This is a genomic window from Pseudoalteromonas sp. MB41 (assembly GCF_020966275.1).
Classification (GTDB): domain Bacteria; phylum Pseudomonadota; class Gammaproteobacteria; order Enterobacterales; family Alteromonadaceae; genus Pseudoalteromonas; species Pseudoalteromonas lipolytica.
The window spans coordinates 115344-346029 of record NZ_JAJJZF010000002.1 but is presented as its reverse complement, the minus strand read 5'-3'; the positions used below and the strand labels follow the sequence as shown (position 1 = coordinate 346029).

General features: G+C 40.9%; 190 protein-coding genes and 2 tRNA genes (1 of these 192 running past the window's edge). 125 read left to right on the top strand and 67 right to left on the bottom strand.

Annotated features, from left to right (window positions below; genetic code table 11):
- Both LPA49_RS05125 and xthA read right to left on the bottom strand, forming a co-directional pair.
- Positions 1-582, bottom strand: partial view of an energy-coupling factor ABC transporter permease gene (locus LPA49_RS05125; protein WP_118844215.1) — the 5' portion only. The gene continues 69 nt to the left of window position 1, outside the view; only the first 582 of its 651 coding nucleotides appear in the window; it begins with the start codon at positions 580-582; its stop codon lies off the left edge, out of view.
- On the bottom strand, positions 579-1388 hold the full coding sequence (gene xthA / locus LPA49_RS05120) for an exodeoxyribonuclease III (RefSeq protein WP_065979830.1): 810 nt from the start codon (positions 1386-1388) through the stop codon (positions 579-581). Before xthA ends, LPA49_RS05125 begins: the two co-directional genes overlap by 4 nt.
- A gap of 247 nt (positions 1389-1635) precedes the next feature.
- On the opposite strand from xthA, the gene LPA49_RS05115 reads away from it, so the two are divergent.
- The 3 genes from LPA49_RS05115 to rluB all read left to right on the top strand — a co-directional run bounded on the left by LPA49_RS05115 (position 1636) and on the right by rluB (position 3770).
- Positions 1636-2070, top strand: a complete 435-nt coding sequence (locus LPA49_RS05115) for a hypothetical protein (RefSeq protein ID WP_036968882.1) — start codon at positions 1636-1638, stop codon at positions 2068-2070.
- Between the two features lie 240 nt (positions 2071-2310).
- Positions 2311-2901, top strand: a complete 591-nt coding sequence (scpB, locus tag LPA49_RS05110) for an SMC-Scp complex subunit ScpB (RefSeq protein WP_036968879.1) — start codon at positions 2311-2313, stop codon at positions 2899-2901.
- Complete coding sequence (rluB, locus tag LPA49_RS05105) at positions 2898-3770, top strand: 23S rRNA pseudouridine(2605) synthase RluB (RefSeq protein WP_036968876.1); 873 nt, start codon at positions 2898-2900, stop codon at positions 3768-3770. The genes scpB and rluB overlap by 4 nt, the downstream gene beginning before the upstream one ends.
- A 35-nt stretch (positions 3771-3805) precedes the next feature.
- On the opposite strand, the gene LPA49_RS05100 is transcribed toward rluB, so the two are convergent.
- Positions 3806-4549, bottom strand: a complete 744-nt coding sequence (locus tag LPA49_RS05100) for a YciK family oxidoreductase (RefSeq protein WP_036968874.1) — start codon at positions 4547-4549, stop codon at positions 3806-3808.
- 227 nt (positions 4550-4776) lie between these two features.
- On the opposite strand from LPA49_RS05100, the gene LPA49_RS05095 reads away from it, so the two are divergent.
- Positions 4777-7209, top strand: coding sequence for a VolA/Pla-1 family phospholipase (locus tag LPA49_RS05095; RefSeq protein ID WP_074988302.1), 2433 nt, complete (start codon positions 4777-4779; stop codon positions 7207-7209).
- Between the two features lie 99 nt (positions 7210-7308).
- Positions 7309-8325: a protease SohB gene (gene sohB, locus LPA49_RS05090; protein WP_065979832.1), complete on the top strand. Its 1017-nt coding sequence runs from the start codon at positions 7309-7311 to the stop codon at positions 8323-8325.
- 62 nt (positions 8326-8387) lie between these two features.
- Here sohB and LPA49_RS05085 read toward each other — a convergent pair whose 3' ends face one another.
- Positions 8388-9719, bottom strand: a complete 1332-nt coding sequence (locus LPA49_RS05085; protein WP_036968865.1) for a dicarboxylate/amino acid:cation symporter — start codon at positions 9717-9719, stop codon at positions 8388-8390.
- 193 nt (positions 9720-9912) lie between these two features.
- On the opposite strand from LPA49_RS05085, the gene LPA49_RS05080 reads away from it, so the two are divergent.
- Positions 9913-13677 (top strand): hypothetical protein, encoded by a 3765-nt coding sequence (locus tag LPA49_RS05080; protein ID WP_230235858.1) that lies wholly within the window; start codon positions 9913-9915, stop codon positions 13675-13677.
- Positions 13678-13985: 308 nt separating this feature from the next.
- Positions 13986-16652, top strand: coding sequence for a type I DNA topoisomerase (topA, locus tag LPA49_RS05075; RefSeq protein ID WP_036968862.1), 2667 nt, complete (start codon positions 13986-13988; stop codon positions 16650-16652).
- 94 nt (positions 16653-16746) lie between these two features.
- On the opposite strand, the gene LPA49_RS05070 is transcribed toward topA, so the two are convergent.
- Entirely contained in the window at positions 16747-16989 is a 243-nt protein-coding gene (locus LPA49_RS05070) for a hypothetical protein (protein WP_036968859.1), read from the bottom strand.
- A gap of 243 nt (positions 16990-17232) precedes the next feature.
- Between LPA49_RS05070 and LPA49_RS05065 the strand changes: the two genes are divergently transcribed.
- On the top strand, positions 17233-17781 hold the full coding sequence (locus LPA49_RS05065) for a TIGR00645 family protein (protein ID WP_036968856.1): 549 nt from the start codon (positions 17233-17235) through the stop codon (positions 17779-17781).
- A gap of 49 nt (positions 17782-17830) precedes the next feature.
- On the opposite strand, the gene LPA49_RS05060 is transcribed toward LPA49_RS05065, so the two are convergent.
- Positions 17831-19456, bottom strand: coding sequence for an alpha-glucosidase family protein (locus LPA49_RS05060; protein ID WP_036968853.1), 1626 nt, complete (start codon positions 19454-19456; stop codon positions 17831-17833).
- A 678-nt stretch (positions 19457-20134) separates the two neighbouring features.
- Here LPA49_RS05060 and LPA49_RS05055 point away from each other — a divergent pair.
- From LPA49_RS05055 to LPA49_RS05030, 6 genes are all read left to right on the top strand, one after another.
- Positions 20135-22924: a TonB-dependent receptor gene (locus LPA49_RS05055; protein ID WP_075593643.1), complete on the top strand. Its 2790-nt coding sequence runs from the start codon at positions 20135-20137 to the stop codon at positions 22922-22924.
- Between the two features lie 105 nt (positions 22925-23029).
- Positions 23030-24526: a tryptophan halogenase family protein gene (locus LPA49_RS05050; protein WP_036968844.1), complete on the top strand. Its 1497-nt coding sequence runs from the start codon at positions 23030-23032 to the stop codon at positions 24524-24526.
- 2 nt (positions 24527-24528) lie between these two features.
- Positions 24529-26379: an alpha-amylase family glycosyl hydrolase gene (locus LPA49_RS05045; RefSeq protein ID WP_230235902.1), complete on the top strand. Its 1851-nt coding sequence runs from the start codon at positions 24529-24531 to the stop codon at positions 26377-26379.
- A gap of 94 nt (positions 26380-26473) precedes the next feature.
- On the top strand, positions 26474-28339 hold the full coding sequence (locus tag LPA49_RS05040) for an alpha-amylase family glycosyl hydrolase (RefSeq protein ID WP_230235856.1): 1866 nt from the start codon (positions 26474-26476) through the stop codon (positions 28337-28339).
- On the top strand, positions 28332-29816 hold the full coding sequence (locus LPA49_RS05035; protein WP_036968838.1) for an MFS transporter: 1485 nt from the start codon (positions 28332-28334) through the stop codon (positions 29814-29816). Before LPA49_RS05040 ends, LPA49_RS05035 begins: the two co-directional genes overlap by 8 nt.
- A 12-nt stretch (positions 29817-29828) precedes the next feature.
- Complete coding sequence (locus tag LPA49_RS05030; RefSeq protein WP_230235854.1) at positions 29829-32231, top strand: glucan 1,4-alpha-glucosidase; 2403 nt, start codon at positions 29829-29831, stop codon at positions 32229-32231.
- A gap of 97 nt (positions 32232-32328) precedes the next feature.
- Here LPA49_RS05030 and LPA49_RS05025 read toward each other — a convergent pair whose 3' ends face one another.
- The gene (locus LPA49_RS05025) at positions 32329-34515 is read right to left on the bottom strand and encodes an OsmC domain/YcaO domain-containing protein (protein ID WP_036968833.1); all 2187 of its coding nucleotides are present in this window, start codon (positions 34513-34515) and stop codon (positions 32329-32331) included.
- Positions 34516-34720: 205 nt separating this feature from the next.
- Positions 34721-35740, bottom strand: coding sequence for a LacI family DNA-binding transcriptional regulator (locus LPA49_RS05020; RefSeq protein ID WP_036968830.1), 1020 nt, complete (start codon positions 35738-35740; stop codon positions 34721-34723).
- A 406-nt stretch (positions 35741-36146) separates the two neighbouring features.
- Here LPA49_RS05020 and glk point away from each other — a divergent pair, with 406 nt between their 5' ends.
- The 9 genes from glk (at position 36147) to LPA49_RS04975 (ending at position 44692) form a co-directional block, all read left to right on the top strand.
- The gene (gene glk / locus LPA49_RS05015) at positions 36147-37145 is read left to right on the top strand and encodes a glucokinase (protein WP_036968827.1); all 999 of its coding nucleotides are present in this window, start codon (positions 36147-36149) and stop codon (positions 37143-37145) included.
- A gap of 28 nt (positions 37146-37173) precedes the next feature.
- Positions 37174-38187 (top strand): LacI family DNA-binding transcriptional regulator, encoded by a 1014-nt coding sequence (locus LPA49_RS05010; RefSeq protein WP_036968823.1) that lies wholly within the window; start codon positions 37174-37176, stop codon positions 38185-38187.
- A 430-nt stretch (positions 38188-38617) separates the two neighbouring features.
- Positions 38618-40468 carry a phosphogluconate dehydratase gene (gene edd / locus LPA49_RS05005; RefSeq protein WP_065979841.1) on the top strand — a complete coding sequence of 617 codons (1851 nt, stop codon included), beginning with the start codon at positions 38618-38620 and terminating at the stop codon, positions 40466-40468.
- A 34-nt stretch (positions 40469-40502) separates the two neighbouring features.
- Positions 40503-41123, top strand: coding sequence for a bifunctional 4-hydroxy-2-oxoglutarate aldolase/2-dehydro-3-deoxy-phosphogluconate aldolase (locus tag LPA49_RS05000; RefSeq protein ID WP_036968816.1), 621 nt, complete (start codon positions 40503-40505; stop codon positions 41121-41123).
- Positions 41124-41141: 18 nt separating this feature from the next.
- A complete protein-coding gene (gene gap / locus LPA49_RS04995; RefSeq protein ID WP_036968813.1) occupies positions 41142-42146 on the top strand; it encodes a type I glyceraldehyde-3-phosphate dehydrogenase in 1005 nt (334 codons plus the stop codon).
- 124 nt (positions 42147-42270) lie between these two features.
- Complete coding sequence (locus LPA49_RS04990; protein WP_075593638.1) at positions 42271-42615, top strand: hypothetical protein; 345 nt, start codon at positions 42271-42273, stop codon at positions 42613-42615.
- A 19-nt stretch (positions 42616-42634) separates the two neighbouring features.
- Positions 42635-43078 carry a hypothetical protein gene (locus LPA49_RS04985; RefSeq protein WP_118844217.1) on the top strand — a complete coding sequence of 148 codons (444 nt, stop codon included), beginning with the start codon at positions 42635-42637 and terminating at the stop codon, positions 43076-43078.
- Positions 43079-43116: 38 nt separating this feature from the next.
- A complete protein-coding gene (locus LPA49_RS04980) occupies positions 43117-43485 on the top strand; it encodes a hypothetical protein (RefSeq protein WP_182396300.1) in 369 nt (122 codons plus the stop codon).
- Between the two features lie 82 nt (positions 43486-43567).
- Positions 43568-44692, top strand: a complete 1125-nt coding sequence (locus LPA49_RS04975; protein WP_065979845.1) for a sterol desaturase family protein — start codon at positions 43568-43570, stop codon at positions 44690-44692.
- Between the two features lie 21 nt (positions 44693-44713).
- On the opposite strand, the gene LPA49_RS04970 is transcribed toward LPA49_RS04975, so the two are convergent.
- From LPA49_RS04970 to LPA49_RS04960, 3 genes are all read right to left on the bottom strand, one after another.
- On the bottom strand, positions 44714-45988 hold the full coding sequence (locus LPA49_RS04970) for a leucine-rich repeat-containing protein kinase family protein (protein WP_230235900.1): 1275 nt from the start codon (positions 45986-45988) through the stop codon (positions 44714-44716).
- Between the two features lie 43 nt (positions 45989-46031).
- The gene (locus LPA49_RS04965; RefSeq protein ID WP_036968801.1) at positions 46032-46745 is read right to left on the bottom strand and encodes a YebC/PmpR family DNA-binding transcriptional regulator; all 714 of its coding nucleotides are present in this window, start codon (positions 46743-46745) and stop codon (positions 46032-46034) included.
- 74 nt (positions 46746-46819) lie between these two features.
- Complete coding sequence (locus LPA49_RS04960; RefSeq protein ID WP_230235898.1) at positions 46820-48601, bottom strand: ABC transporter ATP-binding protein/permease; 1782 nt, start codon at positions 48599-48601, stop codon at positions 46820-46822.
- 168 nt (positions 48602-48769) lie between these two features.
- Here LPA49_RS04960 and LPA49_RS04955 point away from each other — a divergent pair, with 168 nt between their 5' ends.
- From LPA49_RS04955 to LPA49_RS04915, 9 genes are all read left to right on the top strand, one after another.
- Positions 48770-49816, top strand: a complete 1047-nt coding sequence (locus LPA49_RS04955) for an NAD(P)-dependent alcohol dehydrogenase (RefSeq protein ID WP_036968798.1) — start codon at positions 48770-48772, stop codon at positions 49814-49816.
- A 128-nt stretch (positions 49817-49944) separates the two neighbouring features.
- Positions 49945-50382 carry a hypothetical protein gene (locus tag LPA49_RS04950; RefSeq protein ID WP_036968795.1) on the top strand — a complete coding sequence of 146 codons (438 nt, stop codon included), beginning with the start codon at positions 49945-49947 and terminating at the stop codon, positions 50380-50382.
- A 73-nt stretch (positions 50383-50455) separates the two neighbouring features.
- Positions 50456-52267, top strand: a complete 1812-nt coding sequence (gene secD, locus LPA49_RS04945) for a protein translocase subunit SecD (RefSeq protein ID WP_065979847.1) — start codon at positions 50456-50458, stop codon at positions 52265-52267.
- On the top strand, positions 52264-53184 hold the full coding sequence (gene secF / locus LPA49_RS04940; RefSeq protein ID WP_075593635.1) for a protein translocase subunit SecF: 921 nt from the start codon (positions 52264-52266) through the stop codon (positions 53182-53184). Before secD ends, secF begins: the two co-directional genes overlap by 4 nt.
- Positions 53185-53365: 181 nt before the next feature.
- Positions 53366-53842 carry a GreA/GreB family elongation factor gene (locus LPA49_RS04935; protein WP_036969237.1) on the top strand — a complete coding sequence of 159 codons (477 nt, stop codon included), beginning with the start codon at positions 53366-53368 and terminating at the stop codon, positions 53840-53842.
- Between the two features lie 251 nt (positions 53843-54093).
- Positions 54094-55488 carry a RimK family protein gene (locus LPA49_RS04930; RefSeq protein WP_036968785.1) on the top strand — a complete coding sequence of 465 codons (1395 nt, stop codon included), beginning with the start codon at positions 54094-54096 and terminating at the stop codon, positions 55486-55488.
- Positions 55489-56592 carry a GNAT family N-acetyltransferase/peptidase C39 family protein gene (locus LPA49_RS04925; RefSeq protein ID WP_036968782.1) on the top strand — a complete coding sequence of 368 codons (1104 nt, stop codon included), beginning with the start codon at positions 55489-55491 and terminating at the stop codon, positions 56590-56592.
- Between the two features lie 27 nt (positions 56593-56619).
- Complete coding sequence (locus LPA49_RS04920) at positions 56620-57114, top strand: MgtC/SapB family protein (RefSeq protein ID WP_036968779.1); 495 nt, start codon at positions 56620-56622, stop codon at positions 57112-57114.
- 109 nt (positions 57115-57223) lie between these two features.
- On the top strand, positions 57224-57673 hold the full coding sequence (locus LPA49_RS04915) for a GNAT family N-acetyltransferase (protein WP_118844218.1): 450 nt from the start codon (positions 57224-57226) through the stop codon (positions 57671-57673).
- 296 nt (positions 57674-57969) lie between these two features.
- Here the strand turns inward: LPA49_RS04915 and LPA49_RS04910 are convergent, their stop codons facing one another.
- A complete protein-coding gene (locus tag LPA49_RS04910) occupies positions 57970-58980 on the bottom strand; it encodes a GlxA family transcriptional regulator (protein ID WP_036968773.1) in 1011 nt (336 codons plus the stop codon).
- 125 nt (positions 58981-59105) lie between these two features.
- Between LPA49_RS04910 and LPA49_RS04905 the strand changes: the two genes are divergently transcribed.
- Positions 59106-61004 carry a beta-ketoacyl synthase gene (locus tag LPA49_RS04905; protein WP_036968770.1) on the top strand — a complete coding sequence of 633 codons (1899 nt, stop codon included), beginning with the start codon at positions 59106-59108 and terminating at the stop codon, positions 61002-61004.
- A gap of 302 nt (positions 61005-61306) precedes the next feature.
- Positions 61307-62800: a BCCT family transporter gene (locus LPA49_RS04900; RefSeq protein WP_083202818.1), complete on the top strand. Its 1494-nt coding sequence runs from the start codon at positions 61307-61309 to the stop codon at positions 62798-62800.
- Positions 62801-62974: 174 nt separating this feature from the next.
- Here LPA49_RS04900 and LPA49_RS04895 read toward each other — a convergent pair whose 3' ends face one another.
- From LPA49_RS04895 to LPA49_RS04885, 3 genes are all read right to left on the bottom strand, one after another.
- The gene (locus LPA49_RS04895) at positions 62975-63526 is read right to left on the bottom strand and encodes a sigma-70 family RNA polymerase sigma factor (RefSeq protein WP_075593630.1); all 552 of its coding nucleotides are present in this window, start codon (positions 63524-63526) and stop codon (positions 62975-62977) included.
- 659 nt (positions 63527-64185) lie between these two features.
- Positions 64186-65022 carry an S-formylglutathione hydrolase gene (gene fghA / locus LPA49_RS04890; RefSeq protein WP_074988271.1) on the bottom strand — a complete coding sequence of 279 codons (837 nt, stop codon included), beginning with the start codon at positions 65020-65022 and terminating at the stop codon, positions 64186-64188.
- A gap of 53 nt (positions 65023-65075) precedes the next feature.
- The gene (locus LPA49_RS04885) at positions 65076-66197 is read right to left on the bottom strand and encodes an S-(hydroxymethyl)glutathione dehydrogenase/class III alcohol dehydrogenase (RefSeq protein WP_036968764.1); all 1122 of its coding nucleotides are present in this window, start codon (positions 66195-66197) and stop codon (positions 65076-65078) included.
- A gap of 108 nt (positions 66198-66305) precedes the next feature.
- Between LPA49_RS04885 and LPA49_RS04880 the strand changes: the two genes are divergently transcribed.
- The 6 genes from LPA49_RS04880 to LPA49_RS04855 all read left to right on the top strand — a co-directional run bounded on the left by LPA49_RS04880 (position 66306) and on the right by LPA49_RS04855 (position 71517).
- Positions 66306-67187 (top strand): LysR family transcriptional regulator, encoded by an 882-nt coding sequence (locus tag LPA49_RS04880; RefSeq protein WP_036968761.1) that lies wholly within the window; start codon positions 66306-66308, stop codon positions 67185-67187.
- 89 nt (positions 67188-67276) lie between these two features.
- The gene (locus LPA49_RS04875; protein WP_036968758.1) at positions 67277-68494 is read left to right on the top strand and encodes a lipoprotein-releasing ABC transporter permease subunit; all 1218 of its coding nucleotides are present in this window, start codon (positions 67277-67279) and stop codon (positions 68492-68494) included.
- Positions 68487-69185 (top strand): lipoprotein-releasing ABC transporter ATP-binding protein LolD, encoded by a 699-nt coding sequence (lolD, locus tag LPA49_RS04870; protein WP_036968755.1) that lies wholly within the window; start codon positions 68487-68489, stop codon positions 69183-69185. The genes LPA49_RS04875 and lolD overlap by 8 nt, the downstream gene beginning before the upstream one ends.
- On the top strand, positions 69175-70419 hold the full coding sequence (locus tag LPA49_RS04865) for a lipoprotein-releasing ABC transporter permease subunit (RefSeq protein ID WP_230235852.1): 1245 nt from the start codon (positions 69175-69177) through the stop codon (positions 70417-70419). The genes lolD and LPA49_RS04865 overlap by 11 nt, the downstream gene beginning before the upstream one ends.
- Before the next feature lie 17 nt (positions 70420-70436).
- Positions 70437-70967, top strand: coding sequence for a DUF924 family protein (locus LPA49_RS04860; protein ID WP_230235850.1), 531 nt, complete (start codon positions 70437-70439; stop codon positions 70965-70967).
- Positions 70968-71070: 103 nt separating this feature from the next.
- Positions 71071-71517: a DUF4826 family protein gene (locus LPA49_RS04855; RefSeq protein WP_036968747.1), complete on the top strand. Its 447-nt coding sequence runs from the start codon at positions 71071-71073 to the stop codon at positions 71515-71517.
- A gap of 68 nt (positions 71518-71585) precedes the next feature.
- Here the strand turns inward: LPA49_RS04855 and LPA49_RS04850 are convergent, their stop codons facing one another.
- From LPA49_RS04850 to LPA49_RS04795, 12 genes are all read right to left on the bottom strand, one after another.
- Positions 71586-72044 (bottom strand): GNAT family N-acetyltransferase, encoded by a 459-nt coding sequence (locus tag LPA49_RS04850; RefSeq protein WP_036968745.1) that lies wholly within the window; start codon positions 72042-72044, stop codon positions 71586-71588.
- Positions 72045-72056: 12 nt separating this feature from the next.
- Complete coding sequence (locus LPA49_RS04845; RefSeq protein ID WP_196857713.1) at positions 72057-73202, bottom strand: cupin domain-containing protein; 1146 nt, start codon at positions 73200-73202, stop codon at positions 72057-72059.
- Between the two features lie 270 nt (positions 73203-73472).
- Positions 73473-74843 (bottom strand): adenylosuccinate lyase, encoded by a 1371-nt coding sequence (gene purB / locus LPA49_RS04840; protein ID WP_036968740.1) that lies wholly within the window; start codon positions 74841-74843, stop codon positions 73473-73475.
- A 33-nt stretch (positions 74844-74876) separates the two neighbouring features.
- Complete coding sequence (gene hflD, locus LPA49_RS04835) at positions 74877-75479, bottom strand: high frequency lysogenization protein HflD (protein WP_036968737.1); 603 nt, start codon at positions 75477-75479, stop codon at positions 74877-74879.
- Positions 75479-76579: a tRNA 2-thiouridine(34) synthase MnmA gene (gene mnmA, locus LPA49_RS04830; RefSeq protein ID WP_065979989.1), complete on the bottom strand. Its 1101-nt coding sequence runs from the start codon at positions 76577-76579 to the stop codon at positions 75479-75481. The genes hflD and mnmA overlap by 1 nt, the downstream gene beginning before the upstream one ends.
- 209 nt (positions 76580-76788) lie before the next feature.
- The gene (locus tag LPA49_RS04825) at positions 76789-77223 is read right to left on the bottom strand and encodes an NUDIX hydrolase (protein WP_230235848.1); all 435 of its coding nucleotides are present in this window, start codon (positions 77221-77223) and stop codon (positions 76789-76791) included.
- Positions 77216-77863 carry an rRNA large subunit pseudouridine synthase E gene (locus LPA49_RS04820; protein ID WP_199524850.1) on the bottom strand — a complete coding sequence of 216 codons (648 nt, stop codon included), beginning with the start codon at positions 77861-77863 and terminating at the stop codon, positions 77216-77218. Before LPA49_RS04820 ends, LPA49_RS04825 begins: the two co-directional genes overlap by 8 nt.
- Entirely contained in the window at positions 77863-78192 is a 330-nt protein-coding gene (gene tusE / locus LPA49_RS04815; RefSeq protein WP_036968729.1) for a sulfurtransferase TusE, read from the bottom strand. The genes LPA49_RS04820 and tusE overlap by 1 nt, the downstream gene beginning before the upstream one ends.
- Before the next feature lie 3 nt (positions 78193-78195).
- Positions 78196-78462 (bottom strand): sulfurtransferase complex subunit TusB, encoded by a 267-nt coding sequence (tusB, locus tag LPA49_RS04810; protein ID WP_065979864.1) that lies wholly within the window; start codon positions 78460-78462, stop codon positions 78196-78198.
- Positions 78459-78815, bottom strand: a complete 357-nt coding sequence (gene tusC, locus LPA49_RS04805; RefSeq protein ID WP_196857714.1) for a sulfurtransferase complex subunit TusC — start codon at positions 78813-78815, stop codon at positions 78459-78461. The genes tusB and tusC overlap by 4 nt, the downstream gene beginning before the upstream one ends.
- Positions 78812-79165: a sulfurtransferase complex subunit TusD gene (tusD, locus tag LPA49_RS04800; RefSeq protein ID WP_196857715.1), complete on the bottom strand. Its 354-nt coding sequence runs from the start codon at positions 79163-79165 to the stop codon at positions 78812-78814. The genes tusC and tusD overlap by 4 nt, the downstream gene beginning before the upstream one ends.
- 55 nt (positions 79166-79220) lie before the next feature.
- Positions 79221-79886 (bottom strand): Bax inhibitor-1/YccA family protein, encoded by a 666-nt coding sequence (locus LPA49_RS04795; protein WP_036968718.1) that lies wholly within the window; start codon positions 79884-79886, stop codon positions 79221-79223.
- 257 nt (positions 79887-80143) lie between these two features.
- On the opposite strand from LPA49_RS04795, the gene LPA49_RS04790 reads away from it, so the two are divergent.
- The 21 genes from LPA49_RS04790 (at position 80144) to LPA49_RS04690 (ending at position 109178) form a co-directional block, all read left to right on the top strand.
- Positions 80144-80234 (top strand) — tRNA-Ser (locus LPA49_RS04790).
- A 42-nt stretch (positions 80235-80276) separates the two neighbouring features.
- Positions 80277-80367, top strand: a tRNA-Ser gene (locus LPA49_RS04785).
- Positions 80368-80508: 141 nt separating this feature from the next.
- Positions 80509-80904 (top strand): hypothetical protein, encoded by a 396-nt coding sequence (locus LPA49_RS04780; RefSeq protein WP_036968716.1) that lies wholly within the window; start codon positions 80509-80511, stop codon positions 80902-80904.
- A gap of 125 nt (positions 80905-81029) precedes the next feature.
- On the top strand, positions 81030-81491 hold the full coding sequence (locus LPA49_RS04775; RefSeq protein ID WP_036968713.1) for a GAF domain-containing protein: 462 nt from the start codon (positions 81030-81032) through the stop codon (positions 81489-81491).
- Positions 81488-81766, top strand: a complete 279-nt coding sequence (locus LPA49_RS04770; RefSeq protein ID WP_036968711.1) for a hypothetical protein — start codon at positions 81488-81490, stop codon at positions 81764-81766. Before LPA49_RS04775 ends, LPA49_RS04770 begins: the two co-directional genes overlap by 4 nt.
- Positions 81767-81780: 14 nt before the next feature.
- Positions 81781-82434 (top strand): RNA chaperone ProQ, encoded by a 654-nt coding sequence (gene proQ, locus LPA49_RS04765; protein WP_036968708.1) that lies wholly within the window; start codon positions 81781-81783, stop codon positions 82432-82434.
- A 27-nt stretch (positions 82435-82461) separates the two neighbouring features.
- Entirely contained in the window at positions 82462-84486 is a 2025-nt protein-coding gene (gene prc / locus LPA49_RS04760; RefSeq protein WP_036968705.1) for a carboxy terminal-processing peptidase, read from the top strand.
- 196 nt (positions 84487-84682) lie between these two features.
- A complete protein-coding gene (gene nhaC / locus LPA49_RS04755) occupies positions 84683-86161 on the top strand; it encodes a Na+/H+ antiporter NhaC (RefSeq protein ID WP_065979868.1) in 1479 nt (492 codons plus the stop codon).
- A gap of 42 nt (positions 86162-86203) precedes the next feature.
- Positions 86204-88798 (top strand): aminopeptidase N, encoded by a 2595-nt coding sequence (gene pepN, locus LPA49_RS04750; protein ID WP_230235897.1) that lies wholly within the window; start codon positions 86204-86206, stop codon positions 88796-88798.
- On the top strand, positions 88798-89019 hold the full coding sequence (locus tag LPA49_RS04745) for a DUF2835 family protein (RefSeq protein WP_230235834.1): 222 nt from the start codon (positions 88798-88800) through the stop codon (positions 89017-89019). The genes pepN and LPA49_RS04745 overlap by 1 nt, the downstream gene beginning before the upstream one ends.
- Before the next feature lie 311 nt (positions 89020-89330).
- Positions 89331-91415: a DUF1302 domain-containing protein gene (locus LPA49_RS04740; protein ID WP_036968695.1), complete on the top strand. Its 2085-nt coding sequence runs from the start codon at positions 89331-89333 to the stop codon at positions 91413-91415.
- Between the two features lie 12 nt (positions 91416-91427).
- A complete protein-coding gene (locus tag LPA49_RS04735) occupies positions 91428-92792 on the top strand; it encodes a DUF1329 domain-containing protein (protein ID WP_065979990.1) in 1365 nt (454 codons plus the stop codon).
- A gap of 123 nt (positions 92793-92915) precedes the next feature.
- Positions 92916-93920 (top strand): YCF48-related protein, encoded by a 1005-nt coding sequence (locus LPA49_RS04730; RefSeq protein ID WP_230235831.1) that lies wholly within the window; start codon positions 92916-92918, stop codon positions 93918-93920.
- Positions 93920-96244, top strand: coding sequence for an RND family transporter (locus LPA49_RS04725; protein WP_230235822.1), 2325 nt, complete (start codon positions 93920-93922; stop codon positions 96242-96244). The genes LPA49_RS04730 and LPA49_RS04725 overlap by 1 nt, the downstream gene beginning before the upstream one ends.
- A 212-nt stretch (positions 96245-96456) precedes the next feature.
- Positions 96457-101295: an NAD-glutamate dehydrogenase gene (locus LPA49_RS04720; protein WP_074988262.1), complete on the top strand. Its 4839-nt coding sequence runs from the start codon at positions 96457-96459 to the stop codon at positions 101293-101295.
- 113 nt (positions 101296-101408) lie between these two features.
- Positions 101409-102419 carry a quinone-dependent dihydroorotate dehydrogenase gene (pyrD, locus tag LPA49_RS04715; protein WP_065979872.1) on the top strand — a complete coding sequence of 337 codons (1011 nt, stop codon included), beginning with the start codon at positions 101409-101411 and terminating at the stop codon, positions 102417-102419.
- A gap of 127 nt (positions 102420-102546) precedes the next feature.
- A complete protein-coding gene (locus LPA49_RS04710; protein ID WP_036968679.1) occupies positions 102547-103077 on the top strand; it encodes a cell division protein ZapC domain-containing protein in 531 nt (176 codons plus the stop codon).
- 78 nt (positions 103078-103155) lie between these two features.
- On the top strand, positions 103156-105273 hold the full coding sequence (rlmKL, locus tag LPA49_RS04705) for a bifunctional 23S rRNA (guanine(2069)-N(7))-methyltransferase RlmK/23S rRNA (guanine(2445)-N(2))-methyltransferase RlmL (protein WP_036968677.1): 2118 nt from the start codon (positions 103156-103158) through the stop codon (positions 105271-105273).
- Complete coding sequence (locus LPA49_RS04700; protein WP_230235808.1) at positions 105266-105493, top strand: glutaredoxin family protein; 228 nt, start codon at positions 105266-105268, stop codon at positions 105491-105493. Before rlmKL ends, LPA49_RS04700 begins: the two co-directional genes overlap by 8 nt.
- A gap of 20 nt (positions 105494-105513) precedes the next feature.
- Entirely contained in the window at positions 105514-107424 is a 1911-nt protein-coding gene (locus LPA49_RS04695; RefSeq protein WP_065979874.1) for an ABC transporter ATP-binding protein, read from the top strand.
- An 11-nt stretch (positions 107425-107435) separates the two neighbouring features.
- Complete coding sequence (locus LPA49_RS04690; RefSeq protein ID WP_199524856.1) at positions 107436-109178, top strand: DUF3466 family protein; 1743 nt, start codon at positions 107436-107438, stop codon at positions 109176-109178.
- 93 nt (positions 109179-109271) lie between these two features.
- Here LPA49_RS04690 and LPA49_RS04685 read toward each other — a convergent pair whose 3' ends face one another.
- Positions 109272-109778 (bottom strand): DUF2062 domain-containing protein, encoded by a 507-nt coding sequence (locus tag LPA49_RS04685; RefSeq protein ID WP_065979876.1) that lies wholly within the window; start codon positions 109776-109778, stop codon positions 109272-109274.
- A gap of 96 nt (positions 109779-109874) precedes the next feature.
- Between LPA49_RS04685 and LPA49_RS04680 the strand changes: the two genes are divergently transcribed.
- The 7 genes from LPA49_RS04680 to tcdA all read left to right on the top strand — a co-directional run bounded on the left by LPA49_RS04680 (position 109875) and on the right by tcdA (position 117217).
- Entirely contained in the window at positions 109875-112022 is a 2148-nt protein-coding gene (locus LPA49_RS04680) for a DNA internalization-related competence protein ComEC/Rec2 (protein ID WP_230235806.1), read from the top strand.
- A 65-nt stretch (positions 112023-112087) separates the two neighbouring features.
- Positions 112088-113830, top strand: a complete 1743-nt coding sequence (msbA, locus tag LPA49_RS04675; protein WP_036968660.1) for a lipid A export permease/ATP-binding protein MsbA — start codon at positions 112088-112090, stop codon at positions 113828-113830.
- A complete protein-coding gene (gene lpxK / locus LPA49_RS04670) occupies positions 113830-114810 on the top strand; it encodes a tetraacyldisaccharide 4'-kinase (protein ID WP_230235804.1) in 981 nt (326 codons plus the stop codon). Before msbA ends, lpxK begins: the two co-directional genes overlap by 1 nt.
- The gene (locus LPA49_RS04665; protein WP_036968654.1) at positions 114800-114997 is read left to right on the top strand and encodes a Trm112 family protein; all 198 of its coding nucleotides are present in this window, start codon (positions 114800-114802) and stop codon (positions 114995-114997) included. The genes lpxK and LPA49_RS04665 overlap by 11 nt, the downstream gene beginning before the upstream one ends.
- Positions 114985-115752, top strand: coding sequence for a 3-deoxy-manno-octulosonate cytidylyltransferase (gene kdsB / locus LPA49_RS04660; protein ID WP_230235797.1), 768 nt, complete (start codon positions 114985-114987; stop codon positions 115750-115752). Before LPA49_RS04665 ends, kdsB begins: the two co-directional genes overlap by 13 nt.
- The gene (locus LPA49_RS04655) at positions 115745-116419 is read left to right on the top strand and encodes a TIGR01621 family pseudouridine synthase (protein ID WP_230235795.1); all 675 of its coding nucleotides are present in this window, start codon (positions 115745-115747) and stop codon (positions 116417-116419) included. The genes kdsB and LPA49_RS04655 overlap by 8 nt, the downstream gene beginning before the upstream one ends.
- Entirely contained in the window at positions 116420-117217 is a 798-nt protein-coding gene (gene tcdA, locus LPA49_RS04650; protein WP_036968641.1) for a tRNA cyclic N6-threonylcarbamoyladenosine(37) synthase TcdA, read from the top strand.
- Between the two features lie 6 nt (positions 117218-117223).
- On the opposite strand, the gene LPA49_RS04645 is transcribed toward tcdA, so the two are convergent.
- The 3 genes from LPA49_RS04645 to LPA49_RS04635 form a co-directional block, all read right to left on the bottom strand.
- On the bottom strand, positions 117224-117637 hold the full coding sequence (locus tag LPA49_RS04645; RefSeq protein ID WP_065979881.1) for a SufE family protein: 414 nt from the start codon (positions 117635-117637) through the stop codon (positions 117224-117226).
- 13 nt (positions 117638-117650) lie between these two features.
- Positions 117651-118865 (bottom strand): aminotransferase class V-fold PLP-dependent enzyme, encoded by a 1215-nt coding sequence (locus LPA49_RS04640; RefSeq protein ID WP_230235793.1) that lies wholly within the window; start codon positions 118863-118865, stop codon positions 117651-117653.
- A 112-nt stretch (positions 118866-118977) separates the two neighbouring features.
- Positions 118978-120264, bottom strand: a complete 1287-nt coding sequence (locus tag LPA49_RS04635) for a citrate synthase (RefSeq protein ID WP_036968634.1) — start codon at positions 120262-120264, stop codon at positions 118978-118980.
- Between the two features lie 409 nt (positions 120265-120673).
- On the opposite strand from LPA49_RS04635, the gene sdhC reads away from it, so the two are divergent.
- The 9 genes from sdhC (at position 120674) to argA (ending at position 132051) form a co-directional block, all read left to right on the top strand.
- Complete coding sequence (gene sdhC, locus LPA49_RS04630) at positions 120674-121051, top strand: succinate dehydrogenase, cytochrome b556 subunit (RefSeq protein ID WP_065979883.1); 378 nt, start codon at positions 120674-120676, stop codon at positions 121049-121051.
- Positions 121042-121389, top strand: a complete 348-nt coding sequence (gene sdhD / locus LPA49_RS04625) for a succinate dehydrogenase, hydrophobic membrane anchor protein (RefSeq protein WP_036968629.1) — start codon at positions 121042-121044, stop codon at positions 121387-121389. Before sdhC ends, sdhD begins: the two co-directional genes overlap by 10 nt.
- Positions 121390-123162: a succinate dehydrogenase flavoprotein subunit gene (sdhA, locus tag LPA49_RS04620; protein WP_065979884.1), complete on the top strand. Its 1773-nt coding sequence runs from the start codon at positions 121390-121392 to the stop codon at positions 123160-123162.
- A 10-nt stretch (positions 123163-123172) separates the two neighbouring features.
- Complete coding sequence (locus LPA49_RS04615) at positions 123173-123889, top strand: succinate dehydrogenase iron-sulfur subunit (protein ID WP_065979885.1); 717 nt, start codon at positions 123173-123175, stop codon at positions 123887-123889.
- A gap of 85 nt (positions 123890-123974) precedes the next feature.
- Positions 123975-126794: a 2-oxoglutarate dehydrogenase E1 component gene (locus LPA49_RS04610; protein ID WP_036968621.1), complete on the top strand. Its 2820-nt coding sequence runs from the start codon at positions 123975-123977 to the stop codon at positions 126792-126794.
- A gap of 3 nt (positions 126795-126797) precedes the next feature.
- The gene (odhB, locus tag LPA49_RS04605; RefSeq protein WP_036968619.1) at positions 126798-128312 is read left to right on the top strand and encodes a 2-oxoglutarate dehydrogenase complex dihydrolipoyllysine-residue succinyltransferase; all 1515 of its coding nucleotides are present in this window, start codon (positions 126798-126800) and stop codon (positions 128310-128312) included.
- Positions 128313-128488: 176 nt separating this feature from the next.
- Entirely contained in the window at positions 128489-129655 is a 1167-nt protein-coding gene (gene sucC / locus LPA49_RS04600) for an ADP-forming succinate--CoA ligase subunit beta (protein WP_036968617.1), read from the top strand.
- Complete coding sequence (sucD, locus tag LPA49_RS04595; protein ID WP_036968616.1) at positions 129655-130527, top strand: succinate--CoA ligase subunit alpha; 873 nt, start codon at positions 129655-129657, stop codon at positions 130525-130527. The genes sucC and sucD overlap by 1 nt, the downstream gene beginning before the upstream one ends.
- Positions 130528-130710: 183 nt before the next feature.
- Positions 130711-132051, top strand: a complete 1341-nt coding sequence (gene argA, locus LPA49_RS04590) for an amino-acid N-acetyltransferase (RefSeq protein ID WP_036968615.1) — start codon at positions 130711-130713, stop codon at positions 132049-132051.
- Positions 132052-132094: 43 nt separating this feature from the next.
- On the opposite strand, the gene LPA49_RS04585 is transcribed toward argA, so the two are convergent.
- Positions 132095-133165, bottom strand: a complete 1071-nt coding sequence (locus LPA49_RS04585) for a DUF3083 family protein (RefSeq protein WP_230235791.1) — start codon at positions 133163-133165, stop codon at positions 132095-132097.
- Between the two features lie 218 nt (positions 133166-133383).
- Here LPA49_RS04585 and glnS point away from each other — a divergent pair, with 218 nt between their 5' ends.
- Positions 133384-135051, top strand: a complete 1668-nt coding sequence (gene glnS / locus LPA49_RS04580; RefSeq protein ID WP_036968612.1) for a glutamine--tRNA ligase — start codon at positions 133384-133386, stop codon at positions 135049-135051.
- Positions 135052-135134: 83 nt separating this feature from the next.
- On the opposite strand, the gene LPA49_RS04575 is transcribed toward glnS, so the two are convergent.
- On the bottom strand, positions 135135-137540 hold the full coding sequence (locus LPA49_RS04575) for a TonB-dependent receptor (RefSeq protein ID WP_230235789.1): 2406 nt from the start codon (positions 137538-137540) through the stop codon (positions 135135-135137).
- A gap of 154 nt (positions 137541-137694) precedes the next feature.
- On the opposite strand from LPA49_RS04575, the gene LPA49_RS04570 reads away from it, so the two are divergent.
- Positions 137695-138222, top strand: coding sequence for a YaeQ family protein (locus tag LPA49_RS04570; protein ID WP_230235787.1), 528 nt, complete (start codon positions 137695-137697; stop codon positions 138220-138222).
- Here the strand turns inward: LPA49_RS04570 and yfaE are convergent.
- The 5 genes from yfaE to ubiG form a co-directional block, all read right to left on the bottom strand.
- Positions 138219-138491 carry a class I ribonucleotide reductase maintenance protein YfaE gene (yfaE, locus tag LPA49_RS04565; RefSeq protein WP_036968605.1) on the bottom strand — a complete coding sequence of 91 codons (273 nt, stop codon included), beginning with the start codon at positions 138489-138491 and terminating at the stop codon, positions 138219-138221. The genes LPA49_RS04570 and yfaE overlap by 4 nt on opposite strands.
- A complete protein-coding gene (gene nrdB, locus LPA49_RS04560; RefSeq protein WP_036968602.1) occupies positions 138491-139621 on the bottom strand; it encodes a class Ia ribonucleoside-diphosphate reductase subunit beta in 1131 nt (376 codons plus the stop codon). The genes yfaE and nrdB overlap by 1 nt, the downstream gene beginning before the upstream one ends.
- A 69-nt stretch (positions 139622-139690) precedes the next feature.
- The gene (gene nrdA, locus LPA49_RS04555; RefSeq protein WP_230235785.1) at positions 139691-141976 is read right to left on the bottom strand and encodes a class 1a ribonucleoside-diphosphate reductase subunit alpha; all 2286 of its coding nucleotides are present in this window, start codon (positions 141974-141976) and stop codon (positions 139691-139693) included.
- A 389-nt stretch (positions 141977-142365) separates the two neighbouring features.
- Positions 142366-143037 carry an HAD family hydrolase gene (locus LPA49_RS04550; RefSeq protein ID WP_036968596.1) on the bottom strand — a complete coding sequence of 224 codons (672 nt, stop codon included), beginning with the start codon at positions 143035-143037 and terminating at the stop codon, positions 142366-142368.
- Positions 143037-143747 (bottom strand): bifunctional 2-polyprenyl-6-hydroxyphenol methylase/3-demethylubiquinol 3-O-methyltransferase UbiG, encoded by a 711-nt coding sequence (gene ubiG, locus LPA49_RS04545; RefSeq protein ID WP_075593609.1) that lies wholly within the window; start codon positions 143745-143747, stop codon positions 143037-143039. Before ubiG ends, LPA49_RS04550 begins: the two co-directional genes overlap by 1 nt.
- A 176-nt stretch (positions 143748-143923) precedes the next feature.
- Here ubiG and gyrA point away from each other — a divergent pair, with 176 nt between their 5' ends.
- From gyrA to pyrF, 9 genes are all read left to right on the top strand, one after another.
- Positions 143924-146620 (top strand): DNA topoisomerase (ATP-hydrolyzing) subunit A, encoded by a 2697-nt coding sequence (gene gyrA, locus LPA49_RS04540; RefSeq protein WP_230235750.1) that lies wholly within the window; start codon positions 143924-143926, stop codon positions 146618-146620.
- Positions 146621-146689: 69 nt separating this feature from the next.
- Positions 146690-147778: a 3-phosphoserine/phosphohydroxythreonine transaminase gene (serC, locus tag LPA49_RS04535; protein ID WP_230235748.1), complete on the top strand. Its 1089-nt coding sequence runs from the start codon at positions 146690-146692 to the stop codon at positions 147776-147778.
- A 1-nt stretch (position 147779) separates the two neighbouring features.
- Positions 147780-149060, top strand: coding sequence for a 3-phosphoshikimate 1-carboxyvinyltransferase (gene aroA, locus LPA49_RS04530; RefSeq protein WP_074988248.1), 1281 nt, complete (start codon positions 147780-147782; stop codon positions 149058-149060).
- Positions 149061-149164: 104 nt separating this feature from the next.
- Positions 149165-149878, top strand: a complete 714-nt coding sequence (gene cmk / locus LPA49_RS04525) for a (d)CMP kinase (RefSeq protein WP_118844234.1) — start codon at positions 149165-149167, stop codon at positions 149876-149878.
- Between the two features lie 93 nt (positions 149879-149971).
- A complete protein-coding gene (gene rpsA / locus LPA49_RS04520) occupies positions 149972-151639 on the top strand; it encodes a 30S ribosomal protein S1 (protein WP_230235746.1) in 1668 nt (555 codons plus the stop codon).
- A 61-nt stretch (positions 151640-151700) separates the two neighbouring features.
- Positions 151701-151988 (top strand): integration host factor subunit beta, encoded by a 288-nt coding sequence (ihfB, locus tag LPA49_RS04515; protein WP_036968575.1) that lies wholly within the window; start codon positions 151701-151703, stop codon positions 151986-151988.
- Between the two features lie 20 nt (positions 151989-152008).
- Positions 152009-152290, top strand: coding sequence for a lipopolysaccharide assembly protein LapA domain-containing protein (locus LPA49_RS04510; RefSeq protein ID WP_054551349.1), 282 nt, complete (start codon positions 152009-152011; stop codon positions 152288-152290).
- 2 nt (positions 152291-152292) lie between these two features.
- Entirely contained in the window at positions 152293-153429 is a 1137-nt protein-coding gene (gene lapB / locus LPA49_RS04505; RefSeq protein ID WP_075593606.1) for a lipopolysaccharide assembly protein LapB, read from the top strand.
- 33 nt (positions 153430-153462) lie between these two features.
- Positions 153463-154167, top strand: a complete 705-nt coding sequence (gene pyrF, locus LPA49_RS04500; RefSeq protein WP_036968566.1) for an orotidine-5'-phosphate decarboxylase — start codon at positions 153463-153465, stop codon at positions 154165-154167.
- 426 nt (positions 154168-154593) lie between these two features.
- Here the strand turns inward: pyrF and LPA49_RS04495 are convergent, their stop codons facing one another.
- Positions 154594-155085, bottom strand: coding sequence for a VOC family protein (locus tag LPA49_RS04495; protein ID WP_036968563.1), 492 nt, complete (start codon positions 155083-155085; stop codon positions 154594-154596).
- A 125-nt stretch (positions 155086-155210) separates the two neighbouring features.
- On the opposite strand from LPA49_RS04495, the gene LPA49_RS04490 reads away from it, so the two are divergent.
- Positions 155211-156098, top strand: a complete 888-nt coding sequence (locus LPA49_RS04490) for a LysR family transcriptional regulator (protein ID WP_065979892.1) — start codon at positions 155211-155213, stop codon at positions 156096-156098.
- Positions 156099-156291: 193 nt separating this feature from the next.
- Here the strand turns inward: LPA49_RS04490 and LPA49_RS04485 are convergent, their stop codons facing one another.
- Positions 156292-157197: a LysR family transcriptional regulator gene (locus LPA49_RS04485; protein ID WP_065979893.1), complete on the bottom strand. Its 906-nt coding sequence runs from the start codon at positions 157195-157197 to the stop codon at positions 156292-156294.
- 107 nt (positions 157198-157304) lie between these two features.
- Between LPA49_RS04485 and dkgB the strand changes: the two genes are divergently transcribed.
- Both dkgB and LPA49_RS04475 read left to right on the top strand, forming a co-directional pair.
- Positions 157305-158105 (top strand): 2,5-didehydrogluconate reductase DkgB, encoded by an 801-nt coding sequence (gene dkgB / locus LPA49_RS04480; protein ID WP_074988246.1) that lies wholly within the window; start codon positions 157305-157307, stop codon positions 158103-158105.
- 1 nt (position 158106) lies between these two features.
- Positions 158107-158691: an NAD(P)H-dependent oxidoreductase gene (locus tag LPA49_RS04475; protein WP_065979895.1), complete on the top strand. Its 585-nt coding sequence runs from the start codon at positions 158107-158109 to the stop codon at positions 158689-158691.
- Positions 158692-159156: 465 nt separating this feature from the next.
- Here LPA49_RS04475 and LPA49_RS04470 read toward each other — a convergent pair whose 3' ends face one another.
- Positions 159157-159987 (bottom strand): S1 RNA-binding domain-containing protein, encoded by an 831-nt coding sequence (locus LPA49_RS04470; RefSeq protein ID WP_036968547.1) that lies wholly within the window; start codon positions 159985-159987, stop codon positions 159157-159159.
- Positions 159988-159989: 2 nt separating this feature from the next.
- Entirely contained in the window at positions 159990-161315 is a 1326-nt protein-coding gene (locus tag LPA49_RS04465; RefSeq protein ID WP_065979896.1) for a DEAD/DEAH box helicase, read from the bottom strand.
- 197 nt (positions 161316-161512) lie between these two features.
- On the opposite strand from LPA49_RS04465, the gene LPA49_RS04460 reads away from it, so the two are divergent.
- The 5 genes from LPA49_RS04460 to LPA49_RS04440 all read left to right on the top strand — a co-directional run bounded on the left by LPA49_RS04460 (position 161513) and on the right by LPA49_RS04440 (position 169799).
- On the top strand, positions 161513-162520 hold the full coding sequence (locus LPA49_RS04460) for a rhodanese-related sulfurtransferase (protein ID WP_118844238.1): 1008 nt from the start codon (positions 161513-161515) through the stop codon (positions 162518-162520).
- A 494-nt stretch (positions 162521-163014) separates the two neighbouring features.
- The gene (locus LPA49_RS04455; protein WP_036968538.1) at positions 163015-164031 is read left to right on the top strand and encodes an efflux RND transporter periplasmic adaptor subunit; all 1017 of its coding nucleotides are present in this window, start codon (positions 163015-163017) and stop codon (positions 164029-164031) included.
- 2 nt (positions 164032-164033) lie between these two features.
- Positions 164034-167111, top strand: a complete 3078-nt coding sequence (locus tag LPA49_RS04450) for an efflux RND transporter permease subunit (protein ID WP_230235883.1) — start codon at positions 164034-164036, stop codon at positions 167109-167111.
- An 82-nt stretch (positions 167112-167193) separates the two neighbouring features.
- Positions 167194-169092 carry a DUF294 nucleotidyltransferase-like domain-containing protein gene (locus tag LPA49_RS04445; RefSeq protein WP_036968532.1) on the top strand — a complete coding sequence of 633 codons (1899 nt, stop codon included), beginning with the start codon at positions 167194-167196 and terminating at the stop codon, positions 169090-169092.
- Positions 169092-169799 carry a 3'-5' exonuclease gene (locus LPA49_RS04440; protein ID WP_230235744.1) on the top strand — a complete coding sequence of 236 codons (708 nt, stop codon included), beginning with the start codon at positions 169092-169094 and terminating at the stop codon, positions 169797-169799. The genes LPA49_RS04445 and LPA49_RS04440 overlap by 1 nt, the downstream gene beginning before the upstream one ends.
- Positions 169800-169863: 64 nt before the next feature.
- On the opposite strand, the gene LPA49_RS04435 is transcribed toward LPA49_RS04440, so the two are convergent.
- From LPA49_RS04435 to LPA49_RS04415, 5 genes are all read right to left on the bottom strand, one after another.
- The gene (locus LPA49_RS04435) at positions 169864-171441 is read right to left on the bottom strand and encodes a BCCT family transporter (protein WP_065979899.1); all 1578 of its coding nucleotides are present in this window, start codon (positions 171439-171441) and stop codon (positions 169864-169866) included.
- Between the two features lie 329 nt (positions 171442-171770).
- Complete coding sequence (gene asnB / locus LPA49_RS04430; protein ID WP_230235736.1) at positions 171771-173438, bottom strand: asparagine synthase B; 1668 nt, start codon at positions 173436-173438, stop codon at positions 171771-171773.
- Positions 173439-173828: 390 nt separating this feature from the next.
- Complete coding sequence (locus tag LPA49_RS04425) at positions 173829-174770, bottom strand: biotin-dependent carboxyltransferase family protein (RefSeq protein ID WP_230235734.1); 942 nt, start codon at positions 174768-174770, stop codon at positions 173829-173831.
- The gene (gene pxpB, locus LPA49_RS04420; RefSeq protein WP_230235732.1) at positions 174767-175432 is read right to left on the bottom strand and encodes a 5-oxoprolinase subunit PxpB; all 666 of its coding nucleotides are present in this window, start codon (positions 175430-175432) and stop codon (positions 174767-174769) included. Before pxpB ends, LPA49_RS04425 begins: the two co-directional genes overlap by 4 nt.
- A gap of 153 nt (positions 175433-175585) precedes the next feature.
- Positions 175586-177109 (bottom strand): leucyl aminopeptidase, encoded by a 1524-nt coding sequence (locus LPA49_RS04415; protein WP_230235715.1) that lies wholly within the window; start codon positions 177107-177109, stop codon positions 175586-175588.
- 199 nt (positions 177110-177308) lie between these two features.
- Here LPA49_RS04415 and msrA point away from each other — a divergent pair, with 199 nt between their 5' ends.
- Complete coding sequence (gene msrA, locus LPA49_RS04410; RefSeq protein WP_230235880.1) at positions 177309-178535, top strand: peptide-methionine (S)-S-oxide reductase MsrA; 1227 nt, start codon at positions 177309-177311, stop codon at positions 178533-178535.
- Positions 178536-178611: 76 nt separating this feature from the next.
- Entirely contained in the window at positions 178612-179385 is a 774-nt protein-coding gene (locus LPA49_RS04405; protein WP_230235706.1) for an ABC transporter substrate-binding protein, read from the top strand.
- 106 nt (positions 179386-179491) lie between these two features.
- Here LPA49_RS04405 and LPA49_RS04400 read toward each other — a convergent pair whose 3' ends face one another.
- Positions 179492-179911 carry a hypothetical protein gene (locus LPA49_RS04400; protein WP_036968511.1) on the bottom strand — a complete coding sequence of 140 codons (420 nt, stop codon included), beginning with the start codon at positions 179909-179911 and terminating at the stop codon, positions 179492-179494.
- 282 nt (positions 179912-180193) lie between these two features.
- On the bottom strand, positions 180194-182236 hold the full coding sequence (locus LPA49_RS04395) for a winged helix-turn-helix domain-containing protein (RefSeq protein WP_074988233.1): 2043 nt from the start codon (positions 182234-182236) through the stop codon (positions 180194-180196).
- Positions 182237-182457: 221 nt separating this feature from the next.
- On the opposite strand from LPA49_RS04395, the gene LPA49_RS04390 reads away from it, so the two are divergent.
- The 3 genes from LPA49_RS04390 to LPA49_RS04380 all read left to right on the top strand — a co-directional run bounded on the left by LPA49_RS04390 (position 182458) and on the right by LPA49_RS04380 (position 185131).
- On the top strand, positions 182458-183834 hold the full coding sequence (locus tag LPA49_RS04390) for a serine hydrolase (RefSeq protein ID WP_230235684.1): 1377 nt from the start codon (positions 182458-182460) through the stop codon (positions 183832-183834).
- 227 nt (positions 183835-184061) lie between these two features.
- Positions 184062-184496 carry a GNAT family N-acetyltransferase gene (locus tag LPA49_RS04385; protein ID WP_230235682.1) on the top strand — a complete coding sequence of 145 codons (435 nt, stop codon included), beginning with the start codon at positions 184062-184064 and terminating at the stop codon, positions 184494-184496.
- Between the two features lie 107 nt (positions 184497-184603).
- A complete protein-coding gene (locus tag LPA49_RS04380; RefSeq protein WP_036968499.1) occupies positions 184604-185131 on the top strand; it encodes a hypothetical protein in 528 nt (175 codons plus the stop codon).
- Between the two features lie 121 nt (positions 185132-185252).
- Here the strand turns inward: LPA49_RS04380 and LPA49_RS04375 are convergent, their stop codons facing one another.
- Positions 185253-185672, bottom strand: coding sequence for a hypothetical protein (locus LPA49_RS04375; protein WP_036968496.1), 420 nt, complete (start codon positions 185670-185672; stop codon positions 185253-185255).
- Between the two features lie 865 nt (positions 185673-186537).
- On the opposite strand from LPA49_RS04375, the gene LPA49_RS04370 reads away from it, so the two are divergent.
- The 4 genes from LPA49_RS04370 (at position 186538) to LPA49_RS04355 (ending at position 194571) form a co-directional block, all read left to right on the top strand.
- On the top strand, positions 186538-187461 hold the full coding sequence (locus tag LPA49_RS04370) for a diguanylate cyclase (RefSeq protein WP_199525426.1): 924 nt from the start codon (positions 186538-186540) through the stop codon (positions 187459-187461).
- A 71-nt stretch (positions 187462-187532) separates the two neighbouring features.
- Positions 187533-188801, top strand: a complete 1269-nt coding sequence (locus LPA49_RS04365; protein WP_199525425.1) for a PotD/PotF family extracellular solute-binding protein — start codon at positions 187533-187535, stop codon at positions 188799-188801.
- A gap of 9 nt (positions 188802-188810) precedes the next feature.
- A complete protein-coding gene (locus LPA49_RS04360; RefSeq protein WP_230235667.1) occupies positions 188811-191093 on the top strand; it encodes an ATP-binding protein in 2283 nt (760 codons plus the stop codon).
- 10 nt (positions 191094-191103) lie between these two features.
- Positions 191104-194571: an ATP-binding protein gene (locus LPA49_RS04355; protein ID WP_230235665.1), complete on the top strand. Its 3468-nt coding sequence runs from the start codon at positions 191104-191106 to the stop codon at positions 194569-194571.
- Positions 194572-194635: 64 nt separating this feature from the next.
- On the opposite strand, the gene LPA49_RS04350 is transcribed toward LPA49_RS04355, so the two are convergent.
- From LPA49_RS04350 to LPA49_RS04310, 9 genes are all read right to left on the bottom strand, one after another.
- Positions 194636-195514, bottom strand: coding sequence for a LysR family transcriptional regulator (locus tag LPA49_RS04350; protein ID WP_036968484.1), 879 nt, complete (start codon positions 195512-195514; stop codon positions 194636-194638).
- A 388-nt stretch (positions 195515-195902) separates the two neighbouring features.
- Positions 195903-196559 (bottom strand): 3-oxoacid CoA-transferase subunit B, encoded by a 657-nt coding sequence (locus tag LPA49_RS04345; protein ID WP_065979908.1) that lies wholly within the window; start codon positions 196557-196559, stop codon positions 195903-195905.
- Between the two features lie 11 nt (positions 196560-196570).
- The gene (locus LPA49_RS04340; protein WP_036968475.1) at positions 196571-197269 is read right to left on the bottom strand and encodes a CoA transferase subunit A; all 699 of its coding nucleotides are present in this window, start codon (positions 197267-197269) and stop codon (positions 196571-196573) included.
- A gap of 11 nt (positions 197270-197280) precedes the next feature.
- A complete protein-coding gene (locus tag LPA49_RS04335) occupies positions 197281-198186 on the bottom strand; it encodes a hydroxymethylglutaryl-CoA lyase (RefSeq protein WP_118844254.1) in 906 nt (301 codons plus the stop codon).
- Positions 198183-200150 (bottom strand): acetyl/propionyl/methylcrotonyl-CoA carboxylase subunit alpha, encoded by a 1968-nt coding sequence (locus tag LPA49_RS04330; RefSeq protein WP_230235658.1) that lies wholly within the window; start codon positions 200148-200150, stop codon positions 198183-198185. The genes LPA49_RS04335 and LPA49_RS04330 overlap by 4 nt, the downstream gene beginning before the upstream one ends.
- A gap of 8 nt (positions 200151-200158) precedes the next feature.
- Positions 200159-200929: an enoyl-CoA hydratase/isomerase family protein gene (locus tag LPA49_RS04325; protein ID WP_036968466.1), complete on the bottom strand. Its 771-nt coding sequence runs from the start codon at positions 200927-200929 to the stop codon at positions 200159-200161.
- A gap of 10 nt (positions 200930-200939) precedes the next feature.
- Complete coding sequence (locus tag LPA49_RS04320) at positions 200940-202547, bottom strand: carboxyl transferase domain-containing protein (RefSeq protein ID WP_230235657.1); 1608 nt, start codon at positions 202545-202547, stop codon at positions 200940-200942.
- 11 nt (positions 202548-202558) lie between these two features.
- On the bottom strand, positions 202559-203734 hold the full coding sequence (locus tag LPA49_RS04315; RefSeq protein WP_230235655.1) for an isovaleryl-CoA dehydrogenase: 1176 nt from the start codon (positions 203732-203734) through the stop codon (positions 202559-202561).
- A 50-nt stretch (positions 203735-203784) separates the two neighbouring features.
- On the bottom strand, positions 203785-204219 hold the full coding sequence (locus tag LPA49_RS04310) for a MerR family DNA-binding transcriptional regulator (RefSeq protein ID WP_036968456.1): 435 nt from the start codon (positions 204217-204219) through the stop codon (positions 203785-203787).
- A 341-nt stretch (positions 204220-204560) separates the two neighbouring features.
- On the opposite strand from LPA49_RS04310, the gene LPA49_RS04305 reads away from it, so the two are divergent.
- The 16 genes from LPA49_RS04305 to LPA49_RS04230 all read left to right on the top strand — a co-directional run bounded on the left by LPA49_RS04305 (position 204561) and on the right by LPA49_RS04230 (position 219632).
- A complete protein-coding gene (locus LPA49_RS04305) occupies positions 204561-205742 on the top strand; it encodes an acetyl-CoA C-acyltransferase (protein WP_230235653.1) in 1182 nt (393 codons plus the stop codon).
- Positions 205743-205827: 85 nt separating this feature from the next.
- A complete protein-coding gene (locus tag LPA49_RS04300) occupies positions 205828-207318 on the top strand; it encodes a CoA-acylating methylmalonate-semialdehyde dehydrogenase (RefSeq protein WP_065979912.1) in 1491 nt (496 codons plus the stop codon).
- A gap of 99 nt (positions 207319-207417) precedes the next feature.
- Positions 207418-208575 carry an acyl-CoA dehydrogenase family protein gene (locus LPA49_RS04295; protein ID WP_230235651.1) on the top strand — a complete coding sequence of 386 codons (1158 nt, stop codon included), beginning with the start codon at positions 207418-207420 and terminating at the stop codon, positions 208573-208575.
- 10 nt (positions 208576-208585) lie between these two features.
- Entirely contained in the window at positions 208586-209365 is a 780-nt protein-coding gene (locus LPA49_RS04290; protein ID WP_230235643.1) for an enoyl-CoA hydratase, read from the top strand.
- A complete protein-coding gene (locus LPA49_RS04285) occupies positions 209365-210507 on the top strand; it encodes an enoyl-CoA hydratase/isomerase family protein (RefSeq protein WP_065979915.1) in 1143 nt (380 codons plus the stop codon). Before LPA49_RS04290 ends, LPA49_RS04285 begins: the two co-directional genes overlap by 1 nt.
- 5 nt (positions 210508-210512) lie before the next feature.
- Positions 210513-211403, top strand: coding sequence for a 3-hydroxyisobutyrate dehydrogenase (gene mmsB, locus LPA49_RS04280; RefSeq protein ID WP_065979916.1), 891 nt, complete (start codon positions 210513-210515; stop codon positions 211401-211403).
- Positions 211404-211412: 9 nt separating this feature from the next.
- Positions 211413-212174, top strand: a complete 762-nt coding sequence (locus LPA49_RS04275) for an SDR family oxidoreductase (RefSeq protein WP_230235641.1) — start codon at positions 211413-211415, stop codon at positions 212172-212174.
- Positions 212175-212269: 95 nt separating this feature from the next.
- Entirely contained in the window at positions 212270-212758 is a 489-nt protein-coding gene (locus LPA49_RS04270) for a hypothetical protein (protein WP_180311551.1), read from the top strand.
- 58 nt (positions 212759-212816) lie between these two features.
- Complete coding sequence (locus LPA49_RS04265; protein ID WP_230235640.1) at positions 212817-214637, top strand: serine/threonine protein kinase; 1821 nt, start codon at positions 212817-212819, stop codon at positions 214635-214637.
- Between the two features lie 500 nt (positions 214638-215137).
- Positions 215138-215683 carry a hypothetical protein gene (locus LPA49_RS04260; RefSeq protein ID WP_036968432.1) on the top strand — a complete coding sequence of 182 codons (546 nt, stop codon included), beginning with the start codon at positions 215138-215140 and terminating at the stop codon, positions 215681-215683.
- 183 nt (positions 215684-215866) lie between these two features.
- Positions 215867-216463 (top strand): DUF6624 domain-containing protein, encoded by a 597-nt coding sequence (locus LPA49_RS04255; protein WP_230235638.1) that lies wholly within the window; start codon positions 215867-215869, stop codon positions 216461-216463.
- A 44-nt stretch (positions 216464-216507) separates the two neighbouring features.
- Positions 216508-216852 carry a hypothetical protein gene (locus tag LPA49_RS04250; protein ID WP_227006818.1) on the top strand — a complete coding sequence of 115 codons (345 nt, stop codon included), beginning with the start codon at positions 216508-216510 and terminating at the stop codon, positions 216850-216852.
- Between the two features lie 121 nt (positions 216853-216973).
- Positions 216974-218080 carry a serine hydrolase gene (locus tag LPA49_RS04245; protein WP_230235636.1) on the top strand — a complete coding sequence of 369 codons (1107 nt, stop codon included), beginning with the start codon at positions 216974-216976 and terminating at the stop codon, positions 218078-218080.
- Positions 218081-218585: 505 nt separating this feature from the next.
- Positions 218586-218780: an antitermination protein NusB gene (locus LPA49_RS04240; RefSeq protein WP_075593573.1), complete on the top strand. Its 195-nt coding sequence runs from the start codon at positions 218586-218588 to the stop codon at positions 218778-218780.
- A 108-nt stretch (positions 218781-218888) separates the two neighbouring features.
- Positions 218889-219212: a low molecular weight protein tyrosine phosphatase family protein gene (locus tag LPA49_RS04235; RefSeq protein WP_075593572.1), complete on the top strand. Its 324-nt coding sequence runs from the start codon at positions 218889-218891 to the stop codon at positions 219210-219212.
- Between the two features lie 207 nt (positions 219213-219419).
- Positions 219420-219632: a CPXCG motif-containing cysteine-rich protein gene (locus LPA49_RS04230; protein ID WP_074988217.1), complete on the top strand. Its 213-nt coding sequence runs from the start codon at positions 219420-219422 to the stop codon at positions 219630-219632.
- A gap of 82 nt (positions 219633-219714) precedes the next feature.
- On the opposite strand, the gene gloA is transcribed toward LPA49_RS04230, so the two are convergent.
- The 4 genes from gloA to LPA49_RS04210 all read right to left on the bottom strand — a co-directional run bounded on the left by gloA (position 219715) and on the right by LPA49_RS04210 (position 222871).
- On the bottom strand, positions 219715-220248 hold the full coding sequence (gene gloA, locus LPA49_RS04225; RefSeq protein ID WP_036968417.1) for a lactoylglutathione lyase: 534 nt from the start codon (positions 220246-220248) through the stop codon (positions 219715-219717).
- A gap of 418 nt (positions 220249-220666) precedes the next feature.
- The gene (locus tag LPA49_RS04220; protein WP_036968414.1) at positions 220667-221083 is read right to left on the bottom strand and encodes a VF530 family DNA-binding protein; all 417 of its coding nucleotides are present in this window, start codon (positions 221081-221083) and stop codon (positions 220667-220669) included.
- Between the two features lie 93 nt (positions 221084-221176).
- Positions 221177-222169 (bottom strand): MDR family oxidoreductase, encoded by a 993-nt coding sequence (locus tag LPA49_RS04215; RefSeq protein WP_230235626.1) that lies wholly within the window; start codon positions 222167-222169, stop codon positions 221177-221179.
- 69 nt (positions 222170-222238) lie between these two features.
- Positions 222239-222871, bottom strand: coding sequence for a TetR/AcrR family transcriptional regulator (locus tag LPA49_RS04210; RefSeq protein WP_230235624.1), 633 nt, complete (start codon positions 222869-222871; stop codon positions 222239-222241).
- Between the two features lie 360 nt (positions 222872-223231).
- On the opposite strand from LPA49_RS04210, the gene rmf reads away from it, so the two are divergent.
- Complete coding sequence (rmf, locus tag LPA49_RS04205; RefSeq protein WP_036968408.1) at positions 223232-223402, top strand: ribosome modulation factor; 171 nt, start codon at positions 223232-223234, stop codon at positions 223400-223402.
- Between the two features lie 66 nt (positions 223403-223468).
- On the opposite strand, the gene fabA is transcribed toward rmf, so the two are convergent.
- Positions 223469-223984, bottom strand: coding sequence for a bifunctional 3-hydroxydecanoyl-ACP dehydratase/trans-2-decenoyl-ACP isomerase (gene fabA, locus LPA49_RS04200; protein ID WP_036968405.1), 516 nt, complete (start codon positions 223982-223984; stop codon positions 223469-223471).
- Between the two features lie 207 nt (positions 223985-224191).
- Between fabA and LPA49_RS04195 the strand changes: the two genes are divergently transcribed.
- Genes LPA49_RS04195 through LPA49_RS04185 form a run of 3 tightly spaced genes read left to right on the top strand, consistent with a single transcriptional unit; the run spans position 224192 to position 226303 of the window.
- Positions 224192-225049, top strand: a complete 858-nt coding sequence (locus LPA49_RS04195) for a 6-carboxytetrahydropterin synthase (protein ID WP_182396332.1) — start codon at positions 224192-224194, stop codon at positions 225047-225049.
- Positions 225042-225860, top strand: a complete 819-nt coding sequence (locus tag LPA49_RS04190; RefSeq protein ID WP_182396333.1) for a M23 family metallopeptidase — start codon at positions 225042-225044, stop codon at positions 225858-225860. The genes LPA49_RS04195 and LPA49_RS04190 overlap by 8 nt, the downstream gene beginning before the upstream one ends.
- 5 nt (positions 225861-225865) lie before the next feature.
- Positions 225866-226303, top strand: a complete 438-nt coding sequence (locus LPA49_RS04185) for an acyl-CoA thioesterase (protein WP_036968399.1) — start codon at positions 225866-225868, stop codon at positions 226301-226303.
- Positions 226304-226581: 278 nt separating this feature from the next.
- Here the strand turns inward: LPA49_RS04185 and LPA49_RS04180 are convergent, their stop codons facing one another.
- Genes LPA49_RS04180 through LPA49_RS04170 form a run of 3 tightly spaced genes read right to left on the bottom strand, consistent with a single transcriptional unit; the run spans position 226582 to position 230683 of the window.
- A complete protein-coding gene (locus LPA49_RS04180; RefSeq protein WP_036968396.1) occupies positions 226582-227904 on the bottom strand; it encodes a Na+/H+ antiporter family protein in 1323 nt (440 codons plus the stop codon).
- An 8-nt stretch (positions 227905-227912) separates the two neighbouring features.
- A complete protein-coding gene (locus LPA49_RS04175) occupies positions 227913-229868 on the bottom strand; it encodes a transglutaminaseTgpA domain-containing protein (protein WP_230235622.1) in 1956 nt (651 codons plus the stop codon).
- A gap of 2 nt (positions 229869-229870) precedes the next feature.
- Positions 229871-230683, bottom strand: coding sequence for a DUF58 domain-containing protein (locus LPA49_RS04170; protein WP_230235620.1), 813 nt, complete (start codon positions 230681-230683; stop codon positions 229871-229873).
- Positions 230684-230686 lie beyond the last annotated feature (3 nt).

The following is a 230686-nucleotide window of genomic DNA, read 5'->3' as shown; positions in this document are numbered from 1 at the left end:
AATAGCCATGCCATTGAGCATCGCTTCAGGAAACCAAATTATGGCACATAAAATTAGGTAGTTTTGCGAAATTTCAATCAAGCTATATTCACCCATAACGTAATAGAGCATGCCACTGGTGAGTATTTTAATACAGGCGATGAGTGCAGCAGTTAAAAAGGCACAGAAAAAGATATAGATAAAAAAGTGTTTTGGTAAGTAGGTATAGCAAAGCACAAAACACAGGTAGCTGAGCGAAATGGGTATAAAGGCAGTGAAAAGTAAGTGAATCGGCAGAAGGCTTATGGGCAACTGAGCCACTAAAATCAACAAGGCACTTGCCAGTACACTTGCAAAAATTGCCAACCGCCAGCCTAAAATAAGGGTAACGGCACTGACCCCTAGTATATGCAATTCGAGGCCAGGTAAAATACCGGCTTTTATACGCCACAGCACAGCAAGCACAAGTGCACAGGCAAGCACACCTACTTGTCTGATTGGCGTTGCCAATAGCTGTGCAAAGCTGTTTTTATCAAAGCTAAGCCAAAGTATGAAAGCCACACAGCTCCACAAAGGGAGCTGCCATTGCAATTGCTCTATCATGCGTCAAAAGAAGACCAGATTGGGGCGTGATCTGATGGCTTTTCGATTCCACGTAATTCGTAATCGATACCAGATTCGACACAACGCTCAGCAAGAGTTGGAGTTGCTAAAATAACGTCGATACGCAGTCCTCGGTTGTCATCAAACCCTTTCGAGCGGTAATCAAACCACGAATACTGCTCTGTTTTTTCAGGATATAGCTCGCGGAACGTGTCTTTAAAACCCCAATTTAATAATGTGGCTAGCCATTCACGCTCTTCAGGTTGAAATGAGCATTTACCCGTTTTTAACCAACGTTTACGATTTGGCTCACCGATACCAATATCGAGGTCAGTCGGTGAAATATTAATATCTCCCATCACGATTACATCTTGATCTGGCGTGTGGTTATCATTTAAATGCGTCATTAAATCTTTATAGAACTGACGTTTATAAGGAAATTTTGTTTCATGAGCAATGTTGTCTCCTTGCGGAAAGTAACCATTCATTACCGTTAAGTCACGGCCATTTTCTTGCGCCACAGTTACGCTGATCATACGGCGCTGTGATTCGTCTGTATCTGTTGCAAAACCTTTAACAATAGACTTTGGCTCTTGCTTACACAGCATAGCTACACCGTAATGCGCTTTTTGACCATGAAAATAAACGTGATAACCCATTTTTTGCACGTCTTCGAGAGGGAAGGCTTCATCGTGAACTTTAATTTCTTGTAAGCCAATGATATCAGGCTGATGTTTATCGATAACGGCTTGCAATTGATGTAGACGAGCACGCAGCCCGTTAATGTTGAATGAAATTACCTTCATCGTGCACCTATAAGTTATTTTTGTTTAGAACGAGTAGGTTAATTCTACCATCAAACTAACGGCTATTCATGAGCAAATTTTGAAAAACACTATGAATAAATGTTGCACAATTGATTGACTTCTTAAAGGTATTGTTAACTCATTATTAATTATTAAATTAAATAAATAATTCAGTTGATCCGCTTATCTTTGTTTATATAATGCGCGAACACACCCGTTCAAATTATGTACTACTTAAAGGTAAACCATGAAAAAACAATTAGTGATGCTTTCAATTGCGTCTATCTCATTTGGCACATTAGCAAGCAACCCGAGCTACTTTTCTGCAGACAACAGTATCGAATCTAAGTTATGTAGTTTAAGTGCAAATGAAGGGTTTACCGCTGCTCGTAAAGAAGCAGCAAAACATGGCATCGCAATGTCACGTTTTTCACCAAGTATTTTATGCAATGGAACTGACATTCGTGAGCTCGCTAAAAAAGCACCTTCACAGCATGTTCCAAAAAAAGCGCAGGTTGAAGTTTTTGCAAAAAACCAGCAAAAAGAAACTCAGCTGTGTATTACAGCACTTAAGCAAGGCTTGACTCCTGTGCGTGAGAAAATAGGTAACTTAAATTCATTAAAATGTAATGGCGAAGCGGTGACAGACTTTGTAAAACGCTACCAAAACGCAGCAATTTAATGAAAATAACTGTTTATAAAACAGGTGAGTGTTGCTGAATGACGCAATAACTTACTCTGAATGATAAAAGCGCTCTTTGTAGCGCTTTTTTAATGACTAAAACTGTCAAAAAGATCTCTGTTTTATCCACGCTGCAAAAGCATAGCGTAAATTACGCTGGTTTTTAGTAATAAATTTTCCAACCTTCAGTGACTTCTGTCATAATAGAGCGTTAGTGAAATAAAATGACCTTTAGGTGCAATGGCTACAAAACGTATCAGTGATGAACAGCTTGTCGAAATCATAGAAGCCGCGATTTTTGTTGCTGGAAAACCGCTGTCTAAACGTCATTTAAAAGAAACGGTCTTAGCTGAGTTAAGCGTATCAATGCCCAGAATTAATAATGCAATTGAACAGATTCAAACGCATTATCAAACTCGCGGCATAAAACTTGTTGCTGTTGGCAGTGGGTATCGCTTTCAGGCCTGTGCAAGCCTTGCGCCTTGGCTTGCGAATTTATGGCAAGAACGTGCGCCTAAATATTCAAGAGCGCTGTTAGAAACATTATCTCTGATTGCCTATCGACAACCAATCACCCGTGGCGAAATTGAACAAGTACGAGGTGTAACGGTGGGCTCAGGAATTATTAAAACGTTATTAGAAAGAGAGTGGATAAGAGTTGTTGGGCACAAAGAAGTGCCAGGGCGCCCGGCGCTTTATGCAACGACGGCCACTTTCTTAGACTATTTTTCATTAGCTGGTTTAGATGAGTTACCGCCTTTGCCTGACACTCAGGAAAGTAAAATCAACCAGCTATTGAGTGATCCTTCTGTGAGAGAACTATCTGAATGAGTACAGTAGAAACTGAAAAGTTACAAAAAGTGTTGGCGAGAGCGGGTGTGGGTTCGCGCCGCGAAATGGAAAAATACATTGATGCAAATCGCGTGAGTGTAAATGGTAAGGTTGCCCGTTTAGGTGATCGTGTTGAACCAACTGATGTAATTCGTGTCGACGGTCATGTAGTAAAAATTGAAGATAAGGCAGAGCGTATTTGTCGTGTATTAATGTATAACAAGCCAGAAGGTGAGTTATGTACACGTAAAGACCCAGAAGGCCGACGCACAGTATTCGATCGTCTCCCTCGTGTTGATGGTGATCGCTGGATTGCGGTCGGGCGCCTTGATATTAATACGGCTGGCTTAATGTTGTTTACCAATGACGGTGAACTGGCTAATCGCTTGATGCACCCAAGTTATGAAGTAGAGCGTGAGTACTCGGCGCGTGTATTTGGTGAAGTTACTAACGAAACGTTACGAAATTTGACCAAAGGGGTTGAGCTTGAAGATGGCCCTGCGAAATTTTTAAATATAAAGCCGATGGGTGGAGAAGGCATTAACCGTTGGTTTAATGTGACATTAACTGAAGGTCGTAACCGCGAAGTGCGTCGTTTGTGGCAGTCACAAGATGTTGAAGTGTCTCGTTTGATCCGTATTCGCTATGGTAAGTTAGAACTTGATAAACGTTTACCGCAAGGTGGATGGGCAGAGCTTGACCTAGACACAGTGAATTATTTACGTAAAACAGTACAGCTAGGTCGTGAGACACAAACTAAGCTATCTGCAATCCCAGATAAGCGCAAAGAGAAGCGCGCTAAGATTAATCAAATTCGTAAAGCGGTTAAAAAGCATAATCATCGCGTTAAACAAACTAAGCGCCGTTAATGAACAGTAAAGCGCGGGTTTAATACCCGCGTTTTTTATTTTTGCTGTGCATCAAGTGATTGACCATTCACTTCTTTAGAATCATCACTCATCAGATATAAATAGGTTGGCATTAAATCTTCTGCAGTAGCCAATTTATCTCTGTCTTCACCTGGGTAGGCAGACGCGCGCATGGCTGTCCGCGTTGCACCAGGGTTAATACAGTTAATACGGATATTAGTTTTACCCACTTCAGATGCCCATGTTTGCATCATCCCTTCAACTGCAAATTTTGAAATAGCGTATGCTCCCCAAAACTCACGCCCTTTACGGCCAACGCCTGACGATGTGAATATCACAGAAGCACTCGGCGATTTACGAAGTACTGGGAACATATATTTAGTGATCATAGCTTGCGCTGTCACATTAACTTTCATGATATTTTCGAAAGTTGAAACGCAAAAGTGCTCAAGCGGGCCGAGCGACCCTAAAATTCCAGCGTTATTGAGTAGTCCGTCTAATTTACCAAATTGTTGTTCTATAGTAGCAGCTAGATCACGGTAGTTTTGCTTAGTTGCGCCTTTTAAGTCCATTGGCACAATAGCAGGTTGTGGACCACCCGCATTGATAATTTCATCGTAAACAGCTTCAAGTTTACTGGTTGTTTTTCCAAGTAAAATAACAGTGGCACCCTGCTTTGCATAGGTTAATGCGGCAACGCGACCAATACCATCACCGGCACCTGTTATTAGAATTACTTTGTCTTTTAGCGCATTCTCAGCAGCTTTATATGTGTGCATAAAAGTACCATTGATTACATTTTTTTCTATTTTACCATAGCAAAAAGCCAAGTTATCGAATTTATTGCAAATTAAGGTGGCGAAAATTGAAACTTTACGTTAACTTTAACTGGTCTAATGTCTTATTAATAACCTAATTACATTAAATTAACTTAACTAAAGGCAGTCTAGCGACTACTTTTATACTTGAACACACAATAACAATAAGATTTGCGCGGAGCGAAATTATGAAAAAATTGCTACTTTCACTAGCCATTGCATCAGTCATTACCGGCTGTGGTGGAGGAGAAACATTAGAAGATGTAAAAAATGACAGCCCTCCTATCATCCCTAGCGCGACAGTTAAGTTTGACCCTGCCAACAGTGTTATCTCTGTGCCAAATGACTTATTAATGAGTGGCACACTAGACGGTACACTGAATATCCCTGGCGAATTAGATGACAACAATGTCAGTGTTCCTCGTGCCGCGTATGCTAATCCTCAACTTGCATTGGGTGCACTCGATGGTTGGTCAACACAGACTCCGTTTAAAATCGACCTCGCATTCCCTCCAGGTGTTTCGCTTGATGCCGCTTCGGCGGGCGGGCCTGGTGCTGTACGTATTTTTGAAGTTGTGATGGGTGCAAGTCAAACTGATGAGACCTGTTCACAAGTACCTGCAGGTATTGCATGTAAGCTGGTATCAGAACTCACTTTTGGTGTTGATTTTATTACGCAAGGTTCGAGTGATTCTGTCGCTGTTATTCCGCTAAAACCATTTAAAGCGGGTAGTACATATATAAATGTATTAACGACGTCGTTGTTGGACTCTGAAGGTCGTTCAATTGAGCCTTCGTCTACGTATGCGCTTGTTAGTGAAGAAGCACCGCTTATTACTGATTCTCAAAAGTCACTTCAAGCAGTTATTAACAGCTATGAAAATGCTGTCACTTCAGGTGGCCAAATCAGTAAAGATGACATTATTTACTCTGCGGCAATGACAATGCAATCAGCAGGTCAAGTATTAGGCACAGTTAAACAACTGCTAGCTGCCAGCCTAACCCAAGACGCTTTACCGCGTCCTACAGTGCAAATCCCAGAGCGACCTGTTATGACAGTTGAGCAAGTATTTGCATCACGGGGTATTACTGGTTTATCGCCAGCTTTTGCAGGGGTGCAATATCAAAAAGGCAGCGTGATGCTACCCATGTACCTAGGTACACCGACGGGGACTGATGTCAGTGATTTGTCGGCAACCTATTGGCAAGGGTTGTGTGACAGTGGTGTGGCAGTACTTGGTTATGCGTCTTCTGCGGGAGCATCATTTCCAACGGATCCAATTAGCGAGAATGATGGTCTTTGTATGGCGCTAAGTGGTGGTAAATTGCGTGATTTAGGGCTTGACCAAACGAAACATCTAACTAAGTACAATACCATCCCAAAAACACAGAGCATGGCTAATGTACCGGTGCAAATTACGAAGCCAATTTTGCCTGTAATTAATGCTGTCCGAGTGCAATTAGGAGAAGATGAGCTTGTAATGCCAGAGGGTGGTTGGCCAATTGTTATTTTACAACATGGTATTACGTCTAAAAAAGAAGACATGTTAGCCATTACGGCTCAGTTATCAGTTCAAGGTTTTGCGACTGTAGCAATTGATCACCCAAGACATGGAGAGCGCGGTGTTGATGTTAATGGCGATGGCACCGATGATTTTAATGCATCGACTGGGTCGGTGTTAAGCTACATGAACTTGCAGTCATTATTAGTTGCACGTGATAGCTTACGTCAATCGGTAGCTGATTTATTAGGTTTACGTATGGGCTTGAACTTCACAGGCCAAGCTGATCTTAATGCACAAGATGTCTCTTTCCTTGGCCATTCACTGGGCTCTGTAGTGGCGCCTGCATTTATCGCGGTTGCTAATTCACCGTTGGATGAACAAGTTGATCCACTGTTTAATGTAAAAAGCGTTGCACTGGCCAGTGGTGGCGGTGGTCTTGCTAGTTTCTTAATCGAATCAGCTAGGTTTGGCCCATTTGTACAAGGTTCTGTGTTACTTGCTGCTGGTATTGAAGAGTCGGCTGAGTTTAGTGCGTATTCACAAAATGAAGCACTTTCAAATTGTGGTTCTTTAGCCGCTGATCAAACGGCTTTTGTAGCATGTGCATATAAAGAGTATGTAGGTTCATTAACTATGGCTGGTGAAACCGAAAAACTTGCTAATATTCAAGGCGTAGTAACGCAATTTGCGTTTGCAGCACAAACCGCACTAGACAGTGGCGATCCCTCTAACTATGCATCTGCAGTTGCAGCGCTTGGTACACCAGTATACATGAGTGTTGTTGTGGGTGATGGTGCAGATAATAAAGCAGACCAAGTTATTCCACCGATGGTTGCAAGCAACCCAATTGCAGGGAGTCTGCCTCTTGCAAAGCTTATGGGGTTAACGACAGTGGCTGAAACACAAGCGCCTACCGCAGATCCTATGAGTTATGTTGTTAAGTTTACTAAAGGACATCACAGCTCTGTGCTAACACCTGTGCCTACTGAAGACTCAGGTGCAACAGCGCAAGAGAGTGCAGCAGCGACCACTGAAATGCAGCTGCAAATTGGGACTTTCTTAGCAGCTCGCGGTCAATTTCTACAGGTTACGAATACGGATGTTGTCACAGAATAAGTGAAATCCGCCAATTAAGTAAAAAGCCACATAATGTGGCTTTTTTTTGCCTTAAAGCATGATAAATTGTGGCGAATTAACAATTAATGGAGAGAGTGTTTGGAATTTTTATATGAATATGGCTTGTTTTTTGCCAAAACCCTTACTTTTGTGGTTGCTGTTGCTGCCATCGTTGCGATTATTGTGGGTGCTGCTGTTAAGCCAAAGGCTAAGAAAGGCGAGATAAGCATTGATGATTTAAGTGAGCAATTGGCTGATCTTAAGCAAAACTTTATTGAAAATACGCTCTCTAAAAAAGAGCTTAAGGCCTACTTTAAACAACAAAAAGCTGAGGCCAAAGAGCAGCAAGATAAAGACCCTAAGCCAAGATTATATGTGATTGATTTTAATGGAAGTATAGATGCCCATGAAGTTGAAAGTTTACGTGAAGAAATCACTGCAATTCTTACCATTGCTGACAAAGAAAAAGACAAAGTATTGGTACGCTTAGAAAGCGGTGGTGGAGTGGTTCATGGCTATGGGCTTGCTGCATCTCAACTGCAACGCTTACGCAATGCTGGTATTCATTTAACCGTTGCAATTGATAAGGTTGCAGCCAGTGGTGGCTATATGATGGCGTGCGTTGCCAACGAAATTGTTGCTGCGCCATTTGCAATTGTCGGTTCTATAGGGGTTATTGCACAAATACCCAACTTCAATAAAATTTTGAAGAAGAATGATGTGGATTTTGAGCAAATCACTGCTGGTGAATACAAACGCACCTTGACACTCTTTGGTGAAAATACAGAGAAGGGCCGTGAGAAGTTTAAAGAGGAAATAGAACAAACACATGGTTTATTTAAAACCTTCGTGAGTGAACAACGTCCTTCACTTGATATCGATTCGGTTGCCACAGGTGAACATTGGTTTGCAACTCAGGCCTTTGATAGAGGCTTAGTGGACAAAATTGAAACCAGTGATGATATCTTGCTAAACCAAGCGGATGAACGCCAAATCTATAAAGTAAAGTACAAAGTTAAAAAGAACTTAACGGATAAACTCGCGGTGGGTCTGAGTTCAAGTATCAGCCAAGCAGGGGTAAATTTAATGTCACGTTTTAAAGGAATGAATCCTTAAATTTATTCGCTTTCATGCAAATAAAAAACCCGCTTCAGGAGCGGGTTTTTTATTGACCAAATTTATTTAATTGATTTGTGATAATCTTCTAGGTCTTTGGCTGCGTCAGGGTCGTTAAAGACTTTCTCATCGAACTGTCCTTCCGATTTTGCTACCACACATGTCACCATACAGTCACCAGTTACATTGACAGCTGTTCGCGTCATGTCAAGTAAACGGTCAACACCGATAATGATAGCGATACCTTCTACAGGCAAGCCTACTTGATTTAACACCATCGCTAGCATAATCAGACCAACACCGGGTACACCTGCAGTACCAACTGAGGCTAAAGTCGCAGTTAAAATAACCATTAAGTAATCTGATATAGTTAAATCAACAGAAAATACTTGCGCAATAAATACGGTCGCAACACCTTGCATGATAGCGGTGCCATCCATATTAATAGTCGCGCCTAATGGGACCGTAAATGAAGCTACTGAGTTCTGAGCTCCTAATTTTTTAGTGGCAGTTTCCAGTGTGATTGGCATCGTTGCACTTGAACTTGATGTACTAAATGCAAACAGACACGCATTTTTCATTTTCTTTAGGAACGTTATTGGGTTTAGTCCTGTTAACACTTTTAAAAGAATACTGTAGTTCACTAAACCGTGGATAAATAATGCCAGCATCACAATACTAAAATACAGTGCCAAGCTTTTAATCAGTTTAAAGTCGATGGTTGTAAATAGTTTCGCCATTAAAAAGAACACGCCATAAGGTGCAATGTTCATTAGCAGTGTTACAAGCTTTAAAATAACAGTGTTAAGGTCTTCAAATACACTAGCAACTCGCTTACCTGCTTTACCACTTAAAGCCATTGCCACACCAAAAAGAAGGGCAAAAACAATAACTTGTAGCATATTTCCATTTGCCATTGCATCAATTGGATTGGTTGGGAACATCCCAATAATAACTTGCGCAAGAGTCGGGGCTTCTTTCGCACTGTAGGTTGCATCTGACGGTAAATTTATACCCTCGCCAGGATTAAATAACAGTGCAAGTGTGATCGCAACAGTAATCGCGATCGCTGTTGTAACCAAGTAAAGTAGAATTGATTTACCCCCTAAACGGCCCAGTGTTTTTGGATCGCTTAAACTACACGTACCGCACACCAAGGAAACGAATACGAGGGGCACGACGAGCATTTTTAAACTGGCAATGAATATTTGACCACCAATGTGGAAAATACCATCAACGAAAAATGCTTTAATTGGCAAAGAGAATAACCCTAATGGAATAAGGAAATCGTCTTCACCCGCTAAAATTGCTTGGAAGATAAAACCAACGATCACACCCAAGACCATACCAATCATGATACGAGATGTGAGACTCAATGAACGGACTTTTGACATACACCTAATCTATATTTTTATAAATTTTGCCATAGCCTACCAGCATGAAGATTTTTATACAGAAAAATTCGATAAATATTAGAATTAATTCGATGCAATTCAGATAAAATAATTATGATATTCGTCCAGATTTTAGGTTAATATCAGGTAAACAATAATGTAAATATGAAAATAGCTAACTAGGGAGAGGTCAATGCCTTTATTGCGATGGCTAAGTGTTATAGTTTTCAGCTCACTTTTAGTCGCCTGTGGCGGTGGTGGATCACTTGAGAAAGAAGGGGGTTCATTAGACGGTGGGAATACTTCTGATAACCCAACTTATACAATAACAGTGCAAGGGTATAGCGCTGATGGTACTGAATCGAATAATGTAACAGCCGATCAGCCCTTAATGATTCGCGCCTCTTTAACGAGTAGCAATTCAGATGTAACAGGTAAAAAAATAACATTTTCATTAGCGGATAACCTGGGGACTTTAGATCAACCCTCAGCGCTGACTAACAGTGAAGGTAATGCTGAAGTTAAATTAAACGCAGGCACCCAAGCTGGCGCAGATGAAATTATTGCCAGTTTTACCTCAAGCTCAGGTACTGTTTTCTCTGGTAGTTTTAGCTTTTCAACAGCGGGCGACAATACGCAAACAGGCGATCAAACTTTCACGGTTACATTAAATGGTTTTGTTAAAGGAACTCAAACAAGCAATAATGAAGTAACCGCTGGTGCACCATTAGACCTAGTTGCTACTTTAAAACGTGATGATGAGGTGATTTCGGGTCAAAGAGTTATATTCACACTTGCCGATGATATTGGATCGCTCACCCCTTCATCAGGTACAGTATTAACAAAAAACGATGGTAACGCACGCATAACGCTTACAGCGGGTGATGTTGCCGGTGCGGGTATTGTGACAGCCTCCTATACTGTCAGTGGCGAAACCTATTTTGATACATTTGCATTTACATCAGACGGTTCTGAGTCAGATGATTCAAGTGTGAGTGGCACAGTGACATTGGGCGTCTCTATTGTTGATGCCTCAGGCCTCCCATTCAGTGTAGAAAACCCAGTAAGTAAAGATAATAAAGGAACAGTAACAGCCACTCTATTAGACGATGAGACGCCTTTAGCAGGTCAACTGATTTCTTTCTCTACCAATTATACAGGTAAAATTACGCCTGTTTTAGGGACGGCACTTACAGACGCCAACGGCGAAGCATTTGTTACTTTAAGTAGCGGTAATTCAAAAGGCGCGGGTCAAGTTGTAGCTACATACACTGATGAAAGTGGTAACACAATTACTAAAGTCGCCGGTTTTATTTCGAGTGGTGATGATGCCCCAATCGAAAATGCAGAAGCCGCACTTGATATTAAGCTTTTAAAAGGTTGTGCGGCAGACTGGGATGCTAATCGCTATTCGACTTCATTAGAAACAACGTATTTATCATCGGGCTGTGTTGTTGTTAATCAGTTTTCATCTGATCAACTCATTGACGTTCTGGTTAAAGTTACCGATACCAGCTCAGGTGATGGAATTGAAGGAATTATCGCAGAGTTATCTACTGACCTAGGTCGTTTATTACCTGAGTCTGGCAAAGCATTAACGGATCCTTTTGGTTTCGCGGTTTTAAAACTACAACCAGGTGCAAACAGTGGTGCAGGTGAAGTGTCGGTGACAGCCAAGTCAGTGATTCTTTCAAAAGCATTTGAAATTGCCACCGCAGAGCTTAATGTTGAAATCACCAATGGCCTATACAACAAACTTGATGCATCAGGTAACCCAATCGACGGTGAATATGTTCCATTGGCTGCTGGTGCAACTACGGTGATCACCGTTTCGATTTTTGATAGCAACGGAAACCCAATTGTTACACCGCTCGATGTTGAGTTTACGTCTGGTTGCGTAGAGTCGGGATTGGCTGTAATGGACTCAAAAGCAACCAGTATTAGCGGGGTTGCAACGGCTACATACAGAACCAATGGATGTAATACTTCGCAAGGTGATACTGTGACAGCCACAGTGCTCACTGGTGGCACGCCCAAAGTAGTTAATGTAAACGTTCCTGTTTCTGCTGCAGAAGTCAGTTCAATAGAATTCATTGAAGCCACTGAAAATGTTTTAGCGTTAAAAGGAACTGGTGGCGTATCTCGTAAGGAAATCAGTCAATTAACATTTAAGCTAACGGATGAAATCGGTAATGCTGCAAAACAAAAACGAATGGATTTTCGTTTAAGCTCAACCAACGGTGGCATTTCACTATCTGAGGTAACAGATGCTGGTGGCTATTCACATGCAAGTGTCTCTACCGATTCTGAAGGGCTTGCTCGCATTCAAGTAAATGCTGGCTTTGTGCCACAAGCGGTACGTGTACAGGCGTGTTATATACCTGAAGAGCTCATACCTGCTGATCAGAATAATAATGTCACGTGTTGGCAGGAGTTGTATTTAGAATGCCAAAAAGCAGAAGCGGAACGTAATGGTAATGTATCGTGTCCTGTAGGTGAATTATCATTAGTGTCACTTGATGAGCAAGTGGTGAGTGTATCAGATTTAGTCTCTATTAGTTCAGGTTTACCCGATGGTAATAGTTTCACAGCTGGCCCTACTATAATTAACATAGAAGCACTTAATTATATTGGTGATACCACGGATATCTCTGTTTATTTAGCTGATCACTTTAATAACCCTGTACCAGATGGTACGGCTGTGTATTTAACAACAGAAGGTGGGGCGGTTGGCACTCTTGATGGTGCTGAATTTAACCCTCAACTTGAGTGTAATACAGTTGATGGTCAATGTGTTGCGCAGTGGCGTTCACAGAATCCAAAGCCATTTACCGAGGATAAGTGGGGCAATAAAATCAACAGTATCAACCCGAAAACAGGTGTTATCAATTGTGACCTTTATTTTGGTTCCGCAGCCCCTTGTATGGCTGGAATTAGAAACGCTGCGTTTTTTGACGATGGTGTACCATTAGGCGCACGTTCGACGGTGTTGGTGACAGCAAAGGGTCAAGAATCATATATTGATATTAATGGGAATGGCCGCTTTGATACTAATGAATATTACAGTGGCTATGACTTACCAGAAGCTTTTATCGACCATAATGAAAATGGTTTCTATGACGGTTTAGCAGCTATTTACGACCCAGTGAGTGGCACTGTGACGAAGTCAGCTGAATTTTGCCAAGAAGGTGATGCAACTGATCCCTGTAGCCCAACAAATACCAATGCAGGACAATTTGAGGAAAATTGGGATATTGACTTAAATGGAATGCATACACTTGCTGATGGTAAATACAATGGTTTAGTGTGTACTGAAAGCGCGACTACCCCAACCGTGGGAGCAACGTTTGAAAGTTTATGTACCAAAGAAGTCATTGATATTCGGGATACTTTTGAAATTGTTATGTCCGGCAGTGAAGCATACACTCGTTTTGTCGTTACGAAAGCTGAGTTACGTAATCGATTTGCTTCGGCTCTCAATGAAAGAACTGCAGCAGACCCAACAGTTTTTACTGACAATGCAATGCAATTAGGGGTTGATATAGCGCAGTGTAATACGATTTATCGTCAAGCTGGTGACTCATCAACTGCCGTTATCTTGGACTTAGAACCTACAGATAACACTGATTACTGTGATTTAGGTTCAATAAATATAACCACAGCGATGGTTGGCAACCAATTGGCTGCTTTAAGTTTCGCGCTTTATTTTTCAGATGTTTACAATAACCCATTACCAGCGAGTACGGCGGTTTCAGTGAGCACTGATAATGGTGATTACAGTGGAACATCTGGCTTTGAGCTGCCTAATACTAGTCAAACGTCAGCCATGTCTTTTGGTTTAACAATTAGTAGAGAGGCTGAAGCAAATAAAAAAGCAGAGGGGAACCTAGTTGTTCAATTTACCACAGGTAAAGGCTTAGTTACCTCAGCTCCAATCGCAATCAGTGATGATGGTTAACAAGTATTTAATTGTTTAAATTTAAAAAAATGCCAACCAGAAGGTTGGCATTTTTGTTGCTGTTCTATATATTCCCCATAAAAATACAGCAAATTATCATTTTGGCTAATTTAGCAGCAAAAATTGTTCAATTATTCAGTCAATGGTTAAAAGTTTCGATTAAAAGCTTGTAACAATTGGTGTTTGTAGATATACCTATAAATATTCGTGCTCCGATGTTAATAAATCATACTAATTTGTTTGATGTGATAGATATACATTTATAAGGGCAAAAAACTTTTAAAATTCTTGGTCAGAAATAGGCAGCTATGGGCAAATCACTTGTAATTGTAGAGTCTCCAGCAAAGGCTAAAACAATTAATAAATACTTAGGTAACGATTTTATCGTCAAGTCCAGTGTTGGGCATGTACGTGATCTACCGACTTCAGGTTCAGGCAAAACGAAAACAGCAGCAACGAAAACCCCTGCTGAGGTTCGAAAAATGTCACCAGAAGAAAAAGCTGCGTATAAAAAACAACGAGATTACAAAAATCTTGTTGCACGTATGGGAATTGACCCTGAGAAAGGCTGGGAACCCCATTATGAAGTTTTGCCTGGCAAAGAGAAAGTCGTTCAAGAATTAAAGAAGCTTGCAGAAAATGCCGATAAAATCTATCTCGCAACCGATTTGGATAGAGAAGGGGAAGCGATTGCATGGCACCTCGAACAGATTATCGGTGGTGAGCCAGAGAAATATAAGCGTGTTGTTTTTAACGAGATTACCAAAAATGCGATTCAGCAAGCTTTTGAAACACCCGGTGAATTAAACACCGATATGGTGTATGCGCAACAAGCACGCCGTTTCCTTGACCGAGTAGTGGGTTTTATGGTCTCGCCGTTGTTGTGGGCCAAAGTTGCACGCGGTCTTTCTGCAGGCCGTGTTCAGTCTGTTGCTGTTCGTTTGCTGGTAGAACGTGAACGTGAAATAAAAGCATTTATTCCTGAAGAGTTTTGGGATGTGCATGCCGATGTTAAAAATAGTGAGTCTGCCTTACGCCTTGAAGTTACAAAACACGCTGATAAGGCATTTAAGCCTGTTAACGAGCAGCAAGCAATGTCTGCGGTTCGTGACCTTGAGAAAGCTCAGTATGAAGTTGTAAGCGTTGAAGAAAAGCCAAGTAAAAGCAAACCGAGTGCTCCTTTTATTACATCGACTATGCAACAGGCCGCGAGCACTCGCTTAGGCTATGGTGTTAAAAAGACCATGATGCTTGCTCAGCGTTTGTATGAAGCAGGTCATATTACCTATATGCGTACTGATTCAACCAACTTGTCAAAAGATGCGGTTGAAATGTGCCGTGACTATGTTGCTGAGCAGTTTGGTGATAAGTACCTACCAAAAGCACCAATTAGCTACAGCTCTAAAGGCAATGCACAAGAAGCGCACGAAGCGATTCGTCCTTCAAGTGTTTCTGTATTGTCGGGTCATTTAGACGGTGTTGAAGCCGATGCGAAAAAATTATATGAGTTAATTTGGCGTCAATTCGTTGCGTGTCAAATGGTGCCAGCTGAATATGATTTAACAACCTTAACGGTTGGCGCGGGTGATTACCAATTAAAAGCAAAAGGCCGTGTTCTTCGTTTTGATGGTTGGACAAGAGTGCAGCCTGCTGTGCGTAAGAAAAATGAAGAAGATCAGTCACTCCCCGCTGTAAAGCAAGGTGAAATTCTGAGCTTAGTTGAGCTTGACCCGAAACAACATTTTACAAAACCACCTGCTCGTTTTAGTGAAGCAAGCTTGGTTAAAGAGCTTGAGAAACGCGGTATTGGGCGTCCATCAACGTATGCCTCAATTATTTCAACCATTCAGGATCGTGGTTATGTGCGAGTTGAAAACCGTCGTTTCTTTGCTGAGAAAATGGGAGAGATCGTTACTGACCGCTTAGTTGAAAACTTTGAAGATTTAATGAACTTCGATTTCACAGCAAAAATGGAAGGTCGCCTAGATGATATCGCTGAAGGCGAGCGCATCTGGACGCAAGTACTCGATAAGTTTTATGCAGACTTTTCAAAACAGCTTGAAATCGCTTCAGGAGATGAAGAACAAGGTGGTATGCGTCAGAACCAAATGGTTGAAACAGATATTGATTGTCCAACCTGTGGCCGTAAAATGGGGATTCGTACTGCATCGACTGGTGTTTTCTTAGGGTGTACAGGATACAACTTACCACCCAAAGAGCGCTGTACTACGACAATGAATCTTGTTTCTGGTGATGAAGCCATTGCTGCCGATGTTGAAGACGTCGAGACAGAAACGTTGATGCAAATGAAGCGTTGCCCTATCTGTGAAACAGCTATGGATTCATACCTAATTGATGAAACCCGTAAGCTGCATGTCTGCGGTAATAACCCAGCCTGTAAAGGTTATGTGGTTGAGCAAGGCACGTTTAAAATTAAAGGGTATGACGGCCCAATAATCGAATGCGATAAATGCGGTGCTGATATGCAACTAAAATCTGGCCGATTCGGTAAATATTTTGGTTGTAGTAACGATGATTGTAAAAATACCCGTAAACTACTTAAAAATGGTGAAGCTGCGCCACCAAAAGAAGATCCTGTCCATTTACCTGAATTAGAGTGTGAAAAGTCAGAAGCGTATTTTGTGCTGCGTGACGGCGCGTCGGGTATTTTCTTAGCGGCGAATACATTCCCGAAATCACGGGAAACGCGAGCTCCTAAAGTTGAAGAATTAAAACGTTTTAGAGACCGTATTTCTGAGAAGTTTTATTACCTAGCAGATGCTCCTACGCATGATCCAGATGGTAACCCATCAATTGTTCGTTATAGCCGTAAAAATAAAGAACAGTATGTGATGACAGAGGTAGACGGCAAAGCAACAGGCTGGACAGCTCATTATCAAGGTGGAAAATGGGTCGAAGAAAGTAAGAAGAAGGCCCCCGCTAAAAAGAAAGCTGCAACAAAGGCTAAAAAGTAGCCTGTCTGTTAAAGCAATAGAATAGCTGAACATAAAAAACCGGAGCGCACATCATTGTGTCAACTCCGGTTTTTTATTAGCTATCAACGATAAATTAGATTTGTACGTCTTTTACTTTCTTAAAGCCTTCAGCTTCAAGTTCATCGTTAACACATTTTAATACGTATGGTTTTAATTCTTCATTGCTGATATCGTCGTCCTTTGCCCAGTTTAAACACATTTCAGTGAATTCTTTGATCATTTCTGGTGACGCTTCAGGTGCTTCGTTAGCGATTGCGTATGACGCTGACACGCTTAATACAGGTGCCAAAATTAGTGCTAGCAATGCTTTGTTCATTTAATTATTCCTAATCAACATAATTAATAGTTACTGCCATCGAAAAGCGCAGTAATGGAACGCAAACTGTTATCCACTTTGCTTGAGTGAATTTATAAACTAAATATCTAAAAAAGATAACGAAATATTTTTATCGTTAAGATAAGCAAAAAATAATCATTTTTTTGTCTGTAGAAACTAGTCATTGGCATTGTAAACCACGTATTATCCACATAATTTTAAAAATAAAATGAGCGTGTAGTTATGTCAGAGTCAGTGTCGCAAACAAAACCTAAAAAAGTTCCATCAACACTAGAGCGAGTCGTAGAAACTTTTATTTTCCGCTCTCGTTGGTTGCTAGCCCCGTTTTTTATCGGTTTGTTAGTTGCGGTTGTGATTCTACTATTAAAGTTTTTTAAATACTTATACAGCATGGCCTTAAATACATTCACAGCGAGCAATCAGGAACTCTTGGTTGGTATTTTGACACTGGTTGATACCGCTTTATTAGCGGGATTATTATTAATCATTATTTTTAGTGGCTATGAAAATTTTGTTTCTAAACTCAATATAGATAACCATGAAGACAGACCCGTTTGGATGGGTAAAGTGGGCTTCTCTGGCCTAAAAATGAAATTAATAAGCGCTATTGTGGCTATATCGGCAGTAGAGCTTTTAAAGGTGTTTATAAGTTCGGCAAATCATTCAACGGATGAATTACTGTGGAAGGTTTTAATACATGTTACTTTTGTTGTTTCGGGCGTGCTATTCGCGCTGACAGATTATATTAATAGTAAAACAACAAATCATTAAGAAAAAAGGCCCTGCATAATGCAGGGCCTTCTCACAATACAACTGATGATTAACTCAGAGTTGCATAAAAACAACCAAACCCGGGCAGAGTAACTGTATTATCTGTTAATTCAGCAGTGTGATGTGATAGTTCATTGTGCTGCTGCGTTATTACATCAGTAGTTGTAAATTCAGCGCGTTGTGCACTTAGATTGAACACACATAGCATCTTAGTGCTGTTGAGGCTGCGATAAAATGCAAGTACTGGCTCATCAGTATTAATGAACTCGATGCTTCCTTCTAGCAGTACATCTTTCGCTTTACGCCAAGCCATAAACTCACGGTATGCATTTAGAATGGAGTTGTTGTCATCATCTTGTGCGCTTACAGCAACTGCTTTGTGCTGCTCACCCACAGGTAACCACGGCTTTGTTGTAGAAAACCCCGCTTGCTCTATATCACTTGCATCCCATGGCATAGGGGTGCGGCAACCATCTCGACCTTTAAAATTAGGCCAAAAAGTTATCCCGTATGGGTCTTGTAGGTCTTCAAATGCAACCTCTGCTTCGCCTAATCCAAGCTCTTCGCCTTGATACATGCATACACTACCGCGAAGTGATGCAAGAAGTGCTGTTAACATTTTGCATTGGTCAGGGTTGATGTTATCCCCTTTGCTCCAGCGACTCGCAACACGCTCAACATCGTGGTTGCTAAACGCCCAACATGGCCAGCCTTCTGTCATTCGTTCTTCAAGTGTACTTACTGTGTTACGAATATACTCAGCGCTGTAATCGTTTGTTAGTAATTCAAAGCTATATCCCATATGAAGCTTATCGCCACCCGATGTATATTCAGCCATTGTTGCTAGTGAGTCTTCAGATGAGATTTCACCAAGGGCTACTGTGCCAGGGTATTTATTTAATAACGCACGGATATCCTGCATAAAGCTTAAGTTTTCAGGTTGTGTATTATTGTAATAGTGGTACTGGAATGCATATGGATTGTCTTCGCTAAAGCCTCGACCTTGACGTTTCTCAGGTGGCTTAGCGGGGTTGTCGCGTAATAATGCATCATGGTAGCAGAAGTTAATGGCATCTAAACGAAAGCCATCTACGCCTTTTTTCAGCCAAAACTCAACGTTATCAAGGACGGCTTTACGCACTTCAGGGTTATGGAAGTTTAGATCTGGCTGTTCAGCAAAAAAGTTATGTAAATAATATTGCCCTCTACGTGGCTCCCATTGCCATGCAGGACCACCAAAAATAGACAGCCAGTTATTTGGTTGAGTACCGTCAGGTTTTGCGTCAGCCCACACGTACCAATCAGCTTTATCATTATTTTTATCTTCACGGCTATCGAGAAACCACTGGTGTTGATCTGAAGTGTGGCTCAATACCTGATCGATGATGATTTTAATATTGCGCTCATGCGCTTGGGCAATTAATTCATCAAAATCGTCGAGGTTACCGAAAATAGGATCGATATCGCGGTAATCACTAATGTCGTATCCGAAGTCCTTCATGGGTGATTTAAAAAAAGGTGAAACCCAAATAGCATCCACACCCAAGCTTTTAATGTAATCAATGCGATCAATGATACCTTTGATATCACCAATGCCGTCGCCATTGGTGTCTTGGAAACTGCGCGGATAAACCTGATAAATAACCGCACCTTTATACCACTGCTTTTGAGCCATGTTTTTCTCCATCGTGACACTCAGTGTATGTAAACCCTAGGGCAACGCTTATTAATATGTTGCCAGAATGTCAAAAGCATACGTGAAGGGTGGGATGCTGTAAAAACTCTGCATACGTATGCACGGTAATTTCATCTGCCAGCGTTGTAAAACTAAGGGATTGAGTCCACTTTTACAGCGATTATTTTTAAGAGTAAATTATTTACCAATTTTTGCCGTTTAGAGTGATACCAAACAACGCGCCTACGTGGTGCATAATTTAATTGGCTTTCACCATAAAGGTGCAAAATATTTTTGGTAAGACCAATTAACACTTTGCGTTCGTTTACCTTTTTTAAATGACATTCAACTTTTATATAAACTAGGTAGAGGCGTGCTCCATACGTATTTGTGCCCAATACAATACGACGTTGGATAAAAAATGTTTCATTCACATTTGACGTCTCTGTTTTATAAATAAACGATTAATAAACAATGCATTACAACATCTGCGTGTAAATTTGTTGTTAATTTTTGTTTGCATCGTCTAGTCTGAATACGTATGCATAAATTTGTTAAGAAAATAATCTGAGCGTTAATATTCGTGTTGACAACAAAATCAGTCAGCGATTAACAGCTATTGCTATCATGAATAACTGCAAGGCGTTGACATTACAATTTGGGTAATGGGAAAACATCATGTCTATGTTCAAACCAAGTATATTAACTCTGGCTTTAACAGCCGCAGGTTTAAATAGCTTTGTAGCGTATGCTGCAGAAGAAGACCAAAAAACAAAAAACGATAACGTTGAAGTTATCGAAGTAAAAGGTTTTCGTGGCAGTGTTGTAGAATCTATTAACACGAAACGCTTCACTCCTGAAGTTGTTGAGTCAATCTCAGCAGAAGATATCGGTAAATTACCTGATTCATCAATTGCAGAATCAATCGCACGCCTTCCTGGCCTTACAGCACAACGTCTAGATGGTCGTGCTAGTCGCGTAAGTGTGCGTGGTTTCAGTGAAAACGAAAGTGCAACAACATTTAACGGTCGTGAGCAAGTATCAATTGGCGATAACCGCGGTGTTGAGTTTGACCTTTACCCATCAGAAATAATGAGCGGCGTAACGGTATACAAAACACCAAGCGCAGGTATCGAAGCGGAAGGTATTGCTGGTGTAATCGACATGCAAACTGTTAAGCCTTTAAGTAAAGGCGAGCAAGTTATCATGTTTAATGGCCAATATGAGCAAACAGGTTTTGATAAATTAAACCCAGACGGTGACGATAAAGGTTTCCGTGGTACGGTTTCATACATTGATCAGTTTGCTGATGACACCATCGGTGTTGCATTTGCTTACAACACAATGAGCTCACCTAACCAAGAGAAACGCTGGAATTCATGGGGTTATCCAGAATTTACGGGTGAAGATGGTAACACTTATTCTATTTTAGGTGGGGCAAAGCCTTTCGTACGTTCATCAACGCTTGAGCGTGATTCAGCAATGCTCGTTATTGAAGCAGCACCGAATGACCGCCTTAATATGACATTTGATGCTCTTTACGTAGATTTTTCTGACGAGAAAATCCTTCGTGGTATTGAAGTACCATTCGCTTGGGGTCAAGGAACAATCGATCCTAGCTCTGCAGTTGTAGATGCAGATTCTGGTTTTATCACAAGTGCAGTAACAGAAGGCCAGCGTGTTGTTGTTCGTAACGACTATGAAGAGCGTAATGCAGAACTAACCCAGTTTGGTTTCAATACTAAATACGATATTAATGACGAATGGTCAGTTGAGTTTGATGCGAGTCGTTCAGAAGTTGAGCGTCAAATTTGGAGTATCGAGAGTTATTCAGGTACAGGCCGCGGTGATGCAAATGGTGTTGCTGATACGATTGGTTATGTTTTTGACGGTGGCAATACCGGAGCGCAGTTCTCACATAATCTTGATTACAGTGATTATGATCTAATTCAATTAGGTGGTCCTTTATCATGGGGTGCAAGCGCTGCATTGAATGACAAGTATGGTTTGACAGATACGCCATATCAGAATACAGCCCAAGATGGTTTTATCAATGCACCAGAAATCAACGATGAATTAAGCACACTAAAACTTGCTGCAAGCAAGGTGTTAGATAACGCGTATATCAGCCGTGTTTCATTTGGTATGTCTTACCGTGACCGTGAGAAGAGTAAAGTGTCTGAAGGTTACTTCATGACATTAAAAGACTTCTCTTTAGACAATCCAGGTATGTTATCAATTCCTGAACAGTATCGTTTAGGAAGTGCAAGCCTTGATTTTATCGGTATGGGTAACATGGTTGCTTACGATACGAACGGCTTAGTAAATGATGGTTATTATAACCTTTTACAAGAAAGTTTAACGGATCAAAAACACAAAACACAATCGTGGACAGTGCAAGAAGAAGTAACCGCCATTTTTGCGCAAGCTGACATTAATGCTGAACTTGGCTCTATTCCTGTAACAGGTAATATTGGTGCTCGTTATGTAAGAACCGAGCAATCTTCGCAAGGTTTTGCTGCAAACACGGTGGATGGACTCGTTGTTGTTACGCCAACAGACATCAGTCATGACTACAGTCATTTCTTACCAAGCTTAAACTTATCGTTTGCAATTGATGAAGAGCAAACAATACGCTTTGGTGCTGCGAAAACGATTTCTCGTGCGCGTTTAGATGAAATGAATGCATCAGTGAACGCATCTTACAGTCAACAGCCAGATGAAAATGGCAACTTTTGGAATGTGTCAGGTGGTAATCCTAAACTTGAGCCAAAAGAGGCAACAGGTTTTGATTTAAGTTACGAAAACTACTTCCATGAAGAAGGGTACTTTGCAGCAGCATTTTTCTACAAAGATATCACTCAGTGGATTTTTGATGGTACATATGAAATCGACATGAGTGGTGTGGCGGACCCATCTACAGGTGAAATCCCAGCTTCATCTACAGGTACAGGTTCTGGTAAAGTTAATGGTGGGTCAGGTGATCTTTGGGGTTATGAGCTTTCATTAACACTACCGTTCACTATGTTTAGTGATTCACTGGATGGTTTTGGTTTAATCGCAAGCCATACTGGTGTTGAGCAGGATATTACAGACCAAAATGGTAATGATTATGAGTTACCTGGATTATCGGACCAAATCGATAGCTTGACCGTGTACTTTGAACGTAATGGTTTCCAAGCGCGTACTAGCATGCGTAAACGTAGCGACTTTAAGGGCGATGTTTATGGTTTAGGCTTTGCAACAACGCAAGTTGATATCAAAGGCGAAACAATTTGGGATGCGCAAATCGGCTATGATTTTGCAGAAGCTGGTATCCAAGGTCTCGAAAACTTGAGTGTTACTTTCCAAGTGCAAAACATCACAGAAGAGCCGTTCACGTCTCTACAAGGTGATAACGCACTGCAAGTACGTGATTACCAAGACTACGGTCGTACATTCCTGTTAGGTTTCAGCTACAAGCTGTAATTAGCTTAAACAGCGATAGAAAATTGCCCTTGTGATTTGTTTTACAAGGGCTTTTTTATATCAGTGGGCTACACTCAATGAATTGAAATTGGTGTTAGGTGTACTATGGAAGCAAAAAAAATAACAAAAGTTGTGATTGCCGGTGGTGGAACTGCTGGGTGGATCACCGCCGCACTACTCAACAAAGTGCTTGGAAAATCACTTGATATTACTCTCGTTGAATCTGCCGAAATTGGCACTGTTGGCGTTGGTGAGGCAAGTATTCCCCCTATTTTGCATTTAAATGGGGCTCTTGGTATTTCAGAAAAAGAATTTATCAAGGCGACTGGTGCAACCATTAAACTGGGGATAGAGTTTGAAAACTGGCGTAGCCAAGGGCACAGTTATATGCACGCTTTTGGCGAAATAGGTAAGGACTTCCCGTTTTGCGCATTTTATCATTTTTGGTTGAAAGCAAACCAAACACAAAACGCCCCTGACTTTTGGGATTTCTCTCTCAACTACCAAGCTGCAAAAGCGCATAAATTTGCCCATCTCAAAAACATTCCTAATACCCAATTAGCGGGCTTACATTACGCGTATCATTTTGATGCGACACGCTATGGTGAATTTTTAAAAGAATTAGCCCAATCGCGGGGGGTTAATCGCATTGAAGGAAAAATAGAAACGATAAGTCAATGCGATCAAACAGGGTCTATCAATGCGTTAAAGCTAGAAGATGGTAGCCTGATTGAAGGGGACTTATTTATTGATTGCACCGGCCTGCGAGCATTACTTATAGAGCAAACGCTGAATACGGGGTTTGAAGATTGGTCGCACTGGATACCGTGTGATAGCGCTGTAGCTGTCCAAAGTGAGTCTGCAAGCAACGCCATTCCCTATACCCGCTCTATCGCTAGAGAGTCAGGTTGGCAATGGCAAATTCCACTCCAACATCGTGTTGGTAATGGCTTAGTGTATTCAAGTCGATATCTATCAGATGAAAATGCAAAACAGCAGCTGCTAAACAACTTGCCAGCTAAGCCCTTAACTGAGCCACGAATTATTAAATTTAAAACGGGTCGACGCTTAAAGCAGTGGCATAAAAATGTGGTATCGGTTGGCTTATCGAGTGGTTTTTTAGAGCCCTTAGAGTCAACCAGTATTCATTTAATTCAAAGTGCAGCTATCCGGTTGATCAAGTTTTTTCCACATCAAGGTATTAAGCAAAACTTAGTGGATGAATTTAACAAACAAAGTAAAACAGAATTTGAGCGAATTCGTGACTTTATTATTCTCCACTACAAACTTACAGAGCGAGACGACAGTCCATTTTGGCGTCTTTGTAAGGGCATGGATATTCCAAGCAGCCTTGCTAAGAAAATAGCACTATATAAAACCAGCGGTAAGCTAGTGCGTGAAGACGATGAGTTATTTGCCGAAGTCGCGTGGCAACAAGTGTTGATAGGGCAAGGCCTGATTGCTGAAGATTATCATCCTTTAACAAATGCCTTAACAGATAATCAGCTTAATGAGCTATTTAGCAATTTAAAAACCTTGATTAATAGCACGGTTGAGCAGCTGCCCAGCCACAGTGAATTTTTAGAAAAAATACAAAATTAATGATGAAAAAAACACATACAATTTTTGCAGTAAGCACCGTATTAACGCTTTTAAATTCGACAGCGAGTTATGCAATCACTGCCTCACCAGAAAGCTGGTGGGTGGGCATGCAGAACGAATCGTTACAAGTTATGCTTCACGAGGGCAACATTGCGAAACAAACTTGGCAGATGTTGCCTTACAAAGGCGTTGAGTTTAAAGGGGTTACAACAACGAATAATGCTAACTACGCATTTCTGAATTTAAACATCAGCGATAATGCAAAAGCAGGTGAACTTAGCTTTAAAGCGTCGGATGGAACTGTCTTTACATATCGGTTAAATACCCGCAATAAAAACAGTGCAAAGCGCCCAGGATTTACAAGTAAAGACATACTGTACTTAATAAATCCTGACCGATTTGTTAACGGTGACCCAACGAACGATAGTATTGCTTCAATGCAAGAGGCAGCAAACCCTGAGTTTAAAGGCGGGCGCCATGGCGGTGATATTCAAGGTGTGATTAATAGTCTTGAATACCTAGAAAATTTAGGCGTCACTCAACTTTGGCTAACACCTGTACTTGAAAATAATATGCCAAGTTACTCTTATCATGGGTATGCAATCACAGATTTTTACAAGGTCGACCCGCGTATGGGCAGTAATGAGCTATATAAAACGCTATCAGTGAAAGCAAAAGAGCATGGTATCGGTTTAGTGATGGACATGGTTCTTAATCACTTTGGTTCATCGCACCAGTGGATGTCTGATATGCCAACAGCTGATTGGGTTAACTTTGATGGTCAGTTTGAAAAAGGTAAAAATGCCACAACGCATGCCCGTCAAACAATTCAAGACCCACATGCGAGCCAATACGATAAGCGCCAATTTAATGATGGTTGGTTTGTTGAGTCGATGCCTGATTTAAATCAGCGTCAACCGTTATTGTCGACTTACCTTATTCAAAATGCCATTTGGTGGATTGAATACGCTAACTTGAGCGGCATTCGCGTCGACACGTATTCATACTCAGATAAAGCGTTCTTAGCAGATTGGACTAAAGCGATTATGACCGAATACCCCAATTTTAATATTGTGGGTGAAGAGTGGACAAGTAATCCTGCAATTGCATCGTACTGGCAACGCGGAAAGATAAATCAAGATGGTTATACCTCAGACTTACCCAGTGTCATGGATTTTTCATTGCAAGAGGCGCTTATTAAAGCACTGAATGAACAAGAAAGCTGGAACACGGGCTGGGTCAGGGTATACCAATCACTTGCGAATGATTTTTTATATGCAGATACCGATAATATTTTAGTGTTTGCCGACAATCACGATATGAGCCGTGTCTATACAGAGCTGGGTCAAAATCTAGCTAAAACAAAATTGGCAATGACATTACTGTTGACTACACGCGGAATTCCACAAATTTATTACGGCACAGAGGTGCTATTAGATAATACCCCAAGTAACGACCATGGCGATATTCGAATTGATTTCCCGGGTGGTTTTAGAGCACATACAGTCAATGCCTTTACCGGTGAAGGACTCTCTAAAGACCAAAAAGACATGTTAAGCACAATGCAAACATTGCTGAAGCTGCGCAAAGAAAAGCCCGCGCTTAGTGAAGGGAGTTTAATGCATTTTTCACCTAAGCAAGGTGTTTACAGCTATGTGCGCGAGCACAATGGTGAAAAAGTTGTGGTGTTATTGAATAAAAACCTACATGACCTTGAGTGGGATGTCAGTTATATGCAAGAAGTACTTAAAAACACTCAAACGGGGGTCGACTTAATGAGCAACGAATCTGTTACTTTAACTGTGCCTATTCGCTTAAAAGCCATGCAAGCACGCTTAATTGAACTTGAATAATTGTGAGTTTTAGGGTGAATACGTATGCATTTACTGTCCGTGAGTAGCCCTTAACATTAGTATTAACTGATATTTACAGAATAATGAAGTAGTGATGACAACATATAAATTAACTGCATTAGTCGTGGCTTCAATTTTAGGTTTAGCAGCCTGTGGTAATGAAGCAACAACACAACAGCACACACAAAAACAGCAAACACATGCAACAGTCTCGAAGCCCGTCGTGTATCAGGTGTTTACCCGCTTATTTGGTAATACAAACACCACAAATAAACCATGGGGGACGCTTGAAGAAAACGGAGTGGGTAAATTTGCTGATTTTGATGACGCAGCATTAAAGGGAATAAAAGAGCTTGGTACTACCCACATTTGGTACACTGGCGTACCACGTCATGCGTTAGTGACTGACTATACACACTACGGCTTATCGCAAGATGATCCTGACGTTGTAAAAGGCCGAGCAGGTTCACCTTATGCTGTTAAAGACTATTATGATGTAAACCCTGACTTAGCGATAAACCCTGAACGTCGGCTAGAAGAGTTTGTAGAGCTTATCGAACGTACGCATCAGCATGGCATGAAAGTCATCATCGATATTGTGCCTAATCATGTGGCGCGTAATTATGACTCAGTAGCAAAACCAAAAGGAATTAAAGACTTTGGTGCTGAAGACGATACAACACAAGCTTACGTACGTGATAACAACTTTTACTATGTCACAGGTCAATCATTCCAAGTACCTACAAGTGAAGATTACCAAGTTTTAGGTGGGCAGCCACACCCACTTGCTGACAATCACTTTGATGAAACGCCCGCTAAATGGACGGGTAATGGAGCTCGCGAAGCAAAACCAGATATTAATGATTGGTACGAAACAGTAAAAATTAACTACGGTGTTAAGCCTGACGGCAGTTATGATTTTCCAACGTTGCCAGCTGATTATGCGAGTAAAGACTACCGCGCTCACTATGCATTCTGGCAAGACAAAGACTTACCAAATAGCTGGTATAAATTCCGTGATATCGCGCTTTACTGGTTAGATAAAGGCGTGGATGGTTTTCGCTATGATATGGCCGAAATGGTGCCAGTGGAGTTTTGGAGTTTTTTAAATTCATCTATCAAAATGCAAAAAGCGGATGCGTTTATTTTAGCTGAAGTGTACAACCCAAGCCTTTATCGTCCTTATATTCAGCAAGGCAAGATGGACTACCTTTACGACAAAGTTGGTTTTTACGATACCGTTAAAGCTGTTATGCAAGGTAAGCAACCTGCCACTAGTATTTTTGATATCCAAAGCGAAGTGGCCGATATTGAAGAGCACATGCTGCACTTTTTAGAAAACCATGATGAGCAACGTATTGCTAGTCCTGATTTTGCGGGTAGCAGCGAAAAAGGGAAGCCAGCTATGGTGGTATCAACACTGATGACTCGCTCGCCGACATTACTGTATTTTGGCCAAGCAGTGGGTGAAGATGGCTCTGAAGAGGCTGGATTTGGTGACCCAACCCGTACCAGTATTTTTGATTACGTGGGTGTGCCAGCGCATCAAGCATGGATGAATGATGGAAAGTTTGATGGTGGGGCATTAACGAAAGAACAAGCAGAACTGCGCGCCTATTACACAAAACTAATGTCACTTAATACGTTACCTGCCATTGTGGGCGGTGACATGCAAGCAGTTGAGCTAACTGGTTCAGAGCAAGTAATAGCCTTTACCCGCAAGCTAGGTCAGCAATTGGTGTTGGTAGTGAGTAACTTCTCACAAGCGTCTAAAACTGTGTCATTTACACTTAATGCAACGCAACTCCCCACGCTTAATCACACGTCACTTACCCTTACCGATAACTTAGAAAGTCATGCCGACATTGTTATTTCTGACCTAACAAAACAGGCGCCCATTCAATTAAAACTGAACGGCTTAAGCAGCGCAGTATATACCCTAAAGGCTGATTATGAATAATAACAAACCAACGCTAAGCTTCTGGCAAATATGGAACATGTGTTTTGGGTTCCTCGGTATCCAATTTGGTTTTGCATTACAAAATGGTAATGTGAGCCGCATTTTTCAAACCCTTGGCGCGAATGTTGATGACATCCCTATTTTGTGGGTTGCCGCACCGCTAACAGGCTTAATTGTTCAACCTATTATTGGCTACTGGAGCGACAAAACATGGAATAAACTAGGCCGTCGTCGTCCATTCTTTTTCTACGGTGCAATTTTAACAACGTTATCGTTATTTATTATGCCAAATTCGCCCAGCCTGTGGATTGCTGCGGGGATGCTATGGATTATGGATGCCTCTATTAATGTCACTATGGAGCCTTTCCGTGCGCTGGTAAGCGACAACCTACCTAAGAAGCAACGTGCAACTGGTTATGCCATGCAAAGCTTTTTTATAGGTATTGGTGCGGTTGTTGCCTCTGCTTTACCGTGGATGATGACAAACTGGTTTGATATTGCTAACACTGCACCTGCGGGTCAAATTCCTGATTCGGTAAAGTTTTCATTTTACTTTGGTGCAGTTGTACTTCTTGTTGCCGTTTTTTGGACCATATTTACCACCAAAGAATATTCACCAGAACAGCTTGAAAGCTTTAATGAACAAGAACACAGCGACGCACAGAACGCCACTCACAGTAATGTAAACTTTAATAAAGGTGCGGTTATTTTTACTGTGCTTGGTATCGTGGTGCTGGGTATTGTTACGGGGTTATCACTTGAAAAAGAGCTTTATTTATTAGCGGGTGGTTTAATTAGTTTTGGTGTTATTCAATTCATTGCGGGAGCGTTAAAAGCTAAAAATGCAACCTCTGGTGGCTTTTATCAAGTAGTAAATGATGTATTCACAATGCCTGAGGCAATGAAGCAACTGGCTTTAGTGCAATTTTTTAGCTGGTTTTCACTGTTTGCTATGTGGATTTATACAACCTCAGCGGTAACCAGTTTTCATTACGGCAGTAGTGACACAGGCTCACTGGCTTATAACAACGGAGCCGATTGGGTTGGGGTTTTGTTTGCAGCGTACAACGGGTTTGCAGCCATTGCAGCATTATGTATCCCGGTCATCGTTAAGAAGTGTGGTTTAAAACTGGCGCATGCAATCAATCTAGTGCTGGGGGCCTTGGGACTTGCCAGCTTTATCTTTATTAAAGACCCCAGTCTACTTATTTGGCCCATGATAGGAGTAGGCTTTGCATGGGCATCTATTTTATCACTGCCGTATGCCATGTTAAGCACCTCTGTACCCACTAAAAAAATGGGGGTATACATGGGGATTTTCAACTTTTTTATCGTTATCCCACAGTTACTTGCGGCGAGTGTTTTAGGCTTGATTTTACGCCACTTCTTCGATAACCAACCCATTTATGCGTTAGTGCTAGGTGCTGTGTCGCTCGTACTGGCAGCGTTCGCTGTACTTCGCGTTAAGCAACAATAATAAGGACACACAATGAAAAAAATTAATCTTATTACGGCAAGTTTTATTGCTTTAGGTTTAACGGCTTGTAGCTCTGAGCAATCTGTATCAATAACAGCGTTAACGCAGATTTCAGCCCCGGGCGCGCCCGGTGTTGAGCCATTTTGGGCTTATTCAGGTAAAACAGGTATTGGCACATCCTATGAGCAATATCAAGCGGGTCATTATGATGATTCAGCTGCGACTGGTAAAGTGTCAAAAGTGTGGTTTTCAATTGCCAAAGGCATGATCACTGAAACCATGTTTGGTCTTATTCACCAAGCACAAATTAAAGATATGCAATTTGTTGTGGTAGGCAAAGATTTTACTGTGACAGAAAATGATGATCTTGATGTCAGCATTGATTATCTATACAAAGATGAAGCAGGTCGGCCACTTTCACTTGCCTATAAAGTGGTAAGCAAAGATAAGCAAGGTCGTTTCTCTTTAGAAAAGCATATTTTCACTGATCCAAACGGTCAAACTCTGTTTGTACGCAGCGTATTTAATACCGATTTAGAAGGCGTTAAAGCCTATGTGAATGTGAACCCTTATATTGATAATAACGGCCTAGACGATTTTGCTAAAGTAACTGATAAAGGCTTAGTCGCATGGCAAGACGATAATTTCTTATCACTGCAAGCTAGTCAGCCATTCAAACAGGCAACGGTTGGTTTTACGGGCATAAGTGACGGTTTAAAAGAACTTAAAATGTCGCAATCACTTGGCACAACGTACCAAAATACCGGTGAGCAATCGGGTAACGTTAGTTTACTTGCTGAACTGGGTGATATTTCAACTAATACAACATTCGATTTAGCACTAAGTTTTGGTCAATCAGAAGCTGCGAGCCTAAAAGAAGGTCAAGCAAGCTTAAGTCAAGGTTACCAAAAGTTACTAGATGCCTATAACGGTAAAGGTGATGCAATTGGTTGGCAAGATTACTTAGCAAGCCTTGAGCCCCTTAGCACATTAACTAGCAGTACCGCTGATAATGGCAAATTACTTTATACCAGTGCCATGGTATTAAAGGCGCAAGAAGATAAAACGCATGCGGGGGCACTAATTGCGTCGTTATCAAACCCATGGGGTGAAACGGTCTCAGCTAAAACAGGTTCTACAGGCTATAAAGCAGTCTGGGTACGTGACTTTTATCAGGTGGCTATGGCGTTTATGGCCATGGGCGATACTAAAACAGCTAAGACAGCCTTTGAATATTTAGAAAAAGTACAAGTTACCGCTCGGACTCCTGGTAACGGGGGAGACACTGGTTGGTTCTTACAAAAAACACACGTTGATGGTGAACTTGAATGGGTTGGTGTGCAACTTGACCAAACGGCTATGCCAATTATGCTTGCATGGAAACTTCATCAAGCCGACGTACTTAGCGACCAAGAGTTAACACAGTGGTATGGCAAAATGCTCAAACCAGCGGCTGACTTTTTGGTAGATGGTGGCCTTGCAAAGATTCTGTGGAATGATACACAAATCACCCCACCCGCAACGCAGCAAGAGCGCTGGGAAGAACAAAACGGTTACTCTCCTTCTACGACTGCTGCTGTTGTAGCGGGCCTAGTTACTGCTGCTGATATTGCCAGAAAAGCAGGTGATACTAAAAACGCAGTGCGTTACTTAGAAACCGCTAAGCAATACAATAGTGAAATCGAAAGCACCATGTTTACCACGCAAGGTAACCTAAAATCAGACAATGCCGATGGAGAATATTTCATTCGCATTGGCCAAGATAAAGATCCAAACTCATCGACCACGCTTAATGCGAATAATGGTCGTGATGGCTTCGACAAAAAGCAAATTTTGGACGGAGGGTTTTTAGAGCTGGTTCGCTACGGTGTTCGTGATGCGCTTGCACCAAGCATTGTAAAAACGCTTCCAGAATATGATGACGAAAGCTTAATTGATAACCTACAAGTGCGCTATACCTTTAACTTTGCTGATGGCTCTGGGTCATTCCCAGGCTACCGCCGTTATGGTAATGATGGTTACGGCGAAGACGAAGTAACGGGCAATAACTACGCAGAAGGGGGGAATAATACCCCAGGTCAGCGTGGGCGAGTATGGCCGTTTTTCACGGGTGAACGCGGTCACTATGAAATTGCCGCAGCAAATGCCAGCAATAGCTTAAATGCGATGAAACAAAACACGATCAAAAACACGTATGTAAAAGGCATGGAAGCATTTGCTAATGAAGGCATGATGTTACCTGAGCAAGTGTGGGATGGTGTTGGTAACAATAAAGCTGGCTATGAGTTAGGCGAAGGGACGAACTCAGCGACACCACTTGCGTGGACGCATGCAGAGTACATTAAATTACTTCGCTCTTTAAGCGATAAGCATGTGTGGGATCATTACCCTGTTGTCGAAGATGCTTTGAAGTAAATTGAGCATCTAAATATTAAAATTAAACCGCTGAGCTTTAACCCTCAGCGGTTTTTTTATTTATCAGTTCAGCAAAATGATTGTGTCTGATTGTGCCTTATAAACCTGCTTTTTTTGCTCGCGCTGCGTGCAACTTTTTGTAGCTGTCGATTAAACGCTGATGTCTGTCTAAGCCTTCAAGTTTCATACTTGTTTCGGTTAAACCATAAAACATAACATCCCCATTAATCGAGCCAACCACGGCGTCCATGGTTTCTTGACCAAACATACGCGTAAAGTTGTGAATGTAATCTTCAATTTCTAGGTCATCGCTAAGCGCAACTTCCAGTGTTGCATGCATCGCTTGATAATATAGACCTCGTTCAACAAGGGTATTGTCGTTGTATTGTAAAAAGGCTTCAACTAGCTCCATAGCGGCTTCTAAATCACCCAATGCTAGGTAAATTAATAACTTAAGCTCAAGAATTGTTAATTGACCCCACACCGTGTTTTCGTCAAATTCGATACCGATTAGCGTAATGATATCGATATAGTTATCTAACTCACTTTCTTCTAATCGCTCAACTAAATCAGCCAGTTGATCTTCAGTTAGACGGTGCAGATTTAAAATATCTTCACGGAAATTTAGGGCTTTATTAGTGTTATCCCAAATCAAATCTTCGACTGGGTAAACTTCAGAATAATCAGGGACTAATATACGACACGCAGTACCAAGATCTGAGAACTCTGCAATGTAGGCTTCTTTACCTAAGCGTTCTAAAATACCGAATAAGCTCGCGGTTTCTTCTTCGTTTGTGCCTGAGAAATCCCACTCCACAAACTCAAAATCATGCTTCGCGCTAAAGAAGCGCCATGAAATAACCCCTGTTGAGTCAATAAAGTGCTCAACAAAATTTTCTGGCTCCGACACGGCCATGCTATTAAAGGTCGGTTTAGGAACATCGTTTAAGCCCTCAAAGCTTCTACCTTGTAAAAGTTCTGTAAGGCTGCGCTCTAATGCGACTTCAAAACTTGGGTGCGCGCCAAACGAGGCAAATACACCGCCTGTTTTTGGGTTCATTAGCGTGACACACATAACCGGAAATTGACCACCCAGTGATGCGTCTTTAACAACAACAGGAAAGCCTTGTTCTTCAAGGCCTTTAATGCCAGCAACAATGCTTGGGTATTTATTTAAGACTGCGTCAGGTACATCTGGAAGAGCAATTTCTTGCTCAATTATTTGGCGTTTAACGGCCCGTTCAAAAATCTCTGACAAACACTGTACTTTTGCTTCTGCAAAGTTATTACCCGCGCTCATACCATTGCTTAAGAATAAATTTTCAATCAAGTTTGATGGAAAATAAACGGTTTCACCATCTGAATGGCGCACATAAGGAATAGAGCAAATTCCGCGCGCTGTGTTACCTGAATTAGTATCAATTAGGTGAGAGCCACATAATTCGCCATCGGGGTTATAAATGTCGCGTGTGTAGTCGTCTAATATACCTTCAGGCAGGGAGTCATCGTCGGTTAGGCTGAACCATTTTTCATTTGGGTAATGAACAAATGCACTGTTTGCTATTTCTTCACCTAAAAATTGATCATTATAGAAGAAGTTACAATTTAAACGTTCTATAAACTCACCAAGCGCAGAGCACAGTGCGCTTTCTTTGGTTGCGCCTTTACCATTGGTAAAACACATAGGCGATGCGGCGTCACGAATATGCAACGACCATACATTTGGCACAATATTGCGCCAAGATGAAATTTCTATTTTCATCCCTAAGTCTTCGAGTATCGCGGTCATATTCGCGATGGTTTCTTCAAGCGGTAAGTCTTTGCCTAAAATAAAGGTGTTATGATCTTCATCAGGTTTTGCCATTAACATTGCTTGCGCATCGGCTTCAATGTTTTCTACGGTATCAATTTTAAATTCAGGGCCTGTCTGAATAACACGTTTTACTGTACAACGCTCTACTGAGCGCAAAATACCCGTGCGATCTTTTTCGGATAGGTGCTCTGGTAATTCGACTTGAATTTGAAATATTTGATTGTAACGATCCTCAGGATCAACAATATTATTTTGTGCAACACGAATACCATCCGTCGAGATATCACGAGAGTTACAATACACTTTAATAAAATAAGCGGCGCACAGTGCAGAAGACGCTAAGAAATAGTCAAAAGGACTTGGTGCTGAACCATCGCCTTTATAGCGTATAGGTTGATCTGCGATGACAGAGAAGTCATCAAACTTGGCTTCAAGTCTGAGGTTGTCGAGAAAATTAACTTTAATTTCCATTAAAAAATTCCACCTTAGTGCGCTTAGCTACTACAAACTTTAAAAGCTTGCTAATAGCGTTTTCATCATAATAGGTGTAATTATCTGCTTTTTCGCGGTAATAGTCTTGGGTAAATCGAAAAAAAAGCCATTTTAATGGTGGTTGAATTGTCAGTGAATGAAAAAGGCTAGAGATTGACTCGCTTAAGAGCCCTTATCTAGCGATTTAAATACTTGAACCTCGAATGATTAAACGCGGCGGGAGTAGGGTGTTCTCAACCGGTTCACCTCGAATTAGTTTTAAAAGGTTATCAACTAACATTTGCCCTGCGAGTGTGGTGTCTTGCTGTACTGTTGTTAGCGGTGGATTAACAAAACTCGCAACAGCAATATTATCAAACCCTACAACATGAACATCGTCGGGCACGTTGATTTTTGCTTCTTTTAAAGCCCGAATAGCACCAATAGCAATTAAGTCACTCGCAGCAAACAGCGAGTTAAAGCGAATATTATTAGCAATCAGTGAACGAGTGGCATGGTAACCTGACTCTTCTGTAGAAATTGCATTGGCCATTTTTCGTTCGCTAAGAGTAATCCCTTTTGCCAAAAAGGCATCTTTAAAGCCGTGGTAGCGAGCAAAAAATTCAGGGCTATGGTCTGATGCATCACCTATAAAAGCACAATCGGTGCGACCGGTTGCCAGTAAATGCTGCGCCGCCATTTTTCCGCCACCATAATTATCACAGCTAACCGTTAAGTCAGGGCGGTTATCTACACTGGCTCCCCAACAAACAAACTTGGTGTTTTGCTCAATTAAGGTTCTAAACTTGGGTTGATAGTCTAAGTAGTCGCCATAGCCAAGTAATATAAGGCCATCAGCGCGGTGACTATCTTCATAGTCGGCTTGCCAATCAGAGCTACTTGACTGAAAGGAAACCAATAAATCGTAGCCTTCTTTTGCGCAAGCACGCGTAATACTGCCAAGCATGGCCAAAAAGAAAGGATTTATTTGTGACTCATCCGATGTAGGATCTTCAAAGAGTAACAGCGCGAGGGTGCTGCTTTGTTGCGTGCGCAAGTTACTGGCATTTTTATCTACTTTATAATTAAGCTGTTTTGCGACCTCGTGAACTCGTCGACGTGTTTCTTCGTTGACCAGCGGACTATTTCTGAGTGCGCGAGACACGGTTGACTGAGACACACCTGCATAGTGTGCAATGTCAAATGATGTAGCCTTACCTTTCATATGGTTACCAAGTTACAGTGTCAGTGAGTGCCATTTTCGGCTATTTATTATTTTTTTCAAGCAATTTGTGATGAGTCACACAGCAAAGCGAAATACGTTAATAAGCAAGCATTTATTTTACTTTTTATCCATACCTACACTGTCATTTTAGTGAATAAATACGTATGCATGGGTAAATAATGAAAATTTTTATTGATTCAAAGCTGACACCGGTGTCATAATGTCACTGTTTTATCATTTTGTTGTCAAAACGTATTTGGCTGCCCATTTATTTGGGCAGCATTTTTTTAATACTAAAGATAGCTGCTTTGAGAGGATAGCTCAAAGTATTATCAAATACAGTGGCTAGGCCATTGAAAAATATAAGAATAAGCGGCAAAAAGCTTAGACAAATAGAGAAAACAACATGAACACACAGCCTAACACAGAATTTGATCCCATTCTCGTTGCCGATATTGGTGGCACTAATGCGCGTTTTGCCTTAATCACAGACTTTAACGAACAAACAAATCAATTCGTTATCGAGCAAAATCTTAAATTTCCAAGCGCAGATTTTGGTTCACTTGAAAGCGCCATATCACATTATTTTAATCATATTTCGTATGCAAAACCGTCGCGAGCATGTTTAGCCGTTGCGGGTCCAATTAAAGCTGGACAAGTACACCTTACTAACTTAGGTTGGCACTTTAGTGTTGCCGACCTTAAAAATGAATTTGCTTTTACGCAATTAGAAGTCATTAATGACTTTGCTGCTTTTGCGTATGCTGCACCTTATTTAGATGATTCAAAAAATGTTGCAGTGAAAGCTGGACAAGCTGATGACAATGCAAATATTGCTGTCATGGGACCCGGTACGGGTTTTGGTGCTGCTTGTTTAGTGAGAACGTCGCAGGGCAGTGCTGTATTAAGCTGTGAAGCAGGGCACATTACGCTTGCGGCAGTGACCGAACTTGACCGTGAGTTAATTAAAGAGCTTAAAAAGCAATTAAACCATGTATCTGTAGAAACTGTTTTCTCAGGTCCAGGCATTGCCCATTTATATCGCGCAATGGCCGCTGTTAAAGGTATTGAAGCTAAAAACCTTGATGCGGCGCAAATAAGCGAGCTGGCAAGCACAGGCCAGTGCGAAGTATGCGAAGCCACACTTAACCAGTTCTGTGATTGGATTGGCAGTGTTGCGGGTGATCTTTCACTTACATTTGGCGCCTTAGGGGGTGTATTTATTGGTGGTGGGATTTTACCTCGTATGCAACAACGGTTATTATCTAGTCGATTTGTTGAGCGTTTTGCTGATAAAGGTATTATGTCGCAATATACGTCGCAAATCCCTGTTACGCTTGTAACACAAGACAACATTCCACTGGTTGGTGCTGCTGCGTGTTTACATGTAAATAGTAACGCGTAACCAAGGAGTGTCGTTGGATGAGTATCGGATGAAAAAAGTAACCATTAATAGTGTCGCCAGCTACGCCGGTGTTTCTAAAAAAACAGTGTCTCGTGTGCTTAATAATGAGCCAAACGTGAGTGATGCTACACGCGAAAAAGTACTAAAAGTATTTAAAGAGCTTGATTACACACCAAACCCTATCGCACGAGGGTTAGCGCAGAACCGTAGTTTTATTATTGGTTGCTTATACGATAATCCAAGTAAGAGTTATATCACGCGGGTACAAACAGGTGCGTTAGCTGCGTGTCATGAACACAATTATAATTTGTTGATTCACCCGTGTGAATTACGTGGTGAAGAGCTGATCAGTAATATAGAACAGTTACTTCAAACATCACGACTTGACGGGATTGTTCTAACGCCTCCATTTTCAGATTTTGCTGAACTTGTTACATTTTTAAAATCGAAAAAAATTCCGTATGCCCGTGTTGCATCAGCCGTGCTAGAGGATGATTCTATTTCTGTACGCAGTAATGATGAGCAAGGTGCTTTTGAAATAACAGAACATTTAATTAAGCTCGGCCACAAAGAAATTGCGTTTATTAAAGGTCACCCGGATCACAGTGCGACAGAGCAGCGCTTTAAAGGTTATCGTCGCGCACTTGCTACTAATGGCATTGAGTTTAACGAGCGTTTAGTCGAAGAGGGTAACTTTAGTTACCATTCAGGTGTTGATAGTGCGCGCACTATTTTAGATTTAAGCCCACGCCCGACAGCTGTTTTTGCATCAAATGATTACATGGCTGCTGCGGTTCTTAAATTAGCAACACAAATGCAGCTAAAAGTACCCGATGATATCTCGATAGCAGGGTTTGATAATGCCCCCATTGCGCGTCATATTTGGCCTGGTTTAACCACCATTGCTCAACCAGTCGAAGAAATGACACACCAAGCAGTAACACAATTAATTAGCCATATTAGTGAGCCACAGGAGTCACCATATCAAGTGACTTTGGAAGCAAAATTGATTACTCGTGAGTCAACGGCAGCAATTAAATAAATTTCATCTTGTTTTTCACAGTAGCCCGAAATTGAGTGACGCTTTTTCGGGCTTTTTTATTTGATCTATAAACCGTTCATATAAAACATCTAATATATTGTTTATTAATAAGTTAACTCTAATTAGTGTCATCATTCAATAAATCTCTTTCTCATGATTTTGCATGAATTCTATTCATACTAAGCTAAAATAGTACTGTTCATTATTTGGTCACTTTAAAAAATTAAACTAAATTTAACAGATAGGGTTGACACCGGTGTCACAGTCATGAGTTAATACAGTGACACCGGTGTCAGGTTGGTTGTGAGAGACAGCCTGTCAGCGTACCTTTGAACGGGTAAATCAAAGATGCTCAGTGCAATTATTTTCGTGGAGTCTTTAATTGTCACTGAGCCTTTATCCTCTAACTATAGAGATGAGTCGAATTTATATGTTGCATCCTCGTATTCAAGAAGTCACCGAACGCGTTATCGAACGCAGTAAAGAGACCCGCCAAGCTTATTTAGAGCGAATCGCGCACGCAAAAAAACAAACAAGAGTCCGTGCCGGTTTAGGTTGTGGTAATATCGCCCATGTTATGGCTGCCTGTAGCAGTGATGACAAAGCTCGTTTAAAAGCAGATGAGCAACCTAATTTAGCGATTATCAATTCTTATAACGACATGCTTTCAGCGCATGTGCCTTACAAAGATTATCCTGAAATCATCAAAAACCTTGCTACCAAGTATGATGCAACCGCTCAAGTTGCTGGTGGCGTACCAGCCATGTGTGACGGTGTTACGCAAGGTCGTGATGGTATGGAATTGTCATTGTTTTCACGCGATGTGATTGCAATGTCTACTGCGGTTTCTTTATCACATGATGTGTTCGACGGTGTTTTCTGTTTAGGTGTGTGTGACAAGATTGTCCCAGGGCTATTAATTGGTGCGTTATCTTTTGGTCACTTACCTACGTATTTCTTGCCAGCAGGGCCAATGCAGTCTGGCATCCCTAACAAAGAAAAAGCCCGTGTTCGTCAAAAGTTTGCTCAAGGTTTGGTTAGTCGTGAAGAGCTTTTAGAAGCTGAAAGCGCGTCATACCACAGTGCAGGTACTTGCACATTCTACGGCACGGCAAACTCTAACCAAATGTTAATGGAAATTATGGGTCTTCACCTTCCAGGTAGCTCATTCATTAACCCTTACACAGAGCTTCGTGATGGTTTAACAGGCCATGCTGTTGAAACAATGTTGAAACAGTTAATTGAAACGAAAGATGCAAACTGTCTAGCCGACGTCGTCAGTGAAAAAACGATCATTAATGGTCTTGTAGGCTTGCTTTCTACAGGTGGCTCTACAAACCACGCGATTCACTTAGTGGCTATTGCTAAAGCGGCAGGTGTGATCCTGACGTGGAAAGACATGTCTGACTTGTCAGAGGTTGTGCCTCTGCTTACACGTATCTACCCGAACGGTTCAGCCGATGTGAACCATTTCCAAGCCGCTGGCGGCATGGGCTTCTTAATGAAGCAGCTATTAAGCAAAGGCTACTTACATAACGATGTAAAAACCATAGTAGGTGATGGCTTAGAGGCCTATACAACTGAGCCAATGCTAGATAAAGATACTTCAGTGATCATGACGGATAGCTCAGGGCCAAGCAAAGTGAAATGGGTTGCATGTCCAGAAAAATCACACGACGAAGAAGTATTACGCCCAATTGATAATCCATTTAGCAAACAAGGTGGCTTACAACTATTAACGGGTAATCTGGGTAAAGCGGTTATTAAAGTATCAGCGGTTGCAGAGTCGCACCAAGTTGTATCTGCACCAGCTAAAGTATTCAGCTCGCAAGGTGAGCTACAAGAAGCGTACAGCCGTGGTGAACTTAACACCGACTTTATTGCTGTTTTAAAAGAGCAAGGGCCAAAAGCAAAAGGGATGCCTGAGCTTCATAAGCTCACACCTGTGATGGCAACGCTACAAGACCAAGGTTACAAAGTGGCTATCGTAACAGACGGCCGTATGTCGGGTGCGTCAGGTAAAGTGCCTGCAGCCATTCACTTAGCACCAGAAGCGGTTGAAGGTGGTGTGATTGCTAAAATTCACGAAGGTGATTTGATAACGCTTGATGCACCAGCGGGTGTATTAAAGGTGCATGTAAGTGATGAAGAATTAGCAAAACGTGAATTACAACTTAGCCAACCGAGCCAAACATACGGTACAGGCCGAGAGTTATTCGCAGGTTTCAGAAATATAGTAAGTAGTGCAGACCTTGGCGCAAGCGCCTTCGGTTTAGAATAATAATACGCCGTTACTGGGCTATGAGGAACATACAATGAGCATTGAGAAAATTTTATCATCGGCACCTGTGGTACCGGTTGTTGTAATCGAAAAACTTGAAGATGCAGCACCGCTAGCACGCGCGCTTTATAACGGCGGCTTAAAAGCATTAGAAATCACCTTGCGCACACCGATTGCGGCAGAGGCAGTAAAGCTAATGAAAGAAGCCGTACCAGAAGCATACGTAGGCACAGGTACTGTGGTTGATAAAGCGACATTTAATGCATCTGTTGAAGCCGGTGCTGACTTTATGGTGAGCCCAGGTGTAAACGACGAATTATTAGCACTGGCTAAAGAGTCTGACATTCCATTTTTACCCGGTGCCGCAACCCCCAGTGAAGTAATGAAGTTAGTAAGCCATGGCTTTAAGTTCTTAAAGTTTTTCCCTGCAGAAGCAGCGGGCGGCACCGCGATGCTCAAATCAATTGGCGGTCCTTTACCGCAAGTGACTTTTTGCCCTACAGGTGGCATTAGCCTTGAAACCGCACCTAACTACCTTGCATTAAGCAATGTTATTTGTGTGGGTGGTACGTGGATGTTAGATAAACAACTTATTGAAAACAAAGACTGGCAAGCCATTGAAGCGCTTGCTCGCCAAGCAAGTGAAGTAAAATAATTAACGGGAGATATTAGAATGATTAATGTTGCAATTAATGGCTATGGACGTATCGGTCGTAACGTATTACGTGCCCTTTATGAGTCAGCTCAAAACAACGAAATCAAAATCGTTGCCATCAACGATTTAGCACCAGCAAATGTTAACGCGCATTTAACGCAATTTGACTCAGTACATGGTCAATTTTCTCAAAAAGTAACACTTGCTGAAAACACCATGTTAATTGGTAACGACGAAATTACCCTAACACAAGAGCGTGATCCTGCCAACTTACCGTGGAAAGCACTAAATGTAGATATCGTTTTAGAATGTACTGGCTTATTCACATCGCGCGAAGCTGCTGCAAAGCACATTGAAGCGGGCGCTAAAAAAGTGATCGTATCTGCACCCGGTACTGATATGGATGCGACGGTTGTTCATGGTGTGAACAGCGACGTATTAAACGCTGACAGCAACATCATTTCAAACGCATCGTGTACAACAAACTGTCTAGCGCCAATTGCAAAAGCAATCAACGACACAGTGGGTATTGAGCAAGGTAGCATGACAACCATTCATGCTTATACAAATGATCAAAATCTATCTGACGTTTATCACCCAGACTTATACCGTGCGCGTAGTGCGACACAGTCAATGATCCCAACGAAAACAGGGGCTGCTAAAGCCGTTGGTTTAGTACTTCCTGAACTTGCGGGTAAACTTGACGGTATGGCAGTGCGTGTACCGACAATTAACGTGTCTTTAGTAGACTTAACATTTGTTGCTAAGCGTGAAACAACAGCCGCTGAAATCAACGAAGTAGTTAAAGCCGCATCAGAAGGTGCAATGCAAGGTATTCTTGAGTACAACGAATTACCGCTTGTTTCTATCGACTTTAACCACAATCCAGCGTCTTCAATATTCGATTCTACGCAAACTAAAGTAGATGGTAAGCTTGTTAAAGTGATGGCTTGGTACGACAATGAGTGGGGTTTCTCAAACCGCATGCTAGACCAAGTTAAAGCGCTAGGTAAGTTCTTATAATAGAACCGTAAAAGTTTAAGCTTTATCCAACAAAGCCACGTTTATCGTGGCTTTTTTGGTTTTTGCTAGAAAAAACATTTTATTCGCAGTATCGTGTTGTTTACCAATATTTCAGGGAAAAATAATGAATAAAGTATTGCCAATACTATGTTTACTCATAGCATCCTGTGGCTCAACCACAACTAATAACTATCCTGACTTTACTCTCCCCAAAGACGTTTTGTTACAAGCAAAAGACGACTTTAGACGTTCTGATGATAAAATTTTATTTTTGTTGATGGTCAATCAAACGGGTGATTTAGTTAAGGTAAGGGTATTGGATAATAAATTACAAAATAAGCAATTTTTGAATATGTTCAAGAAGAATATGTACAACCTTAAATACCCAAAAGCAGATAAAAGTGATCCTGAATTCAGGGAGTTTGTTTTACCATTCGGTGTAAAAACTGAAGTCGAATTCTATGGTTAAATACATCGAGGGACGAACAATGAAAAATATCCTGCTACCGCTTCTACTTAGTGCACTTGCAATGCTTCCTAGTTATACATTCGCTTCTCAAGAGGCGCAGCAACTCGCTGTTTGCCTAACTGATTCACTCAACGGTAAGGAACGTAAGAACCTTGCCAAGTGGATTTATCTGGGTATGTCGACTCACAGTATTATCAAACCTTTCTCAAACGTGACAGAACAAGATATCGATGATACCAATCGCTATGTTGGCGCATTAGTTACGCGCTTATTAACCGAAGACTGCCCAAAGCAAGCAAAAGCCGCTATTGATGTCGGTGGGCAAGGGGCAATGGAAAATGCATTTCGTCTTGTTGGTGAAGTTGCAATGCAAGAATTAATGACAGAGCCCAGTGTTGGCAATGCTTTGGGCGCATTTGATAAATACCTTGATCAAGAAAAGTTTGATAAAGCATTTCAATAGACTTCTATTGGGAAGTCGATACCTAAATAGGGAAGTTAATGTATCAAAAATTTAAATCGTTATTAGGCAACAGCGTTTATAAATCAATCGCGCTTGTTCTCGTTATACTTCTGGCTGGCCCAGAGTTAATGATAGGTTACGAGTTAATGGCGTTAGTTGAAATTTTAGGCCCAACCACATTTGTGCTTATACATTTAGTTGGTATCAAGCTTTATTTTTATAAATTTAAACAGCTTTTTTTACGCTTTGAGTCGCATAGTGCCTTGTTTTTGCCAACATTTAAGCAGCTTAAAATAATGCCAACGTTGCTGTATCACATACTACCAGAGCGCACTTTCGTCGCGAGTTTTTTACTTAGTGTTGCAGTGGGCTGCGCTCAAATAACATATTCCGCTTTTGTGTTTTAATGTCGCGTTGGCTAATTCAATTACCCATTTTTACGCATAATTGTCTGTGCTATGCTGCGACAAATTATTAAATGGATTTTAGATGATGTCTCGTATTAGTAAGCGACTCTTCCGTGCTGAGCAGTTTCACATCGGCGAGGGTAATATTAGTGGCTATATTGCCTGTTTTTTAGCGATGTTATCGTGTTTAGGTGTATTGGCTTTTCACTTCCCTGAATACCTTACAACCCCAGAATTACGACAAAGTTACAGTGTCGAATTTTTACGTCAGTTAATGTTTGTGGCACTGATTATTTCAGGCAGTTTAGGACTGTTGAACTTTGTCCGTAATACCAATAAACGACTGGGGGCAACTGCTTGGGTATTGATAACGGTGGCGATTGCGTTTGGTGGTCCTAACGTTGAAGTGGGCGACTTTAGGGATAACACGCCGTATTTAGGGCTTGATTGGTTTATTCTTGATTTACTCGGCTCTACGCTTATTTTTATCCTTATTGAAAAATTATTACCGCATCGCAAAGAGCAAAAGATTTTACGTTCTGAGTGGCAAGGGGATTTAAATCATTTCTTTATTAATCATTTAATTATTGGCTTTGTACTGCTTGCAACGAACCAGTTTGTTCACCATGCGTTTGGGTGGGCAGTGTCTGAGACTGTACAAGGCTTTATTGTGCAAATGCCGTTTGTTCTACAACTGTTTTTGATTATTTTAGTGGCTGATTTAATGCAGTATTTTGTTCATAAAGCTTATCATGAAGTGCCATTGCTTTGGCGTTTTCATGCTGTGCATCACAGTGCAAAAGAAATGGATTGGTTAGCGGGATCTCGTCAGCATATTTTAGAAATTTTAGTGACTCGCAGCTTAGTGCTTACGCCTATTTTCGTGCTTGGTTTTCCTTCTGATGTCATTAGTCTTTACGTGATCATTGTTGGTTTTCAGGCGGTATTTAACCACGCCAATGTGAGGGTTAAATTTGGGTGGTTGAGATATATCATTGTGACACCACAATTTCACCATTGGCATCATTCATCAGATAAAGCCGCTATTGATAGAAATTATGCCGCGCACTTCTCGTTTTTAGATTACGTACTTGGCACGGCGGTAAAAGGGCAAGCCGAGTGGCCTGATAAATACGGTGTGGTGGGTGATTACATGCCAGAAGGTATGCTCAAACAGCAGTTGTTTCCGTTTAAAAAGCAAAAATAAAGCCTCAACGAGGCCTTATTTTTATAACCGGTTTAATACTTCGCTAAAGCTGGGTCGCTGTATAGCTTCTACGCGTAAGCAATCTGTAGCGATGGCGGCAAGTTGTTCGGTAATGGCGTTCTCGTTGCTGACGACTGTGAGTAAGTCTTCAATAAAATAACCAAGCGCACGTATTTCTATGCCGTGCATGCATTGCTGCTGATACGGCGCTAACTGTGACAAGTCGGTTGCTGCGCCAAAGTCGCCAAAAAGTAAGTCAGCGTTGTCGTTTATCATACTGTTATGCGCATAGATGTCACCATGGCTGACATGGTTTTTGTGCAAATGCGCCAGTGCGCTGCTCATTTGTTTCACAACCTTTAGCACAAACTCAGGGCTATATTGGCAGCCATTTTCAAAGGTATCGCGAGTACAAGTGTCAAACGACGGTGGTAAACCGAGATTCCTGAAACCTTCACCAATCAGCTCCATGACTAAACCTAATTGTGATGGCTCATTTATATAGCCAAGTGCTTTGATTAGGTTCGGGTGCTCGTTTGCTTGTAAGCAACAATTTAACTCATCTAGTGGGTAGCCATCGCTGGTTATATTGCCTTTAAATAACTTAAGGGCAATAGGGCGCTGCTGCCATTGTGCTAAATGAATAAACCCCGAGGCACCTTGGCCAATTTGCTGTTTTACATCTAGTTCATCTAAGCCAATTTCAGAAAATTGCTCAGACTTTAGAGAATCTGAACGATTAAAATCATTGCCCGAAAATGCAAGCCACGCAAGTTTGGGCAGTTCAAGCAACCAGTTATCAATGTTAGAAAGCCTATTGGCACTTAAGCGAACCAATTCAAGCTCGTGGCAAGCACTCATTGACTCTGGTAGGGCCGTTAACTGATTACCGGCTAACGCTAATTTTTTTAGTTTACTGTACTCACCAAATGATTCAGGCAACGCTTTGATTTGGTTATCGGTTAAAATTAGCCATTCGATATTGCGTGGTAAACTGTGCTCGGCAAACTCGCAAATCTGATTCCCTTTAAACGCCACCATGATTAAATTTGGGCATTGCTTTAGTACTTTCGGAATGTGCTTAAACTGATTAAATGATAAAAACAAACGCTTTAAGTTTTTTAGCGTGTGGAAATCATCAGGTAGGTCGCTTAATTGATTATTCGATAAATCGAGAATTTCTAATGTGTTGGCGAGGGTGTAAATTTCTTTTGGAAAATCAGTCAGTGCTTCTACGAGTTGCAGGCGAGTACAGCCTTGTAAAGCGCCTGATTTTAACTCTTCGAGGGTATTCAAAATTAAGTCCATGCGTTCAGGCCAACATAGTTGGCCTTGTTAATTAAAACTGTGCGTTGTGGTAAACGTTTTGTACGTCGTCGCACTCTTCTAGCATTGATAAAAAACGTTCCATTACTTCAACGTCTTCGCCTTCAATTGGTGCTTCAACTTGTGGTACGAAAGCGATGAGATCTTCATCGAAGTCGCTAATGCCCATTTCTTCAAGTGCTGTGCGCGTATTGTTGTATTCTGTGTGCGGTGCAAATACAGTGATTTTACCGTTTTCAAGTTCAACATCCGTCACATCGACATCGGCCATCATCAGTGCTTCTAATACGGCTTCATCATCGTCGCCATCGAATACAAAAATAGCGAGGTGGTCAAACATATGCGATACCGAGTTTTGTGCGCCAATTTTGGCGTTTGCTTTGGTAAAGCACACACGTACGTCGGCAAAAGTACGTTTGTTATTGTCTGTTAAACAGTCAACTATGATCATGCAGTTGCCTGGGCCATACCCTTCATAGCGGGTCGCAACATAATCTTCGCCGCCACCCCCTTTGGCTTTATCGATTGCACGCTCGATTACATGCGTAGGAACTTGGTCTTTCTTTGCGCGCTCGATTAAACGGCGCAGCGCTAAGTTGCCATCAGGGTCTACACCGCCATTCTTAGCGCAGATATAAATTTCTTTACCGTACTTAGAATAAACTTTGGTTTTAGCACCCGCAGTTTTAGCCATTGAATCTTTTTTATTTTGGTAAGCTCTTCCCATCTGCGTGTTGCCTTTTTGTTTTAGTGAAAATTAAAGCGGCTATTCTAATCATTTAGCGCGCTAGTTAACAGTTTTTATTCTTCACTCTGTTGTAATTGCCACATTCGGGCATACTCGCCATTCGCTGCGAGAAGCTGCTGATGTTGACCCTGCTCAACCACTTTACCATCTTGCATTACAATGATTTTATCGGCATCTGTAATGGTTGATAAGCGGTGCGCAATAACGAGACTGGTGTGTTTTTTAGCCACTTCACGCATTGCACTCAGAATAGCTTGTTCTGAATGTGAATCGAGAGCCGAGGTTGCTTCATCAAACACTAAAATCGGTGAGCCTTTCAAAATTGCCCGAGCAATAGCTATGCGTTGTTTTTCGCCCCCCGATACTTTTAAACCACGCTCACCAACGAGTGTTTGATCGCCCTTATCAAGACTTGCAATAAAACTATCAAGGTGCGCAAGTGAGATCGCGTGATCAATTTCAGCCTCGCTTGCTTGGGGGTTACCGTAAGCTATGTTATCGCGAATTGTGGTGTTAAATAACACGGTGTCTTGCGGCACAATAGCAATCGCTTGTCGTAAACTTTCTAGGGTAACCGTATTAATTGCTTGGTCATCAATATAAATGTTTCCTGCATCGACGTCATAAAACCGATAAAGCAGGCGGCTTAAGGTACTTTTACCAGCTCCACTGGCACCCACAATGGCGACTTTACTGCCAGCTGCTACCTCAAAGCTTAATTGCTTTAAGATAGGGCGTTGCTTGTCGTAACTAAATGACACATTGTCGAAGCGAATAGCTGCGTTGTGTAATTTCAGCGGTGTGGCATGTGTATCATCGCTTATTGCTGCTTTTCTATTTAAAAGCCCGAGCATGTTTTCGAGGTCGGTGAGTGCACGGCGGATTTCTCGGTACACAAAGCCTAAAAAGTTGAGCGGTAAAAATAACTGAATCATGTAGGCATTAATCATGACCAGCTCACCAATACTCAACTTTTTATTGACAACATCGCTGGCGCCCAGCCACATTAGTGCCGTTATGGCCGCAGCAATAATAAGTGCTTGTCCTGAATTAAGCGCAAGCAACGACATGCGGTTTTTAAGTCGCGCTTGTTCCCATTTAGCGAGAAAACTGTCGTAGGTGTTTGCTTCAAACTGTTCATTATTAAAATATTTTACTGTTTCGTAATTAAGTAAACTGTCGATTGCACGGGTATTCGAATTATTATCAGCAGCATTTGCTTCACGAATAAATCGGTTGCGCCACTGAGTGACAACAACAGTAAAGACAATATAAGTTGCAACGGCCACGAGGGTCACTAAAGCAAACCACGCAGAGAATAGGGTGGCAAAAATAATCGCCACAGTCATAATTTCAAATAAAGTGGGCACAATATTAAACATTAAAAAGCGCATTAAAAAGCTAAGTCCATTGGTGCCTCGCTCAATGTCGCGACTAATACCGCCGGTTTGTCTGTCTAAATGAAAAGCCAATTCGAGGTTATGTAAATGTTTAAACACTTTTAGACCGATATGACGCATTGCGTGTTCTGTTACGCGTCCAAAAAGGGCATCACGTATTTCGCCAAAAAACACACTCGCAAAACGAAGTAAACCATAGGCCACTAATAGGGCAACAGGCACACTTAAAATAGGGTGAATATTGGCATCAACGGCGTCGATAATTTCTTTTAGAGCCCAAGGCATCAATAATGTCGCGCCTTTAGCAGCAATCAGTGCTAATACTGCTAAAGTAACTCTTCCTTTAAACGTCATTAAATAGGGCCACAGTGTTTTAATGCTTTGTGACAAATTCATAGCATCAGGGGATTTTGTAACCTGTTCTCGACGGCTCATTCCACGCATGGGGGTCTCTTAGAATTAATTTAATAAAAATAGGCAAACATATCGGTATTTTAGGAAAGTGAAAATGCAGCTTTACCTCTATACTGGTGACAGTATACATGAGAGCATTAACATGTATTTAAATACAAACGTAAACACGAAGAAAGTAAAGGAGTAATCATGAAAACCATTGGTTATGCAGCACATGCCTCAGAAAAACCTTTAGAGCCGTATCATTTTGAACGTCGTGCACTTCGTGACGAAGATGTCTCGATTGAAATCCTTTATTGTGGTGTGTGTCATTCAGATTTACACACTGCAGAAAATGATTGGGGATGGACTCAGTACCCCGTTGTGCCAGGTCATGAAATTGTAGGCCGTGTTCTTGAAGTAGGCAGCGGCGTTACTAAGTACAAAGTAGGCGATCATGTTGCGGTAGGTTGCATGGTTGATAGTTGCCTGAGTTGTGACCAATGTCATCAGGGTGAAGAGCAGTTTTGCCGTGAAGGCATGGTTGGCACTTATTCTGGTCAAGACCGAATTAGCGGTGAATTAACCCAAGGCGGCTATTCAAAACACATCGTGGTGCGTGAAGAGTTTGTATTACGTGTACCAAAAGGTTTAGATTTAGCTAAATGCGCACCTATTTTATGTGCAGGTATCACAACCTATTCACCACTTCGTACTTGGAATGTGGGTCCGGGCAGTCGTGTGGCTGTAATCGGCTTAGGTGGTTTAGGCCACATGGCAATTAAAATTGCAGCGGCAATGGGCGCACATGTGACGGCTATTAGCCGTAGCGATAAGAAAAAACAGCAGGTGCTATCGTATGGCGCAAAAGAGTTATTAGTCTCAAGCGACGAAGCGGCGATGCAAGCACATGCTAATCAATTTGATCTCATTATAAATACCATACCTGTAAAGCATGACTTTACACCTTACATGCCATTACTTGATATTGATGGTACGCAAGTCTTAGTTGGTCAAGTGGGTGAGCTTGCTGAGTCAAACTCAGTTCCTATGTTATTGGGGCGCCGTCGTGTTGCCGGTTCATTGATTGGAGGAATTGCGCAAACACAAGAGATCTTAGATTTCTGTGCCTTACATAATATTCTTCCGGAAGTTGAAATGATCAAAATGGACGAAATTAATGATGCCTTCGATAAATTAAAACAAGGTGATATGGCCTCACGTTTTGTCATTGATATGTCATCATTAGACGTGTGATAACAACGCAGTAAGTTAACACTAAAACGCGAGCCTCTTTAGGCTCGCTTTTATGTGTTTAATGACTTGTTTTTTATTTTTTAACCCTCATTATAGAGGGGTTATCCGCTTAATTTATTGGTTTCTCTTTGTTACGGTTTTTTTCAGTCATTATATTGCTATTTACTGTGCTCTTTAGTGCACAGAGCTTAGCTGCGCCTTCGACTGATTCGCCACTGGTTGCCACTAAATTTTATCAGCTTGAATTAACTAAACCCCCTATCATTGCCCATAAACAGGTTATTGTTCATCCAAAGCCTTTAGAAAAGTCGGGTTTTGATACTTTATTACCCCGACTTACAGCCAGTAATTCATCCTTATTTCTTTACCATAGTCAGGTAGATCCTGATTATGAGTTATTGATTGAGTTTTTCGCTGAAAACTGGGGTAAAGCACATTTCTTAGCACCACCTAAAAGAGCACAGACTGTTCCTTGGTTTGCTATTACGAGTGCGCGAAAATCACGTATTAGTGGCTGGAAAGACGCTAATCTTATTTATAAAGCCCGCGCTACATACCACAGCTAAACGACTTCCTTCGTCATTTTTTTATTTTAGGAATTAATTTTACCGGCTTAATAGAGTCGGAAGGAAGTCTTGTATGTCAAAGAAACAAAAGCCGACGTTTTGGCGTCGACTAAAAATGAGCTATGCCGCTATGATAGCTGCCTGCATTTTATTAGCTATCAGTGCGCTACCTAATTTATACCCAAATAAATCGTGGTTACACATCGAGCAACCTGAACAGGTTGTATCACTGCAAATGGTGACTAATTCGCTAAATCAACAGGGTTTTAAGGTAGACAAAGCGAATGATTCAGCTAATCAGTTGGCTATTTTATTAAATGAGCCAACACAAAGTGCCAATGCGCTGAGCTTTATTAAAACAGCGTACCCCACCTTAAATAGCAAAATTGTTGAGCATGCCACAAGCCCGCAATGGTTACAGCAGTTAGGCTTATCGCCAATAAAGCTCGGGCTAGATTTAAACGGTGGCGTGCTATTCGTGCTTGATGTTGATTTAGATAAAGCGATGCAAGAGCACCTAAGTAGTGTCTATCAACAAACTAAGTTAGTACTTCGCAAAGAGAAAGTACGCGGCATTCGTGCCAGTGAAGTGAAAGGCGGCATTGAACTGCACGTTTTACCCAGTGCTGAAAATAACCTGGCTGGCTTAGTCGCCACGTTACAAGCGCAATTTAAAGGCCTCGTGCAAACTAAATCAACCAGTAATAATTTAACCACGGCGTTTTTGCATTTTGATGAGCAAAGCCGCAGTGAGTTTGATAAACAAGTGATGGCGCAGAGCTTAACAACATTACGAGGACGTATTGAAGAGCTCGGTATTACTGAAGCGGTAACACAGAGACAAGGCAAGCAGCGTATCCGCATAGAGTTACCCGGTGTGCAAGACCCCGCAGAGGCAAAGCGGATCATTGGTGCGACAGCAACCCTTGATTTTTATCAGGTTGTTGAAGTAGGTGGCAAAGCCTTTAATGTACAAGGTGGCGGAGTTGTTAACCTTAACCCTGTCGCTATTTTTTCGGGGGACCATATTAATAACGCTAATGTGGGCAAAGATGAGTGGGGGAAACCGCTTGTTCAGTTGAGTTTAGATTCGCAAGGTGGCGATGCAATGTCTGCTTTTTCAAAACGCAACATTGGTAAACCCATGGCCACTGTTTACTCAGAGTATTCGCGAAACGCCAACGGCGAAGTGATTAAAAAAAGTGAAGTGATTAATATCGCCAATATTGCTCAACATTTAAGTTCACGTTTTAGTATCACCAATATGAAAAGCCCACAAGCGGCCTACGATTTAGCATTGTTATTGCGTGCAGGTTCGCTCACAGCACCCGTTACAATAGTTCAAGAGCAAACGATAGGGCCAAGCTTAGGTGCTGAGAATATTGAGCATGGCCTTGCTGCATTAATGCTGGGTATAGGCATTACTCTTGCTTTTATGGCGCTGTGGTATCGCCGCTTAGGGCTTATTGCCAATATTGCTTTATTACTTAATTTAACGGCACTAGTGGGGTTAATGTCATTATTACCGGGCGTTGTACTCACGCTACCTGGCATTGCGGGTTTAGTGTTGACCATAGGTATGGCCGTTGATACTAATGTGATTATTTTCGAGCGTATTAAAGAAGAAAAACGCAAAGGTAGACCCACCTATCAAGCCATTGAGCAGGGTTATAATCAAGCATTTTCCACCATTTTTGACGCAAACGTAACAACCATGATTACGGCGATTATTTTGTATGCAGTCGGGTATGGCCCCGTCAAAGGATTTGCCATTACGTTAGCACTTGGCTTACTCACCAGTGTGTTCACCGGTGTGTATATTTCAAAAGCACTTAGCCAAACACTGTATATTAAATTAACGAATTTAGCGGGGGCAAAAGCATGAGCTGGTCTACATTAACAGCAGCAAGTAAAGCGCGCGTTTTAGGATTACTTCTAAGCTGTGCGCTAGTGATAAGTAGCCTTGGGGTGTTATCGGCTAAAGGGTTAAACTTTGGACTTGATTTTACAGGGGGCTATATCACAGATATTAGCACCGAATCGGTTACCTCGATTGCAGACTTAACAGCAAAGTTAAGCCCTGAGGTCGTCGATAAACTAATAATAAGCAAAGCAGGCGATCATCACTTTGTTTTAAGACAAGCCCCAGACCTTAATACAACGGCTAATTGGCAGGCAGAGCTTAGCCAGCAAGGCATTGACTTTAAAGTGCTTTCAACTTCATTTTTAGGGTCTCAAGTGGGTGATGAGTTATTTGAGCAAGGTTGTTTAGCACTTTTTGCCGCACTTATCGCAATTATGGTGTATTTAGCCGTGCGTTTTGAATGGCGACTGGCTGTGGGCTCAGTGGTCGCACTATTACATGACTTAATTTTGGTGCTAGGTTTGTTTTCGTTATTAGGGCTTGAGTTTAATTTAACCGTGCTGGCGAGTTTATTAGCAATTATTGGTTACTCATTAAATGACTCAATCATTGTTGGCGACAGAGTCAGGGAGCTTTTACGTATTCAATCAGGTAGTCAGCGCATTGATACTCATGTGGTGATCAACGATGCAATACGCTCTACACTCACTCGCACATTAATTACCTCAGGTACAACACTTGCGACCATCGCATGTATATGGCTGTTAGCCGGTGCTGCATTAACCGGGTTCGCGATTGCCTTATTTGTCGGCATTGTGGTGGGAACATTTTCATCAATTTGTATTGCTGCCACGTTACCGCAGTTATTGGGTCTGAGTAGCGATAATTACACGCAAACTTTAGATGATAAAACCCAAGCTTACATTGATATGCCTTAACCACACTTGCGCAGGGTTAATCATGATTAACCCTGCGCTTTTTTAAACTTAGCACGCGCAATATAAAGCACCAATCAGATAAGCTAATGAGCTATTGCTAACATATTCAAACCATATCAGTTCAGTTACAAAAATCGTAAAACAGGGTAGAATGCGCATTTTACGTTTTAGCTGCTTTGATATGAATAAAACACACGTTATAGAACACCTTCGTTTCGCCTTAGAATCGCAATTACACCGTGCTAAAGAAGCGGCAAAAGCGGCTCATGATGCTGCCACCCATGAAGAAAGTGTGGCCGAAACTCAATACGACACCCTAGGATTAGAGGCGGCCTATTTAGCTCAAGGTCAAGCTGAACGAGTGAATGAATGTTACCGTGATATTCAAGCGTTTAATACGGTATTCAAAGAAACAGAATTTCCGAAAGTTCGCGAAGGGGCATTGGTCTCTCTTATTGATGATCAAGACCAGCAAAAATGGTTCTTTATTGGTCCAAGTTCTGGTGGCTTATCAGTGACAGTTAAAGAGCACACGATTTATGTTGTGACTCGCGAAGCACCTTTAGGTAAAAAATTGCTTGGTAAAAAAGTGGATGACGAAGTCGAACTTGTCATAGGCGACAAAAAGCAGTTTTATACCATTGATAAGTTAATTTAAACACACTGATTTTTAATTAGTAAATTTCATCTTTAAGTGAAAAATATCTCGTTGGTAACTCCTCGCAAAACACTCTATAAATCACATCAAGCTTAGCGCTTATACCCACACGCTTAATCAATCTAAATGATTTTGCATTATTGCGGGTTGGTATCATAAGCACCCATCTAGTTGAGTGAATTTTAGCCTCATGCATTCACTTAATTGGTTGGGTGTTTTTTCATTATTAAAGACTTATTATAGGAAAAGTCGTGTTTAAAACCTTGATTGTGGTTGATAACAACGAGCAGCGTATTGCTCAAAACTTTGAAAATGTGATCACTTTTGATACTTACCTACGTGATTACCCAAAACATAACGAACCCAAAACACGTATTTTAAATCTGTGCGATACAGGACAGTATTTAAGTAAGGGTTACTATTGTTCTTTACTTGCAGAAGCAAGACAGCACCAAGTATTACCCAGCGTAAAAACCATTAATGCATTACGTTCAGATGAGCACAGCTCTCGCCACATGCAATTACAAGGTCGCACCGTATTTTTTGGGCAAACACATTGCGAAGACGATATTAAAGCAACTAAAGCATTGTTTTCACAATACCCTGCGCCAATACTGGTGTGTGACGAGCAAGGTGTAGTGAAACAAGGTGCTATTGCGGCGCTTGATGACGACGCGTTTGCCGAATTTGTAAAACAGTTAAGCAGCTTCACAGAATCTGTCTGGCGTATTCACGATAAAAAACGCCGTTACCGCTGGGATATGGCGATTTTGGTTGATCACCAAGAAAAAGTACCACCCAGTGATAAAGACGCCATTGCAAAATTTATTAAAGCGGCAGCTAAGCATGGCATTTATGCACAAGCACTGACTTTTGATGAAATTACCAGTATTGCGCAATACGACGCACTATTTATTCGTCAAACAACGGCGATTGACCACCCAACTTATCGATTAGCAAGTAAAGCACAAAGCTTAGGGCTTGTGGTAATTGATGACGCAGAGTCAATTTTACGCTGCTGTAATAAAGTGTACTTACACGATGCCTTTAATTATCAAAAAGTGCCAAGCTTAAAAACACATGTGGTAGCTGATACATCAACAGACACCATTGAAAACTTAGAAACAAACTTTACGTACCCATTAGTACTAAAGATGCCAGAGGGGTCATTCTCTAAAGGGGTGTTTAAAGTTCAGAACCGTGAAGAGCTGATTGCAAAACTCACGGAGCTTTTTGAGTTCAGTGCGCTAGTGCTAGCACAAGAGTATATGTACACAGAGTATGACTGGCGTGTAGGGGTGTTAAATGGTCGCGCGATTTATGCATGTCGTTATTTAATGGCGCGTAATCATTGGCAAATTTACAACCATGATGCAAAACGCTTTTTTTCAGGTGGATTTGAAACTCTCCCGACTTTTGAGTTACCGAAAGTGGTATTAGATGCGGCATTAAAAGCCTGTAAAACAGTGGGTAAAGGTTTGTATGGCGTTGATGTAAAAGAACATCAAGGGCGCGCGTACGTACTTGAAGTAAACGATAACCCGAGCATTGATCACAAAGTAGAAGATGCCTACCTTGGCGATGAGCTTTATATGATCATTATGGACGAATTTAAGCAACGCCTTGAAGCACGAGGCCGAGGTTAAATGAAGACACCACATTGCCAAATCCGGTTTGCGGAAGTATCGGATTTGGCGGCACTTGTTGCCATTGAAGAGCAAAGCTTTAGTCAAGATAGATTAAGCAGTCGCAGCTTAAAACGCTGGCTTTCAGCAAGCCATGGTTTGTTAATGGTTGCTGAAGTTAACAGTGAATTGGTCGGTTATGGCCTTGTGTGGTGTCATAAAGGCACGCGGTTAGCGCGGTTGTACTCATTGGCCGTCCTTGCGAGCCAACAAGGTAAAGGGGTGGCTTCGCAGCTGCTAATTGCTCTTGAAAACGAGACTGTAAAACGGGGTCGTAGTTTTATGCGACTAGAGGTTGCAGTCAATAATCAGGCCGCAATTCGTTTATACGAAAAGCATGGTTATCATGTATTTGGTCATTACAGTGATTATTATGATGATCACAGTGATGCGCTACGAATGCAAAAAACGATTCGTCGTAATACCGCTTTTAATGCTGATAAACACACACCGTGGTATCAACAAACCACTGAATTTACCTGTGGTCCCGCGGCATTACTAATGGCTATGTCGTCGCTTAATAATACGCCAATGAGCCAATTAAAAGAACTTGATATTTGGCGTGAGGCAACCACCATTTTTATGACCTCGGGTCACGGTGGCTGCCATCCGCTGGGTTTAGCACTTGCAGCGATGAAACGTGGATTTAAGGCTGATGTTGTTTTAAATACCCGTGAATCATTGTTTATCGATGGTGTAAGAAGTGAAAAGAAAAAAGCAATTTTACACACAGTGCATAACCAATTTGTTGCTGAAGCTATCGTTGCGAAAATGCCTGTACGCTATCAAGAACTAACCCTTAACGATATTGAAACATGGCTAGCGGCGGGTAAAGCGGTAGTTTTACTCATTAGTACATATCGCTTTGATGGTAAAAAATCACCACATTGGGTGTGCGTAACGCATGTGGATGAGCATTGCTTATATGTTCATGACCCATTTTGTGAAGACAAAAAGCAACTCGCCATTGATTGCCAACATGTGCCAATAGCAAAAGCCGATTTTAGTAAAATGGCCAGCTTTGGATCATTGCGGTTAAGCACCGCGATGGCGTTTTCTTTATAATTATTAATTCAAATATTTGGAAGTACAGTGACACTGAATAGTCTATTTGATATTGCCCCTTACTCTTGGTCTGCAATTGGTAGTGCTGCATTTTGTGGTGCGATCATTGGTATGGAGCGCCAATTGCGCGGAAAGCCAGTGGGTATTCGCACCTCGGCGCTTATTGTTCTAGGGACCTATTTATTCTTAGCCACCGCATTTATGTTACATGGTGATGTAATTGACCACTCTCGTGTAGTTGGGCAAATAATCACAGGTATTGGCTTTTTAGGTGCCGGTGTCATGCTGGCAAAAGATGGCGCAGTGGTGGGTGTTACTTCAGCTGCAACCATTTGGGTATTAGCGTCTATCGGTGTCGTAATTGCCACTGATAACCTTATGGCCGCTATCAAGCTTTCGGTATTGGTTGTGGTTATTTTATACGGTGTTGATGTACTGGAAGCGAAGTTTAAAAGTTTAGGCCGGGGTGTTCACGCACAAGTAAAACGCTATTCAAAATTGTATTATCGGAAAGAAAAATAGTTTTAGAAATTAGAAATCAAACATTAGATATTTGATCTGACCCCGATAAAGTAGGATCCTTTTTGGAGTCAGATCAATTTGAATTTAGATTTTGAGTAGGAAAAATGTAATGACAACTTGTTACTCAATAAAATCAGCTAATTTACAAGATTTATTACTTGTAGATAGCCAAATTCCTGAGTTTGATGGCAGAAATACGCTAAGTAAATTACACGCAAAGTTGGCTGGTCGTGAGCATCTTGTTTTAGTCGCGTATATTGATAATGAGCCTGTCGCGTATAAGCTCGGTTATGGGTTAGATAATAATACCTTTTATAGTTGGCTTGGTGCCGTGTTGCCAAAGTGCCGAGGGATGGGAATTGCTCAAGCTTTATTAGCAGCACAAGAAATGTGGGTGAAAGAGCATAATTACGATGCAATTAATGTGAAATCAATGAATCGTTTTCCTGCGATGCTAAGTCTGTTGATAAAAAATGGCTATACCATAGCGGGTTATGAAGACAGGGGTAACCCGCACAAGAGCAAAATTATATTCAGCAAAGAGCTTGCTTCCAATTAAGTTAGTTTGTCTCAATAATTAAAAATGCGTCGCCTACACTACCTATTCCCATTTTCATTAATATTAAATCCTTTCGAGTGATTAAACTGGTCGTTACCTACGTTAAAAATGTCTGATTTACGACTGCGTGGATGCAGGTGGTAGAGCAATGCAGGAGCAATTGCCGAGAATAACTAAATAACTAAATTTTTGCCTTGTTATCAAACGAAGTTTTATTCGCTCAAAAATTATTCACTTAATTAAGCAAAATGGTATGAGTTGGCTTTTGAAGCGTTGTTTTATGGTATCGAATAGCGTTAACCAAATAGCTTACGTCTTACCACTGTTCTATATTCACTGGGTGTTTGCGACAGTACTTTCTTAAATACACGGGTTAAATGTCCTTGGTCATTATAGCCAACTTCAAGTGCCACCTCTTGGATTGATAAATTAGAAGAGGCGAGTAATTCTTTCGCGCTTTGTACACGTAACTGCTGCCAATATTCAATCGGAGTTTGGCTGGTGGCTTGGCGAAAACGTCGGGTAAACGTTCGATAGCTTAAACTAAATTGGGCTGCAATTTCCTGTAAGGTGAGCTCAGATGTTAGATTGTTTTTAAGCCAAAACTGGATCTGTGCAATTAATTCGTCTGGGTGTTTATCAACAGCACCTTCTAAATAACGCTGATCTTCGTAAGGTTTTCGAATTTCATGGGAGAAGTTACGCTCTACATGTTGTGCGGCTTCTCGGCCATAATACTGGCTAATTATATGCACAATGACATCGGCTAAGGCATTCAAACTGGCAACGGTATACATACGCTCAGACTGGGTAATAAAGAAGTCAGGCTTTAACTGTACATTAGGGTAATCTCGTTTAAATTGTTCAGCATAATGCCAATGCGTTGTGGCTGGGTGACCGTTTAATAAACCTGCTTCTGCTACTAAGCAATTACCTGTGCCTACGCCCACTATATGGCTCCCTTGCAGCCACGAATCAGCGAGCCAATTAACAAGGCGAGGATGTTTACTCACCACAGGTCGAGGGTTACGCCAAATACCTGGAACAATAATTAAATCGCTATATGGCGCTGTGTCGGGGTCGCTGTCGGGCATAATGGCAAGCCCCGTTCTGTTTGCAATCGGTTTTACTGTGCTGGCAACTAAATTGATATTAAGCGGGGTAAATTCATCGTACCGGTGATGACTTTTCGCAAAAGCTTCACCCGCCCTAAGCATTTCTATAGGTAGAGTAAGACTTGTAATGAGTAGGTGAGGGTACACTAAAATACTAATTTCGATAGCGTTTGCATGTTTACCGTGTGTCACTTTTATTGCTCCGACCAGTTGTTTTTGGCCTATTATGCATGTTATTTGGCTATTAAAGCACAAGGCTACCTAGTTAATCCATTTAAACTTAAGTAATTCTCGTAACACGTTTCTCAAGGTTATTTATGACAGCATTACCCGTTATTGTTGGTATGGGTGGTATTAATGCCGCTGGCCGCACTTCTTTTCATCAAGGTTATCGTCGTATCGTGTTAGACAGCTTAGATGCAACAGCCCGTCAGGAGACATTTTTAGGCTTAGCGACGTTAATGAATTTAGTAACACTGACCGACGGCGTTTTAAAAGATGCTGAAGGCAACGTTATTAACGAAGCTGATATTGAAGCACAATTCGGCGAACAAGTATTAGCAGGTACGCTAATCCGTAAAATTGAAAAAAATCACTTTGACGTTGATGCAACTCCGTGGCAACAAAAAATGACGCTGACAGCGTCTGACGAGCAGCAAATTGTGTTTGAAACTCGTCGTCGTGATTTACCAACGCCAGTACCTGCAAGTTGGCAGGTTGAAGATCTCAGCGATAAAAAAGTAAAAGTAACCATTAGTGCCGACCTTGCTATTAAGCACGACAGCACCCGTGACAACCCGATTAAAGCCGCGGGTCAATTACCTACAGGTTTTGATCCAGCGACCATGTATAACAGTCGTTACCAACCACGAGGCCTACAAGCGACCATTTTTGCGGCAACCGATGCCATTCGCTCTACAGGGCTTGCATGGCAGCATGTTATGAATAGTGTTGAGCCTGATCAAATTGGTACATATTCGGCTTCGGTAGCAGGGCAAGTGGATGACGAAGGGTTTGGTGGCTTAATTCGTGCGAGACAACAGGGTGACCGCGTAAGCACCAAACAATTAGCACTTGGCTTAAATACCATGTCGACTGATTTCATTAATGCGTATGTGACCGGTAATGTTGGAACAACGTTCACCACATCGGGCGCATGTGCCACCTTTTTATACAACCTACGCGCTGCTGTTAACGATATTCAAGCTGGTCGCACCCGCGTTGCGATTGTTGCATCTGTTGAATGCGCCATTACGCCTGAAATTGTCGAAGGCTTTGGTAATATGAGCGCACTTGCTAACGAAGAAGGCCTAAAACGTCTTGATAATACCGATGTGGTAGATCATCGACGTACCAGTCGTCCATTTGGTGAAAACTGTGGTTTTACTATTGGTGAAGGCGCACAGGTGGCAATTTTAATGGATGATGCGCTTGCACTCGAACTCGGTGCTGATATTCAAGGCTCTGTTGCCGATGTATTTGTAAATGCCGACGGTATTAAAAAGTCAATTACAGCACCGGGCCCAGGTAACTATATAACAATGGCTAAATCGGTCGCGCTTGCCAGCAGTATTGTTGGTCAAGAAGCCGTACAAAAGCGCAGCTTTATTTTAGCGCATGGTTCTAGCACACCTCAAAATCGTGTAACAGAGTCTCTTATTTATCATAAAGTAGCTGAAACATTTGCGATTGATAGCTGGAAAGTGGCCGCGCCAAAAGCGTATGTTGGCCACACAATTGCACCGGCAAGTGGTGATCAACTTGCCATGGCGTTAGGCGTGTTTAGTCATAATATTATGCCGGGTATTACCACTATTGATAAAGTGGCCGATGATGTTTATAGCCAGCATTTAGATATTCGCACAGCGCACTATCAATGTGATGCAATGGATATCGCTTTTATAAACTCAAAAGGGTTTGGTGGTAATAATGCAACCGCCACAGTGCTGTCGCCAAACGTGACAATGCAAATGCTTACAAAGCGTCATGGCGATGCAAAAATGGCTCAGTACCAAGACCGCAATACCCATGTTGCACAAGCACAAAATGAATATAAGCAACAAGCCGACTTAGGCCATTATGAGCTTATTTATCGTTTTGGTGATGGTTTAATTGATGAAAACGACATTGTTATTAATGAAGAATCGATGACTATCCCAGGTTTTGACAAAGCGATAGCGTTCAACAAATCGAATCCTTATAAGGATATGTATTAAGATCAAGACATGTTTAAGCACATTCTTGACAGCAAGGCGCTTTTAAAGCGCCTTTTTTCGTTTCCCCCAAAAAATACACCTTATTTTTAGCTCCTAAATCGTGTAAGAAAATTTAGTTTAAAAGAGCGTATTTAACTCTATAACTCTACTTATAAATACATTTTTAAGGGACATGTAGCCGCGTTGTAGTGATTCAGTATTGGTATAATTTACGCGTTAAAGGTAATAATTCACACTTTTGCCTGTTTGTATCAACGCCGTGCTGACAGTATTCTTAATGCGCTCACTCTATAGGCTTAATCTTGAAACACTCTACCTATTCACTTGAAAAAACGGCACTGGCTATTTGCTTGACTATTGCACTGATCGCTGTTGTTTTACCTAATTTAATGACAGACCAAGTTCAGCCGATGATTTCTAAAGCATTGGCACACATAGGCAGCGGTTTCTTTTTGCTAATCAACTTTTTATTATTTGCAGTAATAATACTTGCGTTTAGTCCATTGGGAACTCGTAAAATAGGGGGTGAGAATGCACGCATTGAATATTCAAACTTTGGTTGGTTTGCCATGCTTTTTGCTGCGGGAATGGGTTCTGGATTGGTTTTTTGGGGAGTCGCTGAGCCTGCGCTGCATTCATTGAACCCACCTTTAAAGCAAAGTTTATACCCCGATAGATTAGCAAGTAGTCTTGCATTAACGCTGGTTAATTGGGGCGCACATGCGTGGGCATTATATGCTGTGTTTGCCATCGTGTTAGGTGGTTTAACTCAATACAGCGGTAAATCCGGTGACATGTGTGCGCCTGTAATGAGTGCAATTGGCAATAAGGTAGATAAACAGGGGCAACTTACTCTCTGTTTTGTGGTTAAGTTGATTGCCGTATTTGCCATTTTTTTTGGTGTGGTTGGTACCATTGCTAATTCTACATTACTGATCAGCAAAGGAGTTGAGCTTGAGTTAAACATAACTTCGCCAGCTTTAATTGGCTCTCTAATAGTGGGGGTGCTCTTCATTATCTATACCGTATCGGCAAAGTTTGGTATTAGGCGCGGTGTGCAATCGTTAAGTATATTTAATGTAATTTTGGCGTTTACTCTATTAATTTGGCTTTTGTGTGTCGTGCCTATAGCGCCAATTATACAGATAGCCTTAGATGGTACAGGTTATTACATACAACTGCTTGTAACGGGTACTTGGCAGTTTGATAGCCAGTTAAATAACTCAGATTGGGCGAATCGATGGACTTATAATTACTACTTTTGGTGGTTAGCATGGGGGCCATTCGTGGGTGTTTTTTTAGCGAAAATTAGCCAAGGACGAGCTGTTTGGCAGTTTGTTTTAGCTGTTGTCTGCATTCCCTCGGTTGTAACAATTATTTGGTTTTCTGCATTTTCTGGTGCAGCAATTGAATGGGATAAACTGAATCAATCGGGTATTTTATTGGCTATAAAAGATGATTATAGCCAAGGGCTGTTTGTGTTTTTTCATCAATTAGGTTGGCAAGGTACGGTATTTATTTGGGCTAGTTTGCTGCTGTTACTTGTGTTTGTTGCGACATCAGCAGACTCTGCCATTTTAGTCATTAAGCAGCTAGTGGGGCGTGAAAACTCGCAGGGGATTACTTTATATGCTTGGTGCTTAGCTTTGTTTTTATGTAGTTATGTATTGTTGCTTCAACACGATGAGCTACTAAATAGAAGTGTAGCGATTCTTGGGGCACTGCCTTTTTTGATAATTTTTATTTTACAACTTGTTGGGTTTTTAAAAGAATTTGTTCGTGACTTATGTAAGTAAGCTATTCAACATTTTTTACAGTCGTCATTGATTGTTAGTTATTTGTAAGAGGTGGTTAAAGAAGAGTCGCAGTGAGTGTGCCGCAAAATTTTGTCACGGTGAAAGCGTGTGAGGAAATCTCGTCTTGCTGGCTGACTCTTTAAAGTAAATAGTGAGTGCCGGCTTTCTAATAGGCTAGCTATCTGCGCTGCAACCGCATTGATTCTTACACTCTGCATCCATGCCCTGTGCCGCGAAGGTAAAGTTACAGCACGCTTGTAATTTAGTTTTTAGTTGTTCGCGACCGCGTTTGATGCGTGATTTAACCGCTGGCAGGCTCAATTTATATTTGTCGGCAATTTGTTGTTGTTTGAGTTGCTGCAACTCGCTGTCGATAAGTATGTTGCTAACATGGGCGGGTAAATCTTGAATTAACGTGTTAATACAGCGGTTGAGTTGCTGCTCACTGTAAGCAGCTGCCCAGTCTACCTCAGGCGCATGCAGTTGCTCTAGTTTGTCGCTACTACTATTGGGACGTTTACTGCGGTAGTAATCAATTATGGCGTGACGGCAGATTTGATAAAGCCAGGGCTGTAGCTTGTCGGCGGCACTAAGGCTGTCGATATTGTTAAGCACTTTAATAAAGACATCTTGCAGTATGTCTTCAGCCATCGCTTGGTCGTTCACTTTGCTGGCGATAAATCCCAGCAGTTGCTGGTGGAATTGCTTCCAGATATTTTCAATCATAATTAGGCTTCGTCCATACTAAGGCATCAGCACCTAAGTGCTGTTGCCTTGATATTTATGACAGCTTAACAGCAGCTGTTTTTTGTATTTGGGTTACAGCTCTTACAATGGCAGGGCTGTAAGGTTTGGCACTCATTGTTAGCACAGTTGCAGTTACAATTACAGCTACTGTCACAGTCATTGTTACAGTTACTTTCATTGTTACAGACACAGGCCTCGTCGCAGTTACTGCTAGTATCGGGGTTACTGGTGTTGTTAGTTGTACTCATTACCTTGCTTCCTTATTTTGTGATTAAACATTCACTTCACTACTAGAGACGCAAGCGAGAGAAAAAGGATGCACGTATTTATCGCAAGAGCGCTCACATTAGAGTTTGCTTGCGCTTTAAATTAGGTGATTTCGTGAGGGGATGAGGTGAAAATAGCTTTATTTACAATGGTTTGTTGTTGAATAAGTCTTAAAAATATAACTGCCATGTTGCAATTAAATCGACTTATAATTTTTGAGGATATACTTTAATAGTTGTGGGTGAGTATTTTCAGCTACTTTGATTCTCAGGTAAGTAAGTTAGTGACAAAAGCAAGGCTCCAACCGTTAGCGCCTATCTGTTTGCTTTGTTGAAAGCGTGTGAGGAAGTTATGTCCTCACACTAAGTACACTACAGGTGACGGTGATGAAACTCTAAATGTTCATCAATAAAGCTACTAATAAAATAGTAACTGTGATCATAGCCAGCATGCATATTTATTTCAGCGGGGTAATCTTTTTCATTGACGACCAAAAACAAGTTTTCTGTTTTTAGTTGTTCAACTAAAAAGTTGTCAGCTTCGCCTTGATCAATACGCAGCGGTAAATAATCTTCTGGGCTTGCTTGTTTCATGAGCTCGCAGCTATCGTAATTGCGCCACGCCGCTTTGTCAGTCCCTAAGTAATGACTAAATGCTTTTTCACCCCATGGACAATTTATAGGGTTGACGATAGGGCTAAATGCGCTTGCGCTAACAAACTGTTTTGGATTTTTAAGCGCAATCATTAGGGCGCCGTGCCCTCCCATTGAGTGACCTGCAATCGCTTTTTTATCAGTAACAGGGAAGTGCGCTTCAATTAACGCTGGCAACTCAGTCACAACATAATCATACATATTGTAATGTACATTGTAGGGGGCTTGTGTTGCGTTAACATAAAAGCCAGCACCTTGACCAAAATCGTAGCTTTCGTCGTCAGGTACGGTGTCACCACGTGGGCTTGTATCAGGTGCGACAATAGCAATACCCAGTTCTGCGGCTTTTTTAAAGGCACCGGCTTTTTGCATAAAGTTTTCATCAGTACAAGTAAGGCCTGACAACCAATACATCACAGGTACTTTATTGGTTTCACTTGCACCCGGTGGTAAAAATATAGCAAAACGCATTGTGCAGTGTGTACTGCTCGCTTGATGCGTGTATTGCTTATGCCAACCACCGCTGACTTTTGTTGAGCTTATATTTTCGAGCATATCAGCATCCTTGAAAATGAAAGCGCCTTTTAAATCAAGGCGCTTATTAATGATTAGTAATGAATAACAGAGCGGATACTCTTACCTTCGTGCATTAAGTCAAAGGCTTCATTAATATCTTCAAGTTTCATGGTGTGTGTGATGAAGTCATTAAGTGCAAACTCACCCTTCATATATCGTTCTACGATTTCAGGTAACTCAGAACGGCCTTTTACTCCACCAAATGCGCTACCACGCCATACGCGGCCTGTTACAAGTTGGAATGGGCGTGTTGAAATTTCTTGGCCTGCGCCTGCAACACCAATAATAACTGATTCACCCCAGCCTTTATGACAACACTCAAGTGCAGAGCGCATTACGTTTACGTTACCAATACACTCAAATGAGAAATCGACACCGCCGTCAGTCATTTCAACAATCACTTCTTGAATTGGTTTATCGAAATCATTTGGATTGATCAAATCTGTGGCGCCAAGCTTAGTAGCCAGTTCAAATTTGCTGGTATTAATATCAATACCGATAATACGACTAGCGCCTGCCATTTTTGCACCGATAATGGCAGATAAACCAATGCCGCCAAGACCAAATATAGCAACCGTGTCACCTTGTTGTACTTTAGCAGTTTTAGTAACTGCACCCATACCTGTTGTTACGCCACAGCCAAGTAGGCAAATTTCTTCAAGCGGGGCTTCTTTACTTACTTTTGCGAGTGAAATTTCAGGAAGTACAGTGTATTCAGAAAACGTTGAGCAACCCATATAATGATAAATCGGTTGACCGTCTTTATAAAAACGAGTGGTGCCATCTGGCATTAAACCTTTACCTTGTGTTTCACGAACAGCTGAACACAGGTTTGTTTTACCCGATTTACACATTTTACACTCGCCACATTCAGCGGTGTAAAGAGGAATGACGTGGTCGCCGACTTCAACGTGAGTTACACCTTCACCTACAGCCTCTACAATACCGCCGCCTTCATGGCCGAGAATAGCAGGGAAAATACCTTCAGGATCTTCACCAGATAAAGTGAATGCGTCTGTGTGACAAACACCGGTTGCTACAATTTTTACAAGCACTTCGCCTTTTTTAGGCATCATCACATCGACTTCTTCAATCGATAGAGGTTGGTTTGGTCCCCAAGCAATTGCTGCTTTTGATTTAATAAAATCAGTCATAACGTTCCCTTATTTGTAGGTAGTAGATAATTAACATAGACTATTTTATTTATTTCTCAATGGATGATAATCTTCGATTTATTAAAACACTTTTACAGTATGGTAATAATGAATCGTTGGCATGGAATTGATGAGTTTTTAGCCGTCGCTGAAACAGGCAGCTTTACTAAAGCAAGTCGATTATTAGGGATGTCAGTGGCGCATGTCAGTCGCTATGTGAGCCAATTAGAAGAGCGTTTAAATACGCAATTGCTTACTCGGACAACACGCAAGGTGGTACTTACCCAAGAAGGTGAAGTGTTTGCTCATCAAACTAAACAATTGCAAAATGCGATGGACGACGCCACGGCACTTTTGGCTGAGCAGCAACTGACACCAAAAGGGACAATTAAATTAACTGCACCAGTGATGTATGGCGAAAGCTACATTATGCCTGCTGTCCATACATTTATGCAGAAACATCCTGATATTGAAGTTATTAGTCACTTGAGCAATGAACAAGTCAATTTATTAGATGAGGGATTTGATCTGGCGATTCGGTTAGGGCATTTAAAGGATTCATCATTAAAGGCCAGACGAATAAGTCAGCGACGTTTAGTGATTTGTTGTAGCCCAGACTATATCAATAACTATGGTCAGCCTCATAGTGTGAGTGAACTTCATCAGCACCACTGTTTAATTGGAAATAACAGTTACTGGCGTGTAAAAGATCAACTTCAAGATAAACATATTAAAGTGGCGGGTCGGTTACAGTGTAATAGTGGCTGGGCTTTGGTTGATGCTGCTATTAAAGGTTTAGGCATTGTGCAGCTACCAGATTATTACGTGGATAAATATTTGCAGTCAGGTCAATTAGTCGCGGTGCTTTCCAATGTTGCCCCCGCACCTGAAGGCGTTTGGGGGGTATATCCGCCAAGGCAATTTATTGCAACGAACGTAAAAGCATTATTAGACCACTTAATAGAGACTGTTCAAGTATCAGATTTATAATTATTTTTTACAAATTCGATAATCCCATCATGGCTAAATATATGCTAACATGAGCGCATATTTAGCCCTTATAAAACCTATAATTACTTATGTTTCAACCTGTTAGCCTTTTTATAGGGCTGAGATATAGCCGCTCCTCAAAGGGCAACGCCTTTATCTCTTTTATTTCGTTTTTTTCTATTGCGGGCATTGCTATCGGTTTAATGGCTCTATTTACCGTAAGCTCTGTGATGAATGGTTTTGAAAATAACCTCAAGACTAATATGTTAGGCTTGATCCCGCATATTGAAGTGGACGCTAAGTCACAGTCTAAAGAAGCCATGTCGCGTATTAAGTCACAGCTGTCGGAGTCTCCTGCTGTAAAACAAGTCAATTTGTATCGTCATGGAGAGGCTATTTTACAAACTAATCAAGACCTTCATGGTGTGCTCTTACAAGGCTTATATGATGATGGGAGCTCGTTATATAACATTAAAGAAAAAATAGTGGCAGGTAATTGGTCACTAGTCATGGATGAAAATTATCACATAGCAATAAGCCGTTATTTAAGTCGTAAACTGGGTATTTCGTTGGGTGACAAAGTACGGGTTATCATGCCAAATGCAAGCACCTATACTCCGCTTGGTCGAGTACCTAGCCAGCGTTTATTTACGGTTGCAGCGCTGTACGAAACACAATCTGAAATCGATATGTCACTTGCATTTACTAGCGGCTATTCATTGCAGCGTGTTTTAAAGCTCTCACAATCAGTTGCCCCGAATTTGAGTGTTTCTTTGCATGAACCATTTGCCGTTGAGCAGGTGCTTAAAAGTCATGCGTCTATATTTAAAGACGTTGAACACACAGACTGGCGCGATAGCCAAGGCACCTTATTCGCAGCAGTGGCCATGGAAAAGCGCATCATGTCTATGTTACTAGGATTAATAGTATTAGTTGCGGTGTTTAATATCGTTTCGGCTTTGACCATGATGGTGAGTGAAAAGCAAAGTGAAGTCGCTATTTTGCAAACCTTAGGGCTAACACCAGCACAAGTACAAAATGTATTTATGATTCAAGGTCTGTATAACGGTTTAATTGGCACCAGCATTGGTGCATTACTGGGTGTGTTGTTTAGTCAGTACATTAATGAATTATTGAATATGTTTGGCATCAATTTACTCGCAGGCATGCGTTTACCTGTTAAATTTGATGTAGTCAGTTTAAGCCTAATTGCCGCCGGTAGTATTGCAATGAGCTTTTTAGCAACGTTGTATCCTGCCCGTAAAGCTGCAAAAGTGAACCCAGCAGAGGTATTACGTTATGAGTGAGTTAGTAATCAAGTGTCAGCAGCTTAATAAAGTGTATCAAGATGGCGAAAACCAAGTTGCAGTATTAAAAGGGGTTAACTTGAGCTTAGAGCAAGGTGAAATGCTCGCTGTTGTTGGCAGCTCGGGTTCAGGAAAAAGCACGTTACTACATATTTTAGGTACGCTTGATGGTGCCACAGACGGTAAAGTTGAAATTAAAGGTAAACAAGTCGGTAAACTAAATCGTAAGCAACAAGCTAATTTCCGTAATGAGAATTTAGGGTTTATTTATCAATTTCATCATTTATTAATGGAGTTTACGGCAGTTGAAAACGTTGCAATGCCGTTACTCATAAAGGGATTAAGTGCCAAGGACGCGACTGAAAAAGCACGGGTTATGCTTGATAAAGTAGGGTTGTCGCATCGTAGTGAACATAAACCATCGGCTTTGTCTGGTGGTGAGCGTCAGCGTGTCGCAATTGCGCGTGCATTGGTGACAGAGCCCGCTTTAGTGCTTGCCGATGAGCCTACCGGCAACTTAGATAAGCAAAATGCGATTAAAATATACGACCTCATTAAAGAGTTAAACAGCAGCTTAAAAACCAGCTTTGTGGTGGTAACACACGATTTAGAACTTGCTGATAAGCTTGGGAAGATTGCTTATCTTGACGATGGAAAATTAGCGATTAAAGAGTCTCAGCATGTTGCTTAGTGCGTTTATTTCGAAGCGTTTTAGAGCGCACTCAGGACACAAAGATGGGCAAAACGGTTTTGTTAGCTTTATAGCTAAAGCATCGACAATTGGTATTTTATTGGGCGTGGCGGTTTTAATCGTTGCCCTTTCGGTTATTAATGGTTTTGAGCAACAGCTTGTTCATCGTTTACTGTCTGTCGTGCCTCAGGTTGAATATGTTGCGCCGAATAAACCGATTAATAATTGGCAGTCAAAAGTAAGCCTACTTAACTCGCAATCTGGTGTAGCGGGAGCGGCGCCTTTTATTAGCGTGAATGGCATGGTGCAATTTAAAAGTGATTTAAAGGCTGTTGAGGTACGTGGAGTTGCTAGCGAATTTGAAAACCAAGTATCAGCGATTAATCAATTTACTCAAGGACGACTGGTAAGCCAGCTGCAACAAGAAGATATTCTTTTAGGTCAGCAAGTTGTTAATAAATTAGGGTTGAAAATAGGGGACCCTGTTACTTTGTTAATCCCGCAAATTAACCAGCAAAGTAACACCTTGCTTGCGCCAAAACGGGTTAGTTTAAACTTGGCTGGCATAATTAACATGGGTGGACCTATTGATGAAACGGCTGCTTTTATTCGTTTAGATAAAGCACAATCAGTATTGGGTTTTAGTGAAGATCAGGTTACAGGTTTACGTTTAAAAGTGGATGATGTTTTTAATGCTCATCAAATCGCGATGCGTGTTGGCCAAGTTATCCCTGATTATGTGTATGTCTCGAGTTGGTTTAGAACGCAGGGCAGCTTGTATCAAGACATTCAAATGGTGCGCACCATTGTTTATATTGTGGTGTTTTTAATCATTGCTGTGGCAAGCTTTAATATCGTGTCATCTTTGGTGATGGAGGTACGCGAAAAACAAGCAAATATTGCCATTCTAAAAACCATGGGCGCACAAGACAGTACTATTTTAGCAACGTTTGTGATGCAGGGATTTACACAGGCGCTAATAGGGGTTGTACTTGGCACTATTATCGGTGTGATGGTCGCGTTAAATATCAGCGAATTATTTACTTGGCTGAGTAACCTTTTGGGCGACAACCCTTTACAAGGTGTTTATTTTATTGAGTTTTTACCCAGTAAATTAGTCTGGCAAGATATTGTGATCACCGTTATTGTGACCTTTGTGTTAGCGATACTGGCCACTTTATATCCTGCATGGCAAGCCACCCGTGTAGACCCAGCAAAAGTGCTAGGCAATTAAATATAGGAGACGAGTGCATGGATAAGCAATCAGTTATTGATTTTTGGTTTAATGATTTAGGGCCTTCGGCTTGGTATCAGCAGTCCGATGAATTAGATAGGTTAATTACTGATAAATACGCACCGTTACTTTTGCAGGTAATAGCAGGAGAGTGCGCTAATTGGCGAGTCGATGCGATAGGCTCTTTAGCAGAAATCATTGTTTTAGATCAGTTCTCTCGTAATATTTATCGCAATACACCGCGTGCTTTTAGCCAAGATGCCCAAGCGCTAACTCTTGCTCAGCGTGCAATCGAATTAGGCTTTGACAAGGCACTATCGACTGAGCAAGCAGCCTTTATTTATATGCCTTTTATGCACAGTGAATCAAAAGCGATTCATCAGCAGGCCTTACAATTATTTAGGGGCCTGCCTAATTATGAATTTGAACTAAAACACAAGCTGATCATTGATAGATTTGGTCGTTATCCCCACCGCAATGCCATTTTAGGGCGAGAATCAACGCAAGAAGAGCTGCAATTTTTAACGGAACCGGGCTCTTCCTTTTAACTTGGGTGAATAATATCCAAATGCACTTCGTTTACCCCTAAACACTTGCACAGCTCAATATTAAGCCTTAAAGTGTCTGAAATGTTGTAAAAGAGTAACCACCATGGAACAAAAACAAGCGAGACCATTAACACCTGAAGAACAAGCAGAAGCACAAAAGCAAAGTGTTATTTGGCAAAGAGAATGTTTCCAAAATGCACAAAAGCACTTAGCTGAAAAAGGTGTTATACCGCAAACTGTTGTTGAAAAAGAAAGCCGTTTTATTGCACCGCTAGTCGCAATTTGGAAGTTCAAAGCGCAAAATGGTAAAAGTTATTGGGTGATTACGGGTCGATTACCTACCGATCATGCTGAAGCGGGCGCGGCTGCAAATCCACGCGAAGTCTTACGTTATTTCTCAATGCAGTGGCAATTAAAAGCAGACCAGTTGATGCAATCTGGTGCAACAGATAAAACGAAAGTTGATTTTGCTAACCTACTGATTAATCGCGCTCATGGTTTGTATGAGTTATTCGAAAAAGATGAAATGTGGCAGAATGAGCCCGCGTAATCGCATTTTAATTATAAAAAAAAGCTGAATAATTTTATTCAGCTTTTTTATGAAAATGACAAAAGTCACTAATGAACCATCGTGAATGGTCGCGTATCAAACTGTTTTATAGGGCAAAGCATTCGCTGTCTAGGAATACCCGCTTCCATAAATACTAAGCCATCAGCAGCAAAACCATTTCGTTTAAATCGTTCAACTTCATTTAAAATACAATTAATACTGACGCAATCACAGCCTTGCTTTTCAGCCATATTAACTAAGTAGGTTAGCAGTGATTTATAGACCGAACGGTTGCGATGCTCTGGTAAGACGGCAATGCGCCCAATCAAGCCATCATTACACAAACGCCCAGTGGCAACTGGGCATTTTCCATCGTCTGTAACGAGCACGTGATGGGCTGTTTTATCTAAATGATCAAATTCAACGTGTTTTGGTATATGAAGCTCATATACAAATACACGTTCTCTGATCCGTTGTAAGAGTTCCTTGTCGATACTCCATTCAACTTCGTCAATATGATACCCCATAAGCACACGCTCCTAACAAAACCAAATACCCTCATTTAAAAGTGTAGTAAATGTTTTTAAAAAGTCGTGGTTATTTTTTGAACTATTTATATCGTCTGCTGTCACCCAGCTTTGGTCTGTAAGCCTTTTGATATCAGCAAGTGCACTCATTTCATGCAGGTAGTTTATACCGTTAACACTTAAAAGAACTTTATCATCAATAATTTGATAAATAGCGCGTGTACCACCTAAACGTTCAAAAACCAGCGTTTCATCAGTGAGCAGCTCACGTACTTGATCAACCGTGTAGGGCTCTTCTAAAGGTGCTAAGTCCATGTCGTGTTTTGGTTGACTTAAACTGTTACCAAGCCAGGTTTTAAACACTGTATTATCATCGATGGCTGCGATCATGAGCTGTTTAATTTGCTCGGCTTCTAGGTTGTTTAGCTCACCTTTAGAATCGCGCAGTGTCAGCTTGCTATCGCCATAGCGTGTATTGCCAAGTTCAGTATCAATTAAGTGATCGGCAAATTGTGAGAGTAAGTCTCGTTGATTAGGTGCTCTAAAACCCACTGAGTAGTTAAGAGCATTTTCAACTGCATAGCCTTCATGTGGGCAACCAGGAGGAATATACAAAATATCGCCAGGCTCTAATACACAATCAATTACAGCAGGGAATTGTTCTACTTGAAGTAGACTTTTATTTTGAGCGAATTGTTTTAAGTTTGCATCAGGTAAACCAACACGCCAATGACGTTTACCAAGACCTTGAATGATAAATACATCATATTGATCTAGATGCGGACCCACGCCACCCCCTGGTGTTGAGTAACTTATCATCAGATCATCAATTCGCCAGTTTGGAATAAAACGAAATGGTTCAAGTAATTGAGCTGCATCTGCATGCCAATGATCAACGGCTTGTACTAGCAATGTGGCATTCTTTTCTGTTAGTAAGCTAAAGTCTTCGAATGGGCCGTGGTATGCCTGCCAGTCATCAGCATGATTGGTGATGATACGTGACTCAATGCTGTCTTCCATTGCAAGTCCAGCTAACTCCTCTGGCTCAATAGGATCTTGAAAATCACTAAAACCTTGTTTAATAAGTAGCGGTTTTTTCTGCCAATACTCGCTTAGGAATTGCTGCGGAGTAAGCGAATTAATAGTTAGTTGATACATATAGGCACCTAATACCAAGCTGTTGAGTTATACCAATGTGCAAAAATACTTAATCATTTTGAGTGATTAAACCAGTCGCTACCTGCGTTAAAAATTTCTGATTTAGAACAACTAAATAACTAAATTTTTGCCTGTTATCAACGCGGTTTTATTGCCTCAAAATAGACCACTTAAGTAAGCAAGATGGTATTAATTGAGCAAGTTGGCATAATTAAAAGTAATAAAAAAGCGAAAGGAAGGCCTTTCGCTTTTTAAAGTCATATACGCAATTTATGCTAAGTTATCAATGAACTCAACAGCACGGCCAATATAGTTTGCCGGTGTCAATTTTTTCATTTCAACTTTTGCTTCTTCTGGTAAATCAAGACCATCAATGAAATCAGCCATGATTTCTTTGTTAACACGTTTACCACGTGTTAAGTCTTTAAGCTTCTCGTACGGCTTTTCGATACCGTATTTACGCATGACTGTTTGAATAGGCTCAGCAAGTAATTCCCAGTTTTGATCAAGTTCTTCTAAAAGGCGCGGTTCGTTAACTTCAAGTTTGCTAACACCTTTTAACGTTGCTTGATAAGCAATTAGGGTATAGCCCATGCCCACACCCAGATTACGTAAAACGGTTGAATCAGTTAGGTCACGTTGCCAGCGAGATACAGGCAGTTTTTGCGCAAGGTGAGCAAAGATTGCATTTGCAATACCTAAGTTACCTTCAGAATTTTCAAAATCGATTGGGTTTACTTTATGCGGCATTGTTGATGAACCAATTTCACCCGCAATCGTTTTTTGTTTAAAGTGATTAAGAGCAATGTAACCCCAAACGTCACGGTCAAAATCAAGTAGCACAGTATTGAAACGTGCAATTGCATCAAAAAGCTCTGCAATATAATCGTGTGGCTCGATTTGTGTTGTGAATGGGTTAAATGTTAAACCAAGACTCGTAACGAATTGTTCAGCATGGTTGTGCCAATCGTAATCTGGGTATGCACTTAGGTGGGCATTGTAGTTACCTACTGCACCGTTGATTTTACCTAGCATTTCAACTTGAGCAATTTGGTCACGTTGACGCTTTAAGCGCATGTAGACGTTTGCAAACTCTTTACCCATTGTTGAAGGTGTTGCAGGCTGACCGTGTGTACGAGTCATCATAGCAACAGATTTATATTCAACTGCTTTTTCTTTTAAAGCATTTAGGAGTTGATCACAGTAAGGAAGTAACACTTTGTCACGCGCTTCAGTTAACATTAAACCGTGAGATAGGTTGTTAATGTCTTCTGATGTACATGCGAAATGAATAAACTCATTCACTGCGTTAAGCTCTGCGTTGTCAGCTACTTTTTCTTTCAGTAGATATTCAACGGCTTTAACGTCGTGGTTAGTTGTGCGCTCGATTTCTTTAACGCGTGCTGCGTCAGCTTCGCTAAAGTTATCAACAATGGCATTAAGTAAAGCATTAGCCTCGTCGCTAAATGCCGGTACTTCTGTGATTGCGCTTGCTGCAGACAAGGCTTGTAACCAACGAACCTCAACAGTTACACGGTATTTGATTAAACCAAATTCGCTGAAAATGCTGCGTAGTTCCGTGGTCTTGCTGCCATAGCGACCATCTACCGGAGAGATAGCGGTTAACGCTGAAAGCTCCATAATGACTCCTAAATTGTCTAGTTTGAACGATAATTAAATATACTGTTTAGCAATAGCGAGAATTTTTCTTTTCGCAAAGAAAAAGTGACGGCGTTTACCGCCCATTTGTCGCCATAACACGGCACTACGAATTCCGGCTAAAAGGAGGGCGCGGATTTTGTTTTGCGTGAGTTGCTGCTTTAATAACTCAGGCTTGCCGTACACTTGAATACGATGCCCAAGGGGGCTTAGCACCGATGAGTAAATATCGGCAAGCGCTGCGACCACGGTATCATCTGTGATTGCAAAATGGTCGAGGCGTCGTTTTACATCATCGATACGTCGACCTAATTCATTTAAACTGTTTTGTTTTGCACTTAATGCACGTTCTAACTGCATTAAGCCACCTACATACTTTACGATTTCAACGTCTTTGTCGGCGCCTGCTGAAAGCTGGGCAGTCAACACGCGATAACCCTCACGTAAATTATGTTTTCCCTGGTATACATCTTCAGGGGTATTCGGTGACGTTTCTACAATACAGTTGAGTAATTTTTCTAATTCGTGATCGCTACCACTGCCATATTGCGCTACTTTTTGAACCTGTTTAGCAACTTGACACATGGCGGCTAATGCCATGACTTGGTGCTCTGTCATTATTTGATCACCGAATCGATAATACCGCCACCGAGGCATACTTCGTCAGCATAAAAAACGGCTGATTGGCCTGGTGTCACTGCTTTTTGTGGCTCATCGAATAATACGCGTGCCATACCATCTTCACCAACCAGCAATGTACAGCTGATGTCTTCTTGGCGATAGCGTGTTTTCACTGTACAACGCGTCGTGCCCTTTGGCCCAACACGGTCAACCCAGTGAAGTTGGTTAGCATTTAAGCCATTACTGTATAAGCGAGGGTGATCTTTACCTTGACCAACCACTAAAACATTGCGTGCAATGTCTTTGTCTACAACATACCAAGGCTCGCCTGAACCTTCTTTCATACCGCCAATTAACAGGCCTTTTCGTTGGCCAAGGGTATGGTACATAAGACCTTCGTGCTCACCGACTTCGTTACCATCAGTGTCTTCAATTTTGCCCGGTTGTGCTGGTAAGAATTTTTGTAAAAAGTCTTTAAATTTACGCTCACCAATAAAACAAATACCGGTGCTATCTTTTTTATCGTGCGTTATTAAATCTTGTTCTTCGGCAATGCGACGAACGTCAGGCTTGGCAATATCACCAACAGGGAAAAGTGTTTGTGCAATATGCTCATGACTTAGTGTGTATAAAAAGTAGCTTTGATCTTTGTTGTCATCAAGGCCACGGCACATAACATATTTGTCGTCTCGCTTTTCACGGCGCACATAATGACCCGTGGCGATATAATCGGCACCTAGCGCTTCAGCTGCAAATTCTAGAAAGGCTTTGAATTTGATTTCTTTGTTACACATGATGTCTGGATTAGGTGTGCGACCTGCTTTGTACTCTGCTAAAAAGTACTCAAACACGTTATCCCAGTATTCTGCTGCAAAGTTAACAGTATGTAGTTCAATACCTAGTTTATCGCACACGGCTTGTGCATCTTTAAGATCTTCTGCAGCAGCGCAATATTCATCATTATCGTCTTCTTCCCAGTTTTTCATGAACAGGCCTTCTACTTGATAGCCTTGTTGCTTTAATAAATACGCTGATACAGAAGAATCAACACCGCCGGACATACCAACGATGACTTTAATGTGACTATTTTCGCTCATAATATTCGCTGTCATTTTTTAACTGCTGTGGAAAGGCCGATATTATATACCCAAACCACTTCAAGATGCGAGTTTCAGTTAGGATTAAACGTAATTTAGGCGCGCTACTGATTGCAAATAGTGGTTATTTGCTTGTTACTGTAATAAATCGCTTTTATTTAACAGCGTTAATCAAAACAATCGTCATTATTGGTAAATAACACGCGTCGTTATTGGTAAATCAGGCTCAGTGGATAGGCATGTCCTGCGAGATGATCTTCAATACACTTTAAAACCAGAGGGCTTCTGAGTGGCAGCTCTTTTATGGCGTCTAAGCTGAACCAGTGAGCACTTATAATATCGCTATCAATAGGTGAAGGGGGGAGCTGCTCTGGGCAACTAAACGCAAAACTAAATCGCATGTAGTGTACACCATTTGTGGCATGCAGATTATAAATACCCACAAGATGTGAAGGGGAGAGCGTTAAACCCGTTTCTTCGTATAGTTCACGACTTGCTGCTTCGCTCACGGTCTCGTGTGCTTCTAAATGCCCTGCAGGTTGATTGTAACAAATTTCGCCTGTGTGTTTATCACGCTCTTTTACCAGTAAAAACTTGTTTTGACAGGTAACGATAGCGGCAACAGTGACATGAGGTTTATGCATCTGGGTTATCCACTACTTTATATTCGCCACTTGCTAATCCTGCAAGGGTATATTTGCCAATGCTGTAACGGATAAGTCTTAAGGTTGGGAAACCAACATGGGCTGTCATGCGCCTTACTTGACGATTTCGTCCTTCAGTTATTGAGATTTCAAGCCAACTAGTCGGAATGTTTTTACGCTCTCTTACCGGTGGTGTTCGAGGCCACAAGGTCGGTTCGTCAATGCGTTTAACTTTGGCTGGTTTGGTCATGCCATCTTTAAGCTCTACACCTTTATTGAGCGCATAAATGGCTTCGTCGGTAACATCGCCTTCGACTTGCACCCAGTAAGTTTTAGCGGTCTTTTTATGTGGCTCAGTTAATGTGTGCTGTAATTTTCCACAATTGGTGAGTAGCAATAGGCCCTCGCTGTCTCTGTCGAGGCGACCTGCAGCATAAACGTCTTTGATGTTTATAAAATCAGCCAGAGTTTTACGATTTTGATCATCCGTAAATTGGCACAATACATCAAATGGCTTATTGAACAGCACAACTTTGCGTTGCTCTGGGCTTAAGGGTTCTTTTACTTCACGTTTTAGTGTGGGTCTTGAATAACGTCGCCCATTACTGCGACGCGGTTTACTCGTAGGTTTGTGTGCCATTAAATACACCTTGCTGGCTTTGGTAAACCTGCAATTTTTGTAGCTTGCTTCGCAGGGCCTTTTGGAAACAGCTTATATAGATACATGCTGTTGCCTTTTTCTTCGCCGAGTTTTTGTGCCATTGCTTTTACTAGCATACGAATAGCTGGACTGGTGTTGTATTCTAAATAAAAGTCACGAACAAAATGCACGACTTCCCAATGTTGTGCAGTCAGGGTTATGTTTTCTTGCTCAGCAATTATAGGAGCCAGTGCTTCACTCCAATCTGCGCTGTTGAGTAAATAACCTTGTTTATCAGTGTCTATTTGTTTGTTATTAAATTCGAGCATGGTTTACCACGTGATAGTGTTTTGGCTAGTTAAAGTCAGTTCAACAAACTGGTTGTAGTCAATATCGACATCATATTCGCTAAGCGTAATGGCACGCGCTGTGGCATCTTCTTTTAATAAATGCAAAGCAGCAGAAAATTGTCTGTACTGTTTAATGTTGTAGCAAGCATCACCGACAAGCAGCACAGTGTCATCACTGCTGATTAAATTTTCAAGTGCATTGGTGCAGTAGTGCGACAAAGGTTTTGAAAAAATATGCAAGGTACTCATAGAGTCACCACCTGGTGCTGCTGACTTATTAAGAGGCGCTGCTGTTCAAAATTAGCGACTTTTACATCAATAATTAAATTATCTTTGGTTAAATTAAAATCCATCAGTGATTTTTCGCAAACGTAAATGTTTTCAACATCATATAACTCAAGCGTTTTAATGGTTTTAAAATAGTTTTTAATTCCCAATACTTCAGGTTGTTGGTGTTTTTTGAGTGCCAGTACAGCATCGCCACTGAGTAACCAACTAATATTTTGCTCAATGGCAGCAAATATCAGTGTGGTGTCGAGTGATTCACGCATATGCTGATCGTCAAACGGGCTATGTTGGCTAATTACTAAAATGTTCTTCATTTAAATTGCACCCATTTATCAGCATCCGCAGCGAGCATAGCAAACTCGGCCAGACCTGCGACGGTGAATACCCCTGTATTTTCGATGTCTAAACCACGCTTTTCTGCCGCGGTAACACACAGTAAAAGTGGGATACTTTTAGCATTGAGGTCTTGCCATAAACGACTAACAGGTAGCTCGTCACTGGCGAGTTCTAAATGTTGACTGGCGTGATACACACCTGCTTGATACAAAAAAACAGCTGAAATTGTGTGCCCTGAATCAAGGCAAGCCTGTGTAAATTTAATCAGACGTTGCGTACAGTCATGATCGGTCGGTGCGGTGTGAAGTGAAAGTACAAATTGTGCCAAAACGCATCCAATAAAAAAGCCCCTAGAAAGGGGCTATTTTAACAGAACTATTTAATTAGTCATCACTTGCGCCAAGTAGATGTAGAAGCGAAGTGAATAGGTTATACACGTTTAAGTACAGTGCAACGGTGGCACGAATGTAGTTTGTTTCACCGCCGTTAATAATGCGGCTTGTGTCGAACAAGATTAAACCCGACATAATTAACACAACTGCTGCATTTATCACCATAAACGTGATTGAGCTGCCGATGAATAAATTGACTAAGCTTGCAATGATAACAACGATTAAGCCAACGGTTAAAAAGCCGCCCATAAATGAGAAATCTTTTTTGGTCGTTAGCGCATACGCCGATAAACCAAAGAAAATAAGTGCGGTTGAACCCAGTGCTTGCATAATAAGCATTGGACCATTTGGCATTGCTGCGTAGTAGTTAAGGATCGGACCTAAGCCTGCTCCCATCAACCCCGTAAAAACAAATACCCATGCAACACCCGATGCGCTGTCTGCCTTTTTATGCACCACAAAAAGCACACCAAACGCAACTAAGCTAAATACTATACCCATAAAGTAAGGTAGGTTCATTGCCATTGAAATACCTGCAGTAATGGCACTGAAAGCCAGTGTCATAGCAAGTAAAAAATACGTGTTTTTTAGTACTTTATTTGTTTCAATGGTCGACATAACCGGTCTAGCGGTATTGTACGATTGATTAAACGCCATTGTTAGAGCTCCTTAAATGAACTGATATGTTCGTTAGTTCCAATAGTTAAACTGAACTAAGCCTATCAAGAGTTATATATTTGGGCAAACCTTTGTAGATCAATAGACAAGATAAATAATAAAAAAGTTCAGATTGTTCACAATTTGGCTCGCATTGTGTTTTTGCTGAACGATTTAGTTGTTTTTTAATCACTTAAACAGTTTTTTGAAAAAAAAGCTTCACAAACTAAGCTGCCTTATCTATTATGCACGCCGTCGGAGAGATGGCAGAGTGGTCGAATGCACCGGTCTTGAAAACCGGCAGGGGTTTGTAGCCCCTCTAGGGTTCAAATCCCTATCTCTCCACCATTATTTTTACTACTGGCGAAAGCGAGTAGTTTTTCCGCACTCGGAGAGATGGCAGAGTGGTCGAATGCACCGGTCTTGAAAACCGGCAGGGGTTTGTAGCCCCTCTAGGGTTCAAATCCCTATCTCTCCACCATTATAAAAGCCGCTGAATCTAATTCAGCGGCTTTTTTGTTTCTGCAGTTTTTAAATTACGACTATGGTCGATATTTCGTATTCTACCGAGTTAGTCCATGCTTAATACTTCTCGTATTATCTTTGTGAAATTAGGGAATTTATGAAACATCGTTTAGCAAAGAGTGTAGGACTTTCATTATTATCACCCGTCATTATTGGCTGTGTACTTGGTGTGTATTACGCATTGACGCTAGAAGGAAATGGCTGGCGTATCTTTTTCAATTTATTTATGAACGCGATTGCAAATGCACATATTGTTGGCCTTACAATGGCAGCATTTGTTGTGCCTGGTTATCTGCTTATGTACAAGTACGCAAAAGTAAACTATTCAGGCGTTCTTACTTTGGGTTTACTCGGGGGTGCTATTTTTAGTTACTTGCTAAGTGCGACATCTGGTATGGCGTTTATTGTAAATGCAATTATGTCTGCATTGGCCGCAGGATTATTTTTATTTGGCTTGCGACAGGGTCTACCATCTCAAACATCTCATCAATAGCAGAATATTTAATCAAGCTGACTGAAATTAAGGGCAAAATGTTTTTTTTTGCCCTTAAAAGGTTTCATTTATCGCCTACAAAGAGTACCTTTAGCTACTGTATGTTTAATAAGAAGTAGTTTGGTATGCAAAAGCAAGATTTTTACCAGTCATTAGTTAAACAAACTGAATCGCTGATCGCTGGTGAACCCAATGTCATAGCTAATATGGCGAATATTAGTGCGTTGTTATTTACCTCATTAGAGGATATAAATTGGGCGGGCTTTTATTTACTGGATTCGCCAGAAGAATTAGTGCTAGGGCCGTTTCAAGGTAATCCTGCGTGTATCCGTATTCCAGTTGGAAAAGGGGTATGTGGGACTGCGGCACAAACACAAGAAACACAATTAGTTGAAGATGTTCACGCTTTTGCAGGTCATATTGCTTGTGATGCAGCATCAAACTCTGAAATTGTTGTACCAATCTTCAAAGATGGTCACGTGTTTGCCGTGCTTGATATCGATAGTCCGAGCATCGGTCGATTCGATACTGATGATCAAGCTGGTTTAGAAGCATTGGTAAAATGCTTTGAGGCAAATCTGAAATGAAAGATCTGCTAAATGTGCAAGATTACCTTTTTGCCATTCACGATGTTGGTGATTGGGAAGGGGAAGAAGAAGTTGCAGCTGAAAGGCTCAACGACTTGATTCATATGGCTTGGGATCGTCTTCCAGATGACTTAGACTGTGAATCAATTGATGAAATTATAAATGGTATTTGGGAACACCTTCGCGGTGATTTAGCGCTTATTGAAGCGGACTTCGAAGAGTTAACCGACTGGGTAACACACTATGTCGATTCATCGCTCGATGAAAAGATGTAATAAAAGGTTCTAACATGGAAACCACAAACAAGCTAAAAGATATTAATGAAGTATTGGATTTCTTATACCAAGAATTTCCACAATGTTTTAAACAAAAAGACGGCATTCAGCCGCTTAAAGTGGGTATCTTTAAAGATATCGCTGAGCGCATTGAAGGCTCTGAGAAAGTCAGTAAAACTCAGGTTCGTCAAGCGTTAAGAAAGTACACCTCAAACTGGCGCTATTTAGAAGCCGTGACAAAGTCTGAGTTCCGTATTGATCTTGATGGTAATCAAGATGAAAAAGTGGAACAAGAGCACATTGAGCACGCTCAAAAAGCGTTAGAAGAAAGCCGCGCAAAAATGGCTAAACGCAAAAAAGCCCAGCGTCCACCACGTAAAGATGCAGACACAAAATCTTACAAAAAGAATGCGGGTTCGCACGCCAAAACAGGCGATAAAGGCGCTAGAGTTAACACTAAACCAGCTAAAGCTGCTCCTGCAAAACGTTCAGGAAAAGTTGAACCATTACCTGCCTCAGAGGTCAAGGTTAATAGCAAGGTTAAAGTTAAACTTGGCCAAGCACTTGTAAACGCAGTTATTACTGAAGTGAATAAAGATGAAGTTCACGTTGAGTTAGTAACAGGAATGCAAGTTAAGACCAAAGCAGACAGCCTGTATATCATTTAATAGCTGTAAAAAATAAAGGAGTTGTGTATGAGTAAAAAGTTTACGCTCATTCCGTTAGTCGCTGCCCTGTTTTCAGGTTCATTATTGGCTTCTACAGATAATTTAACTGCAGAAGATTTACCAGTACTCAAGCAAGAAAGCCAACATAGTACAGCAAGCAAACGGGTGACAAACTTATTTACTCGTGCACACTACAAACCCATTCGCTTTAACGATGAATTATCTGAGCAGATATTTGATCGATATATCGAATCCCTCGATTTTAATAAAAGTGTGTTTTTAGCGTCTGATATTGCTTCTTTCGAACAATATAAAGACCAGTTCGATAATGCGCTCTCTTCAGGGAAACTTGGGTTTGCCTTTGATATTTTTAATTTGAGCTTAAAGCGTCGTTTTGAGCGTTATGATTATTCTTTATCGTTACTTGAAAATGAAATGAAGTTCGATAAAGCAGATGAATATATGTTTGACCGCGAAGACGCTAAGTGGGCAACGACTCAAGCTGAGCTTGATGAATTGTGGCGTCAGCGTGTTAAATACGATGCGTTGCGTTTAAAAATGACCGGTAAAGATTGGCAAGGCATAAAAGAGGTCTTAACCAAGCGTTACCACAATGCGCAAAAACGCTTAGTGCAGACAAACAGTGAAGATGCATTTCAAATTGTAATGAATTCGTTTGCACGTAGTATTGAAGCACACACATCTTACTTATCACCCCGCCGTGCTGAACAGTTCAAAATGGACATGGACCTTGAACTTGAAGGTATTGGCGCAGTATTAAGTTATGATGAAGATTATACCGTGATCCGAAGCCTAGTTCCGGGTGGTCCCGCTGACAAATCTGAACAAATTAAAGCCGATGACCGCATTATAGGTGTTGCTCAAGAGGGCGAAGACTTTGTTGATGTTATTGGCTGGCGTCTTGATGACGTGGTTGATTTAATCAAAGGCCCTAAAGGTACTAAAGTTCGCTTACAGTATCTAAAAGGGGCGGATGCTCATGGTACTCCGAAAGTTGTTGAAATAACCCGTGATAAAATTCGTTTAGAAGACCGTGCTGCTAAATCAGAAGTATTTGAAGCGAAATACTCAGATTTAACAAGTAAAATCGGTGTGATAGAAATCCCAGGTTTCTACAATAATTTATCGCAAGACGTAAAAGTTGAAATTGCGAAATTAAAAGAAGCGAAAGTAGATGGCATCATAATCGATTTACGCCAAAACGGCGGCGGCTCATTGTATGAAGCGACGCAATTGTCAGGCCTGTTTATTGATCAAGGTCCAGTCGTACAAATTCATACGTTAAACAACCGTATCGAAGAGCAAAAAGACCGCGATGGTGTCACTTTTTATGATGGCCCATTAACCGTTTTAGTTGACCGTTACAGTGCATCAGCCTCTGAAATATTTGCAGCAGCGATGCAAGACTATGGCCGTGCTATTGTGATTGGTGAGCAAACGTTTGGTAAAGGTACAGTACAACAGCACAAACCGCTGGGCCGTGCGTATGATTTATATGATCACCCACTTGGCAGCGTACAATACACAATTGCAAAATTTTATCGTATTAATGGCGGAAGCACGCAGCATAAAGGGGTGATTCCCGATGTGTCATTCCCCTCAGCGATTGACCCAGCAGACTGGGGCGAAAGTCAGCAAGACAATGCATTACCTTGGGACAGCATCATTCGCGCTAAATATAATTCAGTTGACGATTTGAAGCCTGCGATTGCTTATGTCAATAAATTACATGATGCGCGCATTGCCAATGAGCCTGAATTTGGTTATGTGTTCGATGACATTAAACGTTATCAAGAAGAGAAAGATCGAAAAACAATTTCACTTGTTGAAGCAACACGTATTAAAGAGAAAGACGAAGGCGAAGAGCGTGCGCTTGAGCGTGCTAATGAACGATTAGTTCGATTAGGTCACAAACCAGTGGAAAGCTTAGATGATTTACCTGATACGCTTGATGATCTCGACCCTTTCTTAGAAGAAGCCGCGTTAATTACGCAAGACTATATTAAGTATGGTCGGCTCGCGAAAAAATAAATACCTATAATTGGTTAATAAAAAGGCGCTTAGGCGCCTTTTTTACTGCCCAAAACGGGGCATCTTGTTATAATTGATCAATCTGGCTGTCTAAAATGTTCGTGGTCTAATTAATAAACATTAATCCAAGGCGTTCTTTAGACAATCAAACAATAATAATTAAACACGCCACATAAGACGTGTAGGAGACTATCTTTTGAATTCAATTGAAGAGAAGCCGATCAAACAGGCCAGTTTTTTAGATGCCTTGATCCCCATTACTGTTCTCGTGTGCCTATTGGGTGCAGCTGTTTATTTATTCGGTGATAACTCATCATCGGGGCCAAATCAAATAGCCTTACTCTTTGCTACTTTTACTGCTGCCTTAATCGGTCTAAAAAACGGCTATACCTGGAAAAAGCTTGAACAAGCGATGATTGAAGGGATCACCTTATCATTAGGTGCCATTATTATACTGTTAATGGTAGGCGCATTGATTGGCACATGGCTGCTATCTGGAACAGTACCCACCTTAATTTACTATGGTTTACAAATTATCAATCCAAGTTGGTTCTATGCGGCTAGTTGTTTAATTTGTGGCATTGTTGCGATGAGTATTGGTAGCTCATGGACGACAGCTGCTACCATCGGTGTGGCATTATTAGGTGTTGCAACGGGGTTAGGACTTGAGCAGGTGGTGACTGCCGGTGCTGTTATTTCAGGCGCGTACTTTGGTGATAAGTTAAGCCCACTGTCGGAAACAACAAATTTAGCCCCTGCGGTTGCCGGAGCCGATCTGTTTGAGCATATTCATCATATGCTTTGGACCACGGTGCCTAGCTTTATCATTGCCTTAATTATTTTTATTTTTATGGGCTTTAATGCAGGTGGTTCAGCAGAAGCAGGCCGAATTGATGAAATCATTAACCTGTTAGAAAGCAACTTTAATATCGGGCTTGAAATGCTCGTGCCATTAGTCGTGTTGCTTATTCTTGCAATAAGAAAAATGCCGGCATTTCCAGCTATTTCAATTGGTGCAGTACTGGGTGCTATTTGGGCTATGTTGTTTCAATCAGATTTAATTAATAGTCAAATCGATACGTCACAAGGGCAGTTAATTGGCTATTTCAAGCTAGTATGGACAACATTTTTTGATGGCTTTAGCATCGATACGGGCGACGAAAAAATGGATTCATTGCTCAGTGGCGGCGGTATGGCCGGAATGTTAAACACAACTTGGCTAATTATGACCGCATTGATGTTTGGCGCCATTATGGAGAAAACTGGCTTGCTAGATATGTTTGTAAAAAGCATATTGAAAATAGCGAAAAGCACCGGCTCACTTATAACAGCGACAATTGCGACTTGTATCGGTACCAATGCAGTGGCGGCAGATCAATACATTGCTATTGTTGTACCAGGACGTATGTTTAAAGATGAATATGAAAAACGCGGTTTAAAACCGGTGAATTTATCACGTACTTTAGAAGACGGTGGCACCATTACAAGCCCGCTGATCCCATGGAATACGTGTGGTGCATACATGCAAAGCGTTTTATTAATTAACCCATTTGATTATGCACTTTACGCTTTCTTTAATTTAATTAATCCAGTACTCGCTGTTGTTTACGCATATTTAGGTATTAAAATTTTACGTATCGAACCAAAGCACGTTAAACAAACCAGCGCTGAATAATTCATGTTAGGCCCTGTTAAACAGGGCCATTTGGAGTCAATGATGTCTGCAACGAGTAAACCTCAAGCTCAATATTTAAAAGATTACCAAGCCCCTCATTTTTCAATACAACATATCGATTTACGCTTTGAATTAGCGCCCTTAAAAACCGTCGTACACTCAACAATGACGATTAACCGGGTGGATGAAACGGGGGCTGATTTAGTGCTTGATGGTGTTGATTTAACACTTATCTCACTGCATGTAGATGAGCAAGAGTACAGTGACTATACGCTTGAGGATGAGGCACTCATCATCCACAATTTACCTGCTAATTTTATTTTAAAAATTGTCAACCATATCGATCCTCAAACAAACACTTCCCTCGAAGGCCTGTATTTATCGGGGGGCGCGTATTGCACGCAATGTGAAGCTGAAGGTTTTAGAAAAATCACTTATTACTTGGATCGCCCAGATGTATTGGCAAGTTTTGATGTTACGATCATTGCTGAGCAAAAATACACGCATTTATTGTCTAACGGTAATCAGATTGATGCAGGCACACTCGATGATGGTCGCCACTTTGTCAAATGGCAGGATCCATTTAAAAAACCAAGTTACTTGTTTGCATTAGTTGCAGGTGATTTTGATGTGTTACGCGACCAGTACACAACGAAATCAGGCCGTAATGTTGAGTTGGCCTTATTTGTTGATAAAGGTAATTTACCAAAAACCCCGCATGCAATGACATCGTTAAAAAAATCAATGCAGTGGGATGAAGAACGTTTCAATCTTGAATACGACTTAGATATATACATGATTGTTGCCGTCGATTTCTTCAATATGGGGGCGATGGAAAATAAAGGATTAAACATCTTCAACTCTAAATGTGTGTTAGCGAATCAAGAAACCGCCACCGATAAAGATTACCACACGATTGAATCTATTGTAGGGCATGAATATTTTCATAACTGGACGGGCAATCGCGTTACTTGTCGAGACTGGTTTCAGTTGTCTTTGAAAGAAGGTTTAACCGTATTTAGAGACCAAGAGTTTAGTAGTGATTTGGGATCTCGTGCCCTAAACCGTATTGATGCTGTAAAAGTAATGCGAACTCATCAGTTTAGCGAAGATGCAGGGCCTATGGCGCACCCAATTCGCCCAGAAAAAGTTATTGAAATGAATAACTTTTACACTGTGACAGTGTATGACAAGGGCGCAGAAGTTATTCGTATGATGCACACGATATTAGGCGAAGAAAAGTTTCAGCAAGGTATGGCGCTTTACTTCCAACGGCACGATGGTCAAGCCGTTACCTGTGATGACTTTGTTGCAGCCATGAGTGATGCTTCTGAAATTGACTTGCAGCAGTTTAAGCGTTGGTACAATCAAGCGGGTACTCCAAGATTAAAAGTAGATCAATATTTTGATCATGCTAATCAAACCTTTACACTGACCATTGAGCAATTTGCGCCAGATAATCAACCTAATAATGCGTTGTTACATATTCCGTTTGCGATTGAATTACTTGACCCTGCTGGTCAATCAGTGCCGTTAACGATTAATAATCAGATGCAAGATTCTGTGCTTAATATAACTGAAAAACAACACACCTTTGTGTTTGAAAATGTTATAGAGCCGCCTGTTGCAGTGCTTCTGGAAGATTTTTCTGCTCCTTGTATTGTTGACCAAACTAGCAGCACCGCTGATTTGCTCCATATTATGCGTTTTGCACGAAGTGATTTTTCGCGATGGGATGCACAGCAACGATTATTTACCAACGAAATTAAAGCCGCAATATCATCGGGTAATGCATGTTTATCACCCGACATCATTTCTGCTCTTAACGTATTAATTACAGAACGAGCAGGGGATTTGGCACTGATTGCAGAGCTATTAAAATTACCGAGCTATGACACGATTGCGGCTGAATATGCAGTGATCCCCGTTGATGACATTGTTTCAGTAATGAATGCATTTGAACTACATATTGCGACTGACTTATCGGACTCATTGATTGCGTGTTATAAGGCATTACACGATGATGGCACAACATCTGCCGAGGCTGTTGCCGTTAGGGCACTTAAACAGGTCTGTTTGCACTATTTAGCAAAAACTGAACAGCAAGACGTGAATAACTTTATTGACGAAGCCGTAGCCAGCTCTAACATGACAAATGTGTTAGCTGCGCTAAGTGCGGTTGTAAAAGCGAATCACCCTCGCTGTGATAATTTGCTCAATGAATTTGATGCTAAATGGCGACATGATGTACTTGTAATGGACAAATGGTTTGCATTGCAGGCAATGAAAGAGTCAGCAACCTGCATTGAAGACATTAAGCAGTTGTATGATCACCCAAGTTTTGATTTTGGTAATCCAAACCGTGTCAGAGCATTGGTCGGCAGCTTTAGCCATTTTAATACTACACAATTTCATCGTGCAGACGGCAAAGGGTATCAATTATTGGGTGATTTGCTCATTAAGCTCAATGATATTAACCCGCAAAATGCATCACGTATGTTAACACCATTTATGGCATGGAAACGTTATGATCACGACCGTTCGCAGGCAATCAAAGCACAATTGCAACGTTTGGCATCATTAGAGAGCCTAAGTGATGATTTATTTGAAAAAGTTGAGAAAGCGTTAGTAGGTTAATGACTGAATACTTTTTTTCTTTGTATTTAAGTTATGCAGAATGCCTTGATTACTATCATGGTAAATATACTTCAATACAGGTAACAGAAGATGGTGGCAAAACAATTCGTTTTGCTGCCAAGCATTTACGTCCTTTTATTTCATCATTAGGGATAAGAGGGCGTTTTAGACTCACGCTGGGCGCTGATAATCAGTTTTTAAAGCTTGAAGAAGTGAGTTAAAACGCCAAATAGCCTTAAAGCTGTAATACGACAAAGTGTGCTAATTTACCCAAAAATTAGCCACATTTTTCTCCCTCCTATAAAATAATCTTATTATATTTTTGTTAATTCAATTTGTTCTATTGTTAATTTACGTGTATAAATTATCTGGTATGACGTCTTACCAATACGTAAACGTCACATTTTTAAATAAATATTAACCGATTGAACGCGTTCTATATTGTATTTTTGCTATTTCGCTTCTATCGTTAGAAAGATTCTAAAAACAACAATTTGATCACAAAACAACCCGTTACAGGGGGATGAACACAATGATAAAAAGATCGCTTTTTGTTAAAAACAAAATAGCTTTGGGATTCGCGGCGGCGACTCTGGGACTCTCAAGCACAGCTTTGCACGCGGCCACTTTTCAATTAGGTGATTTTGACGTACGTTTTGACTCTAGCTTTTCATATGGGCAGAGTATTCGAGTCGAAGACCGTGACTTTGCAATTATAGGTAAAAGTAATAACCCATCATTTGATTGGTCGGGCTATCATCCTGCTTTAAATCCTATTTACTCTTCTTCTGATGTATGGAACCAGCCAGGCGCTTATTCAAATAATGGCGATGCTGGTAACCTTAACTTCGACAGTGGTGATTCTTTTTCAAAGCTGTTAAAAGGCAACCATGAGTTATCGATTAGTAAAGATAATTACGGTCTTTTTACCCGTTTCATGTACTTTTATGATTTCGCGTTGATGGATGGTGACTTTGCATATAGTAACCCAACATCAGGTAAGAAAGTTGACCCCTGTGATGATGACGACACCAAAGAGCAAGTATGTGCTGATTTACGCTTACTTGACGCGTACGTCTGGGCGAACTTTGACCTTAACGAAGGTCGAAACCCGCTGTCTATTCGCTTAGGTCAGCAGGTCGTTAACTGGGGTGAAAGTACCTTAATTTCTCACGGTATCAACGTAAACCCGGTTGATATTGATCGTTTGAAAGCGCCAGGTGCGGAGTTAAAAGAAGCATTCATACCCGTTGGTATGCTATGGGCTTCATTAGGTATTACCGATAATATTACCCTTGAAGGTTTTTATCAGTATGAATGGCACGAAACGCGCCTTCCTGCTGCAGGTACTTATTTTTCAACGAATGATTTCGCGTCTGAAAATGGTTACCAACAAAATATCCAGCTTGGTTTCACATCAAACCCTGATATCGATTTAGCTTTCTTAACAGACAGCTTAAATAGTTTAGATGATATTGTGCGCTCACAAGGTATCGATCCTACATCGCCGCAAGGGCAAGCAATGATGGCGCAAATGTACCTGGCATTCCCGACCAAAGTTGCTTTAAAAGGCAAGGGTGATGCGGGTAAAAATGAGCCTGATGATGGTGGACAATACGGTTTACGTTTAGGTATGTACTTACCTGAACTAAACGATACAGAAGTCGCCCTTTACCACATTAACTATCACAGCCGCCGACCTGTTATTTCTGGTCAAGTATCTAATTTTACATCGCAAGCATTGGCTGCTGATATTGGTATGCTATTAACTTCTGAAATAACAGAAGATAATGTTACAAGTCTTCAAGCATTCACTAAAGGGCAATTAGAGTACCCTGAAGATATTAAGCTGTACGGTTTAAGCTTTAATACAACCGTGGGTGAGACCGCACTTGCGGGCGAATTTGCCTTCCGTCAAGATGAGCCACTGCAAATAGATGATGTTGAATTATTATACGCTGGTATGCCTGAGCAATTAGCTGTTGCGGGTATTCGTCCTGATTTTGCAGGTATTTCGCAAATGAGCTTAGGCGATGCGACCAGTGTCGTTGGTCCTGGTGAAGTTGCACAAGGCTATATTCTTCGTAATACAGCTCAGCTTCAGTTTACTGCTACCCATTTATTTGGCCCATCTCTTGGTGCTGATAGTTGGGCTGTTGTGGGTGAAATTGGTGGTGTTCGTATTAATGATATGCCGGAATACGATGAGTTACGCTTGAATGTTGCGGGTACGGGTCGAAGCGGTATCATGCAAGGCCCATTAGGTGATGATTATTCGACACTCCACCTCGGTATTTCAAACGGCCCTGAGACAAACCCATTTCCAACTGCGTCTGCGTGGGGTTACCGCTTAATCGCTAAAGGTGATTACTTTAATGTCTTTAACGGGGTGAATTTCTCACCACGTTTCGTATTTTCACACGACGTGAATGGTATTACACCTGACCCGATGTTCCTGTTTGTTGAAGATCGTAAGTCACTGGGCGTGACGATGAACTTTAACTATCAAAATGCGTGGTCATTCGACTTTAGCTACAACTCTTTCTGGGGTGGTGGTGCGACGAATACTTTCTCTGACCGCGATTATGTTTCTTTCAATATTAAATATTCAATTTAAGGGTAAATTATGATTATTAGAAAACCTACCCTCATTGCTGCAGCGTTTTGTAGCGTTTTTGCAAGCAGCAGTGTGCTTGCAAAAATTACCGCTGATGAAGCGGCACGTTTAGGTACAGATTTAACACCCATTGGTGCAGAAAAATCGGCAAACAAAGATGGCTCTATCCCTGAATGGACAGGCGGTATTACAACGCCTCCTGCAGATTACAAACCGGGTATGCATCACCCTGATCCGTTTGCAGATGACAAGGTATTATTCACCATCGATAAGTCGAACGTCGATAAATACAAAGATCTCTTGAGTCCTGGTCAAATTGAGTTATTCAATACATACCCTGACACATTTAAAATGAACATTTATCCAACCCGTCGCAGTGCTTCGTATCCTCAGTTTGTATACGATGCTACTAAAAAATACGCGACTACGGCTGAATTAGTTGAAGGCGGTAATGGTATTAAGAACACGGCAGTAGGCGTGCCATTCCCAATTCCTAAAGACGGCTTAGAAGCAATTTGGAATCACCTATTACGTTTTCGTGGTTTAGCCGTAGAGCGTTATGCTGGACAAGCAGCACCGACGGCATCAGGCTCGTATAATTATGTAGGTTTTGATGAACAGTTGTTAGTTGAATACTCAAATCCAAAGTCGACACCTGAACAACTTCAAGAATCAAATATTCTATTTAAGTTTAAACAAAAGGTAACAGAACCTGCTCGTCTTGCTGGTACCGCATTGCTTGTTCATGAAACAATGGACCAAATCTTAACGCCACGTCAAGCATGGACCTACAACTCAGGTCAACGTCGTGTTCGTCGTGCGCCAAACGTAGCCTATGATGCACCGGGTACTGCAGCAGATAGCTTACGTACAACCGACGACTTTGATATGTTTAATGGTTCACCAAATCGCTATAACTGGACATTAAAAGGCAAGCAAGAGCTTTATATTCCTTACAATAGTTATAAGCTTCATAGCGACAAGTTAACCTACGATGATATTTTACAAGCGGGTCATATTAACCCTGAACATGTGCGCTATGAAAAGCACAGAGTATGGGTTGTAGAAGCGAACCTTAAAGAAGGCACGCGTCATATTTATAAAAAGCGTGTGTTTTATATTGACGAGGATAGCTGGCAAGTTCATGTAGCCGATATTTATGATAATCGCGATCAAATGTATCGTGTTGCAATGTCGCATGGCTTGAACTACTACGAAGTACCTACGCATTGGAGTACGCTAGATGTATACCACGACTTAAATTCACGTCGTTATTTAGCGATTGGTTTAGATAACCAAGAAAAAATGTATGACTTCTCAAAAACATTAAACGACAATGAGTTTACCTCTAGCGCATTACGCCGCGAAGGTCGTTAATCTACACACTAGGCACCTGGAAACAGGTGCCTCTTGCAATGTAGGCAAGTCAACGTATGAAAGGTGTAATCACGATTATGTTGTTGGCTTGCTTTTTTATTCTATCGAAGGCGATTTATCTTTATGAAGTATTTGCTTTATGCTTGTCTTGCTTATAGTGCTTCATGTTTTGCTCAAGACATGCCACAGCCTCAGCAGGCAATTTCTGCTGTTAACGCAGACAAAACCCTTCTTACTGATATTGAGATATCAGGCAATCAACTCATCGCAGTTGGTAAACATGGTGTTGTCATCACGAGCTCAGATGCACAGCAATGGCAACAGGCGAGTGTACCTACACAAGTGTTATTAACGGCAGTGAACTTTTATGACACGGATTTAGGATGGGCCTGTGGCCATGATGCAACCATTATTAATACGACGGATGCTGGTAAAACATGGCAATTGCAACAGGCATTGCCCCATATGGATAAGCCGTGCTTAGACATTTTATTTACCTCAGCGCAGCATGGCTACGCAGTGGGTGCTTATGGGATGTTTTTTGAAACGAATGATGGCGGAAAAAACTGGAATAAACGGTTTTTAGACGGCTTATTATTTGAGGATGATCGTGTTTATTTAAACGATCTTAAAAACAATGATCCTGAAGGATACGAAGCTGAAACAGCATCAATCCTGCCACATTTTAACCGTATTGTTAACGTTGCAGACCGTTTAATGCTCGTAGGTGAAATGGGTTTAATGGCGCAAAGCCTAGACAATGGTCAAACATGGCAGCGTTTAGAAGAAATATATATGGGTTCTTTCTTTACGTTTGCGTCAACTGCACAAAGCGGTGGCGAAGATCTTGTTGCAGGTCTACGAGGAAATATTTTTACACGCCAAGCGCAATCTCAAGAGTGGCTACAAGTTGACTCTGATAATCACGCTACCGTTAATAGCGCAATTAATTACAAAAATGAATGGCTATTATTCGCAAACAGTGGGGTTATTTTTCATATCAAAGATGGTGAGCTAACAGAAGAGCAGATGGCTGATGGTAAATCATTACTCGATGGCGTTGTATTTCAGAATAAACTGGTTATGGCTTCTGAAGATGGCATTAAAGTGAAGGAGTTGAATCAGTAATGCGTGGCTTTTTAGATTTTTTAGAAAAGGCGGTGTTTCGTCATCGTCTATTTGCGATTATTTCGTTTGCAGTAATCACCTGTTTTTTATTGTTTAAAGCAACACAAATTCAACTCGATGCGTCGTTTAATAAGAATATTCCACTAAACCACGAATACATGAAAGTGTATACCAAACATGAAAAGCAGTTTGGTGGTGCAAACAGCATTTTAATTTCAGTGTGTGATGCTGAGGGCGATATATTTAATGAGGAGTTTTTTACGCAGTTAAAAGCTGTTCATGACCAACTTTACTTTATTCCTGGGGTAAATCGTCCGCTAGTAAACTCAATTTTTGCTCCTAGTGCACGTTTTGTAGAAGTGGTTGAAGACGGCTTTGCCGGTGGCCCAATTATTCCAGCCAACTTTACTGCTGATAAACAAGGTTTAGCAGTTGTAAAAGAGAATATTGAAAAAGCAAAAGTTGTGGGGCGCATGATTGCGAGTGATTATTCATGTGCGATGGTGACAGCACAGCTACTTGAATTTGATCCCCAAACGCAAGAAAAACTCGATACCCTCGCATTTGCTGAAAAATTAGAAACACAAGTGCGCGAACCGCTCAGTACAGACAAAGTCAGTATTCATATTATTGGCTTTGCAAAAATGGCGGGCGATGTTGCAGAAGGTGCGAAAGGCGTGGTGCTGTTTTTCGCTATTGCTATCGCATTTACATTTATCATGGTGTGGTTATTCTGCCACAGTTTAAAACTAACAATTTTGCCGATTGCTTGTTCAATTATAGCGGTCATCTGGCAGCTTGGTTTACTGTCAAGTCTTGGCTTTGGACTTGATCCAATGTCAATCCTAGTGCCATTTTTGGTGTTTGCTATTGGTGTAAGCCATGGCGTGCAAATGATCAACGACATTGGTAAAAAAGTGTGCACCGGCAGCAATACACGCGTGTGTTGTCAGGCAAGTTTTAGAGCCTTGTTAATCCCCGGTGGTATAGCGTTGTTATCTGATACGATTGGCTTCCTAACATTATTAACCATTGATATCGGTATTATCCGAGAGTTAGCGATTACAGCGAGTTTGGGTGTGGCGGTGATTATATTCACTAACTTGATCCTTTTGCCTGTTTGGGCGTCTTACATGAACTTTGAAGGCTCGGTGCGTATCCAATCTGGTAACCACACAGACAAACCAAACATGCTGGATACCTTGCGTGAAATTTTGGTTAAGACAACTGAACGTAAGACCGCAGCAGTCATCATTGTTTTAACGGCACTCCTCTTTGCAGTCGGTTACTGGCAGGCAGATAAAATGCGTATTGGTGACTTGCACGCCGGCGCTCCTTCACTGCATCAAGATGCGCGATATAATCAAGACACCTTCTTGATTTCAGATAAGTACACGATTTCATCTGATATTTTAAAAGTGATTGTTGAAGCATATCCTGCAGCGTGTACAGAGCATGATGTAATGGAGCGAATCGGTCGTTTCCAATGGCAAATGGAAAATGTAGCTGGCGTACAATCAGCAGTGAGTTTAAGTAGCGTTGCTCAGTCGGTTAATGCTGGTTTTAATGAAGGTAATTTAAAATGGCAAAGTTTACCGCGTAATACCGCAAGCTTAGTGCAATCGACATCGCGTGTTGAGACCAGCTCTGGTTTGTTAGATGGTAACTGTTCAGTGATGCCTGTAATCATTTTCTTAAATGACCATAAAGCAGAGACAATTGATCATGTTGTCGCAAAGGTAAAAGAGTTTGCAGCTCAAGAGCAAACCGATAAAGTTCAATTTAAGCTAGCTTCAGGCCCTGTTGGGGTAATGGCTGCAACAAATGAATCTGTGTCGGCTGCACAATTACCGATGATGCTCTATGTTTATGGCGCAGTTATTTTACTTTGCTTAGTGAGTTTTAGGAGCGTAAAAGCCACAGTAGCCGTGGTACTGCCGTTGTATATCGTATCAACACTTGCGCAAGCATTAATGGTGCAATTAGAAATAGGCTTAACGGTATCAACCTTACCTGTTATCGCATTAGGGGTGGGGATTGGCGTTGATTACGGAATTTACATTCTGTCATCGATGATGTCACAGATAAAACGTGGCGTCGCATTAGAAGTCGCTTACCGTAACGCTCTTGTTGAACGAGGCAGTGCAGTACTCTTCACAGGTATCACCTTGGCGATAGGGGTGAGCACGTGGATTTTCTCTGATCTGAAGTTCCAGGTGGATATGGGTATTCTGCTTACCTTTATGTTCTTAGTGAATATGTTAGGTGCAGTGCTGCTTTTACCCGCGATTGGTAGCTTCCTCTGGACTGACCAGAAAAAATAATGTAAATAATTGTGCTCCGATATGGCCAGGAATGGCCATATATATCTATATTTTGTGAATAGATGACCAAATAGCTGAAAAGCTTAAAATGATTTCATCGAAAAGGCTGTTTATTAGCTGTAAAAGAGTTAGAATTTACCTGACTCCACGCTAATAAATGGCTGTACAAATATTCTACTAATCAATAAGTAGTATAGATTAAGGAACATACAATGACACGAAATGAAGGGCAAGCCTCGGTTATCTTAGATAATGTCTGTAAGCTGATCCAGAAAAAAGTTCACGCTGATAATGTGTTACTCGTTGAGAAATTCGCCAAAGCCTTGTACAGCAATATGTCTAAAGAGGATTTGGCACATCGCAACGATAGTGACTTATATGGCGCTGCACTAAGCCTATGGAACTCGCTAGAAAAAAATAATTCTGATGACGCGGTTGTCCGTGTCTTCAATCCTGAAGTAGCAAAAGATGGCTGGCAGTCATCGCACACAATTGTAGAAATTATCGCTAAAGATATGCCTTTCTTAGTTGATTCTGTGCGCATGGCCATGACCCGCGAAAACATCGCTTCTCACTTGCTACTTCACTCTCCGCTTAAAATTCAACGTGATAAAAACGCAAAAATCACGGGTATTTCTAGCTTAAAAGCAGAGCAAGAATCAACGTCTACAAAAACGGTATTCTTTATCGAAATTGATCGTCAAACAGACGCAAAAGTGATTGAATCGTTTAAGAAAGAGCTTGAATCTGTGCTTGTTGATGTTTCTGTTGCTGTAGAAGATTGGCAGCCAATTCGTGAAAAACTAATTGCTGTAACGAAAGACTTACCGAAGCGTCACCATAATAATAAAGAAAGTGAAGTTTCTGAAACGGTTGAGTTTTTAGACTGGTTAGCGAAAGATAATTTCACTCTAATGGGATACCGTGAATACGAGCTTTCGCCAGTTCAAGGCGACTATCAGTTAAAAGGTAAAAAAGGCACTAGCTTAGGTTTGATGAAAAACTCAGACGAAGAGCACAGCCGTCTTTTATCTGAGTTACCTGAAGTGGCGCGTCAAGAAGCGCGTAGCAATAACTTACTCATCTTAACAAAGACGAACTCAGTGTCTCGCGTTCATCGTCCTGCGTACATCGATTATGTAGGCATTAAACGTTTCGATGACAAAGGTAACGTGGTTGGTGAAGACCGTTTCATCGGTTTATTCTCATCAAGTTTTTATAACAACAGCGCCGCTGATGTGCCTGTACTAAAAAGTAAAATCAACCGCATTATGGAAATGTGTGATTTTGCAAAAGGTACGCATGCATACAAAGCCGTGTTAAATATTTTAGAAACGTACCCGCGTGATGAGCTTGTACAAGCACGTGAAACCGAGCTGCTAGAAGTTGCAATGGGCGTGTTACAAGTACAAGAGCGTGATATGTGTCGCATTTTTGTTCGTAAAGATGCATACGGTCGTTTCTTCTCGTGTATGGTTTATGTACCACGCGAGCGTTACAACACCGCACTTCGCCGTGAAACACAAAGTATTTTAGCGAATGCATTTAATTCTGACGAAAAAGTCGAATTTACTACTTTCTTCTCTGAGTCGACATTAGCCCGTACACACTACACGGTGCGTGTGACTGACAATAATATTGAATATAACGTGAAAGACATCGAAAATAACCTAATTGAAGCGGCCCGTACTTGGGAAGATAGATTGCAATCTGCATTACTTGAAAGTGCAGGTGAAGCACGCGGTAAAGAATTAAACCGTAAATATGCGCAAGCTTTTGCAAGTGCGTATAAAGATCAAGTTCTTCCAAGCGCTGCAGTTGTTGATATTGAAAAGCTTGAGCTTCTTAACGACGAAAACAAATTAGAAATGTTGTTCTATCGTCCGCAAGAAGAAGCGAATACCAATGTTGTACGCTTAAGCTTGTTCCATAAGGATGAGCCTATTCATTTATCTGACGTCATGCCAATGTTAGAAAACTTTGGACTTCGCGTTGTAGGTGAAACGCCTTACTCAGTAAAAACAACTGATGGTAACGTTAATTGGATCATGGACTTCACCATGCTAATTGACAACAAGGGTATCGCTGACTTTGATAAAGTGTCAGCTCGATTCCGTGCTGCATTAACAAATGTCTGGAACAATCGTTTAGAAAACGACGGCTTCAACCGTTTAGTATTAATGGGTGGCTTAACAGGTCGTGAAGCATCAATTTTACGTGCTTACGCGAAATATATGCGTCAAATTGGTGTAACGTTCTCGCAAACTTACATTGAAAGTACTTTTGCTAATTACCCGCATATTGCATCACAAATCGTTAATTTATTTACTAAGAAGTTCTCTGTTAAGAACCCTGGTAGCGAAAAGACGCTTGAGAAACTGATTAGTCAAATTTACCTTGAGCTTGAAAACGTTGCTAACCTAGATGATGACCGTATCATTCGTTTATACGTTGATATGATTAACGCGACACTGAGAACTAACTTCTTCCAAAAAGAAGCTGATGGCCAGTTTAAGTCATATGTATCGTTCAAAGTACAGCCTTCAATGATCCCTGAAATGCCACTACCGCTTCCAGCGTTCGAGATTTTCGTTTACTCGCCGCGTGTTGAAGGTGTGCATTTACGCGGTGGCAAAGTTGCGCGTGGTGGTCTGCGTTGGTCAGACCGTCGTGAAGATTTCCGTACTGAAGTATTGGGTCTTGTTAAAGCACAACAAGTTAAGAATACAGTTATTGTGCCAGTAGGCTCGAAAGGTGGTTTCGTTTGTAAGCAACTTCCAACAGACCGTGAAGCATTTTTTAAAGAAGGCCAAGAGTGCTACAAAATCTTTATCCGTGGTTTATTAGACATTACAGATAACATTGAGCGTGGCGAAATTGTTCCGCCTGTTGATGTTGTCCGTCATGATGAAGACGACCCATATCTTGTTGTTGCTGCCGATAAAGGTACTGCTACATTCTCTGATATCGCAAATGGCATTGCTAACGAGTATAACTTCTGGCTAGGTGATGCTTTCGCATCAGGTGGTTCAGTGGGTTATGACCATAAGAAAATGGGTATCACTGCAAAAGGTGCGTGGGAATCTGTTAAACGTCATTTCCGCGAAATGGATATCGACTGTCAAACAACAGATTTCACTGTGGTGGCCATAGGTGACATGGCGGGTGACGTATTTGGTAATGGTATGTTGCTTTCTAAGCACATTCGACTGCAAGTGGCGTTTAACCACATGCACATCTTTGTTGATCCTAACCCTGATGCAGCGACGTCATATCCAGAACGTGAGCGTTTATTCAATCTACCACGTTCTTCGTGGGAAGATTACAATAAAGATCTTATTTCACAAGGGGGTGGCGTTTTCTCTCGTGCCGCTAAATCAATTAGCTTAAGCCCTGAAATGAAGAAAATGCTTGGCACCAAGAAAGCAAGCATGACACCTAATGAGTTAATCAAAGCTGCCTTAATGATGGAGTTTGATTTACTGTGGAATGGTGGTATCGGTACTTATATTAAGAACTCTAAAGAAACAGATGCAGATGTGGGCGACCGCGCGAATGATGCATTACGTATTAATGGTGCTGAACTTGGTGCGAAAATCTTAGGTGAGGGTGGTAACTTAGGTGCGACGCAACTGGGTCGTATCGAATTTGCTGCCAAAGGTGGCCGTGTAAATACTGACTTTATTGATAACGTGGGCGGTGTTGCCTGTTCGGATAACGAAGTTAACATCAAAATTTTATTAAATGGTTTAGTGGCAGAAGGTGACTTAACACGTAAACAACGTGATGAGTTACTGTATTCAATGACCGATGAAGTGTCACAACTAGTCATTAAAGATTGTTACCGTCAAACGCATACACTGTCTATTACTCAGTCTAAAGGTACGTCAACACTTAAAGAAAAAGTACGCTTTATTCATGCACTTGAAAAAGATGGCAAGTTAAATCGTGCGATTGAGTTCATCCCAACAGATGAAGAATTAGCTGAGCGCGCAGCCGCAGGTAAAGACTTAACTCGTCCTGAGCTGTCTGTGCTTGTTTCATACGCGAAAATGGTTCTTAAAGAGTCTCTTGTTGTTGAAGAGATCACAGAAAACCCTTATTACCGTCAGTTGTTAGTTAATTCATTCCCAGTGCCACTTCGCGAGAAGTTTAACGACGCAATGGATAACCACCCACTTCGTAAAGAGATTATTGCAACTAAACTTGCCAATAATATCGTAAACGATATGGGCCTTAACTTCATGGTTCGTATGAATGAAGAAACCGGTGCAAACGAAGCTGAAATAGCACTGTGTTATTCAATCGCTAAAGAAGTGTTCCAGATGACAGATACGTGGTCATCAATTGTGGCGCTTGATAATAAGATACCAGCGGCAGTTCAGACAGAAATGCTGTATCAATTACGCCGTACTGTACGTCGTGCAACACGTTGGTTCTTACGTCACCGTAATAAAGCACAAACGATTGAACAAGCAATTGAGTTCTTCTCACCCACATTCGCCGATTTAAGCGAAAACTTAAACAGCTACATGGTTGAGAAAGAAAGCGAACGCTTAGTTAAAGCAGCAGATAAATTGATTGATAACAATGTGCCAAAAGCACTGGCTACGCGCATTGTCTCACTTTCAAGCTTATTCTCTGTAATGGACTTAGCTGAAATTGCTAATAACTCAAATTGCAGTATCGACATGGTGTCTAACACTTACTTCAAGCTGGGTGCGCGTATGGGATTACATTGGTTCTTAGACCAAATTACGAATCAACCTGTTGCAAACCATTGGCAAGCACTTGCTCGTGCATCATACCGAGAAGAGCTTGACTGGCAACAACGCACATTGTCAGCGGTTGTGTTAAATAGCTTTGTTGGTGACAACAAAGATGTAGACGCACAAATTGACGAGTGGATGGATAATCAAGAGTTGTTATTACAACGTTGGAAACAGATGTTATCTGAGTTTAAGACATCGCAAAGCCATGATTTTGCGAAGTTCTCAGTGGCACTTCGTGAACTAATGTTGCTAAGCCACAACTGTGACACTTCCAAATAAATGAAAAGTCGTTAAAATACATACCCCAGCTCGCTGGGGTATTTTTTTGCCCTTAATTTGCAATGTACCGTTTTAATAAAGCTACACTGTTTATTTTACCTAAGGAACAAACCATGTTTTATGATCTAGCTCGCCGTTTTATGTTTACCCGTGATGCGGAGTGGGCTCATGAATTTGCACTTAATAATTTACGTCGATTTGCGCATACTCCATTGAGTGCAGCATGGTCACAAACAGTCCCTAATAAACCTGTTAATTTTCTTGGCTTAGAATTCAAAAATCCGGTGGGTCTTGCAGCTGGGCTAGATAAAAATGCCGAGTGTATTGATGCTTTTTCACAAATGGGATTTGGTTTTGTTGAAGTCGGTACAGTGACACCTCGTCCACAAGCCGGTAATGACAAACCACGTATTTTCCGCTTACCTCAATCAAATGCGATCATTAATCGTATGGGCTTTAATAATAAAGGAGTCGATAACCTTGTTAATAATGTTAAAGCTGCAAAGTATGATGGCATTCTAGGTATCAATATTGGCAAAAATAAAGACACACCTAACGAGCAGGGTAAAGACGACTATATCCACTGTATGCGCAAAGTATTCGAATATGCATCGTACATTACGGTCAATATCTCTTCGCCAAATACGCCAGGATTGCGTGATTTACAGTACGGTGAAGCGCTAGATGATTTATTACAAAGCCTGAAAAATGAACAGTTGGATTTGGCTGCAAAACATAATAAGCACGTGCCAATGCTTGTCAAAATAGCGCCTGATCTTGATGCAGTACAGATTTCACAAGTCAGTGACTCATTGATCAATAATAAGATCGATGGTGTTATTGCGACAAACACCACACTTGAACGTGCAGCAGTTCAAGGGCAACAGTATGCAGATGAAGCTGGGGGCTTATCGGGGCAACCTGTACGTGCTCGCTCAACCCACGTCGTTAGTGAGATAAAGCGTCTAACTGAGGGTAAGTTACCTATTATTGGTGTTGGTGGAATTGATGATGCAGAATCAGCAAAAGAGAAGTTTGCTGCCGGTGCAGACCTCGTTCAAGTTTACACGGGTTTCATTTATAAAGGCCCAGAATTGGTAAAAACGATCCTAAAAGGCTTATAAGGATCAGTTATCTAAGCAATTGATCATTAATAAAATGTTCTAAAAAATCATTTTATTAATGGTCTGCTTTAGTTATACTTATGTGCTAAGTATGCAGGAATTTTTATTTTTAGTAGAGGGAGGAGTCATGTTACAAGCATCAAAGCAATGGAAATGGCTTGCTTGTTCTAAAAATAATCGTCTTTTGGTTGACCTTGACCAAAATATGCAGCTGTGCACGCCTTACAAACTTCGTCAGCTCACTGATGCTGTCTTGTGTGAACCAAATTTTAGCCTCGAAGACGCTGATTTTTACCAACAAGTCTATCAATATCTTGAGACATTCTCGCTCTGGAGCCCTGCGCAACTTTGCCAAATTGCTTTGAACGCGACTGCGGTTAAATTTCATTTAAAACCAGTGCTTGCTAAAAGTTGGTTTTTTCATGAGTACCATGGCAGTGAACCAAGTGTTGAAGCGGTTGTTAAACTTTGCTCACACGCCCAAGAAGGTGAGTTTTTAATTGTTGATCATTGCAGCGATGCGTCTGTGTGTATTAACTTAAGTGAGCACTTTCAGTTAGATGAAAATCTATCGTTGCAGCAATTTGAAGCTATCAAAGTGCTAAACAATCGTATCTTTCCTGTTTATATCCAACAAAAACAGTTTAAATCTGCTTAATATCCCTTTAAATGATGGCGTTTTTGTTCGCTAAGCTATGCTATAATCCTGCGCAATTAGCATTTAAGGGTTTTTACTTTGCAATTTATCGCACTTACTTCTATCGGAATCGAAAATTTACTTGTTGAAGAGTTAACAGAGCTTGGCGCAGAAGTCTCAAAGCAAACTGTTGGTTCTGTCCGTTTTGAAGCTGACAGCTTATTAGCACAAAAAATTTGTTTATCGAGTCGGTTTGCGACGCGAATTCTAATGTTGATAGAAGAGAAAGAAGGCGTTAAAGACAAAGACAGCCTGTATAATTTTGCACGATTGCAGCCATGGCAAGAATGGTTTGGGCCAAAACAGACATTCGCTGTTGATTTTACGGGTACGAATGATTACTTAAAAAACACGCAGTTTTCTGGTTTAGTAATAAAAGATGCAATTGTTGATTACTTTGCTGACTTGTTCGAACAGCGTCCAAATGTTGATAAATACAATGCTAATGTGCGTGTTGTTGCACGATTAAACCGTCATGGTGTGGCGTTGTATATTGATTATTCTGGTCCTCGTTTGTCTGAACGTGGATATCGTCAAGATCAAGGCAAAGCCCCCATAAAAGAACACTTAGCAGCTGCACTTGTAAAACGCAGTGGCTGGCTTGAAAATGTTCAACAACCATTATTCGATCCATGTTGTGGCTCTGGTACTATTTTGATTGAAGCGGCTAGTATGGCACGAAACGAAGCACCTGGTTTATTCCGCGAAGGCTTTGCATTTGAGCGCTTACCTAGTTTTCGAATTCAAAAGTATAAAGAATTAAAAGCAGAGTTAATGGCACAAATTACAGAACCTAAATTGTGGTTAATTGGTCATGATATTGATGCCTCTGTTATTGCAAAAGCACAAGAAAATGCTGAGCGAGCAGACCTTGCAAGCGTGATTAAGTTCAAGCAAAGTGATGCTACAAAATTGACTAGTGTTGCTAAGTTACCCGGTGTTGTGATTTCGAACTTACCTTATGGCGAGCGACTCGGCTCAATGGCTGAGCTGGTTAACTTGCATCGTAGTTTAGGTGTGGGCTTTAAAAAGCACTTTAATCATTGGAAGTTAGCTTTATTAGGCACAGATGAAAGCTTATTTAAATTATTGAAGTTAGTAAAACTCAAACGCTATAAGTTTAAAAATGGCCCATTAGATGTCGTGCTTAATCTCTATCAACTGGACGATAAACAAGTTGAATTAAGTAAAGAAGATAAACCTGCACTTAACTATGAAGGCTCAACAGCATTTGCTAATCGTTTAAAGAAAAACAAGCAGAACCTAAAAAATTGGCTAAAACAAAACGAAGTAAGTTGCTATCGTGTTTACGATGCAGATATTCCTGAATACAACGTCGCTGTTGATGTATATGATAACGCCGCGGTTATTTTCGAATACGCCGCCCCGAAAGAAATTGATGACAGTACAGCGCAAAAACGTTTGCAAGATGTCATAAGTTTAACCGCTGAGCAATTAGATATAGCCGCTGAAAATATTGCAGTAAAAGTTCGCAAAAAACAAAAAGGCGAAGAGCAATACACCAAAGTTTCAAAACAAAATCGCACCCAAGTGGTTGAAGAATTTGGCGCTAAGTTTAAAGTGAATTTGTTTGATTATTTAGATACGGGTTTATTCCTTGACCACCGCTTGGCTCGTCGCTACATTCAGCAAAATGCAAAAGATAAACGCTTTTTAAATTTATTCGCTTATACCGGTAGTGCATCTGTTCATGCTGCATTGGGTGGCGCAAAAGCGATTACCACGATTGATATGTCGAAAACCTATTTAAAATGGGCACAAGAAAACTTTGACCTGAATGGTATTAGTAATACTCGTTATCGTTTTGAACAAGCCGATTGTTTAAAGTGGTTAGAGTATGCGCAGGGCCAATATGATCTTATCTTTTTAGACCCGCCAACGTTTTCGAATTCAAAACGCATGAAAGATGCTTTTGATGTTCAACGCGACCATATTAAATTATTGACTTGGGTAAAGAAAATTCTAAGTCCAAATGGCACATTAATTTTCTCTAATAACAAACGCGGTTTCACAATTGATGAAGTGGGTCTGATGGGCTTAGGGTTAAAAGCAGAAAATATTTCAGCGAATACCTTATCTCCAGACTTTAAGCGTAATAAGCAAATTCATAATAGCTGGCTAATTACTCATGGCTAAGTTTACTTTGTATCACACAGATGGTTGTCATTTGTGTGAATTGGCCGATGAATTATTAGTGGCTGCACAGGTAAATTTTGTAGCGCACGATATTATGGATGATGAACAGTTAATCAGTGCGTATCAAACGAGTATTCCAGTTGTTAAAAAAGAAAATGGTGAAACACTATATTGGCCATTTGATGAATTACAGTTAGCAAAATTTATTGCTGATAATTAAGAATAAGAGTAGTAGTCACGATGGATTTAATCAGAATTGCCAAAGCACAACTTGCTTACGGTACACATCCTTTACTTGATGATGCTGATGCGGTTATTGAGTCAGGTGAACGAGTGTGTATTGTAGGGCGCAATGGTGCCGGTAAATCAACGTTATTAAAAGTGTTAGATGGGCAAGTTACCCTAGATGATGGTGAGATAAACCAGTTAGGTGGTATCCGCATTTCTCGTTTAGAGCAAGATCCACCAAAAGGTGCTCAAGGTACTGTATTTGACTACGTAGCCCAGGGTATGCCAGATATAGCTCAGCTATTAATTGATTATCATCAGGTCAGTAATCAAATGCAAACGGACTGCAATGACAAGTTGCTGAATAAACTTGAACGTTTATCAAATCAACTTGAAACAGTGGATGGATGGCGGTTTGATACGCGTATTCAACTGGTTTTGTCACGTTTAGAGCTCGAACCTGAAGCTAAATTAGAGTCATTATCTGGCGGGTGGCTTCGTAAAGTTGCCTTAGCGCGAGCCTTAGTAAGCGAACCCGATTTGTTATTGCTTGACGAGCCAACCAACCACTTGGATATGAACAGTGTTATTTGGCTTGAGCAATTTTTAAAAGAGTTTAAAGGTGGCATTGTTTTCATTTCTCATGACCGTGCCTTTATACGTGCTGTTGCAACGCGGATTCTTGATTTAGACCGCGGTAAACTTGTCTCTTATCCTGGGGATTATGCCACCTACTTAGAGCAAAAAGCACATGATTTAAAAGTAGAAGAAGCACAGAATGCCCTTTTTGATAAACGTTTAGCAGAAGAAGAAACGTGGATCCGTCAAGGGATCAAAGCCCGAAGAACACGTAATGAAGGACGTGTGCGTGCGCTAAAAGCGCTTCGTAAAGAACGTCAACAACGTGTTGAGCAAGTGGGTAAAACAGACTTCAATATCGAAACGTCAGAGCGTTCTGGTAAGTTAGTCTTTGAAGCGAAGCATATTGCCCACGCTTTTAAAGATAAAGTGATTGCTAAAGACTTCTCTACACTGGTCATGCGTGGTGATCGTATTGGTCTTGTCGGTCCTAACGGTATCGGTAAAACAACATTATTAAAAATTCTTTTTGGTGATTTACAACCGGATGCAGGTACTGTTAAGCAAGGTGTAAACCTTGAATTTGCTTATTTTGACCAATATCGTGAGAAATTGGATGAAGAAGCCACAGTGCAAGATAATGTAGCAGAAGGTAAACAAGAAGTGATGATGGGCGGTCGTTCACGTCATGTGTTGGGTTATTTGCAAGATTTCTTATTTCCGCCAGCTCGTGCACGCACGCCTGTTAAAGCACTGTCAGGTGGTGAGAAAAACCGTTTATTACTCGCGAAGTTATTTTTAAAGCCTTCAAATATTTTGGTTCTGGATGAACCGACCAATGATTTAGATATTGAAACACTTGAGCTATTGGAAGATATTATTAACCAATACCAAGGAACGGTTTTGATTGTAAGTCACGACCGTGAGTTCATTGATAATACATGTAACTCTGTGTGGGCCTTCGAGGGTGATGGTAAAATAAGTGATATTGTGGGTGGTTACAGCGATTATGAAGCCTACACCGCATATTTAGCCGAACAGCAAAAACAACAGCAGCAACAAGTGAAACCAGAAAAGTCTGCTGGTGTGAGCAATGATAAAACGCAAAAGAAGAGCAATAAACTCTCTTACAAATTAAAACTTGAATTAGAAGAATTACCCAGTAAAGTGGAACAACTTGAAAAAGCGCTCGATGCTCAGCAACTTGTGGTTAGTGATCCGGACTTTTTTAAGCAAGATGCAGCAATTACAACAGAAGCATTGAACCATTTAGCCCAGTTAGAGTCTGAGCTTGAAGCCGCATTTGAGCGCTGGGAAGAACTCGAAGATTTAAAGAATCAGTAGTAAGGATTAAAATGAAATATAAACTACTCGCTGCCAGTATTTTAGCCACCTTAAGTACCTCAGCGATGAGCGCGACCTATAAGCTAACAGAGCTTGGTGGCTTAGATGGCGCAAAACTGAATTATGTAACAGACGTTAGCGAAAATGGTCATGTTATTGGTTTAAGTAATGGTGTTTACAGATTACCAATTGATATTTCTTATATTGATTTTGATGACAATGCTATTAAGTCTGCTTACGAAAGCGAAAAAGACAGATTTGAACTAATTGATAAAGAAATTACGTTTACACTTGATGACATTGAAAATAATGATGCCGTAAATACCAATGCCGATGCGCATTCGTTTATGCTCCGTTTTTTATCGAGTGATAGCCGTTCTGTGGATTCCGAGTATCAAAAATTAGCGAGTGCAATTGCCACTGTCTATAGCGCTGAGGGGGCTGCAGAGCAAGTTATTTTTGATGAACAGTCATTAGATTATGATGGTTTAACACGTTCAACATCTAACTATTTAAGTGCGGTTGCTGAAGACGGTGTTATGGCGGGTTGGGGCAGTGCCCCATACGAGAAAACATCTTTTACACAAGCTGATGAAGACGAAGCGGAGACACATTTCTTACGTGATTTTATTAGACGGGGAGTGGTGATTTCAGCTGATGGGGTAAAAGTGCCTCTTACGCCTGAGTTTGATGAATTTGGCGGTTTTAGTGCTGCTTATGATATTGTTAAAACAGAGCTTGGTTACGAAGTTGTTGGTACTGTGTCGACAGACATTGCAGAAGATCGCCAAGAAAATATCGACGACAGATGTGATGGTGAAGACGAGCCTGTTTCAGATTGTGTTGAGAGTATTGAACGAAATAACAATAATGGAATATACAATAAACGTGCCGTTAAATGGACATTAGACAATAATTTCAACATCACGAATACTGAAATTTTCGGTTTAGGTTTAACCCCTAAAGACGATGAAAAGTTCGCTTTTAAAAGTGGCGCTTATGCGATTAACAAAAATGGGTTAATTGCGGGTATGTCTGATGTGCGATACAAAGACACAGATCGACGCACCACGATGCCTGTTATATTCGAAAACGGAGAAGTCAAAGAATTTATCAATCAGGACGATGATTGGCAATTAGGCCAAGTGCTGTCGATGAATGACAATGACATTATTGTTGGCTATGCTTCAAAGCGCATTGAGGGTAGAACAACAACAAAGTTTTATTATTATGACAAGCAAAATGACACTGTTGTATTCCCAAGCGACTATTTTGCAAGCTCAAACTCAATTGCTAATGATGTAAATGATAATGGTATTATTGTCGGTGAAGGTGAAACCGATATTTTTAATTCGTCTTCACGCCGCCGTGAAGGTTTTATGTACACCATTGGCGAAGATAAAATTGTTAACTTAAATGATTTATTACCGTGTTATGAAGCGGATGGTGAAACACGTTTTGGTTACAAGGTAGCTGAAGCGAAATCAATCAACAACAATAACGAAATTTTCGGTGTTGCGACTAAAACGGTTGAGAAAACAGATTCGTTTGGTAATGTAGTGCGTGATGTTGATGGCAACATTGAACACGAAAGTGTTACGGTAGCTGTAAAACTAACACCTATTAGTGGCAGTGTAGAGGAATGCCCGGCGGAAGAAGTTGAGCAATATGAACGCCAATCTGCAAGCTTTCCGTGGTTTGCGTTTTTACTGTTGCCATTTGCTGCAGTGCGCCGCGTGTTCAGTAAGAAATAATAAACTACTCGATAATTAACAGAAAAAACCCAGCTTAAAGCTGGGTTTTTTGTCTATACTGAAAGGTATGTTTTTTAGTATTTTGTTGTTGCTTTATTTATGACGGTGTAGCCACGCTTTTCGCACTGAGCGCTTCCAAAGCATATCAATCGCAAAATAGCCTACAAGTGATGCCGCTGAAGCACAAATTAATGAGCCGACTAAAAAAGCGGGTCCAATCGTAGTGAGGCTATCTATAAACCATTGCCAACTTGGCTCAAAATGGAAATGTTGAGTTGGTTGAGCAAGGGCTATAGTCCCAACAATGTATGAACAATAAAAGATAGGAGGCATTGTCAACGGGTTAGTGATCCACACTGTTGCAACAGAAATAGGCAAGTTAACACGTAATGGAATTGCCAAGGCGGCAGCTAAAACCATTTGAAAAGGAACAGGGATGAAAGCAAAAAACAAACCTACCGCAAAAGCACCCCGAGCGGAGCGTCTATTTAAGTGCCATAAGTTGGCGTCATGTAATAAACGACCAAAAATTCTTAAATATTTATGATCTCTTACCTTGTTATGATCGGGTAAAAACCGTTGGATCGTTTTTTTAGCCATCTAAAGCAACCATTTACATCTATTTGGTTATGCAGTGGCTTTGTGTTGGGGTGTTTTATAACCGTTTACACACTGAACACTGCGGCGTTCTATATAATGAGTTTTGCTGTCATTTTAGCGAGTCTCTATTTTAAGCCTTTTTTGTCGGTATTGTCAGGGTTTATTTGTGGTATTTTTATCGTAATCTTTCATTATCTTATTTTTTACTCAGCCAGTTTATGCCAAATAGAAATAGACAAACCCATTGACGCTCATTTACAGATTATTTCAATTCACTCTGTTGCATCGCCTTATTATGCCAAAGTACGCTTGATTAATGTTCAAGGCTGCTCGCTGCCTCGGTTTATAGCCCCTTTAGCGATGCTAAGTATTACGACTGAAAAGCAACTAGATGTGGGAAGCTTGTTAACAAGCCAAGTTAAATTAAAAGCATTTCGAACTGTTAAAAACTTTGACAGCTTTAATCGTGAGCGCTTTGCGTTCACAGAGCGAATTATTTATAAGGGCAGAACAGTTGGCAAAACACATCATTTAAGCAGTACAAGTAGCGCTGCGATCAGGTCACACTACCAATCTTATATCAGTGATATTACCGCGGGTACGAAACTACAATGGATGTACTATGCCTTATTAACAGGGGACAGAAGTAAAATTTCGTCAGTTGATAAAACTCATTTGCGTGAACTGGGGCTCAGTCATTTACTTGCGATATCGGGACTACATATTGGCCTGATATTTACGCTCGGTTTTTATACCAGCAAATGGGTGTTTATGTGTACTCAGGTTGCTATTAAACAAAGCATGCAACTTAGTAAACTTTTTGTGGTGTTTGGTTTCTGTTGTGCATTTTTGTATGTTTACTTAAGCGATTTTGTTGTATCTGCAACCCGAGCGTTGGTGATGTTGGGTTGTTACTTAATAATTTACCTTTTAGCTAAAAACCCCCTGCAGTGGCGAAGTATCTTATTTGCTTTATCAGTGGTGTTGGTCATGAATCCATTTTCACTACTCAATCCTGGTTTTTATTTTAGTTTTACTGCTGTTGCCATTATTTTTTTAGTGATTAACCAGCCTCTAACTATAAAAAACGGTTTAATAAAGCACAGTGTTCAGCTGTTTATGATCCAAGGAGCGCTTTTTGTGGGGCTTTTACCTTTGTCGTTATATTTTTTCGACGGAGTCAGTGTCATTGGCCTTTTAGTTAATTTGATAGCTGTGCCATTGATTAGTTTAGTGGTTATGCCGCTCTTAGTAATGTATTCGCTGTTGTCTTTGATTGTTGATACAAGTTACGTTTTTAAGCTGTTCGATGGTGTATTTTACAGCTCCTTTGAGTTTATTATTTCAACGCCTGATGATTGGCGTTGGGTTGATGTGAGGATTAATGGTTTTAAATCATTGTTGTACTTGTATTGTACCTTGTTAATTGGGCTGTTTAGCCCATGTAAACGCTTTAGTATAATCCCGAGCTTTATTTTTATTATTGACTGGTTGCTGACACCAAAACCTTTATTTCAATTAGATTTATTTGACGTAGGACATGGTCTAATGGCGATGGTAAGCACCAATAATAAAGCCATTGTGTATGATTTAGGTCCGCAATACTTTGCGCGCTATGATTATGTAAATTCAGTACTCGTTGCAAATATTCGACAACAAAACTTAGAGGTTGTGGCGACTATTATAAGTCATCAAGACAATGATCACGCGGGAGGACTGACGAGTTGGAAACAAGCAGGTTACACTGCTACGTTTGAAAAGTTTCATCCCAGTGGAATCAAACTGCCATGTTTGTCTCAGCATTTTAAATTTGAAAACCTCAATATCACTTCGCTTACAGCCGACTCGAATCATGATAATAATAATGACCGCTCCTGTATTTTAAAAATAAGCAATCCCCAGCATAGCGTGTTATTGACTGGCGATATTTCTAAATTCATTGAACAGCAGTTAGTGAGTCAGGAAGTTGATTTAAATGCGACCATTCTTATCAGTCCCCATCATGGTAGCAATACATCTTCAAGTGGCCTATTTATCGATGCTGTAAATCCTGAGATTGTACTTCATTCATCTGCCTACCAAGGGCAATGGTCGTTTCCTCATTCTGATGTCGTTAAGCGATACAATGACCGTGACATACCACAATACACCACAGCTGAGTATGGACACATAAGAATAAAATTTTACCCGCAGTCATACCGTTTAGAATTCGCCCGTGAGCAGGAAAGTTACTGGTTTGAATAAGATTGGCGTTTTGTTTTTACTGTCATAAGGCTACAATAGTCGAAGTCTATGAATAAGAGAGTGTTATGGATCAAACTACAACCCAAATCTATAAGCGATTAGTGAGTTATGTCGGTGATTACAAATTAATCGCGTTTTTTGCAATCGTGGGCATGATTGGTTATTCAGCAATGGACGCCTTGTTTATCAACTTAATGAAACCTTTCATTGATGAAGGGTTAAATGCCCGTAATTCGAAGGTGTTAACATATGCTCCATTTGTCGTTGTTGCACTGGTATTGGGACGTGGGATGTTCAACTACATGTCATCGTATTGTTTGAGTTATGTTGGCTCACAAGTCGTGCGTACATTACGCCAACAGTTATTTGAACATATTTTACATTTACCCGTTTCTTTTCATGATAAAAATTCGAATGGTGATTTAATATCAAAGATCACATTTGATACAGAACAAGTACAGCAAGCGATTACCAAAGCATTATTAATTGTGGTGAGAGAGGGCGCCTTTGTTGTTTTTTTATTGTTTAATATGTTTTATACCAGCTGGAAATTATCACTTATTTTCTTAGTGATTATTCCTCTCGTTGCAGTGATTGTTGCGTTTGTATCTAAACGTTTTCGAATGATTTCAAAAAAAATTCAATCGGCAATGGGTCAGGTTACCCGTACTTCAGAGCAAATGTTGTCAGGCCATAAAGTGATCCATGGTTTTGGTGGACAACAACAAGAAATCGCTCAGTTTTCTGCAATTAACAACCACAACCGCCAGCAACGCATTAAAATGGATGCGACGAAAGCTTTAAGCGTGTCGATTATACAAATATTAGCAGCCAGTGCGATGGCGGTTATTTTATGGGTTGTATCGATGCCGTCGATGATTGACACGATAAGCTCAGGTGATTTTGTGTTATTAATTTCATCTATGATGATGCTGTTAAGACCTTTAAAGCAACTTTCTAATGTGAACAGCGACCTTCAGCGAGGTATTTCGGCTGCACAAAGTATATTTTTAGTGCTTGATGAAGAAATCGAAAAAGACACAGGTACATATACAGTAGATAAGGTAACAGGCCGCATTGAAATTAAAAACGTGACATTCTGTTACCCTACTAAAGAAGAGCCTGTTCTTAAAAACTTAACACTCAGCATTGATGCCGGTGAAAGTATTGCATTGGTCGGGCGCTCAGGCTCGGGTAAATCTACAATCTCTAATTTATTACCTCGTTATTATGAATTAGAAGGTGAAAGCGAAATATTACTCGACGGTGTGTCACTTGCCGATTACAAGCTAACGGATCTTCGTAAACAGTTTGCATTGGTCTCTCAGCAAGTCGTGTTGTTTAGCGACACGATAGCGAACAATATTTGTTATGGGTTAGACAGAAGTTTGACTGAAGATGAATTAATTGCTGTTGCCAAGCAGGCTCATGTTTGGGAGTTTGTAAAAGACTTACCTGAGGGTTTAAATACCCTGGTAGGAGAAAATGGTGTGATGTTATCGGGTGGTCAACGTCAGCGTATTGCCATTGCGCGAGCCATCTTAAAAGATGCACCTATTTTGATTCTTGATGAAGCAACTTCAGCGCTTGATACCGAGTCAGAGAAACTGATCCAACAGGCACTTGATACTTTAATGAAAGAGAAGACATCAATCGTGATTGCGCATCGTTTATCAACGATTGAAAACAGTGATTGTATTTATGTTATCGATAATGGCCAAGTAATCGAAAAGGGCACTCATAACGAGCTGCTAGAAAAAGACGGTACTTACTCTGCGCTTTGTAAGATGCAATTTGGTGAACAATAGTGAGTATGATTGAACAAAGCTGGTACAAACAGCCCCGCTTTTTAACGGTGCTGCTTTTACCTTTGAGCTGTATCTTTTGGCTAATTTCAACCTTACGAGTTAGTCTCTATAAGCTCAAAATACTCAAGGCGTTTAAGGCCAATGTTCCTATCATTGTTGTTGGCAATATTAGTGTAGGTGGTAATGGTAAAACCCCCTTTGTTATTTGGCTCGCTGAGTACTTACAACAGCAGGGTTTAAAGGTCGCGGTAATCAGCCGTGGATATGGCGGTAAGTCTTCGAGTTATCCGCTGTTAGTCACACAAAAAACAACCCCAAGTGAAGCGGGTGATGAACCAGTACTTATTCAACGTCGGCTAGGATGCGTGGTGATGGTAGGACCCAATCGCCAAGCGAGTATTGAAAAGCTGCAACAAGAACACGCTATTGATATCATCATTTCAGATGATGGTATGCAGCATTATAAAATGGCGCGTGATATTGAGTGTTGTATTGTCGACAGTGAACGCCAGTTTGGCAATGGATTTTTGATGCCTGCAGGCCCGCTAAGAGAAACTAAAGCGCGTTTAAAGTCAGTTGATATTGTGGTAGAGAATGGTGGGGCGTCAAACTACCGCTATGACTTAGTACCCAGCCAATTTAGATCGGTTGCATCCTTTGAACGCGTATCAGATACGCTAAATACCGGGCACGCTATCAGTGCAATTGGTAATCCTTTACGCTTTGAGTTAAGCCTTAAGCAACAAGGCATAGACCTGCTTTCGACACACCATTTTCGAGACCATTATAACTATCAACCGACTGATTTTTCGGGCTTTGAAAATGATGCCGTGTTCATGACTGAAAAAGACGCAGTAAAGTGCTTTAGTTTTGCTAAACCTAATTGGTATTATCTACCTGTTGATGCAAGGCCGACTGCCGCTGTTATTGAAAAATTACATTCATTATTAAAACAAAAAGGGATCCTTCATGGCCTTTGATACAAAATTACTTGAAATAATTGCTTGCCCAGTATGTAAAGGTAAGTTGCGCTTAGATAAAGAAAATCAAGAGCTTATAAGTACTGCTGCAAAATTAGCTTACCCAATAAAAGATGATATCCCTGTGCTTCTTGAAAACGAAGCGCGTGAATTAAGCCAAGAAGAGGTTGATAAGTGGAATTCGTAGTTGTCATTCCAGCACGCTATGCTTCTAGCCGCTTACCGGGTAAACCCTTAGCTGACATATGTGGTAAACCCATGATCCAGCATGTTTACAACAAAGCGGCTGCATCAGGTGCAAGTGCTGTGTATGTTGCCACCGATCATCAAGCGGTGTTTGATGTTGTAAAGGGCTTTACAGATAACGTATTAATGACACGTGAAGATCATCAATCGGGCACAGAACGACTTGCCGAAGTGGTTGAAAAGCTAAACCTTGCCAGTGACACGATTGTCGTCAATGTACAAGGTGATGAGCCATTATTGGCCAGTGAAAACGTCAGTCAGGTGGCAAAGTTACTGGCTGAATCTGATTCACCGATGGCAACGCTCAGTGCTAAAATAACTGATTCTGATGATATATTTAACCCGAATTGTGTCAAAGTTGTCAGTGATACTGAGCAAAACGCACTGTATTTTTCGCGGGCGCCTATTCCTTATAATCGCGATGCAATGATGAACGACGATAACAGCACGCTAAATCTGGCTGATTATGCGCGTCATATTGGTATCTATGCGTATCGTGCTGGCTTCATTCAGCAATATATCGCATTGCCTGAATCGCGTTTAGAACAACTTGAGTCACTTGAACAGTTACGTGTTTTATACCACGGCTATAGCATTAAAATTGCAGGAGCTGTGTGTGAACCTCAAGCCGGTGTTGATACACCCGACGATCTAACACGTGTAATAGCCGCTTTGAGCAACGAGTGCAATGACTGATGTTAATGATGTTCACCTTCACGCTAGCGAAGATGACTTTTTTGTTTTTTACAAACCTGCGGGCGTTAGCTTTCACAGTGAAGACTGTGCAGGGTTTGTTGTACTTGCAGAGCAACGAGTGAATGAAAAGCTGTTTCCTGTTCATCGGCTAGACAAAGTAACGTCTGGGTTAATTATTTTAGCCAGAAACAAGCAGGCAGCAGCAGAATTTACATCGCTTTTCACTGCGCACCAAGTGAATAAATTTTACCTTGCTGTGAGTGATGAAAAACCTAAAAAAAAGCAAGGCTGGATCAAAGGTGATATGCAAAAAAGTCGCCGAGGTGCGTTTAAGTTGCTAAAAAGCCAAGAAAACCCAGCTATCACGCGCTTTTATTCAAAAAGTATTCGCCCCGGCCTGCGCGCATACTTATTAAAACCTTTTTCTGGCAAGACGCATCAATTAAGAGTGGCAATGAAAAGCATTGGTGCGCCTATATTGGGTGACGTTACTTATGCTGGTAATCCAGATGAACGTACTAATTTGCATGCATATGCCCTGCAATTTATGTATCAAGGTCAACTAAAAGAATATCGCTGTGCGCATACGACAGGCGCATATCTCAATGAAGTTTTTAACGCAGACGAATTCAAAGAGTGGCTGACTCCTTGGACGTTGGATTGGTAAATGAAAGAAACAACACAAGACATTCGCTTTGGTGGTATCAAGCGCTTATATGGCCATCAACAATTTGATTGGTTACAGCAAGCACATTTTTGTGTCATAGGTATTGGTGGCGTCGGAAGCTGGGCTGCTGAAGCATTAGCACGCACCGGGGTAGGTCAATTGACGTTGATTGACTTAGATGATATTTGCGCAACGAATGTTAATCGTCAAATACATGCTTTAACTGGCACGATTGGTGACGCTAAAGTAGACGCGATGAAAGCGCGTTGTGAATTAATTAATCCAGATATTAAAGTCAATGTCATTGACGACTTTATTACCCTAGATAATATTCGTGAGCACATTCAGGGCTTTGATTATGTAATTGATTGTATTGATGCAGTAAAAGAAAAAGCGGCACTGATAGCCCATTGTAAGCGAGTCAAGTTACCTGTTATTACAACCGGTGGTGCTGGGGGACAAACGGATCCTAGCCAAATTAGTTTTGGTGATGTTGCTAAAACAACCCATGACCCATTGCTTGCAAAAGTCCGTTATATTCTCAGAAAACAGTACAACTTTAGTAGCAACCCTAAGCGAAAATTTAATGTTGATTGTGTTTATTCAACCGAACAATTAGTGTATCCAACGTCCGACGGTGAAGTGTGTCAAGCAAAACAAGGCGCAGATGGCTCGATGAACATGGATTGTAATAACGGTTTTGGTTCAGCAACCATGGTAACGGGTAGCTTTGGCTTTTTTGTTGCAGCCAAAGCAATTAGAAAATACCTGGATAAAAAACAGCGAAGTTTAAAATAGCGCTTTTTAGCGCTTTTCCTGAGCCATGGTTTGAATTTTATCAACCATGGCTTTTATGCCGTTGCCGCGTGATGGGCTTAAATGGCTAATTAGACCAAGTCGTTCAAATTCGTTATAGGCATTAATTTGAGTTGCTTGCTCGGGTGTTAGACCATTGTATAAGGCCAAAATTAAGGCCAGTAACCCTTTAACAATACGTGTATCAGAATCACCCGCAAGCACTAGGCTGTTTTCGGAGTGGTCAAAATCAATATAAAGCCATACCTTACTTTCACAGCCTTTTACAAGCGCATCATCAACTTTTAAAACATCGGGCATGATCGGTAGCTTTTTACCTAACAGCATAATTTGACGATATTTTTGTTGCCAACCATTTGCATTCTCGATGTCTTGAGTCACGGTGTGAAAAGGTGAATTCATAATATATCCAACATTAATCTAATAGTTCTATACAGTGCTTGAGTGCTTTAATAAACGCATCAACATCGTCAAGTGAATTATACAGTGCGAAGCTCGCTCTTACAGTGCCAGGAATGCCTAATTTGCTCATAATTGGTTGGGTACAGTGATGGCCACTACGAACAGCTATGCCGTAACCATCCAGTAGCGTTGCTAAATCAAATGGATGCTCATCACGATAATTAAAACTGATATTGCCAATGTTATTTTCTTTATGCGAATAAATAGTAATCCCCGCAATGGTTGATAATTGTTTTATCGCATAATTGAAAATTGTATGCTCATGTTGACGCATTCCATTGAAATCAAGTGCTGTTAAATAATTGATTGCTTCGGCAAAGGCGATTACGCCTGCAATGTGTGGCGTACCCGCTTCAAATTTGCCTGGCGCATCACGAAATGTACTGTGTGTTAAGCTTACAGTCTCAATCATTTCGCCACCTGTTTGATAGACATCAAGCGTATTTAAGCGTGAGTAACGACCATAAAGCCCCCCCAATCCTGTTGGACCCAGCATTTTATGTGCAGAGAAAACATAAAAATCACAATCGAGTTTATTTAAATCGGGTCTTAAATGCATTGCCGCCTGTGCGCCATCAATAACAGAAGTCGCATTAACTTCTTTGCAAGCAGTGATAATTGGCTCTAAGTCAGTGATATTTCCTAATGTATTCGAAGCATGGGTTACAGCAACAACGCTCGGTTTATGCTCACGAATAAATGCAGCACATTCATTACTATCCAAGACTAAATCAGCTGTAATGGGCAAAATAATGAGCTCTGCATTTACTTTTTTTGCAAGTTCTTGCCACGGAACGATATTAGCGTGATGCTCAATCGCTGAAATCGCTATTTTATCGCCTGATTTTAGGTGTGAAGTTAGGCCGTTTGCAATTAAGTTTAGTGATTCGGTTGCCCCTTTAGTCCAAACAATTTCGGTGCGCTGTACATTGAAATACGCTGCGATTGCTGTTCGTGTATCTTCATAGCGACGTGTCGCATGCTCACTGAGAAAATGACGACCGCGATGAACATTGGCATTTTCAGCACTGTAATAGCTTTCTAAGGCTTTGATAACTGATAGAGGCTTTTGCGAGGTAGCTGCTGAGTCTAAATACACTAATGGGTATTCATTTACTGTCTGTGTGAGTAAAGGAAAGTCGGCGCGTATAGTTTCGAAATCAAACATGGATAAGCCTAAACAACAAGAATGCGACGATTTTAATTACTTTGCACAAATAGACAAGTGGTGGGCAATAAAAAAGGCCGCTTAGCGGCCTTTTTTTAAACACGAAATCGTATTAACGCTTGTCTGTTGGTACGTAATCGCGTGATGTTTCACCAGTGTATAACTGACGTGGGCGGCTGATCTTGTGGCCAGGTTGAGATAGCATCTCATCCCAGTGAGAGATCCAACCAACAGTACGAGACATAGCAAAGATTACTGTGAACATGCTTGTCGGGATACCGATTGCTTTTAAGATGATACCAGAGTAGAAATCTACGTTAGGGTATAGTTTCTTCTCTACGAAGTACGGGTCTTCAAGCGCGATTTGTTCAAGTTTCATTGCGATATCAAGCAATGGATCTTGAATGTTTAGCTCTGCTAATACTTCATGACATGTTTGACGCATTACCGTCGCACGTGGGTCGAAGTTTTTGTAAACACGGTGACCAAAGCCCATAAGACGGAATGGGTCTGACTTGTCTTTCGCTTTAGCAACGTATTCGTCGATACGGTCTACAGAACCGATTTCTTCTAACATGTTAAGACATGCTTCGTTAGCACCGCCGTGTGCAGGGCCCCACAGTGATGCGATACCAGCAGCGATACATGCGTAAGGGTTTGCACCAGATGAACCCGCTAAACGAACCGTAGACGTTGACGCATTTTGCTCGTGGTCAGCGTGAAGCATGAAGATTTTGTCCATTGCTTTAGCTAAAACTGGGCTCACTTTGTATTCTTCAGCAGGTACTGAGAACATCATGTGTAAGAAGTTTTCAGCAAAGCTTAAATCGTTGCGTGGGTAAACAAACGGTTGACCAACGTTATATTTGTAAGCCATTGCTGCGATCGTCGGTAACTTAGCTACTAACTTAATCGCGCTAGTTTTACGCTGTGTTGCATCAGTGATGTCTAAATCTTCATGGTAGAAAGAAGAAAGTGCACCTACTACACCACATAGCATTGCCATCGGGTGAGCATCAAAGCGGAAACCTTGGAAGAAGTTTGCAATTTTGGTATCAAGCATTGTGTTGTGCGTGATTTCTTGTGCAAACGCATCGTATTGTTCTTTAGTCGGTAACTCACCATTAAGTAACAAATAGCAAAGCTCGATGTAGTTTGATTCATCAGCTAATTGTTCAATTGGGTAACCACGGTGTAAAAGAACACCTTTACCACCATCGATGTAAGTGATTGAAGATTCACATGAACCCGTTGACATGAAACCTGGGTCGTAAGTGAAATAACCATGAGAACCTAACGTACGTACGTCGATTACGTCTTGGCCAGCAGTGCCTTGGTAAATTGGAAGTTCGATTGGATCAAGACCATCAATATGGACCGTGGCTTTCTTATCCGCCATCTATTTATCTCCTATTAAGATAACAACTCTGATTGTTATGTTCTGAATCTGTTTAAGCACATTCTTTTCATTTTAACGTGAAAGAGGGGTGTAAAGTCAATTTTTATAAATAGTATGCATAAAAGGATAATAAATATTCTGTCAGGATTAAATATTATACCATTGGCTAATTCGCAAACGTCTCTTACTAAACAAGAATTGTAAAAAGACCATTGGCTATATATACTATCCAAGGTTTTATACCGTATTGTCTGTAGGTAAACTTTATTTTTACATTTGAGTTTTGCACCAGTGTGAACTTTTTGTGTATTAACACGGTTTACTTAGATAGTTCCATCGAAATTCATTTTGATGGGTTTTAGAAAAACAAGTAGATGAGCCCCTAAGTGGGCAAGATGGGCAAGTAACTGTGAAAAAGCAAAGACCTGTAAATCTAGATCTAACAACTATATCTATGCCGGCTACGGCTAAAGCATCAATTCTTCACCGCGTCACCGGTGTTGCATTATTTTTTGCTTTAACGTTTGTCATTTGGGCGTGGTCTGAGTCTCTTTCTTCTCCTGAAGGTTTTGAATTCGTCAAGGGTCTGTTCAGCGGATTCATTGCCAAATTCATAGCGTGGGGTACCATTTCTGTATTGGCGTATCACCTAATTGGTGGTATCCGTCATATCATTATGGATATGGGTCACTGGGAAGAACTTGAATCAGGTAACTTCAGCGCTAAAGTTGCAATGGCTTTAGGCGTTGTTGCTGCAATTCTAGCAGGAGTGTGGATATGGTTTTAAATCAAGCAACTCTTAAACGTGATGGTGTACAAGATTACGTATCACTTCGTACAACCGCTTTAATTATCAGCGCTTACGCGATTTTTATTGTTGGCTATTTTTTATGTACACCCGAAGTCACTTTTGAAGCCTGGCAAGGCCTATTTTCAAACCTAGCAATGAAAGGGTTTACACTAATTACCCTTGTTTGCATCATGGTTCACACCCGTATTGGCCTTTGGCAAGTATTAACTGACTATGTTAAATGCGCTAAATTACGTGCTGTTTTAGGCTTTGTATTAAACCTTATGGCCGTTGCTTACGTAGCAATAGGTCTAATCGTTTTATGGGGTGTTTAAGTGAATTATTCTGTTCGTGAATTTGACGCTGTAGTGATTGGTGCCGGTGGTGCAGGTATGCGCGCAGCACTTGCAATCACTGAGTCAGGCAAAACCTGTGCACTTATCTCAAAAGTTTTCCCTACACGTTCTCACACTGTGTCTGCACAGGGTGGTATTACGGTGGCTTTGGGTAACTCACATGAAGATAACTGGGAATGGCACATGTACGATACGGTTAAAGGTTCCGATTTCATCGGTGACCAAGACGCTATCGAATATATGTGTAAAACAGGCCCAGAAGCTATTACTGAATTAGAAAACATGGGCTTACCATTTTCTCGTTTTGAAAATGGCCGTGTTTATCAACGTCCTTTCGGCGGTCAGTCGAAAAACTTTGGTGGTGAACAAGCTGCACGTACTGCAGCCGCAGCTGACCGTACTGGTCACGCATTATTGCATTGTCTTTACCAACAAAACGTTAAAAACAAAACAAATGTATTCTCTGAGTGGTATGCATTAGACCTTGTTAAAAACAGCGACGGTCACGTTGTTGGTTGTACAGCAATCGACATCGAGTCAGGTGAAGTTGTTTATTTCAAATCTAAAGCGGTTGTTTTAGCAACAGGTGGCGCAGGTCGTATCTTTGCATCAACAACTAACGCGCACATCAATACAGGTGACGGCGTTGGTATGGCAACACGCGCGGGTGTTGCAATGCAAGATATGGAAATGTGGCAGTTCCACCCAACCGGTATTGCTGGTGCGGGTGTACTTGTGACGGAAGGTTGTCGTGGTGAAGGTGGTTACCTTCTAAACAAAGACGGCGAACGTTTCATGGAGCGTTATGCACCTAATGCGAAAGACTTAGCATCGCGTGACGTTGTTGCTCGTTCAATGATGACAGAAATTCGTGAAGGCCGTGGTTGCGATGGTCCTTATGGTCCACATATCAAGCTCAAGCTTGACCACTTAGGTGAAGAAACTCTAAACCTTCGTCTCCCAGGTGTTTGTGACCTTGCGAAAACATTCGCACACGTTGACCCTGCTAAAGAGCCAATTCCAGTTATCCCAACATGTCACTATATGATGGGTGGTGTTCCAACTAACGTAAATGGTCAAGCATTACAAATTGATGCAAATGGCCAAGAAAAAGTTGTTGAAGGCTTATTCGCTGTTGGTGAAATTGCGTGTGTATCTGTACACGGTGCTAACCGTCTTGGCGGTAACTCACTACTTGACTTAGTTGTATTCGGCCGTGCTGCTGGTAACTTCTTAGGCAAATACCTAAACGGTGTTGAAGCGGGTAAAGATGCGTCTGATTCAGACCTTGAAGCATCGCTTGCACGCTTTAATCGTTGGGAAAGCTCTAAAGTTGGCCAAGGTGAAGACCCTGTTCAAATCAAGAAAGATCTACAAATGTGTATGCAACTTAACTTCTCGGTATTCCGTGAAGGTGAAGCAATGGCAACAGGTCTTAAAGAGCTTAAAGAAATCCGTGAACGTCTTCAGTATGCGCGTCTTGATGACAAATCAACTGAATTCAACACAGCACGTATTGAATGTTTAGAGCTTGATAACTTGATGGAAACAGCTTACTCAACTGCAGTAGCTGCAAACTTCCGTACAGAAAGCCGTGGTGCTCACTCTCGTTTCGACTACCCAGATCGTGATGACGAAAACTGGCTATGTCACTCAATTTTCAATCCTGTAACGGATGAAATGAGCAAACGTGAAGTAAACTACGCGCCGAAACTGCGTGAAGCTTTCCCACCTAAAGCACGTACATACTAGGAGCGAGACGATGGCACAAGTACAATTTTCCGTTTATCGTTACAATCCAGATATTGATAACGCACCACGTATGCAAGACTTCTCGCTAGAAACGCAAGAAGGTCAAGATATGATGGTGTTGGATGCGCTTATGAAATTAAAAGAGCAAGATCCAACGTTATCATTCCGTCGTTCATGCCGTGAAGGTGTGTGTGGTTCAGACGGTATCAACATGAATGGTAAAAATGGTTTGGCATGTATCACGCCTTTATCAACGCTACTTAAAGGTGGCAAAGGTAAAATCGTAATTCGTCCATTACCTGGTTTACCTGTGGTACGTGACCTTGTTATTGACATGAGTCAGTTCTACACTCAATACGAAAAAGTAAAACCTTATCTTATCAACGACACGCCAGCGGCGGGTGAGCGTCTTCAGTCAATCGAAGAACGCGATAAGCTTGATGGTTTATATGAGTGTATTTTATGTGCATGTTGTTCAACATCGTGTCCTTCGTTCTGGTGGAATCCAGACAAGTTCATCGGTCCAGCAGGCCTTCTTCACGCATATCGTTTCTTGGCTGATAGCCGCGATACAGCGACAGAAGAGCGTCTTGCTGACCTTGACGATGCGTTCAGCGTGTTCCGTTGTCACAGTATCATGAACTGTGTTAGCGTGTGTCCAAAAGGTCTTAATCCGACCAAAGCAATTGGACAAATCAAGTCAATGCTTTTAAATCGTTCGGTTTAAAATATTGAATATGTAAGGTGGTTAATTTATTAACCACCTTGTTTTTACAACAATTAATTTCTGCGCTAAAGAAAAGGGCTTATAAATGCACGAAGGTGTGATGAAGGCATGGCTAGAATCTTCTCACTTAAACGGCGGTAACGTTGCTTACGTAGAAGAGCTTTATGAAGCGTACTTAGATGATGCGACTTCTGTGCCAGAAGAATGGCGAGAAGTGTTCGAACAATTACCAAAAGTTGATGGTGTGGATGTTGACGTAAAACATTCTGAAGTTCGTGCACAATTTGCGGAGCTTGCTAAAAACAAGCATAGAGAAGTGGTGGTAGCAGAGGGTGGCTCTGGTGATCCTAAACAGGTCAAAGTGCTACAACTTATAAATGCTTTCCGTTTCCGTGGTCACCAAAATGCCAACCTAGATCCATTAGGTATCTGGCAACGCGAGCGTGTTCGCGATCTTGAATTAGAGTACCACGATTTATCTGAAGCTGATTTTGACCGTGAATTCAATGTGGGTTCGTTTGCAGTCGGTCGCGAAACCATGCCTTTAGGTGAGTTATACCAAGCACTTAAAACCACGTACTGTGGTTCTGTTGGTGCTGAGTATATGCATATCACATCGACTGAAGAAAAGCGTTGGTTACAACAGCGTTTGGAATCAGTGCAATCACGTCCAACTTTTTCTAAAGAAGAAAAGCTGCGCATCCTTAAAGGGTTAACAGCAGCGGATGGTCTTGAAAAATATTTAGGGGCTAAGTTCCCTGGTGCAAAACGTTTCTCACTGGAAGGTGGTGATGCGTTAGTACCAATGCTTAAAGAACTGATTCATCGTGCAGGTGAAAGCGGACAAAAAGAAGCTGTTATTGGTATGGCTCACCGCGGTCGTCTGAACGTACTAGTGAACGTTTTAGGTAAAAACCCATCAGATTTATTTGATGAGTTCGCTGGTAAACATAAAGATACATTAAGCTCAGGTGACGTTAAATATCACATGGGTTATTCATCTGACTTTGCGACTAAGGGTGGCAATGTGCACATGGCACTTGCATTTAACCCGTCTCACCTAGAAATCGTAAACCCGGTAGTGATGGGTTCGGTTCGTGCGCGTCTTGACCGCTTAGGTGATAAGTCAGGTATTAAAGCACTGCCTATTACAATTCATGGTGACTCTGCGATTGCAGGTCAAGGTGTTGTACAAGAAACATTTAACTTATCACAAACTAATGCATTTAGTTGTGGTGGTAGTATCCGTATTGTTGTTAACAACCAAGTTGGTTTTACAACGTCTAAACAGGCTGATGTGCGTTCTACACCATACTGTACAGATATTGCGAAGATGGTTCAGGCACCTATTTTCCACGTTAACTCTGATGATCCAGAAGCCGTTGCATTCGTAACACAAATTGCGCTTGATTTCAGAAATCAGTTTAAACGTGATGTTGTTATTGATTTGGTCTGTTATCGCCGTCATGGTCATAACGAAGCGGATGAGCCTAATGCGACTCAACCACTTATGTACCAAAAAATCAAAAAACACCCTGTTCCTCGTTTAATCTATGCTGATCAGCTTGTGGCTGAAGGTTCATTCACTGAAGACGAAATTAAAGTACTCGCAGATGATTACCGTAATGGCTTAGACCGTGGCTCGTGCGTTGTTGAAGAAATTCAACCTGAAACATCTCATTCATCTGATTGGGCTAAGTTCGTTGGTCACGATTGGGATGTAGAATACGACGCTAAAGTGTCGGTAGAGAAACTTAAAGAACTTGGCGAGAAAGTGGCAAGTTACCCAGAAGGTCATAAAGCACAGTCTCGTGTTAAGAAAATCTACGACGACCGTAAACTAATGGCATCAGGTGAAAAAGCACTTGATTGGGGTATGGCAGAAACACTGGCTTATGCAACACTTGTTGATGCAGGTACTGATATCCGTTTAACGGGTCAAGACTCAGGCCGTGGTACATTCTTCCATCGTCATGCTGTTGTTCATAATCAACAAGATGCGTCAACTTACTTACCGTTGCAAAACATCAGCGAAAAGCAAGGTGCATTTGAAGTATACGATTCAGTGTTATCTGAAGAAGCGGTGCTTGCGTTTGAATATGGTTATGCGACTGCAGAACCTACATCATTAGTCATGTGGGAAGCCCAATTTGGTGACTTTGCGAACGGCGCTCAAGTTGTATTTGACCAGTTCTTAAGTTCAGGCGAGCAAAAGTGGGGCCGTTTATGTGGTCTAACGTGTTTGTTACCGCATGGCTATGAAGGTCAAGGTCCTGAGCATAGTTCAGCCCGTTTAGAGCGTTTCTTACAACTGTGTGCTGATCACAACATGCAAGTGTGTGTGCCATCAACACCTGCGCAAGTTTACGCAATGCTACGTCGTCAATCAGTTCGTCCACTGCGTCGTCCTTTGATTGTTATGACACCGAAGTCATTATTACGTCACCCATTAGCAACATCAACACTGGAAGAGTTATCTGAAGGTGTGTTCTATAATATGATTGACGAGATTGATGACATCCCAGCAGAGAACGTTGAACGCGTTGTTTTCTGTAGCGGTAAAGTTTACTACGAACTACTTCAAGAGCGTCGTAAGCAAGAGCTTAATAATGTTGCAATTGTTCGTGTTGAACAACTTTATCCATTCCCACACGATGAGATGGATGCAATCATGCAGCGTTATCAACACGTTAAAGACTTCGTTTGGTGTCAAGAAGAGCCACAAAACCAAGGTGCTTGGTATTGTTCTCAACACCACTTTGTCGATGCAATTCCACAAGGCGCTAAATTAAAATATGCTGGCCGTAAAGCATCAGCATCGCCAGCATGTGGTTACATGTCAGTGCATACTAAAGAACAACAAGCGCTCGTTGCAGATGCGCTTACTATTGAAAATAAAGGATAAGCAATGAGCACAGAAATTAAAGTTCCTGTACTTCCTGAGTCGGTTGCTGATGCTACCGTAGCAACATGGCACGTAAGTGTTGGCGACAAAGTAAGCCGTGACCAAAACTTAGTTGATATTGAAACAGATAAAGTTGTTTTAGAAGTAGTTGCACCAAACGACGGTGTCATTACTGAAATTTCACAAGAAGAAGGTGCAACCGTACTTGGTGAACAAGTAATTGGTTTACTTGGTGATGCAGATGCTGCACCAGCAAGTGACGATTCTGCTAAAGAATCAGCACCAGCAAAATCAGAAGACGCGCCAGCGGCGCAATCAGCACCAGCATCAGAAGGTAAAGAAGTGGACATTAAAGTACCTGTACTTCCAGAATCAGTCGCAGACGCGACAATTGCTACTTGGCATGTTCAACCAGGTGAAGCGGTAACGCGCGATCAAAACCTAGTTGACATCGAAACTGATAAAGTTGTTCTTGAAGTTGTTGCTCAAGAAGACGGTATCATGGGCGAGCACATCCACGCAGAAGGCGAAACAGTGCTTGGCGAACAAGTGATTGGTACTGTTAAAGCGGGTGCAGCACCTGCTAAAGCAGAATCGAAAAAAGAAGAAGCGGCACCAGCAAGCGATTCAAGCGATAGCTCAGACGTATTAACACCGTCAGTGCGTCGTCTAATCGCTGAAAAGGGCCTTGATGCATCAAAAATCAAGGGCACGGGTAAAAATGGTCGCGTAACGAAAGAAGACGTTGATACATTCTTAAAAGCGCCTGCGGCTGCACCTAAAGCAGAAGCGGCAGCACCTGCTGCACCTATGGGTGACCGTACTCAAAAACGTGTTCCAATGACGCGTTTACGTAAGACTATTGCAAATCGCCTTCTTGAAGCGAAAAACTCAACTGCAATGTTAACAACATTCAACGAAGTAAACATGAAACCTATCATGGACCTTCGTAAGCAGTATCAAGAAGTATTCGAAAAACGTCATGGTATTCGTTTAGGTTTCATGTCTTTCTATGTGAAAGCAGTAACAGAAGCGCTTAAACGTTTCCCTGAAGTGAATGCATCAATCGATGGTGATGATATTGTTTATCACAACTACTTCGATATCAGCATCGCGGTATCAACACCACGTGGCCTAGTTACACCAGTACTTAAAGATTGTGACAAGTTATCAGTTGCAGAAATTGAAAAAGGTATCCGTGAATTAGCGCTTAAAGGTCGTGACGGCAAATTAACACTTGATGATATGACAGGTGGTAACTTCACTATCACTAATGGTGGTGTATTCGGTTCGTTACTTTCTACACCGATTATCAACTTACCTCAGTCATCAATCTTAGGTATGCACAAAATCCAAGATCGTCCAATGGCTGTAAATGGTAAAGTTGAAATCTTACCAATGATGTATTTAGCGTTATCGTACGATCACCGTCAAATTGATGGTAAAGAATCTGTTGGTTTCTTAGTGACAATTAAAGAGTTACTTGAAGATCCAACACGTTTATTACTAGATGTTTAATCTAGTTGTATAAAATGTAAGCTGTGGACTGCGTTCACAGCTTTTTTTTTGCGCCTTTGGTCTAACTGGGGTTTTCATGTTGAGCCTTGGGATTTATACTAGGTGCGCAATTTGGGATAGCTGTTTATTTGCATAAATATTCAGCTCTTTTAGTATAAAAAATTGGATAAAGCATCATGAATTTGCATGAGTATCAGGCAAAACAACTTTTTGCCGAATATGGTTTACCAGTTTCTCACGGTTACGCTTGCGATACACCTGAAGAAGCTGCAGCAGCTGCTGAGAAAATTGGCGGTGATATGTGGGTTGTTAAAACACAGGTTCACGCAGGTGGCCGTGGTAAAGCTGGCGGTGTTAAGCTAGTTAAAACAATCGACGAAGTTAAAGAGTTCGCTGCGAACTGGTTAGGTAAAAACTTAGTTACTTACCAAACAGACGAAAATGGTCAGCCAGTAGCTAAGATCCTTGTTGAGAGCTGCACTGACATCGCTAACGAATTATACCTAGGCGCTGTAGTAGATCGTGCTTCTCGTAAAGTTGTTTTCATGGCATCTACTGAAGGTGGTGTTGAAATCGAGACTGTTGCTGAAGAAACGCCAGAGCTAATCCACAAAGCTGAAATCGATCCACTTGTAGGTCCTCAAGCGTATCAAGCTCGTGAATTAGGCTTCAAACTAGGTTTAAACCCAACGCAAATGAAACAGTTTGTTAAGATCTTCATGGGTCTTGCGAACATGTTCAACGATTTCGATTTCGCATTATTAGAAATCAACCCGCTTGTTATCACAGACGAAGGCAACCTTCACTGTCTAGATGGCAAAATCGGTGTAGATGGTAACGCGCTTTACCGTCAACCTAAAATCCGTGAAATGCACGATCCATCTCAAGAAGATGCACGTGAAGCTCACGCTGCAAGCTTCGAGCTTAACTACGTTGCACTAGACGGTAACGTAGGTTGTATGGTTAACGGTGCAGGCCTAGCAATGGGTACGATGGACATCGTAAACCTACACGGTGGCAAGCCAGCTAACTTCCTAGATGTTGGTGGCGGCGCGACGAAAGAGCGTGTATCTGAAGCATTCAAGATCATCCTTTCAGACGACAACGTAAAAGCTGTTTTAGTTAACATCTTCGGTGGTATCGTTCGTTGTGACATGATCGCAGAAGGTATCATTGGTGCAGTTAAAGAAGTAGGCGTAAACGTACCAGTAGTAGTACGTTTAGAAGGTACTAACGCTGAACTAGGTCGTGAAGTACTTGCTAATTCTGACCTTAACATCATCGCTGCTGAATCACTAACAGACGCAGCTGAAAAAGTTGTTGCTGCTGCGGAGGGCAAATAATGTCTGTATTAATCAATAAAGATACAAAAGTTATCTGTCAAGGTTTCACTGGTGGCCAAGGTACTTTCCACTCTGAGCAAGCGCTTGAGTATGGTACACAAATGGTTGGTGGTGTTAGCCCAGGTAAAGGCGGTCAAACGCACCTTGGTCTTCCAGTATTCAACACAGTACGTGACGCTGTAGAAGCAACTGGCGCAACTGCATCAGTAATCTACGTACCAGCACCTTTCTGTAAAGATGCAATCTTAGAAGCTATCGATGCTGGCATCGAGCTTATCGTTTGTATCACTGAAGGTATCCCAACACTAGACATGGTTGACGTTAAAGTTAAGCTTGAGCAAACTGGTGTTCGCATGATCGGTCCTAACTGCCCAGGTGTTATCACTCCGGGTGAAACTAAGATCGGTATCATGCCTGGTCACATCCACAAGCCTGGTAAAGTAGGTATCGTATCACGTTCTGGTACACTTACTTACGAAGCGGTTAAGCAAACTACTGATGCTGGTTTCGGCCAATCAACATGTGTTGGTATCGGTGGCGACCCAATCCCTGGCACTAACTTCATCGACGTTTTAGAAATGTTCGAAAAAGACGAGCAAACTGAAGCAATCGTTATGATCGGTGAAATCGGTGGTACAGCAGAAGAAGAAGCTGCTGAATACATCAAGCACAACGTAACTAAGCCTGTTGTTTCTTACATTGCGGGTGTAACTGCGCCTCCAGGTAAGCGTATGGGTCACGCGGGTGCAATCATCGCAGGCGGTAAAGGTACTGCTGATGAGAAATTTGCTGCATTAGAAGCTGCTGGCGTTAAAACAGTACGTTCACTAGCTGACATCGGTGCTGCACTTAAAGAGAAAACAGGCTGGTAATCGGTCTTTAATCTCTTAAAAAGAGGCTCGCTTATGCGGGCCTTTTTTATTGCTAAATTCACTGTCAATTTTTATTCATAAATAAAGAATAAAAATTCTTTATTTATGAATAAAAATTCCTTACACTAATTCCTCTGTTTCCGTTTTAATAAAAAACGCTTGAATTTAAAAGGTAATTAGCACGTGCGTACTACAGAATTAGTAGACGGATTTCGTCAGTCGACTCCTTATGTAAATGCCCATAGAGGCAAGACTTTCGTTGTAATGCTGGGTGGTGAGGCGATAGACCAGCCAGGCTGTCGAAGTATTATTAATGATGTTGCTCTATTAACAAGCTTAGGTATTAAGATTGTTTTGGTGTTTGGCGCACGGCCACAATTTAATGCCGCTTTGAATGAGGTTGGCATAACTAGTCATTTTCATAACGAGATCCGTGTTACCGATAACACCACTTTTGAAGTGATTAAAAAAGTGGCCGGAGCAATGCAATTTGACATCACCGCACGTTTATCCACGTCATTAAGTAGCACCCCCATGTCGGGCTCATTTTTAAATGTAGTCAGTGGTAATTTTGTTATAGCGCAGCCTTTAGGCGTTGATGAAGGGGTTGATTACCACCACTCGGGGCGTGTTAGGCGAATTGATGTTGAGGGAATACGCCACCAACTCAATAACAATAGTATTGTGCTCCTAGGTCCGATTGCTGCCTCAGTGACGGGTGAGAGCTTTAATTTAACCGCAGAAGAAATTGCGACTCAGGTTGCTTTAAAGCTCAGAGCAGACAAAATGCTAGGGTTTAGCCAAGATGCAGGTATTTTAGATGAAAATGGCGAAGCGATAGCAGAATTAATGCCAAACGAAGCCGAGCGAGTGTTAGAGCACTATCGCACTCATACACCTTCATGTTTGAGCGCCCCTGTCTTTTTGCAAGCTGCTATTGATGCATGTCGGGGCGGGGTGCATCGGTGTCACCTTGTCAGCTACAAAGAAGATGGTGCCTTATTGCAAGAGCTCTTCTCTTTGGATGGTATTGGGACCCAGATTGCGCCGCAAAGTTCTGAACAACTTCGTAGTGCAACGATCAGTGATATAACCGGTATCTTAAACTTAATTAGACCACTTGAAGAGCAGGGCTATTTAGTGCGTCGCTCAAGAGAGCAATTAGAGATAGAAATTGAACAATTCACAGTGATTGAGCGTGATGGACTTATTATCGCGTGCGCTGCCCTTTACCCATTTGATGAAGAGCAGGTTGGTGAATTTGCAAGCCTTGCTGTTCACCCTCAATATCGTGATGCAGACCGTGGCAGTAATTTATTACGTTTTATAATTAATAAAGCCAAACGGTGTGGTTATCATGGGTTATTTGCGTTAACAACGCGCAGTATTCATTGGTTTATTGAACAAGGTTTTGAATTGGTGACGGTCGATGAACTGCCCGCGAAGAAAAAGTCGCTGTATAACTACCAGCGACGCTCAAAGGTATTACGCTTAGACTTATCTAAATTACCAAAAAATCGTTAAGGTAAAAGGGGTGACACATCGCTGTCACCCACGTAAAACCTGTTTAATATTGATAGTTAATATGCTGATAAAAGCGCACGCGTAAGTCTTGGCGTGTTGGATTAAACGCAAGTTCGTCTGTCACCTCATTAATGGCACTTTGTACTTGGTTCATAAATCGGCCGTAACCGATATCGTGTTTATCTTTTTCTGCTGCTGCAATAACAAAGTGCAGCACATCGACTAACGTATCCGCATTCCAAAATTGCTGTATTTGTACTTGCTCGCTGGCGCAGTCGAAAGTCAGTTTTTGCAACTCGCTATTGCTCTGTGCATTGTCAATATTACTATTACGCACAATCGGGCGTGTGCCATTTGCGATAAAGGCAGCTAAGTTAAGTTGACGCTTATCACAGGCACGTTTAAACGCATCAAAAATATACTGATAAAACTGACTGTAGTTTTCTTCATTTAGCATATGCTGAAATTGTGTCTTAATTGCGCGTGTGACAGGAATTGAAAAGCCTGCATAGGTCATTTCGCTGTGATCGCTTGGCAAATGGCATTGGCGCGATTGATAACGCGGATATAAACTTCGCAACTTATAGCCATAGCTTTCTTTGTGGCCTTTGGCTTTGGCAAATAAGTCATAGGTTAAGTGTTGATGATCTCTAATCTTAAGCGGGGGTTGGTTGCTTAAAAGCTTGTCTTGTAATGTATTGATTACCCGTTGCACTTTATGGTGGAACTGTGCCGCATTTGCACGAATATCGTCACCGGTTGCTAAGAATAATAAGCGAATTTTTTTGCATCTTTCTTCGCCATTAGCAAATACATTGTGTGCTTCGTGGTATTGTGGATTATAGAAAAATAATATTTGTTTTGTTGTTTCTAAACTGTACGCCTCATCATGGTAGCGTACGACAGGTAGTTTATCATTCGCAATGAGATGTACGTTATGAAGTTCATACTCATCGCACAGCGCAAATAATTCCCTTGCAAGACGCTTGTAACCGCAGCTAATGTTCGTAAACTGGGCAAAAAACTCATCATTGGGTTTAAATTCAACTAACACATACTGGTTTGCACGTGCAGAGCTAGGAATATAGACTCGGTGTTGATTGAGTGAAGCCATCTCTTTTCCTTATTAAATAGTGAAACTATCGGCACTATATCGTCAGTCAATGATCATTTTATTGCGTTAGAACAACTTTTTTACCGATTTGACCGTAGGGTTTTAACAATCGCATTATTATCTTCGATAAACACACATCAACTACTGTATGTTAGCGCTTCTTTTTGTAATAATGCAGTAGTTTTGTCACCATGCAATATTCAGAGGATTATGCTCCTATGGCGGAAATTGAGAATCGCCCAAGTAACTTTATAAGAACGCGTATCGACGAAGATCTCGCAAGCGGTAAACACGCGACTACGCATACACGTTTTCCACCAGAACCAAATGGTTTTTTACACATTGGTCATGCAAAGTCTATATGTTTAAATTTTGGTATTGCCCAGGATTACAACGGCCTTTGCAACTTACGTTTTGATGATACAAACCCAGAAAAAGAAGATATCAACTACGTAAACTCTATTAAAGAAGATGTGCAGTGGCTCGGTTTTCAATGGGATGGTGAAATTAAATATTCATCAAACTACTTTGATGCACTTTATGGCTATGCCGTTGAACTTATCGAAAAAGGGCTTGCGTATGTGTGTTTCTTGTCAGCAGACCAAGCTCGTGAGTACCGTGGTACGCTAAAAGAGCCAGGAAAAAATAGCCCTTATCGTGATACACCTGTTGAAGAGAACTTAGCCTTATTCGAAAAAATGCGTAACGGTGAGTTTAAAGAAGGCGAGTGTGTACTGCGTGCTAAAATTGATATGGCAAGCTCGTTTATTGTATTACGCGATCCTATTTTGTACCGTGTACGTTTTGCTCACCATCACCAAACAGGTGATAAGTGGTGCATTTACCCAATGTATGACTTTACACATTGTATTTCGGATGCGCTTGAAGGTATTACACATTCTTTATGTACGCTTGAATTCCAAGATAACCGACGTCTCTATGACTGGGTGCTTGATAACATCAGCCTAGAATGCCATCCACAGCAAATCGAGTTTTCACGTTTAAATCTTGAATACACCATTATGTCTAAGCGTAAATTAAATGACTTAGTGGTTAATGGCCATGTTGAAGGCTGGGATGACCCACGTATGCCAACGATTGCTGGTTTACGTCGTCGTGGTTATACACCAGCTTCAGTACGTGAGTTCTGTTCACGCATTGGTATTACTAAGCAAGAAAACATGGTTGAAATGGGCATGTTGGAAGCGTGTATTCGTGAAGATTTAAATGAACATGCACCACGTGCTATGGCTGTACTTGACCCTGTTAAAGTGGTTCTAGAGAACTATGATGCAGATAAAGTAGAAACGTTATCAGTCGCTAATCACCCGAACATAGAAGAAATGGGACGCCGTGATGTGCCATTTACTCGCGAGCTTTATATTGAACGCGAAGATTTCCGTGAAGAAGCAAACAATAAGTTTAAGCGTTTAGTGCTGGGTAAAGAAGTGCGTTTACGCGGAGCTTATGTGATAAAAGCTGAACGCATTGAAAAAGACGCTAATGGTGAAATCACCACGATCTTCTGTTCTTACGATGATGAAACGCTGGGTAAAAACCCAAGTGATGGTCGCAAGGTGAAAGGGGTAATCCATTGGGTATCTGCTAGCGAGTCTATTACTGCAGAAGTACGTTTATACGATCGTCTATTCAACGTACCTAACCCAGCAGCTGCTGAAGACTTTAATGCAACGCTTAATCCTGAGTCGCTTGTGGTGTTATCAAATGCGAAGTTAGAACCTTCACTTGCAAATGCACAAGCAGAGCAGGGCTTCCAGTTTGAACGTACAGGGTATTTCTGTCGCGATAATAAAGCACAGACACTTGTGTTCAACCAAACGGTGGGTCTTCGTGATTCATGGGCTAAAATCGAACAAAAAGGTTAAACAGCGCGTTTAACTTTTTTAAAAGATAATAAAAAACCCTTTCACTTATTAAAGTGAAAGGTTTTTTTTATATTCGTTACTTTTTAGAAGTAACCGCGGATACCTAGGCTGAAGTTTCTGCCCGGTAGTGGCGCTTTTTCTTTAATAAACGAGCTGTGAACAAAGCCAAGTTCGTCTGTTATGTTATCAACGTTGATATAAAGCTGTGTATCTACTGGGCCTAAGTCAAGTTGATAATTCGCTGACGCATCAAACAAAGTGTACCCTTCTGTTTTTGTCTCGTAGGCAGTGATGTCTGACTGCTCAAAGTAATGTGTACCTGTTAGGCTAAACTGCCAATCAGAGACGGTATACTGTAACTCTGAACCCAATTTATTCGCTGGGATTCGTGGTAAGTAGTTATTGTCATCTTTTAATTTAGCTGTCGTCGAGTCACCAAATACTTTCACTAAGGTGCTAGGTGAAACTTGATAGTGCACATCAAATTCTAACCCATACAATTTGGCATCTTTACTGGTAAATTGGTAAACCGCCATGGCATCATCGTGTACTTCTTCTGCCATTTCTAAGCCATGTTCTTCATCAAAGAAATAGCCCGTATTTTGTTGGTAATAGAAGTTTTCAATGTCGTTATAGAAAAAGTTGATTGTATAACCAAAGTCACCAATGAAACGACGGAAACTTAAATCAAAGTTTGTTGCAGTCTCTTGTTTGATGTCTTCAGGTTCAAAGTGAATTTCACCTTCTTCAATATGATAACCTAAGCCTAATTCATAAGTACCTGTTGCAATGTGAACACCATTCGAGAGTAGTTCTGCACTTAATGGTGCACGTTCAGAGTGAGACACGCTAAGCGCAACGCTTTGGCCTTCTTGATATTGCCAAATAGCACCCGCAGATAAGCTTAAGTTAGTGAAATCGGCACTGTAGTTAATTGTTTCAGCTTCTTCCTCTTCATCATGCGCTTCTTCTGCATGATCATGGTGATGTTCAGCCATTGTGACAGCAGAATCGATTTGGTAATCTTCGATGCGCGCACCTAGTTCAACAGTGACATCACCAAATTGTTTTTCCTCAAGTAAAAATAGCGCGTTTGATTTTGTTACACTGGCCGGTGTGAACGCTTCTTCGCCATCGGCATCATAGTCAGATTCTGTATAGTGGTAACCAGCCATACCGTGCCAAAGACCAAGTTTATGCTCGACTGTCGCACGTGCTTCAGTTGTTTTGTTACTGAACACCGTTCCAACTTCACCGTCTTCAATTTCAGCATGTTTATAATCTGTATAACCTACGCGCAACGAGATGTTTTCAATCCAATTATTATGAAGAGCGTAACTCATGTAGCCTTGCCAACGATCTTGCTCTAACTGAGCAAATACAGATTCTTCATGGGCTTCTTCGCCATGTCCAGCTTCTTCATGTTCAGCTTCTTCTTCATGAGCGTGGCCATGATGTTCATGGGCAGGAATGCCATAATCTGTTTCAATACGGCCATATGACACGCCTAACGTTAAATGTTCACCAACGTAGCTAGTTCCAAAGTTAACGGTTTGGCTGTCTATAAAGGTATTTTCTACGCTGTTAGCAGTCTCGTGCTCAGCGTGTTCTTCACCTTCGTGTTCTTCATGCTCTTCTGGAAGTTCAAACGTGGGAGTTTTGTAGTCGTCCCCCGTGCGTTTTGTGCCATCAAAATGGAAGTTGAAACCGTTGTTACCTGTTTCTAACTTAGCTGCATAGGTATTCGTATTTGATACTGTGTCGTGTGTGTATTGAGCAGCACCGGTCAATGTCTCGATGTTATCGGTAGGAATACGGTTATCAACAACGTTTACCACACCCCCAATTGCGCCTGAACCATAAAGTAGGGTAGCTGGGCCACGAAGCACTTCAATTTGCTCTGCTGCTAAACTGTCATTTGAGGTGGCGTGATCGGGTCCGATACGAGATGCATCACTACTGTCTAAACCATTTTGTGTGATTTTAACACGCGGGCCATCTAAACCACGAATAATAGGGCTTGATGAAACGGGACCAAAATAACTGGCATTAACACCCGGTAAGCCTTTTAGAGTTTCACCTAGAGTCGGTTTCGCTTTATTCTTTAAATTGTCACCTGATAACACATTAACCGGTGAGATCATCTCTAAGCTGTTTTTGTGTAAGGCTGACGCATACACAACAACGGTTTCTACGGATGTAGGCGTCAAAGTAACAACAACAGATTGATCATCCCCATTAATATCAACACGCTTATCAATGAAATTATCTTTGCTTACATGAAGTTGACCTTTGCTGTCGACATCAATTTTAAATTCACCTTGCGCGTCAGTCATTACAGCCTGTGATTTACCATGCACATGGACTTGTGCATTAACAACGGGTTGTTGATTTTTATCTACTACTTGGCCTGTGATAACAGCAGCAATGCTTGATTGAGAAAACAGTGCAGCGGCAACAGCACTAGAAATAATTGAAAATTGCTTCATTGTTACTACTTTTTACGTTGGTTGTTGAGTGTTGTGATATAATATAACACCACCATTTTTCAATGGCAATAACGTTATACTATAACTTATAAACTGTCGCGATTTAAATTTCATACACTATACTTAGATTATTTAATCGGTATGGCCTGTGGTTATGTCTGATAAAAATAGAGTATTTAAGGCGCAGTTCACCATCGCAGATTTACGTGAGCATTGTAATCATCAGGAAACCTTCACCACCGCCTGTGACAGAGGGGAAAGTTATCAGCATTTTGTGCTCAAATTGCTGAGCTATTGTTTTTTTTCGCATAATAAGCAGGCAACCATCAATGCTCGGCTAAAAAACAATCAACCCGATGTGTCAATAAAAGCGCTCGATGAGCATTATGAGACGTGGCTGTCTGTTGATCAGCCCGATATATCCATGTTAACTAAAATCGCTAAGCGAGTTGATGAACTGTGGGTTGTCACCACGCTTGAAAGTGACTGGTTAAATGAGTATCAACGTCAGCTTGCGTTGATCAGCAACAGTCACCTTATCGCTTTCGATAGTCAGTTTATTGAACAACTCGTTACTCATCTAAGTAAAAATTTGCAGTGGGATATTACTATTGATCAGCAAACGATTAGCGTGGCAGATAAACACCATTTTTACCAAACACGTGATCTTGTATGGCATTAAAGTTCAATAGTGATTTTACCGTTAGGTTTGCTGCAACACAGTAATACTTCACCTGGACGCACAAAGGCAAGGGGCTCTTGATTATAACGTACGTCACCTTCTACAAGCTGAGCACGACAAGCACCGCAATATCCTTCGCGGCATTGATAGGGTACATCTATTTTATGTTGTTCAAGGCATTCAAGGAGAGATGAACAGCCAGAGTCAAAATCTATACTCTGGCTGTCTGTTCCTGCAAGGATAACCTGTGCAGTGTGTTTAGTGCTCATTACAGATCGAAATCACCAAAGTCTGATGCATCAACTTGAGAATCGATTTGACCAACAAGGTAAGAACTTATCTCGGCTTCTTGCGGTGCAACTTGCACGTTATCAGAGACTAACCACGAATTGATCCATGGAATCGGGTTGCTCTTACTTTCAAACTGAGCAGGTAAGCCTACCGCAGTCATACGTGCATTTGTAATGTATTCAACGTATTGGCATAAAATATCTTTATTTAAGCCAATCATTGAGCCATCTTTAAACAGGTATTCAGCCCAGTCTTTTTCTTGCTCTGCGGCATCAACAAACATTTTAATTGCTTCATCTTTACATTGCGCTGCAACAATCGCCATTTCAGGATCGTCTTTACCGTCTTGCATAATGTTTAAGATGTGTTGTGTGCCTGATAAATGAAGAGCTTCATCACGCGCAATTAATTTAATGATTTTTGCATTGCCTTCCATTAGCTCGCGTTCAGCAAACGCGAATGAACATGCAAAGCTGACATAAAAACGAATTGCTTCCAGAATATTAACCGACATCATCGCAAGGTAAAGCAACTTTTTAAGGTCGAACAAGCTCACTTTAACTTCTTCACCATTAATCACATGTTTACCTTCACCGTAAAGGTTGTAAATCGAAATCATGTTGATTAATTCATCGTAATACTTAGTCACCGCATCGGCACGTTCACTGATTTTTTCGTTACTCACGATATCATCAAAAATAAGCTCAGGTGACTGCGTTACGTTACGAATAATGTGCGTGTAAGAACGGCTGTGAATTGTTTCACTAAATGCCCATGTTTCAATCCACGTTTCAAGTTCAGGAATTGACACAATTGGCAGTAAGGCAACGTTAGGCGAACGACCTTGCACACTATCAAGTAATGTTTGGTATTTTAAGTTACTTAAAAAAATGTGTTTTTCATGGTCAGGTAAAGCTTGAAAATCAAGACGGTCTTTACTTACGTCAACTTCTTCAGGACGCCAGAAGAAAGATAATTGCTTTTCAATTAGCTTCTCGAAGATAGGGTACTTTTGTTGGTCGTAACGTGACACGTTTACCGTCTGGCCGAAAAACATCGGTTCTAGTAATTGGTTATTATGGTTTCGGCTAAAAGTTGTATATGACATAGTGAATACTCAAAAAACAGTCAGGACAAAGCGGGCTAAGGAGCCCGCTTGTGTATGTTATTAATTTAATTAGATTTTACAAGCACCGCCTGCACAACCATCATCTTCCACCTCAGGTGTAAGCTCATCTTGAGCATCTGAAGCGCCATCACGGGTGTTATGGTAATACAACGTTTTAACACCCAGTTTATATGCTGAAAGGAGGTCTTTTAAAAGCACCTTCATAGGTACTTTACCGCCTTCGTACTTAGATGGATCATAATTTGTATTCGCAGAGATCGTTTGGTCAACGAACTTCTGCATAATGCCCACTAATTGCAGATAACCATCGTTTGATGGGATATCCCAAAGTAGCTCATAATTGTCTTTTAGGCGCTCATACTCTGGTACTACTTGTTTCAAGATACCATCTTTACTTGCTTTAACACTGATGTGTCCACGCGGTGGCTCAATACCATTTGTTGCATTAGAGATTTGTGATGAAGTCTCTGATGGCATTAATGCCGACAATGTTGAGTTACGCATACCATGTTCTTTAATGTTTGCGCGCAGTGTATCCCAATCTAAGTGAAGAGGTTCATCACAGATTTGGTCAAGGTCGCGCTTGTACGTATCTGTTGGCATAATACCTTGCGAGTACGTTGTTTCATTAAATTTAGGGCAAGCACCACGTTCTTTAGCAAGCTCATTTGATGCTTTCATTAAATAATATTGAATTGCTTCAAATGTTTGGTGCGTTAATGCATTTGCACTACCGTCAGAATAACGTTTACCGTTTTTAGCAAGGTAGTATGCGTAGTTGATGACACCAATACCTAACGTGCGACGACCCATGGTTGCGTTTTTCGCTGCAGGGACAGGGTAGTCTTGGAAATCAAGTAAGTTATCAAGCGCACGTACTGCAAGTGCAGCAAGCTCTTCTAACTCATCAAGTGACTCAATTGCACCTAAGTTGAATGCAGAAAGTGTACACAGTGCGATTTCGCCTTCTTCGTCCATTACGTTACTAAGTGGCTTAGTCGGTAATGCAATTTCTAAACATAAGTTAGACTGACGGATCGGTGCTACCGTTGAGATAAACGGGCTATGAGTATTACAGTGGTCAACGTTTTGTAAGTAAATACGACCTGTACTAGCACGCTCTTGTGCGAACATTGAGAACAGCTCAATCGCTTTAATACGTTTTTTACGAATCGACTCATCTTGCTCGTATTTTACGTATAGCTCATCAAATTTAGCTTGGTCTTCGAAGAATGCATCGTAAAGACCCGGTACGTCTGATGGGCTGAATAAAGTAATGTAGTCGTCTTTAATTAAACGGCTGTACATTAATTTGTTGAACTGTACACCGTAATCTAGATGACGAACACGGTTGTCATCAACACCACGGTTATTTTTAAGGACTAATAAGTTTTCAACTTCTAAATGCCACAGCGGGTAGAATAGGGTTGCTGCACCACCACGGACACCGCCTTGAGAACAGCTCTTAACCGCCGTTTGGAAGTGTTTATAAAATGGAATACACCCAGTATGGTATGCTTCACCGTTACGGATTGGGCTACCTAAAGCACGAATACGGCCCGCATTAATACCAATACCTGCACGTTGTGATACGTATTTTACAATCGCAGATGATGTCGCATTAATTGAATCAAGGCTATCACCACACTCAATCAGTACACATGAACTAAATTGACGCGTAGGTGTACGCACACCAGCCATAATAGGAGTCGGCAATGAAATTTTGAATGTCGAAACCGCGTCATAAAAGCGCTTGATGTAATCAAGGCGTGTTTCTCGAGGGTAGTCAGAGAATAAGCTCGCTGCCACTAAGATATATAAAAACTGCGCGCTTTCGTAAATTTCACCCGTTACACGGTTCTGTACTAGGTATTTCCCTTCAAGCTGCTTTACAGCGGCATAGCTGAAGTTTAGATCACGGTTATGATCAATATACGCATCTAACTCGTCAATTTCTTGCTCAGTGTAATCAACGAGTAAGTGTTGATCATAACGTTTGTCTTCAACCAGTTTTGTAATGTGGTCGTATAAACGCGGCGGCTCAAATTGACCATACGCTTTCTTACGTAAATGGAATACAGCTAAACGAGCAGCAAGGTATTGATAATCAGGGGTATCTTTAGAGATCTGATCGGCTGCTGCTTTAATGATAGTTTCGTGAATGTCGTCAGTACGAATGCCATCGTAAAATTGAATATGTGATTTCAATTCAACTTGTGACACAGACACATTATTTAGACCTTCGGCGGCCCAAGCGATGACGCGATGGATCTTATCTAGATCAAGTGACTCTTTACGGCCGTCACGTTTGCTTACAGATAGCTGTTGGTTCATAGTTTTGCCTGTATTCCTTGGGAAATTATATTTTTAGTGACAAAGGTATTCTTAATTATAATTATTATTAGCACCAGCATGAGTCAATTGAATAACATTTAGCCACAATATCTGGTGTTCTTTAAAACGCAGATCACAAGATAGTGTGGTCTGCGATCATTTGCAAGGGATAGAAATGCCCCATTTTGTGGATAACTATTGGATAAACGAATTGTGTTAGTAAGCATTAACCTTTGATCATTCATTGATGATGAAATTTGTAAAAATCAACTCAAGATCTACAAAAATTATCGTTTTTAAAAATAATTTCTGACTGTTTTTTTTATCAACAAAGTTTGCTTAAAACTCAACCCAATCACAATATATGGTGTTTTAACTTAAAACTAACACTATATATGGATAAATCCATCAGTTGGAGTTTGCCAGTTAAAATCTGCGCCCCAGCTCAGTGCGGTATCCACACTTGGTATATAACCCCAAAGTGCAGTTGCACTGTACATATTGGCAGCTTTTGCTGCTTGTATGTCGCGTTCGGCATCACCTATGTATAAGCAACGCGTTGGATCAACATCGAGCATGTTTGCAGTATGAATAAGTGGCTCTGGCGATGGTTTAGCAACTGCTAAGGTATCACCACTCACGACAGCCATGGCATTAGCAAGGCTTGGGATAGCTTGCACCAATGGCTCGGTTAAAAAGCCGGGCTTATTGGTCATGATCCCCCATTTAATGCTGTTTTGCTCAAGTGAGGCGAGAAGTTGCTCTATGCCATTAAAGCACTTGCTATGAATCGCAATGTCTTCTGCATAATAGTCGAGCAGTTGCTGCCTTAATGCTAATTGTTCAACGTCGGGCCATTTATCACCAAAGCCGACCTCTAATAATGCATTGGCCCCATTTGACGCTGCTGGGCGATAAATGCTTTTATCAACAGGCGCGATATTCGCATCTGCTAATACGCGATTTAATGCGCCGCCAAGGTCATCCGCAGTATCGAGTAATGTGCCATCTAAATCAAAAATAAAGGCATCAAAAGCGATATCAGGATTACAACCAGCCATTAGGCAAGTTTCTCAAAATGAAGAATGTAATTAACACTCACATCATCATTTAAACTGTATTGCTTAGAAAACGGATTATAGCTGAGGCCTGTGCTTGCTCTTACTTTTAAGCCTGCATCTTCTGCCCATGCAATTAATTGGGCGGGTTTTATAAACTTTTTATGGTCGTGCGTGCCTTCGGGCACCATTTTTAATAACTTTTCAGCACCCACAATGGCGTATAAATACGCTTTAGGTGTTTTATTTAATGTCGAAAAGAACACATCGGCGCCAGGTTTTGCAAGCTCAGCGACCGCACGAATGATAGAAGCAGGGTCTGGCACGTGCTCTAACATTTCCATACAGGTGATTACATCAAAGCGAGCAGGGTGCTCTTTCGCAAACTCTTCAGCCGGTACTTTCATATAATCAACAGGGACACCGGTTTCTAAACTGTGTAACTTAGCAACGGTTAATGGCTCTTGACCCATATCGATGCCTGTTACTTTAGCTCCCATGCGTGCCATGCTTTCACTTAAAATGCCGCCACCACAGCCAACATCTAAGGTTTCTTTATCAAATAAGCCGCCAACTTTGTCGGCAACAAAATCCAAGCGAAGAGGATTTATTTCATGAAGAGGTTTGAACTCTCCGTCGCGGTCCCACCAACGTTCAGCGATGGCTTCAAACTTTGCAATTTCTGCATTATCTACATTTTGATGTTCGGTCATAAAAAGCTTCCTCGTCAATCTGAGGCCATTATATAGGGGTAAATTAATAAATCGCAAAGATTTAGCGCCTGTAAATCTAAATTAATTGTGGTAGCATGGTCATGAAATAATAACTAAAGCTCTAAAGGCGGCGCTTTGCCTCTTTATGAGTCAATACTGAAGGAATGTGAAATCAAATGACTGATCTCGCCAATGAAATTCTGCCAGTCAATATTGAAGATGAATTAAAAAACTCCTACCTTGATTACGCAATGAGCGTAATTGTAGGACGTGCATTGCCAGACGTACGTGATGGTCTAAAACCTGTTCACCGTCGTGTTTTATTCGCAATGAACGAACTCAATAATGATTGGAATAAGCCTTACAAAAAATCAGCACGTGTTGTTGGTGATGTAATCGGTAAGTACCACCCACATGGCGACAGCGCGGTATATGACACCATCGTACGTATGGCGCAGCCTTTCTCATTACGCTATATGCTTGTTGATGGCCAAGGTAACTTTGGTTCAGTTGACGGTGACTCTGCGGCAGCAATGCGTTATACGGAAGTCCGTATGGCAAAAATGTCACATGAGCTATTAGCCGACCTCGAAAAAGAAACGGTTGATTACGTACCTAACTATGATGGTACGGAGCAAATTCCTGACGTATTACCGACGAAAGTACCTAACTTATTAGTGAATGGTTCATCGGGTATTGCGGTTGGTATGGCGACGAACATTCCGCCACATAACTTAACTGAAGTTATTAATGGGTGTTTGGCACTTATCCAAAACCCAGATATGACAATTGCTGATCTGATTGAATATATCCCAGGTCCAGATTTCCCTACAGCCGCGATCATTAATGGTAAGAAAGGCATAGAGCAAGCTTACCTAACGGGTCGTGGTAAAGTGTACATCCGCGCACGCGCAGAAATTGAAGTAGACGAAAAAACGGGTCGTGAAACGATCATCGTCCACGAAATTCCATACCAAGTTAACAAAGCACGCTTGATTGAAAAAATCGCTGAACTTGTTAAAGACAAAAAAATTGAAGGCATTAGCGCACTCCGTGATGAATCAGATAAAGACGGTATGCGTATCGTTATCGAGATTAAACGTGGTGATGTAGGCGAAGTTATTCTGAATAACCTTTATGCACAAACACAGTTACAAACCGTGTTTGGTATGAATATGGTTGCACTTGATAACAACCAGCCTAAGTGTTTCAACTTAAAAGAAATGCTTGAAGCATTTATCATTCACCGCCGCGAAGTAGTCACCCGTCGTACGGTATTTGATTTACGTAAAGCCCGTGACCGTGCCCATACGCTTGAAGGCTTAGCGATTGCCCTTGCGAATATCGACCCAATCATTGAGTTAATTCGTAAATCACCAACGCCTGCTGAAGCAAAAGCAGCCTTAACAGCAAGGTCTTGGGAACTAGGCACTGTTAAAGCCATGCTTGAAAAAGCCGGTGAAGAAAATGTAGCGCGTCCTGATTGGCTAGCACCAGAGCTAGGTATTCGTGATGGTGAGTACTATTTATCTGAGCAACAAGCACAAGCGATCCTTGACCTACGTTTACACAAATTAACGGGTCTTGAGCATGAGAAGATCTTAGACGAGTACCAAACACTACTCGATCTTATTGCTGAACTACTTTATATCCTTTCAACCCCAGATCGCCTTATGGAAGTTATTCGCGACGAACTAGTTGAAATTAAAGAACAATATGGCGACGAGCGCCGTACAGAAATCAGTGCAGCAGCTCACGATATCAGCCTTGAAGACTTAATTAATGAAGAAGACGTTGTCGTAACGCTTTCTCATGAAGGGTATGTGAAGTATCAGCCTTTATCAGACTACGAAGCACAACGTCGTGGTGGTAAAGGTAAATCAGCAACGAAGATGAAAGATGAAGATTTCATTGAACGTCTCCTTGTTGCAAATACACACGATACGATTCTGTGTTTCTCGACTGCTGGTCGTTTATACTGGCTGAAAGTATACCAATTACCACTTGCCAGCCGTGCAGCGCGTGGTAAGCCAATTGTGAACTTACTGCCGCTTGAAGCTGACGAACGTATTACTGCAATTCTACCTGTACGTGAGTACGAAGAAGATAAATACATCTTCATGGCTACAGCATTTGGTACAGTTAAGAAAACACCATTAACGGCTTATAGCCGTCAACGTGCAAGCGGTATCATTGCGGTCAACCTAAATGAAGGCGATAGCCTAATTGGTGTTGATATCACTGATGGTACAAACGAAATCATGCTATTCACAGACGCAGGCAAGGTAGTACGCTTTAAAGAAGCGGAAGAGTCGACCGTCGTTGATGAAAATGGCAATCCGGTACTTGATGAAGAGGGTAACCCTGAAATCCGCTTCAAAGGTGTACGCCCAATGGGTCGTACTGCAACCGGTGTGCGTGGTATTAAGATGGCAGACGACCAACGCGTTGTGTCGTTAATTGTGCCTAAGACAGACGGTGCAATCCTCACCGTGACTGAAAATGGTTATGGTAAGCGTACAGCACTTGCCGATTACCCATCGAAGAGCCGTGCAACACAAGGTGTTGTATCAATCAAAGTAAGCGAGCGTAATGGCGCAGTGGTTGGTGCAGTACAAGTTGATGAAAACGACGAAATCATGATTATCTCTAATCGCGGTACGCTTGTTCGTACTCGTGTTAATGAGGTTTCTACGGTTGGTCGTAATACGCAGGGCGTTATTTTGATACGAACTATTGACGAAGAGCAAGTAGTTGGTTTACAACGTATCGAAGAAATCGAAGTTGATGAGCTTGAAGCCATCGAAGGCGAGGGCGTTGAAGTAGTCGATACACATACTGAAGAAATGGTTGATAACCCACCTTCAGAGTAACATTGATTTAAAAAGCGGCTTCGGCCGCTTTTTTTATCCGCACTATAATTACTGGAATGAGGCAAAGTAATGACTAAATATAATTTTTGTGCAGGACCGGCAATGTTACCGCCGGCAGTAATGCAAAAAGCACAAAAAGAATTTATAGATTGGCAAGGTTTAGGCGTATCTGTGATGGAAATCAGCCATCGTAGTAGCGACTTTTTAGAGCTTACAGCAAAATGTGAAGCAAGCTTACGCCGTCTAATGAATATCAGTGACGAATTTGAAGTTTTATTTATGCACGGCGGTGGCCGAGGCCAATTTAGTGCTGTACCACTAAATTTGCATTTAGCAGATAAGCCCGCGGTGTATTGTGAAAACGGTGTGTGGTCAAAAGGCGCGACACAAGAAGCCGAAAAGTTCACCGCAGTGACAAGTATTAATGTTCGTAATGACGAGCAGCAAAATGGCCAGTTTTCAATTAAACCAGCGACAAGCTGGGAATTACCAGCTGATGCGTCATACATTCACTATTGCCCAAATGAAACGGTTGATGGTATTGAGATTTTTGACGTGCCTTCACACCCATCTGCGCCAATAGTCGCCGATATGTCATCAACAATTTTGTCACGCGAAATTGACGTAAACCAGTTCGATGTCATTTATGCAGGCGCACAAAAGAACATCGGCCCATCGGGTTTAGCAATTGTTATTATTCGTAAAACGTTGCTTGAGCGCGAAGGTCTCGAAAAACCAGGTATTCTTGATTACGCATTAGAAGCAAAGCAAGGCAGCATGTACAACACGCCACCGACATTTGCATGGTACTTAGCAGCAGAAGTGTTTGAATGGTTAGAAGCAAACGGTGGCGTAAAAGCCATGGAAGAGCAAAATATTGCCAAAGCAGAATTGCTGTATAACTTTATCGACAATTCAGAATTTTATAATAATAAAGTTGCTAAGCATTGCCGATCGCGTATGAACGTACCATTTTGGTTAAACGATGAATCGCTTAATGACCAGTTTATTAAACAATCGAAAGAAGCGGGTTTACTGGCGCTTGAAGGCCACCGCATTGTAGGTGGTATGCGCGCAAGTATTTATAACGCAATGCCACTTGCTGGTGTACAAGCCTTGGTTGATTTTATGGATAAATTCGCCAAGGAGAATAGCTAATATGGAACAGCTTCGTCTTGAACCTATCTCAAAGGTAAATGGCAGTGTCACGCTGCCGGGCTCAAAGAGCTTATCAAATCGTATTTTACTTTTGGCGGCGCTTGCACAGGGCACCACGGTCGTTGAAAATTTGCTAGACAGTGATGATATTCGTCATATGTTAGGCGCACTTAAACTATTGGGTGTGAATGTTACCTTAAATGACGATAAAACCGTTGCGACCGTTGAAGGTGTAGCAGGTAAATTCTTAACACCTAGCGAGCCGTTATTTCTCGGCAATGCTGGCACTGCTTATCGGCCTTTAACAGCGGTTCTTGCCGCTGTAGAGGGCGAGTATGAGCTTGTCGGTGAGCCACGTATGGAAGAGCGTCCTATTGGGCATTTAGTAGATGCTCTGCATGCGCTGGGTGGTGATGTTGAATATTTAAAACATAAAGACTATCCACCACTGGCCATTAAAGGCGGTAAAATTAATGGCGGCCAAGTTGAAATTGACGGCAGTATATCTAGTCAGTTTTTAACGGCCTTATTAATGGCAGCGCCATTATTTAATGGCGATACAGAAATCCGTATTAAAGGTACGTTAGTATCAAAACCTTATATTGATATTACCTTAGATGTTATGCAGCGTTTTGGTGTGTTAGTTAAACACGACAACTACGAAGTATTTTATGTAAAAGGGTGCCAACAATACCAAGCACTAGAGCGCATTATGGTCGAAGGTGATGCATCGAGCGCATCATACTTTGTTGCAGCTGCCGCAATAGCGGGTGGTGAAATAGAAATTAACGGTGTTGGTGCTGCGTCTGTTCAAGGTGATATTGGCTTTGCCAAAGTGATGGAACAAGTGGGCGCTAAGATTGATTGGTACGATGAAAAGCTGGTTGTGCGTAAAGGTGAACTTAACGCGGTTGATATCGACGCAAACGCTATTCCTGATGCGGCCATGACACTGGCCACTGTTGCGTTATTCGCAAAAGGTACAACTGCAATCCGCAATATCTATAACTGGCGTGTAAAAGAAACAGACCGCTTGTACGCCATGGCGACAGAACTTCGTAAAGTGGGCGCTGAGGTAGTCGAAGGTGAAGATTTCATCGAAATTACACCGCCAAAAACATTTAATGATGTAGCGATAGATACATACAATGATCACCGTATTGCCATGTGCTTTGCGATGGTGGCCGTTGGCGGTAAGCCAATAACCATTAATGATCCTAAGTGTACATATAAAACTTTTCCAACGTTTTTCAAGGTACTAGAGTCTGTCTCAAGTCAATAAAACAGAAGAAAATATAAAAAGTTACATTCAAAGTGCGGATCTATTACGAGAACTGACGTATAATGTTGCGGTTTTATTTTGGTGTGCATTGCAGGAGGTTATAAATGCAGGCGTTATTAATGCCCGTAATCACCATTGATGGCCCAAGTGGTTCAGGTAAAGGAACTGTTTGTCGCTTGTTAGCCGAGAAATTAGGTTGGGATGTATTAGACAGCGGGGCGATTTATCGTGTGCTGTCACTTGCTGCACTTCATCATCAAATTGAATTAGATAATGAAGATGCATTAGTGCCGCTGGCTGCAAACTTAGATGTACAGTTTTTGGTAGATAGCCAAACACACACGTCTAAAATTGTACTAGAAGGCGAAGACGTCACAACAACAATTCGCAACGAAGAAGTTGGTGCTGCAGCCTCAAAAGTCGCTGCTTTACCACGCGTAAGAGAAGCATTATTGCGTCGTCAACGCGCGTTTCGTTCTGAAAGCGGATTAATTGCAGATGGTCGCGATATGGGCACGGTTGTGTTTCCAGACGCGCCATTAAAAATATATTTAACAGCGACTGCTGAGGAGCGTGCGCGTCGTCGCTTTGCTGAGTTGAACGATCGTGGACTAGATGTTACACTAAGTGGTCTACTTGAGGACATAAAAGCACGCGATCACCGTGATATGACACGTGAAGTTGCGCCGCTTGTGCCTGCAAAAGATGCCATTGAAATCGATACTAGCGAGTTCAATGCAATGCAAGTGTTTGATAAAGTTATTACTTTAGTCGACGAAGCCGTACTTGCGGGTAAGCTCCCTAAAGCTAAAAAGTAAATTTTTTAATGTGCCGGCAGGATGCCAGCGCTATTTTAACAACCCCATGCAGCATGGTTGCTAATTGGTTATTTAATTATTTAGAGACGTATAATGTCAGAAAATTTTGCGCAGTTATTTGAAGAAAGCCTAAAGGGTTTTGAAGCAGAGCAAGGCTCTATCGTTAAAGGTACAGTTATCTCAATCGAGAACAACATCGTACTTGTTGATGCTGGTCTTAAATCTGAGAGTGCAATCCCTGCTGAGCAATTCAAAAATGCTGCTGGTGAACTAGAAGTTGCTGTTGGCGACGAAGTAGATGTTGCGTTAGATGCAATCGAAGACGGTTTCGGTGAAACTATCCTTTCTCGTGAGAAAGCGAAGCGTCACGAAGCGTGGATCCGCTTAGAAAAAGCATGTGAAGAGCAAGAAACTGTTACTGGTGTTATCAACGGTAAAGTTAAAGGCGGTTTCACTGTTGAAGTTGATTCAATCCGTGCTTTCCTACCTGGTTCACTTGTTGATGTTCGTCCAGTACGTGACACAACTCACCTTGAAGGTAAAGAGCTTGAGTTCAAAGTAATCAAGCTTGACCAAAAACGTAACAACGTTGTTGTTTCTCGCCGTGCAGTTATCGAATCAGAAAACTCACAAGAGCGTGAAGAACTTCTTGCTAACCTTGTTGAAGGTCAAGAAGTTAAAGGTATCGTTAAGAACCTTACTGACTACGGTGCGTTCGTTGACCTTGGTGGTGTTGACGGTCTACTACACATCACAGACATGGCGTGGAAGCGTGTTAAGCACCCTTCAGAAATCGTTAATGTTGGCGACGAAATCGCAGTTAAAGTTCTTAAATTCGACAAAGATAAAACTCGTGTATCTCTAGGTCTTAAACAACTTGGCGAAGATCCATGGGCAGCTATCGCTGGTCGTTACCCAGAAGGTTCTAAGCTTTCTGGTCGTGTTACTAACCTTACAGATTACGGCTGTTTCGTTGAAATCGAAGAAGGCGTTGAAGGTCTAGTACACGTTTCTGAAATGGATTGGACTAACAAGAACATCCACCCTTCAAAAGTTGTTTCACTAGGTGACACTGTTGAAGTTATGGTTCTTGAAATCGACGAAGAGCGTCGTCGTATTTCTCTTGGTCTTAAGCAATGTATTGCTAACCCATGGCAAGAATTTGCTCGTCTACAAAACAAAGGCGACCAAGTTACTGGTAAGATCAAATCAATCACTGACTTCGGTATCTTCATCGGTCTTGAAGGCGGTATTGACGGTCTTGTTCACCTTTCAGACATTTCTTGGAACACGCCAGGCGAAGAAGCTGTACGTGAATTCAAGAAAGGCGACGAAATCACTGCTATCGTATTGCAAGTTGACCCAGAGCGTGAGCGTATCTCTCTAGGCGTTAAGCAAATCGAAGCTGACCCTTTCAATAACTACCTGGACGCAAACAAAAAAGGTGCTATTGTTAAAGGTAAAGTGACTGAAGTTGATGCGAAAGGCGCAACTGTTGAGCTAGTCGAAGGCGTTGAAGGTTACATCCGTGTAGCTGATATCGCTCAAGAGCGCGTTGAAGATGCTACTACTGTAGTTTCTGCAGGCGACGAAATCGAAGCGAAATACGTTGGTGTTGATCGTAAGAACCGCACTTTAAGCTTATCTGTTAAAGCTCTTTTCGAAGCAGAAGAGAAAGAAGTACTAGAGAAGCTTAAGAAAGAAGAGCCAGCGTTTGAAAACGCAATGGCTGCAGCATTCAAAAATGCTCAAAAAGACTAATCTAAGTCTTTAATTGGAAGGGCAGTTTTGCCCTTCCTTTATCTCTTTTTAAGGAAACGTTATGACTAAGTCAGAATTGATAGAACAACTAGCTGAACAACACGCACACATTCCAGTGAAAGATGTTGAAAATGCCGTTAAAGAAATTCTTGAACAAATGGCCGGTTCATTATCTAGCTCAGATCGTATCGAGATCCGTGGCTTTGGAAGTTTCTCATTGCATTATCGTTCTCCGCGCACAGGTCGTAATCCAAAGACTGGCGAAACAGTTGAGCTAGACGGTAAGCACGTACCACATTTTAAACCAGGTAAAGAATTACGTGACCGCGTAAATGCGAGTATTGCCTAGTTTTATACAGGAGTAGTTACTTGTTTAGGGTATTAAAAATTGTATTAATAGCGCTGTGCTTATTTATTGCGTTTGTACTTGGTTCACAAAATCCACAACTTGTGCAAATCAATTATTTAATTGCCAGTAATACGTTGCCCTTAGCTGTTGTAATAAGTATCTGCTTTATTTTAGGTGTCGCCATTGGTTGTTTTATAAGCTTTACACTGTTTTCGCAGTTAAAGTGGCAAAATTATCGCTTAAAGAAAAAGTTAGCGCCTGAAAAAAACAATAAAAAGCTTGTTGCTAATAAAGACACCTAATCATGATTGAGCTTCTGTTTTTACTTTTACCCGTTGCAGCCGGTTACGGCTGGATAATGGGTAAAAACAGTGCTAAAAACCAAGCTCATCAGCTTAATCGCCAAATCACCTCTGAATATTCTAAAGGCTTAAAGTTTCTCTTAGACAGAGAAGAAGACCAAGGCTTAGAACACTTAATTAATCTTCTTGAAGTTGCAGCAGACTCCGTTGAACACTATTCAACATTGGCGACCATGTTTCGCCGTCGTGGCGAGTTAGACCGTGCAATTAAAATTCATGAGCTGTTATTAAAACACCCCAGTTTAGATGAACAACAAGCAGCCACCAGCCGTTTAGAGCTTGCCGAAGATTATATTATGGCAGGGCTGTTAGATGGTGCGGAAGAGCACTTAGTCTGGCTTGTGAAAGCCGGATACAAAGAAGCCTTAGAGCCTATTATTAACCTATATTCGCAAACGCGAGAGTGGGATAAAGGCATTAACATGTACGAGGCGCACAGTGAGCTATTTACAAAACCGCAGCATGTTAAAGCCATTGCTAATTTTTATTGTGAAGCCGCTTTACAAGACAACGATACACAAATTATGCGCAAGGCGATTAGCTTAAACCACAAAGCTATTCGCCCTTTGTATGAGCTCGGCCACAGCGCTTTTACCAAAGAAGATTATGTGAAAGCAATTTACTATTGGCGAGAGCTAATTAGCCAGTTTACCTTTTTTGCCCCTGTGTTTATTGAAGAGCTGGCGATGAGTTATGACAAACTTAACTTAACGCATCAATTTCATGATTTACTGAATGAACTGCTCGAAAAAGGGGGAGTATTAATAAAAATAAAGCATTGCCAAGCACTCCTTGAACAAGGGCATATTGAGCAAGCCATTAAATTTTTAACTGACAGTTTAAAGCGCCATCCCACGATCCGTGGTTTTAGCTTTTTATTACAACTGCTCGCGAAACAAAATAACGATATTAAAGATGTATTAGATCAAATTGATAAATTGGTTACCTCTTATATCGCAACCAAACCTGATTTTCAGTGCCAGCATTGTGGCTTTACCAGTCATACCATCTATTGGGTGTGTCCATCTTGTAAACACTGGGAAACAATTGTTCCAAGCCGTGGCATAGACGGTTTTTAATTCATATTAGTCCATTAGTTTTTTAGGAAAGTTATGTCTGTCGAAGATTCAAAAAAAGTATTAATTGCCCTTGATTATGACGATCAACAAACAGCGCTTACGTTTGTAAAGCAATTATCGCCTGAAACGTGTCGCCTTAAAGTAGGCAAAGAAATGTTCACGTATTTTGGCCCTAGCTTTGTAAAAGAACTAATAGATCTTGGGTTTGATGTTTTCTTAGACCTGAAATTTCATGATATTCCAAACACCGTTGCAAAAGCTGTTACAGCAGCTGCAAAAATGGGTGTATGGATGGTTAACGTGCATGCTTCTGGCGGCGTTGAAATGATGACCAAAGCAAAGCAAGCATTAGAGCAGTTTGGTGATGACGCACCATTATTGATTGCAGTAACAGTATTAACCAGCATGGATGCCGCCGAACTTACTCGCTTAGGTGTAGATAAAACACCTGAAGAGCAGGTTATCTACCTAGCAAAACTAGCTAAAGAATCAGGCCTTGATGGAGTAGTGTGCTCAGCGCAAGAAGCGAAAAAGTTAAAAGCAGAGCTAGGCGCAGACTTTAAACTGGTTACCCCAGGTATTCGCCCTGCAGGTAGCGATGCTGGTGACCAAAAACGCATTATGACACCAAAGCAAGCTGTTGAAGATGGAAGCGATTATTTAGTCGTTGGCCGCCCAATCACCCAATCTGCAGACCCAGTGGCAACACTAAAAGAAATTAATGACTCGCTAAAATAGCCTGCGTTATTTAATCTGAATGAATAAAGAGCAAAGTTTTTACTTTGCTCTTTTTGTTTTAGGGCTTAATTATCAGGGGGATATTTGCTTACAGTTTGTGCAAAGTAAATACATGCCTAATAAAAACCATGCATTTATTGATTTCATGAAACAAAAGTTGCTTAAGAGTTAGCCTAACTCATAAATAGTGACTTTACTCAGCTATTGGCTCACTTCATTTCAAAATTATTCAGTCTTGCTCTTAAACTCCAAAGTCTCCGATGATATTAGCCTTTAATTACTATTGCGTGCTATATACACGCATGCGACCATGCAGAATTAACAAGTAGTGTACGTCTACTTTAAACTACACATGAACAACAAAAATGAACAAACACCTCGGCAGAAACAACAAACAAAGAGTAGAAAATTTTCTACTCCTTTATGTTATTCGTAGTCTGAAGCGTAAGTATCTTCGTAAGAGTGAGAGTAAAACTCAAATAGGTTGCCAAATGGGTCTTCTAGGTAAACCATTTGCGCTTGCTTTAGTTCATCTTCAGGGTGATAACGGTGGATATCCATGCGAACTCTGCCACCATACTCTTCAACACGTTTAATTGCTGTTTCAAACTGCTCCTTTGGCAACTGTAAACAGAAATGGAAGATACCAAGGCGCGAGAAATCAACGTTGTGGCACTCTTCGCGGTCAACCATTTCGAACAGCTCAACACCGATACCATCAGTAGTTACTAAGTGAGCAATATTAAAACTTTTGAAGCCTTCACCGAATACCGCAATACACATGCGACCGATTGCTGATTTTCGCTCTTCTATAACTCTGGTGTTATTCATTACAATTCTAAGGCCTAGCGCTTTAGTGTAGAACTCAACCGCTTTGTCCATATCGCCAACCATAATACCCACATGATTCATTTTCATAATTTTCTCCTAGATATTGCTGAAATATAAAACCTAATTAATGAGTAAATTATATGAACGCTTATTGATAAAATGAAATTATCGATTATTATGAAAATGATAATTTAAAGTTATGAAGTGATGGTATGCTAAATCCTGTTTGGTTAGAAACGTTTATAACGCTTGTTGATGTTGGGCACTTTACACAAACCGCCGAAAAACTTTATATGACTCAACCGGGAGTTAGCCAGCACATCAACAAACTCGAAGAGGCGTGTGGATGTAAGTTAATTAAAAGAGAGAAGAAGTCATTTTCAATTACTGAGCAAGGTCGGTTGGTTTACAACCATGCGAAAGCGTTAATAAGGAATGAAAAGTTTCTCTTTGAGCAACTAAGCTTTGATGACCCTGTATCAGGAGAATGCACCTTAGCATGCTCTGGCTCAGTGGCGTTACTACTTTACCCAAGGTTATTACCACTTCAAAATCAACATCCCAACATTCACATTAATATTAAAGCAGCCCCTAATCATCAAATTTTGGCTGATATCAAAAACGGACATATTGACCAAGGAATTGTGACTAATATACCCAATGAAAGTTTCTTTGATTTTGAAGAGCTTGGCAAAGAAGAGCTGTGTTTGATTTTGCCCCAAAAAGCTAATGTTAATAATAGCTGGGAGCTATTATTTTCAGAGTTAGGGCTAATCAATCATCCAGATGCCGAACATTATTTGTCTTTGTATTTTAAGCAATCATTAGAACAAGAATTAACACAACTAGATGTTAGCAAAATTCCTGTTGTCGGTTCAATTAACCAAATTAGCCAAATCTTAGAACCAATCGCTCAAGGCATTGGCTTTACCGTATTACCCAAAAGTGCCGTTGACAGTTTTTATCTCCCTAAACGTTTAAAGGTTTTCAAACCTAAACAACCAGTAATAGAAAGTTTATATTTGGTCTGTAAAAAAAACAGAGTATTACCTGCTCGTTATAATACCTTTAATTCAATCATTCGGCAGACATGGGCTTAGGTTCGCTATTCACTCAAAGCCAACCTATAGAGCATTTACTCAGTGGTTTTTGGACAAAAACGTTTCAGCCAGAATAGTTGAAACGAAGATGGACATTTTCGTGTCAGTGACATCACTAAATTAGTAACGTACGGATTACTAAAAGTATGGAAAATCACTCAATCTAATGTGTAGCTCTGGTGATAAGGAAGAGCTACATGAACTCATTATTATCAATTTTAAGGTTACTTTTGATAAACTCGATAAATGATGAAATTCGCAGAGATGTTGCTGAGTTTTTATAGTAAATGGCATGAATAGGTTGCTCTATTCTGAGAGAAGAATCCTTGAACAGCTCTACCAAACTGCCATTTTTCCTATCTCTATATGTCATAAAATCAGATAAGCATGCGATGCCTGCTCCACTTAACGCTAAATGTCGAATTACCTCACCATTATCTGCTTGCAAGTTACTCGTTGCTTTAAAAACCTTATCGTTTTCATTCATGAGTGGCCAATTTTTCAAAATCTCAGGCTTACTAAATCCCAATAGCCTATGGCTGGATAGTTCATCAATACAACTTGGCGCACCAAATTTCTCTAGATACTCAGGGCTAGCAACAATGCGTATTCTGCTGCTACCAATAAATACAGCTCTCAATGTTGAATCTTTAAGTTGACCAATACGGATAGCAATATCCGTTTGTTTTCCGACTAAATCAATATTCTCTTCACTTGTATTCAGTTCGATTTCAACGTCAGGGTACAGCGTTTGGTAATGGGTAATACAAGGTGCAAGTCCGTGAATTGCGAAGGGCGTTGCTGCATTAATTCGTAAAAGACCTGAAGGCTTATCTTTTTGGACTCTTAATTGATCCTCTGCGAAATCAACTTCTTCGAGTATTTTTCGAACTCTTTTTAGGTAAATTCTTCCTTCTGACGTAACACTTAACCTACGAGTAGTACGACTCAATAACGTAGTTTCTAGTTTTGTTTCCAGTCTTGAGATAGTTCTGCTCACTGCAGCTGGTGTAATAGAAAGAATTTCTGACGCCCCTCGTACCGTTCCTGTATCTACAACAGCGACTAGTGCCTTCATCTCATCCAAAGTCGATTTCATTCGTTACCTTTTGTAAATTAAAAATTGATTAATATTAACTTTAATGAATCAGTCCTGCCAAGTAAAGTTAGTACTCACAGCAATAACATAAAAACTTTGGAGACGTTATGACAGTACCTTCATTTGGTGTAGGCACTTTTCGCTTAGAGGGCGAGGTGGTAAAAAGTTCAGTATTAAACGCATTAGAAGTTGGCTATCGCGCGATTGATACTGCTCAAATCTATGGTAATGAAGCGAGCATTGGAGAAGCATTAGTGGATTCTGGCATACCTAGAGAAGAGTTGTACATCACAACCAAAATCTGGGTAGACAATATGTCTAAGGCTGAACTCATCCCAAGCCTCAAGGAAAGTCTAGAGAAACTGAAAATGGACTATGTGGATCTAACACTAATTCACTGGCCTGGTGAGAGTGAAAATATCGAAGAGTATATGCAGGCTCTGCTAGAGGCAAAATCCCTTGGGCTAACTAAAGAAATTGGGGTGTCAAATTTCAATATTGAGTTGTTACACAAAGCCTTCGATGCAGTAGGCAAAGAAAATATTGCTACAAACCAAATTGAGCTAAGTCCATACTTGCAAAACCAGAAATTAGTCTCATATATGCGAGAAAACGGTATACAAGTAACCTCTTACATGACATTAGCCTATGGTGAAGTTTTAAAGGAATCTTTGATTATTGATATTGCAGCTAAGTACAAAGCAACACCAGCGCAAGTAGTGTTGGCGTGGGCATTAGCCAAGGAATTTGCCGTGATCCCATCGTCAACCAAACGCGAAAATCTCATCAGCAACCTGCAAGCAAAGCAACTCGGATTGACGATTGAAGACATTGATTTGATCGATGGTCTTGAACGCAATGGGCGTCAAGTGAGCCCTGATGGTCTTGCTCCAGAATGGGATGATTAAAATGAGTAATGTATTAATTATCAACGGCGGTAAAAAGTTTGCTCACTCTGAAGGAACACTTAATCGTAGGTTGGTAGAACTAGCACATGGATGTTTAATCGAGTTAAACCATGATGTCAAAGTTACTGAAGTCGATAGTGGCTACGATATAGAAACTGAAATTGAAAAATGGTTATGGGCAGATGTCGTAATCCACCAAAATCCTGCATGGTGGATGGGAGCCCCTTGGATTGTGAAAAAGTATATTGATGACGTGTTTACCCTTGGTCATGGTCGTTTGTATCAAAGCGATGGGAGAACAAGAAGTGATAGCGACAAAAAATATGGTTCTGGTGGGTTGCTTCAAGGCAAAAAGTATATGCTTTCGGTTACATGGAATGCCCCACAAGATTCGTTTACTGATCCTTCTCAGTTTTTTGAAGGGGTAGGTGTTGACGGTGTGTACTTGCCATTTCATAAAGCTCATCAGTTTTTGGGCATGTCTCCTTTGGGCACCTTTATGTGTAACGATGTCATTAAAAACCCTCAGGTAGAAAACGACTTTGATAGGTATAAAGCACACTTGAAAGAAGTGTTTTCAAGTTAATCTAGAACAATACAGTCACCTCTTGGCTGCACCTGATTGTACAGGATTACAATCTATCCATCCTCTTATATACAGAGAGGATGGGGGTTAAGCATGAGATAATCTGTACACATTACTCGATGTATTGGTGATAGTAAAAGTAGGTCAAACTTCAAACCATACTCTGAGGTAAAGCGCAGTCGAAACACATAAAGGGGCATTATAGTGTTAGAAAATTTACCGCGCCTATTTGTTACAGCTATCAAAACCAATAAAAAAAGAGTAAAGCTTTCACTTTACTCTTTTTCATATATATCAATAATCTTGTTAGCTCGTAGCTCGTAGCTCGTAGCTCGTAGCTCGTAGCTCGTAGCTCGTAGCTCGTAGCTCGTAGCTCGTAGCTCGTAGCTCGTAGCTCGTAGCTCGTAGCTCGTAGCTCGTAGCTCGTAGCTCGTAGCTCGTAGCTCGTAGCTCGTAGCTCGTAGCTTATTTCAACCTAATTGAAGTGGCTTCAATATCAATCAAACCTTGTTTAAACAAACCGCCGATGGCTTTTTTGTAGTTTGCTTTACTGGTCGAAAAGGTTTTTCTAATTGCTTCTGGGTCAGATTTATCACCTAGGTGTAAAATACCGCCTTCGGCTTTTAATTTATCTAGAATTTTTTCGCTAAGGTCGTTTACTTTACCCATGCCTGGTTTTTCGAGTAGTACGTCAATCTTTCCATCTTCACGTACTTTTTGAATGTAACCAGTTAAGCGTTGGCCAACGAATAACTTTTTGAATACTGTGTTGTAATACACCACACCAATGTGTGCTTCGTTAACCAGTACTTTGTAACCTAGGTCTGTTTTGCCCGCAACGATTAACTCAACTTCTTCCATTGGTGCATAGTTAGGCTCATCTTTTGATAAAAACTTATTAAAGTTACTTGATGCACAAATACGCTGACTGGCGTTATCTAGGTATAAGCGTACTAAATACGAGAAGCCTTCTTTCATTTTTGGCTTTTGTTCGTTGTATGGTGCAAGCACATCTTTCTCTAAGCCCCAGTCCATAAATGCACCGGTGTTGTTAATTGCTTTGACGCGCAATAGGGCGTATTCGCCAACTTGAGCAAGTGGCTTTTTAGTGGTACCAGTCGGGTGGCCAGCATGATCAAGGTAAATGAATACTTGAACACTGTCGCCAGCTTCAATTTCGTATTCAATTTCTTTGCTAGGTAAAAACACTTCACCTAAATCGCGGCCATCTAAATAGGCGCCTTCGTTTGATATTTCGTTAACGAATAATGTTTGGGTAGTTCCAAGAATGCTCATTATTATTCCTGTTCTGGTTTTTTCTTACGACGCATAGGTGAAAAACCATCCACATCAATAGGGGGTTTAACTGGCGCTTTTGGTTTTTTAGGAGCGGCTTTACGTTTAGGTTTCACTGGTTTTGCAGATATTTTTTCTTCTGCTTTTTTCCAAACAGTATCCGCTTTTTTCTCGCGTAGGCCTTTAAATTTACCTACTAAGCCCTCGACGGTGAAAAAGCTAAGTTCATCATTTAAGAATGCTTTAATTGCTTTATAGCTAGGCCAGTCTTTTGGACCGACAAGCGATATTGCAGTGCCTTTAAAACCGGCGCGTCCTGTACGACCAATACGGTGAACGTATTCTTCGGCATGTTTAGGTAAATCAAAGTTAATGACGTGAGTAACACTTAATAAATCAAGACCACGTGATGCGACGTCGGTGGTAATTAGTATTTTAAAATTCTCACGACTGAAAGCGTCCATGATCTCCAAACGTTTTGTTTGCGTTAAATCGCCAGCAAGCGCTTGCGCTTTAAAGCCTTTATCATTTAGCCATTGGCTTAAACGTTGGGTGTCGGCTCGGGTTGCAGTAAAGATAATGCACTGACCAACATCGTCTTGTTTTACAAAGTGCTCAAGTAGGGCTTCTTTGTGATCAAGGTGATCCGCTAAATAAAGCTTTTGCGTTATGTCGCTGTGCTGCTCGTTAGAGGCACTTAATAAAATTTGTTTTGGTGAACGTAATAAGTTACGTGATAGAGCATCTACCTGTGCATGATCTAGCGTCGCCGAAAACAATAAAGTTTGACGTAGACGATGATCGGCAAGTTCGTTGATCATTTTAACTTGCTCGGTAAAGCCTAAATCTAAAATACGGTCAGCTTCATCGAAAATGAGTAATTCAAGGCCCGAAAGCTGCAATGAGCGTTGCCCTAAATGGTCAGCAAGACGACCCGGTGTGCCCACAACAAAATGAGGGTCTTTACGAAGCGCTTTTATTTGGTCGTTAAAGTTTTCACCACCTAAAATTTTCACCGCGCTTATATTTGTGCCAGCAATTAGTAGCCTAAGTTGGCTATACACTTGAGTAGCCAGCTCGCGAGTAGGGGCCACTATTAAAACGCGAGGATCTCGTTTACTGAGTGCTTTTTGTTTCATTACGCGCTGTACAGCAGGTAATAAGAACGCCAGCGTTTTGCCCGACCCTGTTTTTGACTGTGCAAAAATGTCATGGCCCGCGATAGCTGTTGGTACCGCGTGAGCTTGAATATCGGTGGGCTGGGTGATGCCTTGATGCGCAAGTTGTTTTTCGAGGCGTGTATCAATCCCAAGTTCAGTAAAATGCAATGCTTAATCTCCGATGAGCAAAATTAGTAAATCGTGTTTATTATAACGTACTTGCCATAGTTGGAGACAGTAAAAACACAGCTATTTCGTTAGAGTTTTTGCAATTAGCGTTAATTCGCGTAAAATACGCGCCCTCAATGCGCCGGATTTGCGATTCGGTTAACGCCAATTATGGCATTTAAAGCAAAAGGTAACCTATGACTGCTGTACATAAAGACAATGTAACCAGCGAACACTTCGTTGTGTGCGCACTCTACAAATTTGTAGCCCTTCCAGATTTTGAAGCAATTCGCCAACCATTACTCAATGTGATGGAAGAAAATGAAGTACGCGGTACCTTGTTATTAGCGGCTGAAGGTATTAACGGTACGGTGTCTGCAAAGCGAGAAGGTATCGACAATCTACTTGCATGGTTAGATACACAACCAAACCTAGACAACATTGTGACTAAAGAGTCATACGACGATGAATGTCCGTTTTACCGCACTAAGGTTAAACTGAAAAAAGAAATCGTAACCATGGGTGTTGAAGGTATCGACCCGCGTGAAGTAGTGGGTACATACGTAAAACCGGCTGACTGGAATGCATTAATTTCAGACCCTGAAGTGATCTTAATCGATACGCGTAACGATTACGAAATCGAAATTGGTACTTTCCAAAACGCGGTCGATCCACGAACTAAAACGTTCCGTGAATTCCCTGCGTGGGCTAAAGAAAACCTTGACCCTGAAAAGCACAAAAAAGTGGCTATGTTCTGTACGGGTGGTATCCGTTGTGAAAAATCAACGGCGTATATGAAAGAACAAGGTTTCGACGAAGTTTTCCATTTAGAAGGCGGTATTCTTAAGTACTTAGAAGAAGTACCAAAAGAAGAAACCATGTGGGAAGGTGAATGTTTTGTATTTGATAACCGTGTAGCGGTTAATCACGACTTACAAAAAGGTTCATACGACCAATGTCATGCGTGCCGTATGCCTATCACAGAAGACGAAAAGTTAAAGCCAGAATACATGGAAGGTGTATCGTGCCATCACTGTCACGACAGCCTAACAGAAGAGCAGCGTGCTCGTTTTGCTGAGCGTCAAAAGCAAATCGAATTAGCACAAGCTCGTGGCGAAGGCCACATTGGCAACGAAGCTCAAGAAGTACTTCGTAAACGTAAAGAAGCTAAAAAAGCGCAAAAAGAAGCACAGCGCCAACAATAAGTTTCCACTTCTGAAGCATAATATACAAGCCTCAGCATAGTCTGGGGCTTTTTTATGACCTAAACATTATCTGCCACTCATACAGCTAATTATACCATTCCGCAAAAATACTTAATCATTTTGAGTGATTAAACCAGTCGCTACCTGCGTTAAAAATTTCTGATTTAGAACAACTAAATAACTAAATTTTTGCCTTGTTATCAACGCGGTTTTATTGCCTCAAAATAGACCACTTAATTAAGCGTAATGGTATTAATGTCAGTAAGTGGCTAAATGTCACCGTGATAACACACCCCATTTAACGACTAAATAGGTGCACTGTTTTACATCGCTTTCGATAGGATTTATTACCTTGAAGCAGAGCACTTGAATATAAGCACAGGTATTATTAATTTCGCCTCATCATTTTGTTTATTAAACGAAGTCTTGTTTTTATTGATCACAAAGCTGTTACACTTCGTAACAATTAAAACGATTCTTATTTAGGTGAACTTTTGACAATTGGCAAATTATATTCATGGACCTTAATCGCCTGTATTTCCTGCATATCTGTTGCACAGGCGGCCAATGTGGTTGTTGAACCCGTTACAACTGAAAAAGCAAAACAGCAAATTAAAGCCGTTGGAAACGCAGAAGCGATTCATTCAGTTACGTTGTACCCCGCAGTGGGTGACAGAGTGACCGCAGTGTATTTTAAACCGGGCGATAATGTGTCAAAAGGTGATTTATTACTCGAACTAGACTCACGCAGACAACAAGCCGCCCTTAAAGAAGCTGAAATTACCTTAAAAGATGCCGAGCGCACCATGAAAAGGCTTGAAGAGAGTCATGCCCGAGGTGCTGTTCCGCAAAGCGATTTAGATGATGCTAAAACCCTTTATGAACTAGCAAAAGTAAAGTTAATGCACGCTAAAACTGAACGTGAAGATCGTGAGATCCGGGCGCCTTTCAGCGGCGTAATGGGCCTTACCGATGTAGAAGTTGGGGACAGGATCACCGCACAAACTGCAATAGCGACCATCGATGACATTTCTCAGCTGTATATTAATTTTAATGCGCCTGAGGCCGCAATTTCTGTGCTTAAGCAGAAGTCTGAGGTAGAGGTTATTCCATGGTTAGGTGATAAAGTGTATACCGCAACAGTGGCTGAGTTAGACTCACGTATCAATGCACAAACACGCACGATAAGAACCAAAGCCAAACTAGATAACAATGAAAAGCAGTTTATGCCAGGCATGAGCTTTCGCGTGCACATTAATATTCGAGGCGATGAATATGCTGTAGTCCCAGAAGCAGCCATGATGTGGGGTGCCGCAGGTCCGTATGTATGGAAAAGTGTCGATAAAAAAGCAACCCGTGTTGATGTAAAAATTGAGCAGCGTTTAGCAGGGCGATTGCTCGTATCAGGGGGTTTAAATAAAGGCGATTTGTTAGTGACAGAGGGGGTACAACGATTACGCCCTAACCAAGAGCTGACATTTGCTAACGACGTTAAGCTTGCCAAGGAGTAATGATGAAGCAACAACCAATGATGGAAGACTTGCCGTCAATGGCAATTCGCCGGCCTGTTTTAATAGTGGTGTTGAACTTATTGATCATTATTGCGGGTATTGCTGCGATTGCTGGCGTAGAAGTACGAGAGCTTCCAGATGTAGACAGGCCACGCATTACGGTATCAGCGTCGTTTCCGGGTGGTTCACCTGAAACAGTTGATACCGAAGTAACAAGTAAACTTGAAGGTGCAGTCGCACGTGTAAGTGGGGTAAAGTCGATTCGCGCGCAAAGTGAAGAAAACAACGCACGTATCGTGGTCGAATTTCGCCCGGGTGTTAACTTAGATGATGCTGCAAACGAAACGCGTGAATCGGTTGCACGGGTACAACGCGAACTTCCCGAAGAAGTTGAACGGGTATCAATTATTAAGGCCGATAACGACGCTGAGGCGGTTGTGTCACTAACTGTTTCGAGTGATACATTATCTCTTGAAGCACTGACCGAACGCGTTGATGTAGACTTAGCCCCGCAATTTTTAACCATTCCCGGTGTGGCTGATGTACGTTTAAATGGTGACCGTGAACGAGTTTTAAGGGTTAGAATCGATCCCCTTAAATTAAGCAGCTTTAATCTCACTGTGCCCGACATTGCTAATGTATTACGCCAAGCGCCGTTTGATGTTCCGGCAGGGAGTTTAAAGTCGAGCGATCAACAAGTCATTGTCCGTGCTGATGCCACTTCAATTTCAGCAGAACAAGTCGCAGATATTATTGTTCGTGATGACACGCGTATCGGCGATGTCGCCGCCGTGTATTTTGGCCCTGCAGATCCTCGTTCGTTCGTAAGATTAAATGGCACACCTGTTATTGGCATGGAGATTATTCGTCAAGCCCAGTCGAACACCATTGAAATTTCAGATGAAGTATTAACACTGATTGAAAAAATGCGTGTGCGATTCCCCGAAATGGAATTTACACTCACCTCCGACGACGCACAGTTTATTCGCAGCTCAGTAGACGAAGTAATCAACTCGTTGTTACTCACTGTGTTGTTAGTTGTTATAACGCTGTGGGTGTTTATCGGCTCTTGGCGCGCAACACTGGTGCCTGCTTTTGCGATTCCCGTTGCTTTAATTGGATCGCTCGCGCTGATATGGGCGTTGGGTTTCTCAATCAACATATTAACGTTACTGGCCTTAGTATTAGCGACAGGTTTAATTGTTGATGATGCGATTGTGGTGAGTGAAAATATTCAACGTCAACGCGGTCTAGGACTTGGGCGGCGAGCCGCAGCGGTAATTGGTACCCGCGAAGTATTTTTTGCGGTGGTGGCCACCACGGCTGTATTGGCCGCAGTATTTGTACCTATTGCGTTTTTACCATCAACAGCGGGGCGGTTGTTTCGTGAATTTGGTGGAGTGCTCGCGGGCGCAGTGATTATCTCTAGTTTTGTCGCATTGTCTCTAGTCCCTGCATTAACCTCTAAACTTAAATTAAAGCAAGGGGGATTTCATCCATTTGCAAAACTTGGGCATGGCTTAGCGGCTGTTTATAAACGCACGATTCATGGTGTATTAGACCATGCATGGATTACATTTTTTGTGTGCTTAATTGTCGCTGCGGGCTCAGGTGCACTGTATATGAACCTTGATAACGAGTTACTTCCCACAGAAGACAGAGGCAAAATTAGAATTTTTGCACGTGGCCCCGATGGTGTCGGCCTTAACTTTATGGATAGGCAAGCCGTGCAAATGGAAGATATATTACTGCCTTTTGTAGAAAGTGGCGAAATTGAGTCAATATATACCGTTGTTGGGCAATGGGATCCCAATATTGTATTCATTACCGTGCCTTTAAAGCATTGGGATGAGCGTCACTTTAGTCAGCAAGAAATCATTAATAAAATACGTGGACCGCTGGGTAATATTCCTGGTGCAGCTGGTTACCCTGGTGGTTCAAACAGTCTAAATTTGCGTGGTCAAGGGGGTGGCATTGAGCTGGCGCTGCTTGGCCAAGATTACTTAGAAATATTTAAAGCAGCACAGGCATTCTCAGCTGAAATAGAAAACGCAATTCCAGAGGTTGCGCCAGTGAGAATTTCGTACCAACCGTCGCAGCCACAGTTACGGGTTAATATAGACAGACGCCGTGCAGAGGAGCTTGGTGTGTCTTTAAGTGATATTTCAATCACGTTAAGAGCGGCGATAAATGGTGATGATATTGCTGATTTAAACATTGGTGATCAATCAATTCCTATTATGTTGCAGGCACAAAATCAAACCATTACTAATCCAAATGATCTGGCCAACTTATACGTTGGGGCGCGAGATGGTCAGCTTGTGCCGCTCAGCAGTGTTGCAACGATTACTGAAGAAGGCGTGGCAGCTGAGCTTGAGCGCCACGCACAGCGTCGTGCAATTGAGCTAAGTATGGAACTACCCGAAAATGTCACTATCGCTGAATTGGTCACCAAAATTCGTGACATCTCTGAGACTAACTTACCGAATGGTATTAGCCTTGCCTTTAAAGGCGAAGCACTTACATTTGAAGAAACAGCTAATGAAGTATTGTTAACCTATGTATTGGCTTTTTTAATTGTTTTACTCGTACTCGCGGCACAATTTGAAAGCGTAAACAGTGCGATTGTGGTTATGATCACGGTGCCTTTTGGTATCACGTCGGCTATTTTGGCTCTGTATTTAACGGGTACGTCTTTAAATATTTACTCGCAGATAGGCTTAGTTATGCTGATTGGCTTAATTGCTAAAAATGCGATACTGCTGGTGGAGTTTGCTGACCAATTACGTGACCAAGGTCGCTCAGTAAGGGTCGCTGTTGAAGAAGCTGCGTTAGTTCGTTTACGCCCGATTGCTATGACGTTGGTATCTACCTTACTGGGTGCGTTGCCGCTCATTTTGTCGACAGGGGCCGGTGCCGAAGCGCGTAATGCCATTGGATGGGTGGTGTTTGGTGGTTTAGCCTTAGCGGTATTATTCACGCTTTATTTAACCCCCGTTATTTACCTTGGTTTAGCACGTTTTATCAAACCTCGTGGTGATGAGTCTAAACACCTTGCCGATGAGTTAGAAAACGCTTAATCGACCTTAATTGGCTATTTTTCTTTGAAAAAATAGCCAATTACCTCCACAATCAATAAAAACACCCAATCTAGGTATGCGTATGCAAGCCGAACACATCGATATTGCACAATTTTTAAGTGATCATGCTCCATTTGATGACTTACCAGAAGAGGCAATAAATAAATTAGCGTCGCAAATTGAAATTGCTTATTTTCGTGCTGGCACCGAGATATTAAATTACGGTGACGACATAGCCGATTTATATGTTATTCGTACCGGTGCCGTGGAAATGTATCGCCGTGATGGTGAATTATATAACCGCTTAACCGTAGGGGGCATATTTGGCCAAATGGGTTTGCTAATGAATCGTAAAGTACGTTTTCCGGCAAAAGCACTCGAAGACACACTTGTTTATTGTATTAATGTGGAGTTGTTTAACCAGTATTGCGACGAGTACGAACCATTTGCAGATTTCTTTGAGGCTGATGGTAATGTACGTTTGCACCAAGCTATCGTCGAGCAAGCCGATAGCAATGATTTAACTACCGCAAAAGTAAAGTCATTACTGCACAGAGATGTGGTCACGGTCGCAAAAGATGCAACAGTTCAGTTTGTCGCGCAGTTGATGACACAAGAGTCGGTGTCGTCAGTATTGGTTACTGATGCCGATAAACCCATTAGCGATGACCCTGATGATGATGATGGCCAAGTTGTTGGCATCATAACTGACCGCGATTTACGTTCCAGTGTTATTGCACAAGGATTAAGTTACGAAGCACATGCTCAGCAAATAATGCAGACTGATCTTGTATTACTCGATAGCAACGCCTACGTGTTTGAAGCCGTACTAGCGATGCTCCGAGATAATATTCATCACTTACCCGTTGTTATTAAGAAAAAACCCATTGGGGTTATTTCGTTATCAGATATTTTGCGCTATGAATCGCAAAGTAGTTTATTACTGGTGCGTGGCATTCTTGCTCAGCAATCAGTTGAAGACTTAGCTTATTATGCGCGCCAGCTGCCTAATGTATTTGTGCGGATGGTTAATGAAGATGCTAATTCTCATATGATTGGCACTGCCATGGCAGTGATAGGGCGAACATTCAAACAGCGTCTACTCGATTTAGCCGAAGAAAAGTTTGGTCCGCCTCCTGTGCCTTATTGCTTCATTGCACTGGGGTCAATGGCAAGGGATGAGCAATTAATCGTTACAGATCAAGACAACGCCATTATTCTAGACAATAGTTTTGATGAATCATTACACGACGCGTATTTTCAAAAACTTGCTGACTTTGTCTGTGATGGCTTGGCTGAGTGTGGTTATAAGTACTGCGATGGTGAAATTATGGCGTCATTTAAAAAATGGCGTTTAACGCGGGAACAGTGGCAAGAACAATTTGCTAGTTGGATAGCAGAGCCAAAACCACAAGCATTATTGCACAGTTCAATATTTTTTGATCTTGATGGTGTTTACGGCAAAACCAAATGGGCAGAGGAACTAAAACGGTTTATTGCTAAAGAAGGGCGCAGCAATAAGCGTTTCTTAGCGAATATGGCAGCTAACGCACGTAATAGAACGCCTCCACTGGGCTTTTTTAAAGACTTTGTATTAGAGCATAATGGTCAACATAAACGCTCAATGAACTTAAAACGTCGTGGCACAGCCCCTTTGTCTGATGTAATCCGTGTGCATGCTTTAGCGATAGGCAGCCGTAAGCAAAACTCATTTGAACGACTTGAAGATATAATTGATGCCAAGTTATTACCAGAAGGAAAAGCGCAAGACTTACGAGATGCCCTTGAATATATCGCCATGATCCGTATTCGTCATCAGGCTTGGCAAATAGAAAAGCTAGATGAAGCGCCCGACAACGATTTAGAGCCACATTTGCTATCGCCTTTTGAACAGCGAAATTTAAAAGAAGCGTTTGCGATTTTAGATAAAGCACAGAACTTCTTAAAATTCCGTTATTCAGCTAATTCAGGTGTGAAGTAATGACCTCTAATAGCGCAAAACAAAACTGGCCTGCGCGTTATAAAGCGCTATCAGCGACGAGTCGTCATCCTTGTATACAACATTTTTATCAAAGTGCGGTAAACGACCTTAATTTACCGATTAGTGAAGTACCACTGGTTGCGTTAGATTTTGAGACGACCGGTCTAAATTTTGATAAAGACGATATTGTTAGTGTGGGGTTAGTGCCTTTTACATCAAAACGGATTTATTGCAAAGACAGTGCACATTGGCTTGTTCAACCAAGGCAAAAGCTCGATGAAGAGTCCATAGTCATTCATGGCATTACACACTCCGAATTAACTGGCGCGCCTGACTTCTCGTCGATAATTGAGCCGTTATTAGCCGCATTAGCTGGTAAAGTGATTGTTGTGCATTTTGCGCCTATTGAACGCCACTTCCTGTATCAAGCGTTAAACGCACGATTAGGTGAAGGTTTAGAGTTTGCAGTAATAGACACCTTAGAACTTGAAAGAAGAGCGCTTAAAGCGAAACAGGGATTACTTGGTCGGTTATTTAACTCCAAACTTGGCTCGGTAAGATTAGCTGACTCACGAACTCGTTATTCGTTACCTGCATATCAAAATCATAACGCCTTAACGGATGCAATCGCAACCGCTGAGCTTTTGCAGGCACAATTAGCGTATCATTATCGACCAGACACGCCATTACGAGAGTTACTAATTTAACTAAAGTAATAATTCCCATAATAAAAAAACGCCGCAATTGCGGCGTTTTTTAATACCATATTATCTAGCGAGTTCTTGGCTCTGTTCTAAGCCCAAGCACTAAACTCACACACATAAGCAACAGCACGAATGTAAAAGGTAAGCCTGTTGATACTGCACCAGCTTGTAACGCCTCTATGGCTTGTGTTCCACCAATCCATACTAATGCAGCCGCAATTGCGCCTTCAATGGTTGCCCAGAAAATGCGCTGTGGTACAGGTGCATCAACCTTACCGCCTGCGGTAATCGAATCGATAACTAATGAGCCAGAATCAGATGACGTGATAAAGAACACTAACACCAGCACAATAGCAATGAACGACAGCACTTGAGACATAGGTAATGCTTCAAACATTTGGAACATAGCCAGTGGTACATCGGTTAGGCCTTTTTCACCTAGTACACCGACTTTATCAACCACTTGTTCAATTGCGATACCACCATAAATTGACATCCAGAAGATAGTAACAACAGTAGGGACAAGTAATACGGCAATTAAGAACTCGCGAATTGTACGTCCTTCAGATACGCGCGCAATGAACATACCTACAAACGGTGACCATGAAATCCACCAAGCCCAGTAGAATACAGTCCAGCCGTGCATCCATGTTTCGTCTTCACGGCCATGTGGGTTACTTAGTGGAATAATGTTTTCGACATAACCCATCACCGTATTCGGGATATTACCAAAGGCTGCAGCAAAACCAACAATAGCAACAAATACAAGCAGTACAAAGGCAATCACCATATTGATATTACTTAGCAGTTTAACACCACCATCAATACCACGTATGACCGAAATCACCGCAAGCAAGGTAACGCCAGTAATAACGCCAATTTGCAAACCGATGCCCGCGTCAGTCCCAAATACATGATTAATACCGGCAGAGGCCTGCTGAGCGCCTAAACCAAGCGAAGTGGCAAGGCCAAATAAGGTCGCAAGCACAGCCAGAATATCAATAAGGTGGCCAGGCCATCCCCATGCTTTATCGCCTAAGATAGGGTAGAAAATTGAGCGAATAGATAAAGGTAAACCTTTGTTATAACAAAAGAACGCTAGTGATAGTGAAACGACTGCATAAATAGCCCACGGGTGAAGGCCCCAGTGAAACATGGTTGCACCCATAGCCATTTTTGCGGCTTCAGGGGTATTTGCTTCAACACCGAGTGGTGTTTCATACCAACCAGTGTAGTAAGCAACCGGTTCAGCAACGCCCCAAAACATTAACCCAATCCCCATACCGGCCGCAAATAACATGGCAAGCCATGAAATACGCGAGTGAGTAGGGCGAGCTTCATTTCCGCCTAAACGAATATTACCGTAGGGTGAAATGATTAATGCAAAGCAAAACAATACGAATAAGTTTGCTGACCACATAAAAAAACCATCAAAATTATTAATAATGTCGTTTTTGATACCGTTAAGGGTTGCTTTTGCAATTTCGGGGTCTGAAATAAGTGTTGCAATTAAAAAGATTGCAATTAAACCTGCACTAATGCCAAAAACAGGGTTGTGAACATCGAACCCCCATTTTTGTACATTGTCTTGGCCGACAGTGTAATCCGTATTGTCGATGCTGTACTTGTCATGATGTTCGCTCATGAATACCTCTTGTTGTAATTTTATCTAGCAGAAAGCTAAATGGCCGGTTGGAACACGTTTGCCCAAAGAATATTTTTACGCAATAAACGTGAAAATAGTTTGAAGACAAATCAATTTAGTACCAAATAGTAGTCTTTAGTGTAGGAGTTAGAGGGAAAATGTAAATGCTTTAGGCGCTAAATAGCCGAATAAAATCAATTTTCTCAGTTTTTTGATGGGTTTTTAAACAAAGTTAAGAAGAAAGTAAAAAAGTTTAATGACAGTATTGTTTCAGAACGAACAGATTAATACTAAAGAAGCTGCAAGCTTATGACTTGCAGCTCTCGCTACTATTTTTTATAAGCGTCGTTGTGAACGCCAGCAGCACGACCCGAAGGATCCGCATTATTTTGGAATGATTCATCCCAAGCAAGCGCTTCAGGTGTTGAACATGCAACAGATTTCCCGTGAGGAACACACTTTGCTGATGCATCTCCAGGGAAATGATCCTCAAAAATACAGCGATAAAAATACGCTTCTTTTGAATCCGGTGTATTAATAGGGTATTTGTATTTTGCATTGGCAAGTTCTTGATCGCTAACTTGCATGCTCACATACTCTTTAAGGGTATCTATCCAGTTATAACCTACACCATCAGAAAACTGCTCTTTTTGGCGCCATAATACGTCATCAGGTAAGTAACCATCGAATGCTTCGCGAATGATGTGTTTTTCAATTTTACCGTCTTTGCACATTTTGGCTTCTGGGTTAATGCGCATTGCAATATCGACAAACTCTTTATCTAAGAACGGTACGCGAGCTTCAACACCCCATGCCGCCATTGATTTATTCGCCCGCAAGCAATCAAACATATTAAGTTTAGAGACTTTACGATTTAGCTCTTCATGAAACTCTTGTGCGTTAGGGGCCTTGTGGAAATACAAGTAGCCACCAAATAATTCATCAGCTCCCTCGCCAGAAAGCACCATTTTAATGCCCATTGCCTTAATTTGACGTGCCATTAAGTACATGGGGGTTGATGCACGGATGGTTGTTACGTCATACGTTTCAATGTGGTAAATGACTTCACGCAGTGCATCAATACCTTCTTGAATGGTAAAGTGAATAGGGTGGTGAACAGTGCCTATCATATCGGCTACTTTTTGCGCTGCCGCTAAATCTGGCGAGCCCTCAAGCCCAACCGAAAAAGAGTGAAGTTTAGGCCACCACGCGTCTGACTCGTCGTTGTCTTCAATACGTTTTGCTGCAAAGCGTTGCGTAATTGCAGAGATAACAGACGAATCTAACCCACCAGAAAGTAATACACCATAGGGCACATCGCACATTAATTGACGTTTAACGGCTGCTTCTAAACCGTTTTTAACATCACTCACTTTTGCATCATTGTTTTTTACCGCGTCATAGCTTTGCCAATCACGTGAATAATAACGACGTAGCTGACCGTCTTTGCTCCATAAAAAATGCCCCGGTGGAAACTCTTCAATATGTTTACAAATTGGCGATAGTGCTTTTAATTCTGACGCAACATAAAAGTTGCCATGTTCGTCATGACCTGTGTAAAGCGGAATAATACCAATGTGGTCTCTACCGATTAGGTAGGCATCTTGCTCTTCATCGTATAAACAAAAAGCAAAAATACCATTTAAATCATCTAAAAACTCAGGCCCCTTTTGTTTGTACAGGGCTAATATAACCTCACAATCAGATTGAGTTTGAAAGGTAAAATCGGTTTCTAAATTTGCCGCTAGTTCTTTATGGTTATAGATTTCACCATTGACAGCGAGAATATGTGTACGCTCTGGATTATAAAGCGGCTGTGCACCACTTGACACACCAACAATGGCAAGTCGTTCATGAACTAAAATTGCTTTCTCTGATGAATACACGCCAGACCAATCGGGTCCGCGGTGCCTTAATAGTTTTGACATCTCAATTGCTTGGCTTCGCAATTGGGCAGGATCAGATTTAATATCTAATACCCCAAAAATTGAACACATAGTGACTCCTCATTCCAATTATGTGCGCAGTTAACAATAATTTTAAAACTGCGAATCTTTGTTTTAACAGAAATAATTACCTAAGTCACACAGGTTTTTTAATTATTTAAGAATAATCTATGCACCGAAAACACAGGCTTTGCACCAGATTGATCCAAAAGCTTTGTATGAACAATCGTGAACGAATTATTTTTAGTAAAAATGAAGAAATTTGATGAAATAAGCGACGTAAAAATTATTTTTGCTGCACCAATTTGGCGCAGCAAAAACAATTTATATCACTGTAAACATTGTCTCGAAAAGTAAATACACTCTTGTATAGACAACTTGGTTTAGGGGTTAGTCATTTATTAAACGCCAAACGAGTTTAAACACAGGGCATTTAGACTGTTAACTTTTGGCATTTTTGTACTTTAAAGCAATTGCAAGTTGATTTAGATGAGCAACGAGCTTTTGCTGGGCTAAATGAGCTTGCTCAAGACTAACAAACTCAAAGTGTAAGAAGTCACCGGGTTTAAGCTGAGCAAAATGACGCAAGTCAGCCTCAATAACAGTACCAATTATTGGATATCCACCCGTTGCTTGCGCGTCATTCAGTAAAACAATGGGTTCACCATTGGGCGGTAATTGAATACTTCCGGGCATAACTGCCATTGAGGGCAGCGACAATGAATGCGCTAATTTACACTCATCGCTTAATAATTGAGCGCCCATTCTGTTACTGCTAGGCGAAATATGCCATGAATGCTCTGTAAACTTTTCACATGTATTATCAGGTAATATTGAGGCATGCGGACCGGCAAGAATACGAATATGTGTACTCTTTGGCGGTAACATGGCACCTAATCCGATTTTAGTTGCATACTTAGGCGTTATATCGAAACGATCACCCGCCTTTAAAGCATGACCATGCAAGCCACCAAAGCCTGCTGCAATATCGGTTGAGTAAGAGTCTAAAATAGCCGTTGGTAAATGCCAGTCACCACCAATAGCTAAATAGTTTCGAAACCCATGTCGGGCTGCGTTTAGCTTTAGTATATCGCCTTTTTTTATATAAAAACTCCAGCCCGGTTGAACAGCATTACCATTCACAGAGGCTTTCATGTCGGTGCCATGTAAGGCGATGTAATAGTCGTTATCAAACTGTATTTCGGCAAGCCCAAGCGTGATCTCAATCACGGGATGGTTATCGGGGTTGCCAACAAGACGATTAGTGATAATTTGTGCATAAGGGTCAACACACCCTGATTGAGCAATGCCTAAATGGCGAGAACCTACGCGGCCTTGATCTTGTATAGACATTTGCATGCCGGGCTTGAGTATGGTGATCATTTTAGCACCTCCTGAATAACAAACTCTAACGTATCGCCCGGTGCAATTGCACACGGTGTCTGTGCATTTATATCAAACAGTTTGAAATCTGTATGACCTATTATTTGCCAACCACCTGGAGAGTCTTCGGGGTAGACGCCAGTTTGCTCACCGCCTATAGCAACCGCGCCTTTAGGGACATGAATGCGTGGTTTGTCGTGGCGCGGCGTGTATAACTGGGGGTTTAAGCCTGCTAGGTATGCAAATCCGGGTTGAAAGCCCAAAAACAAAACATGATACGTTGCACTGCTGTGCATTTGAGCCACGTCGTCTGCGGTTAAATTATGGTATTTAGCAACCGCTGAAATATCGGGGCCATAATCGCCACCATACACCGTCGCGAGCTTATGATGTGTAGAGGTAAAATCATTGCTTTTAATCTCATGCCAGTGACTAAGTAATGAAGATTGCCACTTAGCTAGTAAAGATGACTCTTTTAAGTAAAGGGTGAGGTTATTATTCGCAGGCACCACATCAATAAAGTCCCCTGAATTTCGACAAAGTTGCGCGAGTGCCCAAATCTTTTTTTGTGTTTCAAGCACATCTTGCCCTGACTGATATACATCGAAAAAAATGCAATGCGTAGTCAGTGCTGTGATCTGTGGTCGTTGAGTAGAAGCCATTGTATGTCACACTTTTTATTATTTGTTGATGATAATTAGCATATAGGCCCAGTGGTGATAATGTAAATGAGTCTTTCGCGTTAATTAAAAACTCAACACTGCCAAGCCGTTATAAAATAATGATAACAGCTTGGCAGAGAGTAAAGGAAAAGGCTACTTATTGTTGTTTAGTAACCAGTTAGACAGTAAGCGTACACCGTAGCCAGTACCGCCTTCAGCGAGTTCATCTTTTGCTTTATTGTTAAGTGCGTTACCCGCGATATCGATGTGTACCCAACGAGTGTCACCCGCAAAGTTTTGTAAAAAACTTGCCGCTGTTGTTGCACCAGGACCGTGAGAACCAATATTTTTTAAGTCTGCAATGTCAGATTTTAACGCATCGTCGTAGCCCAGCGGTAAGCGCCAAAGATTTTCGTTTACTTGCTTACCAGCCAGTGTTAATTGCTCAATTAATTGATCGTCTTTTGAGAATACGGCGGCGTATTCGTTGCCAACAGCCCCAATTTTTGAGCCAGTGAGCGTTGCAACATCAATCATAATAGAGGGTTTGAACTTATCGCGTGCATACCACATAGCGTCACTTAATACTAAGCGTCCTTCTGCGTCTGTATTTACAATCTCAACGCTTAAACCTTCAGCTGTGCGAACAACGTCACCCGGTGCAACAGCAAATTGTGAAACCATGTTTGCTGCCATCCCCATGACCGCAACAACATTGGTGTCGGCTTTAGCTAACGCCATTGCTTTTACAGTGCCTAGTACGGCTGCAGCACCCGCCATATCTGATTTCATACGTGCAATTGAAGCGCCAGTTTTAAGGCTATAACCGCCAGAATCAAAGGTAATACCTTTACCTACTAACGCGATAGGTGTGTTTTTATTACCTTGATAATGGGCAACAACAAGGCGTGAACCTTCTTCACTACCACGGCCAACCGCTTCGAGCGCACCCATACCCAGCTTTTTAATTTGTTTAGGTTCTAGAACCGTGATTTTAACACCTAACTTTTTAAGCTCTTTTGCGGCTTTAGCAAAGTCAGCTGGAGTCATCTCTGTCGCTACTTCACTGGTTAAGTCGCGTGCTAAAAATACACCCTGTTCAATATGTTGTAGTAAAGTGTGGTTTTTGACCGCTTGGTCTATATTTTCGACATCGACAGTGTAATTAACTACATGGGGGTCTTTTTCTTTTTTGTATTCTTCAAAACGGTGGTCACGTAGGTTAGCACCATGAGCAAACTCGGCCGCATATTTGGCGTTTGTGTCTGTTTCTTTCAACACCGAAAAATCAAGACTAACCGAAGCTTGTTTCGCACTGTGAAGCTTAGCGTGAACATTACCTCCTAACTTTGCCATTTTTGCAGCATTGAGTTCTGCTTGCTCACCAAGCCCAACAAGTAAAATACGTTGATGTTCACTGTTGTTTGGAGCAATGACTTCTAATGTTTTTCCGTACTTGGCTTTAAAGTCTGCAAAGTTAACCACTTTATCTAAGTGGGCTTGCGTTTCAGCGCTTAGGTAATTGAAATCAGAAACACCTGTTTTTGAATCAAAAAACAGCACTAATGTGTTGTCAGTTGGTTTAATAGATTGTGCGAAAGTGAACTCTGCTGCATTCACTTGCGTAGCAAGTGTTATACCCAATGCGAGAGCGGTTAGGCTATGTGCAATTCTCATTATTATATCCCAATGTAAAAAGGTGCTTTTTACCTTAAATATACAAAAGAGTTAAATTGTTAGCGGTGAATCACAGCTTAGACGCGTTTAAGGTGAAATGATTTATTAAACTCGCCGGTCTTTTAAATATACAGGCTTTAATGAGGAAATTAGTATGACAATTAAGTCAATGTTACTGATATTACTGACCAGTAGTGCCATGATGACTGCAAGTAAAGTGTATTCACAAGACACCATGCAAAACGCCACGCAGCATATTGAAACTATTGTACTTGGCTCTGGCTGCTTTTGGGGGGCTGAAAAACGCTTCGAAGCACTGGATGGGGTAATTGATGCTGTATCAGGCTATGCAGATGGTGAGGGATTTAAAGCAACGTATAAAAATATTACCCGTCAATCACGTCGTTTCGACGACAATAACTATGCTGAAGTGGTAAAAGTCACTTATAACAGCAATGAAATAACCACAGAAAGCCTCCTTAAGCACTATTTTGAGAATCACGATCCTACGCAGCTTAATCGCCAAGGTAATGATGTTGGTACACAGTACCGTTCTACAATTCTTACCAGCAACGAACAGCAGCAACAAACAGCCATTGAATTAAAACAGACGTACCAAGTAAAGTTAACGGCCGCAGGCTACGGAACAATTGTCACAAAAATTAAGCCGCTCAAGAAATTTTACGCAGCAGAAAATTATCACCAAGATTATTTAAAGAAAAACCCGAATGGGTATTGTCCTGATCATTCAACAGGCGTGGTATTTGATTCAACCAACAAACCCAACGTTGATAATAGTGCCTTACTGACAAATAAACAGATTGTGGTTATTGATGCGAAAGGGTATTGCCCATACTGTGAAAAGTTCAAAAAAGAAGTTGCCAATAACTACCAAGGTACTATTCCCATGACCTTTCGTTATGCCGATGAACTCGATGGGCTGACAATTAAGACCCCAACTTGGGCAACGCCAACTTTATTGTTTATAGAAAATGGTGAAGAAGTGTATGGCCGTCAAGGGTATGTAAGTAAAGATGAATTTTACAAAGCGCTCGGTGCGTTTAAGTTGGGTGACAGTGAGGCGTTTAGGGTTGCATTTCATGCTCGTACCGACAGTCCATATTGTAAGCAATATGATATTTTTAAAAATACGCCAGAGGGGGTTTTTATTGATAAACTCAGTGGTGCCCCATTATTTAATACCCGAGATCGCTTTAATTCTGGTACAGGTTGGTTATCGTTTACCCAAGCCGTTAAAGGCAGCGTCACCATGCACGAAGATAACAGTTATGGTATGCAGCGTATTGAATTAAAATCGAAAAGTTCAGGGATCCACCTAGGCCATTTATTCCCAGGTGAAGGCCCACAAGGCAAAGATAGGTATTGTATTAATGCAACAGTGCTTGAATTTGTTCCAGCAGAGTAAAATATCGATATGCTATTAGTTCAAAGTCATTTTTTAGCCTAAGCTTGTGTGTATGCCCAAAAGTGACGTTTGAAATGTGAAAATAAATCTAATAAGTGGTTTGAGTGCTGTTGTAGTAATAAGCTTATTTTCGTTGCAGTTATTATGCGCAGAAAGAGCCTCGTATGTAGTTGGCGTAGAGAACATTGAATATCTACCTTATTACGAAGGGAGCGATAACAATAACTCACGGTTCACTGGATACAGCGCACAGTTATTAAAATTATTCGGTCGTAAATACGACTATAATATAGTGTTTTACCCAACGCCTCTAAACCGCCTTTATAAAGATTTTATTACGCAAAGTTACCTTGATTTTAAATACCCAGATAACCCGCAATGGCAAAAAAGTTTTAAAGATATCTACACAAAAACCAAGCAAATAGTCTATTCAAAGCCTTTTCTAACAACTGTAACCGGTATTGCGAGTCTTAATCCTGATACACAATTATCTGATTGCACCCGGTTTGGTAAAGTGCGTGGTTTCACCTCACAACGTTTTAAAGCATATTTTGAAAAAGAGGGAATTGCCGTTATCGAAACTGCTGATACAACGGAGCTTATTTCTTTGCTTTTATTGAACCGAATAAATTGTATTTATATCTCGCGGGATGTTCTTAACTATAAATTACGGGAAAAGTTAAATGTAACGACCGATGTCTACTTCCATGAATTGCTCGGTGTAGATGTACAAGACTTTCATGTATCGACGATTAATCATCCAGAGATTATTACTCAGTTTAACCAATTTTTAGCTACGTATAGTGAAGAAATTCAAGAACTGAAAGAGAAATTTAGTATCGGCCAATAGGGGGTTACAGTTTGCTTATTGGTTTATCATGTAAATCAGGCGCGAAAAAAAGCCCGGTCAGAACACACAAGAACCGGGCTTTCGACAACAATTTGGTGGGGTAACTTTACAACGCTAAGTTTTGCTTTGCGCGAGTTAAGTTATGATTTACAAGTTCGTTTTTAGAAATTTGAACTGCTTCATAAAAATCAGAAAGAGCTGCAGTATCGTTTTCTGACATGATGCGTGCAACACCACGATTACTTAATGCAAACGAAGTTAATTCGCGACGTTTGTATCCTGGTACTTTACTTGTACTAAGAAGTGAAATTGCCTCGGTACACAGGCTTTCAGCTTCTGAAAAATTCTTTTCTTTTACGCTCAATGCACAACGGTTGAAAGCATTTTCGTATGTGCTGTTTACGTCGTTTGAAGAGTGAGCTTGCTCGATAACCATCAGTTTATAATCAGCTTGGTTGGCTACTGCCATCGCTGAGCAAGTTAATAAAGAGCTAAGTGCAATAGTGGTTACAAGTGTTTTAAACATGATAGATTTCCTTTGGTTAAGTTGGTGTTTCTTGCCAACGAGTGAACTTTAAAATATTCCTATAAGTTAAACAAACGATTAAATTAAAACTGATAGATGAAGAAATTTAATCTATAGAGTAATTACTCAATTCTCAGCGATTTAGTAGTGAAAATTAGAGAGGAGAGTGTCTGAAAATTACTTTCAAACACAATAAGCTTTGTTATGTGAATGCTATTTATGTACTGATGTGATCAGTTTGGTTGAAAACACATACTCTAGATCAGCTAGTTATGATTGAAGCTATTTATTTAATGTAATATGCAAAACTAAAATATCTGCTGTATCAGTTTGTTCTTTGAGTAAGATAGTATTACCGCTTATAGCAGTTATTTGACTACATAAATCCGCACAAAACTTTTCAAAATCAATACTTAAATTTTGAACACCAAGTTCATAATCGTAAAAATTCATTGTCCTAGAGTCGTTTTCTTTGTATTGAAGATAGAAGCCATTTTTAATTGGGTAAATGCTTGAAATAAAATGCGTATTATCAATTAGATTGGTACCAGAAGCAGTCATTACTTGGCCACTTGAAAAACTAAGTAATTCGTCGTTATGATTTAAAAAAATATCTTTATCTTTCAATTGCGTTTTTAATGACACTATTTCGTCAGTAACTAAATCAAATTTAACTATTTCATCATTGTGAGTGTTCTTATCAACAAACAAAATAGCATCTGACTGTCTATACCACCCGATTGGATACCCAATGATTCCATTTAACCATTCGATTGCGAACTGGTCTTCCTCTAGCTTAATAAGAAATGGTTTGTTATTTATACTGCTTGCGATACGTGTTCCAGAGGGGTCCCATATTGGTTTTGATAAAGCATATTCTTGCTCAGTGTTAACGAACAATAATTGTTCTTCTTCAGTCTCAATATGTTTAATAAAAAGTTGTGGAAGTCCATTTTTCATTGACATGTAGGCGATGAGTTTTTCATCAGGTGAAAGTGCAGCTTCTTTATCAATGGTATTAGAGTTTACGATTTTTATAGGAGTAGAGAGTGAATCTAAAGCGCTAATCAAAATATCTTGATCAGACTTAGCCTCAATAAAATACAGTTTGTCCTTAACGATTTGTGGATAAATCAAAAAGTTATAGCTTTTAAAATAAAGAGTCGTTAATTGGCCGTTTAATTCAAGTTGTTTTAACTCACTGCCATTACTCAATAACAAAGACTCACCATCGTTAAACCAAGTCATAAAGTGCCAGTTATGATCAATTTCACCGACTGATTCAAGGTTAAAACTCGATAAATTTAATAGTTTTACCTCCGAGATTGCATCTTCATTGAAGCCAATTATCGCTAATTGTTTCTGGTTAGGTGATAAAGCGAGCTTGTAGGGCTTGAAATCATCACTTGGTTGAAGAATTTCGTAAGAATGGCCAGTAATCAAGTTATGTCGATATAGGCTTACATTACGGCTGTGTTCGGAACTGTTTTGATTTGCTAAATAGAAAAGGTTTTCTTGTTCATCTATAAAAAACAAGCTGTTCCAAGTTATATCTGTACGAGAAAAGAGTTTTTCTTCGCTGATCACGTTCGCTTCTGTATCTAATTGCAGTCGATTGAATGAAATACTCCCTTCATCTTGAAACGAATATACAAGCGTATTTGCATCTGTATCCCATGCAAGGTAGGTGAACGCTTTTAAGTCTGTACTTAATTCTTTATATGAATTTAATAGTAAATCTTTGATTAAAAGCCTTCGCTTATTAGGACGATTGGTATTTTGTATGTAAGCCATGAAACGCCCATCAGGACTAACTTGTAGGTAACGCTCTTTTTCATTGCTTGCAGTAATAGGCTTAAGATCTTCTAAAGAAATGTGTTTATCTTCGTTAAGGAAATTGAAAAGGAAGATAATGATAAACAAAGCAGGGATAATTAAGAGTGCTAGTTTTGTATTTTTTATCTGATGTATTTTTGTTAATGGAGTGCTCGTTTTTTCATCAGAAAAACGTATTTCAGCCTCGAGACTATAGCCCCGTTTTGGGTGTGTTTTTATAATGTGCTTTTCTTCATCGGATAACGCTTGTCTTAACAAAGCAATATTTCTGCGAACTGAATTAGGGCTGTAAATAGCTTGTGGCCAAACATTAGCAAAAAGCATTTCGGCTGATAACACTTGATGTGGTTTTTGCGAAAATACTTCAAGAAGTGCCATCACCTTAGGCTCTAAAACAACAACTTTACCATCTGTTTGAATTTCGCCAGTCTCAAAATTAACTAAAGAGTCATTAAGAAAAAATTGTTTTGATAATTTACTTTCACTCAAGTTGATAGTTATCCATTTGTTATTATTAGTTATTTTCAGCTTAATGTTTTCTTAAGCTTTTCTTAATCACTACTTCATCGCTTTTTGTTATGCGTAAAAGTAAAAGTATCGAAAGGCCAAGCGCCATATTATTCAATAAACAATAAAAGGAATGTAAAGTGAAGCGATATTTACTAATGCTCATATTTTTTATGTGTTTTATTAGCCATAAAGCACACGCAATGAAAGAGGTAGACTATAACAAATTGGCAAGTCAATTTATTACGGTTTTAAACACTAAAAATTTAGATGAGATCGAAAAATTTGTAGTAAAGAACTTCTCGCCAAATTCTCTTGCACGCTGGGAGGGTAAAGGTAAAGACCGTTATGTTGGGTATTCGATGAATGTAGCGCTTTTTCATGGAGAGTTGAGTGTTATTTCTACAGAACTTGATACGTCAACTAATCGCATCCGTCATATCAGTAAAGTTTATTCAAAGAATACAGATATGCAGCATCAAGTAGTGTTATTTTTTAATGATGACCAATTACAAGCAATAACAGGGTGGTCTATCGAAGAAACTCCACAAAACCAAGGTTCAAAAGGCTCTTTAACTGAGTCACAATTTATTGAAGAGATCAAAATCTATACTGATAAACTGGCGCAAAGAGGTAGTTTCTCTGGCACGGTATTACTTGCTAAAAATAATGACATTTTGTTCAGCGCTGCATATGGCTTTGCTTCACGTCGCTATGATGTGAAAAATAACTTAGAAACTAAGTTTCAAATTGGCTCAATGAACAAAATGTTTACTAGCGTCGCTATCTTACAGCTAATAGAAGCTGGCAAAGTATCGCTTGATGATCCGCTCACTAAATTTATTGATAAAAGCATTTTAGGGAAAGGTGATTTTAGCAAAATTAAGATTCGACACTTATTAAGCCATACATCAGGGATTGGTAATATTTCTGGGTATGACGAGATACAAAATAAGGTGCGGTCTCTTAAAGGTATCCAACATTTATACAGTTCAATTGATGCTACATTTGAACCGGGAACTGAATGGCGTTACAGCAATACGGGTATGGTTTTACTTGGTCAGGTGATTGAGAATGTAACTGGTGAAAATTACTATGATTACATAAACGAAAATGTATATAAAAAAGCTAACATGCAACAAAGCGGAAGTTATGACTTAGATGTGCCTGTCAAAAATACTGCCCGTAATTATTGGTTTTCTGTCGAAACTGGTCAAGTAACTGAAAATTTGATGTTTCAATCGGTAAAAGGGGGACCTGCAGGCGGAGGTTATTCAACTGTAGGCGATTTACACAAATTCGCCATGGCAATGCAAAATGCTCAACTAGTAAGCCGTGAACTCTCTAATAAAGCCTTATCAGCAAAACCTGAGCTAAATGCACCAAACTGGGGATATGGTTTCTCTGTGAGAAGTTCAGCAGGGAATACAACTGTTGGTCATAATGGGTCCCATTTAGGCATGACAGCAAGGTTAAATATGTATCAAGAAAAAGGCTATATTCTAGTTGTTTTGGGGAATTTTCAATCTTCAGCATGGCCTGTTGTGGCAAAAGTAGATCAACTCATAAAGCGTTTGTAAAAATTCATTAAAAATAGGGGCGTATTAAAGCCCCTTATAAACAACCTGCAAATCTATTATTGTTAAATTTAATAACAATGTAATGGTTTTACGTTGTGGTAGTGTTCGTGTCAGTAGGCTATATCATGTTAAAAATGCGTTTTAATTATATATGTAGCAATCATTTAGTAACTTTGTTAAAACTAATCCTCTTAAATAACAGGTGTTAACATCACAAAGGAATACTGGTGCAAGGATATAAAATCAGCACGGATAAAAATTACCTCGATTTTGAAGTAATTTACGGTTTTATTTCAAAAAGCTATTGGGCGTCCGGAATACCAAGGCAGACGCTAGAAACAGCCATTTCAAACTCATTTTGTTTTGGTGTCTATGATAGCCATGATTATCAAATAGGTTTTGCCCGCCTCATAACAGACAAAGCAACATTTGCCTATCTTGCTGATGTATTCATAGTAGAGAGTCATCGAGGCAAAGGTTTGAGCAAGTGGCTTGTTGAGAGCATAGTCTCTCACCCAGAGCTTCAAGGCTTAAGGCGTATGGTATTGGCAGCAAGAGATGCGCATGGTTTGTACGCGCAATATGGTTTTCAACCAATTAAGAATCCAGAGATGTTCATGCAAATTTGGAATCCAAATGTTTACCATGAGCTAGAGAAATAACAACAATTTAAAGGTTACATGGAACCAACTACTTTTAGTTTGTGGTGAACTTAGCGTTTGATTGCAGTGTTATCTTATAAGGCACTAGTATAATTAAGGACAGAATTATGAAAACAGGAATTTTATCTATCGGGTTATTATTTACATCAAATCTTGCTTTTGCTGATTGTAAAGTAGCGCTTGAAGAAAGGTTAAAAGACGATTTGAACCTCACATACCAACAATTTGATCAGACATACGATGCTGGGTTTAGATTGTTAGAAAAATCAGGTTGCCATGCTGAAGCCGCAATTCTGATAAAACGTTTTATCTCTCACAATAATTCAAAAGAAAGCTCGTTAACGTGGCATTTAGCTCAAATGGAAGGGCTAGCTGGTGATTATCAACAAGCTGTTTTTCACGCAAAAAAAGTATTGGACCCCGATGAAGAGCTAAGTGGTTCAAAAATGTATTGGAATGACTTTGTGTTAGGAAACATTGCTTTTTGGAATAAAGATAAAGAAAAGCTAAAACAACACATAGCAAATATTGAAAAGGGACAAAGCTTTAAACCTAACCAGATAAATCTGAACTACCTGAATCAGTTGCTCAAACATTTTGATTTAAGTTACAAACAAGCATTGTCTGAAGCTTAAGGTAAGCTTCGTTAGCTTAATTTCTAGATTGCTACTCGAATTTGAAAGAAGCATAAAATGATCAGTACATAAACGACAAAACCCAGCCTAAGCTGGGTTTCATGAAATAATGCGGATGAACTTACAATGCTAAGTTCTGTTTGGCTCGAGTTAAGTTGTGCTCTACCAAATCGTTACTTGAAATCTGCACGGCTTCATAGAAATCAGATAATGCGGCTGTCTCGTTTTCAGACATAATACGTGCAACGCCACGGTTACTTAATGCAAATGATGTTAATTCACGACGTTTATGACCAGGGACTTTACTTGTCGTTAGCAAGTTAATTGCTTTAGAGCAGAGTGCTTCGGCTGCCGCAAAGTCTTTTTCTTTAACGCTCAATGCGCACTGATTAAATGCTAATTCGTATTGATTGCTTTGTTCTGCAAGTGTTGTAGATTGGTCAATCACCATTAATTTGTAGTCACCCTGATCAGCCACTGCCATCGCTGAGCAAGTTAATAAAGAGCTAAGTGCAACGCGTTTCATAAGTGTACTAAACATAATTTTTTCCTCTGTTAGAGTCGGCATTTATTACCGACAATTCAACTTTAGTTGAGAGAGGAAAATCGAACAAACGATAAAAAAACACCCAATAGGTGAATAAATTTAACCTATAGACTTTAGTCGAATAAAAGGCTTGAAAAGTGAGGCTCTCATGCTAAGAATAGTGTTGCTGCAAGGCTTAAGCTGTATCAGGAGGGGGCAGTATCAAAAAAATTATACTCTTCGTTTTTATGTTTAATAATTAAATACATTTAAAAAAGTAGCATTGTCCCCATTTATCTTTTAAAGGTTATTAATGGAAAGGTAAATGGATTTAATCACGATAGCACGGGTTGTTATTAGTACACTGTGTGGCGGAACTGTATTGTTTAAATGTATTGTTTAAACTGCTCTTTAAGCTGGTACTCTGGGCTAAAAAGATGCCAAAAGGGGCATATTTATGGCCAATATTCCCACTTCTTTCGCTATTTCATATTCCTCCCCCTGTATTTGAAAATGTGGCTAAAGCAAAGCACGAACAACGTAAAAAACAAAAACGATATGATAAACCCACTTCATGACAGGATTAGCTATCTATTCACTGTAATGACCTTATGTTTAAGTGCATGGCGCATGCAATAAATAGCCATCATTCTTTTATACTACAAATAATGAAAAATAGTTAAGCATTAAATAGTGCTTTGACTATAATTACTGTTAAAACTTATTGAACTAACAGTTAGTTGCAGAATTAATAACATACTAAAGTGACCTTCTCATGAATAGTATGTTTTCAAAAGTTACAAGGTAAGTTAGTAAGCGATTATGCCTTAAAGAGCTGCTGCAAAGCGAAACTAAACAATAATAAAGATGAAGAATTTATATGCCTTTAACTCTAAAACCATTGTCAGAATGTAAAATACTTGTAGTTGATGATGATGAAATGATCAGACTTACACTTGAAACAATATTAGAAGAGCACTTTACTGTTTTACCATTTAGCGCTGGAAATAGTGTCTTAGAATACTGTAAAGAAAACACTGCTGATTTAATTTTGTTAGATGTGAATTTGCCTGATATCAATGGGTTAAATGTATGTAGGCAAATAAAAGACGATCACGCCTTTGAAAATGTACCTATTGTTTTTATTACATCGACCTACGATACCGATTCACAAAATGCCTGTTGGGAAGCCGGAGCAACAGATTTCATTGGAAAACCCATCACTGCTTCAACATTAATACACCGCACGAAGAATCATATTGAGAATAAACTTCGCCTCGAAAAGCTAGTTGAATTGACATACAAAGACTCTCTAACAGGTTTGTTTAATCGCCATTACCTAGACTTAGAGGTCTCTAATGTTTTTAAGCAAGCTATACGTGACAAAAGAGCTTTTAGCCTACTGATGTTAGATATCGATCATTTCAAGCGTTATAACGACCATTATGGCCATCCACAAGGCGACGTATGTATTAAAAAGATTGCTGAGGTATTAAATCGTTCAGTTAAACGCCCGCAAGATACGGTTGTACGATATGGAGGAGAAGAGTTCCTTGTGCTCTTACCTTACACAGATTTTGATGGAGTAAAGCAAGTCTGCGAGCGAATTAATCATGAACTAGCGAGCGAAAATATTCGTCACGAAGAATCTTCTTTAAATAGGGTGTCAGTCAGTATCGGGGGAGTTGTGTATTCTCACCAAGAGATGAAACAGTTTGATGAACTTGTCTCATTAGCTGACGAAGCATTATATGAAGCAAAAAATGCGGGTAGAAATTGCTTTAAATTACATGCAATTGACTGATGAAATAATCAGATTTTAACGTTAAAAATTTCATCTATACTCATAGTTGCTTATTTACTAGGTGAATATGTATGGCTAACTTAAAAGACCGTCGATGTTTTCTAAAAAAAATGGGTGTGGGAGTCGCTGCTTCAACACTGGCATTTAAAGCACCGTATGTTTTTGCAAAAAACACTGTCACTTTGAGAGTGATGGGCACACATGTCACCTTGCAAGAAGAGTTACGTCAACGAGCAATGCGTGAGCTTGGCATTAATATCGAATTTACTCCAATGGGCAGTGCTGCTGTTTTACAAAAGGCGGCAGCGGATCCAAGTTCTTTTGATTTGTACGAACAGTGGTCTGATTCAATTAATATTTTGTGGCAAGCTGGGGCTATCCAGCCATTAGATATTGATAGGCTTATTTATTGGAACGAAATTAACCCACTAACTAAAACCGGGCGTGTAATACCTGAAGCAAAAATAGGGGCGGGGGATTCACCCAATAAGCTTTTGTATGTTCAGCCTGATGGTCGTCTCGGTACGACGCCTAGCAAAAAAATCAGTTATATGCCGTATGTTCACAATGTTGATTCCTTTGGCTATAACACGCAATTTATTGAGCAAGGTATTCCCTATGAAACCGAATCGTGGGCATGGTTGCTCGACGAGAAAAATAAAGGGAAAGTAGGATTAGTTAATGCGCCCACCATAGGTATTTTTGACGCCGCACTTGCTGTTCAGGCCCAAGGGCTGATGAGTTTCAATGACTTAGGAAGTATGAGTATTACAGAAATTGATCAGCTGTTTAAAATTTTGCTCGAGAAAAAAAGGCAGGGTCACTTCTCTGGATTTTGGACATCGGTTCCACAGTCGATAGACTTTATGAAAACTAACCGTGTGACTATTCAAAGTATGTTTTCACCGGGAGTAAGTGCATGCAGAGGACAAGGTATCCCTGTTGTGTATGCTTCACCCAAAGAAGGTTATCGTGCTTGGCATGGGGTTATGTGTTTATCGGCCAATACGCAAGGGCATGTAAAAGATGCAGCGTACGATTACATGAACTGGTGGTTGTCAGGCTATCCCGGTGCATTTATAGCGCGTCAGGGCTATTACATTTCTAACCCAGAACGAAGTCAGCCTCTTATGTCTATACCAGAGTGGAATTACTGGTATCAAGGTAAAGAAGCGGTGACAGACTTAACAGGCACTGATGGAAAAATCTCTGTTAAAGCTGGGCAGGTAAGGGATGGAGGCAGCTACATTAAGCGCTTTTCTAATATCGCGGTTTGGAATACCGTCATGCCAAATTATGATTACAGTTTAGATAAGTGGTTTGAACTGCTTAATTCTTAAGGAACTGCCTTGTCGAATATTTTCTCACGCTCTGTTGCTGCAAAAATGTTATTAGCGTTGATGCTAATTTTACTTGCTATGAGCGCCAGTTACTACGTTATGAATAAACGCCTAAATACAATAGAGGTTGCTTTTAACGATATAAGCCGAATCAGTAATTACGCTGTCAGTATTCTTAGGATCAATAAAGACATAGTCGAAATGCAACGCGATATCTCTGTGTATGGCGGGAGTGGAAGCAGTGCTGTGTTTGAAAAAATCGTCGAAAATTTTCAAAGTATCAAAACACGTCTAAGCGATGTTGAGCTTAAAAATGAAGAGAATGAGAGTCAAATTTACCTCAACGCCATGTCTGAACTAGTAAAGAGGTACGGCGAGAATTTACAGGTCTTGACCAAGCGCTACGAAATAAGAGCAACATTGACAGAAAAAGAATTACCCCGAATTTACGCTGATGCAACGACACACCTTGATAACTTAATGCGAAAAGTAACCACTGTTGAAGAAAAGTTATTTATTTCTGAGTATCTCAATCTGTGGCATTCGTTGCATCGAGATGCGTATTTGTTTTTAACCAAAAAAGATTATGCAAAAAGAGCGTCAGTTAACGATGCTTTACGAATGATTTCGACGAAATTAAATGCCTCTGTGCATATTCAAAAAAGTGAATACCGCTCTGAAATTAACCAACTTTCAAAAATGGCAGATACTTATAGTCAGGCATTTGCGAGGAGTATTCAAGCAAATCGCAATTATTTAAGTTTAGTCAATGTTGTAATGGCCGGTGACGCAATTGAATTTAGTACTTTAGCAAATGAACTAAGAGAGCAATCATTAACAAGGTTAAGCCGTATCAAGGAAGAAGCAGAAAAAACAGTTTCTAAAACAGAGCGTATTTTAAAGCTACTCGCGTGGGGAGTGTTAATTTACATTATTGCCTTGTCTGCTTTTTTCCATTTGCAGATCTCCAAGTCTATTAAACGCCTTACGGTGAGCTTTAAACACTTTCTTAATGGCGATTTATCTGCACCAATTTATGACTTACATAGAAAAGATGAAATAGGTGTACTTGCAAAAGCGGCAGATAGCTTCAGAATTTTAAGTAAAGATTTATCAGATGCCAAACAAACCGCCGAACATACCACTAAAGTTAAGTCAGAATTTTTGGCGAATATGAGCCACGAAATACGAACGCCTATGAACGGTATTTTGGGTATGGCACGTCAATTGAGTCGTACACCATTAAATGCAGAACAAGAAAAAATGTTGGCCATCATACACTCTTCAGGTGCGAGCTTATTAGTAATTATCAATGATATTTTAGATTTAAGTAAAATCGAAGCCTCAAAAATTGAACTGGAAGAACAGCCAATAGCATTAAACTTATTACTCGATGGGCTAACGCATTTATTTAAAGCGCAAGCTAATAATAAACAAGTCGAACTGTTTATTTCAGTGTTGCCTGAGGACCCCAATTTTATATTTTTGGGAGATGAAACACGCCTTAAACAAGTGCTTATTAATTTAATTGGCAATGCAATTAAATTTACAGAAAGAGGCAGTGTATCGTTAAATGTGAGTATTCATCAGCTATCTAATGATGAATTTAGCATTACATTCCACGTTTCAGATACCGGAATTGGCATAGCGAAGGAACAGCTTAATAGCTTGTTTGAGGCCTTTTCACAAGCAGATGCCTCAATTACACGACGGTTTGGTGGTACAGGACTCGGTTTAGCCATTTCTAGTAAGCTATTAAAATTAATGGGGACTTCATTGCACGTTGAAAGTGAGTATGGTGTTGGCTCAGACTTTCATTTTGATCTCAATGTTATCCGAGCGAATGAGTCTGTTTATAGTGAACAACACCGCATGCAAGAACCCCATGAGCAAGCAATTGATTTCTCTTGGCTGAATGTGCTGATTGTCGAAGATAACGAAATTAATCAAATCGTTATTGAAGCGATGTTGAGTGAGTTTAATATCAGCTCTATCAATATGGCCGATAATGGCGAGCAAGCTATTCTTCAGTGTGAAACACGGGCGTTTGATCTCATTCTTATGGATATGCAAATGCCTGTCTTAGATGGGCCGCAAGCGACATTAAGGATCAGAGAGATGCCTTCCTATAAAAACACTCCCATCATTGCTTTAACTGCCAATGTATTAAGTGCCGACAAACAACGCTGTATTGATGCCGGGATGAATGACTTTATTGCAAAACCAATTAATTATGAGTGCGTTAAAGCTATTTTGTTGAAATGGTGCACAAAAGCAGCTGATGAACGGTAAGGGGAGCTGAGTGAATATTTTACTAAAAGAAAATAAAAAAGCAGCCTCATTGAACCCATACTTTGCTTTAGTGTCGATAGTATTTGTTGTTTTTATAGCAATCGCCGTTAGCTTTTTTGAAGGGCAAGTAAAAGAAGATGTTTTAGACTCGATAGACCAAGAGTTCGTCGAAACGAATCAAAGGCTAAAAGAAATTGTAACAACGACACTGTCAGAATATAAATCAGATTTACGGTTTTTGTATTCAACCCCGCCAATTTCAGGCTTACCAAGAGCCCATTTTAACAATGGAATAGACCCATACGATGGCACTAGTTATCAGCAATGGAAAGAGCGATTAGAAACTATTTTTATTGGTTTTATGGAAAATAACCTCGCCGTTGAACAGGTGCGTGTTATTGCGGTGACTGCTGAAGGTAACGAACTTATTCGTGTTCAGCGTGTTGGCGCATCTGTAGAAGCCTCTGCAGATTATTCATTACAATCTAAAAGTGGCGAGCCTTATTTCTTGCCCAGTACGTTGCTTGAACCAAAGCAAGTGTATATGTCACCACTGTCTTTAAATCGTGAGTTTGGTGAAATTGAATTTCCTTTTAAACCGATGATTCGGTTTTCGATACCAATATACAGTGAGAACGGTAAGCGTTTTGCTTTTTTAATTATGAATGTTAATGCCAGTACATTACTTAATAACCTTAAAGAAACAGTGTTTGATACCTCACAACTTATTATTAGTGGCTCTGATGGAGATTTTATTATTCATCCACTTGAAAGCTATCAATTTTCTAGAGATTTAAATCCCAGTGTAAATTGGCAGGCTGTTTACACCGAAAACATAAAGTACAACGGTATCTATTTAATAAAGTCAAAAGCGAATACAGAAGAACAGTTCTATGTACGTTCAGAAAAGTTGTATACCAGATCAGGTAATAAATATGGTTTTGTTAATTTTAACCTACTTGCACCTAAAGAATATGTTGATAATTTGATCAATGAAAAACGCTTGATCACCTACAGCCTGTTATTTGCAGTGATTGTTTTCACATCAATTCTTTTAATTACATTTTATCGTAATGCGATTAGAAGCCAATTACTCGCAGAAACCAGACAAGAAGCATCAGCAATTGTCGATGGTTCTATCGATGCAATTATTGCCCTTAACTTAAAAGGGTATCTGACCAGTTTAAACCATACTGCAGAGCGATTATTGCTCATTTCAAGTAAAGCGGCAGTAGGGAAATCGAGTAAGGAAATTGAATTTCTATCTAATTTACCAATCGATGATTATGTAAAAAAAATACAGAGTTCTAGAGCTCAAATAAAGGACGAGTGTTCATTCGTGCAAGGTGAATATATCGCGCATTACGCAATTTCAGTGAGTCCTGTTTTTTCTGAGCACAGTAACCTAAGTGGTTTGGCTTTAATAATTAGAGACATTAGTAAAGAAAAACAGGCTGAAATTAAAGTTAAACGTCTTAACTCTGAGCTTGAAGCCAAAGTGCGTAAACGTACACACGCACTTGCAGAAGCAAAAGACGAAGCAATTAAACACAGCGAGGTTAAAAGTGCATTTATATCGAATGTGAGCCATGAACTGCGAACATCATTAAATGGTGTCATTGGCACGCTAAATATTTTGAAACGAGAAGCGCTAACAGATAAGTCACGCAAGCTTGTTGATATGATGGAGTTGAGCGCATCAAGCTTAAACTTATTAATTAACGATATTCTTGATTTGTCGAAAATAGAGGCAGGAAAACTCGACTTAAATATTCAGTTGATAAACCCGCTGCTACTGATTGAAAGTTTGGTGAGCTCGTGTGCTGTCAGAGCCTTCGATAAAGGGGTTGATGTGTACTTAGACACCACAGAACTTTCATGCGATAAGCTAGAAGTAGACCCCCTTAGACTAACTCAAATTATTAATAACCTGATTAGTAATGCCATTAAGTTTACTGAAAAAGGGTTTATTAAAATTAAAGTGAGTTCGGAGCATGTTGCTAATAATGAATATAAATTAAGGGTTAGTGTACAAGATACAGGAATTGGCATTGATCCTCTTTCGCAAAAACGACTGTTTGGTGCATTCCAACAAGCGAGTAGTGCAATTACCGAGAAATTTGGAGGGACGGGATTAGGAATATCGATCTGTAAGCAGTTATGTCATGCAATGGGTGGAGAAATTTACTTAGATTCAACTTTAAATCAAGGCAGTACATTTAGCTTTTATATTAAGGCACGCGCGAGTGAAAGAAACTTAAAGCAAGAGCAGGCATGTTTTTCCTCTAAACATGTTTTAGTGTGTAGTCAAAATTCACATATTATAGAAATAATTGAAAAATTGGTTGTTTTATATGGCGGGCACGTAAGCGTTTCATCGCTTAGTGAATTAGACCGACACGATGATGAGAACATTGATTTTGCCATCATAGACGACGAAGAAATCAATAATAATACGAGCTTAGATCACCTGCATGAAACACATAGCAGCACTCACGTTGTCTTATTGCATCAATCTGATACTTCCATACCAAAAAGCAAAGCGGGCAAAGTGAGTAAAATAAGTAAACCCCTTACACAAACAGCCCTATTACGCGTTGCAGGGGTTGAGCTGCGTGATAACGAAACACACACGTTATTACATGACAACAGTGATGGTGAGTTCGCAATTTCAAATGAACGTTTATCACAAATTAAAGGCAGTAAGGTACTTATTGTCGATGACAATAAAATTAACTTAGAAGTAGCGAAAGGGGCACTTGACGAGCTACCCATTGAAATACTCACGGCCAACAATGGCCAAGAAGCCATTGAACATTTATTGCAGAGCGAAGCAAGCGGAGCGCCTGTAAACTGTGTACTACTCGATTGTCAGATGCCAACTTTAAATGGCTATCAAGTGTCTGAAAAAATACGTTCAGGTGAGGCTGGTGGCGCTTTTATTAATGTACCTGTGATTGCCATGACTGCGAGTGCGATGATTGGCGAAAAAGAAAAATGTTTATCAGTCGGTATGAATGATTATCTTAGCAAACCAATTAAAGCCGATGATGTGCTATCAAAAGTTGTGAAATGGATTTTATCGGATCATGAACAGCAAACAGAAGCACACGTTAGCACAGTAGATGAAGCACAGTCATTATGGAATCGTCAAGAAGCGCTTGTACGGTTACTTAATAAAGAGGCTTTACTAAAAAGAATATGCCAAATATTTATGATCAACGCGCCGAAAAAACTCACTGATTTAAAAGAGCAATTTGCAGTGCAAAATCATGCAGAAGTACATCAAACTGCGCATGCTTTAAAAGGGATGTGTGGTGAGGTGAGTGCCGACAAGCTCAGAAAATTATGTGAAGAAATTGAGTTAAAAGCACGCGAGCAAAACCTCGAAATCAAAGACACACTTCAACAACTAGAGCGCCTGTTGCCACAACTAATGGCTGAGATAAAAGGGTGGTTAGAATCGCTAGAAAGATGAAATTACTCACGACAGAGCCCGTGTGAATGATGCCTGTGTTATGCACAGGCATCCAGATAAGTGATTATTTTAAATGCTTAAACGTATCAATCATCCACTTTATAAATAACTCTAGCTGTGCGTTAGTCTCACTCGGTTCGTGCTGGACTAAATAGTATTTATCTTTAGTTTTTAATGGCATATCAGTAAAATTAAATAGCCATTGCTCTTCAAACCAGGTTTGACTAATTGGTAAAGGAATAAGTGCAATTCCCATCCCTTGCTGTGCAGCACGCGCAACCCCGAACATACTATCAACCTGAATAATTTGTTTTGGTGCGAAGTCTTCAATACCTGCATGTTCAGCCCATTGGTGCCATGCCCAAGGACGTGCTTTATGCAGTATTAGGGGCACTTCATTAAGGGCTTGAAAAGGGTTTTCATGCCATGCTTGCCAGTTTTCTTTATTACATGCTGGTGTATACGACAACGAAAATAATTCGTGTACAACCCCTTCGTGTGGCTTAGATGACGATAATACAATTGATAAGTCACTTTGCTTGGTCAGTTCTTTGCGCGTTTTTAAGGTGTTTAGCTGTAAGTTAGTGTTTGGATGATCGGCGGTCCACTCACTCAACTTTGGCATTAATAATTCACTGGCAAAAAACTCAGGCAGAGTAATGCTTATAGTGATATTTTCTTGTAACTGACTAAATTCATTAATGGTTTTTTCGAGAGCTTTAATCAGAGGTGACACTGAATCATAAAAGTTCTTACCCGCAGCGGTTAAACGAATAGAGCGAGTTTGACGTTCGAATAGCTCAATCCCCAATTGCTCTTCTAATTGCTTGATCTGATGGCTTACGGCTGATGGCGTAAGATAAAGTTGGTTTGCTGCATCTTTAAAGCTCAGTGTGCGAGCAGCGAAACAAAATGAGCGTAGGCCACGAATAGGTGTTTGCATAGTTAATTTCAGTAATTCTCAATAGCGCGTTTTATGAAGTTAAGAGCTAAGCAATTATTATCCCAATATTTAAAAACTAACAGACTAAAGGGTGAATATAGCTAACTTTTGCGATAACGCCTAAAAATTAAGCGTTAATTGCTTGTTTAATCTAGTTTTTCGCCTCAAAAAGCAAAAAAGGCGAGTGTAGCAGTTTTTATTTATTGGTAACAAGTAAAGTGCTCCTTACGTGTTACTCACAAGTTTAGGGCATTTTATACTAATTGTGTGACAAATTGGTGCAGTGAGGGGGATATAAAAGATAAAAAAAATCCCTCTTGCGAGGGATTTTGGGTAACTCAGCGCCATTGGCACTGGGAATGAGGTCGGTACATTGGGATGTCAGTGGTTAGAAAACCATTTCAGGGACATCACCTTCAATAAGCAATTTTCCTGCCGTTTTGCTTATGATTTCATCTACTGACACGCCTGGTGCGCGCTCTAGTAGATGAAAAGCGCCGTCTTTGACTTCGAGTACGGCTAAATCAGTTACGATTTTCTTTACACAGTTAACCCCAGTTAACGGTAAAGTGCAACTTTCTAATAACTTAGAGTCGCCATGCTTACTTGCATGCGTCATCGTAACAATAATATTCTTCGCGCCAGCAACAAGGTCCATCGCGCCACCCATGCCTTTAATCAGCTTTTTTGGGATCATCCACGATGCGATGTTTCCGTTCTGGTCAACTTCAAATGCACCTAATACTGTTAAGTCTACATGACCACCCCGTATCATGGCAAAACTATCTGCACTATTAAATATTGCTGCACCTGTTGCTGCTGTCACGGTTTCTTTACCCGCGTTGATCATATCTGCATCAACTTGGTCTTTAGATGGGTACGCACCCATTCCTAACAGACCATTTTCAGATTGCAGCATGACTTCTATGCCATCGGGTACATAGTTAGCGACAAGGGTAGGGATACCAATCCCTAAATTAACGTAATAACCGTCTTGTAGCTCTTGTGCAACGCGCATAGCTACTTGTTCACGTGATAATGCCATTTTAATGCTCCTTAATCGCGAGTCGTTACACGTTCGATGCGTTTTTCAAAGTTACCCTTGATCACACGATTAACATAAATGCCTGGGGTGTGAATTTGGCTCGGCTCCAGTTCACCCGGCTCTACGATTTCTTCAACCTCAGCAACGGTAATCTTACCTGCGGTTGCAGCCATTGGATTAAAGTTCATGGCTGTGTGACGAAACACGAGGTTGCCATAGCGATCGGCTTTCCATGCTTTAACAATCGCAAACTCACCTGTAATTGATTCTTCTAAAATGTATGGGCGGCCATCAAATTCTTTAACTTCTTTGCCTTGTGCAACAGGGGTGCCGTAACCAGTTGCAGTGTAAAATGCAGGAATACCCGCACCACCAGCACGCATTTTCTCAGCAAGTGTACCTTGTGGCGTAAGTACTACGTCAATTTCGCCATTAAGTAACTGTTGTTCAAATAAGGCATTTTCACCAACATAAGAGGCGATGATTTTTTTAATTTGCTTGTCGTGTAGCAAAATACCTAAACCAAAGTCGTCAACACCACAGTTGTTAGATACAACCGTTAAGTTTTTTGTTTGTTTACGCTTTATTTCGCCGATAAGTCCTTCAGGAATACCACACAAGCCAAAGCCACCAGCGATAATGGTATCGCCATCTTTTAAACCTTCCATCGCAGCTTCGTAACTCGAAACCACTTTATCAAAACCGGCCATGAGCCTACTCCTTAATTATTCTGCGTGTTCTTTAGAGCAAGTGAAACCTTGCTGACAGGTTGTTTATTTAATGCGCTACAAATAGCCCAACCAGCTTTCGCCAGTCTTTCTAAATCAATTCCATGCTCTATGCCAAGCCCTTGCAGTAAGTAAACTACATCTTCAGTGGCAACATTTCCTGACGCTCCTTTGGCATAAGGGCAGCCACCAAGGCCTGCAACGGCACTGTCAACTGTTGAAATACCTCGCATTAGCGCGGTGTAAATATTTGTGAGCGCTTGCCCATAGGTGTCGTGAAAATGTACAGCGAGTTTTGACTTATCAATATGTTGCAGTAATAAATCTAATAACTCGTCCACTTTTTTTGCTGTTCCTACGCCAATTGTGTCACCAAGGCTAATTTCGTAACAACCCAAGTCTAATAAACGCTGCGACACCTTTAATACATCAGTGTAGTCAACGTCACCTTGGTAAGGGCAACCCATTACACAACTTACATAGCCACGAACACGAATATTATTTTCTTTCGCAAAGTCCATGACCTCTTTAAAGCGGTCAATACTTTCATCAATCGAGCAGTTAATGTTCTTTTGACAAAATGCTTCGCTGGCTGCGGTAAATATAGCAAACTCTTTAATGCCCACTTGATGAGCGGCTTCTGCACCACGTAAGTTAGGGGTTAGCGCACTTAAATTAACATTAGGTAAGTTTAATGCGTTGATCACATCACGTGAGTCAGCCATTTGCGGCACCCATTTAGGTGATACAAATGCTCCCGCTTCAATATCGTTAAGACCCGCGTTGGCTAGGGCGTTAATTAGTTCGATTTTATCTTGGCTGGTGACGGCTGCTTCATTTTGCAGTCCATCACGGGCACCCACTTCAACAATACGTACACACGCAGGGAACTGTGTCATACCGCCTCCTGTTCCTCGACTATGGCGAGCATATCGCCATGGCTCACTAATTCACCTTCACCAAAACAGTAGCTGGTTAATACACCATCATGTGGAGCATTAAGCGTGTATTCCATTTTCATTGCTTCGATAATTACAACCGCATCGCCTTTAACTACTTCGCTACCCACAGCAACAAGGTGTTTAACGACTGTGCCGTTTAATGGGGCCGCAAGAGGAAGTGCATCACTTTCATGTTCACTAATGTAGTGTTTATCGATGAGTTCAATCACTGTTTGCTGAGCGTTATACATTACAGTGATATGCGTGTCTGTTTGGATAACATGCGCGACAACTTTTTCACCATTAATGACTAAGCGAGCAAGGCCATTTTCAACAGTGCCTGAACTTGTATAGGCAACTGAGTTGAGGTTGATTTTAAAACCATCGGCACACTTTTCAGCTTGCACCGCAACATCAGCAAATGGGATTTTTGTTAGCGCAGCGCTGTTTAGCATAAAGCCAGTTAATTGCTGCCATGGACTCGCACTACTGCCTTTTAGTGTACTCATGTATGCAAATGCAGCGATTACTGTCGCGAGCGTATGTTGTTGCTCGTCTTTAGCGACTAATTGCGCACCTTGATCTTCAATAAAGTGTGTATCAGGCGCACCAGCTTGAAACGTAGGGTGGTTAGCAAGGTTGTGTAAAAAGTTAACGTTACAACTAAACCCAGCTAAATGAAATTGTTGCAGTGCTTTTGATAAACGACCAAGCGCAGCCTCACGGTTGTCATCGTGAACAATGAGCTTAGCAATCATTGGGTCGTAAAACGGGCTAATTTCATCGCCAGCGGCAATGCCAGTGTCTATGCGTACAAACTCTGATTCAGTCGGGGTGAATAGGGCATCAATACGGCCAGAACACGGGATAAAGTCATTGCTTGGGTCTTCTGCATAAATACGTGCTTCAAAGCTATGACCTTGCAGCTGAATATCCGCTTGTGACAGCGGCAGTTTTCCACCTGCAGCCACATTAATTTGCCAGCTTACTAAGTCAACGCCAGTGACCATTTCGGTTACCGGGTGCTCTACTTGTAAACGAGTGTTCATTTCCATGAAGAAGAACTCATCGCCACACAGTAAAAACTCAACAGTACCCGCACCACGATAGTTAATTGCTTGTGCACAGCGTACAGCGGCTTCACCCATTTCTTTTCGTAGCGAATCAGATAAACCCGGTGCCGGTGCTTCTTCAATTACTTTTTGATGGCGACGTTGTAAAGAACAGTCACGATCGCCTAAATAAACACAGTTACCATGATTGTCTGCAAATACTTGTACTTCAACATGACGGGGTTTAGTAACGTAACGCTCTAGAAGCACTAAATCATTACCAAAGCCAGCTTTAGCTTCACGCTTTGCCCCTTCAAGCGCACTGATAAAGTCTTTTGCATGCTCTACTACACGCATTCCTTTACCGCCACCGCCAAAGGCTGCTTTGATAAGGACAGGGTAGCCAATTTTTTCTGCTTCGGCTTTTAAAAATTCAGTGTCTTGGTTATCGCCATAATAGCCCGGCACTAAAGGGACATTGGCTTCGTGCATAATTTCTTTTGCACGCGTTTTAGAACCCATTGCTTCAATACTTGATGCTGGAGGACCAATAAATGCAATGTCGTTTTGCTCACAGGCTAGGGCAAACTCACTGTTTTCAGATAAAAAACCGTAGCCGGGATGAATGCAATCAACGGAGGTTTGTTTTGCAACGTCGATAATTTTATCTGCGACTAGGTATGAGTCTTTACTTGGTGCAGGACCAATGTGATAAGCCTCATCGGCCAGCTTTACATGTTGCGCGTGTTTATCTGCATCTGAATATACAGCAACCGTAGTTAGGCCCATTTGTTTTGCTGTGCGCATAACACGGCAGGCAATTTCACCACGGTTTGCAACGAGAATTTTTTTCAACGTTTTTGTTGTCATAATGGATCCTATTTCTGCCAATTTGGGCTGCGTTTTTCAAAAAATGCGCTAAGACCTTCTTGTCCTTCGTCTGATACACGAATACGCGCAATACGCTCTGCTGTTAAATCGATTAGTGTTTCATCAATGGCTTTACCCGCAACATCATTGATTAGCTGTTTGGCTGCTTTCACTGCAATAGGCCCATTATTAACAAGGCTTTGCAAGTGCTTGTCTAATGCTGTTTGTAAGTCACCGGTCACTTGATGAATTAAACCTAATTGTTTCGCTGTGTGTGCATCAAAGATTTCTGCGGTTAAAAAGTAACGGCGTGCAGCACGCTCACCAATCGCTTTGATCACATACGGACTAATCACAGCTGGAATTAAACCTAACTTCACTTCGCTTAAACAAAATTGTGCATCGTCTTGGCAAATAGCAATATCACAACAGGCTATTAAGCCTAACGCACCACCAAATGCAGCCCCTTGTACGGCACATAGCGTTGGATGAGGGCTTGTTGCAAGAACATGCATTAATTTGGCGAGTTGCTTTGAATCTGCGAAGTTTTCTGCAAAGTCATTGCCAGCCATCGACTTCATCCAATTTAAATCAGCGCCTGCAGAAAAATGCTTACCTTGTGTTTTTAATACCAAAGCACGTACATCACAGCTATTGGCGTGCTCAATGCACTGAATGAGTTCGCTAATCACGTCTTCATTAAATGCATTGTGTTTTTCTGGGCGGTTTAAAACGAGGACAGCCACATTTGATTTTGTTATTTGTAGTGTTACTGACATACGGCCTCCATTACATTCTAAATACGCCAAACTGAGAATCACGCTCTGGGGCGTTTTTAGCAGCACTTAAAGCAAGACCTAACACATTTCGTGTATCGGCAGGGTCGATAATGCCATCATCCCATAGTCGTGCACTGGCATAATAAGGATGACCTTGTTTTTCGTATTGCTCGATAATTGGCTTTTTAAATTCGCTAATTTGCGCATCAGTCATGCTTTCGCCTTTGCGGGCTAAACCGTCTTGCTTCACTTGAGCAAGTACGCCAGCTGCTTGCTCGCCACCCATAACCGAAATACGGGCATTAGGCCACATCCACATCATTGTTGGTTCAAACGCTCGGCCACACATACCGTAGTTACCCGCACCATAAGAGCCACCAATTAACACGGTGAATTTGGGTACGTCAGCACACGATACCGCGGTAACCATTTTTGCACCGTGTTTTGCGATACCTTCTGCCTCGTACTTTTTACCCACCATAAAGCCGGTGATATTTTGTAAGAAGACTAAAGGGATATTTCGCTGCGCGCACAACTGAATAAAGTGCGCACCTTTTTGAGCTGATTCACTAAATAAAATGCCATTGTTAGCAACGATACCAACAGGGTGGCCAAAAATTTTCGCAAAGCCCGTTACCAAGGTTTCACCAAAGTAGCGTTTAAACTCATCAAACGATGAGTCATCAACCACTCGTGCAATGACTTCACGTACATCAAATGGCTTTTTAAGATCAGTACCAACAATGCCGTAAATTTCGTTAATGTCGTAACGTGGAGGTTTTACGTCTTCAAGTAATGGTGCAGTAGGGCGCTGATAATTAATGCGCTCAATACATTGACGTGCAATAGACAGTGCATGTGCATCGTTTTCAGCATAGTGATCGGCCACACCCGATGTTTTACAGTGCACATCGGCACCGCCTAGCTCTTCAGCGCTAACTTCTTCACCTGTTGCGGCTTTTACAAGCGGTGGACCCGCTAAGAAAATAGTGCCTTGTTCTTTTACGATAATGCTTTCATCTGCCATTGCAGGCACATACGCGCCGCCAGCAGTACATAAGCCCATTACCACCGCAATTTGCGGAATGCCTTTACCCGACATACGTGCTTGATTATAGAAAATGCGACCAAAATGCAGTTTATCTGGGAATACATCGTCTTGTTCAGGCAGGTTTGCACCGCCCGAATCAACTAAATAAATACACGGTAAATGGCAGCGCTCTGCAATGTCTTGTGCGCGCAGATGCTTTTTCACTGTTAGTGGGAAGTATGTCCCTCCTTTAACAGTGGCATCGTTGGCGATGATCATACATTCAACGCCTTTAACACGACCAATACCCGCAACAACGCCTGCACATGGAATCGCTTGCTCGTAAACACCAAACGCCGCAAATTGAGAAATCTCTAAGAACGGCGAACCTTCATCTAATAATGTTTCGATACGATCGCGTACAAATAACTTACCACGGCCAACATGGCGTTCTATTAAAGCAGGGCCACCGCCTAAGCGGATATCGGCCACTTTTTCACGTAAGTCGTATACAAGGGCAGCCATGTTATCGTGATTTTGCAGAAATTGCGGATCGTGTGGATTAACACTCGATTTTAAAATCGTCATAACTTTAATCCTTATCGGCTTTCAGTGAATAATTCGCGACCAATCAGCATACGGCGGATTTCAGAAGTACCCGCACCAATTTCATAAAGTTTAGCGTCACGTAATAAACGGCCTGTCGCGTACTCGTTGATATAACCGTTACCGCCTAAGATCTGAATTGCATCTAATGCCATCTTAGTTGCCAGTTCTGCCGCATATAAAATGGTACCAGCCGCATCTTTACGCGTTGTTTCACCGCGATCGCATGCGCGAGCTACCGTGTAAACATATGAACGCGCTGCATTCATTTGCGTGTACATGTCGGCAATTTTGCCTTGAATTAATTGGAATTGACCAATTGGGCTATCGAACTGTTTACGTTCATGAATGTACGGTACAACAATGTCCATACAGGCTTGCATGATACCAAGTGGACCCGCGGCTAATACAACACGCTCGTAATCAAGGCCACTCATTAAGACTTTTACGCCTTCGTTTAAGTTACCTAAAATGTTTTCTTCTGGTACTTCACAGTTTTCAAATACAAGTTCACAAGTATTCGAACCGCGCATACCCAGTTTGTCTAGTTTTTGTGCGGTAGAAAATCCAGGTGTGTTGCGCTCAACGATGAAAGCAGTGATCCCTTTAGGGCCTGCATTTAAATCGGTTTTGGCATAAATAACGAACGTGTCAGCATCGGGACCATTGGTGATCCACATTTTGTTACCGTTAAGAACAAATACGTTGCCTTTTTTCTCGGCCTTTAATTTCATTGATACTACGTCAGAACCTGCATTGGGTTCACTCATAGCAAGCGCACCAATGTGTTCACCGCTGATAAGCTTTGGTAAGTATTTTTCTTTTTGCGCTTGTGTTCCATTACGGTTTATTTGGTTTACACATAAGTTTGAATGAGCACCATAACTTAGGCCAATTGAGGCACTTGCACGGCTAATTTCTTCCATGGCAATAACATGTTCTAAATAGCCTAAACCCGCACCGCCAAATTCTTCAGCTACCGTCATTCCTAATAAACCCATTTCGCCAAGTTGTGGCCAAAGTTGATTTGGGAACGTGTTGTCTAAATCTGTTTGTTCAGCAAGAGGGGCAATCTCTTGGCTTGCGAAGCTATTAACGTGATCACGGATCATGTCTGCGGTTTCGCCAAGTCCGAAGTTCATTTCTTTATAAAGTGAAATAGTGCTCATAATATGTGTTCCTGTGAGAGTCTGTTGACGCGTATAAAAAGGGTGTCAGGTTATTCGTCTAGGTTATTGAGGGTTTCACGACAGCGACGTTCAGCGGTGACTAATTCCATAAGAACAACTTTAATGTCGTCCATTTGTTGGCTTAAATCCGCTTTCTTTTCTGCAATAAGGTCAAGCATAGTCACTAACTGTTTAGCGCTTGATTTATCTGCGTCGTAAAGTTCAAACAAACGGCCGGTTTCGGCAAGTGTAAAGCCTAAGCGTTTACCTCGTAGGATCAGTTTTAGCCTTACTTTGTCACGTTTCGAGTAAATACGGGTTTGACCGTTTCTCTCAGGTGAGATCAAGCCTTGGTCTTCATAGAAGCGAATAGAGCGCGTTGTAATATCAAATTCTTTTGCTAGTTCGCTGATACTAAACGTTTGCTCATTGCTGGCAGGCTCGACTGCTGCACTTTCAAAGTTTGTTTGATTGTCTTGTTTCATGATTTATTTACCTCATTCGAATAACACCAATATAAGTGAAGTTTACGTAAAGGTAAAGAGCCATTGTGAAGTTATACTTTAGACTTATAAGGTTAGCGCTCAAAATTTATTGCAGCGCCTTATTTATATGGCTTTGTGAGGAAATGTTTGATTTTTAATACAGCAAAATACAGATAAGTTTACAGTTTTACCGGCCGCAAAAAAGTTGATTTTAGATTTACGTTGGCGTAAACGTAAATATTATGTATGCTGAATTAAATCGAAATTAAACTATAACAAATTAACTGTTTGGTTACACATGATTTGAACACATGATGATAACCACTAACATGGAGCCAATTATGATTACTGAAGCCGTTGTTATTGTTGCCGCAAAACGCACACCTATGGGTGGGTTTATGGGCGCACTTAGTGGCGCACACGCAACTGATTTAGGGGCGACTGCCATTAAAAGCAGTTTAGAGCACGCGGGATTATCTGCGGATAAAATCGACGAAGTGATTATGGGCTGTGTATTACCGGCAGGTTTAGGTCAAGCACCAGCGCGTCAAGCAATGTTAAAAGCGGGCCTAAATCAAGGCACCGGTGCAACGACGATCAATAAAGTATGTGGCTCAGGTTTAAAAGCGGCGATGTTCGCGCATGATCTAATTAAGTCTGGCTCTATTAATGTTGCTGTTGCTGGTGGTATGGAAAGCATGAGTAATGCGCCTTACATGCTACCTAATGCACGTGGTGGTATGCGTATGGGTCACGGTGAAGTGAAAGACCACATGATGTGTGATGGCCTCGAAGATGCTTATGACAACAAAGCAATGGGCTGTTTCGCACAAGACACCGCTGATCAATATTCAATTGGCCGTGAACAAATGGATAACTTTGCATTAAGCTCGTTAACCAAAGCCAATGCCGCCATTGAATCAGGTGCGTTTGAGAGCGAAGTTGCTGCACACACTATTTCAACGCGTAAAGGCGATGTAACGGTTTCTATTGATGAGCAACCAGGTAATGCTCGCCCAGATAAGATCCCAGGCTTACGTCCTGCATTCAAAAAAGATGGCACTATTACGGCGGCTAACTCGTCGTCAATTTCTGATGGTGCTGCTGCTCTTGTATTAATGCGTGAGTCTGACGCACACGCACAAGGTTTAACACCGCTTTGTCGCATTGTTGCTCACAGCACACATTCACAAGCCCCTAGCGAGTTTACATTAGCACCTGTTGGTGCAATGAAGTCATTACTAGATAAAGCAGGTTGGTCTGTAGAAGACGTTGACCTTTGGGAAATCAATGAAGCATTTGCCATGGTAACTATGCTTGCAATCAACGAGCTTAAACTCAACGAAAGCAAAGTGAATGTTAACGGCGGTGCATGTGCATTGGGTCACCCAATTGGTGCCAGCGGCGCACGTATTTTAGTCACCCTAATTCATGCATTAAAGAATCGTGGTCTTAGCAAAGGCGTTGCCTCACTGTGTATTGGTGGTGGTGAAGCGGTTGCGATGGCAGTCGAAGCTATTTAAGCATTTTTTAGTCTCTCACAGCCGCAACGTATTTTAAAAACTATCATGTTGCGGCCTCTTAATACCCACTGGGGAGGAGTGCCTCATGCACCAAGTACCTTTATTTATCAACGGCGAATTTACCCAATCAAGTTCAACGCAGCTTATTGATGTTATTAATCCTGCAAACCAAGAAGTTTTAGCACAAGTGCCTTGTGCAACAGATGCCGAAATGGATGCCGCAATTGCTTCGGCTAAAGAAACGTTTAAAACGTGGAAAGAAGTGCCTATTTCTGAACGTGCGCGCATTATGATGAAATATGCCGCGCTATTAAAAGAAAATCACGATGAGCTAGCAACGATTATTTGTCATGAACTGGGCAAAACATTCGAAGATGCGAAAGGTGATGTATGGCGTGGTATCGAAGTTGTTGAACAAGCCGCAAATGCGCCTTCGTTAATGATGGGCGAAACCATGGAAAACGTGGCGCGTAAAATCGATACATACTCGTATATGCAACCGCTTGGTGTGTGTGCTGGTATTACGCCGTTTAACTTTCCTGCGATGATCCCACTGTGGATGTTCCCACTGGCTATTGTGTGTGGTAACACGTTTATTCTTAAGCCATCAGAGCAAGACCCACTTACACCAATGCGTTTAGCCGAGCTGTTTGTTGAAGCGGGTGCCCCTAAAGGTGTTTTACAAGTTGTTCATGGTACTAAACCACAAGTAGACCGCTTACTAGAAGACCCTGCTGTACGTGCAATTTCATTTGTGGGTTCGTGTGGAGTCGGTGAGTATATTTACTCAAAAGGCACTGCGAATCTTAAACGTGTTCAAGCTTGTGTTGGCGCCAAAAACCACATGGTTATCATGCCTGATGCGAGTAAATCACATGTTGTAAACAACCTAGTAGGTGCTTCGGTTGGTGCTGCGGGTCAGCGTTGTATGGGTATTTCGGTTGCTGTTTTTGTTGGTCAAGCGAAAGACTGGGTTGATGAAATTAAAGCGGGTTTTGAAAACGTGCGCCCAGGTGTGTGGGATGATGCGAATGCAGCATATGGTCCGCAAACATCAAAAGCGGCAAAAGACCGTATTTTATCGCTTATTGCAGGCGGTAAAGCACAAGGTGCAACCTGTTTAATTGATGGCTCAGACTTTACTGTTGAAGGGTATGAGCAAGGTAACTGGGTTGGTCCAACGTTATTCACTGATGTTACAACCGAGATGGACTTATACAAAGAAGAAATCTTTGGTCCAGTACTGGCGTGTATGTTTGTTGATACGCTTGAAGAAGCAATCGCGCTAATTAACAACTCACCATACGGTAATGGTACGTCATTATTTACCTCAAGCGGTGCAGCCGCACGTAAATTCCAACACGAAATCGAAGTAGGCCAAGTAGGCATTAACGTGCCAATTCCGGTGCCACTGCCGTTTTTCTCATTCACTGGTTGGAAAGGATCTTTCTATGGTGATCAACACACGTATGGCAAACAAGGTATTCGTTTTTACACTGAAACGAAAACCATTACGTCTCGTTGGTTTGAGGACGATATTGCCTCGGGTCCGAACATGAGTATTAACCTTAAATAAGCGCCGGTAAGCGCGCTTTATAAGGAATGAGCGAGGCTGTCCTCGCTCTTTAAACACCGATTTATACAAAGAATAAGACAACAATTTAAGAGGTCTACTATGGACTTTAATTTAACCGAAGATCAGCAAGCCTTTGCTGAAACAGCCCGTCAGTTTGCAGAGTCTGAACTGGCACCTTACGCCGCTAAATGGGATCAAGAACACATTTTTCCAAAAGACACCATTAAGGCAGCGGGTCAGCTTGGTTTTTGTGGTTTATACACGCCAGAAGAAGCGGGTGGTTTAGGGTTATCTCGCCTAGATTCAAGCATTATTTTTGAACAGCTTGCGATGGGGTGTACAGCAACCACCGCCATGCTAACGATTCATAATATGGCAACCTGGATGGTAGCAAGCTTCGGTACCGATGCAGTAAAAGAAAAATACTGCGAACAACTTGTCATGGGTGAATTACTTGCCTCGTATTGCTTAACCGAGCCGGGTTCAGGTTCTGATGCTGCATCACTTAAAACAAAAGCCGTTAAAGAAGGCGACGAGTATGTGATTTCAGGCTCTAAGATGTTTATCTCTGGAGCGGGTGAAACTGACTTATTAGTGGTTATGGCACGCACCGGTGGTGAAGGTGCTGCAGGTATTTCGGCATTTGTGGTTCCTGCAGATGCAGCCGGCGTTGAGTATGGTAAAGCCGAAGAAAAAATGGGCTGGAATGCACAACCAACACGCTTAATTAGCTTTGAAGACGTGCGTATTCCTGCTGCAAACTTACTGGGTCAAGAAGGCGAAGGTTTTAAATTTGCGATGCAAGGCCTAGATGGCGGTCGTATTAATATTGCAACGTGTTCGTTAGGTACGGCGCAAGCTGCACTTAATACAGCGCGCGAGTATTTAAAAGAGCGTGAGCAATTTGGCAAGCCTTTAGCCGCTTTCCAAGCGTTGCAATTTAAAATTGCTGACATGAACACGGAGCTTGTAGCTGCGCGTCAAATGGTACGTTTAGCGGCGTTTAGACTGGATACGGGCGACAGCGAAAAAACCACCTACTGTGCAATGGCAAAACGCTTTGCCACTGATGTTGGCTTTAAAGTATGTGATGATGCACTGCAAATTCACGGTGGCTATGGCTATATCAAAGAATACCCACTAGAGCGTCATTTTAGAGATGTGCGAGTACATCAAATACTTGAAGGTACAAATGAAATTATGCGTGTGATTATTGCGCGCCGTATTTTAGCTGAATCAGCTAACGACATTCTATAAGGAGCGTACTATGTCCAATCCATCTATCGATCTTGTTATTGAAGGCAACGTAGCGGTGTTAACAATGAATAACCCGCCTGCGAATACCTGGACACACGATACACTTACCGCCTTAAAAGACACGGTGACAGAGTTAAATGCCAATAAAAACGTGTATGCATTGGTTATCACAGGTCAAGGCGAGAAGTTTTTTAGTGCCGGTGCCGATTTAAATGTGTTTGCAAGTGGCGATAAAGGCGTTGCGGCAACCATGTCTAAAGTATTTGGTGACGCATTTGAAGCATTAACAAACTTCCGTGGTGTTTCAATTGCTGCAATAAATGGCTATGCCATGGGCGGCGGTCTTGAAGTTGCCCTAGCGTGCGATATTCGTATTGCAGAGCAACAAGCACAAATGGCGCTACCTGAAGCAAAAGTAGGCTTACTGCCTTGTGCTGGCGGGACGCAAAATCTTGCGTGGTTAGTGGGCGAAGGTTGGGCAAAACGCATGATCTTATGTGGTGAGCGTTTAAAAGCCGACAAAGCACTTGAAATTGGACTTGTTGAAGAAGTTGTTGCACAAGGCGAAAGTTTAAATGCAGCAATGGCGCTGGCTAATCAAGTAGCTGAACAGAGTCCTGTTGCTGTTACTGCGTGTAAAAAACTCATTCAAAAAGGCCGTACTCAGCCTATGGCTCATGCATTACCGCTTGAGCGTGAACTGTTTGTTCAACTTTTCGACAGCAAAGACCAACGCGAAGGTGTGAACGCATTCTTAGAAAAGCGTAAAGCAAACTGGGTAAACGGCTAATGAGTAATTTAACACTACTAAATCATCAAGATGCGCCAGTGGTGTTCGAAACTGCAGAGGCCGCTAGCGGCCTCATTGCAATTGCAACACTTAACGCGCCAAAGTCGTTAAATGCATTAAATTACGACATGATCCAGTTACTTGAGCCACAGCTTAGAAAGTGGGCTGACGATGACTCAGTAGCGATGGTTATTTTAAAAGGTGCAGGTGAAAAAGCGTTTTGTGCCGGTGGCGATGTGGTGAGTTTACACAAAGCGATGAGCACAGGTGAGCCTGCCAGCTACATTGAAGATTTCTTCACGCTAGAGTACAAGCTTGATTACCTAATACACTGCTACGAAAAACCCATTATGTTATGGGGTAACGGTATTGTGATGGGCGGGGGCCTTGGCTTAATGGCGGGGGCAAGTCATCGAGTCGTAACTGACACTTCTCGAATCGCGATGCCTGAACTCACTATTGGTTTATACCCAGATGTTGGCGGCAGTTACTTTTTACATAAAATGCCAGATCAAGTGGGCCTATTTTTAGGTTTAACGGCGGCCTCTATTAATGCTGAAGATGCATTATTTGTAAACTTAGCCGATCATTATGCAACGGCCGATAAATTTGATGCCATTTTTTCTGCTATCACTGCTGAAAAATGGGGTAAAACAGCCTCATTAAACCATGAAAAGCTGACTCAAATTTTAGTCTCTATTGATAACATTTCAGGTCGAGTACCAAAGGGGAATGTGAAAGCTAACCTAGCAGTTATTCAAAAGCTTGCTGAGTTTGAAACCCTAGAAGACAAAATTGACTATATACAAGCAATCGACACAGAAGATAAATGGCTGTCACGTGCTCAAAAATCGTTGGCACATGGTTGCCCGCTGAGTTGTGCATTGGTAGAGCGTCAACTTGCTGCATCGAAAGGCAAAACACTTGCCGAGTGTTTTAAAATGGAGCTTGGTATGTCGGTACGATGCGGTGAAGTAGGTGAATTTCAAGAGGGTGTGCGTGCTTTATTAATTGATAAAGATGGCGCACCTAATTGGCAATTTAAGTCACTATCAGACATTGAACCTGATTTACTAGAAAGCTTTTTTACATCACGCTGGGATGAGCAATCTCACCCACTCAATGTGTTAACCAAGGGGTAATACAGATGGCTAAATTAACAATAGGTTTTATTGGTTTAGGCAATATGGGTGGCCCAATGGCGGCTAACCTAGTTAATGCCGGCCACACAGTACGCGTATTTGATTTAAATAAAGCGGCGGTCAGCGAGCTTGAAGCAAAAGGCGCAATGGCCGCAAGCGATGCAGCTGAATGTGCTATTGGTGCCGATATTTTTATTAGTATGCTACCAGCAAGCAAGCATGTTAAGTCGCTTTATCTTGGTGAAACGGGCTTAATTAATTTACTAGATAGTAAAACACTGGTTATTGATTGCTCAACCATTGATGCTGAATCAGCTCGTCAAGTAGGCAGCGAACTGGCACAAAAAGGCATTGATTTTGTTGATGCGCCGGTTTCAGGTGGTGTTGCAGGTGCAACCGCGGGTACGCTGACCTTTATTGTCGGTGGTGAGCCACGTCACTTTGAAAAAGCCAAGCTTGCATTGGTTGATATGGGCAAAAATATTTTCCATGCGGGTGATATTGGCGCAGGCCAAGTGGCTAAAATATGTAACAACATGCTGCTTAGTATTTTGATGGCAGGGACAAGTGAAGCTCTGCAAATGGGCATTAATAATGGCTTAGACCCCAAAGTATTGAGTGACATTATGACCGCCAGCTCAGGCCGTAACTGGACCTTAGAGCTTTATAACCCGTGCCCAGGTGTGATGGAAACCGCACCGGCTAGTAATGATTATAAACCGGGCTTTATGGTTGATTTAATGGCAAAAGATTTAGGTCTTGCTATGGAAGCAGCCCAGCAAAGTAATTCATCAACCCCAATGGGGTCAATGGCTAAAAATTTATACACCATGCTGCAACACCAAGGTGCAGGCAGTGATGATTTTAGTGCCATTTTTAAATTATTCTCGAAGTAGGAGTGTGTTGTGGAAATTAAAAACAACAACATCGTTATTACTGGTGGTGCGCAAGGTTTAGGCTTTGCGATGGCCGAAAAGTTTGCATCGCTTGGCGCAAATATTGCGCTGATTGATATGCAACAAGACATCCTCGATACCGCGGTATCTGCCTTGGCTAAATACGGCACAAAAGTACAAGCCTATGCAGCAAATGTGACTGATGAAGATGCAGTCGTTACAACATTCAACACGATTAATAATGACTTTGGTCATATTGGTGTGCTTATCAACAATGCGGGTATTTTACGTGATGGTATGTTTATCAAAGCGAAAGAAGGCAAAGTGGTTGATAAGATGTCGCTTGCCCAATTTCAGTCTGTTATTGATGTAAACCTGACGGGCGTGTTTTTAGCCGGACGTGAAGCAGCAAGTCACATGATTGAGTCTGGTAAAGGTGGCGTTATCGTTAATATGTCGAGCGTTGCACGAGCAGGTAATATTGGTCAAACAAACTATGCTGCTTCTAAAGCGGGTGTTGTTGCCATGACAACGGGCTGGGCGAAAGAGCTAGGCCGCTTTGGAATTCGTGTGGGTGCAATTGCACCGGGTGTTATTCGCACCGCAATGACCGATGCAATGAAGCCAGAGGCAAAACAGCGCATGATGGCTGTAACCCCAGTGGGTCGCTTTGGTGAAGCAGAAGAAATTGCACAAACGGCACAGTACATTGTTGAAAACGATTTCTTTACAGGCCGTGTTGTTGAAATAGACGGCGGTATTCGACTTTAATTTCAATTACCCATTGAATACCAAAACGGTAAGCTTAGCTTGCCGTTTTTTTGTTTTTAGATTAGGGTGAGTTTTTGATTAATAAGGAAATTACAATGACAACAGAGAACGTTAAAGCTTCACTGATGAAGGGAATAACAGCACAATTTACGTTAGGCAAGCATGTCATTGAATATTGGGGGTCAGCCTATACCGGTAAAGAGACCTTAAAAGTCGATGGTGAATTAATAAAAGAAGCCCGTAGTTTTAAAACTTCCTCTTGCCATGAATTTGATATTGATGGTAAAGCCTGCAAGCTAGATGTAATCGTAAAGCCCTTTAGAAAATCTACCGCAGTTATTTCATTAATGTGTGATGGCGTTTTAGAACAAAGCTATCAGCTAAAGTACGGTACAATACGAAAAGTTGCATGGTATTTTAAAGCGATTCAACTTATGGGGTTTTTTGCTCTAGGCTGGATGTTTATGAGAGACGTAATAAGTGTGATGGAGTTAATTATTCTTGCAGGCATCATTTTAACTGTTTCAGAACTGTTTTTTAAACAACATGGTTGGACCATTGAAAAGCAAAATCCTTGTAATTAACTTACCAACATTCAATAATTAAACGGCTAATAATGCCGTTTTTATTTTGAGAGATGCAGTGAATCCCAAACAAATCCGCAATTTTTATATCAACGAAGAACAGTCTGTATACTTACTGTCTCACCATGATGCAAAAAAGCACCGTCGATGGCTCAACATATGTATTAAACAATTAACCTTGCTTGGTTACACGCAAGTTGAGCTAATTGGTTCAGGGGCATTTGGTTTTGTTTTTGCGGGGATTGATGATGAAGGCGTGCCATGGGTATTTAAGTTTTCGCGGATAACACTGGCACAAAGCGTTCGCGACCGCCTAGAAGACGAAGCTTACATGCTTTCTCAAGTAAATAACCCCTTGGTGCCGAAGTTTTACGCCTTTGAAAGAATAAAAAAGCAAGGCATCTTAATGATGGAACGCGCCCTTGGCGAAGATTTAGAAAAAATATCCATCAAGCAAGGGCGTTTTAGTGCAGCAAAAATTATGTCGCTAGCGCTTAAGCTCAGGAATGTACTGGTTGATTTGCGTGAGCACAAAAATGGCATTAGCCCACAACCCATTGTGCATGGTGATATTAAGCCTTCTAATATCGTGTATGACGAACAAAGTAATAAATTATCTTTGGTTGATTGGGGCAGTTCTGTGTATGCCCAAATCGACAGTGAAGGGAATCCGGTTGCCAGCAATTTTATGGATTTAATGTCGGCAGATATAAGCACCACCAACGCACGTATGGGCGATGTGTACTTTATTGGTGATGAGCAGATGTCGGGCGGTCAATCATCGCCACGGTTTGACGAGCAAGGCGTTGCATCAACCTTGTATGCATTAGCATCTGCACAATCATGCCGCTTTGGCGCAAAAGTTATTCCTGCCACCAGTCTTAACTTACCCATTGAGCTTGCACGGGTAATTGATGGCATGCTTTCAAAAGATAAAGCAACGCGAGATGGTGCGGGCGATTACTTTATGCGTAATATGCCAACCATGGCTAAAGCATATTTACCAGAGCTGCCGCGTGAGCTGATACGCCCCTATATTCCCTACTGGTTTAGCGACATAGACGAGCACCCTGATACCGTAGTATACAGCTCGCGTAAACAGTTTTTGCGCCAAGCTGATCATAATCAACAACTGCTCGATGTAAATGATGCACAGCTTGATAGATACTATAAAGAGTTCTTATTTGATACCGGCGATACCGAAAAAGCATTTTTGGCTGCAATCAGTCGATTAGCTAAATACCCGGTAGTAGGGGGCTTAAGTTTTCACTGGAAAGAAAACTCCGTGTTTGTTGAGTCATCCTTAATTTTGCATGACGAAAGCTTAGGCACTGCCTTTACAGACGCTATAAATAATACCGTGATGCTTGCTCAAGGTATTGAACAAAAAGGCCTGTTTAAGTGTTGCTTATTCGATGCGCGTAAAACTATTCAATTAGAACGTGACGGCACAGGGGCCTTTAAGTTTGAACATTTACCAGAACTTGATTACGAAGTGATGGATGTACAGGCCTCTGATGTAACGCGACCACACTCGTACTTTGAAGACGGCAAAGACCCCGATGAGCAACTACAACTGCCTAAAAAAGTGATTAAATGCGTATTTGAGCTAAACCAAATACATCACACAGGCTGTATCATTTTTGAAGCTTTGCCAGATAGAATGAAAATTCACCATTACTACCGCTTACTTGACGCCAGTAAAGAACCTGAATTTAAGCGCTTACTTAGTAAGTTGATGCAATATGCTGTTAGCATTACCGATGTAGGCGTTGCTGGTTTTATGAAACTCCCGTATAAAAACACCCGTGAATTTGACTTATGTGCCAAACAACCCGATGAATTCTACCCACGAGATCCAAAAAGAGTCGCTCTGTAATGCGCTGGGCTTAACATAGCCAAACAAAGCCAAAATACAGAACTCACTTTTTTACCTGCCACTTTATAAAGACGTCGCGTAAGTTGTTTTACCGCTCACTTAGCCATTTCTAATACCAATATCAATCCGCAGTAATAGAACATCATTTTGGTATCAACGATGTTTTATTGTCTCAAGAGTACTTAATTTAGCGAATTGGTACAATTTTCTTACGTGCAATCCACTGATTTAAAGGGAGCAAAATTGGCCTAAGACTTAGTTTTAATTGATGGGTTTCAGGTGCAGGCACGGTAATTTACATAATACTGTGTTTTTATACAGTTGCTGGTACTTGTGCCCAATAATATTAAGTACACTGTTTTGAAGTCTAAATATACTTTTTAATTATGTGTTTACAAAGATGTTTATGTGTAGAAAGATGGGTGTATGAAAAATAAGCCATTAAATGCGTTATGAAGCAGTAAAGTGGTTGGGTAACAAAGGGCATGTAAGGAGTAATTATGACATTCGAAGATGCACAAAAAGATATGAATACTTCTTACTGTGGTGGTGGAACCGGCGTTTTAGCATCTGGGGTTATCTGGTGTTTAGCGGGAATAGTTGCACTTCAATACTCATATCAATCTAGCATGCTCGCGCTTTTTTTTGGTGGGATGTTTATACATCCTATCGCTATATTTTTATCAAAAGCACTGAAGCGTTCAGGAAAACATAATGCTAAAAATCCGCTCGGAAAACTTGCTTTAGAAAGTACGATAATTTTATTTGTTGGGTTGTTTATTGCCTTTGCTGTAGCAACGTTAAAGCCTGAATGGTTTTATCCAATTATGCTAATGATAATTGGTGTACGTTATTTAATTTTTAATACTTTATATGGCACAAAAGTGTATTGGATTTTAGGGGCTCTGCTTATGATATCTGGCGCGCTGTGCATATTTTTCGCAAGTCATTTTGTAATTGGTGCGTTTATAGGGGCTGCATTAGAAATCGTGTTTGCGGTCGTTATTTTAAATCAATCAAAAAATTTGCATCTAAAAACAACATAACACGCCTTGCTTGTGTGAATTTTAACTGGCAGTTATACAGATTTGAGAATTGGAGAAACATGGAAGAACTTTACCTAGAAATAGCGTTTACGCTCTGAACACTTATTAAAACGCTGTTTATAGTTAAATCGGTTGTCGTTCATGCCACAGCGATAAAACTCATTTTACAAGGAAGAGAAAATTATGCGTTATTTAATACTTATCTTATTTATTCCATTTTTTACTTTAGCTGAAAGCAATCCACAACTAAAAAAGGAATTAATGCAAATGGAAATTCAAGATCAAAGTATCCGCAATAAAATAGGAAAAGTTGGCTGGCAAAATCCCCCCAAAGAACTCATAAACCAGCTAAAGATAATAGATGAAGCTAATACAACTAAGCTAAAAGCTATTATCAAAGAACATTCATGGCTAACAAAAGAACTGGTCGGTATTGAAGGAGTGAGTGCTGCTTTTTTAATAATTCAGCATTCATCAGATATTGAATTTAAAGCAAAAATGCTTCCGTATTTAGAGACATCATATTTAAATAATGAAGGTATAACGGGACAGCAACTTGCCCTACTAACTGATAGGGTCCTTATTGCTCAGGGCAACAAGCAACTCTATGGCACTCAGGCTGACTTAATCGAGGGTCAAATAGTATTTAGTCCTATTGAAGACAAGGCTAATGTTGATAAACGTCGAGCAAAAATGAAAATGCCACCACTCGATTTTTATAAAAAGTTAATGGAAGAAATGTACGGTATAAAAGATCACCCTGAAATAGATCTTAATTAATACAACGTTAAGCTCTTTTAAGACAGGTTTTCGGTGGGATCTTAATGGTAGAAATGAAAAAGTTTATTTTACTGGTTTTAGCTGTGCTTACTTTGACTTCTTGTAGCAAGCCTTTGCCAGCGGATAAGTTATCTTACGTAGGTGAGTGGGAAAGCAAAGAAATGTACTTGCTTATCCATCAAGACGGTACGGTGGTATATGAGAGGGTCCAAGATGGTGGGTCAACATCTATAAATGCGCCGTTAAAAGAGTTTATAGGAGACGACTTTGTAGTAGGTGTGGCTTTTTTAACCTCTAATTTCGATGTGACAGAAGCACCACATTTGGTTGGTGACGAATGGGTAATGGTTGTTGATGGCGTGAGATTAACAAAAAACCAAGGTTATTAGATATTGCTGTAAATATTTATAGGAACTTACTTAAATAATTAATATTAGGTTGTTTTTATTATAAGAGATTCTTACTTTAGAAGCGTGTGTTTGCGTTATTTAGTGTTTCAAAAGGGATGTTATGAATAAATTATTATTTTTTATTGTTTTTTTCGTTATTAGTAATGCTCAAGCAGCTGACGCGACTTATTTCTCAGAACTAAAAGCCGAGCTTGATCAGGCTGTACCAAAGATTTTAGATAAGCATAAAGCCCCTGGTGTTGCCGTTGCCTTTGTTCAAGGCGAAGAGGTTACCGGATTTCTTTCTTATGGCTTTGCAGATATTGAAAGTCAAAAAGCCATTACAGAAAATACCATGTTTAATGTAGGCTCAATATCAAAAGTAGTGACTTCGTGGGGGGTTATGCAGTTGGTGGATCAAGGTAAAGTTGAACTTGATAAACCAATAAATAATTATTTAAAACGCTGGAAGATACCTAAGTCTGAGTTTGGAACTGAAAATGTAACGTTAAGAAATGTTCTGTCGCATACATCGGGCTTGTCTCTCGGTCCTTACTTTGGCTGGGGCTCACCGACAGATGTTCCTTCGATTGTAGATTCATTAAATGGCAAGAATAATGGTGCAGGCGATGTAAAATTAATACATACACCAAATACAAAATGGTCATACTCAGGTGGTGGGTACTCTATTGTTCAGTTACTCATAGAAGATGTATCGGGTTTAAGTTTTGAAGACTATATGCAGAAAAATGTACTTAAGCCGCTCGGAATGAATAACTCAACATTTAATGTAACACCTGCTGTTATGAGTAAATCAGCAACACCGTATGATGAAAATGCAAAGAAAACATCCATGATCTACTTTGCTGAGCAAGCCGCTGCGGGTTTACAAACAACTGCTATTGATTTAGCACGATTTAATTTAGCCGTGCTTAAAAATAAGGAAAATAAATACAATGGCTCTCGTCTTATATCACAAGCTTTAATTAAAGAAATGATTACACCTGTAGCAAATACAGGGGGTCGCTGGAGTATGAGTTATGTTGTCGATTCAGAAAATAAAAGTTTAGGGTTCGCTGGATTTAACCAAGGGTGGATAGCGTTAACACGGTCGATTACAGACCAAAATAGAGGCTACGTAATACTTACCAATAGCAGCATAGGAAGCGTTAGTAATGATATTGATAGTCTTATTTTATCTAAACTGCGCAAGCCTAAAAGTGAGTAGTTTATAGCAACTAAGCTTACTTAATAGGTATTTTTGATACTTAATAAGGTGGTTATGTTGAAAAGCATAGAGATAATAACAATCTATTTAGTATAGAGCTCAATAATAGGGAGTCGTACTGATGAAACGCTTTCCCATGTCTTTATACAATTTACAAAAGTGATGGTTTGGAAAGTGAAGCCGGAGGGTACGTATGCGAAACTTTATTACTAAGCAACTAATACCATTCCGCAAAAATACTTAATCATTTTGAGTGATTAAACCAGTCGCTACCTGCGTTAAAAATTTCTGATTTAGAACAACTAAATAACTAAATTTTTGCCTTGTTATCAACGCGGTTTTATTGCCTCAAAATAGACCACTTAATTAAGCGTAATGGTATAACACCAAAAAATTCCTTGGCCCTAGTTATTTATCGATAGTTAAGCTACAAATTTATGTTTCAGTTTTAAAAGCGTTTGCGGACCGGTTTTTCGGCGTAATTAATTAAATGAAGGAAAGTACGATGAATGGAAGTGAAATTTTGTCAGGTGGCGGTCAATATGTGATTGGTTTAGGGACCTTAGCATTATTAAATGCAGGCTTAGCTCAAAGTAAAAACAGAAGTGGGCTATTATGGTTTTTTATATCCTTGCTCTTAGGGCCATTAGCAACATTTTTATTAGTTGTTCTGGATAAACAACCAAACAGAAATTACTAAAAATTATTAGCATGGATACAATCAGGCAATTTAAATTCAATTACGCTTGATTACATTAAATTTTTGTCGACGAATAAACAGCCCCTTATAAGGGGCTTAAAGGTGAAAATGAATCTATTATTTGTTTGTTCAGAAAATCGTTTGCGCAGTCCTACCGCAGAAGAGGTGTTTTCTGAATACGAAGGTATTAATGCGATAGGGTGCGGAACAAACCTCGATTCTGAAACACCTTTATCTGGTGATCTTATCGAATGGGCAGACGTTATTTTTGTGATGGAAAAAACTCACAAAAATAAAGTATCGAACAAATACAAAGAACTACTTAAAGGAAAGAAACTTGCCTGCCTAGAAATTCCTGATAATTATCAACGGATGCAACCAGAACTTATTAAATTGCTAACAAGCAAGGTGCCAAGGTACGTTCGATTGTAAATGATATCAAGTGTCTAAAATCATCAGTGTGTTACCTTAGATTTATACAAATATTGATATGGGATTATTGTCAATGGCTGACGCGGCATGTAATGAAAAAGAGAGAATTGAAGCACTTTTTGATACTTTATAAGATGACTATGTTGAAAAGCATAGAGAGAATAACAATCTATTTAGTATAGAGCTCAATAATAGGGAGTCGTACTGATGAATCAATTAACTGAAAAAACGATTGCGTGTCCGTATTGTGGTGAACACATTGATGTATTATTGGACCCCGCTGATGTTGATCAGCAATACATAGAAGATTGCCAAGTTTGTTGTAAGCCTATTAATTTTTTGGTTTTTGAAAGCGCTGATGAAACGCTTTCAGTGACAGTATCCAGTGATGATGCTGGTTATGGGTTTGCGTCTTATTAGATTACGGATTGTTAGCTATTTTTATGCTTAACGCTACATTAAACAAAAACCTGCATATTGCAGGTTTTTGAATGTTAAAGTTTTATGGCTTCTGAGCTTCTATGATCTCAGTGATCCCCTCAGCGGAGAGTATTTCTATCCAATATCCATCTGGGTCTTTAATAAAGGCTAAGCCTTTCATTGAGCCATCATCAGGCTTTTTCACAAACTCAACATCATATTTAGCAAAGCGTTCACAGGCTGCGTATACGTCAGGCACGCTAATACCAATATGACCAAACCCTTTGGGTTCGTTATTACCATTATGGTAACCCTCAAAGCTGTCGTCGTTTTCAGTGCCCCAATTATGTGTAAGCTCTATAAGCGCTGGGCGGCGAAATACCCACTGTGCTTTTTCTTTATCAGTCCCTTTTGGTATAGCTTGCTCATAGCCTAAAAAGTACAGTGTAAATTCCATTGCCGGAAAATCGTACTTGCCTAATAGTTTCATTCCTAAAACGTTTTGGTAAAACTCTAATGAAGGCTTAGGATCTTTTATACGCAGCATTGTTTGTTGCATTACGTAATCTTGTGTCGCATTTGCGATTTGTTCTGGCGATTCATTGTAGTCAGACATACATGTCCTTTGAAAAGTTAGAGGTGAAAAAACATAAATGTAGTGTAGTAATCATAATCAACCTTCATTGAAATTTAAACCATGATACGTAAAGGCTATCTAATAAAGTGAACTACTTTCTTTAAAATAGGTGTATCTGTTTATGTCACTTAATACACGGGCCGATGCTATTAAAGATTGAGCAGATATTTATAAACCAAGGAGGAAATAACGATGTGGGTTTTACGAAAACGTCTAACAAATTGACTTAAATTGATTGGAACTTTGATTAGTACTTTTTTAACAGATACTTTTTAACTGGTACTTTTTAACTTGTACTTTTGACAGCTACTTTTGATTAGTCGTAAAAAAGCAGAGAAACAACCTAAATAAGCCGCTCTTAAAAACGGCTCATTTAAACTTAAAACATGAAGCTAGATTAATTACCCCAAGGGTTGCTAGCACTTGAACGCTGTTTACGCGCACGGGCTTTTTGTTTCGCTTCTTTTTTCTCATGAATGCGTTTTGCATCAGTAAAACTAAGCTCACACGGCTCACCAGGTTTTTGATCTGCTGGGATCACGCGATCGCGTGGTGGTAGCTCGTAGTTAACGTCATCAGGGCGCGGTAAGTTTTTTAGGCGGTACAGATAAAAGTTCTCGACCTTTTCTTGCGCCCATTGAGTTTTTCGCAAAAACTTAACGGCAGATTTTACATCAGGGTTATTTTTAAAGCAGTTTAAACGCAGGTAGGCATGGAGTAATTCCCAGCCATACTGGTCAACAAGTTCAGTGACAACCTGCTCAATGCCCACACCCTGTAGTGGGTTATTGCTGAAAATTTCTTTATTACTCATTCGACTGTCCTGTATTTCTCAAAACTAGGGTAAGTATAATTGCCTTTACCCTAGTTTTATACCTAACGAAGCAAGAAACTGTATTTTGAGTGGTTATTCTTTACAGTTAACCACAACACGGCCACGTATTTCGCCTTTTAATAACGCATCAGCATGGCTAATGGCGTCTGATAATGGAATTTCTCGCGAAATTGTATCTAGATACTCAGGCTCGACTAACTCGCTCAGACGTTGCCATGCTTCGATACGGTCAGCTTTAGGGCGCATAACACTGTCTATACCTATTAAGCTGATACCACGAAGAATGAATGGCGCAACGGTTGCTGGGAAATCCATGCCTTGTGCTAAACCACAGGCTGTAACAACACCCCCATAGTTAATTGATGCACAGACATTTGCCAGTGTATGACTACCTACCGAATCAATGGCTGCTGCAAATTGCTCTTTGGTAAGTGGTTTACCGGCAGTGGAGAACTCATCGCGTGATAAAACACGTTTTGCTCCGAGTTTTTGTAAGTGTTCGGCCTCGTTCATACGACCCGTTGTTGCTACAACGTCAAAACCGAGCTTATTGAGTAAGTAGATGGCAAAACTTCCCACTCCACCATTTGCTCCAGTCACTAATACTTCGCCGCTTTGTGGGCTAATACCGTGCTTTTCAAGCGCAATAATACTCAGCATTGCGGTGTAGCCTGCGGTGCCAATTTGCATTGCTTGTTTAGGGGTTAAATTAGCGGGGAGGGGAATGAGCCAATCGCTCTTGATTGAGGCTTTTTCGCTAAGACCGCCTAAATACTTTTCGCCAACACCAAAGCCATTTAATAATACGGTGTCGCCCGGTTTAAATTCGTCAGAATCGGACTCGCTAACCGTGCCTGCAAGGTCAATACCTGGGATCATAGGAAATTGTCTTACCACTGGTCCTGCACCCGTTATCGCCAGAGCATCTTTATAATTGAGGGTGCTGTAGTCAACATCAATATTAACATTATGCTGGTGGATGCTCTCAACAGGAAAATCTGTGTAATTGGCGTGATAGCCTTGATCATCTTTATTTATAACTATCGATTTGGCTGATGTTGTCATGGTTGACTCCTTTTAGACCGATCGTCTTTTAATGGTTAAATTAAAACCGTTAATTGATTTATAACGGCTTTATAAGATTAAACGTAAAAATTGTGCTGTATAAAGGGTAAGGGGTTCGCTTGATTTATCAAGCTTTGAGCGCATAACGGCACCTTCCCAGCCAATCCAAAAAAATTCAGCAAGCATTTTGCAGTCTGTTGATTTTGCGATTTGTTTTTGTTCTTTCGCTTCAATTAAACACTGCTCAACTAATTGCTGCCAATGCGCATACGCTTGTTTAATGCTGGCTATCATTGCGTCATCAAGGTGGCTGAGCTCTTGGTTAAGATTGCCAATAAGGCACCCTCGTTTAAACGCATATTTTGCCATGCCTTGTTTGGCATCGTTAGCAAATAAAACAACGCGTTCAAGTGGACTAATGGCGCTATTAGTGAGATGGCGTTTAAGCTTTGCTTGAAAGTAACTGTCGTAAGCATCAATTAAGGCTAAACCAAAATCATTTTTACTTTTAAAGTAATGATAAAAAGAGCCTTTAGGCACTTGCGCCGACTTTAAAATTAAATCGATACCTGTGGCGCTAAAGCCTTTTTCAGTTAATACAGCTAACCCTGTATTAATTAGCAATGCGCGGGTATCTGCATTTGAGCGCTCAATTTTTGGGGGCCTGCCACGACGGCTTGGCTGTATTATTTTTGTTTCCATAGCTCAATATTAGACCGATCGGTTTTTAACATGCAAGCAATTTGTTGTCTAAATTGTAATCATAATAAAAATGTCATAATTACAAATTAATGGGGAACTTTACTGAAATAGCCTGTGTCACAAATAATGGCTATGCAATTTATAGCTCGTTTTTACTGTATTTATAGGTGGTTTGAAATATAGAGGTATGACCACTTAAAGGTTTTAAATGTTAATTCAGTTGATCATCAGCACGTTACTCATTGTCAATTTATTTAATTGCTTTTGTCATTTGAATTTAACAGTTTTATTAACTATTCATTAAATGTAGATGTCAATTTCGCTACATATCTATAAATATAAAAGGTGAGGATATTACCTATGAAGAGACAGAAAAGAGATCGTTTAGAAAGAGCTCATTCTCAAGGTTATAAAGCAGGCTTGGCAGGCCGTTCCAAAGAACAATGCCCTTATCAACAAATTGACCCTAAATCAGAATGGTTAGGTGGATGGCGAGAAGCAATAGAAAACCGAAACATGTTCAAAACTTAAAATAGGCATCTTATTTACGCAAAAAAGCCCCAAAAGGGGCTTTTTTGTTTCTGCATTATGGGGTTATTAGAATGCAGTTGTATCTTGGAAAAGACCTACTTTAAGATCTTTTGCTTCATAGATTACACGACCGTCTACTTCTACAGTACCGTCAGCCATACCCATGAACAATTTACGCTTGATAACACGCTTCATATCTAAACGGTAAGTTACTTTTTTAGCCGTTGGTAAGATTTGACCAGTAAATTTAACTTCACCTACACCCAGTGCACGACCAAGACCAGGGCCACCTGACCAGCCAAGGAAAAAGCCAACTAATTGCCACATTGCATCTAAACCAAGACAACCCGGCATTACTGGATCACCTTTAAAGTGGCAGTCGAAAAACCAAAGATCAGGGTTGATATCAAGTTCAGCAACGATTTGACCTTTACCGTGTTCACCACCATCGGCAGTGATAGAAACGATACGATCCATCATTAACATGTTATCGCTTGGAAGACGACAATTGCCTTCGCCAAACATTTCACCTTGACCACAAAGGACCAATTCTTCTTTTGTATAGCTGTTTTTAGGTTCCATAACTCTTTTTCATCGCTTAGAAATTGCCCCGTACTTTAGCGTACACTTGTACGCTAAACAACTCGGAGCAGTTAATTTTTTGCTATTTTTCGTTTGTTTTATGACCATTTAATTAAACTGTTGCTGTTAAAGGGAGATAAAACCGCGCATTGTGTATTAAAAATCATTATAATTGCTGTGATTCTTTAACCAGTCTAAAGGAAATTTATGATCCTTTTTGTAAACTCACTGACAGTGATTGATTTTTCTTACTTGTGTAATAAACGCGGCGCAGTTGGCGAGAGCTGGATTGTTGATTTAACCCTGCATGGCCAACTTAATGATGAGTCTATGGTGCTTGATTTTGGTTTAGTTAAAAAACAAATCAAAGGCATTATTGATGAATGTATTGATCACAAACTTGCCGTGCCTGCGAAACTAAACGGTTCACTTACTCAACACGATGAGCACAGCGTATTAGATTGTCATTTTGGTGACAACCATCACTTAGCGATGAGCGCACCAAACCAAGCCTTTTGTTTAATTGATGCCGACGTGATTGATGAGCACTCAGTAACCGCGTTTTTAATTAAAACGATAATGCCGCAATTGCCTAGCAACATCGAAAAAATTGAAATTAATTTATACCCTGAGCGCAGCCAAAGTTTTTACTACCACTACAGCCATGGTCTTAAAAAGCATGATGGCAATTGTCAGCGCATTATTCATGGTCACCGTTCGCAAATTGGTATTAGCCTTGATGGCATGGCTATGCCGCGTTTGCAAAAAGAGTGGGCCGATAAATGGGAAGATATTTATTTAGCGACAGCTGAAGACGAAGTCAGCAAAGCAGAGTTAAAACATGTTACAGCGGAAGATAACGATGTGTGCTTTGCGTATACATCGCAGCAAGGCTACTTTGAAATGGCTATTGCTAAATCGCGTTGCGACATTTTACCGTGCGATACCACGGTTGAATGCATAGCTGACTATCTTAGTACGCAAGTTAAAAACGAATACCCAGAGTCTGAGGTGAAAATCACCGCGTACGAAGGGGTCGGCAAAGGATCAATTAGCTATGCGTAAAGGATTACTGCTAACCGCGTTGGCAAGTTTGTTGTCTATACATGTAAATGCGGTTGAACTAAAAGGACATTTAACTCAAGGTGGTTTAGTCACAGGCCAACTTGAAAACGTTAAAAGTGTGAGTTTTAACGGTGAAAACTTAAAATTGTCGCCTCAAGGTGAATTTGTATTTGGTTTTGGCCGTGACGCAGACACAGAGCACACATTAACGTGGGTTGATAATGACGGTGTCGCGCATGAGCAAGCCATTGTTATTACAAAGCGCGAATACAAGATTGACAAAATTACAGGCGTGGCAAAAAAGTATGTTTCGCCGCCTAAAGAGGTATCAGAGCGAATTTCTCGTGAAGCGGTTGCTGTACGAAAAGCGCGAGAAGTTAATTCTGACCTCCGTTATTTTTTAGATCCGGTTTATAAGCCAGCACAAGGCCGTATTTCGGGTGTGTATGGCAGCCAGCGTTACTTTAACGGTGAGCCACGTAGACCACACTTTGGCTTAGACATCGCAAATAAAACTGGCAGCCCTGTGTATGCGCCTGTCAGTGGTACCGTTGTTTTTGCTGAGCCTGATTTATATTACTCTGGTGGCACGCTGATTCTTGATCATGGCCATGGTGTGACTTCGACTTATATTCATTTAAGCAAATTAGATGTAAAAGTAGGGGATACCATTACCCGAGGCGATAAAATCGCTGAGATAGGTGCAACGGGCCGAGTAACAGGACCCCATTTAGACTGGCGTTTTAATTGGAAAAATGAACGCCTTGACCCTGCGCTAATGATGCAAGACACATTAGCTAATGAAAAGTAGAGACTATGACACAACAAATCGATCGTGACGCTATTATTGCCCAGCGTATTGCTGACTCAACAACGTCGGTAACAAAAACAGTATTTCCTGGCCGTACTAACCACCACAACACCTTATTTGGTGGTGATGCGTTAGCGTGGATGGATGAAGTTGCTTTTATTGCTGCAACTCGTTTTTGTCGTAAACCTTTAGTAACGATTTCGTCTGACCGTGTTGACTTTAAAGAAGCGATTCCTGCCGGTACGTTTGCAGAACTTATCTCTAAAGTAGTCTATGTTGGTAATACCAGCCTAAAAGTAGACGTAGAGATATTTTTAGAGAGGATGCATAAAGACGATAAGCATCTTGCTATCTCGGGTAGTTTTACGTTTGTAGCGGTTGATGATAACCACAGACCAACACCGGTTGTGTGCGATAAAATGATCTACGGTTTCGACAGCTAACACACTCAAAGATAGCTAAAATAAATAAGTACCTGCGGGTACTTATTTAATCAATCACTAAGAACACATCATACTATATATTGTAATATGTATTACTCAGCACTTATGAATCATTTACCTTAAATTAAACAGGGGATAGCAGAAGGTGTAATTTAAGAGCAAAGCAAAAAAGTGTTTAAAATTGGCCGTAACAAGGTAATAAAAAGCCCCACATATGCAGGGCTAACGTCTTTTTAACTGGCTGAATAACTTTTGAAGTTGCAGTACAGTGTTTTAATTTAAAGTACCATTGCTGCTATCCAACCCGATATCAATAGCGGAATATTAAAGTGAATAAATGTGGGTACCACTGAATCCCAAATATGATCATGTTGGCCGTCGGCGTTCAATCCAGACGTTGGTCCTAAGGTAGAATCAGAAGCAGGGGAGCCCGCATCACCTAATGCCCCAGCAGTACCAACAAGTGCAGCCGTTGCCATAACAGAAAAGTTAAGTTCTAAGCACAGTGGTACAAAAAGGGTCGCAATAATTGGCACCGTAGAAAAAGAACTACCAATGCCCATGGTGATCAATAGGCCAACTAATAAAATGAGTGCAGCGGCAAGCGGTTTGTTTCCTTCTATCATACCAGCAGCAGAGCTTACTAATGAGGTAACGTCGCCAGTTGCTTTCATAACGGAAGCAAAGCCTTGTGCCGAAATCATAATAAAGCCAATCATTGCCATCATGGCTACACCTTTACTAAAAACGTCGCTGTTCTGCTCCCACTTAACAATACCAAACAGACTAAATATCATAACTCCAACAAGGCCACCTAGAATCATAGAACCACTCACATTTTGAGCCAGCAATGAGCAAAGTACGGCAGCAATGCCAACAGCCAATACCTTTTTTGGTTGTTCGATAACAACGTCTTGCTGTTTTTCTGTTAGGGCGTGAGCCTCATAATGACGTCGCTTTTTGTAGCTAACAAATACCGCGATAATTAAGCCAACTAACATGCCAAGCGCAGGAATTATCATAGCGATAGGGACTTGTGTATTCACAAGTTCTAAGCCGTTTTCAGTGAGGTTTTTATGTAAAATTGAATATAAATAGATTCCACCAAACCCATACGGAAGAACCATATAAGAGGTTGCAAGACCAAAAGTTAAAATACAGGCAATGGCACGTCTATCTAATCGCAGCGTGTTAAATACAATAAGTAACGGGGGAATTAATATAGGAATAAACGCGATATGTACCGGGACTAAGTTCTGCGACGAAATCGCACACAATAATATGATGCTTAAAATTAAGTAGCTTAGGGTTGTTTCGCCTTTGTGGCTGTTATCACTCACTTGCTTGAGCAATTTGGCTGCTAAAATGCGTGTTAACCCTGACTTAGAAATAGCCACAGCAAATGCACCTAGCATTGCGTAACTTAGTGCTATTTCAGCGCCGCCCGATAACCCTTCGTTAAATGCATTAAGCGTATCTGACAAGCCAAGCCCAGCCGTTAAACCGGCAACAATGGCACTTAGTGTCATCGCGACAATGACATTAATACGGCAAAGTGTCAGTACCAGCATTAATATAACGCCAACAATTACTGCATTCATATTGTTCTCTATTTTGCTGTTTTGAGAGAGTTTAACAGAACTCGAGCAGTGGTTTTACGTTTTTGAGTAAATGCGAGCTGTTGATAGCGCACTTCGATGATTATCTGTTCAAATTTAGCCAATACGCTGGATAAATGGGGCTTTTGTTTTTTTATATTTGCAATATTTTGCAAAGGAGTAAGAGTGACATCGGTTTTAATACCCCGTTTATTCGCCCAACGGTAAAGCTGTTCTATTTCGTTAATAAGTGGCTCATTAGAGAGAGGCGTGCGCTTTGAATAGAAAAAGTAACCTAGAAAAACAAAGGCCAGCGTAACCAAAACTACAAGTGGTGTTATCCAGTTCGCTTTATTTCCAAATAATGATTTTAAAAAGTTTTGTTGTGATTGCTGATCAAAAGTCAGCACCCAATTCGTCCATTTATAATCTAATTCTTCAAGGTGATTTCTAAGCCAATTTATTGCTTTAAAGTGACTCCAGCGTTTTAGGCCAAATCCTAAATTTTCATTAAAGCTTTCATTTAATTCGCTTAATTGTGATAACGAGCCATTTAACCGCTCTGGAGCAACAACCGCGGTTGCATCAAACACATGCCACGCATTATTAAAATGTACTTCTACCCAGGCATGGGCATCGTATTGATAGACGTTGAGTGTTGAACCTTGCTTTTGTTCGCCGCCTAAGTAACCAGAAACTACACGCGCAGGAATTTTGGCAACCCTGAACATAAAGGCTGCTGTACTTGCGTAATGTCCACAAAAGCCACGTTTATTATCAAATACAAACTGGTCAATTGTATTCTCGCCAGTCATTGCTGTTGGTGTGAGTGTGTAGCTAAATGCTTGTTCATTAAAATAGCGCAATAAAGCATTAAAATAGGCTTCTTCGTTGGTATTTTTTTCAGCGAGAGATAATGACAGTGTGCGCGTTTTAGGGTTCACGTTGCCAGGAAGTCGCGTATAGAGTCTTTTTTCAAAGTCAGACAGAACAACATTATTTAATGAGCCGCTTTTAACGGTGTATTTTATGTTCTTATTTAAATTGCCTTTGCGTTTTAGCAAACCATTATAGGTGGAGAATACAGCCGTATTATCACTTGTTGCATACCCCAAACCATATAACCAATTAGCCGATGAAGGCTCTGCAATAACTTGATATTGAACGTAGTTTTGAGGGGCAACTGGCTTGCGAGTAAGGTTAAACTGTTGAGATTTTAAAATGTCCGATATTAACCATTCGTTACCATTAAACTCATCATGAATAAGGCTTCGCCAATAATAGGGGGGCTGCAGAGCTGTATTATTAGGCTCTTCAACTCTAAAAACTAGCTCGTCTGATTCTGCCAATTTGGCAATAGAAAACGGGTTTACCTGTTCAGACAAACCTGTTTTAGCAAGCTTTGGCCCCGGTAATTGCCAAAAAGCAGGAAGTCTTGGTAAAAATAAAATTAGAAATGCAGCAATAGGTAAAGCGAAAAAAATGGTCTTAACACTCTGTTTATTAGCCGTTTTAAAGCTATTAGGGCTGTCTAAATAGCCAAGGACTGCAAAATTAACGATATATAAGCTGCTTACCAGCAATGTTTCGAGTAAACCTTGATGAAAGAGATACAGGGTCGATAAGTTAAAAAACACGAGTAAACACACGGTTTGATATTGCTTGGTTGTTCGCGCTTGCAATAGTTTAAATGTACTTGCAAGTAGCATCATTGAAACAAATAACTTAACTGTGTCAGACACACCGACAACAACAAATAAAGCGATTAGACAAGCCGCAGCTAAAATATTAGCCACCTTACCATTGAGTTTTTTATAGAACTTTCCAATAAATAAATTAAGGCAGCTTAAAGAAATTAAAATGGCGAGAAAAAGAGCAGGGACCTCAGTAAACAAAAATCCACTCATAATGATGAATATGAATGAAAGTGCCGAATTTATTAAGCCTGCATTATGCATCTTCAGCATATTTAAAACTCCGCCAGCGCTTGAAGGCACGATTTTTGATGTTTTAAACCGCAACCCGAAGCAACCTCACTATTTGGCAACGTTAAAGAAAATGTAACGTGCTGTTCAGTGAGCTTATTGACTAAATAACATAGTTGACTGAGCCTAGTTTCAGTATTGCCGTTTAAGTTATTAAAGTTAAGTGCCATTTTGGCAGACGAATGACTCGTAAACTCCTTGCTGAGTAACTGCTGAGTTTTTGCGTAGTGTTTCCAAGATACTTTATTAAGTGCTGTACCGGGGATAAAAGGAGACAGTTGGTGAAAATCATCCGATCCTGGCTTTTGTTTGCTTTCATGCTCTTCGCTATCGCCTAATTCCAATGTGTCAAAAACTAAACTAGGGTCATCGATTGGCTCTGGGTATATATAAATTGCATCACTGGGCTCAATATAACTCCATACCGACACAAGCCCAAAAGGAAAAGAGCTATAAATTTGGACTTTTTCGAAGCAATAACGCCCACGTTTGTCTGCGTTTAACGAAATATGCGTATTTACTACTTCGTTATTACCGACATCAATGAGCTGTGATTTTGTATTTTTATATCCAAACGCAACACCTTGACACGCGCTCTTAGCTTTTATAGAAAAATGAGCGCTTGGTTGATTGGGTGCATAGCAAGGCGTTACATGATTAAACTTTACATGGAGACCACGTAGATTTTTATAACCCGTTAAAATGGCGAACACTAATAAAACAACCATAAGGTACGCCATCGCTAAAATAAGGTTGTTTTGATAATTAATACCCATCACAAAATTTAACAGTGCCACAAA

Bases quoted from the DNA above. Each gene is read 5' to 3' on its own strand.
- xthA (WP_065979830.1), bottom strand. From the start codon at position 1,388: ATGAAGGTAATTTCATTCAACATTAACGGGCTGCGTGCTCGTCTACAT.
- LPA49_RS05115 (WP_036968882.1), top strand. From the start codon at position 1,636: ATGAAAAAACAATTAGTGATGCTTTCAATTGCGTCTATCTCATTTGGC.
- scpB (WP_036968879.1), top strand. From the start codon at position 2,311: ATGGCTACAAAACGTATCAGTGATGAACAGCTTGTCGAAATCATAGAA.
- rluB (WP_036968876.1), top strand. From the start codon at position 2,898: ATGAGTACAGTAGAAACTGAAAAGTTACAAAAAGTGTTGGCGAGAGCG.
- LPA49_RS05100 (WP_036968874.1), bottom strand. From the start codon at position 4,549: ATGCACACATATAAAGCTGCTGAGAATGCGCTAAAAGACAAAGTAATT.
- LPA49_RS05095 (WP_074988302.1), top strand. From the start codon at position 4,777: ATGAAAAAATTGCTACTTTCACTAGCCATTGCATCAGTCATTACCGGC.
- LPA49_RS05085 (WP_036968865.1), bottom strand. From the start codon at position 9,719: ATGTCAAAAGTCCGTTCATTGAGTCTCACATCTCGTATCATGATTGGT.
- LPA49_RS05080 (WP_230235858.1), top strand. From the start codon at position 9,913: ATGCCTTTATTGCGATGGCTAAGTGTTATAGTTTTCAGCTCACTTTTA.
- topA (WP_036968862.1), top strand. From the start codon at position 13,986: ATGGGCAAATCACTTGTAATTGTAGAGTCTCCAGCAAAGGCTAAAACA.
- LPA49_RS05070 (WP_036968859.1), bottom strand. From the start codon at position 16,989: ATGAACAAAGCATTGCTAGCACTAATTTTGGCACCTGTATTAAGCGTG.
- LPA49_RS05065 (WP_036968856.1), top strand. From the start codon at position 17,233: ATGTCAGAGTCAGTGTCGCAAACAAAACCTAAAAAAGTTCCATCAACA.
- LPA49_RS05060 (WP_036968853.1), bottom strand. From the start codon at position 19,456: ATGGCTCAAAAGCAGTGGTATAAAGGTGCGGTTATTTATCAGGTTTAT.
- LPA49_RS05055 (WP_075593643.1), top strand. From the start codon at position 20,135: ATGTCTATGTTCAAACCAAGTATATTAACTCTGGCTTTAACAGCCGCA.
- LPA49_RS05050 (WP_036968844.1), top strand. From the start codon at position 23,030: ATGGAAGCAAAAAAAATAACAAAAGTTGTGATTGCCGGTGGTGGAACT.
- LPA49_RS05045 (WP_230235902.1), top strand. From the start codon at position 24,529: ATGAAAAAAACACATACAATTTTTGCAGTAAGCACCGTATTAACGCTT.
- LPA49_RS05040 (WP_230235856.1), top strand. From the start codon at position 26,474: ATGACAACATATAAATTAACTGCATTAGTCGTGGCTTCAATTTTAGGT.
- LPA49_RS05035 (WP_036968838.1), top strand. From the start codon at position 28,332: ATGAATAATAACAAACCAACGCTAAGCTTCTGGCAAATATGGAACATG.
- LPA49_RS05030 (WP_230235854.1), top strand. From the start codon at position 29,829: ATGAAAAAAATTAATCTTATTACGGCAAGTTTTATTGCTTTAGGTTTA.
- LPA49_RS05025 (WP_036968833.1), bottom strand. From the start codon at position 34,515: ATGGAAATTAAAGTTAATTTTCTCGACAACCTCAGACTTGAAGCCAAG.
- LPA49_RS05020 (WP_036968830.1), bottom strand. From the start codon at position 35,740: ATGAAAGGTAAGGCTACATCATTTGACATTGCACACTATGCAGGTGTG.
- glk (WP_036968827.1), top strand. From the start codon at position 36,147: ATGAACACACAGCCTAACACAGAATTTGATCCCATTCTCGTTGCCGAT.
- LPA49_RS05010 (WP_036968823.1), top strand. From the start codon at position 37,174: ATGAAAAAAGTAACCATTAATAGTGTCGCCAGCTACGCCGGTGTTTCT.
- edd (WP_065979841.1), top strand. From the start codon at position 38,618: ATGTTGCATCCTCGTATTCAAGAAGTCACCGAACGCGTTATCGAACGC.
- LPA49_RS05000 (WP_036968816.1), top strand. From the start codon at position 40,503: ATGAGCATTGAGAAAATTTTATCATCGGCACCTGTGGTACCGGTTGTT.
- gap (WP_036968813.1), top strand. From the start codon at position 41,142: ATGATTAATGTTGCAATTAATGGCTATGGACGTATCGGTCGTAACGTA.
- LPA49_RS04990 (WP_075593638.1), top strand. From the start codon at position 42,271: ATGAATAAAGTATTGCCAATACTATGTTTACTCATAGCATCCTGTGGC.
- LPA49_RS04985 (WP_118844217.1), top strand. From the start codon at position 42,635: ATGAAAAATATCCTGCTACCGCTTCTACTTAGTGCACTTGCAATGCTT.
- LPA49_RS04980 (WP_182396300.1), top strand. From the start codon at position 43,117: ATGTATCAAAAATTTAAATCGTTATTAGGCAACAGCGTTTATAAATCA.
- LPA49_RS04975 (WP_065979845.1), top strand. From the start codon at position 43,568: ATGATGTCTCGTATTAGTAAGCGACTCTTCCGTGCTGAGCAGTTTCAC.
- LPA49_RS04965 (WP_036968801.1), bottom strand. From the start codon at position 46,745: ATGGGAAGAGCTTACCAAAATAAAAAAGATTCAATGGCTAAAACTGCG.
- LPA49_RS04960 (WP_230235898.1), bottom strand. From the start codon at position 48,601: ATGAGCCGTCGAGAACAGGTTACAAAATCCCCTGATGCTATGAATTTG.
- LPA49_RS04955 (WP_036968798.1), top strand. From the start codon at position 48,770: ATGAAAACCATTGGTTATGCAGCACATGCCTCAGAAAAACCTTTAGAG.
- secD (WP_065979847.1), top strand. From the start codon at position 50,456: ATGTCAAAGAAACAAAAGCCGACGTTTTGGCGTCGACTAAAAATGAGC.
- secF (WP_075593635.1), top strand. From the start codon at position 52,264: ATGAGCTGGTCTACATTAACAGCAGCAAGTAAAGCGCGCGTTTTAGGA.
- LPA49_RS04935 (WP_036969237.1), top strand. From the start codon at position 53,366: ATGAATAAAACACACGTTATAGAACACCTTCGTTTCGCCTTAGAATCG.
- LPA49_RS04925 (WP_036968782.1), top strand. From the start codon at position 55,489: ATGAAGACACCACATTGCCAAATCCGGTTTGCGGAAGTATCGGATTTG.
- LPA49_RS04915 (WP_118844218.1), top strand. From the start codon at position 57,224: ATGACAACTTGTTACTCAATAAAATCAGCTAATTTACAAGATTTATTA.
- LPA49_RS04905 (WP_036968770.1), top strand. From the start codon at position 59,106: ATGACAGCATTACCCGTTATTGTTGGTATGGGTGGTATTAATGCCGCT.
- LPA49_RS04895 (WP_075593630.1), bottom strand. From the start codon at position 63,526: ATGATTGAAAATATCTGGAAGCAATTCCACCAGCAACTGCTGGGATTT.
- fghA (WP_074988271.1), bottom strand. From the start codon at position 65,022: ATGCTCGAAAATATAAGCTCAACAAAAGTCAGCGGTGGTTGGCATAAG.
- LPA49_RS04885 (WP_036968764.1), bottom strand. From the start codon at position 66,197: ATGACTGATTTTATTAAATCAAAAGCAGCAATTGCTTGGGGACCAAAC.
- LPA49_RS04880 (WP_036968761.1), top strand. From the start codon at position 66,306: ATGAATCGTTGGCATGGAATTGATGAGTTTTTAGCCGTCGCTGAAACA.
- LPA49_RS04875 (WP_036968758.1), top strand. From the start codon at position 67,277: ATGTTTCAACCTGTTAGCCTTTTTATAGGGCTGAGATATAGCCGCTCC.
- lolD (WP_036968755.1), top strand. From the start codon at position 68,487: ATGAGTGAGTTAGTAATCAAGTGTCAGCAGCTTAATAAAGTGTATCAA.
- LPA49_RS04865 (WP_230235852.1), top strand. From the start codon at position 69,175: ATGTTGCTTAGTGCGTTTATTTCGAAGCGTTTTAGAGCGCACTCAGGA.
- LPA49_RS04860 (WP_230235850.1), top strand. From the start codon at position 70,437: ATGGATAAGCAATCAGTTATTGATTTTTGGTTTAATGATTTAGGGCCT.
- LPA49_RS04855 (WP_036968747.1), top strand. From the start codon at position 71,071: ATGGAACAAAAACAAGCGAGACCATTAACACCTGAAGAACAAGCAGAA.
- LPA49_RS04850 (WP_036968745.1), bottom strand. From the start codon at position 72,044: ATGGGGTATCATATTGACGAAGTTGAATGGAGTATCGACAAGGAACTC.
- LPA49_RS04845 (WP_196857713.1), bottom strand. From the start codon at position 73,202: ATGTATCAACTAACTATTAATTCGCTTACTCCGCAGCAATTCCTAAGC.
- purB (WP_036968740.1), bottom strand. From the start codon at position 74,843: ATGGAGCTTTCAGCGTTAACCGCTATCTCTCCGGTAGATGGTCGCTAT.
- hflD (WP_036968737.1), bottom strand. From the start codon at position 75,479: ATGACAGAGCACCAAGTCATGGCATTAGCCGCCATGTGTCAAGTTGCT.
- mnmA (WP_065979989.1), bottom strand. From the start codon at position 76,579: ATGAGCGAAAATAGTCACATTAAAGTCATCGTTGGTATGTCCGGCGGT.
- LPA49_RS04825 (WP_230235848.1), bottom strand. From the start codon at position 77,223: ATGCATAAACCTCATGTCACTGTTGCCGCTATCGTTACCTGTCAAAAC.
- LPA49_RS04820 (WP_199524850.1), bottom strand. From the start codon at position 77,863: ATGGCACACAAACCTACGAGTAAACCGCGTCGCAGTAATGGGCGACGT.
- tusE (WP_036968729.1), bottom strand. From the start codon at position 78,192: ATGCTCGAATTTAATAACAAACAAATAGACACTGATAAACAAGGTTAT.
- tusB (WP_065979864.1), bottom strand. From the start codon at position 78,462: ATGAGTACCTTGCATATTTTTTCAAAACCTTTGTCGCACTACTGCACC.
- tusC (WP_196857714.1), bottom strand. From the start codon at position 78,815: ATGAAGAACATTTTAGTAATTAGCCAACATAGCCCGTTTGACGATCAG.
- LPA49_RS04795 (WP_036968718.1), bottom strand. From the start codon at position 79,886: ATGGCGTTTAATCAATCGTACAATACCGCTAGACCGGTTATGTCGACC.
- LPA49_RS04780 (WP_036968716.1), top strand. From the start codon at position 80,509: ATGAAACATCGTTTAGCAAAGAGTGTAGGACTTTCATTATTATCACCC.
- LPA49_RS04775 (WP_036968713.1), top strand. From the start codon at position 81,030: ATGCAAAAGCAAGATTTTTACCAGTCATTAGTTAAACAAACTGAATCG.
- LPA49_RS04770 (WP_036968711.1), top strand. From the start codon at position 81,488: ATGAAAGATCTGCTAAATGTGCAAGATTACCTTTTTGCCATTCACGAT.
- proQ (WP_036968708.1), top strand. From the start codon at position 81,781: ATGGAAACCACAAACAAGCTAAAAGATATTAATGAAGTATTGGATTTC.
- prc (WP_036968705.1), top strand. From the start codon at position 82,462: ATGAGTAAAAAGTTTACGCTCATTCCGTTAGTCGCTGCCCTGTTTTCA.
- pepN (WP_230235897.1), top strand. From the start codon at position 86,204: ATGTCTGCAACGAGTAAACCTCAAGCTCAATATTTAAAAGATTACCAA.
- LPA49_RS04745 (WP_230235834.1), top strand. From the start codon at position 88,798: ATGACTGAATACTTTTTTTCTTTGTATTTAAGTTATGCAGAATGCCTT.
- LPA49_RS04740 (WP_036968695.1), top strand. From the start codon at position 89,331: ATGATAAAAAGATCGCTTTTTGTTAAAAACAAAATAGCTTTGGGATTC.
- LPA49_RS04730 (WP_230235831.1), top strand. From the start codon at position 92,916: ATGAAGTATTTGCTTTATGCTTGTCTTGCTTATAGTGCTTCATGTTTT.
- LPA49_RS04725 (WP_230235822.1), top strand. From the start codon at position 93,920: ATGCGTGGCTTTTTAGATTTTTTAGAAAAGGCGGTGTTTCGTCATCGT.
- LPA49_RS04720 (WP_074988262.1), top strand. From the start codon at position 96,457: ATGACACGAAATGAAGGGCAAGCCTCGGTTATCTTAGATAATGTCTGT.
- pyrD (WP_065979872.1), top strand. From the start codon at position 101,409: ATGTTTTATGATCTAGCTCGCCGTTTTATGTTTACCCGTGATGCGGAG.
- LPA49_RS04710 (WP_036968679.1), top strand. From the start codon at position 102,547: ATGTTACAAGCATCAAAGCAATGGAAATGGCTTGCTTGTTCTAAAAAT.
- LPA49_RS04700 (WP_230235808.1), top strand. From the start codon at position 105,266: ATGGCTAAGTTTACTTTGTATCACACAGATGGTTGTCATTTGTGTGAA.
- LPA49_RS04695 (WP_065979874.1), top strand. From the start codon at position 105,514: ATGGATTTAATCAGAATTGCCAAAGCACAACTTGCTTACGGTACACAT.
- LPA49_RS04690 (WP_199524856.1), top strand. From the start codon at position 107,436: ATGAAATATAAACTACTCGCTGCCAGTATTTTAGCCACCTTAAGTACC.
- LPA49_RS04685 (WP_065979876.1), bottom strand. From the start codon at position 109,778: ATGGCTAAAAAAACGATCCAACGGTTTTTACCCGATCATAACAAGGTA.
- LPA49_RS04680 (WP_230235806.1), top strand. From the start codon at position 109,875: ATGAGTTTTGCTGTCATTTTAGCGAGTCTCTATTTTAAGCCTTTTTTG.
- msbA (WP_036968660.1), top strand. From the start codon at position 112,088: ATGGATCAAACTACAACCCAAATCTATAAGCGATTAGTGAGTTATGTC.
- LPA49_RS04665 (WP_036968654.1), top strand. From the start codon at position 114,800: ATGGCCTTTGATACAAAATTACTTGAAATAATTGCTTGCCCAGTATGT.
- LPA49_RS04655 (WP_230235795.1), top strand. From the start codon at position 115,745: ATGACTGATGTTAATGATGTTCACCTTCACGCTAGCGAAGATGACTTT.
- tcdA (WP_036968641.1), top strand. From the start codon at position 116,420: ATGAAAGAAACAACACAAGACATTCGCTTTGGTGGTATCAAGCGCTTA.
- LPA49_RS04645 (WP_065979881.1), bottom strand. From the start codon at position 117,637: ATGAATTCACCTTTTCACACCGTGACTCAAGACATCGAGAATGCAAAT.
- LPA49_RS04640 (WP_230235793.1), bottom strand. From the start codon at position 118,865: ATGTTTGATTTCGAAACTATACGCGCCGACTTTCCTTTACTCACACAG.
- LPA49_RS04635 (WP_036968634.1), bottom strand. From the start codon at position 120,264: ATGGCGGATAAGAAAGCCACGGTCCATATTGATGGTCTTGATCCAATC.
- sdhD (WP_036968629.1), top strand. From the start codon at position 121,042: ATGGTTTTAAATCAAGCAACTCTTAAACGTGATGGTGTACAAGATTAC.
- LPA49_RS04615 (WP_065979885.1), top strand. From the start codon at position 123,173: ATGGCACAAGTACAATTTTCCGTTTATCGTTACAATCCAGATATTGAT.
- LPA49_RS04610 (WP_036968621.1), top strand. From the start codon at position 123,975: ATGCACGAAGGTGTGATGAAGGCATGGCTAGAATCTTCTCACTTAAAC.
- odhB (WP_036968619.1), top strand. From the start codon at position 126,798: ATGAGCACAGAAATTAAAGTTCCTGTACTTCCTGAGTCGGTTGCTGAT.
- sucC (WP_036968617.1), top strand. From the start codon at position 128,489: ATGAATTTGCATGAGTATCAGGCAAAACAACTTTTTGCCGAATATGGT.
- sucD (WP_036968616.1), top strand. From the start codon at position 129,655: ATGTCTGTATTAATCAATAAAGATACAAAAGTTATCTGTCAAGGTTTC.
- LPA49_RS04585 (WP_230235791.1), bottom strand. From the start codon at position 133,165: ATGGCTTCACTCAATCAACACCGAGTCTATATTCCTAGCTCTGCACGT.
- glnS (WP_036968612.1), top strand. From the start codon at position 133,384: ATGGCGGAAATTGAGAATCGCCCAAGTAACTTTATAAGAACGCGTATC.
- LPA49_RS04575 (WP_230235789.1), bottom strand. From the start codon at position 137,540: ATGAAGCAATTTTCAATTATTTCTAGTGCTGTTGCCGCTGCACTGTTT.
- LPA49_RS04570 (WP_230235787.1), top strand. From the start codon at position 137,695: ATGTCTGATAAAAATAGAGTATTTAAGGCGCAGTTCACCATCGCAGAT.
- yfaE (WP_036968605.1), bottom strand. From the start codon at position 138,491: ATGAGCACTAAACACACTGCACAGGTTATCCTTGCAGGAACAGACAGC.
- nrdB (WP_036968602.1), bottom strand. From the start codon at position 139,621: ATGTCATATACAACTTTTAGCCGAAACCATAATAACCAATTACTAGAA.
- nrdA (WP_230235785.1), bottom strand. From the start codon at position 141,976: ATGAACCAACAGCTATCTGTAAGCAAACGTGACGGCCGTAAAGAGTCA.
- LPA49_RS04550 (WP_036968596.1), bottom strand. From the start codon at position 143,037: ATGGCTGGTTGTAATCCTGATATCGCTTTTGATGCCTTTATTTTTGAT.
- ubiG (WP_075593609.1), bottom strand. From the start codon at position 143,747: ATGACCGAACATCAAAATGTAGATAATGCAGAAATTGCAAAGTTTGAA.
- gyrA (WP_230235750.1), top strand. From the start codon at position 143,924: ATGACTGATCTCGCCAATGAAATTCTGCCAGTCAATATTGAAGATGAA.
- serC (WP_230235748.1), top strand. From the start codon at position 146,690: ATGACTAAATATAATTTTTGTGCAGGACCGGCAATGTTACCGCCGGCA.
- aroA (WP_074988248.1), top strand. From the start codon at position 147,780: ATGGAACAGCTTCGTCTTGAACCTATCTCAAAGGTAAATGGCAGTGTC.
- cmk (WP_118844234.1), top strand. From the start codon at position 149,165: ATGCAGGCGTTATTAATGCCCGTAATCACCATTGATGGCCCAAGTGGT.
- rpsA (WP_230235746.1), top strand. From the start codon at position 149,972: ATGTCAGAAAATTTTGCGCAGTTATTTGAAGAAAGCCTAAAGGGTTTT.
- ihfB (WP_036968575.1), top strand. From the start codon at position 151,701: ATGACTAAGTCAGAATTGATAGAACAACTAGCTGAACAACACGCACAC.
- lapB (WP_075593606.1), top strand. From the start codon at position 152,293: ATGATTGAGCTTCTGTTTTTACTTTTACCCGTTGCAGCCGGTTACGGC.
- pyrF (WP_036968566.1), top strand. From the start codon at position 153,463: ATGTCTGTCGAAGATTCAAAAAAAGTATTAATTGCCCTTGATTATGAC.
- LPA49_RS04495 (WP_036968563.1), bottom strand. From the start codon at position 155,085: ATGAAAATGAATCATGTGGGTATTATGGTTGGCGATATGGACAAAGCG.
- LPA49_RS04490 (WP_065979892.1), top strand. From the start codon at position 155,211: ATGCTAAATCCTGTTTGGTTAGAAACGTTTATAACGCTTGTTGATGTT.
- LPA49_RS04485 (WP_065979893.1), bottom strand. From the start codon at position 157,197: ATGAAATCGACTTTGGATGAGATGAAGGCACTAGTCGCTGTTGTAGAT.
- dkgB (WP_074988246.1), top strand. From the start codon at position 157,305: ATGACAGTACCTTCATTTGGTGTAGGCACTTTTCGCTTAGAGGGCGAG.
- LPA49_RS04475 (WP_065979895.1), top strand. From the start codon at position 158,107: ATGAGTAATGTATTAATTATCAACGGCGGTAAAAAGTTTGCTCACTCT.
- LPA49_RS04470 (WP_036968547.1), bottom strand. From the start codon at position 159,987: ATGAGCATTCTTGGAACTACCCAAACATTATTCGTTAACGAAATATCA.
- LPA49_RS04460 (WP_118844238.1), top strand. From the start codon at position 161,513: ATGACTGCTGTACATAAAGACAATGTAACCAGCGAACACTTCGTTGTG.
- LPA49_RS04450 (WP_230235883.1), top strand. From the start codon at position 164,034: ATGAAGCAACAACCAATGATGGAAGACTTGCCGTCAATGGCAATTCGC.
- LPA49_RS04445 (WP_036968532.1), top strand. From the start codon at position 167,194: ATGCAAGCCGAACACATCGATATTGCACAATTTTTAAGTGATCATGCT.
- LPA49_RS04440 (WP_230235744.1), top strand. From the start codon at position 169,092: ATGACCTCTAATAGCGCAAAACAAAACTGGCCTGCGCGTTATAAAGCG.
- LPA49_RS04435 (WP_065979899.1), bottom strand. From the start codon at position 171,441: ATGAGCGAACATCATGACAAGTACAGCATCGACAATACGGATTACACT.
- asnB (WP_230235736.1), bottom strand. From the start codon at position 173,438: ATGTGTTCAATTTTTGGGGTATTAGATATTAAATCTGATCCTGCCCAA.
- LPA49_RS04425 (WP_230235734.1), bottom strand. From the start codon at position 174,770: ATGATCACCATACTCAAGCCCGGCATGCAAATGTCTATACAAGATCAA.
- pxpB (WP_230235732.1), bottom strand. From the start codon at position 175,432: ATGGCTTCTACTCAACGACCACAGATCACAGCACTGACTACGCATTGC.
- LPA49_RS04415 (WP_230235715.1), bottom strand. From the start codon at position 177,109: ATGAGAATTGCACATAGCCTAACCGCTCTCGCATTGGGTATAACACTT.
- msrA (WP_230235880.1), top strand. From the start codon at position 177,309: ATGATGACTGCAAGTAAAGTGTATTCACAAGACACCATGCAAAACGCC.
- LPA49_RS04400 (WP_036968511.1), bottom strand. From the start codon at position 179,911: ATGTTTAAAACACTTGTAACCACTATTGCACTTAGCTCTTTATTAACT.
- LPA49_RS04390 (WP_230235684.1), top strand. From the start codon at position 182,458: ATGAAAGAGGTAGACTATAACAAATTGGCAAGTCAATTTATTACGGTT.
- LPA49_RS04380 (WP_036968499.1), top strand. From the start codon at position 184,604: ATGAAAACAGGAATTTTATCTATCGGGTTATTATTTACATCAAATCTT.
- LPA49_RS04375 (WP_036968496.1), bottom strand. From the start codon at position 185,672: ATGTTTAGTACACTTATGAAACGCGTTGCACTTAGCTCTTTATTAACT.
- LPA49_RS04370 (WP_199525426.1), top strand. From the start codon at position 186,538: ATGCCTTTAACTCTAAAACCATTGTCAGAATGTAAAATACTTGTAGTT.
- LPA49_RS04365 (WP_199525425.1), top strand. From the start codon at position 187,533: ATGGCTAACTTAAAAGACCGTCGATGTTTTCTAAAAAAAATGGGTGTG.
- LPA49_RS04350 (WP_036968484.1), bottom strand. From the start codon at position 195,514: ATGCAAACACCTATTCGTGGCCTACGCTCATTTTGTTTCGCTGCTCGC.
- LPA49_RS04345 (WP_065979908.1), bottom strand. From the start codon at position 196,559: ATGGCATTATCACGTGAACAAGTAGCTATGCGCGTTGCACAAGAGCTA.
- LPA49_RS04340 (WP_036968475.1), bottom strand. From the start codon at position 197,269: ATGGCCGGTTTTGATAAAGTGGTTTCGAGTTACGAAGCTGCGATGGAA.
- LPA49_RS04335 (WP_118844254.1), bottom strand. From the start codon at position 198,186: ATGACACAGTTCCCTGCGTGTGTACGTATTGTTGAAGTGGGTGCCCGT.
- LPA49_RS04330 (WP_230235658.1), bottom strand. From the start codon at position 200,150: ATGACAACAAAAACGTTGAAAAAAATTCTCGTTGCAAACCGTGGTGAA.
- LPA49_RS04325 (WP_036968466.1), bottom strand. From the start codon at position 200,929: ATGTCAGTAACACTACAAATAACAAAATCAAATGTGGCTGTCCTCGTT.
- LPA49_RS04320 (WP_230235657.1), bottom strand. From the start codon at position 202,547: ATGACGATTTTAAAATCGAGTGTTAATCCACACGATCCGCAATTTCTG.
- LPA49_RS04315 (WP_230235655.1), bottom strand. From the start codon at position 203,734: ATGAGCACTATTTCACTTTATAAAGAAATGAACTTCGGACTTGGCGAA.
- LPA49_RS04310 (WP_036968456.1), bottom strand. From the start codon at position 204,219: ATGAAACAAGACAATCAAACAAACTTTGAAAGTGCAGCAGTCGAGCCT.
- LPA49_RS04305 (WP_230235653.1), top strand. From the start codon at position 204,561: ATGATTACTGAAGCCGTTGTTATTGTTGCCGCAAAACGCACACCTATG.
- LPA49_RS04300 (WP_065979912.1), top strand. From the start codon at position 205,828: ATGCACCAAGTACCTTTATTTATCAACGGCGAATTTACCCAATCAAGT.
- LPA49_RS04295 (WP_230235651.1), top strand. From the start codon at position 207,418: ATGGACTTTAATTTAACCGAAGATCAGCAAGCCTTTGCTGAAACAGCC.
- LPA49_RS04290 (WP_230235643.1), top strand. From the start codon at position 208,586: ATGTCCAATCCATCTATCGATCTTGTTATTGAAGGCAACGTAGCGGTG.
- LPA49_RS04285 (WP_065979915.1), top strand. From the start codon at position 209,365: ATGAGTAATTTAACACTACTAAATCATCAAGATGCGCCAGTGGTGTTC.
- mmsB (WP_065979916.1), top strand. From the start codon at position 210,513: ATGGCTAAATTAACAATAGGTTTTATTGGTTTAGGCAATATGGGTGGC.
- LPA49_RS04270 (WP_180311551.1), top strand. From the start codon at position 212,270: ATGACAACAGAGAACGTTAAAGCTTCACTGATGAAGGGAATAACAGCA.
- LPA49_RS04260 (WP_036968432.1), top strand. From the start codon at position 215,138: ATGACATTCGAAGATGCACAAAAAGATATGAATACTTCTTACTGTGGT.
- LPA49_RS04255 (WP_230235638.1), top strand. From the start codon at position 215,867: ATGCGTTATTTAATACTTATCTTATTTATTCCATTTTTTACTTTAGCT.
- LPA49_RS04250 (WP_227006818.1), top strand. From the start codon at position 216,508: ATGGTAGAAATGAAAAAGTTTATTTTACTGGTTTTAGCTGTGCTTACT.
- LPA49_RS04245 (WP_230235636.1), top strand. From the start codon at position 216,974: ATGAATAAATTATTATTTTTTATTGTTTTTTTCGTTATTAGTAATGCT.
- LPA49_RS04240 (WP_075593573.1), top strand. From the start codon at position 218,586: ATGAATGGAAGTGAAATTTTGTCAGGTGGCGGTCAATATGTGATTGGT.
- LPA49_RS04235 (WP_075593572.1), top strand. From the start codon at position 218,889: ATGAATCTATTATTTGTTTGTTCAGAAAATCGTTTGCGCAGTCCTACC.
- LPA49_RS04230 (WP_074988217.1), top strand. From the start codon at position 219,420: ATGAATCAATTAACTGAAAAAACGATTGCGTGTCCGTATTGTGGTGAA.
- gloA (WP_036968417.1), bottom strand. From the start codon at position 220,248: ATGTCTGACTACAATGAATCGCCAGAACAAATCGCAAATGCGACACAA.
- LPA49_RS04220 (WP_036968414.1), bottom strand. From the start codon at position 221,083: ATGAGTAATAAAGAAATTTTCAGCAATAACCCACTACAGGGTGTGGGC.
- LPA49_RS04215 (WP_230235626.1), bottom strand. From the start codon at position 222,169: ATGACAACATCAGCCAAATCGATAGTTATAAATAAAGATGATCAAGGC.
- LPA49_RS04210 (WP_230235624.1), bottom strand. From the start codon at position 222,871: ATGGAAACAAAAATAATACAGCCAAGCCGTCGTGGCAGGCCCCCAAAA.
- rmf (WP_036968408.1), top strand. From the start codon at position 223,232: ATGAAGAGACAGAAAAGAGATCGTTTAGAAAGAGCTCATTCTCAAGGT.
- fabA (WP_036968405.1), bottom strand. From the start codon at position 223,984: ATGGAACCTAAAAACAGCTATACAAAAGAAGAATTGGTCCTTTGTGGT.
- LPA49_RS04195 (WP_182396332.1), top strand. From the start codon at position 224,192: ATGATCCTTTTTGTAAACTCACTGACAGTGATTGATTTTTCTTACTTG.
- LPA49_RS04190 (WP_182396333.1), top strand. From the start codon at position 225,042: ATGCGTAAAGGATTACTGCTAACCGCGTTGGCAAGTTTGTTGTCTATA.
- LPA49_RS04185 (WP_036968399.1), top strand. From the start codon at position 225,866: ATGACACAACAAATCGATCGTGACGCTATTATTGCCCAGCGTATTGCT.
- LPA49_RS04180 (WP_036968396.1), bottom strand. From the start codon at position 227,904: ATGAATGCAGTAATTGTTGGCGTTATATTAATGCTGGTACTGACACTT.
- LPA49_RS04175 (WP_230235622.1), bottom strand. From the start codon at position 229,868: ATGCTGAAGATGCATAATGCAGGCTTAATAAATTCGGCACTTTCATTC.